The 230,686-nt window shown below is 42.2% G+C and carries 195 protein-coding genes, 1 pseudogene and 1 riboswitch (1 of these 197 cut by a window edge); of the genes and pseudogenes, 128 read left to right on the forward strand and 68 right to left on the reverse strand.

The genetic code is table 11. The annotated features are described in order from the left end of the window. The first annotated feature begins 279 nt into the window (after positions 1 to 279). Complete coding sequence (locus tag M9194_RS06795) at positions 280 to 1,074, forward strand: DsbA family protein (protein ID WP_250611873.1); 795 nt, start codon at positions 280 to 282, stop codon at positions 1,072 to 1,074. A 33-nt stretch (positions 1,075 to 1,107) separates the two neighbouring features. On the opposite strand, the gene M9194_RS06800 is transcribed toward M9194_RS06795, so the two are convergent. Continuing rightward, entirely contained in the window at positions 1,108 to 1,989 is an 882-nt protein-coding gene (locus M9194_RS06800; RefSeq protein ID WP_250611874.1) for an AraC family transcriptional regulator, read from the reverse strand. Between the two features lie 187 nt (positions 1,990 to 2,176). Here M9194_RS06800 and M9194_RS06805 point away from each other — a divergent pair, with 187 nt between their 5' ends. Continuing rightward, a complete protein-coding gene (locus tag M9194_RS06805; RefSeq protein ID WP_250611875.1) occupies positions 2,177 to 3,169 on the forward strand; it encodes a phytanoyl-CoA dioxygenase family protein in 993 nt (330 codons plus the stop codon). Between the two features lie 87 nt (positions 3,170 to 3,256). Here M9194_RS06805 and M9194_RS06810 read toward each other — a convergent pair whose 3' ends face one another. Continuing rightward, the gene (locus M9194_RS06810; protein WP_250611876.1) at positions 3,257 to 3,586 is read right to left on the reverse strand and encodes a hypothetical protein; all 330 of its coding nucleotides are present in this window, start codon (positions 3,584 to 3,586) and stop codon (positions 3,257 to 3,259) included. Positions 3,587 to 4,710: 1,124 nt separating this feature from the next. On the opposite strand from M9194_RS06810, the gene M9194_RS06815 reads away from it, so the two are divergent. Then, positions 4,711 to 5,970: a S53 family peptidase gene (locus M9194_RS06815; protein ID WP_250611877.1), complete on the forward strand. Its 1,260-nt coding sequence runs from the start codon at positions 4,711 to 4,713 to the stop codon at positions 5,968 to 5,970. 112 nt (positions 5,971 to 6,082) lie between these two features. On the opposite strand, the gene M9194_RS06820 is transcribed toward M9194_RS06815, so the two are convergent. From M9194_RS06820 to M9194_RS06840, 5 genes are all read right to left on the reverse strand, one after another. Continuing rightward, on the reverse strand, positions 6,083 to 7,054 hold the full coding sequence (locus M9194_RS06820; RefSeq protein ID WP_250611878.1) for a LacI family DNA-binding transcriptional regulator: 972 nt from the start codon (positions 7,052 to 7,054) through the stop codon (positions 6,083 to 6,085). Positions 7,055 to 7,145: 91 nt separating this feature from the next. After that, positions 7,146 to 8,453: a 6-phospho-beta-glucosidase gene (locus M9194_RS06825; protein WP_250611879.1), complete on the reverse strand. Its 1,308-nt coding sequence runs from the start codon at positions 8,451 to 8,453 to the stop codon at positions 7,146 to 7,148. After that, a complete protein-coding gene (locus M9194_RS06830) occupies positions 8,450 to 8,818 on the reverse strand; it encodes a PTS lactose/cellobiose transporter subunit IIA (RefSeq protein WP_250611880.1) in 369 nt (122 codons plus the stop codon). Before M9194_RS06830 ends, M9194_RS06825 begins: the two co-directional genes overlap by 4 nt. A gap of 26 nt (positions 8,819 to 8,844) precedes the next feature. Next, the gene (locus M9194_RS06835; RefSeq protein WP_250611881.1) at positions 8,845 to 10,173 is read right to left on the reverse strand and encodes a PTS sugar transporter subunit IIC; all 1,329 of its coding nucleotides are present in this window, start codon (positions 10,171 to 10,173) and stop codon (positions 8,845 to 8,847) included. 111 nt (positions 10,174 to 10,284) lie between these two features. After that, the gene (locus tag M9194_RS06840; RefSeq protein ID WP_250611882.1) at positions 10,285 to 10,587 is read right to left on the reverse strand and encodes a PTS sugar transporter subunit IIB; all 303 of its coding nucleotides are present in this window, start codon (positions 10,585 to 10,587) and stop codon (positions 10,285 to 10,287) included. A gap of 518 nt (positions 10,588 to 11,105) precedes the next feature. Between M9194_RS06840 and M9194_RS06845 the strand changes: the two genes are divergently transcribed. From M9194_RS06845 to M9194_RS06870, 6 genes are all read left to right on the forward strand, one after another. Further along, a complete protein-coding gene (locus M9194_RS06845; RefSeq protein ID WP_250611883.1) occupies positions 11,106 to 11,525 on the forward strand; it encodes an Hsp20 family protein in 420 nt (139 codons plus the stop codon). Between the two features lie 118 nt (positions 11,526 to 11,643). Then, the gene (dnaK, locus tag M9194_RS06850; RefSeq protein ID WP_250611884.1) at positions 11,644 to 13,548 is read left to right on the forward strand and encodes a molecular chaperone DnaK; all 1,905 of its coding nucleotides are present in this window, start codon (positions 11,644 to 11,646) and stop codon (positions 13,546 to 13,548) included. A gap of 131 nt (positions 13,549 to 13,679) precedes the next feature. Next, positions 13,680 to 14,591 carry a DnaJ C-terminal domain-containing protein gene (locus tag M9194_RS06855; protein WP_250611885.1) on the forward strand — a complete coding sequence of 304 codons (912 nt, stop codon included), beginning with the start codon at positions 13,680 to 13,682 and terminating at the stop codon, positions 14,589 to 14,591. A gap of 113 nt (positions 14,592 to 14,704) precedes the next feature. Further along, complete coding sequence (locus M9194_RS06860; RefSeq protein ID WP_250611886.1) at positions 14,705 to 17,155, forward strand: penicillin acylase family protein; 2,451 nt, start codon at positions 14,705 to 14,707, stop codon at positions 17,153 to 17,155. Positions 17,156 to 17,276: 121 nt separating this feature from the next. Then, complete coding sequence (locus M9194_RS06865; RefSeq protein ID WP_250611887.1) at positions 17,277 to 18,101, forward strand: hypothetical protein; 825 nt, start codon at positions 17,277 to 17,279, stop codon at positions 18,099 to 18,101. Between the two features lie 135 nt (positions 18,102 to 18,236). Next, positions 18,237 to 19,352 carry a hypothetical protein gene (locus tag M9194_RS06870; RefSeq protein WP_250611888.1) on the forward strand — a complete coding sequence of 372 codons (1,116 nt, stop codon included), beginning with the start codon at positions 18,237 to 18,239 and terminating at the stop codon, positions 19,350 to 19,352. 60 nt (positions 19,353 to 19,412) lie between these two features. Here the strand turns inward: M9194_RS06870 and M9194_RS06875 are convergent, their stop codons facing one another. From M9194_RS06875 to asnS, 4 genes are all read right to left on the reverse strand, one after another. Continuing rightward, positions 19,413 to 20,603, reverse strand: coding sequence for an amino acid aminotransferase (locus M9194_RS06875; RefSeq protein WP_250611889.1), 1,191 nt, complete (start codon positions 20,601 to 20,603; stop codon positions 19,413 to 19,415). A 162-nt stretch (positions 20,604 to 20,765) separates the two neighbouring features. After that, a complete protein-coding gene (locus M9194_RS06880; RefSeq protein WP_250611890.1) occupies positions 20,766 to 22,238 on the reverse strand; it encodes an HD-GYP domain-containing protein in 1,473 nt (490 codons plus the stop codon). 210 nt (positions 22,239 to 22,448) lie between these two features. Beyond that, complete coding sequence (locus tag M9194_RS06885; RefSeq protein ID WP_250611891.1) at positions 22,449 to 22,697, reverse strand: hypothetical protein; 249 nt, start codon at positions 22,695 to 22,697, stop codon at positions 22,449 to 22,451. Positions 22,698 to 22,805: 108 nt separating this feature from the next. Then, positions 22,806 to 24,206: an asparagine--tRNA ligase gene (gene asnS / locus M9194_RS06890; protein ID WP_250611892.1), complete on the reverse strand. Its 1,401-nt coding sequence runs from the start codon at positions 24,204 to 24,206 to the stop codon at positions 22,806 to 22,808. A gap of 370 nt (positions 24,207 to 24,576) precedes the next feature. Between asnS and queD the strand changes: the two genes are divergently transcribed. The 3 genes from queD (at position 24,577) to M9194_RS06905 (ending at position 29,542) form a co-directional block, all read left to right on the forward strand. After that, positions 24,577 to 24,939, forward strand: coding sequence for a 6-carboxytetrahydropterin synthase QueD (gene queD / locus M9194_RS06895; RefSeq protein ID WP_250612088.1), 363 nt, complete (start codon positions 24,577 to 24,579; stop codon positions 24,937 to 24,939). Between the two features lie 269 nt (positions 24,940 to 25,208). Further along, a complete protein-coding gene (amt, locus tag M9194_RS06900) occupies positions 25,209 to 27,395 on the forward strand; it encodes an ammonium transporter (protein ID WP_250611893.1) in 2,187 nt (728 codons plus the stop codon). Positions 27,396 to 27,583: 188 nt separating this feature from the next. After that, positions 27,584 to 29,542 (forward strand): BCCT family transporter, encoded by a 1,959-nt coding sequence (locus M9194_RS06905; RefSeq protein WP_250611894.1) that lies wholly within the window; start codon positions 27,584 to 27,586, stop codon positions 29,540 to 29,542. A 62-nt stretch (positions 29,543 to 29,604) separates the two neighbouring features. On the opposite strand, the gene M9194_RS06910 is transcribed toward M9194_RS06905, so the two are convergent. The 3 genes from M9194_RS06910 to pabB all read right to left on the reverse strand — a co-directional run bounded on the left by M9194_RS06910 (position 29,605) and on the right by pabB (position 33,449). Next, complete coding sequence (locus tag M9194_RS06910; RefSeq protein WP_250611895.1) at positions 29,605 to 30,966, reverse strand: L-serine ammonia-lyase; 1,362 nt, start codon at positions 30,964 to 30,966, stop codon at positions 29,605 to 29,607. Between the two features lie 273 nt (positions 30,967 to 31,239). Next, positions 31,240 to 31,842 (reverse strand): CoA pyrophosphatase, encoded by a 603-nt coding sequence (locus M9194_RS06915; protein WP_250611896.1) that lies wholly within the window; start codon positions 31,840 to 31,842, stop codon positions 31,240 to 31,242. A gap of 239 nt (positions 31,843 to 32,081) precedes the next feature. Beyond that, entirely contained in the window at positions 32,082 to 33,449 is a 1,368-nt protein-coding gene (gene pabB, locus M9194_RS06920; protein WP_250611897.1) for an aminodeoxychorismate synthase component I, read from the reverse strand. A gap of 188 nt (positions 33,450 to 33,637) precedes the next feature. Here pabB and M9194_RS06925 point away from each other — a divergent pair, with 188 nt between their 5' ends. From M9194_RS06925 to M9194_RS06980, 12 genes are all read left to right on the forward strand, one after another. After that, positions 33,638 to 35,152, forward strand: a complete 1,515-nt coding sequence (locus M9194_RS06925) for a fumarate hydratase (RefSeq protein ID WP_250611898.1) — start codon at positions 33,638 to 33,640, stop codon at positions 35,150 to 35,152. Between the two features lie 129 nt (positions 35,153 to 35,281). After that, on the forward strand, positions 35,282 to 36,661 hold the full coding sequence (locus tag M9194_RS06930) for a YcjX family GTP-binding protein (RefSeq protein ID WP_250611899.1): 1,380 nt from the start codon (positions 35,282 to 35,284) through the stop codon (positions 36,659 to 36,661). Beyond that, positions 36,658 to 37,692, forward strand: coding sequence for a YcjF family protein (locus tag M9194_RS06935; protein ID WP_250611900.1), 1,035 nt, complete (start codon positions 36,658 to 36,660; stop codon positions 37,690 to 37,692). Before M9194_RS06930 ends, M9194_RS06935 begins: the two co-directional genes overlap by 4 nt. Before the next feature lie 87 nt (positions 37,693 to 37,779). Next, entirely contained in the window at positions 37,780 to 39,324 is a 1,545-nt protein-coding gene (gene tyrR, locus M9194_RS06940; protein ID WP_250611901.1) for a transcriptional regulator TyrR, read from the forward strand. Beyond that, positions 39,324 to 39,905 carry a ribosomal protein S5-alanine N-acetyltransferase gene (rimJ, locus tag M9194_RS06945; protein ID WP_250611902.1) on the forward strand — a complete coding sequence of 194 codons (582 nt, stop codon included), beginning with the start codon at positions 39,324 to 39,326 and terminating at the stop codon, positions 39,903 to 39,905. The genes tyrR and rimJ overlap by 1 nt, the downstream gene beginning before the upstream one ends. Beyond that, a complete protein-coding gene (locus M9194_RS06950; RefSeq protein ID WP_250612089.1) occupies positions 39,905 to 40,495 on the forward strand; it encodes an HD domain-containing protein in 591 nt (196 codons plus the stop codon). The genes rimJ and M9194_RS06950 overlap by 1 nt, the downstream gene beginning before the upstream one ends. 8 nt (positions 40,496 to 40,503) lie before the next feature. Beyond that, positions 40,504 to 40,974: a DUF2947 domain-containing protein gene (locus M9194_RS06955; protein WP_250611903.1), complete on the forward strand. Its 471-nt coding sequence runs from the start codon at positions 40,504 to 40,506 to the stop codon at positions 40,972 to 40,974. Between the two features lie 372 nt (positions 40,975 to 41,346). After that, on the forward strand, positions 41,347 to 41,523 hold the full coding sequence (locus M9194_RS06960; RefSeq protein ID WP_250611904.1) for a hypothetical protein: 177 nt from the start codon (positions 41,347 to 41,349) through the stop codon (positions 41,521 to 41,523). 249 nt (positions 41,524 to 41,772) lie between these two features. Continuing rightward, positions 41,773 to 42,369 (forward strand): GTP cyclohydrolase II, encoded by a 597-nt coding sequence (locus M9194_RS06965; RefSeq protein WP_250611905.1) that lies wholly within the window; start codon positions 41,773 to 41,775, stop codon positions 42,367 to 42,369. Positions 42,370 to 42,579: 210 nt separating this feature from the next. Beyond that, complete coding sequence (locus M9194_RS06970; RefSeq protein WP_250611906.1) at positions 42,580 to 44,133, forward strand: L,D-transpeptidase family protein; 1,554 nt, start codon at positions 42,580 to 42,582, stop codon at positions 44,131 to 44,133. Between the two features lie 87 nt (positions 44,134 to 44,220). Next, entirely contained in the window at positions 44,221 to 44,772 is a 552-nt protein-coding gene (locus M9194_RS06975; protein ID WP_250611907.1) for a peroxiredoxin family protein, read from the forward strand. Positions 44,773 to 44,863: 91 nt separating this feature from the next. Then, complete coding sequence (locus tag M9194_RS06980) at positions 44,864 to 45,700, forward strand: TauD/TfdA dioxygenase family protein (protein WP_250611908.1); 837 nt, start codon at positions 44,864 to 44,866, stop codon at positions 45,698 to 45,700. Here the strand turns inward: M9194_RS06980 and M9194_RS06985 are convergent, their stop codons facing one another. The 3 genes from M9194_RS06985 to M9194_RS06995 are packed head-to-tail and all read right to left on the reverse strand — an operon-like array spanning position 45,701 to position 48,049. Beyond that, positions 45,701 to 46,132, reverse strand: coding sequence for a MarR family transcriptional regulator (locus M9194_RS06985; RefSeq protein ID WP_250611909.1), 432 nt, complete (start codon positions 46,130 to 46,132; stop codon positions 45,701 to 45,703). Next, positions 46,125 to 47,168 carry a hypothetical protein gene (locus M9194_RS06990; RefSeq protein WP_250611910.1) on the reverse strand — a complete coding sequence of 348 codons (1,044 nt, stop codon included), beginning with the start codon at positions 47,166 to 47,168 and terminating at the stop codon, positions 46,125 to 46,127. Before M9194_RS06990 ends, M9194_RS06985 begins: the two co-directional genes overlap by 8 nt. After that, positions 47,165 to 48,049 (reverse strand): HlyD family secretion protein, encoded by an 885-nt coding sequence (locus tag M9194_RS06995; protein WP_250611911.1) that lies wholly within the window; start codon positions 48,047 to 48,049, stop codon positions 47,165 to 47,167. Before M9194_RS06995 ends, M9194_RS06990 begins: the two co-directional genes overlap by 4 nt. A 265-nt stretch (positions 48,050 to 48,314) precedes the next feature. Between M9194_RS06995 and mepK the strand changes: the two genes are divergently transcribed. Together mepK and M9194_RS07005 are read left to right on the forward strand one after the other, a co-directional pair. Beyond that, positions 48,315 to 48,878, forward strand: a complete 564-nt coding sequence (gene mepK, locus M9194_RS07000) for a peptidoglycan L,D-endopeptidase MepK (RefSeq protein ID WP_250611912.1) — start codon at positions 48,315 to 48,317, stop codon at positions 48,876 to 48,878. Positions 48,879 to 48,948: 70 nt separating this feature from the next. Beyond that, entirely contained in the window at positions 48,949 to 49,605 is a 657-nt protein-coding gene (locus tag M9194_RS07005) for an MBL fold metallo-hydrolase (protein WP_250611913.1), read from the forward strand. 7 nt (positions 49,606 to 49,612) lie between these two features. Here M9194_RS07005 and M9194_RS07010 read toward each other — a convergent pair whose 3' ends face one another. Together M9194_RS07010 and M9194_RS07015 are read right to left on the reverse strand one after the other, a co-directional pair. Beyond that, positions 49,613 to 50,281: a DUF2982 domain-containing protein gene (locus tag M9194_RS07010; RefSeq protein ID WP_250612090.1), complete on the reverse strand. Its 669-nt coding sequence runs from the start codon at positions 50,279 to 50,281 to the stop codon at positions 49,613 to 49,615. A gap of 185 nt (positions 50,282 to 50,466) precedes the next feature. Next, positions 50,467 to 51,090, reverse strand: coding sequence for an LA_2272 family surface repeat-containing protein (locus tag M9194_RS07015; protein WP_250611914.1), 624 nt, complete (start codon positions 51,088 to 51,090; stop codon positions 50,467 to 50,469). Positions 51,091 to 51,286: 196 nt separating this feature from the next. On the opposite strand from M9194_RS07015, the gene M9194_RS07020 reads away from it, so the two are divergent. Both M9194_RS07020 and M9194_RS07025 read left to right on the forward strand, forming a co-directional pair. Then, the gene (locus tag M9194_RS07020; protein WP_250611915.1) at positions 51,287 to 52,351 is read left to right on the forward strand and encodes an FAD:protein FMN transferase; all 1,065 of its coding nucleotides are present in this window, start codon (positions 51,287 to 51,289) and stop codon (positions 52,349 to 52,351) included. Between the two features lie 196 nt (positions 52,352 to 52,547). Further along, complete coding sequence (locus M9194_RS07025; RefSeq protein WP_250611916.1) at positions 52,548 to 52,784, forward strand: hypothetical protein; 237 nt, start codon at positions 52,548 to 52,550, stop codon at positions 52,782 to 52,784. A gap of 16 nt (positions 52,785 to 52,800) precedes the next feature. Here M9194_RS07025 and M9194_RS07030 read toward each other — a convergent pair whose 3' ends face one another. From M9194_RS07030 to M9194_RS07040, 3 genes are all read right to left on the reverse strand, one after another. Next, entirely contained in the window at positions 52,801 to 53,046 is a 246-nt protein-coding gene (locus tag M9194_RS07030) for a hypothetical protein (RefSeq protein WP_250611917.1), read from the reverse strand. Between the two features lie 206 nt (positions 53,047 to 53,252). Further along, on the reverse strand, positions 53,253 to 54,899 hold the full coding sequence (locus M9194_RS07035; RefSeq protein WP_250611918.1) for an APC family permease: 1,647 nt from the start codon (positions 54,897 to 54,899) through the stop codon (positions 53,253 to 53,255). A 637-nt stretch (positions 54,900 to 55,536) separates the two neighbouring features. Then, on the reverse strand, positions 55,537 to 57,291 hold the full coding sequence (locus M9194_RS07040; RefSeq protein WP_250611919.1) for a diguanylate cyclase: 1,755 nt from the start codon (positions 57,289 to 57,291) through the stop codon (positions 55,537 to 55,539). Positions 57,292 to 57,699: 408 nt separating this feature from the next. On the opposite strand from M9194_RS07040, the gene M9194_RS07045 reads away from it, so the two are divergent. Then, entirely contained in the window at positions 57,700 to 58,755 is a 1,056-nt protein-coding gene (locus M9194_RS07045) for a hypothetical protein (RefSeq protein WP_250611920.1), read from the forward strand. A 12-nt stretch (positions 58,756 to 58,767) separates the two neighbouring features. On the opposite strand, the gene M9194_RS07050 is transcribed toward M9194_RS07045, so the two are convergent. Next, positions 58,768 to 59,916 carry a GGDEF domain-containing protein gene (locus M9194_RS07050; RefSeq protein ID WP_250611921.1) on the reverse strand — a complete coding sequence of 383 codons (1,149 nt, stop codon included), beginning with the start codon at positions 59,914 to 59,916 and terminating at the stop codon, positions 58,768 to 58,770. A 268-nt stretch (positions 59,917 to 60,184) separates the two neighbouring features. Here M9194_RS07050 and M9194_RS07055 point away from each other — a divergent pair, with 268 nt between their 5' ends. The 3 genes from M9194_RS07055 to M9194_RS07065 all read left to right on the forward strand — a co-directional run bounded on the left by M9194_RS07055 (position 60,185) and on the right by M9194_RS07065 (position 63,081). Further along, positions 60,185 to 62,260, forward strand: a complete 2,076-nt coding sequence (locus tag M9194_RS07055) for an ExeM/NucH family extracellular endonuclease (RefSeq protein WP_250611922.1) — start codon at positions 60,185 to 60,187, stop codon at positions 62,258 to 62,260. 98 nt (positions 62,261 to 62,358) lie between these two features. Continuing rightward, positions 62,359 to 62,583 (forward strand): hypothetical protein, encoded by a 225-nt coding sequence (locus M9194_RS07060; protein ID WP_250611923.1) that lies wholly within the window; start codon positions 62,359 to 62,361, stop codon positions 62,581 to 62,583. A gap of 78 nt (positions 62,584 to 62,661) precedes the next feature. After that, on the forward strand, positions 62,662 to 63,081 hold the full coding sequence (locus M9194_RS07065; RefSeq protein ID WP_250611924.1) for a hypothetical protein: 420 nt from the start codon (positions 62,662 to 62,664) through the stop codon (positions 63,079 to 63,081). Between the two features lie 63 nt (positions 63,082 to 63,144). Here M9194_RS07065 and M9194_RS07070 read toward each other — a convergent pair whose 3' ends face one another. Continuing rightward, positions 63,145 to 63,918, reverse strand: coding sequence for a substrate-binding periplasmic protein (locus M9194_RS07070; protein ID WP_250611925.1), 774 nt, complete (start codon positions 63,916 to 63,918; stop codon positions 63,145 to 63,147). A gap of 142 nt (positions 63,919 to 64,060) precedes the next feature. Beyond that, positions 64,061 to 64,822, reverse strand: coding sequence for a substrate-binding periplasmic protein (locus M9194_RS07075; RefSeq protein ID WP_250611926.1), 762 nt, complete (start codon positions 64,820 to 64,822; stop codon positions 64,061 to 64,063). Between the two features lie 140 nt (positions 64,823 to 64,962). On the opposite strand from M9194_RS07075, the gene trmY reads away from it, so the two are divergent. Then, positions 64,963 to 65,562 carry a tRNA (pseudouridine(54)-N(1))-methyltransferase TrmY gene (gene trmY / locus M9194_RS07080; RefSeq protein ID WP_250611927.1) on the forward strand — a complete coding sequence of 200 codons (600 nt, stop codon included), beginning with the start codon at positions 64,963 to 64,965 and terminating at the stop codon, positions 65,560 to 65,562. Positions 65,563 to 65,868: 306 nt separating this feature from the next. Beyond that, positions 65,869 to 67,152 (forward strand): response regulator c-di-GMP phosphodiesterase, NosR family, encoded by a 1,284-nt coding sequence (nosR, locus tag M9194_RS07085; protein WP_250611928.1) that lies wholly within the window; start codon positions 65,869 to 65,871, stop codon positions 67,150 to 67,152. A gap of 79 nt (positions 67,153 to 67,231) precedes the next feature. Here nosR and M9194_RS07090 read toward each other — a convergent pair whose 3' ends face one another. Further along, complete coding sequence (locus tag M9194_RS07090) at positions 67,232 to 68,059, reverse strand: delta-class carbonic anhydrase (protein ID WP_250611929.1); 828 nt, start codon at positions 68,057 to 68,059, stop codon at positions 67,232 to 67,234. A 221-nt stretch (positions 68,060 to 68,280) separates the two neighbouring features. Between M9194_RS07090 and M9194_RS07095 the strand changes: the two genes are divergently transcribed. Further along, positions 68,281 to 69,282, forward strand: a complete 1,002-nt coding sequence (locus M9194_RS07095; protein ID WP_250611930.1) for a metal-dependent hydrolase — start codon at positions 68,281 to 68,283, stop codon at positions 69,280 to 69,282. A 296-nt stretch (positions 69,283 to 69,578) separates the two neighbouring features. On the opposite strand, the gene M9194_RS07100 is transcribed toward M9194_RS07095, so the two are convergent. From M9194_RS07100 to M9194_RS07115, 3 genes are read right to left on the reverse strand one after another with little or no spacing between them, the layout of a single operon-like run. Beyond that, positions 69,579 to 70,001 carry a response regulator gene (locus tag M9194_RS07100; protein ID WP_250611931.1) on the reverse strand — a complete coding sequence of 141 codons (423 nt, stop codon included), beginning with the start codon at positions 69,999 to 70,001 and terminating at the stop codon, positions 69,579 to 69,581. A 34-nt stretch (positions 70,002 to 70,035) separates the two neighbouring features. Then, on the reverse strand, positions 70,036 to 71,940 hold the full coding sequence (locus tag M9194_RS21665) for a sensor histidine kinase (protein WP_284676532.1): 1,905 nt from the start codon (positions 71,938 to 71,940) through the stop codon (positions 70,036 to 70,038). Next, positions 71,924 to 73,159, reverse strand: coding sequence for an ABC transporter substrate-binding protein (locus M9194_RS07115; RefSeq protein WP_250611932.1), 1,236 nt, complete (start codon positions 73,157 to 73,159; stop codon positions 71,924 to 71,926). The genes M9194_RS21665 and M9194_RS07115 overlap by 17 nt, the downstream gene beginning before the upstream one ends. A 331-nt stretch (positions 73,160 to 73,490) precedes the next feature. Between M9194_RS07115 and M9194_RS07120 the strand changes: the two genes are divergently transcribed. After that, on the forward strand, positions 73,491 to 75,047 hold the full coding sequence (locus tag M9194_RS07120) for an AbgT family transporter (protein WP_250611933.1): 1,557 nt from the start codon (positions 73,491 to 73,493) through the stop codon (positions 75,045 to 75,047). A gap of 84 nt (positions 75,048 to 75,131) precedes the next feature. On the opposite strand, the gene ppsR is transcribed toward M9194_RS07120, so the two are convergent. Further along, a complete protein-coding gene (gene ppsR / locus M9194_RS07125; RefSeq protein WP_250611934.1) occupies positions 75,132 to 75,965 on the reverse strand; it encodes a posphoenolpyruvate synthetase regulatory kinase/phosphorylase PpsR in 834 nt (277 codons plus the stop codon). Between the two features lie 169 nt (positions 75,966 to 76,134). Between ppsR and ppsA the strand changes: the two genes are divergently transcribed. Next, positions 76,135 to 78,507: a phosphoenolpyruvate synthase gene (ppsA, locus tag M9194_RS07130; protein ID WP_250611935.1), complete on the forward strand. Its 2,373-nt coding sequence runs from the start codon at positions 76,135 to 76,137 to the stop codon at positions 78,505 to 78,507. A gap of 113 nt (positions 78,508 to 78,620) precedes the next feature. Here the strand turns inward: ppsA and M9194_RS07135 are convergent, their stop codons facing one another. From M9194_RS07135 to M9194_RS07145, 3 genes are read right to left on the reverse strand one after another with little or no spacing between them, the layout of a single operon-like run. Then, positions 78,621 to 78,947 carry a hypothetical protein gene (locus M9194_RS07135; protein ID WP_250611936.1) on the reverse strand — a complete coding sequence of 109 codons (327 nt, stop codon included), beginning with the start codon at positions 78,945 to 78,947 and terminating at the stop codon, positions 78,621 to 78,623. A gap of 30 nt (positions 78,948 to 78,977) precedes the next feature. Further along, a complete protein-coding gene (locus tag M9194_RS07140) occupies positions 78,978 to 79,544 on the reverse strand; it encodes a transporter substrate-binding domain-containing protein (RefSeq protein WP_250611937.1) in 567 nt (188 codons plus the stop codon). A gap of 35 nt (positions 79,545 to 79,579) precedes the next feature. Continuing rightward, a complete protein-coding gene (locus M9194_RS07145; protein ID WP_250611938.1) occupies positions 79,580 to 80,512 on the reverse strand; it encodes an ABC transporter substrate-binding protein in 933 nt (310 codons plus the stop codon). Positions 80,513 to 80,659: 147 nt separating this feature from the next. On the opposite strand from M9194_RS07145, the gene M9194_RS07150 reads away from it, so the two are divergent. Together M9194_RS07150 and M9194_RS07155 are read left to right on the forward strand one after the other, a co-directional pair. Next, entirely contained in the window at positions 80,660 to 81,913 is a 1,254-nt protein-coding gene (locus tag M9194_RS07150) for an MDR family MFS transporter (protein WP_250611939.1), read from the forward strand. A 78-nt stretch (positions 81,914 to 81,991) separates the two neighbouring features. Then, entirely contained in the window at positions 81,992 to 82,369 is a 378-nt protein-coding gene (locus M9194_RS07155; protein WP_250612092.1) for a nuclear transport factor 2 family protein, read from the forward strand. 77 nt (positions 82,370 to 82,446) lie between these two features. On the opposite strand, the gene M9194_RS07160 is transcribed toward M9194_RS07155, so the two are convergent. From M9194_RS07160 to M9194_RS07180, 5 genes are all read right to left on the reverse strand, one after another. Then, positions 82,447 to 83,175, reverse strand: coding sequence for a substrate-binding periplasmic protein (locus M9194_RS07160; RefSeq protein WP_250611940.1), 729 nt, complete (start codon positions 83,173 to 83,175; stop codon positions 82,447 to 82,449). 33 nt (positions 83,176 to 83,208) lie between these two features. Further along, a complete protein-coding gene (locus tag M9194_RS07165) occupies positions 83,209 to 83,889 on the reverse strand; it encodes a DNA-3-methyladenine glycosylase I (protein ID WP_250611941.1) in 681 nt (226 codons plus the stop codon). Between the two features lie 15 nt (positions 83,890 to 83,904). Continuing rightward, positions 83,905 to 86,727: an Hsp70 family protein gene (locus M9194_RS07170; RefSeq protein ID WP_250611942.1), complete on the reverse strand. Its 2,823-nt coding sequence runs from the start codon at positions 86,725 to 86,727 to the stop codon at positions 83,905 to 83,907. 129 nt (positions 86,728 to 86,856) lie between these two features. Beyond that, entirely contained in the window at positions 86,857 to 88,773 is a 1,917-nt protein-coding gene (locus M9194_RS07175) for an Hsp70 family protein (RefSeq protein WP_250611943.1), read from the reverse strand. Beyond that, positions 88,773 to 89,405 carry a DUF2760 domain-containing protein gene (locus M9194_RS07180; RefSeq protein ID WP_250611944.1) on the reverse strand — a complete coding sequence of 211 codons (633 nt, stop codon included), beginning with the start codon at positions 89,403 to 89,405 and terminating at the stop codon, positions 88,773 to 88,775. The genes M9194_RS07175 and M9194_RS07180 overlap by 1 nt, the downstream gene beginning before the upstream one ends. Before the next feature lie 318 nt (positions 89,406 to 89,723). Between M9194_RS07180 and M9194_RS07185 the strand changes: the two genes are divergently transcribed. Further along, entirely contained in the window at positions 89,724 to 90,254 is a 531-nt protein-coding gene (locus M9194_RS07185; protein ID WP_250611945.1) for a 3'-5' exonuclease, read from the forward strand. 26 nt (positions 90,255 to 90,280) lie between these two features. Here M9194_RS07185 and M9194_RS07190 read toward each other — a convergent pair whose 3' ends face one another. Next, positions 90,281 to 90,724: a tellurite resistance TerB family protein gene (locus M9194_RS07190; RefSeq protein ID WP_250611946.1), complete on the reverse strand. Its 444-nt coding sequence runs from the start codon at positions 90,722 to 90,724 to the stop codon at positions 90,281 to 90,283. A 543-nt stretch (positions 90,725 to 91,267) separates the two neighbouring features. Between M9194_RS07190 and tatA the strand changes: the two genes are divergently transcribed. Genes tatA through tatC form a run of 3 tightly spaced genes read left to right on the forward strand, consistent with a single transcriptional unit; the run spans position 91,268 to position 92,665 of the window. Next, positions 91,268 to 91,519 carry a twin-arginine translocase TatA/TatE family subunit gene (tatA, locus tag M9194_RS07195; RefSeq protein ID WP_250611947.1) on the forward strand — a complete coding sequence of 84 codons (252 nt, stop codon included), beginning with the start codon at positions 91,268 to 91,270 and terminating at the stop codon, positions 91,517 to 91,519. 2 nt (positions 91,520 to 91,521) lie between these two features. Continuing rightward, a complete protein-coding gene (gene tatB, locus M9194_RS07200; RefSeq protein ID WP_250611948.1) occupies positions 91,522 to 91,872 on the forward strand; it encodes a Sec-independent protein translocase protein TatB in 351 nt (116 codons plus the stop codon). Positions 91,873 to 91,912: 40 nt separating this feature from the next. Continuing rightward, positions 91,913 to 92,665 (forward strand): twin-arginine translocase subunit TatC, encoded by a 753-nt coding sequence (tatC, locus tag M9194_RS07205; protein ID WP_250611949.1) that lies wholly within the window; start codon positions 91,913 to 91,915, stop codon positions 92,663 to 92,665. Between the two features lie 67 nt (positions 92,666 to 92,732). Here the strand turns inward: tatC and M9194_RS07210 are convergent, their stop codons facing one another. After that, positions 92,733 to 94,622: an alkaline phosphatase D family protein gene (locus M9194_RS07210; RefSeq protein ID WP_250611950.1), complete on the reverse strand. Its 1,890-nt coding sequence runs from the start codon at positions 94,620 to 94,622 to the stop codon at positions 92,733 to 92,735. 336 nt (positions 94,623 to 94,958) lie between these two features. Between M9194_RS07210 and M9194_RS07215 the strand changes: the two genes are divergently transcribed. Further along, on the forward strand, positions 94,959 to 95,198 hold the full coding sequence (locus M9194_RS07215) for a hypothetical protein (RefSeq protein ID WP_250611951.1): 240 nt from the start codon (positions 94,959 to 94,961) through the stop codon (positions 95,196 to 95,198). 155 nt (positions 95,199 to 95,353) lie between these two features. Here M9194_RS07215 and M9194_RS07220 read toward each other — a convergent pair whose 3' ends face one another. Further along, on the reverse strand, positions 95,354 to 96,019 hold the full coding sequence (locus M9194_RS07220) for a hypothetical protein (RefSeq protein ID WP_250611952.1): 666 nt from the start codon (positions 96,017 to 96,019) through the stop codon (positions 95,354 to 95,356). Between the two features lie 331 nt (positions 96,020 to 96,350). On the opposite strand from M9194_RS07220, the gene M9194_RS07225 reads away from it, so the two are divergent. Then, entirely contained in the window at positions 96,351 to 96,953 is a 603-nt protein-coding gene (locus M9194_RS07225) for a hypothetical protein (RefSeq protein ID WP_250611953.1), read from the forward strand. A gap of 34 nt (positions 96,954 to 96,987) precedes the next feature. On the opposite strand, the gene M9194_RS07230 is transcribed toward M9194_RS07225, so the two are convergent. The 3 genes from M9194_RS07230 to M9194_RS07240 are packed head-to-tail and all read right to left on the reverse strand — an operon-like array spanning position 96,988 to position 99,847. Further along, positions 96,988 to 97,284, reverse strand: coding sequence for a PAAR domain-containing protein (locus M9194_RS07230; protein ID WP_250611954.1), 297 nt, complete (start codon positions 97,282 to 97,284; stop codon positions 96,988 to 96,990). A gap of 8 nt (positions 97,285 to 97,292) precedes the next feature. Then, the gene (locus tag M9194_RS07235; RefSeq protein ID WP_250611955.1) at positions 97,293 to 97,856 is read right to left on the reverse strand and encodes a DUF6931 family protein; all 564 of its coding nucleotides are present in this window, start codon (positions 97,854 to 97,856) and stop codon (positions 97,293 to 97,295) included. Next, positions 97,856 to 99,847: a type VI secretion system Vgr family protein gene (locus M9194_RS07240; RefSeq protein ID WP_250611956.1), complete on the reverse strand. Its 1,992-nt coding sequence runs from the start codon at positions 99,845 to 99,847 to the stop codon at positions 97,856 to 97,858. The genes M9194_RS07235 and M9194_RS07240 overlap by 1 nt, the downstream gene beginning before the upstream one ends. A 611-nt stretch (positions 99,848 to 100,458) precedes the next feature. Here M9194_RS07240 and M9194_RS07245 point away from each other — a divergent pair. From M9194_RS07245 to M9194_RS07315, 15 genes are all read left to right on the forward strand, one after another. Next, positions 100,459 to 101,916, forward strand: coding sequence for a type VI secretion system protein TssA (locus tag M9194_RS07245; protein WP_250611957.1), 1,458 nt, complete (start codon positions 100,459 to 100,461; stop codon positions 101,914 to 101,916). Positions 101,917 to 101,956: 40 nt separating this feature from the next. Further along, the gene (locus M9194_RS07250; RefSeq protein WP_250611958.1) at positions 101,957 to 102,475 is read left to right on the forward strand and encodes an Hcp family type VI secretion system effector; all 519 of its coding nucleotides are present in this window, start codon (positions 101,957 to 101,959) and stop codon (positions 102,473 to 102,475) included. Between the two features lie 87 nt (positions 102,476 to 102,562). Next, a complete protein-coding gene (gene tssB, locus M9194_RS07255; protein ID WP_250611959.1) occupies positions 102,563 to 103,072 on the forward strand; it encodes a type VI secretion system contractile sheath small subunit in 510 nt (169 codons plus the stop codon). After that, positions 103,072 to 104,553 (forward strand): type VI secretion system contractile sheath large subunit, encoded by a 1,482-nt coding sequence (gene tssC, locus M9194_RS07260; protein WP_250611960.1) that lies wholly within the window; start codon positions 103,072 to 103,074, stop codon positions 104,551 to 104,553. The genes tssB and tssC overlap by 1 nt, the downstream gene beginning before the upstream one ends. A 46-nt stretch (positions 104,554 to 104,599) precedes the next feature. Further along, the gene (locus M9194_RS07265) at positions 104,600 to 105,958 is read left to right on the forward strand and encodes a type VI secretion system contractile sheath domain-containing protein (RefSeq protein WP_250611961.1); all 1,359 of its coding nucleotides are present in this window, start codon (positions 104,600 to 104,602) and stop codon (positions 105,956 to 105,958) included. Further along, complete coding sequence (locus M9194_RS07270) at positions 105,955 to 106,383, forward strand: GPW/gp25 family protein (RefSeq protein WP_250611962.1); 429 nt, start codon at positions 105,955 to 105,957, stop codon at positions 106,381 to 106,383. The genes M9194_RS07265 and M9194_RS07270 overlap by 4 nt, the downstream gene beginning before the upstream one ends. Further along, positions 106,376 to 108,157, forward strand: a complete 1,782-nt coding sequence (gene tssF, locus M9194_RS07275) for a type VI secretion system baseplate subunit TssF (protein ID WP_250611963.1) — start codon at positions 106,376 to 106,378, stop codon at positions 108,155 to 108,157. The genes M9194_RS07270 and tssF overlap by 8 nt, the downstream gene beginning before the upstream one ends. Then, positions 108,139 to 109,125, forward strand: a complete 987-nt coding sequence (locus M9194_RS07280; RefSeq protein WP_250611964.1) for a type VI secretion system baseplate subunit TssG — start codon at positions 108,139 to 108,141, stop codon at positions 109,123 to 109,125. Before tssF ends, M9194_RS07280 begins: the two co-directional genes overlap by 19 nt. 93 nt (positions 109,126 to 109,218) lie before the next feature. After that, positions 109,219 to 110,247 carry a type VI secretion system-associated FHA domain protein gene (locus tag M9194_RS07285; RefSeq protein ID WP_250611965.1) on the forward strand — a complete coding sequence of 343 codons (1,029 nt, stop codon included), beginning with the start codon at positions 109,219 to 109,221 and terminating at the stop codon, positions 110,245 to 110,247. After that, a complete protein-coding gene (gene tssJ / locus M9194_RS07290; RefSeq protein WP_250611966.1) occupies positions 110,244 to 110,714 on the forward strand; it encodes a type VI secretion system lipoprotein TssJ in 471 nt (156 codons plus the stop codon). The genes M9194_RS07285 and tssJ overlap by 4 nt, the downstream gene beginning before the upstream one ends. Continuing rightward, positions 110,714 to 112,030, forward strand: a complete 1,317-nt coding sequence (tssK, locus tag M9194_RS07295) for a type VI secretion system baseplate subunit TssK (protein WP_250611967.1) — start codon at positions 110,714 to 110,716, stop codon at positions 112,028 to 112,030. Before tssJ ends, tssK begins: the two co-directional genes overlap by 1 nt. 7 nt (positions 112,031 to 112,037) lie before the next feature. Beyond that, positions 112,038 to 113,177, forward strand: a complete 1,140-nt coding sequence (icmH, locus tag M9194_RS07300) for a type IVB secretion system protein IcmH/DotU (RefSeq protein ID WP_250611968.1) — start codon at positions 112,038 to 112,040, stop codon at positions 113,175 to 113,177. A 7-nt stretch (positions 113,178 to 113,184) separates the two neighbouring features. Further along, on the forward strand, positions 113,185 to 116,646 hold the full coding sequence (gene tssM / locus M9194_RS07305; RefSeq protein ID WP_250611969.1) for a type VI secretion system membrane subunit TssM: 3,462 nt from the start codon (positions 113,185 to 113,187) through the stop codon (positions 116,644 to 116,646). Then, positions 116,646 to 117,155 carry a protein kinase domain-containing protein gene (locus M9194_RS07310; protein ID WP_250611970.1) on the forward strand — a complete coding sequence of 170 codons (510 nt, stop codon included), beginning with the start codon at positions 116,646 to 116,648 and terminating at the stop codon, positions 117,153 to 117,155. Before tssM ends, M9194_RS07310 begins: the two co-directional genes overlap by 1 nt. A gap of 44 nt (positions 117,156 to 117,199) precedes the next feature. Beyond that, entirely contained in the window at positions 117,200 to 118,114 is a 915-nt protein-coding gene (locus M9194_RS07315; protein WP_250611971.1) for a hypothetical protein, read from the forward strand. A 90-nt stretch (positions 118,115 to 118,204) separates the two neighbouring features. Here the strand turns inward: M9194_RS07315 and M9194_RS07320 are convergent, their stop codons facing one another. Continuing rightward, a complete protein-coding gene (locus M9194_RS07320) occupies positions 118,205 to 119,170 on the reverse strand; it encodes a GlxA family transcriptional regulator (protein ID WP_250611972.1) in 966 nt (321 codons plus the stop codon). A gap of 326 nt (positions 119,171 to 119,496) precedes the next feature. Here M9194_RS07320 and M9194_RS07325 point away from each other — a divergent pair, with 326 nt between their 5' ends. The 5 genes from M9194_RS07325 (at position 119,497) to M9194_RS07345 (ending at position 127,093) form a co-directional block, all read left to right on the forward strand. Further along, positions 119,497 to 120,210 (forward strand): response regulator, encoded by a 714-nt coding sequence (locus tag M9194_RS07325; RefSeq protein ID WP_250611973.1) that lies wholly within the window; start codon positions 119,497 to 119,499, stop codon positions 120,208 to 120,210. A gap of 15 nt (positions 120,211 to 120,225) precedes the next feature. Then, positions 120,226 to 121,545, forward strand: coding sequence for a sensor histidine kinase (locus tag M9194_RS07330; protein ID WP_250611974.1), 1,320 nt, complete (start codon positions 120,226 to 120,228; stop codon positions 121,543 to 121,545). An 80-nt stretch (positions 121,546 to 121,625) separates the two neighbouring features. Continuing rightward, positions 121,626 to 122,423 (forward strand): methyltransferase domain-containing protein, encoded by a 798-nt coding sequence (locus M9194_RS07335; protein ID WP_250611975.1) that lies wholly within the window; start codon positions 121,626 to 121,628, stop codon positions 122,421 to 122,423. An 86-nt stretch (positions 122,424 to 122,509) separates the two neighbouring features. After that, complete coding sequence (gene hrpA, locus M9194_RS07340) at positions 122,510 to 126,466, forward strand: ATP-dependent RNA helicase HrpA (RefSeq protein ID WP_250611976.1); 3,957 nt, start codon at positions 122,510 to 122,512, stop codon at positions 126,464 to 126,466. Positions 126,467 to 126,589: 123 nt separating this feature from the next. Further along, complete coding sequence (locus M9194_RS07345; RefSeq protein WP_250611977.1) at positions 126,590 to 127,093, forward strand: porin family protein; 504 nt, start codon at positions 126,590 to 126,592, stop codon at positions 127,091 to 127,093. Between the two features lie 73 nt (positions 127,094 to 127,166). Here the strand turns inward: M9194_RS07345 and M9194_RS07350 are convergent, their stop codons facing one another. Together M9194_RS07350 and M9194_RS07355 are read right to left on the reverse strand one after the other, a co-directional pair. Beyond that, a complete protein-coding gene (locus tag M9194_RS07350) occupies positions 127,167 to 129,077 on the reverse strand; it encodes a PTS fructose transporter subunit EIIC (RefSeq protein ID WP_250611978.1) in 1,911 nt (636 codons plus the stop codon). 215 nt (positions 129,078 to 129,292) lie between these two features. Further along, complete coding sequence (locus tag M9194_RS07355; protein ID WP_250611979.1) at positions 129,293 to 130,774, reverse strand: carboxypeptidase M32; 1,482 nt, start codon at positions 130,772 to 130,774, stop codon at positions 129,293 to 129,295. 200 nt (positions 130,775 to 130,974) lie between these two features. Between M9194_RS07355 and M9194_RS07360 the strand changes: the two genes are divergently transcribed. After that, the gene (locus M9194_RS07360; protein ID WP_250611980.1) at positions 130,975 to 132,798 is read left to right on the forward strand and encodes a hypothetical protein; all 1,824 of its coding nucleotides are present in this window, start codon (positions 130,975 to 130,977) and stop codon (positions 132,796 to 132,798) included. An 83-nt stretch (positions 132,799 to 132,881) separates the two neighbouring features. Here M9194_RS07360 and M9194_RS07365 read toward each other — a convergent pair whose 3' ends face one another. The 3 genes from M9194_RS07365 to M9194_RS07375 are packed head-to-tail and all read right to left on the reverse strand — an operon-like array spanning position 132,882 to position 138,087. Next, positions 132,882 to 135,980 carry an efflux RND transporter permease subunit gene (locus M9194_RS07365; protein ID WP_250611981.1) on the reverse strand — a complete coding sequence of 1,033 codons (3,099 nt, stop codon included), beginning with the start codon at positions 135,978 to 135,980 and terminating at the stop codon, positions 132,882 to 132,884. Continuing rightward, positions 135,973 to 137,052, reverse strand: a complete 1,080-nt coding sequence (locus M9194_RS07370; RefSeq protein WP_250611982.1) for an efflux RND transporter periplasmic adaptor subunit — start codon at positions 137,050 to 137,052, stop codon at positions 135,973 to 135,975. Before M9194_RS07370 ends, M9194_RS07365 begins: the two co-directional genes overlap by 8 nt. Positions 137,053 to 137,055: 3 nt before the next feature. Continuing rightward, positions 137,056 to 138,087: an efflux RND transporter periplasmic adaptor subunit gene (locus M9194_RS07375; RefSeq protein WP_250611983.1), complete on the reverse strand. Its 1,032-nt coding sequence runs from the start codon at positions 138,085 to 138,087 to the stop codon at positions 137,056 to 137,058. Between the two features lie 303 nt (positions 138,088 to 138,390). Between M9194_RS07375 and M9194_RS07380 the strand changes: the two genes are divergently transcribed. Further along, positions 138,391 to 139,083 carry a substrate-binding periplasmic protein gene (locus M9194_RS07380; protein ID WP_250611984.1) on the forward strand — a complete coding sequence of 231 codons (693 nt, stop codon included), beginning with the start codon at positions 138,391 to 138,393 and terminating at the stop codon, positions 139,081 to 139,083. A 236-nt stretch (positions 139,084 to 139,319) separates the two neighbouring features. Beyond that, the gene (locus tag M9194_RS07385; RefSeq protein WP_250611985.1) at positions 139,320 to 139,550 is read left to right on the forward strand and encodes a hypothetical protein; all 231 of its coding nucleotides are present in this window, start codon (positions 139,320 to 139,322) and stop codon (positions 139,548 to 139,550) included. Here the strand turns inward: M9194_RS07385 and M9194_RS07390 are convergent. Continuing rightward, on the reverse strand, positions 139,525 to 140,748 hold the full coding sequence (locus M9194_RS07390; RefSeq protein WP_250611986.1) for a hypothetical protein: 1,224 nt from the start codon (positions 140,746 to 140,748) through the stop codon (positions 139,525 to 139,527). The two genes, M9194_RS07385 and M9194_RS07390, sit on opposite strands and share 26 nt — an antisense overlap. Positions 140,749 to 141,050: 302 nt before the next feature. Between M9194_RS07390 and M9194_RS07395 the strand changes: the two genes are divergently transcribed. Further along, positions 141,051 to 141,947 (forward strand): LysR family transcriptional regulator, encoded by an 897-nt coding sequence (locus M9194_RS07395; RefSeq protein WP_250611987.1) that lies wholly within the window; start codon positions 141,051 to 141,053, stop codon positions 141,945 to 141,947. A 44-nt stretch (positions 141,948 to 141,991) separates the two neighbouring features. Here M9194_RS07395 and M9194_RS07400 read toward each other — a convergent pair whose 3' ends face one another. Further along, complete coding sequence (locus M9194_RS07400; RefSeq protein WP_250611988.1) at positions 141,992 to 142,594, reverse strand: short chain dehydrogenase; 603 nt, start codon at positions 142,592 to 142,594, stop codon at positions 141,992 to 141,994. A gap of 258 nt (positions 142,595 to 142,852) precedes the next feature. Here M9194_RS07400 and M9194_RS07405 point away from each other — a divergent pair, with 258 nt between their 5' ends. Beyond that, entirely contained in the window at positions 142,853 to 143,497 is a 645-nt protein-coding gene (locus tag M9194_RS07405; RefSeq protein ID WP_250611989.1) for a LysE family translocator, read from the forward strand. Positions 143,498 to 143,552: 55 nt separating this feature from the next. Here M9194_RS07405 and M9194_RS07410 read toward each other — a convergent pair whose 3' ends face one another. From M9194_RS07410 to M9194_RS07420, 3 genes are all read right to left on the reverse strand, one after another. After that, positions 143,553 to 145,082 (reverse strand): HD domain-containing phosphohydrolase, encoded by a 1,530-nt coding sequence (locus M9194_RS07410; RefSeq protein ID WP_250611990.1) that lies wholly within the window; start codon positions 145,080 to 145,082, stop codon positions 143,553 to 143,555. Between the two features lie 393 nt (positions 145,083 to 145,475). Beyond that, positions 145,476 to 146,873 (reverse strand): alanine/glycine:cation symporter family protein, encoded by a 1,398-nt coding sequence (locus M9194_RS07415; protein ID WP_250611991.1) that lies wholly within the window; start codon positions 146,871 to 146,873, stop codon positions 145,476 to 145,478. 147 nt (positions 146,874 to 147,020) lie between these two features. Beyond that, positions 147,021 to 147,117: riboswitch (glycine riboswitch) on the reverse strand. A 274-nt stretch (positions 147,118 to 147,391) separates the two neighbouring features. Further along, the gene (locus M9194_RS07420) at positions 147,392 to 148,243 is read right to left on the reverse strand and encodes a fumarylacetoacetate hydrolase family protein (RefSeq protein WP_250611992.1); all 852 of its coding nucleotides are present in this window, start codon (positions 148,241 to 148,243) and stop codon (positions 147,392 to 147,394) included. A 109-nt stretch (positions 148,244 to 148,352) separates the two neighbouring features. Between M9194_RS07420 and M9194_RS07425 the strand changes: the two genes are divergently transcribed. From M9194_RS07425 to M9194_RS07440, 4 genes are all read left to right on the forward strand, one after another. Next, positions 148,353 to 149,276 carry a LysR family transcriptional regulator gene (locus M9194_RS07425; protein ID WP_250611993.1) on the forward strand — a complete coding sequence of 308 codons (924 nt, stop codon included), beginning with the start codon at positions 148,353 to 148,355 and terminating at the stop codon, positions 149,274 to 149,276. Positions 149,277 to 149,419: 143 nt separating this feature from the next. Further along, a complete protein-coding gene (locus tag M9194_RS07430) occupies positions 149,420 to 149,578 on the forward strand; it encodes a hypothetical protein (RefSeq protein ID WP_250611994.1) in 159 nt (52 codons plus the stop codon). Positions 149,579 to 149,597: 19 nt separating this feature from the next. Further along, positions 149,598 to 150,338 carry a chromosome partitioning protein ParA gene (locus M9194_RS07435; RefSeq protein ID WP_250611995.1) on the forward strand — a complete coding sequence of 247 codons (741 nt, stop codon included), beginning with the start codon at positions 149,598 to 149,600 and terminating at the stop codon, positions 150,336 to 150,338. A gap of 87 nt (positions 150,339 to 150,425) precedes the next feature. Then, positions 150,426 to 151,193, forward strand: coding sequence for a ferredoxin--NADP reductase (locus tag M9194_RS07440; RefSeq protein ID WP_250611996.1), 768 nt, complete (start codon positions 150,426 to 150,428; stop codon positions 151,191 to 151,193). Between the two features lie 15 nt (positions 151,194 to 151,208). On the opposite strand, the gene M9194_RS07445 is transcribed toward M9194_RS07440, so the two are convergent. Further along, positions 151,209 to 153,164 carry an ATP-binding protein gene (locus M9194_RS07445; RefSeq protein ID WP_250611997.1) on the reverse strand — a complete coding sequence of 652 codons (1,956 nt, stop codon included), beginning with the start codon at positions 153,162 to 153,164 and terminating at the stop codon, positions 151,209 to 151,211. Between the two features lie 190 nt (positions 153,165 to 153,354). Here M9194_RS07445 and M9194_RS07450 point away from each other — a divergent pair, with 190 nt between their 5' ends. After that, positions 153,355 to 154,113 carry a substrate-binding periplasmic protein gene (locus M9194_RS07450; RefSeq protein ID WP_250611998.1) on the forward strand — a complete coding sequence of 253 codons (759 nt, stop codon included), beginning with the start codon at positions 153,355 to 153,357 and terminating at the stop codon, positions 154,111 to 154,113. A gap of 60 nt (positions 154,114 to 154,173) precedes the next feature. Here M9194_RS07450 and ribA read toward each other — a convergent pair whose 3' ends face one another. Continuing rightward, positions 154,174 to 155,232, reverse strand: coding sequence for a GTP cyclohydrolase II (ribA, locus tag M9194_RS07455; RefSeq protein ID WP_250611999.1), 1,059 nt, complete (start codon positions 155,230 to 155,232; stop codon positions 154,174 to 154,176). A 620-nt stretch (positions 155,233 to 155,852) separates the two neighbouring features. Here ribA and hppD point away from each other — a divergent pair. From hppD to M9194_RS07480, 5 genes are all read left to right on the forward strand, one after another. Next, entirely contained in the window at positions 155,853 to 156,929 is a 1,077-nt protein-coding gene (gene hppD, locus M9194_RS07460) for a 4-hydroxyphenylpyruvate dioxygenase (protein ID WP_250612093.1), read from the forward strand. Continuing rightward, positions 156,922 to 158,061, forward strand: coding sequence for a homogentisate 1,2-dioxygenase (locus M9194_RS07465; RefSeq protein WP_250612000.1), 1,140 nt, complete (start codon positions 156,922 to 156,924; stop codon positions 158,059 to 158,061). Before hppD ends, M9194_RS07465 begins: the two co-directional genes overlap by 8 nt. Before the next feature lie 23 nt (positions 158,062 to 158,084). Continuing rightward, positions 158,085 to 159,095 (forward strand): fumarylacetoacetate hydrolase family protein, encoded by a 1,011-nt coding sequence (locus tag M9194_RS07470; RefSeq protein ID WP_250612001.1) that lies wholly within the window; start codon positions 158,085 to 158,087, stop codon positions 159,093 to 159,095. Positions 159,096 to 159,126: 31 nt separating this feature from the next. After that, the gene (gene maiA, locus M9194_RS07475; RefSeq protein WP_250612002.1) at positions 159,127 to 159,774 is read left to right on the forward strand and encodes a maleylacetoacetate isomerase; all 648 of its coding nucleotides are present in this window, start codon (positions 159,127 to 159,129) and stop codon (positions 159,772 to 159,774) included. Positions 159,775 to 160,026: 252 nt separating this feature from the next. Continuing rightward, positions 160,027 to 160,587 carry a plasmid fertility inhibition factor family protein gene (locus M9194_RS07480; protein WP_250612003.1) on the forward strand — a complete coding sequence of 187 codons (561 nt, stop codon included), beginning with the start codon at positions 160,027 to 160,029 and terminating at the stop codon, positions 160,585 to 160,587. A gap of 36 nt (positions 160,588 to 160,623) precedes the next feature. Here the strand turns inward: M9194_RS07480 and M9194_RS07485 are convergent, their stop codons facing one another. After that, positions 160,624 to 161,346 (reverse strand): glycerophosphoryl diester phosphodiesterase, encoded by a 723-nt coding sequence (locus M9194_RS07485; RefSeq protein WP_250612004.1) that lies wholly within the window; start codon positions 161,344 to 161,346, stop codon positions 160,624 to 160,626. Positions 161,347 to 161,618: 272 nt separating this feature from the next. Here M9194_RS07485 and M9194_RS07490 point away from each other — a divergent pair, with 272 nt between their 5' ends. The 9 genes from M9194_RS07490 to M9194_RS07530 all read left to right on the forward strand — a co-directional run bounded on the left by M9194_RS07490 (position 161,619) and on the right by M9194_RS07530 (position 169,482). Continuing rightward, positions 161,619 to 162,392 (forward strand): DUF3450 domain-containing protein, encoded by a 774-nt coding sequence (locus tag M9194_RS07490; RefSeq protein ID WP_250612005.1) that lies wholly within the window; start codon positions 161,619 to 161,621, stop codon positions 162,390 to 162,392. Continuing rightward, entirely contained in the window at positions 162,389 to 163,774 is a 1,386-nt protein-coding gene (locus M9194_RS07495; protein ID WP_250612006.1) for a MotA/TolQ/ExbB proton channel family protein, read from the forward strand. Before M9194_RS07490 ends, M9194_RS07495 begins: the two co-directional genes overlap by 4 nt. Next, the gene (locus tag M9194_RS07500) at positions 163,774 to 164,340 is read left to right on the forward strand and encodes a MotA/TolQ/ExbB proton channel family protein (protein ID WP_250612007.1); all 567 of its coding nucleotides are present in this window, start codon (positions 163,774 to 163,776) and stop codon (positions 164,338 to 164,340) included. The genes M9194_RS07495 and M9194_RS07500 overlap by 1 nt, the downstream gene beginning before the upstream one ends. After that, on the forward strand, positions 164,337 to 164,741 hold the full coding sequence (locus M9194_RS07505; RefSeq protein WP_250612008.1) for an ExbD/TolR family protein: 405 nt from the start codon (positions 164,337 to 164,339) through the stop codon (positions 164,739 to 164,741). The genes M9194_RS07500 and M9194_RS07505 overlap by 4 nt, the downstream gene beginning before the upstream one ends. Further along, complete coding sequence (locus tag M9194_RS07510; RefSeq protein ID WP_250612009.1) at positions 164,741 to 165,373, forward strand: energy transducer TonB; 633 nt, start codon at positions 164,741 to 164,743, stop codon at positions 165,371 to 165,373. The genes M9194_RS07505 and M9194_RS07510 overlap by 1 nt, the downstream gene beginning before the upstream one ends. Beyond that, positions 165,370 to 166,527, forward strand: coding sequence for a tetratricopeptide repeat protein (locus tag M9194_RS07515; protein ID WP_250612010.1), 1,158 nt, complete (start codon positions 165,370 to 165,372; stop codon positions 166,525 to 166,527). The genes M9194_RS07510 and M9194_RS07515 overlap by 4 nt, the downstream gene beginning before the upstream one ends. 388 nt (positions 166,528 to 166,915) lie before the next feature. Further along, on the forward strand, positions 166,916 to 167,503 hold the full coding sequence (locus M9194_RS07520) for a TadE family protein (RefSeq protein WP_250612011.1): 588 nt from the start codon (positions 166,916 to 166,918) through the stop codon (positions 167,501 to 167,503). A gap of 9 nt (positions 167,504 to 167,512) precedes the next feature. Continuing rightward, positions 167,513 to 168,082 (forward strand): TadE/TadG family type IV pilus assembly protein, encoded by a 570-nt coding sequence (locus tag M9194_RS07525; protein WP_250612012.1) that lies wholly within the window; start codon positions 167,513 to 167,515, stop codon positions 168,080 to 168,082. A gap of 11 nt (positions 168,083 to 168,093) precedes the next feature. Next, positions 168,094 to 169,482: a vWA domain-containing protein gene (locus M9194_RS07530; RefSeq protein ID WP_250612013.1), complete on the forward strand. Its 1,389-nt coding sequence runs from the start codon at positions 168,094 to 168,096 to the stop codon at positions 169,480 to 169,482. Between the two features lie 9 nt (positions 169,483 to 169,491). Here the strand turns inward: M9194_RS07530 and M9194_RS07535 are convergent, their stop codons facing one another. The 4 genes from M9194_RS07535 to M9194_RS07550 all read right to left on the reverse strand — a co-directional run bounded on the left by M9194_RS07535 (position 169,492) and on the right by M9194_RS07550 (position 175,589). Then, positions 169,492 to 170,313, reverse strand: coding sequence for a type 2 periplasmic-binding domain-containing protein (locus M9194_RS07535; protein WP_250612014.1), 822 nt, complete (start codon positions 170,311 to 170,313; stop codon positions 169,492 to 169,494). Positions 170,314 to 170,567: 254 nt separating this feature from the next. After that, entirely contained in the window at positions 170,568 to 172,565 is a 1,998-nt protein-coding gene (locus M9194_RS07540; protein ID WP_250612015.1) for a methyl-accepting chemotaxis protein, read from the reverse strand. A gap of 176 nt (positions 172,566 to 172,741) precedes the next feature. Beyond that, positions 172,742 to 174,160, reverse strand: a complete 1,419-nt coding sequence (locus M9194_RS07545; protein WP_431769396.1) for a Na+/H+ antiporter NhaC family protein — start codon at positions 174,158 to 174,160, stop codon at positions 172,742 to 172,744. Positions 174,161 to 174,245: 85 nt separating this feature from the next. Further along, the gene (locus M9194_RS07550) at positions 174,246 to 175,589 is read right to left on the reverse strand and encodes a glutamine synthetase family protein (protein WP_250612017.1); all 1,344 of its coding nucleotides are present in this window, start codon (positions 175,587 to 175,589) and stop codon (positions 174,246 to 174,248) included. A gap of 296 nt (positions 175,590 to 175,885) precedes the next feature. Here M9194_RS07550 and M9194_RS07555 point away from each other — a divergent pair, with 296 nt between their 5' ends. The 9 genes from M9194_RS07555 (at position 175,886) to M9194_RS07595 (ending at position 185,815) form a co-directional block, all read left to right on the forward strand. Further along, positions 175,886 to 176,635: a gamma-glutamyl-gamma-aminobutyrate hydrolase family protein gene (locus M9194_RS07555; protein ID WP_250612018.1), complete on the forward strand. Its 750-nt coding sequence runs from the start codon at positions 175,886 to 175,888 to the stop codon at positions 176,633 to 176,635. A gap of 10 nt (positions 176,636 to 176,645) precedes the next feature. Beyond that, positions 176,646 to 177,203, forward strand: coding sequence for an HTH-type transcriptional regulator PuuR (puuR, locus tag M9194_RS07560; protein ID WP_250612019.1), 558 nt, complete (start codon positions 176,646 to 176,648; stop codon positions 177,201 to 177,203). A gap of 58 nt (positions 177,204 to 177,261) precedes the next feature. Next, positions 177,262 to 178,746 (forward strand): aldehyde dehydrogenase, encoded by a 1,485-nt coding sequence (locus tag M9194_RS07565; RefSeq protein ID WP_250612020.1) that lies wholly within the window; start codon positions 177,262 to 177,264, stop codon positions 178,744 to 178,746. Positions 178,747 to 178,809: 63 nt separating this feature from the next. Then, positions 178,810 to 180,084, forward strand: coding sequence for an NAD(P)/FAD-dependent oxidoreductase (locus M9194_RS07570; protein WP_250612021.1), 1,275 nt, complete (start codon positions 178,810 to 178,812; stop codon positions 180,082 to 180,084). 96 nt (positions 180,085 to 180,180) lie between these two features. Next, positions 180,181 to 181,047 (forward strand): N-carbamoylputrescine amidase, encoded by an 867-nt coding sequence (gene aguB / locus M9194_RS07575; RefSeq protein WP_250612022.1) that lies wholly within the window; start codon positions 180,181 to 180,183, stop codon positions 181,045 to 181,047. 13 nt (positions 181,048 to 181,060) lie between these two features. Then, positions 181,061 to 182,143 (forward strand): agmatine deiminase, encoded by a 1,083-nt coding sequence (gene aguA / locus M9194_RS07580; protein ID WP_250612023.1) that lies wholly within the window; start codon positions 181,061 to 181,063, stop codon positions 182,141 to 182,143. 35 nt (positions 182,144 to 182,178) lie between these two features. Continuing rightward, positions 182,179 to 183,606 (forward strand): NAD-dependent succinate-semialdehyde dehydrogenase, encoded by a 1,428-nt coding sequence (locus M9194_RS07585; RefSeq protein WP_250612024.1) that lies wholly within the window; start codon positions 182,179 to 182,181, stop codon positions 183,604 to 183,606. Positions 183,607 to 183,624: 18 nt separating this feature from the next. Continuing rightward, on the forward strand, positions 183,625 to 184,899 hold the full coding sequence (gene gabT / locus M9194_RS07590) for a 4-aminobutyrate--2-oxoglutarate transaminase (protein ID WP_250612025.1): 1,275 nt from the start codon (positions 183,625 to 183,627) through the stop codon (positions 184,897 to 184,899). 148 nt (positions 184,900 to 185,047) lie between these two features. Further along, a complete protein-coding gene (locus M9194_RS07595) occupies positions 185,048 to 185,815 on the forward strand; it encodes a substrate-binding periplasmic protein (RefSeq protein WP_250612026.1) in 768 nt (255 codons plus the stop codon). A gap of 91 nt (positions 185,816 to 185,906) precedes the next feature. On the opposite strand, the gene M9194_RS07600 is transcribed toward M9194_RS07595, so the two are convergent. Further along, entirely contained in the window at positions 185,907 to 187,817 is a 1,911-nt protein-coding gene (locus tag M9194_RS07600) for a methyl-accepting chemotaxis protein (protein ID WP_250612027.1), read from the reverse strand. A 259-nt stretch (positions 187,818 to 188,076) separates the two neighbouring features. Between M9194_RS07600 and M9194_RS07605 the strand changes: the two genes are divergently transcribed. The 7 genes from M9194_RS07605 (at position 188,077) to M9194_RS07630 (ending at position 193,175) form a co-directional block, all read left to right on the forward strand. After that, positions 188,077 to 188,256 (forward strand): hypothetical protein, encoded by a 180-nt coding sequence (locus M9194_RS07605; protein ID WP_250612028.1) that lies wholly within the window; start codon positions 188,077 to 188,079, stop codon positions 188,254 to 188,256. Positions 188,257 to 188,380: 124 nt separating this feature from the next. Beyond that, the gene (locus tag M9194_RS21815; protein WP_431769397.1) at positions 188,381 to 188,458 is read left to right on the forward strand and encodes an IS1-like element transposase; all 78 of its coding nucleotides are present in this window, start codon (positions 188,381 to 188,383) and stop codon (positions 188,456 to 188,458) included. 276 nt (positions 188,459 to 188,734) lie between these two features. Next, positions 188,735 to 189,154 (forward strand): hypothetical protein, encoded by a 420-nt coding sequence (locus M9194_RS07610; RefSeq protein WP_250612029.1) that lies wholly within the window; start codon positions 188,735 to 188,737, stop codon positions 189,152 to 189,154. A 239-nt stretch (positions 189,155 to 189,393) separates the two neighbouring features. Continuing rightward, the gene (locus M9194_RS07615) at positions 189,394 to 189,570 is read left to right on the forward strand and encodes a hypothetical protein (protein WP_250612030.1); all 177 of its coding nucleotides are present in this window, start codon (positions 189,394 to 189,396) and stop codon (positions 189,568 to 189,570) included. 682 nt (positions 189,571 to 190,252) lie between these two features. Beyond that, positions 190,253 to 191,665, forward strand: coding sequence for an ATP-binding protein (locus M9194_RS07620; RefSeq protein WP_250612031.1), 1,413 nt, complete (start codon positions 190,253 to 190,255; stop codon positions 191,663 to 191,665). Then, on the forward strand, positions 191,662 to 192,309 hold the full coding sequence (locus M9194_RS07625) for a response regulator transcription factor (protein ID WP_250612032.1): 648 nt from the start codon (positions 191,662 to 191,664) through the stop codon (positions 192,307 to 192,309). The genes M9194_RS07620 and M9194_RS07625 overlap by 4 nt, the downstream gene beginning before the upstream one ends. Continuing rightward, positions 192,306 to 193,175, forward strand: coding sequence for a DUF2861 family protein (locus tag M9194_RS07630; protein ID WP_250612033.1), 870 nt, complete (start codon positions 192,306 to 192,308; stop codon positions 193,173 to 193,175). The genes M9194_RS07625 and M9194_RS07630 overlap by 4 nt, the downstream gene beginning before the upstream one ends. An 84-nt stretch (positions 193,176 to 193,259) precedes the next feature. On the opposite strand, the gene M9194_RS07635 is transcribed toward M9194_RS07630, so the two are convergent. Both M9194_RS07635 and M9194_RS07640 read right to left on the reverse strand, forming a co-directional pair. Then, entirely contained in the window at positions 193,260 to 194,660 is a 1,401-nt protein-coding gene (locus M9194_RS07635; protein WP_250612034.1) for a S8 family serine peptidase, read from the reverse strand. A gap of 398 nt (positions 194,661 to 195,058) precedes the next feature. After that, a complete protein-coding gene (locus M9194_RS07640; protein ID WP_250612035.1) occupies positions 195,059 to 196,567 on the reverse strand; it encodes a transporter substrate-binding domain-containing protein in 1,509 nt (502 codons plus the stop codon). Positions 196,568 to 197,386: 819 nt separating this feature from the next. Here M9194_RS07640 and M9194_RS07645 point away from each other — a divergent pair. The 17 genes from M9194_RS07645 to M9194_RS07730 all read left to right on the forward strand — a co-directional run bounded on the left by M9194_RS07645 (position 197,387) and on the right by M9194_RS07730 (position 220,237). Next, positions 197,387 to 198,709: a capsule assembly Wzi family protein gene (locus M9194_RS07645; protein WP_250612036.1), complete on the forward strand. Its 1,323-nt coding sequence runs from the start codon at positions 197,387 to 197,389 to the stop codon at positions 198,707 to 198,709. A gap of 9 nt (positions 198,710 to 198,718) precedes the next feature. Beyond that, entirely contained in the window at positions 198,719 to 201,526 is a 2,808-nt protein-coding gene (locus M9194_RS07650) for an SLBB domain-containing protein (RefSeq protein WP_250612037.1), read from the forward strand. 208 nt (positions 201,527 to 201,734) lie between these two features. Further along, positions 201,735 to 202,709 carry a Wzz/FepE/Etk N-terminal domain-containing protein gene (locus tag M9194_RS07655; RefSeq protein WP_250612038.1) on the forward strand — a complete coding sequence of 325 codons (975 nt, stop codon included), beginning with the start codon at positions 201,735 to 201,737 and terminating at the stop codon, positions 202,707 to 202,709. A 150-nt stretch (positions 202,710 to 202,859) separates the two neighbouring features. Next, positions 202,860 to 204,062: an O-antigen ligase family protein gene (locus tag M9194_RS07660; protein ID WP_250612039.1), complete on the forward strand. Its 1,203-nt coding sequence runs from the start codon at positions 202,860 to 202,862 to the stop codon at positions 204,060 to 204,062. Beyond that, on the forward strand, positions 204,059 to 205,057 hold the full coding sequence (locus M9194_RS07665) for a glycosyltransferase family 4 protein (RefSeq protein WP_250612040.1): 999 nt from the start codon (positions 204,059 to 204,061) through the stop codon (positions 205,055 to 205,057). The genes M9194_RS07660 and M9194_RS07665 overlap by 4 nt, the downstream gene beginning before the upstream one ends. A gap of 2 nt (positions 205,058 to 205,059) precedes the next feature. Beyond that, complete coding sequence (locus tag M9194_RS07670) at positions 205,060 to 206,214, forward strand: glycosyltransferase family 4 protein (protein WP_250612041.1); 1,155 nt, start codon at positions 205,060 to 205,062, stop codon at positions 206,212 to 206,214. A 24-nt stretch (positions 206,215 to 206,238) separates the two neighbouring features. Then, complete coding sequence (locus M9194_RS07675) at positions 206,239 to 207,672, forward strand: mannose-1-phosphate guanylyltransferase/mannose-6-phosphate isomerase (RefSeq protein ID WP_250612042.1); 1,434 nt, start codon at positions 206,239 to 206,241, stop codon at positions 207,670 to 207,672. A 75-nt stretch (positions 207,673 to 207,747) separates the two neighbouring features. Then, entirely contained in the window at positions 207,748 to 209,136 is a 1,389-nt protein-coding gene (gene cpsG / locus M9194_RS07680) for a phosphomannomutase CpsG (protein ID WP_284676534.1), read from the forward strand. A gap of 141 nt (positions 209,137 to 209,277) precedes the next feature. Beyond that, positions 209,278 to 210,723, forward strand: coding sequence for an undecaprenyl-phosphate galactose phosphotransferase WbaP (wbaP, locus tag M9194_RS07685; protein ID WP_250612043.1), 1,446 nt, complete (start codon positions 209,278 to 209,280; stop codon positions 210,721 to 210,723). Positions 210,724 to 210,776: 53 nt separating this feature from the next. Beyond that, positions 210,777 to 211,922 (forward strand): glycosyltransferase family 4 protein, encoded by a 1,146-nt coding sequence (locus M9194_RS07690; RefSeq protein ID WP_250612044.1) that lies wholly within the window; start codon positions 210,777 to 210,779, stop codon positions 211,920 to 211,922. Positions 211,923 to 211,933: 11 nt separating this feature from the next. Further along, on the forward strand, positions 211,934 to 213,100 hold the full coding sequence (locus M9194_RS07695; protein WP_250612045.1) for a nucleotide sugar dehydrogenase: 1,167 nt from the start codon (positions 211,934 to 211,936) through the stop codon (positions 213,098 to 213,100). Between the two features lie 145 nt (positions 213,101 to 213,245). Then, entirely contained in the window at positions 213,246 to 214,652 is a 1,407-nt protein-coding gene (locus M9194_RS07700; RefSeq protein WP_250612046.1) for a lipopolysaccharide biosynthesis protein, read from the forward strand. Positions 214,653 to 214,764: 112 nt separating this feature from the next. Next, on the forward strand, positions 214,765 to 215,922 hold the full coding sequence (locus tag M9194_RS07705) for a glycosyltransferase family 4 protein (RefSeq protein ID WP_250612047.1): 1,158 nt from the start codon (positions 214,765 to 214,767) through the stop codon (positions 215,920 to 215,922). A gap of 149 nt (positions 215,923 to 216,071) precedes the next feature. Beyond that, entirely contained in the window at positions 216,072 to 216,614 is a 543-nt protein-coding gene (locus M9194_RS21670) for an acyltransferase (protein ID WP_284676535.1), read from the forward strand. 180 nt (positions 216,615 to 216,794) lie between these two features. Then, complete coding sequence (locus M9194_RS07720) at positions 216,795 to 217,301, forward strand: GNAT family N-acetyltransferase (protein WP_250612048.1); 507 nt, start codon at positions 216,795 to 216,797, stop codon at positions 217,299 to 217,301. Positions 217,302 to 218,235: 934 nt separating this feature from the next. Beyond that, positions 218,236 to 219,681: an undecaprenyl-phosphate galactose phosphotransferase WbaP gene (gene wbaP, locus M9194_RS07725; RefSeq protein WP_250612049.1), complete on the forward strand. Its 1,446-nt coding sequence runs from the start codon at positions 218,236 to 218,238 to the stop codon at positions 219,679 to 219,681. Between the two features lie 244 nt (positions 219,682 to 219,925). After that, entirely contained in the window at positions 219,926 to 220,237 is a 312-nt protein-coding gene (locus M9194_RS07730) for a hypothetical protein (protein ID WP_250612050.1), read from the forward strand. Between the two features lie 156 nt (positions 220,238 to 220,393). On the opposite strand, the pseudogene M9194_RS07735 reads toward M9194_RS07730, so the two are convergent. Then, a pseudogene (locus tag M9194_RS07735) lies at positions 220,394 to 220,648 on the reverse strand (IS1-like element transposase); the annotation flags it as partial. 570 nt (positions 220,649 to 221,218) lie between these two features. Further along, positions 221,219 to 221,986, reverse strand: a complete 768-nt coding sequence (locus M9194_RS07740; protein WP_250612051.1) for a hypothetical protein — start codon at positions 221,984 to 221,986, stop codon at positions 221,219 to 221,221. 920 nt (positions 221,987 to 222,906) lie between these two features. Between M9194_RS07740 and M9194_RS07745 the strand changes: the two genes are divergently transcribed. The 4 genes from M9194_RS07745 (at position 222,907) to M9194_RS07760 (ending at position 228,497) form a co-directional block, all read left to right on the forward strand. Beyond that, positions 222,907 to 223,761 (forward strand): hypothetical protein, encoded by an 855-nt coding sequence (locus M9194_RS07745; RefSeq protein ID WP_250612052.1) that lies wholly within the window; start codon positions 222,907 to 222,909, stop codon positions 223,759 to 223,761. 2 nt (positions 223,762 to 223,763) lie between these two features. Then, positions 223,764 to 224,897: a hypothetical protein gene (locus tag M9194_RS07750; RefSeq protein WP_250612053.1), complete on the forward strand. Its 1,134-nt coding sequence runs from the start codon at positions 223,764 to 223,766 to the stop codon at positions 224,895 to 224,897. A 13-nt stretch (positions 224,898 to 224,910) separates the two neighbouring features. After that, positions 224,911 to 227,670 (forward strand): TcfC E-set like domain-containing protein, encoded by a 2,760-nt coding sequence (locus M9194_RS07755; RefSeq protein ID WP_250612054.1) that lies wholly within the window; start codon positions 224,911 to 224,913, stop codon positions 227,668 to 227,670. 113 nt (positions 227,671 to 227,783) lie between these two features. Then, the gene (locus M9194_RS07760) at positions 227,784 to 228,497 is read left to right on the forward strand and encodes a hypothetical protein (RefSeq protein WP_250612055.1); all 714 of its coding nucleotides are present in this window, start codon (positions 227,784 to 227,786) and stop codon (positions 228,495 to 228,497) included. Positions 228,498 to 228,786: 289 nt separating this feature from the next. Here the strand turns inward: M9194_RS07760 and M9194_RS07765 are convergent, their stop codons facing one another. Continuing rightward, a complete protein-coding gene (locus tag M9194_RS07765; RefSeq protein WP_348772035.1) occupies positions 228,787 to 229,305 on the reverse strand; it encodes a hypothetical protein in 519 nt (172 codons plus the stop codon). Positions 229,306 to 229,492: 187 nt separating this feature from the next. On the opposite strand from M9194_RS07765, the gene M9194_RS07770 reads away from it, so the two are divergent. Further along, a complete protein-coding gene (locus M9194_RS07770) occupies positions 229,493 to 229,942 on the forward strand; it encodes an InvB/SpaK family type III secretion system chaperone (protein WP_250612056.1) in 450 nt (149 codons plus the stop codon). Positions 229,943 to 229,945: 3 nt separating this feature from the next. Next, on the forward strand, positions 229,946 to 230,686 hold the beginning of the coding sequence (locus tag M9194_RS07775; RefSeq protein ID WP_250612057.1) for a hypothetical protein. Its footprint extends 2,478 nt past the window's final position; the window shows 741 of its 3,219 coding nt (coding positions 1-741); its start codon is at positions 229,946 to 229,948; the stop codon falls past the right edge of the window.

Genomic DNA, 230,686 nt, shown 5'->3' on the forward strand with positions numbered 1-230,686 from the left:
TGAGTAGAAATCTTATTGACTACATATATGAATTCGACTCAATTCACTCAGGATAATCATCCCCTTGTTGAATAATGTGCGAAGTCAGAACAAATAGATAAATTCAAAATTTGAATGTGTATTGCTCTAGTTATTGACTATTGAAATCTTTATAAGGCTAAACCCTCATTTTATGTCAATTTACTGTCATAACGACATAAAGTGCGAACTTTTGTGGTAGAAGATGTCTGAAACAAAACTTTGTTGAACCTTTGTAAAAAACAGATAGTAAGAAGAGCTATGAAAAAAACAGCTATATTTACTGCATTAGCAGCCGTTGCACTTGCAGGTTGTAGTGCACAAAACTCCGACTTTTCAACAACTCAGAAAGCACAGATTGAAAAGATCGCTAGCCAATACATCATTCAACACCCAGAAGTGTTGATCAAAGCGACTGAGACGCTAAAGCAGCAGCAACTTGCTGCACAGAACAATGAGCAAGTACAAGCCGTACTTCAACACACTAAACAGTTGCTTGATGACTCGACAACGCCTTATGTGGGACCTAAAGACGCAAAAGTTAATGTGATTGAGTTCTTCGACTACAACTGCATCTTCTGTTCAAAAATTTCTCCAGTAGTCAGAGACCTGCAAAAAGCAAACCCAGATGTTCGTTTCATCTACAAAGAAACGCCTATCTTTGGCATGCGTTGGGAATCATCTCGCTACGGAGCGGATATGGGTAACTGGATCTTTGCTCAGAAAGGTAGCAAGGCATACAACACCTTCCACAATGCGGTATACGAGAGTGGAGAAGTTGAAGGTAAGCTAACGAATAAAGAAGTGGACAAAGCTGCCAAGCTTGCTGGCGTGGATGTATCGAAATTTAAGTCTGACAACAGCTTCATGAATAACTTGCAGCTGTTTGGTGAGCTATCTTTCCGTGGCACACCGGCGCTAATCGTTATGCCAACTCAAGGTGCCAACAAAGATAATATTAAGATCATCCGTGGTTACGATCCTGCTGCACTAAAAGCGGCGATCGCGAGTGTAAAGGCTGGTACTGCTAAAGCACCAACAACGTCTAAATCTTAATTTCCTCTTATCGGTATTTTCAAGAGCGCCTAATTAGGCGCTCTTTTCATTTTGTTGGCTGTAACAAAGCCGAAACGCTCTGGGCGTCATTTGTTTGTATTTCTTAAATAAACGATTGAAATTAGATAAATTGTGAAAACCAGATTGAGTCGCGACATAGCTTATTGCAAGGTTAGTATCAATTAAAAGAGAGCAGGCCTTTGCGAGTCTAAGATCGGTGATGTATTGAATGATTGGTTGTCCCATCAGGCGTTTAAAAAATCGATTTAGGGTGCTTTCACTCATACCGATATCTTGGGCTAGCTGTACGATAGACAGTGGTTGTTGATATTGTTGATGCACGGTTTCGAGTATACGGTTAAGCTGGCTCTGTTGGCGATATTCGAAACTGGCGTCACAACATTGGCGAGACAAATGCATACTTGAGTAATCCGTACAGCTCATTAAGCCATCAAGGATCTGCATCAGTAATATCAATCGTTGTCTTGTGGAGGCTTGCTTAAGTTGAATAAATGTTGGGAGCAGGTTTTGCGCAAGCGATGTTGGAAACTGTATGCCTTGTTGAGCATTCTGGGCTAGGTCTTTAGCACGTTGGAATTCAGGGAAAGTACTTGCCAGCTGAGAAAGCCACTGATGACTAAACCAAAGCACATAGACTTTATGAGGCTTATCCGGCTCAATCTTGGTACGGGAGTGCCATGTATGTGGGATATTAGGACCAATTAACGATAAGTCATAATCTGAGTAAGCTTCAATTTTCGTATCAATATACCTTTCGCCTTGGCTATTTAGGGTTAACGTTAGCTCATATTCAGGATGAAAGTGCCACTCGAATGGTATTTCTTCTAACTCCCGAATTAGTAATCGCCATGAACAGGCTGAGTCGTTCACGATTTTTTCAAACTGAGCTCTCATCTAATGTTTTACCTGTATCTATATGAGGTGATTTGACCAAATAGTATCAGTATTTGCCGAAAACACATCACTCTAAACTGAGATTGTTGGCAGAATATGATGGTGTCCTAGGTCAACACAGCCTAGGCCTTTCGAATTGCTTATTTTGAGTGTATTTGGCTATTAACGTGAAGCAAGGAGGAAATAGATGAAAAATAAATATGGCTTTGGTGACAACGTACCCGGGAATAATAGTGTGGCTAATCAAAATAATGTTCAGCTGCGAGATATCCAAAAAACTATGCCGTTGAGGGTGTTAACACAGCGTCAGTACCAAGATTGGCAGACAAAGGGTTACGTGATAATAGAAAATGCAATTATACCTAGCTCGATTGAACGGACAAAAGACTTTCTTTGGGAGTTCCAGGAGATGTCTGCCGATGATCCGACAACTTGGTACCAAGAGCAGCGAAAAAGCCACCAAATGATAGAGCTAAATAATTCGGGAATGGTGGAGTGCTACCACAATCAAGTGCTCTGGGATAATCGTCAGAATCAAAAGGTTTACGATGCATTTGTAGATATATGGGACAGAGAGGATCTTTGGGTAACCATAGATAGAGCGAACTTGAACCCGCCGAATAGAGACAACAGGAATTTTGAAGGCTTTATTCACTGGGATGCCGACACTTCGCTTACACCGTTACCAGTTAATGTACAAGGTGTGTTAGCACTCACTGATACTGATGTTGAAACAGGCGGTTTTCAATGTGTGCCGGAACTATATGGTCAATTGGAAGCTTGGCGGGACAATCAGCCAAAAGATAGAGATCCGTATGTTCCAGACCTATCAGGCTTTGATATCGAGTTTGTACCATTAAAAGCGGGTGATTTGTTGATTTTTAACAGCCTTCTTGCCCATGGCATTAGGCCAAACCGTTCGGAACGAGTGCGAATGGCGCAATATATTTCTATGGTACCAGCGGAGGAAGAAAATATAGAGATACGTCAATGGAGAATAAACTCATGGCAAAACAGGCTCCCGCCCGATGGGTTTGCGTTTCCAGGAGATCCTAGAAAGTTGGAGCAAACCTATTACCCAAAAGCGAAGCTGTCTGAACTTGGTTTAAAGCTTCTTGGTCAATGTACTTGGCGCGAAAAAATAGACACTCAACAACCGATGTCCATTGATCTGACCTAAAGATGAAAGCGACTGATACTGGTCATTCGAATCGAGCCGCTTATAGGATTGTAGGAAAGGTGAGCTAAAAGCTATTGCCGATAGTGTTTAGAATGCGTAATCGGCAACACGATTCGGCATATTTCTTATCGTAGTTGTTGGTTTAGCATCTAAAGCAGTCACCTTAACTTGGCTATTCTCTATGCCAAACAATATGACCCTATTGTCTTGCAAGTTTAATTCGTAACTGACGGCTTTATTCTTTGGCATATCCGAGGTTTCCGCTTCTTCAGGAGCTGGGCTTTCAGATATTGCTTTGAAGCTGCGAATTTGAGCGGATTGGTAACCATCGTTTAGGAATATCAAGTGTTCGTTTAAATCGACACTTTTTAATAAGTCTAAACTAATGGCCAATGAATCTATTGTAATTGTTATCATGATAAGTACTCAACTTACTAGTATTTATATTCAGTGGATATAATGTGCACTAGCACTTTTGCCACTTTGTTAGAGATACGTCTATTCTTTGCCAACTAATTACTCAAATGACATCATTTGAATGATTGCCATTAAGTATCAAAATATCGCGAATAGCGTTCAGAATACTGCCTCAGCCAAATGTCATAATATAAGCAATCATTGTTTAACTTATTGTTATTTAGACAAAATATTATCTGATGCGATTCTGGTTGCGCATGATAGCACATCCACTAAGCAATAGCATACATTTCAATGGGTTTAGTAAGGTTCAGCAATTCTATGGGCAGTGAAGTTAAAGACTTCATTCGTAAGTTGTACTTATTCAAATTGTGAATGAAAATCACATTTGTATTTAATTATAAGAATTTCTTCTTATAAAAATGTTACCTAATTTACACATTTCATTCGGATGCATAATTCATTCCGCTCTAAATTCCATAGTTGATAGTTTTGTTATTAAAATTCAAAACGAAAAGTCGAAATAACTACTGTTATAGTGTTTTATACTAAAATTTTCACGTATTTTGTCTGTTGATTCAGTTTTATTTTATTTTATGCTGCCCGAAGCATAACTGATACTTATATAACCAACTTTTTGAAAAATTAGTATGCGATACTATATGACTATTTTATGAATATTTTTTGTTTTTTATTTGTTCTATTTTGTTAATAAATATTAACTTGTTTTTGTTTTGTTGTGGGATGCATATTGTTTGATAATGTATTTTGGGAGGAATGATTACTCTTGCAGTACGATGTATGTTAAATTAAAGTTTCATTAAATGTTGATCAATATATTTCTTGGCGATAGCATCTTTTCGAACCAAAAATATTTCATATGTGAACACTTATTCTATTTATCACTCAGGATATAGACATCCAACACGAGTGGACGGTGGATTCGTTCGAAAATCAAATAAGTGCGCCGTTCTTCATCTATGAATTAATTAAAAATACCAAACTTTAATATGGTGGTTATTTGCATAAATATTCCAAAATTTAGTTTGGTAATTCGATTTTGCTGCTATCCAAATGAATTTTTATTTGGAAGTGTACTATATTAGTCAGTCAGGAGTATATAAATGAGAAAGTCACCGATTACTGTCAGTATTGGTATTGCGTTAACTGTCGCATGCTTTAATACATATGCTGCAGATCAAACAACATCGCAATCGAAATCACAATCGGATCAACAATCGTTATTTGCTTATGGTACCTATAAAGAAGTAGATGGCTTGCGTGTGTTTAGCCCAAGCACTAACGAAAGTCAGGTTACGCCAAAGGCATTAACAGCCAGCAATGCCCCAGCTGAACAAATGGCACACACAAACACTTTATATGTTGCTCCTTTAGCGGGTGCCAATACTTCTACTCCACAAGGAGTTAGTCCTAGCAGGCTTCGTACTGTATATCAAATAAACTCTCCGAGTGGAGCGGGGAAGACAATAGCCATCGTTGACGCTTATGACGACGTTAACGCGGCTAGTAAATTAAGTCATTATTCGCAAACATTTGGTCTACCAGAAGCAGATTTTCAGGTAGTTTATGCATCAGGCTATAAACCTCAGGCAAATGCAGGCTGGGCGGGTGAGGCAGACCTTGATGTTCAAATGGCGCACGCCATGGCACCTGATGCCAAGATTATTTTAGTAGAGGCGGCGTCGGCTAGCTTCAAAGATATGTTTGATGCGGTTCAAGTTGCAACGCAGTATGTAGAGAAAACAGGCGGTGTTGTGTCTATGAGTTGGAGCGGCTCTGATTCTTATAGTGATACAAGTAATGATAGCTACTTTGATAATCCAGCTGTTTATGTAGCGTCTACTGGAGATGATGGTGGTCAATCTGGCTATCCAGCAACTTCACCAAATGTTATTGCGGCTGGTGGTACTAGAATCCAGTCAGACAATAGCCAAATAGCGTGGAGTTACAGTGCGTCTTCTAATTGGGGGGGCAACGGTGGAACCAGCTCTTATGAGTACGAGCCTTCTTATCAGAAAAATAATAAATATGCAGACGCAGTTGTCAATGGTATGCGAGGTACACCTGACTTGTCTGCGGATGCCGATCCAGTAAGTGGTGTTTCGGTATACACGAGCAGTGGTTGGCAGGTAGTTGGCGGTACCAGCGCTGCGGCGCCGATACTGGCAGGTATCATTGCGAATGCAAATGTTCCTTCGAGCCTAACATCTTTCCAAATGCTTGAGAGAATCTACAATGCTCCTGAATCTAATTGGTACGATGTTACTGAAGGAACAAATAAGCTCAATGAAAAAGCATCAGCACATTATGACTTAGTCACGGGCCTTGGTGCGCCATTGGGTGTTAAAGGTTTTGAAGGTTAATGCTTAACAGCTTAATATAGCGTTAAGTTACTGCACTTTAATTGGCTTATAAATGCCCAACCATCTAACTTTTATATTTTTAGATTGGTTGGGTATTTTTATTTTTAAAGCGCTAGCTTAAGCAGCGTACAGAACCTCTATCAATTATCGTCGGTATATTTGTTTTAATCGGCGAGTCGGGAACCACTAACCGACGCGTTGCGTCACGGGCCATAGCATTGATAGGAAAATGTAGGCTAGTCAATTTGGGTGTAACAAAGTTAGCCCTTTCACCGCTGTCATAACATATCACTGATATATCATTAGGTACGCGTAAACCATGCTCTGATATAGCGAGCAGTGCGCCAACGGCCATTTCTTCGTTGCAACAATAAATAGCGGTTGCTTTCGACTTCAATATTTGACAAGTGAGTTGATAACCACTGGGCAAATCATATTCACCCTCTAAGCAATGAGTCGGTATCAAACCTTCATTATCCATGGTGTCGAGAAAACCTTGGCGGCGACGCTGACTTGAGCTGCGTGAAGTGGGGCCACTGATGCAAGCGATCTTCGTATGACCTTTATCTATGCAGTGGTGTGTCGCGAGTTGGCTTGCATGGTGATGATCAAATGAAATACATTTATTTCCAATACCTTCTACCAGACGATCGAGCAAGGTAAATTCTCGGCCTTGTGCATCTAACTCAAGAATTTGTTCATCATTGATTGCCCGAACATGCAATATCAAGCCATCGCAATTCATGTTGTAGAGTTTATGGATGGCATTCAGCTCATTTTCAGCACTGCCGCGACCTTTCATTACCAGCAATTGTTTGTGATGAGATTCGGCTTCGCTTTGTACATTGTCCATAAGACTGCCAAAAAAGGCGCCTAGGTAAGAAGTTGTCACCAAACCCAGCGTATGACTTTTACTCGATGCAAGGGCCTTAGCGGCAAGGTTAGGAGTGTACCCTAGATCGGCAATGGCTTTCTCGACCAGTTGCTTGGTTTTCTCTCTGACTTTGCTTTCGCCATTAATGACTCTAGAAACCGTGGCTCTTGAAACGCCTGCCATAGCAGCAACATCTTCTAAAGTCGCCATAAATGCACTTCCTTTTGGTTATTGAATTTGAGGGCGGAGGCCCTCAATTCCAGTCTATGCTTACTTAGAAACGTTTATTGATAAACGCTGATTAAGAAAATTGTGGCAAATATACCTTATTTTCCGACAGCACATCCTCTAACAGTGAAGCCGCAATGTCAGCGTTCCCGATAAGGGGATTGGTGACCAATGCCAGCAACGCCGCTTGTTTATCACCGTGAACGGCTGCTTGGATTGTCAAACGCTCAAAACTTTTCACTTGAGCTGTTAGCCCATGCATGACTTCAGGTAGATGACCAAATGCAATGGGGTGAGCGCCTTGGCTGTCTACGACACAATCTGTTTCAATCACTGCGTCGTTTGGTAATCCCGTTATTGTGCCATTATTACAGGTATTAACGGTAAGTCGGCTACCTAAATTGTTACGAATGGCACAAACCAAATCGACAGCAACCTGAGAGTAAAACGAGCCGCCTCGAAAGCTAAGCTGCTCAGGCTTTTCGCTAAGTTCAGGATCTTGGTAAATTTTGAATAACTCTTGCTCAACTTCCATCACTTGCTCGGCTCGAGTACCGTCGTTCTGCGCTTGTTTTATTTCATCAGCCAGCATGGATTGGGTCTGATAGAAATAGTGGTGATAAGGACAAGGAATAGCGTTAAGCGCTCTTAGAAAGTTAGGTTCCCAAGGTTCTTCCTTAATATTGTTCATAGTCAGTTCAGCGCCATTGCATAACTTGTCTATTACCTGCTTAGTAATATCGATACCTTGATGAGTAACCTGGTGCGCCCATACCATATGATTGAGTCCCGCGAATCGCAATTGCAGATCTTGGTAATCGACGTCCATCATATTGGCAATCATGTGATGCATTGTGATAGGGACGTTGCAAAGGCCAATGATCTTCGCTTTGGTGTAACGAGATACCGCTTCGGTCACTATGCCTGCGGGGTTGGTGAAATTGATTATCCATGCATCCGGTGCAAGTTGTTCCACTTTTCGAGCAATGTCTAACATGACTGGTATGGTTCGCAGTGCTTTGGCAAAGCCGCCAACCCCAGTGGTTTCTTGACCAAGTAGATTGTACTTTAGTCCCAAGCGCTCATCGGCTGCACGCGCAGGAAGTTGTCCAACCCGCAACTGTGTTAACACGAAATCAGATCCTATAATCGCATCATCAGGTGTGTAATGGGTGCTGACTTTAACTTGCTCTAAACCAGATTTATCCAGCATCCTTCGGCTTAACGCTGCAATGGTTTCCAACTTGTATTGGCCTTGTTCGACATCTACCAGTGCAATTTCTTTCAATGGCAACACGTTCCAGCGTTGGATCAATCCCTCTATAAGTTCTGGTGTATAACTGCTTCCGCCACCAATAATGGCAATTTTAGTTGATGTCATTGTATGGCTCCTTGAGTATCTGATGTACGTCGAAATAATTCGATCATGTCCAATGCCAGATCTTGGATTAGCATGGCATTCATTAGGTGATCTTGGGCATGGACAAGTATTAGCGTCGTTGGCAGCTTGCCACTTCCTTCGTCCATGCCAATGAGCTGAGTTTGTATCGTGTGTGCTTGATTCACCGCTTGTTTAGATTCATCGAAATGCTGCTGAGCTTGCTCGAAGTTATTCTTTCGTGCAGCTTGAATTGCCATTAACGCGCAGCTGCGAGCTTGGCCAGCGTTGACCAGCAATTCCATGATGGTGGATTCTAAATCAATCATTTCTGTATCTGCAGTGGTTTTGTCGATCAGAGTTTCCATAGATAAATTCCGTAATATTTATTTGATTAGGCGTTGACTGAAGATGGAGATACGCTTGTTTCCGAGAGCGATTCACTCGATGCTTCTTCTTTGCAAAGCTGTCGTTCATAGGCTTTGAAAAAGGGGTACCAAATGAGTGTATCTACCACGATAAGAACGAGAACGAGAATGAAGGCTCGATAGTCCCATGCGGCGGATATCATGGCGCCGATAGGGGCAGGGGTTGTCCAAGGAGCCATTGCTATCATGGTTTCAACTAAGTGGAGATGGAGTGCTGTGTAACTGAGTAGCACATTCACGATAGGCACCAACAATAATGGGATAAACATTATCGGGTTCATCACCACCGGAGAGCCAAAAATAAGCGGTTCATTAATATTAAAGATTGCAGGCACCACGCTGAGCTTGCCAATGGTTTTCAAGTGAACAGACCGGCTTTTCAAATACATAAAGGCAAGAACGAGCGTTGATCCGGAACCACCAATGCATAAATAAAATGACCAGTAAGGTGCGGTAAGGATGTGTGTGGCTTCTTGACCGTGGGTGATGAGAGCTGCATTGGCAGCAATATTAGCCATGAAAATAGGGTTGAGTAGACCAGTGACTATATTGTCACCATGTATCCCAGCAAACCACAGAAGGTTGGCGATGGTGACCGCGATAAGAATAGCAGGTAAGCTATCGCCCAAGGCGACAAGAGGCTCAAAGATTTTCATTATCGCCGCTGGCAGCAACATGCTGTATTCACTCTGCAGGAACAGGCTGATGGGGTAAACCGTCAGCATAATACCGATAACTGGGTATAAGAGTTCGAATGATCGAGCAATCGCAGGTGGCACTTGCTCAGGCATCTTGATAGTAATGTTGTATTTCTGTAGTAGCCGAATTAATTCCACCGACCATATGGCACAAATAATAGCGGTGAATACGCCTTTGCCACCGAGAAATTCCATTGACATCGCATTATGAACTTGCGGCGCTGAGGCAAGCAAAAAAGCAGTCAGTGAAAGCATTGCTGCGGTTAGCCCATCGAGTTTATAGTGCTTAGCTAAGCTGTACGCCGTACCGATACTGACAAATACACTCATCAAACCCATTGTCATAAAGTAAGGCATTGTAATGGTGCCCCAATGGTGCTTAGCGAGTCCGACCCACAATTGGCCAAAACTAGAGGTAGTGTGTGCATCAAATGGAGGGTTGGCGACAATAAGCATAATACTGCCGACAATAAGAAACGGCATTGCAGAGATGAATCCATCGCGAATTGCGATAATGTGTGGCTGAGTACCAACTTTGGTCGCGATAGGAGCAATGTGATTCTCGACCACGTTCATCATCTTTGAATAAAGACCCATGGGAATCTCCCGAACTATAAGGCTGTGCGGATTGGAATGCGCACAACTCATAAACTAGAGTGAAAGGTGATAGGGTAGGGCCGTTGATGGGCCCTATGTATATTGGAGTTATCAGATTAAAGCGAGTGCGCTATCAAGCACTTTATCGCCTCGCATAGTGCCGTAATCGAGCATATTAATAACAGAGACCTTTTTATTCAGCGGGGCCGCCAGTTCAGCAATGCGATTTTGTTCGTATTTTACCTGTGGGCCAAGTAAAACAACGTCATAGTCTTTAATATGATGTTCAACTTCCGAAACCGAGACGGCGTTAATTTCCACGTCGAGCTCACGACTTGTCGCTGAGTCATACATTTTTTTTACTAGAATGCTAGTTGACATTCCGGCCGCGCAGCAAAGCAAGATCTTGTTCATAATTCATCCTTTTCTTTTGTTTCTTGTTGTTATTTGCGTTTATGAGAGCGCTCTCATTAGTGGAAAAAGATAAGTTTATTCGCGACGCGAAATTGAGATCTGTGTAATGTTTGTAATCAGTCAATAGTCATTGTTAAGCATATTTGTGCTGAGTAACACAATTTTCAAATAAAGGTACCGTCTGATGTCGGGCAACTGGACTTCGCTTCCTTTCTCGCCCCTTTCACTCAGCGTAATGGCAAAAGTTACAATAAAAAAACTAATAGGTGGTTGACATTCTCCCTTTGGAAGCATATCTTAATTACACGAATCGCCAATTGGGGTTCTAAGATCGCTCGCTTTGCCAAATCTGGGAAGCGCAGTGCGATAAAATGAACAGCAGGTTATCGCTGATAATACTGCTTATGACTAACGCGAATCATATGTCCCATTCAGCCTTCAAGGGTTGATTCGACAGGAGTATGAATTCCACTTCTATACCTTGGTGTAGAACTATTGCTTAACGAAAGGATAGTATTATGAGAAATTTCGACTTTTCCCCCCTATATCGTCACGCCATTGGCTTTGACCGTTTGTTTAACTTAGCAGACAGCAATCTCACTAAGTCAACGAATGGTTACCCACCCTATAATATTGAACAGAAAGATGAGCATAACTATCGTATAACGATGGCGGTTGCTGGTTTCTCTGAAGATGAAGTAACCCTCACACAAAATCAAAATACTTTGATCGTCTCTGCCAAACTGAAATCAAATGAAGACAGCAAAAACTACTTGTATCAAGGCATTGCCGAGCGAAACTTTGAACGTAAGTTTCAGCTAGCGGATTACGTCAACGTAGCTTCGGCAAACATGAAAAATGGTCTTTTGCATATTGAACTTGTACGCGAAGTCCCTGAAGAATCACAGCCGAAAAAAATCTCGATTAGCAACGAGTAAAGCCTAACTACAGGCTCGTCAAAATGGTGCCAATATGTAGGATATTGGCGCTTATATTCCGTTTAATGAATTTTCTCATTGATTAGAAAAAATAATGAATGAGATGGAGGGTTATATTATGGGTAAAACAATTGGAATCGACTTAGGTACAACTAACTCTTGTGTTGCCGTTCTAGATGGTGAAAAACCACGCGTCATTGAAAACGCGGAAGGTGAGCGTACCACATCGTCAATTATTGCCTATACAGATGGCGAAACATTGGTTGGTCAGCCTGCTAAACGTCAAGCAGTTACTAACCCAACGAACACGCTATTTGCAATTAAGCGTCTTATCGGTCGTCGTTTTGAAGACGAAGAAGTACAACGCGACATCGAAATCATGCCATACAAAATTGTTAAGGCGGACAACGGTGATGCTTGGGTTGAAGCACAAGGCCAACAAATGGCGGCGCCTCAGGTTTCTGCGGAAGTACTGAAGAAAATGAAAAAGACGGCTGAAGACTTCCTCGGTGAAGAAGTCAGCGGCGCAGTCATCACAGTGCCTGCTTACTTCAACGATGCGCAGCGTCAAGCAACGAAAGATGCGGGTCGTATTGCCGGTCTTGAAGTGAAACGTATCATCAACGAACCAACGGCGGCAGCACTGGCTTACGGTCTAGACAAGCAAGGCGGCGATCGCACTATCGCAGTATACGACCTTGGTGGTGGTACTTTCGATATCTCAATCATCGAAATCGATGAAGTAGAAGGCGAGAAAACCTTCGAAGTACTGGCAACGAACGGTGACACTCACTTAGGTGGTGAAGACTTCGATAACCGTCTAATCAACTACTTAGTTGACGAGTTCAAGTCTGAGCAAGGCATCGATCTGAAGAACGATCCTCTTGCGATGCAACGTGTGAAAGAAGCGGCTGAAAAAGCAAAAATCGAACTGTCTTCTACACAACAAACCGACGTTAACCTACCGTACGTAACGGCAGATGCGACAGGTCCTAAGCACATGAACGTGAAAGTGACGCGTGCTAAACTAGAATCTTTAGTGGAAGACCTAGTACAACGCTCTCTAGAGCCAATGAAAGTTGCTCTTGCTGATTCAGACTTGTCTGTGGGTGACGTGACTGACGTTATCCTAGTGGGTGGTCAAACTCGTATGCCTATGGTTCAAGCGAAAGTGGCGGAGTTCTTTGGTAAAGAAGCGCGCCGCGACGTGAACCCTGATGAAGCGGTTGCTATGGGCGCAGCGGTTCAAGGTGGTGTACTTGCAGGTGACGTGAAAGACGTACTACTACTTGACGTGACTCCTCTGTCTCTTGGTATCGAGACGATGGGTGGCGTAATGACAAAACTGGTTGAGAAGAACACCACTATCCCAACCAAAGCGAACCAAGTGTTCTCTACTGCTGAAGACAACCAAAATGCGGTAACGATCCACGTTCTGCAAGGTGAGCGTAAGCAAGCGATGCACAACAAATCTCTAGGTCAATTTAACCTAGAAGGTATCCAGCCTGCACCACGTGGTATGCCTCAAATCGAAGTGACTTTCGACCTTGATGCGGATGGTATCTTGCACGTTTCTGCGAAAGATAAGTCAACGGGTAAAGAGCAAAAAATCACTATCCAAGCTTCTGGCGGCCTAAGCGATGATGAAATCGAGAAAATGGTGCAAGAAGCGGAAGCGAACAAAGAAGCGGACAAGAAGTTCGAAGAGCTAGCGTCTGCTCGTAACCAAGCTGACCAAATGATTCACGGCACTCAAAAGCAAATCGAAGAAGCAGGTGATGCGCTTCCAGCGGATGAGAAAGAGAAGATTGAAGCGGCGATTAAAGAGCTAGAAGAAGCGAAGAAAGGCGACGACAAAGAAGCCATTGATGCGAAAGTTCAAGCGCTAATGGAAGCGTCTCAAAAGCTAATGGAAATCGCTCAGAACAAAGCTCAAGCTGAGCCAGATCAAGCTCGTCGAGCAGAAAAAGGACAGGCAAAAAGCGATGATGTCGTTGATGCCGAATATGAAGAGGTCGATTAATGCGTAAAGCTTAGTTGTTAAATAGCGAAGCCTGTTGTAGGCTTCGCCCTCGGATTTAAAAATGATGTTATTTTATGGGTGTTTAGAGGGTTCTACCACCCATTTTTTAGTTAGGAATAAGAGGTATTAGCATGTCAAAACGGGATTATTACGCCGTGCTAGGCGTTAGCAAAACTGCCTCAGATAAAGAGATCAAAAAAGCCTACAAAAAATTGGCGATGAAATATCACCCGGATAAAAATCCAGGTGATAAAGTAGCGGAAGGGAAGTTTAAGGAAATTAAAGAAGCCTATGAGGTGCTGACAGACGAGAATCAACGTCAGCAGTACGATAAATTTGGGCATACTGATTTTAACGCTCAGGGATTTTCTGGTAGTCAGCAATATTCTCAAGGCGGGTTTGAGGATATTTTTGGTGGTGCGTTTGGTGGGCAAGGCGGAGGATTCAGTGGTGACTTTGCTGGATTTGACGATATTTTCGCTCATGCAAGAGGCGGTAGGAGTGCTCCACGCCCAGAGCGGGGCCAGGATAAGGAATTTACTTTAAAAATTGATTTGCTGGACGCCATTCGAGGCGCTGAGAAAATTGTTGAGCTTCCGCTTAATGGCGTACAAAAAAAGATTAACGTTAAGATCCCGGCGGGAATTAACGATGGTGAAAAGATACGTTATTCAGGAAAAGGTTCTGCAGGAACTCATGGAGGACAAGCTGGCGACTTGCTACTGAATATAGAAACTCGTCCCCACGCTTTTCTTGAAAGAAACGGCAATGATCTGACTTACAATACAAAAATTGACATGGTTAGTGCTGCCTTAGGTGATGAAATTGAAGTGAATGTCATCGACAATCGTTTCAAGCTCAAAGTTCCAATGGGGACTCAGTCTGGGCGTAAGTTTAAAATTGCCGGGAAAGGAGTGACCGATAGAAAAGGAAGCACTGGGGATCTGTTTGTGAAAATCAGTGTGGAGACGCCAACCAACTTATCTGAGGAGCAGCGGTCGCTACTTGAGCAGTTTAAAGCGCAACAAACGGTTGCAATGTAACAGAAATTTATACTGAGATATGGGTATATCGTTGTTTTAGTATAAAGTAGGACAGCGTAAGTTGTACTGAAAGTATTTTCTTTCAGGTAGATTGATGTACACAGGGATGTGGTATGAAAAAAAAAGCGCTCTTTGCCAGTTTAGCTATCTTCATTTTGGTCGTTTTGCTATTAGCGGGTTGGGGATATCTGCATTATATTTTACCCAACAAAAATGGAGATATTTCAACTAACGCTGTCACTGCTAAGACTCAGGTCGTCACCGATAAATGGGGCATACCGCATATCGAAGCCCAAAACCCGCATGACGCTTATTTTGCCTTAGGGTACACCATGGCCCAAGATCGGCTGTTTCAAATGGATTTGCAAAGACGTGTTGCCCAAGGTGAATTATCGGAGATCTTGGGGCCTTCAGCACTGAAAGTCGACAAGATGTTTCGCACTCTATTGATAAAGCAACAAGCCCAGTTATATCTCGCCAAACATCGCCAGTCAGATAGCAAGGCGCTGAGTTTTCTTGACGCATTTTTGCAAGGGGTCAATTATTACATCGCCCATGAGCCAGCCCCCATTGAATATACCCTGTTAAATGTGGAGCCTCGTCCTTTTACCAGGCTTGACTCAATTGCTGCTATCGGATACGTCGCTTACACCTTTGCTCAAGGGCTTAAACGTGATTCTTTTTACAGCAAGCTGCAGGCACAAATCGGCGAAAAAGACATGAAGGTGCTGTTCCCCGACTATTTGAATGAAAACCACACCACCATTATGCAGCAGAATGTCGAACTTGAAGCCAACAATAAACCAAGTGACAAGCAAAGAAGGGTGGCTCTCCCTAGTCAACTTGCTTTGCTTAAGCAATCAATGGAAGACGTGGCGGAGCAGGCTAACCAGATCGTCCCTGCTATTACTGGCAGTAACTCGTGGGTGATTGGTCCTTCGCACAGTAAAAGTGGCAGTGCTCTTCTTGCTAATGATCCACATGTGAGTGTATCGAATCCGGGGACTTGGTACGAAGCGCAGCTGAGTTATCCGGGATACAATAGTTACGGCTACCACCTGCCTATTATGCCTTTTCCACTATTGGGCCAAAGTGATTCTAAAGCTTGGGCTTTAACCATGTTTGAGAATGATGACATGGACTTGTATGCCGAAGAGTTTAATCCTGACAATCCTAACTTGGTCAAATACAAAGGCAAATGGACTAAAATTAACTTCTATCAAGAGTCGATTAAGGTAAAAGGCGAAGAGCCGCAGCCTTTAATCATTCGCGTCACGCCACATGGGCCTATCGTGAGTGATTTTATCAAAGGGTACAAAGGCAAACCCATCTCATTATTTTGGACTTACCTTCATGTAGAAAACCCCGTATTAGATGTCTTGTATGGTATGAGTTACGCACAAAATATGGCGAAATTTAAGCAAGCTATCTCTAAACTCGCAGCACCCGGCTTAAATATTTCCTATATCGATAAACAAGGGAATATCGCGTGGTGGGCGGCGGCAAAATTGATAGATCGGCCAAAGCATGTAGACGGGAAGCAGATACTAAATGGAAGCTCAGGCAAAGATGACATATTAGGCTATTTACCGTTTTCAAGTAACCCTCATTTAGTTAACCCCAAATCCGGCATTATTGTGACCGCGAATAATTTGCCGACGGCTAAGCCCACTCCACCTATAGACTTGATTCCTGGCTACTACGCGCCATCAGACCGAGCGGCAAGAATTCATCAACTTTTAAGCCAGAAAAAACGATGGAGTCTTGAAGAGCTCAAATCGGTACAGACAGATATGACAGTGGTTGAAGCCGAAAAAATGTCACGTTTCATCGTTATGCAATTAAAACCTTTAGAAAGTCAACTCACTGGGACAGAGAAAAAGGCACTTCAAGTGTTATCTCAATGGGATGGGAAGTATACCTCAGCCTCTGTTGGCTCGAGCATCTTTGAGTTTACGACCTATCATGTATTGAAAGATTTATTGGCGACGAAACTCGATAAGGAAGAAATTCGTCGTTATATAAATTTGTCAGATCATTGGAGTTTTTTAAAGGCTTACTTAAAGCCGGGGCCGAATCGTCAAGCTACAGAGAGTGATTTTCTCAAGCAACCGAAACAGTCGGTGCTACTGCAAGGCTTTAAACAAGCTATTGAGGAGCTGACTGACAAGAAAGGAGAAAACATAGACGATTGGCAGTGGGGTAACATTCAATGGCTAGAGTTTTCCCACCCTTTGGGTAAGGTAAAACCACTTAACTTACTCTTTAATCTTGGCCCTTATCCGGCTCCATCTGGATATCCGGCAATCAATAAATTTAAGACTCGAAAGGGTAACCATGATTATCGAGTTGTGTCGATACCTTCAACTCGGCGTCTAGTCAGCTTTGCCAAAGATGAACCTTCATGGAGCATCTTACCCACTGGGAACTCAGGAAATTTCATGAGTAATCACTACTCAGATCAAACCGAGATGTTCTTACATAATCGTTATCGTGAGGTCTTAACCGACAAAACAAAAATCGATCAAAACACTGAGGCGACACTGATATTTAGTCCGAATTAGCCGAATGTTGGATTAAAGCAGATCAAACATGGTTTGGGTATAAACGTGGACACCATTCCGCCTCTTAAAATTGTTTGGGTATATAATTTTGTAAATGATCCGATAAGACAGAGAATGGGGCATGGAAAAGCGGTTGCTACGTGAGTTGGTTGGTGAGCATATTCTAGGTGTACTAGGCACTTATCCGCCTGGTAGAAATGGCATGGATGTGCATGTGTGTGGCGTTAATGTAGTGGAGGATACCAGACTGCATATCCGTATTCCTTACGGCCATCAGCTACTAGAAAACCAATTGGTTACCATTCATCTTGATAATCGTTCTGGCGACACTCACTATGATGAAGAACTCAGTATCTATCGTTTATCCTATAAAGGTGTGGTGACGTATAAAAGTGAATTTGAAGTGGTTGTAGAAGCGGAGGAGTATCAAGTGTTCCACGGCCGCCAATGTGAAAAAGAATATCACTCACCGATTTATGAGTTCCCTACAGACCATCGCCAGACACAAGTGATTGAGTATTCTCCCCTCACCAAAGTGCCTGTGCCGGATGTATTGTGCCACGATAATAAAGCGGGTGTGTTACTCACTTATGCGCAAAAGCAGCCGCATACAACGGTACTGGCTTACTTGTCGACTTACGATGATGATATTTTTTTCATTACCTTCCCAACGACGTTCAAATCTAATGTGTTAAAGAAAAACAATCAGTGCTACTTCGTTATCGATGGGCGAGCGACGACGCCTTTGGAATATACCATGGAATGGAACTACAACATTATTCGTGGAGAAGTGTATCTCGTGCCAAAAGATTCCCCTATGTTTGGCCACCTTCAGCAAGTATTCATTAGCAAGAACCCTTATGAGATTGAGTTCTTTAATCACCCTGAAGTAGAAATGTACCACTTGATCCCTGACCACATGCTTTCACCGTTAATGGCTTCATAGCGCTATATAAGGGACTTGAATTCGTAACTTGAAGTAATTCGGTCTTATAATGATTAATCTATCAATAACTGGCATTTGTCCTAGTATTAATATGGTTACTACTAATGCTAATCGTAGGATGACGTGGGGGATACAATGCCAACAATTGAAGGTAAAACGATTGATGAAGTTCAGGTAAGGCGAAACAAGGCAAAGGTACTGGCGAAAATTAATCAAAAACGAAACATGTCTCAAGGCTTTCGCTTGGTTAATGTACAGCAATATCAGAAAAAATTATTGGAGCTAAAACGTAAGCTTGAATCCCACGAATACCTGAATGAGGCAAACCGTCGGCAAGATGCGGTCATACTCGATATCATGTCGAATACGGGGAAAATTAATAATTACTTAGAGCAGGAAACCAGCCAAAAACTGCAAATGGGTAGCATGGACTTTCGTGCTCGAAATCAATTAGCCAATGCCCAATTAAAAAAGAAGCAACTCTTCTTAATGTTTATGGAGATCACCGAGGCCCAAGAAGAGCTTAAAGAGTTTTCAGTCACTGTTGCGTCAACAACCAATGGAACAGTAAAGCAGCCTCCCGGTGCTTATTTTGGGGTGAAAGACTTCCATGGAGCATTGGATAAAATTACCAATCGTAAACGCCACTATGATATTGGTGATCTTAAAGATGCCGCGCGTATGACCATCATATTTGAAACTTTGGATGACATGGTTGCCGCGAAAGCGTTAATTAGACTGACTGATGAATTCAAACAGTTACAACACCATCAATCGGCAATGAAAGACCGCTACGGGACCAGCACGGGTGATGATGCAAGATTCAATTGTGGGGCGACGGATGCTGGCTATAAAGATATAAAGTTTTTCTTAAAGATGAGTAATGGTCATATTGGTGAGCTGCAGCTGAACACTCGTAACATGATTGTTGCGAAAAAGAACGGACACATTATTTACGATATCCTGCGTGATGGCGGTTCGCTCGACCAACCTTTTACCATCACCAATCACGAAGTGCTTGCGAAAGTCCAGCGTAATATGAGTGAGAAGTGGTTTACCTTCATACGAGAAAGAGTGCCTAAAGCAAAACAAGATTTACCTTGCATCATCGCACTCGTGGAACGCATGAATAAAAACATGGCGAATGGCAATCCTTCTTTGGTCGTTTATTTAGAAGAGATTGATGCTTTGTCACGAGTTAGCTTGTGTATCTATGAACAAGGTGACAATGGGCGAGTACTGCTGGATTAGATAAAAAGGCACATCTTTTAATGTGCCTTGATGATGTAGGCTAGCACGTTGCTATTATTTCTAGAGTACGGCAGCAATACCTTTACATAGCGGCTGCATGTTTTCTTTGGTCATGCCTGCTACGCTGATGCGTCCGGAGCCAACGATATAGATGCCAAATTCATCTTTCAAACGTTGAACCTGATCTTTGCTCAAGCCTGAGAATGAAAACATCCCGTTTTGCTTTTCAATAAAACTAAAGTCCGCTGTTGCACCTTGCTCTTTTAAGGTGGCCACGAATAACTGGCGCATTTCGTGGATACGATCGCGCATTTCTGCGACTTCTGCTTCCCATTCAGCGCGCAATGTTTCGTCATTTAAAATATGGGTGACAATGGCACTCCCGTGAGCAGGAGGGTTTGAATAAATTGCGCGAATAATACTTTTGGCTTGAGAAAATGCCTTGCTGGACACTTCTTCTGATTCTGAAACCAAAGTAAACGCGCCGACCCGTTCGTTGTATAAGCCAAAGTTTTTAGAAAACGAGCTAGCGACTAAGATTTCTTTATTGTGTTGAGCAAAAATTCTCAGACCTTCCGCATCTTGTTCAACACCGTTGGCAAAGCCTTGATAGGCGAAATCGAATAACGGCAGCAAGCCTTTGTCAGAGACGAGTTTTGCCAGTGTTTGCCATTCTTGCTCGGTTGGATCAATACCAGTAGGGTTGTGGCAACAACCGTGTAAAAGAACAATATCACCTGCAGACGCGTTGTTCAGGTCAGCTATCATTGCGTCGAAATCTTTCGATTTCGTTTCGGCGTTGTAATAGGTGTATTGCTTTGTTTCCAAGCCTGCAGAAGTGAAGACGGCGACGTGGTTTGCCCAAGTTGGGTTGCTTATCCAAACTTTGACATCACCAAGCTGCCTTTTTACAAATTCCCCAGCGACTCGTAATGCCCCAGTACCGCCGGGTGCTTGTGCTGTTTTGGCTCGTTTTTGAGCGACAATGTCGGAATTTGCACCGAATAATAGTTTTTGTACGGCTAATCCATATTCCGCAGTACCTTCAATCGTAAGGTAAGACTTGGTTTTCTCGGTTTGCAGAATGACTTCTTCTGCTTTTTTTACCGTTTTTAGAACTGGTGTTTCACCGTCTTCATTTTTGTAAATGCCTACGCCCAGATTAATTTTACTGTCGCGTGAGTCTTTCTTAAACTCTTCGTTGAGTCCAAGGATGGGGTCTGCGGGGGCGGCAACGATTTTTTCAAACATATTCTGGGTCCATTTCGATTGAAGGGAGTGGTAATTTAACGATCTTTATACCTGCCAATCCATTGGGTGACAACCATCTAGTGCAATTAAAATGAATAAAAATTACCTAACGTAGCTAATTACACTTCAAAGCCATGTTTAATATAGCTAGGTTAAGGCACTCTATGCGATTTCTTCTTGAGGCACCTCATCTTGATGTCGGGCTGCAATATCAATAAAAGAAGTTTCAATAGCCAAAAAAGCGTTGACCACTTGTGGGTCGAAGTGGCTACCTGAACCTTCAAGAATGATACTTCGTGCTTTTTCGTGACTAAATGCGGGCTTATACACCCGCTTGGTAATGAGCGCATCGTAGACGTCAGCTAAAGCCATCAAACGTCCTGACAGTGGAATAGATTCGCCGGAGAGTTGATTTGGGTAGCCACTGCCATCCCACTTTTCGTGGTGGGTGAGGGAGATTTCTTTTGCCACACGTAAGAAAGAGCTGCTGCCTAATTGTCTTTCCGCAGTTGCCAACGCATCGGCCCCGATTTGCGGGTGCTGCTTCATTGTTTCAAATTCTTCTTTTGTCAATTTACCCGGTTTAAGCAGTACATTGTCGGGAACGCCGACTTTTCCGATATCATGCAGTGGCGCAGATTTGTGTAATAGCTCGATATATTGTGGAGTAAGTAAGGAGCGATACCTATCGAATTGACTCAGGTGCTCTGCAAGTGCTTTAACGTATTCTTGAGTTCGTAAAATATGCGCTCCTGTTTCATTGTCTCGTGACTCGGCAAGCGCAGAAAGGCTAACAATGGCAACATCTCGGGTTGTTTGCAACTCATCTTGGGTAGATTGAAGACTAGCGATCATTTCATTAGTCAACACTGCCATTGAGCCTAACTCATCATGGCTATATACGGGCAAGCGTTGCTGAATATCACCTTGTGTGACCTGCACAAGAGCATGTTCATGTTCTTGCAATACGTTTTTCATTAGTTTGCGCCACAAATACATGATGGATATGGCGTATCCCGAGAGAACGGCAGAGATATAAATGAACTCTTTGATGATACTAATGCTGCCTGAGCCATCGGCGATTCTGTCAGGATTCATCTCGAGCCACGCAAGATCTTTTATAGAGACCATCACTAAAATAACGGTTAAGGTGATAATTAACATCATCACTAAGGCGATCAATTGGTTGACCATAGACTGCCGTTCGCCCTGTAAAGAGCGAGTGATATGAGATGGATTGGCTGATGTTTTAAAATTTTTAAGCTTCGAACTGAGTTGAAGAAGTGTACCGGTAAAAAAGCCAAATAAGGTCATACCGAACACGACTTTGAGGTTGCTGTCTAACGGAAAGTGGTAGTGCAAGTTATAAAATAGCGCGAGTGGGATGCTGGCAAAAAAGTAAATAGTGGTATCTAACTGGGCAATTTTTTGCTCCGCTAATAGGGAGTGGTGGGACAACAAAAAGTGCCGAAAAAGAAACAGCAGGCCAAACGTGATAACAACATGAGCAAAAATTTGGCTAGCAGGTAAAGTGTCTAACATAGGGCAAACGGTACTACCATAAAACCCAAAAAATAGTGCCGCGAGTAGATACAGATTAAAGGTTAGCTTTGCGTTGTACTGTGTGTTGTCCATAAGCTCACTCTCTGTCCATGACCTGCAGATTGCACTATCCATTTGGTGTATATGCAACAGTGTCAATCTACTCAGGTATAGTGTAGACAAAGACCGACTTAAGTGAATTTCTATTTCACTCGTATTTTTGGCTCAACGTTTGATAGATGCTCGAAAGCACGTATGCATCACATGAGATAGTTATATCTCACATTAAATAAGGCCCAACTTTTAGCTTGATGATTTTTTATGAGCCCACTCATTAACATGTTTTAAAATGGCTTTAATTGCATGCTTCTTATGCGGTTTTTCACCTTGAGATACATCAATTTTTTCAAGGGGTTTAGCGCCTAATGCGTCTTCAGCAATATGCAGCCAATCGGGGTGCCAATAATACGGCTGCCCATGTGGAGAGGTCCAACTGTGGACACTGTTGCTTTCTCCATGATAATCAATGTGGGTTTCGTCAAAAAGTTTCATATTAGACTCCGTTTTAATATGTTATTTAAATTTTACCAGTATATAGCTGGATAGTATGTATAAAAAAGCCCTCGCTTAAGAGGGCTAGGATAACGTAGACACGATGTTCTAGAAGTTTGCACTTCTCGGTGTACGTGGGAACGGGATCACGTCACGTACGTTCGCCATACCAGTGACATAAGAGACTAGGCGCTCGAAGCCGAGACCAAAGCCAGCATGCGGCACTGTGCCATAGCGGCGTAGGTCGCGATACCAACCCATGTCTTCTGGCTCGATATTCATCTCACGCATTCTTGCATCAAGCACGTCTAAACGCTCTTCACGCTGTGAACCGCCGATGATTTCACCGATGCCCGGTGCTAATACATCCATGGCTGCCACTGTTTTACCGTCATCATTCAATCGCATATAGAATGCTTTGATGTCTTTCGGGTAGTTCTTAACGATAACAGGCGCTTTAAAGTGTTCTTCTGCTAGGAAACGTTCGTGCTCAGAAGACATATCGATTCCCCACTCAACCGGGAACTCAAATTCACGACCAGACTCTAGCAGTATCTCAATCGCATCGGTGTAATCTACTTGAGCAAAGTCAGAATCGACAAACTGTTCAAGACGAGTAATCGCTTCTTTGTTGATGCGCTGCGCGAAGAACTCTAAATCATCACGACGCTCTTCCAATACCGCTTTGAACACGTATTTCAGCATATCTTCAGAAAGCTTAGCGACATCATCAAGATCGGCAAACGCTACTTCTGGCTCAACCATCCAGAACTCGGCCAAATGGCGGCTCGTGTTAGAGTTTTCCGCGCGGAATGTTGGGCCAAATGTATAGACTTTGCTGAGTGCGCAGGCATAAGCCTCCGCGTTTAGCTGACCAGATACAGTAAGGAAGGTTTCTTTACCAAAAAAGTCTTCGTTGTAATCAACGTTACCTTTGTCATCAAGCGGTAGGTTCGCCATGTCCAGTGTTGATACGCGGAACATTTCACCTGCACCTTCAGCATCGGCGGCAGTGATAAGCGGCGCAGACATCCAAAAATACCCTTGTTCGTGGTAGAAACGATGAATGGCTTGAGACAGACAGTTACGAACACGAGCGACAGCACCAATTACGTTAGTACGTGGACGTAAATGGGCCACTTCACGCAAGTACTCAATAGAATGTCGAGTTTTTGCCATTGGGTAAGTGTCAGCGTCTTCTACCCAACCCACCACTTTGACTTGTGTCGCGGCGAGCTCGTAGTCTTGGCCCTTAGCAGGAGACTCTACGATCTGGCCAGTCACTTCAACAGAGCAGCCAGTGGTCAGCTTAAGCACTTCTTCTTCGTAATTATTTAAATTATTTGGGACCACGGCCTGAATCGGGTCGAAACAAGAGCCGTCGTAAATGGCAAGGAAAGAGATTCCAGCTTTGGAATCACGACGCGAGCGGATCCAGCCGCGGACAGTTACTTCACTGTCTACTGCTAGCTTACCGCTAAGTACGTCAGTTACAGGCGCGTAAGTCATAATTTATTATTTTCTCCATTAGGGATAAATGACTTTGTTGATATCCATTCTCTGGCTACAACAAAGAAGAAACATTTACTTATCGAAATCTGTCGATCAAGCCACATATTACCTGTCATATTGTGAGCTTCAACCTTTTATTTGCCTTAAGTGAAGAAATATAGCGAGATGAGCTAAATCTTCCGCTTTTGGCAGCATAGGGAAGGGGACTATGACAAAATTCGTTGAACATTTTGCGTCTTGTTCTCTATTGTTATGAATATGGATGGATAGAAACTAATATTAATTGTTAGAAAAGTTTCGCCTAAACTTGTCAGCATGAGGGATTTTCCTTAGTATTGCGTGTCTTTTTTTAAGCCTGAGTAAAATGATGAAAACAGAATTGTATAAAGAGTTTATGTTTGAGGCGGCACACCACCTTCCCAACGTACCGGAAGGGCATAAATGTGGACGCTTGCATGGGCACTCATTTCTGGTTCGCGTTTACGTTGAAGGAGAGATTGATCCTCATACGGGTTGGGTCATTGATTTTGCAGAAATTAAAGACGCGTTCAAACCTCTTTATGATCAATTGGACCACTATTACCTAAATGAAATAGAAGGGTTAGAGAACCCAACCAGCGAAGTCATTGCAAAGTGGATTTGGAAGCGATTAAAGCCAAGGCTACCATTGCTGAGCAAACTTGAGATCAAAGAGACCTGCACCGCTGGGTGTGTGTATCGTGGAGAGTAATTCCTTTCTTTAAGTAGATGCAGAGCATAGCTCAGTGGTTAGGCTCTGCTTATCGATTTCCCCTTTCCCTTAGTGTACTGATTGGATCTGTAGGTAGGGTCAGTACGATTGCTGCGTTTTTTTCGCTTTCTTATCAGCATCTCCTATTCTTAAATGAAATATGCACCATATTTAGCTTCTTTATAGAGCATGATTTCTTAAACCATGGACTCATTATTGCCCTATAACAGGCGCTAAATTGAGTTTCAGAGACATCACAAGGAAGTTAGGTGGAGAGCAACATATTTAATGTAGTAGAAATGCAAAACATTATGTGGGTGTTGTTTTCCGCAGGTAGTGTGTTTCTGATGCAGGCTGGATTTTGTTTTTTAGAAGCGGGTTCAGTTCGATCTAAAAACAGCATCAATGTTGCAGCGAAGAACTTTTGTGATTTCTGCATTGCATCTGCGTTGTTTTGGATTGTTGGCTTTTCAATTATGTATAGCCCGCCGGGCCAAGTTTTTCAGGACAACTATTTATTTCTGCAAGGCGTAACCGCGCCAACGCTGCTCGCTTTTTTCGTCTTTCAATTGGTATTTTGCGGCACCGCATCCACCATTATGTCTGGCGCTGTCTCTGAAAGGGCGAGCTTTTCAGCGTATTTGTACATAACGGTTTTCATTTCTACCATCATCTATCCACTATTTGGCCGTTGGGCTTGGAATGGAGCGATAGAAGGTCAGAGTTTGGGGTGGCTAAATCAGCAAGGGTTTGTCGATTTTGCTGGTGGAAGCGTAGTTCACTCGTTAGCAGGGTGGGCTTCTTTAGCCGCTGTGTTAGTTATTGGACCAAGGATTGGCCGTTTTGTAAAAGGTGCGCCAGCCATACAAGGGCATAATATTCCAATGGCGACGGTAGGCACCATCATTTTATGGTTTGGCTGGTTTGGATTTAATGCAGGGAGCACATTTAAAGTAGACGCTACCATACCTTTGATTCTTATTAATACGCTCATTGCCCCATGCTTCGGGGCCATTGCCATTCTTTTACTCAGTTTGATTCGAAATCGCAAACCCAACGTCCTTAGTGTTCTCAATGGTGCAATTGCTGGGTTAGTGAGCATTACGGCGTGCTGTAATTCGGTGACACCAATCCAAGCGGCGGTGATTGGCCTGTTAGGCGGCTTTTTATTTTTACTTGGTAGCAAAATGCTGGACTATTATCGGATTGATGATGTGGTCAAGGTCGTGCCGGTTCACGGCTTGTGCGGAGCTTGGGGGACGTTAAGCGTCGCATTATTTGGCAATTCCGACATACTCAATACTGGACTCAACTTTTCTAGTCAACTATCAGTTCAGGCTTTCGGTGTCTTAATCTGTTTTTTGTGGGCATTCGTACCCACTTATTTATTCTTGAAGTTATTGAGCCGTTTCATACCGTTACGAGTCAGCCTTGAAGATGAAATCAAAGGGCTAAATATTTCAGAACACAATGCGAATACTGAAGTCGTCGAACTTCTATCGGCGATGGATCAACATAAAAAAAAAGGTAACTTTGAATCTAGAGTACACGAAGAGCCACACACAGAAGTCGGCCAAATAGCGCGCGAGTATAATCGGGTACTGTCTATTGCCGAAGAAGAAATTTCACACCGGGTTAAAGTAAACGAGGAGTTGCAGCGCTCTTTTAAAACACTGCAAGACACTCAGGCACAGCTAATGGAGTCCGAGAAAATGGCGGCGTTAGGGGGGTTAGTTGCCGGAATCACCCATGAGGTGAAAACGCCTCTTGGAGTAAGCCTGACCGCGTCCACATTTATCGAAGACGAGCTAGATACCATTAAGACACTTTATGCTAAAGGTGAGTTGTCGGAAAAAGGCCTGGAAGATTTCATTGAAACCGTCAAAGAAGGCAGTGGCATTATTCAAATTAATCTAAAAAGAGCGACAGATCTGATTCAAAGTTTTAAAGAAGTCTCAGTTGATCAGGCCTCTGATAAATATCGACATTTTGATTTAAAACACTATATCGAAGAAATCATAATGAGCATACAACCGCAATTTCGTAAAACGCCTTACTCAATCAATTTCTTTTGTCCTGAACAAGTAAATATATATAGCCACCCGGGGGCGTTATCACAAATTGTGTCTAGTTTTTTGATGAACTCACTCAGGCATGGTTTTGAAGGTCGAGACGAAGGAGCCGTTGAAATCAAAGCGCTGTTTGTCGAAGGACAAGTTCGAATTGAATACAGTGATAATGGTGTGGGGATATCTCCAGCAAATTTAGCGCGAATTTTCGAGCCTTTTTATACAACGAAACACGGCAAAGGGGGCAGTGGCTTAGGGTTAAATATCGTTCATAATATCGCGACAAAAACCCTTGGTGGAACGATTGTCTGTGAGAGTGAGGAAGGCCAGTATACTCGGTTTATTGTCACTTTTCCCGTTGAGCTTTCCGATGCAAGTTTAGACTGAATATTATGCGCAATCAGAGGTATATGAACACATAAATTAGAGGGTCATGGCTATATTTGGTACAATGACGAGTTTTTTATGATGTCTAAGAGGAGATGACGGTTAATTTATTGCCAAATAGCAATATATATAAATAGTAATGTTTTTATATCTATTGAAGTTTCGATAAATTCAAATCTGAATTATTTATGCGAACTAAAATCAATACACCTGTATTTGCTTCTTCGTTTCTTACCGCGCTACTGATTGTAGTATTCACTTCTATGTATCCACACTTGAGTGGACAAGAGCTTAAAAGTTTCCAACATTGGTTAGTCACAAAAGCTGGCTGGCTTTATATTTTGTCGGTGGCTATCTTTCTAATTTTTATCGTCGTCCTAGCGACCAGTCGATTAGGCCAAATCAAACTCGGCCCAAACCATTCAGAGCCAGAGTTTGGTAACATCTCTTGGTTTGCGATGTTATTTTCCGCTGGGATGGGGATCGGCTTGATGTTTTTCGGGGTCGCCGAGCCCGCCCTGCATTACATGGCACCGCCTGTGGGAACGCCAGAAACCGTCTCGGCAGCACAGGAAGCCATGCGAATTACGTTTTTTCACTGGGGCCTCCACGCTTGGGCAATATACGCGTTAGTTGCCTTGGTGCTCGCGTACTTTAGCTACCGTCATGATCTGCCTCTTTTGCCAAGATCGGCGTTTTATCCACTCATTGGCGAAAGAATCTATGGCCCAATTGGTCATATCGCAGATACCTTTGCGGTGTTGGGAACGTTGTTTGGTGTTGCTACCTCTCTTGGCTATGGTGTTCAGCAATTGAATGCGGGACTGCATTTTTTATTCAATATTCCGCAAAGCAATACGTTACAGTTTGTGTTGATTATTGTCATTACCTTGATGGCGACCTTATCAGTTGTCTCGGGGCTTGATAAAGGCATCAAGATTCTTTCTAACGTAAATATTCTTGCCGCGGTTGCATTGTTAATTGGTGTGATTACGTTTGGTCCAACACAATTGATACTTAGCTCGTTTGTGCAAAATACGGGGACGTATTTAAGTACTCTAGTGAGCTCGACATTTAATTTATATGCTTATCAGCCGAAAGAGTCTTGGTTGGGTGGCTGGACACTGCTCTATTGGGGGTGGTGGATTTCTTGGTCGCCGTTTGTGGGCGTGTTTATCGCACGAATTTCAAAAGGCCGCACCATTCGAGAATTTATTATCGGTGTGTTGTTAATCCCAGCAGGCTTTACATTCTTGTGGATGACAGCGTTTGGCAACACGGCGATTAACGCCATTGCTCAACATGGCGCAACGCAACTTGTAGATGCAGTGAACCACAACGTGCCTGTGGCATTATTTGTCTTTTTTGAGCATTTTCCGTTTGCTAAAGCATTTTCTCTGCTTTCTGTTTTTCTTGTGGTGACCTTTTTCATCACCTCTGCAGATTCAGGGGCACTAGTTATTGATAACTTGGCATCAGGTGGTGAAGGACAAACACCGGTTTGGCAACGCGTTTTTTGGACGTCCCTTATCGGTATCATTGCCGCGACGACCAGTTTTGCTGGAGGTTTGCAAGCGTTGCAAACGCTGACCATAGCAAGTGCATTTCCATTTATGTTAGTGATGTTGGTGTTCTGTTATTGCTTAATCAAAGCGTTAAGGGAAGATTATATGCTGCACTATAGCGTGAATAATCACACCAATATTGTTCAGTACTCGCAAGTGAACGTCAATTGGAAAGAAAGGTTGGATGCGCTAGTCAGTCACCCTAAGCAAAAAGAAGCGGATAACTTTATTCACTCGGTTGCGATCCCTGCTTTAGAGAAACTGTCTGCACAGTTCAGGAGTCACGGGTATTCCATTAAAATGGAAGAAAGCCCAGATCAAATCAACATGACAATCAATAAAGATGGCGCGCCAGACTTTAACTATGCGATTCGATTGATCCAATTCTCTGTGCCGACTTACGCTGAAGAAGAATACAGCAAATATTACCGAGCTGAAGTGTTTTTACACCAAGGGGGGCAGGATTATGATGTATTGGGTTATACCCAAGAGCAGATCATTGCCGATGCCATCACCCAATATGAAAAGCACTTGCACTTTATCCACCTATCGAGCTCCGAACGTTTGACTGAAAACGACTGACCTTCGTGAGTTTGCATAAAAAAGCCCGACTTCAAGTCGGGCTTCGTCTTCTCAGCGAAAGCTTAACAAACGATTTTCACCGCTAAACCACCTTGAGATGTCTCGCGATATTTCGCGTTCATGTCTTTGCCTGTTTCAAGCATGGTTTCAATGACTTTATCCAAAGATACTGTTGGAGAAGATGAGCGTCGCATGGCCATACGAGTCGAGTTAATGGCTTTTACGGCCGCGATGCCATTGCGCTCAATACAAGGAACTTGAACCAATCCGGCAACAGGGTCACACGTGAGGCCAAGGTTATGCTCCATGGCAATTTCGGCTGCCATACACACTTGTTCTGGATTGGCTCCCATAAGCTCAGCAAGACCGGCTGCGGCCATAGAGCAAGCCACGCCAACTTCACCTTGGCAACCAACTTCGGCTCCGGAAATGGAGGCATTTCGCTTGTATAGCCCTCCAATAGCTCCAGAAGCGGCGAAGTAGCGGATGTAATCCTTTTCAGTGACCGGATGAATAAACTTATCGTAATAGGCTAAAACCGCGGGAATGATGCCACAGGCTCCGTTTGTCGGTGCTGTAACGACACGGCCTCCCGCCGCATTTTCTTCATTGACCGCGAATGCAAACATATTGACCCAGTCGACAACTGACATAGGATCATTGCTCGTACGCTCGGAAGTCACCAACTGCCTGCGTAGTGCGAATGCTCGGCGAGGCACACGTAGCGGGCCCGGAAGCAGTCCTTCAGTGCTCATGCCTCTTTCCATACACTCTTGCATGGTTTTCCAAATATTGGCAAATGCCGCTTTAGACTCGTCTTCCGAAGACAGGGCTTTTTGATTCTCCATCACTAATGCGCTGACGGATAAGCCATTATCATTGCACTGCTTGACAAGCTGTTCTGCGCTGGTGAAGTCGTAAGGGATGGCGACGGACAGTGCCTCTTCCTTACCAAAGTTTTCTTCATCAACGATAAACCCACCACCGATGGAATAATAGGTCTTGGAGTAGAGCTGTTTATCACCTGACCAAGCGTGTATTTGTAGGCCGTTCTCATGCAGCTCTAGGTTGTGTTGGTGGAAAGTCATACCGCCATCTTTTGGAAAGCTTACCGTGTGCTTATCATTATAGATAGTCAGGTGCTCGGTTTCCTCAACTTGTTTGACGAAGGTGGGAATGGAGTCGATATCGACGCTTTGTGGTTCGTTGCCTGCTAGGCCCATAATAATGGCGATGTCGGTATGATGTCCCTTCCCCGTGAGGGACAGTGATCCATAAACATCCACAGTTATCTTGCTGACTTGCTCTAATTTGTTCTCTTCAATGAGATCATCAACAAACCGCTTGCCTGCTTTCATCGGGCCAACAGTATGTGAGCTCGAAGGGCCAACACCAATTTTGTAGATGTCAAAAACACTGATCATATTGAATTCCTCAATAGAAACCCCCTAGGTAGGGTAGGAGGCTTTGCCTTATCGTTTTTTATTATAAAGTGAGCGCCTTTTGCGCTCTATTTAGTAACTTGGGTATTGCTGCGTATATATAACAGAGGTCATGGCTGTAATGCCACAATTAGCTGTAAAGATTTGGCGCTAGCGTTGAAGTTTTGTCATTTTCCAAGGCTGTGACTCCACTCAGAGCGAAAGTTGGCAAATCGAATAGATAGAATTGATGTCAGTGCTTTTTAAAGATACGCCTTAATGCATGAGCTGTTTTTGCATCGCTTGTATAATTTGAGCCGTCATTCCCCAAATGAAGTGCGTTTTATAAGGTATGGCGTATACACGGTGATCTTGCTTGTTCACGCGAAACGTATGGCTGAACATTTTTTCTCTATCAAGAATGTGATTGGCTGGCACCTCAAAGACTTCATCGACTTCGTTTTTGTCCATTAAGACCGAGTAGCTAGGGTCAACAATGGCAATTACAGGTGTTACTGAAAAATGGCTTACTGTTATCAGCTCGGGCATTTGGCCAATAACATTCACTAAGCTGGGGTTGAGCCCAATTTCTTCATTGGCTTCTCGAATCGCTGTTTCTTTTAACGAAGCGTCCGATTCTTCAAACTTTCCTCCAGGAAAGCTGACCTGACCTGGGTGGTGTTTTAAATGTTTCGCCCGTCGGGTGAGGACGATATGCAGCCCTTTTGGCCTTTCGACAAAGCCTATCAGGACGGATGCTTTGCGCAGGTTTTTCCCTTTTAAGTGTGACACCCGTTTTGTTGATAGAACATCATATCCAACAGGTTGATTAAATTGAAAGTTACGTATAATTAAGTTTTTATTCACATGTGATAGCATGGCACCTCCGAGACGAATTAAGAAGACAGGCGACATCTAAGGCACTAAAATTTATACACTTTGAGAGTGCTGGGATTGATTATTTGTACCTCAAAAGTTCAGCAGACTCTGGCAGAGCCCTTAAAATCATGTCTATTTTTCATTACTTTACTTAATAATAGTAGTTCAAAATATATACAATTACCTTATGTAATCTTGAATTGCAATAAGGCTTTATACTCAGGCTCGGATTTCAAAGACTATAAAACGGGCAGAATTTTACTCAGCTTATCGAGTGTTTCTTGATACTCGGCATCGCTTTGGCTATCCGACACTAACCCGCCACCAGCCCAGGCGTAAAGTTTGCCTTTTTCGGCAATGAGTGTCCTGATCGTGATGCTTGTGTCCATTTTTCCGTGGCGACTGATGTAGCCGATGCTACCACAGTAGGTATGTCGTCTGTGCGGCTCTAACTCTTCTATGATTTCCATTGCTCGAATTTTAGGTGCGCCAGTAATAGAGCCACCAGGAAAGCTGGCACGCAGCAAGTCGGTGGCTGAAAAAGCAGGATCGAGTTTGGCTTTAACTGTGCTGACGAGGTGATGAACGGCAGGAAAGCTTTCGATTTCGAATAAGCTTGGCACGTGAACGGAGCCCACTTGAGCCACACGGCCGATGTCGTTTCTCAGTAGATCAACGATCATGAGGTTCTCAGCTTGGTCTTTTTCCGATTGTTGCAAGGTCTTTTTGTTGACTTCATCAATGCTTTTATCTGTGGATCTAGGCATTGTCCCTTTGATAGGTTTAGTTTCAATGTGCTCTTTATCGAGCTGCAAAAATCGTTCAGGTGAGACGCTTAAAATAGTGCTATCGTCAGTGCGGATAAACGCAGAAAAAGGCGCTAAGTTGAATTTTTCTAAACGCTGATACGCTTGCCATTCGCTGCCTTTATAAGAGGCACAAAAGCGCTGAGCTAGGTTGATTTGATAGCAGTCTCCTTCAAGAATATAGTTTTGAACCGCATTAAATCTCGCTTTATACCCTTGTATGTCCATGTTTGATTGCCATTCACTACTTAAAGCGAAGTTGGACTTTTCCAGCGATAGGCTTTGCTGATTTTGTAGCCACTGCCAATGCTCGTCGACATTCAAGCCAACAATACACGCCGAAGCCAGTTTGTGATCCACAATGACTGCCCAATCATACAAGCCAATCGCCATATCTGGCGTAGCCAGTTCATTCAATGCAAGTTCAGGCATTGACTCAATTTGGCGACCTAAGTCATATGAAAAGTAACCGAGTGCACCGCCGATAAATGGTAGATCCAAGTCACATTCTAAAGGAGGTAAATACTGAGTTTGCAAAGTATTTAGAAGCTCAAACGGGTCTTCGCTGGTATCATAGGCGTCATTCTCAGTGATCACATGTGATGAACTACCATGTGTTGTGACCTTAACTCTTGGCTTCGACACTAAGATGTCAAAGCGGCTGTCGACATGATCGTCGGACGCTGAACGCAACAACATCGACCAAGCAATATGCTCAATGTGGCTAAACAACGAATTAGCTAAGTCGGGACAATATTTCAGAGGTTTGACAGTAACAGAGTTGATTTGGTCGTAGTTCATTTTTAAATTGTGACAAAGAATTTGTTCGCCGCATGGCGCGCTAGGGAAAGCAAGAGTATCATAATTTGAGTATTAAAAAGCGTAAGTTTTGGGTCTATTGAACTTTAAATGGGCAAAGACCCTAGTATCAAAGCATAAATGTGCAATTATTAAACTTATAAGCACTAACAAAAACACCGAGGCAAGTAATGACTGCAATTCGTAAAGAGGATGTCATCAGCAGTGTCGCTGATGCACTTCAGTATATCTCTTATTATCATCCTTTAGACTTTGTCCAAGCTCTAGAAAAAGCCTACCATAAAGAAGAAAGCAAAGCGGCGAAAGACGCCATTGCTCAAATTTTAATTAATTCAAGAATGTCTGCAGAAGGTCATCGACCACTTTGCCAAGATACCGGTATCGTTACCTGTTTCGTCAATATTGGTATGGACGTCAAATGGGATACCGATTTGACGGTGCAAGAGATGATCGATGAAGGGGTACGCCAAGCTTATACCAACCCAGATAACCCATTGCGTGCTTCAATTCTGGTTGATCCAGCAGGCAAGCGTATCAATACAAAAGACAACACACCCGCGGTCGTTCATATCAACATGGTGCCTGGCAATAAGGTTGATATCCAAATTGCAGCGAAAGGCGGTGGTTCGGAAAACAAAACCAAAATGGTGATGTTGAACCCATCCGATGATGTCGCCGAATGGGTAGAAAAAACCTTGCCAACCATGGGTGCTGGCTGGTGCCCGCCGGGAATGTTAGGCATAGGCATTGGTGGCACAGCGGAAAAAGCGGCTGTGTTGGCTAAAGAATCGCTGATGGAACATATCGATATTCAGGAGTTGATCGATCGTGGTCCATCGAACGCAGAAGAAGAGCTTCGCTTAGATATCTTCAATCGTGTGAATAAACTCGGCATAGGCGCTCAAGGTTTAGGCGGATTAACGACGGTCGTTGATGTGAAAATCAAAACGGCACCCACTCACGCGGCGTCCAAGCCAGTATGCTTGATTCCTAACTGTGCGGCTACTCGTCACGTACATTTCACACTTGATGGTTCAGGCCCTGCTGAGCTAACACCACCGAAACTAGAAGATTGGCCAAATATTACCTGGGAAGCGGGTGAAAATACGCGTCGTGTAAACCTAGATACAGTCACTCCTGAAGATGCCCAAGAGTGGAAATCGGGTGAAACATTATTGTTATCGGGCAAAATTCTCACTGGCCGCGATGCGGCACATAAACGTATTCAGGGCATGCTTGAAAGCGGAGAAGGCCTTCCAGATGGTGTTGATCTGAAAGGTAAGTTTATCTACTACGTTGGCCCAGTTGATGCGGTTAGAGATGAAGTGGTTGGCCCTGCAGGTCCAACGACCTCTACCCGTATGGATAAATTTACCGACATGATGCTAGAAGAAACAGGCATCATGGGGATGATAGGTAAAGCAGAGCGTGGTCCTGCTACGGTGGAATCGATTAAAAAGCACAAAGCGGTGTATTTGATGGCAGTAGGTGGAGCGGCCTATCTTGTATCCAAGGCTATCAAAAAAGCACGCGTTGTCGCGTTTGAAGATCTGGGAATGGAAGCCATCTACGAGTTTGAAGTAGAAGATATGCCTGTGACCGTGGCGGTAGATTCAGCGGGTGTTAACGCCCACCAAACGGGCCCAGATATCTGGAAAGTAAAAATAGCGGAAGCAGCTAAGTAACACTTCGTATTTTGCTTTTGTTCTGAGACAAGCCCCTGATTATCCATCAGGGGCTTTTTGTCTTCAGTGTTCATCTGTTATTAATAATTCATCAAGTAATGTGATGATTCCTAGCAACGAGAAGTATGAATGAAAAAAATAAAACAGGAATTGAACGACTTAATAAGCCGAGGCTTAGACAGCAATGTTAGGATAGCGGTAACGGGTCTTTCACGGGCAGGGAAAACCGCATTTATTACCTCTTTGGTTAATCAGTTGACATTTGCTTCTACTCACGAGAACAACTTACCCCTATTGTATGCAGCCCGAGATGGGCGGCTAATTGGCGCAAAACGTGTGCCTCAAGCCAATATGTTAGTGCCAAGATTTGCTTATGATGAAGCTTTGAGTGCTTTACATTGTGAGCCACCAAGATGGCCTGAACCGACCCGAGATGTCAGTGAAGTAAGGTTGTCTTTGAAATACAAGCCGACCAAACGATACAAAAAGCTTGTGAGTCAGTCTTCGGTTATTGATATTGATATCATTGATTACCCGGGTGAATGGCTGCTAGATCTTCCACTACTCAACCTGTCTTTTCATGAATGGTCACAAGAGCAGTTGCAAGGGTTGAAAGGTAAACGGCTTGAACTCGCTAAGGACTGGCTAAGTGCGCTAGAAGCGCTAGATTTGCATGCAGAGCAAAATGAGAATCAACTTAAGCATATCAGCGAGTGCTATACCCAGCATTTGCATCAATGTAAGCAGGCAGGGTTGCATTACGTGCAACCAGGGCGCTTTGTGTTACCTGGTGAGCTTGAGGGTGCTCCAGTATTACAGTTTTTCCCATGTCAGTTTGATGGCTCTGAAAAAATGAGTGGCTCCAGTAATTTAGCCATGTTGAAGCGGCGTTATGAAGAGTATCAGCACAAAGTGGTCAAAGTATTCTATAAGCACCATTTTGCAACCTTTGATCGGCAAATAGTCTTGGTCGATTGCCTGCAACCTCTGAATACCGGTCATGAAGCTTTTCACGACATGAGAAGCGCGCTAGAGCAAGTCATGAAAAGCTTTCGCTATGGACACAGCAATGTGCTGAAGCGACTGTTTTACCCCAAAATAGACAAAGTGCTTTTTGCCGCTACGAAAGCGGATCACATTACGCCAGAGCAGCACACAAACCTTGTGTCGTTACTTAGGCAATTGGTTCATCCCGCTTGGCAGACAACATCGTATGAAAATATTGATATGAACTGTATCAGTTTGGCATCAATTAAAACCACTCAATCGGGGTTCATTCAAACCAATAATGAAACGAACCCTGCAATTCAAGGAATTAGTCTTGAGGGTGACTCACTGACGGTTTTTCCTGGAGAAGTGCCCGCTAAGTTACCAAGTGAAGAATATTGGCAAAGGCAGGGGTTTGAGTTTACCTCGTTTCGCCCACGGCCACAGGCCCCTGATACGCCGCTGGAGCATATCCGAGTTGATAAAGCGTTAGAATATCTTATCGGAGACAAACTAAAATGAGTGATTTTAAAAGCAAAAAGGTCTTCGATGTTCCCTTAGAAAAGCAACAAGCTGAGCAAGATGATCTTACCGTTCAAAAAATATTTCAAAGTGACGACCACTTTATTCCGCAGCCATCTCAAGATAGCGAAGAGGAGATCAAAGCGGAAAAAGACGTTGAATTGATCATTCGCCCTAAAAAGGGCAAAAAATGGTTATTCACGAGTGCGTTAGTCGCTTTTGCAGGTTTGGTGGGCTGGCAAGCGATTGACTCTTTCATTAGCGCGATTCAGGCAGGAAATTGGCTTGCTTTAGCTTGGGCGGCGTTTATCTCTGCTATTGCTTCTTTTGGGATAGGGGCTGTCTTTAAAGAATTATTAAAGCTTCGCACACTTCGAGGCCACTTTGATATGCAAGAGCAAGGCGAGCGGTTGCTCAACAGCGATAGCATTGGCAAGGGACAAGAGTTTTGCGAAAACATTGTTAAGCACAGCCAAATAAACACTCAATCGGCCAGCTACCAACGTTGGCAAAACAGCGTCAATGCCAATCACAGCGACGCCGAAGTTGTGGATATGTTTGACTCTATGGTTATCTGTGAACAAGATAAATTGGCGTCAAAGTTAGTTTCCAAGTATGCGACGGAAGCGGCTGCTCTCGTCACAGTGAGTCCATTGGCCATTGCTGATATGTTGTTAGTAGCCTGGAGAAATTTTAAAATGATCGATGGGCTTGCGGATATATATGGTGTGGAGCTGGGGTACTGGTCGCGATTGAAGTTGTTTAAGTCAGTACTGATCAATATGGCTGCGATAGGTGCAACGGATTTAGTCATCGACGCGAGTATGGATTTGATGTCAATGGATCTCGCTAAGCGTGTCTCGGCGCGTGCAGGTCAAGGTATTGGCATTGGAATATTGACGGCTCGGTTAGGTATCAAAGCAATGTCTTTATTACGCCCGATCCCATGGCGCAAAGAAAAAGCGGTCAAACTTAGTACAATTCGCAAACAAATAGCGCAGAAAATTGCATCAATTAGCATTAAGTCATAATTATTGTGATATCGGTGGCCTTGACGGCTTGCATCGCTTAGGCGAAACTACTGTCAACTTTTCGTGACACTTTACTAGGAACGAACCGTGCGCTTAGAAGTCTTGTGTGAAGATAGGCTGGGATTAACTCGCGAGCTATTGGATATTCTCGTGTCTCGAAATATTGACCTTCGAGGTATTGAGATAGATGTTACAGGTGTCATTTATCTCAACTGTCCAGATATCGATTTTGAAACTTTCAGTGCGCTAATGGCAGGAATACGGCTCATCCCCGGCGTCAAAGACGTGAGAAAGATTCAGTTTATGCCGATGGAGCGCCACAATACGGAATTGATTTCCTTATTAAACAATCTACCAGAGCCTGTGCTTGCCATTGATTTAAAAGGCTCGATTGATATGGCGAATCATGCCGCCTTGAGTCTTTTTAATACTACCGAGCAAGAAATACTCGGTGAGCAAATCTCTTTAATATTGCCTGCCACTAACGTGTCGAAATGGACAGATGGAAAGGCCACAAGGCATAAAGAAGATCTCGTCATTGATGGCCTAGATTATTCGATGGAAGTGACGCCAGTTTACATTCCCGGTGAGTCTAATGAGCCAACGCTAGCCAGCATGGTGATGATTATTCGCTCCACTCATGGTAAAGGACAATTTCAAGACTCATTGCCGCTTCAGCACAAGTTAGGCTTTGAGCATTTCGTTGGTATTTCCAATCGTCATAAAACGCTCATCAGCCAAGCCAAAAAACTGTCTATGCTCGATCAACCACTTTTAATAGAAGGTGAAACCGGGACGGGCAAAGAAATGTTGGCCAGGGCATGCCATAATCGCTCGCATCGTGGCTCTTCGCCATTTTTAATACTGAGCTGCGCTTCTATGCCAGATGATGTGGCAGAAACAGAGTTATTCGGTCATGCTCCTGGTTCATTTAATCATGAGTCTGGCTATACGGGGATATTCGAACAAGCCAATGGCGGAACCGTATTCCTCGATGAAATCGGTGAAATGAGTGCCCATTTGCAAATAAAGCTGCTCAGGTTTCTCCAAGATGGAACGTTTCGCCGAGTTGGTGAAGAGCATGAGGTACATGTCGACGTACGTGTCATTGCTTCCACGCGTTATAAGCTCGCAGCGCTGGCAGAGTCTGGTACGTTTAGAGAAGATTTGTTTTATCGCCTAAATGTGCTCACTTTAAGAATCCCCCCTCTAAGAGATCGACCAAACGATATTGGGCCTTTGCTCGAATTGTTCGTCCACAAATACGTTGATCAGCTTGGTATTGCGAAACCGATTTTTGAGCTTAGCTTGCTTGAGAAGCTAGCGGATTACCAGTGGCCGGGCAATATGCGCCAGCTAGATAACATGGTGCTCAGGGCCTTGACTGAATTGCAAGACGGTAAGCTATCGGTAGAGCAATTCCATCTGCCTCAGTATGAAAATGTCTCCAGTGGAGGATTGAGTGTTAATTTAGATGGTTCACTGGATGACATTATGAAAAGCTATGAGTCGCAGATTCTCGAACACTTGTACCAATCTTTCCCTTCAAGTCGAAAGTTGGCGAAACGACTCAATGTATCTCATACGTCCATAGCGAATAAACTACGAGACTACGGAATTAGAAAAAATTGATGAATAAAATCAGTACACCGACTCAAGTATATGAAGTGGATGGAGACATTTTACTCCGCACCGCCCAACCTTTTGATGCAGAGAAGATATCTCAATACTTTTCCAATAACCGAACATTTCTGAGACCTTGGGAGCCTAAGCGAGAAGATGTTTTTTATACCGTGGAAGGCTGGACTAAAAAGCTTATCAAGCTAAGTGAGCTACACAAAATCGCCTTGGGCTTCTACCTACTGATTATTGACTTAAATACGGGCGATGTGATCGGCACGATTTCATTTAGTAACTTGTCCCGTTTTCCGATGCATTCATGTACGGTAGGTTATTCTATTTCAGAGCATGTTCAAGGGCAGGGCATTATGTCTCGCGCGATGAAGATGGCTGTTAACTACATGTTTTCTATCCAAAACATGCATAGGATAAGTGCAGGATATTTACCAGAGAATGAACGTAGTGCGGCGGTGTTGAAAAAGTTAGGCTTCAAAAAAGAAGGATATGCCGAAAAGTACCTGCTTATTGATGGTAAATGGCAAGACCATGTGCTGACTTCGCTGGTGAACCCAAATTGGCAAGAGGCCCAATGATGGATGATCGGCTGAGCAAACAATTTGCGTTGCTACTTGAGCTCGACAAGTTGAAATCTGTCTTGAGACGAACTCGAATCAAACCAGCTGGTGGGCGATATGAAAACAGCGCGGAGCATAGCTGGCATGTCTGCATGATGGCCATATTACTTCAGGAACATGCAAACGAAGCTGTCGATGTCGCTAAAGTGATAAAAATGCTGTTGGTGCATGATATCGTAGAGATTGATGCTGGAGATGTCATCGTATACAACACAGCGGTGGCGGCTGAACAACACCAGAAGGAATTAGCGGCAGCGGATCGCTTATTTGGTATGTTGCCTGATGATCAAGCCGATGAACTAAAAACGGTCTGGTTGGAGTTTGAACAAGCACAAAGCGCAGAGGCAAAATTTGCCAAAGCATTAGACCGACTATTACCCATGTTTCTCAATAGCCATAATGAAGGGCAATCGTGGCGTGAAAACGATGTAAAGCGCGAACAAGTGTTGTCTGTAAACCGTAGAATAGAGCAAGGCTCCTCCGTTTTGTGGGAAAAAGCACAAGAGATCATTCAAGACGCCAGCAACAAAGGTTGGCTAAAAGGCTAAATTAATAGATGTCGTATTTAACATTACAGGAATATTCTAGAAAATGGATATTCACCCACCAGTCCATGCCAATTCCAGACGAAGATCTTGAGTTAATTAAACCCATGTCGGCGCAGCGATCTGCACAATTTTGGAAAGAAAACATTAGTCCAACTAGCCCGGACTCAGAGCGGTTAAGTTCGCAGGATTGGCCACAAAAAAAATCCAATTGGTCTAATGAAGTGAATTGGATGATCAATTGGGAAGACGATGAATTAGGCTTACCTGAAGAGATATTAGAACACCTTGATTGGCAAGATGATGTGACTGTGTATTTTTGTTATGAGAAATACAATGTTGTTGAAACCAAGTGGCAGGTGTTTAAAAAACATTGGAAGAATTTTCTTTTTTATGATGACGGCCCTATCTTGTTGGCACGAAAGAGAAAACAAGCATTATGGTTTAATTCGGAAGGCATGGTAAAACTGGGCTGTCGTTAAACAAGTTATATCGATTTCAGTTTATTTATAGCTCAAATGTAGTCTTGTCTTACGGCCAATAAATGTAATTGCCTATCTATTTTGTCATTATTTATTGGCTAAACTACTACCGAACCCAGTTCTATTTAGCGTACAGCTGAAATCGTAATAATCCGTAGTAGTAATATCTGCAAAATAAGTTTGTCACTATAGTTTAATGCCATCCTAAATATTGGCTTTTTATACCTCGCTCTGAGTTTTTCTAGAAATAATTGGCAATAATTTGTGATTAATACCTTTTCACCTATACTGGTTGTTGTATGAATAGCACAATATGTTACTGTTGATACCAATATAACTATTAAGAGTTAAAAATCGCTTTAGGACAAAGCAGTGGAAACCCTAGAAATACAACTTAAGAAAGATTTTTATGCGCACATTGACTCTGCGCAGGCTTACAATCAAAGCCAGTCTTTTCCAACGCTCAACTTGTTAACGCAAGAAGAGCTTCAGGAACTAGAGACGGTTTGGATAGAGCTATGTTTGTGGCAGAGGCAGCAATCGTATTGATGTGAAATGTTAACGCATATCACCTCCGAGTCTGCAACAAATGACATGCATCATCTCGGTCAATGAACATTGACCCATAATAAATTGTGGTTATTTGTCTGTTTTCTTTCGTTCTACAATTGTTATAATATAACAATTACACCATTTGCTCCTACACATTGAAAATCGAATAAATGCCCCAAGATCGAATCAACAGTATAGAAAGCAGATGTGCCTTTCAGTATCAGTGATATTCAAGTGAGTGAAATTATGGCGGAAGTACGTGCCAGAGTGGACTTCAAAGTAGGTCCAAAGAGTAACATAGAGGCAGAGCTCCTTTCTTTTAATGGCTTAACTCCGGGAAAAGAACATGTGGCTGTCATATTCAAAAGCGCCGATAGTAACAATGAACCCCCATTAGTACGTATGCATTCAGAGTGTTTAACCGGTGATGTTTTCCATTCTTCGCGATGTGATTGTGGGGAGCAACTGGACGAGACCATTTTGAAAATGGATAAAAATGGCGGTGTATTGCTTTACCTGCGTCAAGAAGGAAGAGGGATTGGCCTCTATAATAAGATTGATGCATATAAACTGCAAAGTGAAGGGCTTAACACTTACGAAGCGAATAACCATTTAGGTTTTGGAGATGATCTTCGTGACTTTGCTGACGCGGCCAAAATGCTTAATGCATTAAACATCCATAAGATAAGATTGATTACTAACAACCCTAAAAAAATCAATGATCTTAAGGATAAAGGAATTGAAATAACGGAAGTTATCAATACATTAGCACATATAAAATCAGGCAATGAAGATTATTTAAAAGCTAAAATATCTCATGGTAAACACAAGCTTAAGTTGTAATCAATAAGTCTCTCCCCAGCCTTCAGTATCTTCGATTATGAGCTGATTTATTCAGTCAGCTCATGTCTAATAATATAAAATATCTTACTGATTGATATATTAAATTTTGTATCTAACTTGTTTCATAAATAGGGTGTAGATCACAAATAAATACGACGGATTCATTTCTCTGCCATACTTAGTTTAATTAGAAGAATATGAATCTGAGTTATGAAGAAAATACTGTCACTCATAACAATTTGTTTTTGTGCGATATCGATGCCAGCGATGGCATTGGATCGTTTTGAAAAGTTAAACTGGATTAGCCCAGATTCCTCTGTCATCAATCTCATACAGTATCCCGAACTGGTCGAGCGTGTTTATCGAGAAAATAACGATAACCTGATTTGGTTTGATGTAGAGCAAGCATTACGGTTTGAGTTTCAGTTGGAGCTGATAAAAAGAGCCAGAATCAGCCCGTTATTTACTAGCCAACTTCGATTTTTGCAATTTTATCGTAAAGCAAATCGTTGGTTTGAATACGATCTTCTTGCTACAGATACTATGTTGCTTTATTTAAGTTATGCCGAACAAGCGCCTATTCATGGCGGGAGCTGGTTTTTTGAAAGGCAGTTTGCAAGCTACTTACCAAAACCAAGTGAAGGTGCGATATTGGCTCTGTTTATCGCAGTCAATATTAATCAACTCGACGATATAATAAATACCTATACACCGAGTTCGAGAAGTTATAAGGAGCTGCTTACCTCCTATGAGCAACTGCAACAATACGAGCAGAAAAAGGTCACTTTATACGAGCAAGTAGGCGTCAAAAAAGCGGGCGAGCATCTACCTAAAAAAGCAGATTTAATTGAGCGATTAAAGTTAGTCGATATAAAAATTGATAAAAGAAGTCTGAAGGGGGATCGTTATGATCGCCACTTAGTTAAATCAGTCCGAGAATTTCAAAAAACGCACGGTTTAAGGGACGATGGAAATATTGATCAAGTGACAGTGAAATGGCTGAATGTCCCAGTAAAAGAAAGACTGTCTATGCTTGCGTTAAATGCTGAAAGGTTAAGACTATGGCCTGAACAAAAAGACAGCTTGATCGTTGTAAATGTACCTGACTTCGAAATGAAATACTGGAGATCGGGTGTCGAAGTGTTCGAATCTAAGGTGGTCGTGGGCCGAAAAAGTCGAAAAACACCTGTAATGGAAACCAACTTGGATTCATTGGTACTCAATCCAGTATGGAATGTACCCTGGAAAATTATGGTGCTTGATATTATTCCCAAAGTGAAAAAAGACATTACTTATCTTAGCGAGAACGGAATAGAGATAGTGCAAGAGTGGCAAGATTTACAAACCATCGATCCCGCAGAGATTGAGTGGACCTCCGTAAATCCATACAAATTCCCGTATAAAATGCGTCAGCGCTCAGGAAATATTAACGCGCTGGGTTTATATAAATTTAATACTCCTAACCCTAGGGCCATCTTTCTTCATGACACGCCTAGTAAAGAGCTGTTTAAAAAAGACACACGAGCGTTTAGTTCAGGTTGTGTACGTATAGAGAAAGCTGGGCTATTTGCTGACCTACTATTGAAAACTCATGCGGTCAAGCAGAGTGAAAATGAACAGGTTGAAATAGAAAATCAATCGATTCCTCTGAAGAAAGCGATTCCTGTCCACATTATCTACCAGACGGTATGGTTTGAGTCGGGTAGGGTGCATTATCGAGACGATGTATACAATTACGACAGTTTTAGTTATACAAAGGGCTAGCAAGCCCATAGAATACTTCTAGCTGAATGTTCGCATATATTACATAATCAGACCAACAGCTGTTCGGTCTCTGACGATCAGGTTGGTATGGAATTCGCGCTAGGAGGCATGATGAAACTAAAAGCAGGTGAGAGATTTCCAAGCATTACTGCTCAACTATTAGATGGAAAAACCATTACGCTGGGAAAACCCCAAGGTGGCGCAACCTGGCAAGCTATCTTTGTCTATCGTGGACAACATTGTCCTTTGTGTACCAAATACCTCAATGAGCTCGAAATTTATCTGCAAGACTTTGCTAGCTCAGGTGTTGATGTCCTAGCGGTATCAGCTGATTCTAGAGAGCAATTGAAGTCTCATTTTGAGAAGCTTACGGTGAGTTTCCCTATCGCCTATGGCCTTTCAGAAAAGCAGATGAAGTTACTAGGGCTGTATATCTCAACACCAAGATCGGAAAAGGAAACGGATCATAATTTTGCCGAGCCGGGACTGTTTATTGTCAATGAAAAAGGTGACCTACATGTCGTTGATATTGCAAACAATCCATTTGTGAGACCTGAATTAGGTGCGCTGACCCGAGGACTAAGCTGGATTCGAGATCCGAAAAACAACTATCCAATTCGCGGAACATTCCAATATTAATATCTTTACTGGCCTCCAGAACTTTCGCCGCAGTGTTTGCGTCATCATGGAGGTCTTTTAGATTCATCACCATTAGAACTTAGGGTATCGAGTGAATATACAACCCTTAGCCAAGCATTTGGGCGCCATCGTTGATGGCGTTGATTTACGTAAGATCACGGTGTCAGAATTTGCGCAGCTTCATGCTGCTTACTTGCAATTTAAAGTACTTTTCTTTCGCAACCAAGAGCTATCGTTACTGGAGCATGTCTCTTTAGCAGAACGCTTTGGTGAAATTGAGCCTCCACATCCTTTTTTTCCATGTGTCGATGAGGATAAGCGGGTTTCGATTATCGAAACGAGCAGAGGAAACCCTCCAAGCCAAAGCTATTGGCATACCGATTTGACTTGGCAACAGGTGCCGTCACGATGCTCTATTTTACATGCCAAGCATTGCCCAGAGTCGGGTGGAGATACGATTTGGACATCAATGGAAGCTGTATGGCAGTCTCTGACAGAGGTCGAAAAATCTTGCCTTCTAGGTTACACAGCGACACATGCGCTGCACGCATTTCAAGGCAGTCGTTATGATTCTGTAGACGATGTCGGTCTTAGTCGCGTTGTCGAAATTTCCAAAGCGTTTCCCCCAGTCGTTCATCCTGTCGTGTCCCGACACCCAGAGACAAATAATAAATCTCTGTTTATCAATGAACAGTTTACACGGCAAATTGACCAGCTTGGTGATATAGAAAGTAAGGCTATGCTTGAAAAGCTTTTTAAAGTGGCACGAAACGAGGAATATCAGGTTAGGCTGTCATGGGATGCCGGCACTGTCGCTATCTGGGATAACTATTGTACTCAGCATTACGCTGTTACCGATTATGCAGATTCACCAAGAAAGTTACACCGAGTCTCAGTGAGAGGCACGCCGATGATCGCGGCTGGGTAACTAAAGGCTTTCTGTCCCTTTTATTAGGCATTTAAGTAATGAAGAGAGGCTTACAATCGCGTCATCCTGCAAATCTTTGAGTAACTTACTTTCTATTAGGTGTTGCACTTCATAGAGCCTTTCACAGCGACGCTTCCCTTCATGTGTAATGGATAGATAGATATCCCTACCTTCTCTATTTCGGCTAATAAGCCCAATTGCTTCCAAATGCGTAAGCCATCGAGTAACTAACGATTTAGATTTGTTGAGCTTTTTAACCAAAAAATTCTGATTATAGGTGTTATTTTGATTGCGATACATAGACATCAATATACGACATTGCTCATAAGATATGTCGTCAAACTCAGCCTTATAGGCGTTGGACAATTGATTTTTAACTCGATGACTAATGACGTTTAAATCATCAACAATGTTGCAATCTGCGTTATTCATTTTTTCTGCCTAGATTTAGAATAGATTGTGGATGGTAAAATGTAGCAATCAAAACAATACTAATAACCAGCCCTAATATTGCTCCAAACGAGCGTTGATAGGCACTAATAAAGATCTCTGATGCCGACCCTGGGGCTAAACCAACGGTTAAAATAACCAATATCATTGCTGCCCCTTGAGCAAATGCATAGTCGTGACCATGGCCAATCGCTTTGTATGCGAGTGCGAATAACAAAAGAGCGATGATGGGCAGCATCACTAGGAGATCTGAACATATTCCCTGCAAAAGATACAATAAAATAAAACTTGGGAAAATGAACAGCACACCTCCAAATGTTCTGTTTGAACCATAGCGCAGCCCAGCAGCAAACTCAGGCCGAAGCAACATTATCATAGGGACTAGAGAATCTCCACTGAGGGGAAGCCCCGATAGTGTGCAAAGCCCTGCTGCTATGATTAGGCTTAGTGAGAACAAGGTTGATCTTCGTATCTCGCTCATCTTTAGATGCAGTTTAGGGACGACCATATGTGGTCGGTTCATGAGTTTTATGTATTGACGTTTTCTGTTTTTCGGTTGTGAAAAGGTGACAGCAAATAAAGTTCCGATTGCAGTTTGAACCGATAAGGATGTGATTGCATCCAAAATACCCGCGTTGTCAATAATGCCTGTCCAGCCAAAAATAAAGAAAAACACACCAAAAATTACTGAAGGGTAGTAAAAGTTATAGGTTTTGCCAAACATGTCTGCGGCTATCACAATGAGTCCGCCGCCTACAATACAAATAGCGACGTTAGAGTATAAGAGATTTCCGATTAGCAAAAATAATAATCCCGCTAACGCTGTAGTGACAGTCCTCCAAATGGTTAAATAATAAACCCTTTCCCACCAACGAATCATCAAATTAAAACATACATAAGCGCTATAATACGGAATCGACAAATGAAAAAGGCAGCTAAATAATAAGGCGGCTGAGGAAGCCAGAGTCACTCTAATTGAGTGATCTAACCGATATTGAGCTAAAATTCTCTCTTTCATGATACATACCCAAGATAGCTAGATACTTTAATCCAGAACTCGGATATATCATTCATCAGTGGATGATTCCCTTTAACCAACACGGTGGCAGATTCTCCGACGCGCAGTGGGTGGGCAGTCAGCTCGCTCGCATCTATTTTTAAATCGACAGGGAATCTTTGGGAGAAGTGCACCCAGTCTATTCCACGTTTTACTACCTTGAGATCACCAGATGTATCTTGGTTACCTATGTTCACTCCCCAGCCTATATTGGTGACCTTGGCGTGAAATATTTTTCCCGGATACATAGCGAGCGAAACCAAAGCTGGCGAGTTTAAGTGAATACTCCCTAAATTGTTTTCTTTAAAATTCGCCACAAGATGCAGGCTTTTGGTATCGATCAAACTCATCACAGGATCATTTTTATTGATGTTTGTGCCTGGTTTTAAATTTAAGTTAGATACATATCCTGTGACTGGCGAATAAATATTCGCATGCTCAAGGTTAAGCCTTGCGATACCTAGACTCACCTTTAATTCTTTAACTAGACTGAGTTGGTTATTGTATTTGTCGTTACTAATGTTTCCATTACTTAACAAATGCTTGTACTCATTTAATATTGACGACTCGTATCGGTACTTTTCTTTTGCCAATTCCACTAAGTCGCTAAGCTTGGCTTTGTCGAGACTAATGAGCAATTGGCCTTTTTTAACCTTTTGATCATTAACGACATATATCGTATCAACATGACCTGCTTCCCTTGAGGAGATATGAACCACGTCGGCTTGGATATATGCGTTACTTGTTATTGGTGTCAACCTATCCATGCTGCAGTAGTAGATGACAAATAAGACTACGGCGAAGAAACAAAGAATATAGATTCGTTTAAAGGTTAAGTGCATGTGTCCTCACTCAATCAAAATGAACACTTATTAATTTTGCAATAGATGCTACAGTGAACTGTTTACTAAGTAAAGTGTTTATGTGGTGAACAGTCTGATAATCGAAATTCGCATCCTATACAACAGGGAAAATCTCAATGTGTTCAAACAGTAACCACTGGATTATATGATTTAGACTTGATTAATATGCAACTGAGACAATTGACCAATATTTATACGGTGTGTATCTTCGCGCCTTGTTTGTTTTTTATCCAAAGGTTGTACATTGGCTTTTTCTAGACGTGAATTTTTGAAGTGGTCTGTTGGTGGAGCGATTCTTGCGACGGGCTTACCGCGATTGGCTAACGCTAATGTACTGCCTGTTGGGACATGCCCAAATGATCCTCGTTCACTCTCGTTTTATAATCTGCACACATCAGAAAGGCTGTCCTGTCGCTATTTCGATGGCAAAGAATATGTGGACAATGTTCTCGTTGAGCTTAACCACTTCTGTCGTGATTTTCGTCGAAATGAAGTGCATGTGATGGATAGAAAGTTGTTTGATTTGCTCTATCAAATTAAATTGCTTCTCGCGACTGATGCGGAAGTGGAACTGGTTTCTGGCTATCGCTCTATTGCGACCAACAATGCGCTGCGTCGCCATTCTTCCGGAGTGGCGAAACACAGTTATCACACTAAGGGCCAAGCGATAGATTTTCGCCTTAAAGGCGTCGCATTGAGTGATGTTCATGCTGCAGCACTCGCGCTGGAACAGGGTGGGGTAGGTTACTATCCGCGAAGTAACTTTGTTCATATTGATACGGGGCCAGTACGACATTGGTCGCAGTAGTTGGTTCAGTTGTAAAAATTGGATAGGGATGTCATAGTTCCCCAAAATAAAAAGTTAGCAAGAGTGTTATATGTCGCTTAAATATCAAGTTGTTCCGGTTACTTCCTTTGCGCAGAACTGTTCCATTGTCTGGTGTGACGAAACCATGCAAGGGATCGTTGTAGATCCGGGCGGTGATGTTGAGGTGTTGAAGCAAACGATTGATCGTTTAAATATTGAGATTGTTAAGCTTGTTTTGACTCATGGTCATCTCGATCATGTTGGTGGGACACAGTCATTAGCCGCGCTTCTCGGTCACACAGAAATTATTGGCCCTCATCAAGAAGACCACTTTTGGCTACAGAGCTTAAGTGGACAAAGTCAGATGTTTGGTTTCCCTCATACCGAAGCGTTTGAGCCAAACGAGTGGTTAAATGATGGTGACAAAGTGACGTTTGGTAATCAAGTGTTGGATGTGCTTCATACGCCAGGACACACACCAGGTCACGTTGTGTTGTTCAGTGAGTCTGCACAGCTAGCCTTCGTTGGAGACGTTTTGTTTAGTGGAGGAATTGGTCGTACCGATTTTCCTAAAGGGGACTTTGATACGTTGGTGAAATCCATCAAAACAAAATTGTGGCCGTTAGGCGGTGATGTGAGATTTGTGCCGGGTCACGGCCCTGAATCGACCTTCGGCCAGGAAAGAGCAACGAACCCATTTGTTGCGGATCAGATGCCGCTTTACTGATTCCCCTCTACGTGTCTGGCTCTGCTGCTGCTAGGTAGCGCCGAGTTAGCCCGACAAACTCTTCGGCACTTCTGTCCAAATCTGACACGGCGATAAAAATATCGTAGTCGTGAAACTCACGTTGATGAGACATTCTATTGGCGAGCATGGCCAAAAGACCATGATAATCTTGCCCATTCTCGCCTTTGAATGTGTCTGAATCTAATACAATATCCTCAAATACCCTCTCATTGCCATGTTGCTTTGCACCAAGGTAAAGTAGGGAGCGTTGGGTCATCAGTATTTCTGTGATGATACGAGGGCAAATACTTTCTAAATAGGGAGAGTAACGTTTTAGCTTAATACCAATCCAAGGAAGAGGCTCAACCCAGCCATCTTGGTCATAGGTACAAAGGCCGATGCTACTGATATTATTCCATTTTACGACCCATCCCCCTTTGAATAAATGTTGCTGGAAATGGGATGAAGTTAAGGTGTAAGACACTTTACTTTTTAAAAGCACATAATACCCATAACCACTGAGAACTGCGACAACAAGCACCGATAGCACCGCTTGCTGAGGCCCAGGGGACAAGATAACCAGTGTAATCGCCGACAGTGTTGATACCATCACAATCAACCTGCTTGTGTAAGCGCTTAGGTGAAAACTTTGATTGGTAATATGTAGCGTGTCCATTTTGTAAGTAGCCATGTCGACGTACACCCTTGTTGTTAGAATGGTATCTTTACTTAAGTGTAGTCGCTGGGGAAAAATGTGATGTATTCGATATTTTTGTTGGACGCTATCAGTTGAATTTTAACCAAAAAGTCGAGCAGCTTTGGCTAAGCTGCTCGACAATTGAACGAAACGCTAAAGGTGAATTAGAAGCGAGCGTTGATAATTGGGAAGACTGGTACGTCTTTGCTAACAAATGTCCCTGACTTGTCGAAGTTGATAAGTCCTATTTGCACACCTTCATCAATGCGGTTTGTTGCGTTGACAAGGCCGAACTGTAAACCCGTTAGATTACCAGCATAGTTTGCGAAACCAAATTGAGCACCAATCATAGGGCCTTTATTAAAGTTGACCAAGCCCAATTGAGCACCTGTATATGTCCCGCCTGTGTAGTTCACCAAACCGATGCTGGCACCGGTCGCGGTGTTGTCGTTCCAGTTAACAAGACCAAACTGGGCACCTTGCATATCGACTCGGTTACGGTTTACACCAAAGAAACCAAGCTCGGCACCTTTAAATTCGTTCACGTCAGACAAGCCAAATAGAGTAAGGTTGGCACCTGTGACTTTATCCGTGCGCCCGTAGAAGAGTGCGACCCGTCCGCCATTAACATTTCCCTCAGGAACATTCTTGTTTGGTAAAGAGAGCTGGAAAGGGTGTGTTCCCGAAGCGGTATCTGTATTGTTCGTTTGTGTTGTTGAGTCTGTTGCCGCCATCGCTGAAGCTGATAGAGACGCTAGAACTAAAGTAAACACTAATCGAAGTTTCATATTTTTTTCCTAATAAGAATAGAGTTGGTTAGCAGTTTGAGCTGAAATCCCAGTTCTATAAATCCTAATGTTGTTTGTGTGGCTAATTAATATCAAAGCCGCAACAGAGTGGTGCTTAGCAGATGTCAAAAGTCTGTTATTTATATTAGTTCGCTGATAGACTCAGCTCAATTTCCTGCGTTGACGACAAATATATATGTTCAACAAATCTTCAAGTGCATTGTTTAAAACTTCTCGGTTTGGTCTTCCTTTACTTGCTTCATTATTTTTGGGCGCGTGTAGCCAGCCTCCCAAAATAGAAAAAGTGTCAGGCTACGCTGAAGGCACTAGTTATCATGTGAGTTGGTGGTCGAAGACTCCCGTTTCTACTGAAAAAGTCCAACAGCAATTTAATAAAGAGCTCGCTAAAATCGATCTCGAGTTTTCAACGTATCGGCCAGACTCTTATATCTCAAAATTTAACCGAAGTACTTCAACTCAATGGCAACCGGCGTCGAAAGATTTTATTGATATGCTGCTCCTGGCGAAGAAAATTAACCAAGAGAGTCATGGCTGTTACGATCCGACGATAGAGCCGCTTTTTGCGCTATGGGGATTTCAAAAAGATGTACTACATGTGCCGACTCGGAAGCAAATTGCAGCGGTAAAATCGGACTTAGGTATCGATAAAATAGAGATTGACCAAGAGCATATGAGGATTCGCAAACGTATTCCCAAACTGCAATTGGATCTTTCATCTATGGGCGAAGGGTACGCTATTTCAAAGCTGAGTGAAATTTTACAGTCGGATGGTGTAAAAAACTATTTGGTTGAGTTTGGCGGTGATATGAAGATAGAAGGGGAAAAACCGGAGGGCCAAAAATGGCGGGTGGCCATTGAAGACCCAATACCACTGAAAGATGGTGTGCGACCTTATAGAATAGTCACCATTAATGACGAAAGTGGTGTGTCATTAAATACTTCGGGTACCTATCATCACTACTTTGATGACAAAGGAAAAGACTACTCCCATATTTTAGACCCGCGGACAGGAGCGCCAGTTACTCATGATTTGGTGTCGGCGTCTGTATTTGGCCACAACCCAATAGCTGGAGATGCATGGGCGACAACCATGTTATGCTTAGGGCCAATAGAAGGGCTAGAAGTGGCCAAAAAACAAGGCTTAGCGGTATATTTTATACAGGGCAAAGGCGATAAATTTTCTGGCTTCAAAAGCCCGGCACTTGCATCAACTCAACGAGTGACGTTTGACGGCTCGTAGGGATAGCGATGTTAGGTTAAGGCACCGTAAATTTTGCTCTTTCTTTTCACTCGAAAGAGTAAAAAATTATGCAAATGAATAATAAAACAGTGTTCGTTTTATCAATTTTTGGTCAGGATTGCGCTCATGGGATTCCAATTCTCTGGCGCAGTTCGTAGACTAAAGCGACTAAATTATCATTAGTAAGATAACGATTATGAAAAAATTGATACTGAGTGCAGTGACGCTAACTCTAAGTGTTGCGTTTGGCTCTGCAACGGCGAATGCTGCTGTCATTGTCACACCTGTGAAACCTGCACCCAAAGTTGTAGTGGTAGAGCCTGTAAAGCCAGCACCTGTGGTGGTTGTTAAGCCTAGACCAAGACGTGTGGTCGTCGTGAAAAGGGAACCGACAGTTGTCGTCGTGAAACACAGACGCCATGTGGTGTATTGATGGATTAAAAAACCGCTTAAGCGGTTTTTTTTGACAAGACAAGACTAAACTCTTCAGGCCCTTCATCTTTAAAAGTGACGTCGTAGCCTAATTGTTCATAATAGGTCTTCAGTTCAGATTGTGTTATGGATAAATCACTCTGCGCACTGTTCCCAACTGGGATAGCGATGGTATGTCTGACGATGTCACCGCCCAATGGCCTTTCCTTAAGGCCCCAGTTAATTTGCTCTTTCCATTCTTCAATATCTTCTTTTATCGACATAGTGGCTGTCCTTATTTCATAGCATGAGGTTGCCGTGATTATCTCTCAGATTGCACAATAACTATAGGACAGATAAACAAATTTTGGCCGTGGTCAATTGATCGTATCATTTTCTGCTAAGGGTGTAGCGTCAGAACTAAGTGCCTGTAGGTACGAAAAGAGGGCAACTAAGCCCTCTTGGTATTCGTTAAGTGGTTAGAAAAGTGTTACTTAGCGAAGTCTTTTTTCAGTGTTTCTTCTAGCATAGGCGTGACCCACGCACTGTTGATTCCCCAGTAGTAGAAGACTAATGACGAAACCGCCACCGCAAACATGCCCCAGCCGTAATGAAGGATATTAATGCCACCAAATTGGCTGCTACCAATATAAGAGATCAGTGTCATGACGGCGAACATAGCGATGATCCAAATGGATGATCGAATGTGCTTTCCTAAACCATTGAGCCCTTTTTTAAGTTGAAAGTAGCTAAATATTAGGAAGCCGATCAAAATGACAAACACAACCTTACCAGTCAGTGGCCAAGTGGACCAATAAAATAGCTCCGATGAAATCACAAAGCTTAGTGGTGAAATGATATGTCCCCATTTTAGATAAACTGGGCGTTTCAACTCTGGCGCGATTTTGCGCAGTGAGCCAAAAGTCAGTGGACCTACCATGAAAGAAATCACGGTTGCGACAGAAATGACCGCAGCCAATTGACCCCAACCACGGAACATATCTAGGAAGATAAGGCCGACGATGAAGTTGATGATCATCGCAGTACGTGGCACACCATATTTTTTATCAAGGCTTTTGCAGCTCTTTGGCATATAGCCATTTTCACTCATACCAAATAGCTGACGAGATACCGTTCCCATGTAACCGATACCTGTACCTGATGGCGAGATAAATGCGTCAATAAACAGTAAAAGTGTCAGCGCGTGCAGGCCTAAAATTAACGCCAGTTCCGCAAACGGAGAGCTAAAGTTTAGGTGCCAGCCATGCAGTGCAATATTGTCTGGATTTACACCACCAATGAACGCGATTTGCAGTCCCACGTACAACACCGCGCAAAAGACAATCGAGTAAATGAGTGCTTTCGGAATACTCTTGGATGGATTTACCGCTTCGCCCGAGAAGAACAAGCTGGCTTGAAATCCATTATAGGCGAAAACAATACCCGAAATGGCAACAGCGGTGAGCACGCTAGACCATCCATATGGCGCGATGGTGTGGTGAACGGCTTCAAAGTTACCTGGGTGAAATCCCGCATAGACGATCATCAAAACAGTTAATACAGGAACAACAAGCTTGTACGTTGTAATGGCGTTTACGCTTTTGGTAAAGAGATTGATACTCCAAAAGTTCAAAAAGAAATAGACCAGCATGAGTACCACGGCAATACTCAGTCCAATCCACGTCAACGAACCACTCGAGGGGTCAAAAAGTTGTGAGGTTAGAGGTTTAACCCACTCCCACGGCCAAGACGCCATATACTGTACCGAAGCTTCAGCTTCTACAGGAATAACGCTAACAAAAGACAGCCAAATAGCCCAAGACGCAAGAAACCCAACGACAGAGCCATGCGTTTTTTCAAGGTATTTGACGGGGCCTCCCGGTACCGGCAGAGCAGTAGCAACCTCCATAAATGTAAGAGCGGTTAAAAGAACAGCAACCGCGCCGATGATCCAAGCAAAAATAGCCGCTGGTCCTGCAATTTCGCTAGCTCGGTAAGCGCCAAAGAGCCAACCTGAGCCAACCATTGAGCCAACGGCGATCATCGTTAAGCTGGTTACACCAATCATCCGTTTGGGTGAGTTAGTTGTTTGTTTCGAAGTAGAAGACTTCGTCGTGTTCGCAGATAAAGTGGTCATGATACTTCCCAATTATTTAAAATCTAACGCTAAGATGCAGTGTTTTTATTTAATGTTTGCAAAGCGCGATATAAATGACTCCTTACCATTGCGGATATAAATGACTTGTTGTGTTTTGAAATGTTGTCACCTATGCAATAAGTTCAATTCCATTTAGAAAGAGCCGCCAAAATCTGTAGATTTTGACGTCCGCAGCAAAAACGCTATATTAAATTAACACTTTATTCAATGCGATTTAGCATATTTTATACAGTTCACCATTTTGTATAAAATATGCCTCATGGTGATGAATATTCTTTTTTATATTCTTATATTTTTTATTACTTTCTGATGATAGGTCATCTAGATTTTTGTTTTTAAAGAAAAAATAAGAATCCCTTGTCGTAGGAGGTGAAGGGTTTTACTTTGCGTGAGAAGAATTTGGTTCCATTTAAAGAATCACGAAATCATTTCGTTTTGCACTATATTGGTGATAAAAGTGCTCTTAGGCACGGCTCAAGTTTAGGTATAAATACTCACCAGTACTTATAGCCAAATCATCTTTGAATACTCTTCCCCGAACCCATTTGGTTATAATTGTTTTATTTTCTACTTTTTGAAAAATAAATTCATCAATTGTGTACCAATATATTGGTTGCTACGATTTATTATTCGGCGATGCTAACCTTTCAATATTGTCAGACTCGAAACTACCAGTGACTAAGGCGTCCTGCTTTTTTTGACCAGTAGTAGCGTGTTCATCGACATCTGATGTATGTACTGCTCGGTTTCTACCTTGGGCTTTGGCTTGATATAGGGCCGTGTCGGCGGCTTTTATGAGAGCTTGTGGTTGAGTAAGTAAATCTGGATAGGTTGCAACACCGATAGATACGCCTAGTTGGCCAAGAGAGAGTCCATTCAATTCTAGATGTAAGTCTCGCACTTCTTTCACCAGCTTGTTAGCCAAGGTCATGGACTCTTCAATAGAAGCGTTAGGGCTTATCACGGCGAGCTCTTCTCCACCTAATCGGCAAGCGACATGGCTTTCGCCAATGGATCTTTGTAACAAGTTTGATACCTCTTTAAGGACATAATCACCTGCATCGTGGCCATAGTTATCGTTAAAACGTTTAAAGTGGTCAAGGTCAAGCATTAGGATTGATAAGGGGTGTCCATTGTCTTCTGCTTGCAGCCATTCGTTGTCAAATGCTTCTTCGAAGTAGCGTCGGTTGAATAGACCTGTTAGTGGATCGCTCATTGCCTGTGAACGTAGTTTTTCTTGTAGATTAAGGTTGGCTAATGCTAGCCCTAAATGTTCCGCGATAGTAAAAGCCAACTGTTTAGTTTCGTAGGAGGCCAACTCTACGTTATTGCCAAAAAACAAATGAAACATGCCAACCGTGTTGCCATGTGCAGTTAGAGGAATACATAAGGTTTGACCTTCCTCCTCACAGCCTATCATGTGCCCGCAGGGTAAATGATGATACTCATCATGAGAGAGGTGATGCCTGCCTTTTCTTAGTGCCCAGCATTCATGAGGCGCGTAGAGTTTGCTTGCGGGCCATTCTCCGCCCCAGTCTAGCTGCACTTCCAGTTGATTTCGTGATTCGCGTATGATTGATACACATCCATTAATATTACCGAGTATTCGGGGTATGATGTCGGCGACGACGTGTTGTGCTTCTTTTATGCTGTTACAAGCCGCAAGCATGTTAGCCAGCCGATGCAGCAACTCGATTTCTTTTGTTCTCTGGCGAATCCTCTCATCTTGATAGCTTCTTTCTTCGTCAACAAACTGCATGGTCTTTCTGTGACTGTACCATGAAAAGAAGATAAGGATGAGCAATGAACTTACCATCATCGCAATCACGATGACTTGCAAACTACGGGCAAGGGAAGTGACCGCCGTCATAGGTGTTGCGAGTCGAAGAACATAGTCTTTAGTCGCCCCCGTTTTAGATGGTGGTAGCTTAAGTTTTTTCGCCACATAGAGCATACTTTGACCGATGGTTGCGCTATAACGCTCAGAAATGCCTTGGTCGCTATTTAAAGCGTTTACCACTTCTGGTCTATTACTATGATCATCTAGTTTCTTTAGCTCCATCAGATTGACTTGTGAATCTCCAAGTACTTTTCCTGAGCTATCAATGAGTGTAAATCGGCTTTCGGAATTGGCTTGGGATAGGGAGTCTAGGAACGCATCAATCTCTGAATCAGTCATGGTGTTAAGATCGAGCTTTTTCTCTTGCAGATCATACGCGACATCATCAACGAGCCCAAGCATGTAACCACTCACGACTTGGGTTATCCATTCGTTGAGTGCCTTGTTATAAAGATATCCACCAATTAGCATTGATACAATAAAAGCAATAATCGGAAGATATTGAAATTTATATATTTTTCTTTTTTTCATCCCTAAAACCCAAAAAATACAGTGATATCTCACGCCGTCTATTTGATGATGTTTACGTGGTATCCAAGATACCCACGATGTGCAGCGCAGTATTTCTTCTTGTTTCAAAAGTTTAATCTATTCTTGGCGTGGGATTTTGTGCAAAACGAATAAACAGTTTATGCGCTGATAGCAATATCAATTTTAGTTATTCATTTTTAATAATTTTACTGATCATTTTGTTAATAGTTTTTATTGTGACTTTAGTTCCAATCGGAAGACAGCACACTGGAAGAAAGCCGTTTTTCTTACTGCAACCACATCATAAAGCGATGACGTATATCCCATGCCTATCGAACTTTAGTCTTAATGAACAATAGGTTGCGATTTATTAAGATGTACTCTAAACGGAGTTAAAAGGCTAACATTATGATACGGGACGGGTTCAAAACCATTTTATCGGTTGTGTTACTGTTTGTTTTTCCGGCTTATAGTCAACCATTCGCGAGTGTAATTGTGACCAGTGGTCATGGAGGTGATTATCATGCAGGAATGGTATTAAAAGATTGGATACCTAATAGTAAACAAGTGGATGTTGATGCATTCGGCCAGCTCACTCCGGACAACTTAAAATGTCCGATCATTTTTGGCCAAGGTGCAGCGGACGAATTGCTTGCTTCCAAACGATTTACTCGCTCGTTCAACAAAGAACCGATGGCCATCTACTCTCATCTAATAGATAGCAGTATTTTGAACTTTGTTAAGCAACGAGCGGATCAAGGTGAGCACATTAATCTTTTTCTCACCGACTCGCAGCTGGCTAAATTGAAACTATCTTCGCCGAATCTGCTGAAAAAACTGCAGTCCAAGGAATCGAATATTCAGATCTATTCAGCGCCAATGGCGGCGTCTTCAATCGTGCAAGACAGCAACATTCACGTAGAAGCTCCAAAACTAGATAATGTGATATGGTTTGGTGGAAATTACACCAATTCACAAGGCGTGAGAGAGACCTTTACAACTGCACAATTTGCCCAGTCGTTGAATCAGATCAAGGGGGAGATTCAGCCAGGAACGTCAATTGGGTTGTTTCTAATGCCGAGGGTTTTCTCTAAGGGAATGACTCGAGAGCAAAAGAGCGCTCGTGTTCAGGCACTGGTTAAGATGTTTCCTAACAACAAGGTGACCGTGTTTGCAAATAAAAGCTTGCTGTCGCAATTTTCTATTGCTGCCAATACCCGTGTCCAACCTTCCTATACCATGCTTATGCTAAGTGACTGGGGAAAAACACGCCAATTTGCGTCCGTTGACCAGTACAATCTTTTTTCTGATTTAAGACAATATACGCTGACGCCATTTTTTATTAACCCACAAGATGAAGACCAGACTTTATACGCTAAGGCCTATTTAGCTGAGAAAAAAAGTCATGCCTCATCCCCCACGATTTTACAATTAGTGGCGAAGTATCAATGTAGCAATGGCTGAATCAGTAGGGGACTAGGCAATGTCATCATGTTTTAGTGAGCAATAGGTCGTGGTGCGGTTTCGGCCATCGGATTTCGATTTATACAGAGCCTCATCTGCTTTGCTAATGTTGCTGTCAACATCGAGGTAGTGTTGATACACGGAAACACCGAAACTGGCCGTTGAACTGATGGTGGTTTGTTCATGGGTAATTCTACTATCCGAATAGCGTGTACGTACTTTTTCTGCCAGTTGATAGGCCTGCTCGATTCCCAAGTTAGGCGCAAAGATGAGAAATTCTTCGCCACCATAGCGAGAAATGATGGCGTTATTTGTATTAATTGAGTCACTTAGAACGGATGCAAACTCCTTAATCACATTGTCTCCTGCTTCGTGACCATGAGTGTCATTGATATTTTTGAAGTGATCGATGTCCGCTAGAATAATGGAGGCCGTTTGATTCGCTTCTTTCTTGTGATTAACCAAAAAGCTGGAAATACTATCGAACAACGCCCTACGATTATAGAGATTTGTCATTGGATCTTTTGTTGCAAGCTCCTCTAAATAAGCGTTACTGTCCATTAAATAGCTGGTTAAAATAAAAATACTGATTCCACTTAAAAATGCTGGTAATGGTATGATCTCTAACAACATTTTATTTTCAATATAATATTTGATATCAGAGTAATGACTGGCGGAGGTGATATCCACTGCCATGAAACAAAGATAGCCGATAAGAGTAATAATAAAGCCATAGTCAGAGTTATTTGGCCCAGACTCTCTTCGAAATAGCGCCAGAATACAAATGGAAAAATTTAAAGCGAGGAAAATGAAATTGAGGGTATCGACGGTTTGATCAATGACGAGCAGCAGCAGATAGACAGAAGAAAGTAGATACGTCAGTTTTTCCAGTTTGACTGATTTACAACGAATGCAGATACCGATTGTTAAGGCGGCAACACAAGCACCTAATATGGTATCCAATATGACCAAACTGCTTGGATTATCACTGGCGGAGATACTAGAGATAGTAAACAGTAAAAACGCCGATAGAACATAAAACAACACATAAAACGGCTTAGCTTTTCGTTTGTTGTTGGATTCGTTGATGAGTAATGAAGAAAATACTCCAAAAATTGCGACCATCATACTGGTGACAGACAGTGCGTACTGAGGGGTCATTAATATCTACCTAACTTGTTGTGTATTTTATGTTGTTTGTTTTTGTTATACATCCAAAATAACATACATGTTTCATAGTATATGTTATTCATTTTCATGGCGAATTGCTCGCTCACAGAAAACAAAATGTTACCAAAACATTTCAAATTTATTGACGGATTTATGATTTTTAATATTTCTATAATTAAAATTTAATACTTTGCCTATCGCACTTTGCTTATGCTCATGTATACTGCGCCCGAACCCATATCACACTAAAGGATTGAATATGATAGGCTTTCGTACGCTGTTTCCTATAGCTGCAAGCGTCGTTCTTTTACCTACTTTTTCTTACGCTGAGACACCAGTTAGCTTTTCTTGCCCAACCGATAACAGTGTATTTACATCTATTCCAAGCATACAGGGCACAGGCAAGATAAGCCCATATGCGACAATTCCAACCAGTTATGGATACATCAGCCCTGACTATGTTTATGTTAAAGCAACCGTTAGTCAGATCGGCCAAAGTTTGAATAAAGGCTTCTATTTACTGGATACTAAAGGCGATGGAAACCCGAATACCTCGGATGGCATCTTTGTTTATCTTAAGGATGTTCAGTCGAAATACCCTTCATTAAAACCCGGCGCAACAGTTTGTCTGCAGGCCAAAGTTGAAGATTACTATGGCAGCACTCAGCTTGATTTGGATTATCCAACGCCAAAGCTCACTGTAGTTAGCCAAGGAGAGGTGCCAAAGCCCTACCACTTTAGGGTAGAGCCGAATGAGACGTTAGACCATGCTTTGCGTCGTTATGAAGGCATGCCAATCATTCTTGATAGAGAAAGTGATCTGAAGGTTACATGTAATTTTAGCTATGACTATGATCGTTACAGAAACAACCTTGTACTTTCATATCAAGCCCCACTAATGATGCCAACGCAGCTTTATCCGGCAGGCTCTGAGCAAGCTGAGGCATTGCAAAAAGCCAATGCGTCGAATCGTCTTGTGGTTGAATCAGATTATAAGGCTAAAGCAGGTGTATTGCCGTGGCTTCCCGATTGGGACGCGTCGGAAGGTTATATTCGTATTGGTGATATGCCGATAAACTTGCAAGGTATGGTAGCGTATAACTTTGATAAATATCGTTTGATCGTCCCTGAAGCTGACACGATCTCTATCGGCGATTTGGTTCGAACATCAGAGAATGATCGACAAGCGGCACCACAACGTGCCAAAGGGACAGATGTGAGAATCGGTAGTTTCAACGTATTGAACTTCTTCACCAGCAACCCATCCATTGGGGGAGCACTCAACATTACCTGCGATGGCGTGTATAGCGATAGCTGCAATAGGGGAGCGAAGAGTGCTTCTGATTTTGCTATGCAACGAGCCAAGATAGTTTCAGCGATTACTCAGCTCAATGCAGATGTGTTGGCGCTGATGGAGTTAGAAAATAACGGATATGGTGATACCTCATCGATTGCCAACTTAGTCAATGCATTAAACAAGGATGAGCCCTACGACAAACGCTACCAATATATTGTATTGCCTAAGCGTAAGCTAACCGATGGAAAGTATTTTGGAACGGATGCGATCAGTGTAGGGATAATTTACCGCCCTCATGTATTAAGACCTGTTGGATCGGCAAAAATTATTACTATGCCTAACCAGCAATATACGGATAGCGAAGGGCAAAGTAAGTCTGCTCACCAGAGAAATTCGTTAATGCAGACCTTTAAATTAAGAGGTCAGCGTGGCAAATTTACTTTGGTGGCTAACCACTTAAAATCAAAAGGGTCAGGTTGTCTTGAAGACACTTACAGCTCAGAAGAGAACGTTCAGGGGCATTGTAATGATTTCCGAGTCAGCGCTGCGAAAGTGCTAGGAGATCGCGTGAGTAAAATGCGCGGCAATGTGTTGCTTGTGGGTGATTTCAACTCTTACGCACAAGAAGATCCAATTCGAGTGTTAACCAATTACCAGCCACACTCTGGCGAGCGCCCAATTATGTCGGCATCCAAAACTTACATTGGTGACAAATTGTATGAAGAAAAAGGCAGCGAAGTTACACACAGCTACGGGTTCGTTGATCTGAATGCAAAGCAAAATGGCGCGGCTGCAATCTCATACAGTTATAACGGAGAGCAAGGAACGTTGGATTACGCATTAGCCAACAAGCGGATGGAGAAACATGTGCTTCAAGTCGCTGATTGGCACATTAACTCGTATGAAAGTGAGTTTTTTGAGTACGGCAGCAAATATACCGGAGACTTGCAAAAATATCCGAACCCTTTCAGTGCTTCAGATCATGACCCAGTCATCATTGATGTAAAGTTTGCGAAGAAACATCATCATAAGCACTAGAAAAGTTTGATATAACGATTAAAAAATAATCATATTGTTGACAACACTGCCCTTGCAATATACTGTATAAAAACACAGTATATTGCGGAGGGCATTTTATGTTGTGGGATACACTTGAGCGAGTCAATAAATTAAGAAAGCAGGCCATCACTGATCCGGAGTTTGTTGAGTCTGCAAAGAAGCATGAAACCGCAGTGAAAGAGCAGGTGAATAGAACCGATAGTGAATATGTGCGAGAAAGAAAAGAGCGTCGTCGTAAAGCGTTTGCACAAGCATATCAAAGTGCTAACTTTGAGCTGTATCCCACGGGACGAAAGCATTAATTTTACCTTGCTCTGTCATCAAATATATTCAAGCTATTAATCTATGCGCAGTTTTAATGACATAAAATGGAAGTGTAGATGTTGAAATATTTGTTAGCAGTGAGTGCCTTATTGTTTTCCCAATTGGTTTTAGCCAATACCAATTGTATTGTCACAAGCTATCAAGCCGTGGATCAGCAATCGCCGAGTACCACTGTGGTTAAGGGGGAAGGCAAGAACCAAGAGGTCGTGGTGACACAAAGACCACCATTAAGGTGCGCTATGGTAGAGTTTCATACCGAGTATTATCAACCTAGAGTGGCAAATGCGATGAAAGGTAACTTCATTGCTACTTACGTTAATGGCAAAGAAGTGAGTGCCAGACGATTGTCTTTTCCTGGCGATCAAGTTAAGACGGGTTATATTGACATTGGGCCTGAAAATCCAGCCAAAGCCTATGTTTGTTTTACCCAGTCTCATGTACCCATTGAATCGGTTGAATGTACTTTAAGACCGTGATCTAAACTCACCTTGCTAGAGAGTGATCTCTTAGCTGGCTCCGACATTGGACAGTAGACTTATTTATTCGTAACTCTCAAGAATTTTTTTCAACTGTCCATTTGCTCTCAATTTTGCAAAACCCTCGTTTAGTATGGCTTTAAGCTGTTGTGCATTTTTGTAGTTTTTAGAAATGAGCATGTAGTTTTTATCTTTTGGAGCGTCTGGAATACTTTTCGTGATGAGTACGCCTTGCGCTAGATAGTCGATACCTTGTTCAATTTTAAAACCTATCATGATTTCATAGTCGGTAAGAAAGACAGCGCAGCGTCCAGCAATTGTCTTTTTCACCAATTGATCAAACGATGTTGCAGTGCGGTCAATGCTGCTGCTATTGACCCCAATCCCATCATAGTTGAAGCCATGCACGCCACATAAATGGTAGTTTTCCAGATCTTTCGCGTTAGATATTTCCAATCCATTTGGAAACAGTTTTTGTGAATAGACATAAACAGGCGTGAGCGAATAATATTCATCGGTTAAGATAAAACTTTGACTACGCTCTTCACTGTAGGTTGCACTGACTGCCGCATCAAATAAACCGATCTTTGTCCCTTCGACGCACCGTTTCCAACTCGGCATAGCCACTGAAAATTCGATGTTCTTGGGTTTTAATATTGCGTTTAGGACATCAATATCATAACCCACGACCTTATCGCCTTTTTTAAAGGTATAGGGCGGCCAACCGCCTCCATCACCACAGAATTTAACCGGACCTTCAAGTGGTTCGGAAGCGAGGGTCATTGCTGAAAATAGCAGCACCAAACAAAGTAGCGGCACTTTAACTCGAATGTTCATAGTGAGCTCGGGGTATAATTGTTACTTATCTGAGTATATTCCAATTTCAAAAATCTGCTGTGTATACCCAGGTTACTTCAAGATGTAGAATTCAGAGCGATGTGAATGGTTGATACGCAATATTTGTCAGGGCCAAAAGGGGCTAATTTCCAATAAATTCAGCGACGATATTGTCATAAGTGCCATCTTTTATCATTTCTTGAAATACACGATCAAACTGATCCCTTATTTTCTGGTGTTGATTTATTTTTGAAAACGCGATGTAGCTAGGCGTAGATTGAATAGAAGAGGCAAGTGTATGAATATAGGGTAAAGCCGATTCCGATTTTGCGATGGCCAATCCTCCAAAATGATTGTTGATCCAGATATCAACCCTTTTTCTCAGGAGTAAGTTCATGCATTGTCGTGCCGATCTTGTTTCGGTCATCTTTGTGATCAGTCCTGATTTGACGGCTTCATCAAATATCTTACCGTAGCTTACGCCAATCTCTACGCAAAAAATATACTCACTTAACTCCTTGAGTTCGCCATTGAAAGCGATGTCTTGGTTGGCGTTGGTAAACAAGGCAATGTTTTGATCAAACAAAACCAATTGGCTATAGTCGGCAAAAGCAAGCCGCTCCGGTGTTTTGAAAATGGTATAGATGGCATCTGCTTTGCCTGTTTTTAGATAGTGTATTGACCGTGCCCACGGCAGTATTTGAATTTCTATTGGCTGATTGAGACGACGAAACACCTCTTCAACCACTCGAGTTGCAATTCCATCAACCTTGCCGTTGTTATTGTAGATATAGGGAGGGTAATCGAGCGTGACGAGCTGAAGTGTCTTTGCACTGGCATTCAATGTCGCTAAACATAAGACTACCATCCATATAAGTAGGTTAGATTTGACTAACAATGCCATTTCGCTCTATTCACTGTGATTCTCTAAATATAGAGCGAGAGAGTATGATTCGCGAGTTGTGTATAAAGATAGCAACGCTCTTTACTCTCATTCAAAGCAGTGTACCATGTGGCGCAAAATTCTATGGTATAGGCATAATTATGAGAGCGTTTGTGGTTCGGGCAAGGGCAGCATCAACGAATAAAGATACTTTCTTATCTTCTGTTGGCGAAGATGCACATGTAGAAATTCTGGCTCATGTGTTAATGAACGCAGTATTTACTGCTCAATCGCATCGCAATGATGTCGAAGTGTATCTTGTTTTAGAAAGTACGCAGGACTTTTCTCGAACCATTCATTTTCAATCTGAGCAACTTGTCGATATTGGTGGGTTCCATGAACAGGCACTGATTAACAAAATTGCTTTTGCATTGGAAAAGTCGACGGGCATGGGTAAAGAGCATCTACGGATCGTTGAGCCAGGCATCAACGTCGAGACAACCAGTTTTGAGAAGTTGGTGCAACGCCTATCCGAACAATATCAACTCTACTTATTGGATAAAAAAGGCTCAGATGTGAGGGAGGTTAATCTCTCGGAGAACTCTTGTTTCTTGCTCACTGATCATATTCCGATGCCAAAAAAATCTTGGAATAGCCTTAAACGGTTAAACACAGAAAAAATAAGCTTAGGCCCTAAGATGTTGTTTGCATCTCAATGCATTACGTTAATTAACAATGAGTTGGACATACAAGGCTTATAGGTGTATCTACTGGCCCCCTACTTTAGCCTATATCTACATTGAAATTATCTGGCATGACCTGAGTTTCAGGTCATCTCCCCCCATTGTGTCCGTCGTCAGCCTGATAATTCTATTTTTACTTCCTAGTTATCTCTAAGTTTTGTAAGTCGTTTTTTCATCTATACTTGATCAATGGATATAACCATAAAAACAATAATAAAAGGCTACACGTTTAGTTGGATTGCGACTCTTAACTTCAATCCTGATTGCCTGAAATGAAGGCATAACATCAAGCGCTAATAATTGAGTCCTCAAGGAACGCTTACTATGCAAAAAGCACAAGTTTTGATAGTCGACGACGAGCAAGATATTTTGAAATCTCTTACTCGTATATTGCGTCAACAATATGATGTGACGACCTTTACTTCAGGGCAAGAGGCGTTGGATCACCTGCAAGATAATCCTATAGATGTCATCATTTCAGATATGCGTATGCCTGAAATGGATGGTGCAGAGTTCTTAACCAAAGCGAAAGATGTGTGCCCGGATGCCATACGACTCCTATTGACTGGATATAGCGATATGGAGTCAACAATTCGCGCCGTCAATGAAGGGGGGATATACAGTTATCTATCTAAGCCTTGGGATAACGAGGAACTGAAATTAACCGTTGCCAAAGTGCTAGAGGTGTTGGAGCTTAGGAAGGAAAAAAAACGCCTGACAGAGGAACTAACGCAAAAAAATGCTCAATTGTCGCAGTGGAATGAATCTCTAGAAGAAAAGGTGAAGCAGCGAACCGAGATCATCCAAAAAGCGAATAAAAAGCTAGAGAAGCTATTGGTTAGTCGTAGCCAAACATTCCGGGATATCCTTGCGGCTTTATCTGCCATCATCCAGCAAGCAACGGGACGCCCTCAGCAACAAGTGGAGCGAATTGCGGAATATTCAAAACTCATCGCAATAAAAATGGAGCTGTCAGAGAAAGAAGTTTCACATTGTTACCTAGCGAGCTTACTTCATGAAATAGGATTTATTGGCGCAGAAGTAGAAAAGGAGCCTGAGAAGATCGATGAGCCGCAAACAGACGATGTGGCCATTTGTTTAGCGCCTGATGCAAATGCAGAGCTAGGGGTTAAAATTATCAGTAAAATACACAGATTTGCTCCTTTAATCGATATTATTCGCTATCAAGATGAAAACTTCGATGGGACAGGTGGACCTGAACATTTAGCCGGAACTGATATACCGATAGGGGCGCGTATTTTACGTGTTACCAAAAACTATGACTTTTTTGTATCGAACCCGTCCAATACCGCGCGTTTACGGCCAACAAGTGCACGGGCCTACCTTAAGCAACATACTAAGGTATTTTACGACCCCAAAGTTGTGGACGCTTTTCTTAAAGTGCTTGAGAAAGATGTTATCGAGTCTGAGATCGACACGTGTGTGGGTTTAGATGAGTTGAAAATAGGTGCGGTGCTCAAGCAAGACGTCTATCACCCAAATGGTCAATTAATGATTACGGCTGGTCAGGAAATTAATGCCACCATTCTAAATCGCTTGAAGCATATCGAAGAAGCCGTTGAAGTGCCTATTGCCGTCTACGTATAGTTGGCGTTATTTGGTGCAGGCCGAAATAATCAAGGACAAGCTCCATAGCCTGCCCGAGATGCCATTCATACAAACTGTCTTAGTGGCCAGAAGACAGCAGTTCAGGATTAGTAATTAAATTCCGAACACTGTGTGCATGATCTTCGTCAAAGTCGTTACTTTGTAGCCATTTATCGACAGAAGCAATGTTAAGTTTTGCAACGCGAGGGCGAACGCTCCATGTTACCTGAAGTGGTGAAGCAATTTCATTATAACTTGAGCCAGTTGTAGAGCCTGCGTACTCGACGGGTGTTCCAGTATTGTTGAGTATGTTGATAGCTTGGTAGTAGCCATCTTTTTGGGCATATTCAGTTAACCTAACAAAGTCTAAAGCGTTCGCGTCGTTGACTAGGACAAATACTTGGGTTTCTACTCGCAGCTGAGGGTTTGCTAAAGACTCCGACAGACACGCACCGAGAGTGGGTGCAGGTTTGACATTCGCCGTTGAGTGAACATAGTGAACCTCTATAGTATCGCCTGATTGAAGTTCGCTACCTTCAGATTCAAAAGGGCTTAGTTCGTCTTGAGTTAGGCTACCATTGTAGACATAGCCCGTATAGTAACCCTTACCATCACCGTTGCCAGCGTACGTGGTAAATTCGCCGCCTTTGTGTTCTGCGTTTTTGTGAAAGTGAATGTTGCACAAGTTCATATGGGTGTACGCAGGAGCTATACCAAATTTGAGATTGTTTTCACCGTTTAAGTCATCGATGTCTCTAGGTGATTGGGGCCCATAGCCTTTATCTTTGATGTATTCCGCTAATGTTGCCCGTTGTTTGGCAATTACACTGTCGGTAACGTGCTCCTCAAGCGCTAGAGCCGACGAACTTAGTAAGGCAAGAGATGCAATAAATCCTTCTATTTTCATACGAGGTATCCTTATCAGTCGTTCCAATTCATACCCTGTCTATCTCGCTACAACTCACATCTTGAGGTGACTGGGATATAGTTTTTATATATTAAATTCAATGATTAAGTAATAATGAAAGTGTATAAATTTAATACAGTAGACAAATTAAAACTGCACTTTATAACGTGGTGTAGGGTAATCAAACCTGTGCTACTAAATCATACGCGAGCAAGTGAATTATGGATCCATTAACACAAGGTGCGCTTGGCGCTGCTTTGTCACAATCGGTGAGTAAAAAGAAGCACTTGGTCATTGCAGGGGCTTTTGGGTTACTCGCTGGAATGGCAGCAGATTTGGATACGCTCATTCGGTCACAGAGCGACCCATTACTGTATTTGGAATTCCACCGACAGTTTTCACATTCTCTGTTCTTCATTCCTATCGGTAGTTTCATTTGCGCTGTGGTCTTGTATCAATTGATAGGAAAACAGCGTGGGCTCTCTTTTAAACAAAGTTGGCTATATAGCGCTCTAGGCTATAGCACACATGCGTTGTTGGATGCATGCACATCTTATGGCACGCAGCTGCTGTGGCCGCTATCTAACGAGCGTTATGCTTGGAATAACATATCGGTGATTGATCCGGTGTTTACACTGCCTATATTGATATTGCTCGTCTTTGCAACATGGCGGAGAAATGCTTGGTATGCTCGGGTTACATTTCTGTGGATATTCATTTATCTGACAATTGGGGTAATACAGCGGGAGAGGGCAGAAGCTGCTGGCTGGCACTTAGCTAAGGAAAGAAAACACACACCGATTCAACTCGAAGTCAAACCAAGCTTTGCCAATATTTTGCTCTGGAAAGTGGTTTATGCCTCTGACGATTATTACTATGTAGACGCTGTCCGGTTAGGCACATCAGTTAAAATCTATCCTGGAGAATCTATCGTAAAGTTAGATGTTAGTAGGGATTACCCTTCGCTTGATCCGAATTCACAACAAGCTAAAGATATTGAACGTTTCCGTCAGTTTTCCAATGGTTTTATAGCGAAAGATCCAAACGATGAACTGCGTATTATGGATGTGAGATATTCGGTAGTACCAAATCAGATAAAAGCACTTTGGAGTATCAAGCTATCACCATCAGCGGCAATAGATAGCCACGTCGAATACACCACGCATCGCGACAATACCCCCGCCTCCAGGCAACGCTTTTTTGATATGCTATTTGATTTTTGATGGGCTCGTCATAAAACGAATTCTTTGAATGAGATTTGTGTAAGGAATAGCCTCCTTTCGCCACTGCAGCTCACATTGTAATCTGCTAGTGATTAATTTCCGTAAGCATATGTATCTTTTTAGTATCAAGGTTTCCGATAGACTGTTAACATTTCCGGCGAGTATGTATATGACTCTCATATTTTTAATTTTTTATATTAGTAGCGCCTTTTTTTGCTGGCCCACTATCGTTTTCTAACGATAGTGGGCTTTTTTATTTGGGAATACAGAGCAGGCTGTAACCAACGATAGAATGTCTAATTGAAGTAAAAATGTTCGTGTTCACCAACAGCGTTACTTCTCATGTTACTTGCCACACTCAGATAGTGAAGCACGATCGATTTGAGCTGTTCTGAGTCCCATGGTTTAGGGATAAAGTGGTGAATATGAGCTTCATTAATGCATTCGATGACCGATGCAATATCAGCGTATCCTGACATGGTAATCCTAATGACTTGAGGGTGAAACTTCCTTACTTGCGTAAGGAACTCCGAGCCCGACATATCTGGCATTCTTTGGTCTGAAACTACCACGTGTACTGGCTGCTCATCGAGCAAGCTTAACCCCTCCGCTGCATTCAAGGCCGTCATCACCTTGCACCCTTCGTTGTAAAATAAACGGGTGATAGACTTTAGGATGGATATTTCATCATCTACAAATAACACTGTGCCGTTTGGCATATCTTATCTCCAAGAATGTTAGCCTCGGACACAACTATGCGCCCACTTTTTCCTCGTTAGCCATGCAATTTTCAACGGGCAGAGTGACTTTAAAAGTACTGCCTTGTCCTACGACACTGCTGACAGTGATCTCCCCTCCATGTTTGTTGATAATTGCTTGGCAAATAGACAGCCCAAGCCCTGTCCCTTTCCCCACTTTTTTCGTTGTATAAAAAGGGTCAAATAGCTTTAACTTTTCTTTATTATCAATGCCTGTTCCGTTGTCCGACACTTCAATTACGACGAATTCTTCCTGCACAGAAGTGGAAATTTTTATCTCGCCATCGTCATGTTCGATGGCATCATACGCGTTGATGATCAGGTTCATGATGACTTGGCTGATTTCACTTGGTTTGCAGTCGATGCTTGGTAGTGCAGACAGTTCTTTTTTGACCTGACATTTGTATTTAATTTGATTAGCCAACAACCGTAAAGAGGTCTCGATGACGTCATGATTAATATCCACCGAGTGGTATGTCTGTTCATCAACTCGGGAGAAACTTTTTAAGTCTTTTACAATATTTTGTATTCGAGTGATTCCTTCTAACGATTCAAAGGTAAGGTCACTCATATCTGTGACAATATAGTTTAAATCCACTCTTTCTTTTAGATCGGCTATCTCTAAAAGCGTCGGGTTTTCAGGTTGCAGCCGTGCCATATGAGTTTCTAGTCCACCGTATAAGAGGAAGGCTGACTTAATCGATTCAGTATATTGAATAAGCAATTCGATATTACTTTTTACAAAGCTGGTTGGGTTGTTAATCTCGTGTGCAACGCCTGCAGCTAACTGGCCTACTGAAGCGAGCTTTTCAGAATGAACCAGCATTTGTTGTTGCTTAAGCGTTTGCTCGTTAAGGGAGGTTAGAGAGTTGTTTGCTGTGGTTAATGCCTTCTCTCTTCTTTCAATCTTTTCAGCCATTAAGGTGAAGTTCGTGGCTAAATCGTGAATTTCCTGAATACGTTCCGATTTGTGATTTGTGGGGATGGATTCTCCGGCAGCCAGCTTTTTAGTCAGTTTACGCAATTGCTGTAAAGGCTGTACAAAATAGGCTTTCCCGAGCCAACGCGACAAGATAATCATAACGAGTAACACCACAACTAGATAAAGAGTAAAATTGGTGATTACTGACATCTGCGCTTGTTTGAGAGCACTTTGATCACTGCGATATATCAAGGAAAATGCGCCATTTAGAAGAGATATATTGCTATACGGGCTCTCAATGTTAGGGCCAAATCTCAGTAAGGTTTTCCCGTGTTCTTGCAATTGAATTTGATACTCATTTTTGAATCTTGATAGGCCAAGGTACCGCGAAACTAGAGAGGTAGGTATTTCAGCAGAAAGGAAGCCTTCAACTAAATGATTGTATACAACAGGAACAACCAGTAACCAGTGTGCGCCGCTCTGCGCATCATTGTTTTGGCACACATCCACATTAATCTGACTCGGTTTGCCCTCGGCAGCTTGAACTAGGTTCTTATTGATAGGTAGGCAGTGAGACGTTGGCTTAGTGGAATAAATTAGGTCTCCGTTTAAATCTAGTAAGTGAAATGGGACACTTTCACCTAGCAGAGAAAGGCCATTGAGCAGGTCGCTTGAATTCGCCAGCCCAGAAGATGGCTGCATAACACCTTGAATCAGAATAGGGAATTTTGCATAACCTTCCAAAACCGTCTTTCTTAAGGTTAAGTAGTTACTAATATCATTTGCTAAGGCATTCATTTGTTGAGAAATGAACTTTTCCTGATGTTCTTCGAATAATTCATGAACTTTCAGTACCATTAAGCTACCTAGGCTAAGGCCCAAGGCTGCAATACAGATGAGCATATAAACACTGAAGGCCAATTCAATTTTTAATCTAAATGGTGCGGCGACTTTTCGAGCCTTATTTGTCTTTGACAATGACAATACGATTCTCCTTGTCGTAGCGAGCCATGACGAGATCTTCAAGGCCTAAGGCTTCGTGTGCATCCATTGCTTGTTGAGAGAAAGGCGTAAATGGAGTCTGGTAAGTCTTGACGAGTCCGTTTACAGGCTGAGTAATATTCTCTAATGCAATACGAAGATTTTTTCGATCTTGTTTTATATTGCCAGTTAACTCGACGTTACTTATTGCGGCAAGTAAGAGACGGGTGAGATCATAAGCATGGATAAACCCGGTGGGGGCCGTAATATCAGCCGCGCTTCTGATTTCGTCGGGGTAGAGTTTTTTGGCACGAGCTAACACTTGATTAGAAAGCTCTGTTGGTGGTGATGAAACGAACGAGAATTTGGTTTGCAAAAACTTTAGATCGAGACGCTCTCGCATTGTCGGTGTGATTTGTTGGGGGAAATCTCCACCTGTGATACCCCAGTGACTGCGAATCGGTAACGGCTTTGTATAACTAGGCTCTTGGGTTAACTCTAACATGGCACGGGCGAACACTTTTCCTTCTGTGGCATTGGCGACCAGCAATACAACGTCAGCGCCTGAGGCATAGATATTACGGAGCATAATTTTTGCGCCAGTCTCCCCAACCCCCCAGTTAAACCACTGAACTCCAACAGGAGTGATCCCTTTTTCTCCTAAAGACTTGGTCATGGTTTTGTAGTTAGATTTCCCCCAGCCAGTGTTTTCGAGTAACAGGTAAGGCTTGTTGAAACCTTCAGATAACGTATGCCTAGAGATCACGTGACCGGCCTTGCTGTCGTCAACGGAAAGTCGAAAAACCCAGTTTTCACTCGATGGATATCGAGTAATGGGGCCTGCTGCAGCCCAAGGATCTAGCACCAGTACTTGGTTACTATGGATATATTTTAAGTTCTCGAGCAACGGAGGGGAGTGTAAGCCGCTATACACCACCAAGGCATTGTCATCGGCAATGTACTCTTTTAAGTGACGCTTACTTCTGACTGAGCTGCCATTGTGATCGCGTATAAGGACCTCAATAGCCCGGCCTTGAACTTGATTATTGACTTCATCGAGAGCAACGCGAATACCGCGTTCAATGGACAGTCCGGATGCTTTCGCGCCAGTTCGGTCGGCATCAAGATAGATGTGAATCTTTTCCTCGGCATGGATCACTTGTACTGTGCCGATGAATAAGAACCAGACAACAAAAATCTTTATCCACTTTTCCATATGTTTTGTCTCCTCTAGCGGCATAGTGTTAGCCGCTTTATTTGCACTGCAGAAAACGAAAACGATATTTTTCTGCATTAGCAAAAGAATAGGTGTAAATAAAATATTTGTTACTAATGGAGTTTTGTTTTATGACCATTTGAAGAATATTGAGCAGTCGGTCGAGGTTTTTATCGCAGTTTACATATGGTCAAATTGTTCTGCCTGCGTTTCGTATTGGGCATAGTAAGTTAATTCAGGTTAATTAAGGTTAATTCATTCTGTTTAGACGCAGGCTTAGTCGATATTAGCGCCCTTGAGCTTTTAACATTTAAAAACTGGATATGTTTACATGGCATTAGGGTCGATACAAAACAACAAGCCAAGTGGTTTTATAACAATGATTGAAAACCTAGGGAAAAAAATCCCAGATCCCATTGTTATATTTATGTTTCTTTTTGTCTTTAGCTTGTTTCTAAGTTGGGTTTTAGGAGGCTCGACTTTTCAAACCGTTGGTAAAGGGGGGGAAGCCGTAGAGTTCTCTATCAAGAATATGTTAGAAACGGACCACTTTCGCTGGATGTTTGAGAATGCGCTTTTGCAAAACTGGTTAGCGTTTGGTCACGGTGTACTTGGTATTATTCTTGTCGTTATGCTTGGTGTTGGTCTAGCGGAAAACTCCGGTTTATTTACAGCAGTAATAAAAAAGGTAGGGCACAAAATTAATGGCCGATTCCTGCCACTGGTTATCGTGTTCTTGGGAATTATGAGCTCTCTAGCAGCTGATGCTGGCTATCTCGTTCTTGTGCCGCTTGCAGGCCTACTGTATGCAGGTTTGGGTAAAAACCCCTTGATAGGTATGGCAGCGGCCTTCGCAGGTGTGTCCGCGGGTTTTAGTGCAAACCTTTTCCCAGCGACGCCCGCAGACGTCATTATCGGGGTAAACGCGAAACTGTTTGCGGAGTCCCAAGGCGTTCCTTTTACAGGTATTACGGGCGAGACTCTTAACCCTGCTACTATGCATTACTTCTTCATATTTGTATCGACATTTATCCTGGCTATCGCAGGTGCCTTTGTTACCAAGAAAATTGTGTCTCCCCGCTTGGAAAAAGTGTCATATCAGTTACCAGAAGACATTAACTTTGAAGAGTTTAAGGTTACCGAAAAAGAGCAAAAAGGGTTGAAAGCAGCATTGGTTGGTTTGGTTGCTGCACTTGTCGCTATTTACTTTTTGGCGAATGGACCACTTGATTCATATATTAATGACTCTGGTAAAGAAGTAACGCCCTACCTGGAGAACGTTATTTTACTCATCTCTCTGGTGTTCGCCGTCACCGGAATTTGTTTTGGTTTTGCCACAGGCAAATTTTCTGGATTGCAAGATGTAGTCACAGCCATGGTAAAACAAATGAACACCATGGGTTATGTTATTGTGCTTACATTCTTTAGTCACAACTTCCTCGCATTGATTAGTTATTCGGGATTAGGCACGTATGTTACTTATTTGGGTGCATCTAGTTTACAGTCTCTAGGCCTGCACAACTTTCCCGCTCTCATGCTGATTGGCTTTATAATCACCACGGGTGTCATCAATTTGTTCGTAGGTAGTCTAACCGCTAAATGGATGCTTCTAGGGCCTATATTTGTTCCTATGCTCTATCAAGTTAATCCTAATTTAACGCCTGATCTGGTATCCGCCGCGTACCGAGTGGCTGACTCATCAACCAATATTATTACTCCTATGATGAGCTACGCGGGTGTTATCCTAGCGTTTATGCGCAAGTACAAACCAGATTTAACATTTGGTGAGGTCATTACCATGATGATTCCATACTCATTCGCATTTCTGACCATATGGACTGGACTGTTGATAGCATTTGTCAGCTTCGGCTTTCCACTTGGGTTCTAGTATCTTGGAGCAGGTGCCCATTGCTACTGTTAATAAGTGGCAATGGGCGCTTTATTCTGTGGATGCCGAATAAAGCAGATAAAATTACAGTAACCGTCGTCTCAACCCTGATTTCTCCAGTATTCGAGCAGAAATCTCTTCAACAGATAGTGAAGATGTATTGATATATGGAATGGCTTCACGCCGGAACAAGGCTTCGACTTTTTCAATTTCATTAATGCATTGCTCAATATCGGCGTACTGGCTGCCAGCCAATCTATTTTCTCGTATTTCCGTCAAACGCTCGGGTAAGATGGTCAGGCCAAATAACTTGTGACGATGCACTTCAAATTCAGGGAGTAGCTTTAGGCTACTCATATCCTCTTGAATATAAGGATAATTGACCACTCTAAGACCAAACTGCATTGCCATATAAAGGCTGGTGGGCGTTTTACCACTTCTAGAAACGCCTAATAAAATGATGTCGGCATCATTTAAGTTGGTGAGCCTTATCCCATCATCGTGAGCCAGGGTGTATTCAATGGCATTGATACGATCAAAGTAACTCTTGGAATCTTTATTGACACTGCGTGAGCGCTGCAATTTTGGTTTGGGTTCAACTTTAGTGTCGTTTTTTACTTTTTTAACCGTATCTTCAAGGACATCGTAACAATGAGCTGGTGCCGCTAGCAGCTTTTGTTTTAGCTCTGGGATAACGATGGAGAAGAAGACGAGTGGCTCGGTTCCTTTGTTCTTATACGAGTTAGAAATTTCTTTGAGCAGTTCAGATAACTTGTCTTCGCTTTCTATGAATGGAAAGGTTTGCTCGTTAGTTTCGAACTGAAATTGCCCCAGTACCACATGACCTAGAGTTTCGCATGTGATGGCGGTTCCGTCAGAAACATAGAACACATCACGACTTTGACTATTAGTTGGCATATTTTATTTAGCAATGAAAATTGGTTTGAGTAGGATGGTCACCATAATACCGATAACAAAACTCGGCTGGCAATTGCGCCTGCCACAGCTTGATAAAATAATGTGTTTTGGATGAAGCAATCGTTTGCTCTGTCCGTAAGATAAAACTGTACTGTTTGTGGAGAAAAACATGCAAAAGAATACCCTATGGTTTGATGGCCTATCTATGCAAGATGTCGACAAAGTGGGCGGAAAGAACGCCTCTTTAGGTGAAATGGTCTCTAACCTTTCGAGCGTGGGCGTTAGCGTGCCCAATGGATTCGCCACAACATCGTATGCGTTTAACCAGTTTCTAGATTTTGGCGGGCTTGACGAGCGTATCCATCAGCTGCTTGATGAACTTGACGTAGATAACGTTGATGAACTTCGCAAAACGGGGGCCATGATTCGCCAGTGGGTAATGGATGCCTCTTTCCCAGATGATCTGGAACAGGATATTCGAAGTAATTACCTAGAGTTGGTTGAAAACAACCCGGAGATTTCCGTTGCGGTACGATCTTCAGCTACTGCAGAAGATTTGCCTGATGCTTCTTTCGCAGGTCAACAGGAAACCTTTCTCAATGTCAAAGGGGTCGAGGCCGTATTAGAGGCAACAAAACATGTATATGCCTCTTTGTTTAACGACCGCGCGATTTCTTATCGTGTACATCAAGGCTTTGACCATAGAGGTATTTCGCTTTCAGCGGGTATTCAGCGAATGGTTCGCTCAGATAAAGCATCGTCTGGTGTTATGTTTACTCTGGACACAGAATCTGGCTTTGACCAAGTGGTGTTTATCACGTCTGCTTGGGGATTAGGTGAAATGGTGGTCCAAGGGGCCGTCAATCCCGATGAGTTCTATGTGCATAAGGCAATGTTAGAAGCTGGGCATAACCCAATCGTTAAGAAAACGTTTGGCTCCAAAATGACCAAAATGGTGTATTCAAATGACCAAGCTATCGGTAAGCAAGTCAGTATTATCGATACTACCGACAATGAACGTGCTCAGTTTTCGTTAATGGACTCAGAGATCCAAGAGTTGGCGAAGCAAGCGCTCATTATCGAAAAGCATTATCAACGTCCGATGGACATCGAATGGGCCAAAGATGGCATTGATGGCAAACTGTATATTGTTCAAGCCAGGCCAGAGACCGTCTGCTCTCAGAGCGAACAAAACGTCATTGAGCGTTATGAACTAAATAACAAAGCAGACGTTTTGGTTGAAGGTCGAGCAATAGGACAACGTATCGGAGGTGGCACGGTACGATTGGTGGATTCCTTAGATCAGATGTCTTTGGTTCAAGAGGGGGATGTTTTAGTGACCGACATGACCGACCCAGATTGGGAGCCTGTCATGAAAAAAGCCTCTGCCATTGTGACCAATCGTGGTGGCCGCACCTGCCACGCTGCTATTATCGCAAGGGAGCTCGGGATACCGGCTATAGTGGGTTGCGGTGATGCGACGACAAAATTAGTCGATGGTAGTGTGGTCACTGTGTCATGCTCTGAAGGTGAAACCGGTTATGTGTATAGCGGTGAGCTGGATTTCGAAGTCAAACGCTCATCTGTCGATGAATTACCAATGCTACCTACGAAAGTGATGATGAACGTGGGGAATCCAGAGCGCGCGTTTGATTTTGCTCAAATTCCAAATGAAGGGGTAGGACTGGCTCGTCTTGAATTCATTATCAATAAAATGATTGGTATTCACCCTAAAGCACTACTGAACTTTAACCAGCAAACCGATGAGTTGAAAAAAGAGATTAATCATCGCATTCGCGGCTATAAAAATCCGATTGATTTTTACGTGAGTAAGCTGACAGAAGGCATTGCGACCATCGCTGCTGCATTTTGGCCAAAACGTGTGATTGTTCGAATGTCGGACTTTAAGTCGAATGAATACAGCAACTTGATTGGTGGTAATGCGTATGAGCCACATGAAGAAAACCCTATGCTGGGATTCCGTGGTGCCTCACGTTATATTTCTCCTGTCTTCGAAGAATGCTTTGAGCTGGAAACCCAAGCGATTAAGCGGGTACGAAATGATATGGGCTTCAAAAACGTCGAGATTATGATCCCGTTTGTTCGCACTCCATCAGAAGCCAGTTCAGTTATCGACCTACTCGCTAAGTATGATTTACGCCGAGGCGATCAGGGCCTAAAAGTGATTATGATGTGTGAACTGCCATCTAACGCAGTCTTGGCCGATCAGTTCCTCAAGTATTTTGATGGATTCTCCATTGGGTCAAACGACATGACGCAGCTGACATTAGGTCTAGATAGAGACTCTGGTGATGTTGCCCATTTGTTTGATGAGAGAAATCCAGCCGTCAAAGCCATGTTGTCTATGGCGATAGAGGCGGCCAAAAAAGCAGGTAAGTATGTCGGTATCTGTGGCCAAGGGCCATCCGATCATGAAGATCTTGCTGAGTGGTTAATGGAGCAGGGTATTAGCTCTGTCTCGCTAAACCCAGATACGGTGCTTGATACGTGGCTAAGGTTAGGGAAAGTAACAAATAACTAGATCCTACAGAGGATAGCGATCAGTCAAACTAGGCTGAAGCACGTATTTTAACGGCTCGAAAGCATTTGCCGCTTAATGTAATAGGCGGCAAATGTGAGAGTTTAGGGGAATGGTTAACGCTTCTCAAGCATCTGCATAATAATTTTGTCTATTTCTCCACTTTTCTTCAGCTTGTATAATTCGATATCGAATTTGATTGCAAAATCCTTTTTAAATGGGAAATTTTTTTTTGCATTGATATCCGTATAACCAAGGTGGCCATTGTTGGTAGAGATGACGCTCACCTCTTTTAAAGCCACGTTTTTGCCGTCTACATTGACGACAATATCTTTTCCATCAATCTCAAAGCTCGTTACGTCATCTAGCCGACTTAGGTACCAATAAAAAGGGACCTTTGAAGTGACGATACAGTTAGCTCTTGCCAATAGAAAAAATTGCACTGCTGATTGAGTACTATCTAACTCGAAGAGTCAAATGGCTTTCATTTTGACCAGTTTAAAAAATTCTGGGCCCGCTCGGCCATCTCCACGCATAGAAGTAAAACTGAGGGTGAGAAAGTCTCGAGGAAAGACAGCGGCCTCGGGTAACTCAACGGCGGCATGGCAAACAATGATGTCAGTTTGGGTAAATATAGGCTGAGAATATGGCCACAGATAAGGCTTTTTGGGTTCTGTGTCTGTTAACCAGTCATGCGCATGAAAATAGGGCGGTAAAATTGCGAACGCTTTACCTGTTTTTGCCAACGCCTTTGCTCTTGCCCAAGGAACGACTTTGAAGTTGATGTCGTAGTCCGGCATTCTCATGTCTATCTTTTTAACGATTTCGATGTAAACGCCCGTTAAGTTGTTCTCTTCATCGGTGTAAGCAAAAGGAGGAAGAGTATCATAGGTATATATGTCAACTTGCTGTGCCGCGTAACCAAACGATGACAATAATAGGCAGTAGGCCAAACTTAAATAGACAGCAGTGAAAACAAAGCTTCGTGAGCCCCATTGCAAAAGCGTATTCAAATGTCTGTCGCTACTATGTAATAACATCTCCGCAAGCCCATAACACATACGTAAAGCTTTGATTAGCTACATGAGTTATGTGATAACCATTGTTTGACCAGCTCTTTGTTGTGCTCTAACCATGAGTTTGCCGCATCATCGACGGACATTTTTTGGTCATCTACTAGCATAGCCGCCATTGCGATTTGCTGGTTATTTAAAGAGAACGATTTAATCACATCGACTGCGCATTGAGATTTATTGGTCAGCTCCTTAGAGATGGCAATTTTTAACCAGCCTCCGGCGGGGTTACCACAATCCCATTTAAATTTAGGGTTTATCCCCCAAGACGCTTTTCTCTCGCATTCCTTGTCATATTTAGGAAACTCAACAAACTTGCCTTGGTATTTAGCTTCTACCCAGTTAGGTGACCAGTTAAATATCATGAGTGGTTTCTTTGCAGCGATATACTGTCTGATTTTTTGATTGATTTCCTCACCATCGGCGAGTTGTATGACTTCAAATTGGAGTCCCAGTGCCCGAATTCGCGCTCGGTCAGGTTTTTCCCATGGCCCGGTGTAGTATATGCCGCGCTTGGTCCCTTCATAGAAAACTTCGGGGCAGTTTTTTAAGGCAGTCCAGTCTGGTAAGCCTGGGCAGAGCTCTTCCACATAAGCTGGGTACCACCAGTCCTCTCTAGTCGTGGCTTCGTGGGTTGCCCCTTCTAATATGTCGCCTGATTGGATAAGTTGTTCATATTTGGCTGCCATCGAGCCTTCCCAAACTTCAACCTGTACATCGGCTTCACCATAGGAAAGCTTGTGCCATTGCGAGCGAGCAGAAGTAGACACATACTCTACAGGTATTTGTTTTTTCTCTAAAAGATTACCCAGAGCTTTGGTTAAAACTTGTTGACTCGTCCAGTCTAATGAGAGTAGTTTGATAGGCTCTTCGCCAAACGCTGAGCTGGAGGAACTGATAGCGATAGCGGCTGTGATTACGGCTAAATTTTTCATAAGACGAGACCAAAATACTAGTTGTCTATTTATGTTTAGAACAGATTTCGGCATTAAACAAACACCTAAATGACAACATAATGGTAACTATCTGAGTATAAAAACAAATGTAGGTTCCACTGAAAATATCAAATACGACAGGCTCAAATGACTCACAATAACACCCAAGAAAGCTTATTTAAGCTACATCGAGTAAAACAGTTTAATTTCTCTATTTGGACCGTGTTAATCGGCACTTTGTTAGCACGCACCACCTATTTCATGGCTTGGCCATTTCTGATTGTTTTCCTGTACAAGAAATACGATGCATCTGCGCTTGAAATTGCGGGGATGCTTGCGGTTGCTTCGTTGGTTGGTGTTTTGGCTGGATTATACTCTGGATATCTGTCGGATAAAATTGGCCGAAAATGGGTGTTGGTTTGCGGTGCATTAATTGCTGCGATCGCATTTATAGGGTTAGGTGTATCCAACAAAATTTGGCAATTCTATTTGATGATGATGCTAAGCGGTTTGATGAGACCAATGATAGAGCAACCCGCGAAGGCGCTAATTGGTGATCAGATAGAGGACCCAAAGGGCAGGGAGCTTGCGCTTAATATTCGTTATTTTTGTATTAACATCGGTGGTGCTATCGGTCCGTTGATTGGCATAACGTTAGCCTTGTCAAACCCTCAATCTCTGTTTGTCTATACGGGAATGAGTTATATTGTTTATGCTATTTGGCTATATGTTTCCTTCATTATAAACCCTGAAAAACCTGCCCAAAATAAAGAGGTGTCACAGGGTCTAAATTTTCTAACCACATTAAGGGTGGTGAAAACCGATACCTTATTTATGACATTATTGCTGGCTAATGGCTTTCTGATGTTTGTTTATGCCCAGTTAGATTCAAATATTCCACAGATATTGGTTCGATCATCTCTTGGTAATTCACAAGACATTGTGGCGATATTGATGATGGTCAATACGATTACCGTGCTAGTGTTTCAGTTCCCTTTGCTCAAAATGTTAGAGCATAAGTCACTGTACTTTCGGGCAAAAATAGGCATCTTCCTTATGGCAGCCGCTCAGGTTGTGTTTGTGCTAACCCCGACAAGTTGGCAAACGGGCTGGATTATCGTAACGTTCCTTCTTAGCTTGGGAGAGGTTATTATTTTCCCAACTTTGAATGTGCAGATAGATAGAATAGCGCCCGATGAATTAAGGGGTGCCTACTTTGGTGCTTCAACTATTTGTACCTTGGGTTTCTCAATAGGGCCTTTGGTTGGTGGGTTTATTATCGAATCGATGCCTTACTATTGGTTATTTGCGCTGTGTTTGATGTTCTGTGTATTAATAATGCTAATTTACAGCCATATTGAACGTGGTTATTCTGAGCTTAGCAGCGCTGTGATGAAGTGAAATAATAAAGACTGCATTATGTGATAGTTAAAAGCGGTTGTCAGAAATCTAAGTGGCGTTCGGTGGTAGGAGGAAATGATGAACTCAAAGGAAGTCGTCCTAGCTTTTTGGGATGCAATGAAAACAAATGACTTTGCTAAAGCCAGTGAGTGGCTTAGTCCAGATTTTGAGGTTTTTTGGCCTCAGTCAGGTGAATTAACAGTTGGCCGAGAAAATTTCACAGCTATTAATTCCTATTATCCAGCGAATGGTGTTTGGGAATTCGAAGTTCATTCGGTAGTTTGCGACGGGGCAACGGTCGTAACTGATGTTTCGATTACTGATAGTGTTCGAAAAGATCGTGCTATAACATTTCACACTGTTGAAAACGGCTTAATTATCACGCAAAAAGAGTTCTGGCCAGATCTTATGGAAGCACAGGAGTGGCGAGCAAAATGGGTTAAGGTTGTGCAGTAATAGGTTATGCACCTAACGATATCATCATTTGAGAATGATCTTGATGTCGAGAGTATGACAGGTGTGAGAGTCCGAACCTAATAATTTTGTTTGATTTCATCTAGTTGCCCATTGTTTCTTATATTGTCTATACCAGTCTGGAGCTTGTGTACGTATATGTTTGGAGTGTCCAGACTAAACGCAAAATATAGTTCTGCTTTACTTAGAAGATAGATTATTTCATATTGATTAAAGTCGATTTTCTGCTTTTTCATTAGGTTTTTTGTGACGTTAGCATCGTATGCGATCATGTCTACCCTATTGTGAGCCAGCTTCTTGATCAGTATTTCCGGGTCATGTGTTGGTACAATTTTGTTACCTTGTACACCCAAAGATGATAGTAATTGCTCTCCAACGTCACTTCGTACAACGCCAATGGTATATTTTTTGAGCTCATCTGGATTCGAGACTTTGAGTTGCTTACTTTTTTTTGCAAGGACGACAATCTCAGTCGAAATGATAGGGCCAGCCCACTTAAATTTGGCTTCTCTTTCATGGGTGCGTGTGGTCGAAAATAGAACCACCAAAGGTCCTATCGTAGCATTCCTATAGCCTCTCGCCCAAGGCTGTACTTCGACCTTTTTTACTGTGTCGTGTACAGATGTAGAAGCTGACTTAAGTATATCAACTGATATACCCGTTACTTGCCCATTGTGGGTATAGTTATACGGGGGGTACTCTTCAGTGATAAATCGCAGATCGTTGAGTTCCGCTGAATATGGAAGTGTTGATATGAAAATTAATAGTAGAAATAGGTATCTCGTCATATCATTCACACCAACTCCATGGGTTATTGATTACTACCTCTTGTTGTCACCAACACTGTAGGCAATCACTTGGCTAATTTCCGTTAAACTTCTGTTTGACTCTTCCTGCCAAGTACAGAAGGCTTTTTCGGCAGCATCGAGTGCTCGCTTTGTTCCTTTACCGCCATCAATAATATTGTAGTTGCGTAAATAGGTTTCCACATCTCCAGATAACAGAAAGGTATCAAAGCCCATTTGACGGAGAGTGTAAGGACCAGTATTACCGCCCAATCGAGCACCATGAGTTTTAAGGTATTGCCATAGACCAGTGATGTTGTGTTTAGGCCAACTAAGAACGAAATGGGAAAAGGATCCGTGTTGCTCACTAACTTCATGAATCATCCTGGCGTTGTCAGCGATGCTTTTGACTTTCGTATGGTGACGAATAATTCGTTTATCATTGGCTTTATCATCCCACGCTTCGTCAGGCAATAGCAAAAGAGGCTCAATGCGGAATTGAAAAAACAATACTTCAAAATTTGGCCACTTATTTCTTACCACTTGCCAAGAAATTCCACTTTGAAAGACTTTCTGAGAAAAAGCCGATAACCATCTATCGTCAGTAATCTCCAAAATGGCACTATCGGCCAATGGCTTTGACAACATGGCTTCTAGATTGTTTTCTCCACCTTTACGCTCTGCGGCTCGTTGATATATCTGCTCAAACTTTTCCATATTTTTGCCCTGATTCTATTGCAATAACCTTAGACCACTAGGTAGAGCTTCCCCAAAGACACGTTTCGATTCAGACTCCGATAACTCTTTTACTTTCGAGACAAGCTCCAACCAAGAGTCTGGCATGCGGCTTTGTTGTAACTTAGTGATCAACTGCTCTCGTGATTCTTCTGATATGTCTAGACTACGATCTCCCGTTTTTCGACACATCATAACGGCCGCGAATCCGATGGTTGGCTCCGCTGTCCAGTCTTGTTCTATCAGTTTTGCAAGCCATTGCTGCACTTTTGTGCTACCAATGACATTGTGCTGGCTTCCATTTAACGGTGTACGAGCTGCGAGGCGTCCTAACGCCCACCAATGTGCTTGATTAAATTGCTTATGGTTTATCGCTTTAGAGAAAAACCAAGATGCGAGAAGCTCTTTATCTTCAACATGGAGCTTCTCTAAGGAAGCGGCTAATCTCACCATAGCTTCGTAGCCTTTGCTTTGTACTTCCTTGGCGTTTTTGGCACTTTTCATTGCACCCGGGTGCAAATATTTAGCGATATCAGCCAAGATTGTCTCTTGCTGATCTTGCGTTAAGCCTCCGGAAATACGACGCCAAAACACCCACCAGTCGGTCCAGCTTTGGTGGTCAGTGAATTGTATTCCTTGTTGATAGAGAGGCCACACGTGTTCGATGCGCCATGAGTCTGTTGCATCACCAAAGCCTGGTCTAAGCGAATATCCAGCGAGGCGAAGCCAGTTTCTTTCATGGGCTTCTGAGCGACGGCGACGTTTTTTACCTTGTATCAGCGTATCAAATATTTGTCTTAGCGTGTGGAAGTCCCAGCTTTCTCTTTTGCCAAGTCGCTTTTCCAAATCTCGAGTCAAAGTTTTGATTGCTTTGTTATCAGCGGTTTTTTTATTGCCGCTATAAAGGTGTTGAATGATTTCTTTGCATTCATGGAGGCGAGGGTGCTCAGAGTGGTCGGGATCTGAATGGCCTTGCTGGTGCCTAACTTCGAACTCTAACAACCACCTTTTTGCATCGTTGTTAGTATCAACGCATTCTATTTTCAGCGTTCCCACTTCAGTAAGCTGAGTTGCTAAAATGACTTCGACACGCTCTTTTTCATTCGCTGATAACTCAGTGGTTCCATCACTGTCTAGTGTTGAAACATAGGGAGGCAGAGCATTAAACTGCTCGGTGTTGATGTCTACCATGATGCCATTTTGGGTAGCGGATGATGTGGAGCCTGTAGCGTCTGTTAGCTGGTCATGAGTCGAAGTGAGTAGATTAAAGCGAACGGGCTCGCCAAGGGTAAGAGAAAAACGACGGCCGCTTAGGCGAATCTCTTGCCCTTCCTCGGTGCCTTTCGCTAGCAGGCACAGTGCTTTACTTGATTTGTTTTTTTCTTGCAGATGGAGAAAGTAAGAGCGTGCTGCGCCACCGCCAATCTTAGATAAAGCGCCCATTCGAGCTTTTCCAAACGCCACTGCACCATAGGCGACTGACCAATCGGGGTGCGGGTTATTTAACACCTGAATTGTTGCGCCGCGCCAATTGGAAAACAACGTGGACATTTGGTCTGCAATGAGTTCGCTATTAAACACGCCACCATTGAATAGAACGCCTACTGGTACATTAGACTGAGTTCCATCATCACTTTGTAGTATCGATTGACATACGGTCTGATGGTTGAACAGAAACTCAGCGATATGCTTGCTGATAGCAGGGTCAGAAACGTAAGGCAAACCGAACTCGACGACGGCGCTACGGCGCTTATTGGGTAGATCATTAAGCTCGGTTAATGGGAAGAAACCTTCTAATACGACTTTGTGCACTTCTTCTTTTGTTAAAAGCGCACTTTTTGAGCCCCCGATCAGCTTTGAGCCGCCCCCTAGCATGGTAATCTTCGCTTCACTTGGGGCGGAGGAAGACAAAAGAGACTCTTTCGCCCGTCGAGTCTGCTGAATAAGTTTAGACAAGCTGGCAGCGCTGAGCTTTTTTCCTGCATGTAATTGTTGTTCAGATAAGTGGGCGAGGGCTAAGTCAATATTATCCCCTCCGAGCATAAGATGTTCTCCTACCCCCACTCGTTTGAGCTGCAACTCGTCATTGGCAATATTTGCATGTATCAAGCTCAGATCGGTGGTGCCTCCGCCAACATCGCAAACTAGAACTAGTGGAACATCAGCAAGTTCCTGTGTTGCACTGTCAGTATGACGGTTATACCAATCGTAAAATACGGCTTGAGGTTCTTCTAAAAGCAATATGTCATTGAGCCCAGCCAATTTACAGGCATCCAGTGTGAGATTTCGAGCGGCTTCATCGAAGGAGGCGGGAATGGTCACAACGACTTGCTGATGTTCTAAACGATCATTTGGGTGATGGTAGTTCCAAGAGCATTTCACGTGGTTTAAGTAACTTGCACTGGCTACGACAGGCGATACTTTCTCTACGTCTTGCGTACCTGACCAAGGGAGGATATCGGCGCTTCGATCTGCATTCGGGTGAGATAACCAGCTTTTCGCGCTCGAAACCTGTCGTCCTTCAACTTTGGCTCCTAGTGCTTTTGCCCACTCCCCTATAACCACATTTTCTATGTCCCCAGAGACGTGCTGATCGGTCCAAGGCAGGATTCTATCAGCTGGTGCAATTTGCTCGTCGGCAGGGTGATAGCGAAATGAGGGAAGTAATGGTTTGCGGACAACTTCTCCTGGGCCAATCAACTGGTCAATTTCAAATATGTTTGTGACACAGTTTTGCAACTCATCTTGGATTTCACTATAGGCGACTACTGTGTTTGTTGTGCCAAGGTCGATACCGATTAGATAGCGGGGGGACGTCATGTAAACCTCTAAGAAGTGCTCAGATTTGAAACTATTTTTATTTGTATGAAAATACGGCTTATTTGAAGCAATGGCCGTTTGAAAGTGGTGCAAAAAAGCCGTACATGAATATGCACGACTTTAGGTGGGTTAATGTTGTTCGTGAGATTGTTGCTCGCTGCTGCTCTCTTCGCGAACATCGAACTCAACATGCCATTTTTGGCCATTATCTGTGGCTATGGCCTCAAGTTGCAGCGTTCCTAGTTCAGTAACTCGAGAGTTGAGTGTTACGGGTACAATGTCACCACTATTTCGTCCTTCCGAGACTGGCAAGCTGAGTTGTATTTCCGGTAACTCTTCCAGTTCTCCTTCTGGCCAATGGTCAAGGTGGGTGCCTGCTTCGTCTTCTCGACGTACGGTTGAACCGAAGAATTGAAAGTGGACTGGCTGGCCAATCACCAAGCCAAATTCTTGACTTGGCACTTGTGCACTAGAGCCTTCTTCCATACCAAATGGCGCGACGCATATCGCTTCAAGTGGTGTCGCCATACCAGGAATGGCAGGCATGGCACTTTCTATACCAACATAATAACTCGATGCGATGCCACCTCGGATTCTAATTCCTTGACCACGTCGAACTGCGCCATAATATGAAGCGCCACGTGATACCGCTAAGTCCAGGTCAAGTCCGGTAAGGCGCTTCGCTGGCTCTGCCTGAGCGTTGCTTAACCATGAGTTGATGGTGTCGAACAAACGGTGAGCAAGTAAATCAGACTTTAGCACGCCACCATTAAACAATATCGTAGTTGGCTTAATGAAGTCACAAGATTGCTCTTGTCCGGGCATGCCTGGCATATTGGCAAACGGATTGTAGTCTTGCGCTGGGGCAGAATCATTGGCGCTGGCTTGCTTGGAAAGAAAAGCCGCAATGTGGCGAGTGATGCCCGCATCTTGCGCGTAAGGTAAGCCCATCTGTGTGAGTGCGCCTCGGTTTTTTTGTACCGGATGCTCGTTAATGCTAATCGCTGGGAAGAAACCGTCAACCAGTGTTTGCTGGACTTCTTGCTGGGTCAATTCGGTTTTCAACGTTGAACCAAGTAACTTAGAACCTCTACTTGGGACTACGATCGGTACCGATTGAAGATCGCCGTCATTTAGCAGGGCTTCTTTGGCATCACGGCACGCTTGAGTAATAGCTTGAATCTGCCAAGGCGCAAGGTCTTTGCCTTCTTGAGCCAATTTCATTTTTAGGCGATAAGCAAGAGCAAGATCCATATTATCGCCGCCAAGCAGAATATGTTCACCGACAGCGATTCTGTTGAGTTCTAGATTTCCATCGTTTTCGGTGACTTCGACGAGTGACAAATCGGTGGTGCCTCCGCCAATATCGACCACTAATACGACATCACCAGCACTCACTTGGTCTCGCCAAGAGTCATTGTTATTATCAATCCAACTATAAAGAGCGGCTTGTGGCTCTTCAAGTAAGGTTAGATGCTTAAGGCCTAAGTTCCTTGCCGCTTCAACGGTGAGATCTCGAGCTGCTGGGTCAAACGAAGCAGGGACGGTGACGATGACTTCTTGCTCGCTCAAAGGCTCGTGTGGATGACGCTGGTCCCAAGCATTTTTCATGTGTTTTAAGTAGAGCTCAGACGCTTTAAGTGGTGAGACTTTTTCAACTTCTTCTGGGCTACCGTTTGGTAGAAAGGCTTCTCGGCGGTTAACTCCTGCGTGACATAGCCAAGATTTTGCGCTGGCAACAAGGCGAATCGGTGTTTTAGAGCCAAGGTTTCTGGCGATAGCGCCAACCAACGCTTTTGGTTGGTCTGTCCAAGGCAACACACGTGCAGACTCATTCATCTCATGTTCGTGAGGCTGATACAAAAATGAGCCAAGTTGGCTTTTTTCTTCTACGGTGCCAGGAGCGGTTAGCTGCGGGATTTCCATCAACTCAACGGTTGGTTCTTCTTGTGAGTTATCAGTGTAAGACAGCACACAATGTGTCGTGCCTAAGTCAATACCGACACTGAATTTCGGCAAATGTTCTGTATTGTTTTCAGTTTCCATTACAGCTCAACCTCTGCAGGGGCAATGACAGAAGCGTCATAGTTTTCTGATACTTTTGGCAAGCGAATCTCTGCTGCCTTCCAACCTTTGTGTACTAGCGTCCCGTTGTACGGAGCACTGCCTGTAACATTGCCTGTCAAACGGATTTCTTGCGGGTTGAAACCTTCAGCAATCGTGATGTGCGATTCTTCGTCTTCACTACGTATCGGTGATAGCGTGAGGTATTCATTCAGTACTTTTTGTCCACCAGAATGGATGACACGCGCCGCGGCACCGACTTCTTCGTCAGAGAAGGAAGAAAGGTCTTCTTGTAAAAAGTCGATGAGTCTTGACTCTTGTTGCATCAAAGACAACAGTTGTAAAGCAGAATCGGTTGGGTTTGCTGTGAGTTTAGATTCAACTTCAACGATTTTTTCAACCACTTTCTCAACTTCAACGAGCTTTTCTACTTCAATGATTTTCTCGACAGGTTTTTCAACTTCGACGATTTTTTCAACTGGTTTCTCAACGACTTTTTCAACGACTTTTGCTTTGCGGAAAACGACAATGAGCAAAAGCAAAATACACAGCACGGCCAAAATAGCATGCAGCATATCGAATGTGGTCGGAAAAAGATGTAAATCAAAGGTCATTTTGAATTCTCTCAAAGGATTATATGTCGGACTTTAGAAGAGCTATCGCCACGGACTTGTATAGATTGTTTAACTAATAATTTGGGATGGATATTACCATACTCGTGTTACGAATCTTGATGAAAAATGACATTATTCGCGCAATTGATGGGCGAGTGGTCAAAATGCAGACAAAAAATTGCGTCATTGATGAAATTAACACCAGGTGGAATCCTATCAACCTATAGCCTAACAGGGATCTTCACCGTCGAGTTTTGCTTTCAAGTCATGTAATATGCTCCATTCGACGTCGAGAATTTGCGTTTTTTAAGGTAAATAATGAATCACAACCGTATTGTTTGTTTTGATTTGGAAATGTGTTGCTGGAATCAAGATGGTGTAGGCACAACTGGTGAGATCATTGAGATTGGTTTAGCTGAGATCGATTTGGTGAAAAGTGAGATAGTGAAACGTGCTCAATACTACGTAAAGCCAGACACTGACGAAGTCTCTAAATTTTGTAGCGAACTGACTGGGATAACGCCACGAAAAATAGAAAAACAAGGGCGATCTCTTGAATCGGTTGTTCAATCAATGATCAAGAACTTTGGTGGTGCCAACAAGATATACGCCGCTTGGGGTAGGGATGATGTCATCCTTAGAGAAGAGTGCTTGCAAAAAAAGATACCAATGCCTTTCAAAGAGTTTATCAATCTGGCCACTTTATATCGCGTGCAACACCGCTTGAAGGATAAACGAATTGGTCATCGTGAGGCGCAAGAGAGCCAGGGAATTGATTGGGAGGGTCGTCAACATTCGGGGTATGTAGACGCCTATAACCTGGCTAAATTGGCCCTAAAAATGTTGTAGAGCGTCAGGTATCACGAGTTACGGAGTTATTTGTCGATAACGGACAATTTTGCTCTAATGAATTCACTGTGGTCGACATACAACAACTCGGCCACTTTTCGAATGACTGCTTCTTCTAAAGGATCAATATTCCCGTCGGCATTAGCCACTTCCCACATCGCTTTTATCAACTCAAACCGAGCTTCTTGCGACAGCTCTCGTAATTGAGAGGTAAAATCATACAACGAGGCTGATTTCTTAACTTTTTCTTCGGCCTCATTGATCAAGGTTTGGCTTTCTTCACTGCTGACTCCGAGCAAGCGAGTCAGAAGTGCTGATTTAGTGTGTGATTCTATTGATGAGCTTTGGTGATCGGCATCAGCGACTTCGCAAAGTAGGGATGCCATGGCTAAGTTGGGATTAGCGCCTTGCTGATGATAGCTCGTTCCTTCGATAAGTTGTTTGAACACATTGGAAATTGAACTGAACATAAAACCTTACCTATCGAAAACCATAAAAGTGACCAAGTAATCTGACCTGACAACGCTGGCCAATTACTAATATATTGTGCCAAGTTTTCGTGAAATCAAGTCAGAGTTGCGCAAAACTTCTCTTGAATCGTAATGAATAACAACCGCGAAAAAACACCTCACAGACGTATTTTAGGTACTTATCTCCGCGCCAAGAGTATGAAAAGTAATAGTTATAATTACCGGGTACACAAAATCATAATATTAGTTTAATCATCTAGTCATATTAAGTCGTATTATTTAGGTGGTATTCTCTTTTAGAGCGGCATTGCGTGCTTTTTGCGATATCACTTTAAAATTTGCAATCATATCTGATTTGAGGTTATATAGCCGCCGTTAAAACGACAGAAATAAAAAGAACGACGTTCTATATGTTCATTGTTTTGATGTATTTACCGAGAGATGTACTACCTCTGCTAATTACAGGATGATTGACGGTATTTTTGCTTGTTTACAGTTTGATTTAAACAGGCGTCATATTAATTATTTACAAGTGAGTTTATTATGGCTGATATTAGTATTTGGCAACTTCTTATTATTGCGTTAATCGTTGTACTATTGTTTGGAACAAAAAAATTGAGCGGTATTGGCAGTGATTTAGGGTCGGCAATTAAAGGCTTTAAAAAGTCCCTGAAAGAAGAACCCGCAGCGTCTAACAATGGAAATGATGCTGATTTTTCGGCAACTGAAAATGTCCAACATATGAAGAGTGCCGAACCTCATACCAGCACAGTAAAAGATACTGAGAAGGCGTAAAGGTGTTCGACAGTAGTTTTGGAGAGCTAGGACTGATTATAGTCGTGGCTCTTATCGTACTCGGGCCAGAGCGATTACCTCAGGTGATTCGCTTTGTTGCCAAGTTTATTGGTGTTGCCCGAGCGATGGCAAACAGTGTGAAAGAAGAAATTTCACAAGAGTTGCAGCTTTCAGATTTGAAAGAAGAAATCCGTGCTATTGAACAAACGGAAATGAAGAAAATTTCTGATAGCATCAATGCCTCTAAAAGTGACTTAACAGAAGCCAAACAGGATATATCTGGCTCATTAGGCGGACTAAAATCTGAAATAAAAGATATCGAAAAGGATCTCTCGACATCTTCAAATAAGTAAATCTACTTGTTTGACGTATTAATCATAGATAGAGAACACTATGTCTGCAGATGAACCTTCTCAGCCGTTAATGCGCCACCTTCTTGAATTGCGCTCAAGGCTGTTAAAATGCATTAGTTCGATTTTTATTGTATTTGCCGCTCTGGCGTACTTCTCCAATAATATCTATAACTTTGTCTCAGCGCCTTTGGTAGAACGACTGCCGAAAGGGGCGACGATGATTGCCACCAGCGTGGTTTCTCCATTATTTACACCAGTAAAGCTGACATTGGTTGTCTCTGTTTTCATTGCAGTGCCTTATATCCTTTATCAAATATGGGCATTTATCGCGCCGGGTTTGTATAAACATGAAAAACGTTTAATCACCCCATTACTGATATCAAGCTCGTTATTATTCTATTGCGGCGTCGCTTTTGCTTATTTCGCTGTTTTACCGATAGTATTTCGTTTTTTTACCGCTATTTCCCTTGGTGGCGTAGAATACGCGACTGATATAACCAGCTATTTAGATTTTGTTCTGACGGTGTTTATGGGTTTTGGTGTGGCGTTCGAAATACCGGTTGCGATTATTCTTATTTGTTGGATGGGAATTACGACACCGAAAGCATTAAGTGAAAAGCGACCTTATATTATTGTGGGGGCTTTTGTGGTGGGAATGTTTCTAACCCCTCCGGATATGCTGTCCCAAACTCTGCTTGCCGTGCCTATGTGTTTGCTATTCGAGTTAGGGTTGTTTTTCTCTCGATTCTACATACCGAAAGGCTCTAGAGAAGTCGCTGTTTCAGAATCATAATCTAGCCAGCTTCTGACAATAATGCTCCCAACTTACCTAGTTGGGAGCATTGTTTGAAACTCGTACGCTACTTCCTTTCAGGAAAGGTAACGGTTTCTCCCTCTGAAGTAAGTAGCTCAATACTAGCGGGCTTTCCATTGACATCCAACTTCAGTTCTCCGATAGCACTTTGATTCACTAGTCTCCTTGTGCCGATGGTACTAGGGTCGCGTTTTTTGATCAGTAGCCGCTTACGTTTGGTAAACAAGTTAAGAAAAGAATAAGGCGAATACAGGAGCCGGTCTAAGCGATCACATATGTTGAGTAGTGGCTCAGGGAATTCATTTTTCAAACCACTACAGGTGATTTGGAATATATTTGGGCTGCTTTTGCTATGGCGTACTTTAATGTCATAAGCAAAAGAGTAGTGGACATCACCCGATAAAATAACAAAGTTGGTTGGAGTTTTGGTGTGCGTAAATATGCTCAGTAGTGTATTGGCAGAGCCCGGATGTGCCATCCAGTTTTCAGCGTCGATAATCAGAGGTTGGCCAACCCAAGTCATAATACGTTGAAGGGCTTCGATGAACTTGACGCCAAACATGGGTGCCGCAGATACAATGATGACTTTCTCTTCGTTCAACAGCTCTTGCTGAAATTCAATGAGCGCCTCCCAGTCCATTAACCCAGAGGGCTTATTCATTTTTGACTCTGAGCGCCAACGACGAGTTCGGGTATCAAGAACGACCACTTTTGGGGATGTTGGTATGGTGTAATGCCATCTTTCGAACTGATTCAAATATTGAACAAAGGCGTTGTGATGTTGTAAGGATGGCTCAGTGAAAAATGACTTCGCAACTTGGATAAATTCTTTATTGAAGTTGTTAGGTTCATTGCCCCAGCCTTGGCACAGCCAATAGCTTATTAAACCGTTGCCAATAATCCGTTTTGCCAGTTTGCTTTGGTTGATGTTTTTCTCCCAGCCGACGGTTAAATTCCAGTCGTCGGTGACATCATGATCGTCAAAGATCATATAAGTGGGAATGTGAGCAAGAAGTCGTCTGCTACTCGGCAACCCTTCAACAAACTTATCTAACCTGCTTTTTTCGTTATCCCATTGCTCCAGCCCTTTCTGTACTTGAGCTGATGCTGCTTCATCACCAGGTTTATCGATAGAAATAATGCGCCAAAGCTCAGGAGACCAAACTAACAGATACATGGCAATGAACTCAGCAAGTGAAATCAAGTGATTAACGCAGCGCTGCGATGTAAAAGTGGGTTTAGGGCCAGAAGAAATAAGGCGGCTAAATAGCCCGTGGCTGCTGTGGGTGGTTGGAAGAATGCTGTATCTTCCATAAAGAGTGTCTGGGTGCAGATAGAGTTCGTCACTAGTCTTAAGCGTACTTTCCTCAAACTCTTCACCATGTAATCCCAATATATCAATGATTTTATGAACCGCGACAAGTAACGGGCCAGAGACATGATCGGCGTAAATTTGATCGCCGCTCATTATCAGCATGTCAGGGCGCTGCGCTACTGGCAGTTGCGCTACTTTCTTGTCTGCGGCGATAAGCGCATCTTTAGTAGCATGATCAGGATTTCGACAAGAGCCGTGTAACACATAGTCCGCTTTATCGGTGATGTTAAAACAGGGAGATTGCTCCTCAGAATAAAGCAACTCTGGAGCAAGAGAGCGAAGGAGGCCGTCAGGAGTGGAGAAGTCGTAGCGTAGGGGCACATGGGTCGGCAGCTCTTGTTCCAACTGTACTAGAGTGATCCAGGCGTGTTCTCCGATTTTTATCTGCTCAAATTGGCTAAGAGGCTCGTTAACAATGAGTTCATCGTTTTCGTCCACTACCAAGGTAAAGTGGCCTACTAAGGGTTTGCTGGTTACGAGCCATACGACTAATGCATTGTGTGTGGCTTTACGTAAAATGGGGCCCGCCAATATCAGCGGCAATGCTTGGGTAGCTTGCAATTACAATCCTTTCGCTTTTCGTTCTAATTATGTTGAAGTGACTTGGGCATAAGCCTCAGATTTATAATGAACACTTTACATGAATCAGCAGTCTTTCCCAAGTACTGCTATACCCGTTCAGCTTTGTCTATCGCGGTGAAACTCGCCCCTTAAAGTGACTGTGCATGCAAGCGTAATCAATACTGATTTTGATGAAATAACGGACACGAATATTATTAGAAGGTAAAAGTGTGCGAATTTTATGGAATTTATGTAAAAAGAGAAATGCGTCAGTTGAAATCGATCGTTCAAGTATTAATATTCAAATATAAACTATAATAATTCGCGTGTTGGCCAATGAAATCACCTGATAAGTACCTACCCATTCTTTCCGCTCAAATTCAATGTATCAATGAACAATTACATGGGATTAAAAAAGAGCGCCTGTCGTTAATCACCACGGAAGCCGAGTACAGAATAGAAAAGGTGAAAAAGGAGCTACGCAGTAATGACACAGCCGCCGTCCTGTTTCAAGGCCAAGGTGATGCCTGCCATGTGTTTCTTAACGGCTTTCAATCGTTCTTTTTTACTGAGTAATGTGTCGAAAACAGAGCACTAGCTATAGGTTTTATGACGGGTAGTGTCAATCCCTAAAGCTCCGGACTGACATAGACTTTCACCTATGTCGTCGTTGTGAATGAGACGGCTCAGAATGCTGAAGTATTGGTCAATTTTTAGGGTTTCCTCAGCACCTAACTATAAGTTTCCTTGGGTGAATAGTAAGCCCAACTTGGATGGTTGAAAAATTGATCTATTGGTATTTCTCGATCTTTAACATAAATCTTCAATAGTCGCCTAACTTTGGCATTTCCTCTGTACCTATACAGCAATCGTATCTCTGAAGCTGTAACGCATGTCCCTTCGATACCTTCTTTTTTAGCCACTTTTTCAAGGGCTGATAGAGTGTTATCAACACAAAAATGAACCTGTTTATTCCGCTGAAATATTTGATATAACAAGCCTGCTTTACTTGTTCTCTTCCAGAGTTTATTAGCTCTATCGTAGCCGTTTAAGGACAGATAATCTGACTTTTGCAACGGTGGATAAGTAACAGTGTAATTTTTAAACAGTACACCTCTTCTGCCATCATGTAGATCTTTCTGAATTTCTAGGTTAGTTCTATATTTTCCGGGGGTAACCGATGTGCCAAATACGGCATTGGTTAGAGTATTTTGAACTAAAATATTTTCCTTTCCATTTATATGTGAAGGGAAATGCACTTGATTTAAAGACATTAGTCCGACTGTTCTATCCATAGATAAGCCATAAATTATATCGCCTTCTTTAAAGTTACGGCTAAGTTCTTCATAGTTCTTGTGGGCCTTTCTGAAAATGTTTTTGAATGAAAAAACAGGCATGATTTCTCCATGATTTGAAAGGAAATACTTGATGGAAATAAACAAAAAATTCCAAGTTACTGTATTTAATAGACATTATCATGTTTGCATATTTTTTAATATAATGTTTTTTTGATTTAATATGATCATTATTTCATTAAATATGACTCTATTTTTTACAGTGTTTTAATTTTTAACTTTAACACATACTAATTTCGGTTCTGTTGTTTTTCTTTGAAGCATTAATTAATGTGGAAGTTATTTTTTTAATAGGTTAGGCTAAATATAAGTCTTGATCATTTATTAATTTTAATAAATGGTTGTCTTTTATATAAACACTTAATGATTAATTATGCCGAATATAACAATAGCCGCTAGTGCAACAGAAATGGATTTTTACTTTGTAGTCGAAGCCATGATAAAGGCCTTAGAACAACGTCATACTAACTGTGTTGGGGTAATGATTCAGTCAGGAAAAACTCTAACAAATCCCGTTAATTGGAAACGAACTATTGGAGGCGGACATGTATCACCATTCGTTTATGAAAATTATAAAATGACAGTTTGGGATCAGTTTTGTAACGGCGCTTGGCGTTGCACGGATCAACTTAATACAGGAATGCTAAAACCTAGCAAGATCAATGATGTCACCGTCTATTTTCACCCTGCAACGGATAAAGAGATTGCCCAGGTGCGAAATCGTGCAAATTTATTGGTTGGTGATAAGAGTTTAACCTACTCGCACAGAGTGAATACAGGGTATAGCTTACCTAAGTCAGGCGATTGCGTAACAAGAAGCTCTTGGGTACTTGGCGGGTTTTCCTATTCTTCACCAGTACACACTGGTACACCATGGGCCCTAGCAGCGACATATGAATTATATTCTTCGCCAGCCAATTTAATGAGTAACTGGCGGAAGATTAAAATATTAAACTGTAAACTCGAAATAATGTAATTGGCATCAGAGCACTGAATACACAGTGGGTTCTCTAACCACCTATCAATACAGTAGGTAGGCCCATAACAATAGTGCCACCGTGGGCAGTTGTATCGCTCATCCTAGCTGCAGGTTTACTGTTGATAAGTACCGTTGTGCTGCCTTTCGCTATGGTATCGGGTGGACCTACACACATACACATCTGCCCTAATGTTGCAGCGGGAAGCCCTCCGATTAGAACCGTAGAAGGTAACGGTAACAACGGCCCCCCAACATGAGGTATCGGTGGGATTGCCGGGGTTTGCATTGGGCAAACGTGCATATCACTGGTTCTTGCTGCTGGGAGCATGCTGCCTCCTAATCTTGTCCGTTTCCACCGTGGGCGATGTTTAGGCCTATTTCTAGAAAGCCTTGATATCGCTTTTCCGCCTCGGAGCCATCTGGCAATACGGCGGTGAGCGTAATGCAGCCTGCGGCTGCCTGAGCGTAAAGATGTGGGGGAGGTGGGGTGAGAGGATCCTCCGGTTTAGTCATACTGCCACCACTCCAAAAGGCAGCTTGAGCAGCCCAACCTGCGCCTGACTCTAGCCCGGCAATCGAGGCCATACGCTCCGCATAACGGCGACTGGTTTCATCGGGTGTGTGTACCCAAGCTTTGGCAGCGCGCACCGCATTTGCTTCGTCTTCATTCCAATCATTGCGTGTAGCTGCGCAACATGCAGCCCACCAAACAGATTCACGAACGGGAATGGCGTGAGCAAGAAATATGACTACATCAGAGAACATGGCCTTTTTGATTCCATGTTCAATTAAGGCTAAAGGCGCGATGTTTTCCTCACACAATTGACTGAAAGAAGCATTCGCAGAATATAGATCTAGGATCTGACTAGCTTGCTGATAAGGTATTTTACGTAGCGTCATTAGTTTATTTCGGCGATTGCCCCTTGTATTTTTACCATAGCCCCAGCTTTGATTTGAGCCATCGCGCTAGCATTGACGGTGACAGATGCCGATTTGAGCTCAGCAGTTCCTTGGCCTTCTATGCTTACGGTTGCAGCTTTCATTTCAGCACTGGCTTTCCCATTAATCGTTATTTTTGGCGCATCGAGTTCAATACCACTGGCGCTGATTGAAATCTTACTTGATTCCACTTTTAGCTCGATGTTGTTTTTACCCGTTATAGAGATGCTACTCCCATCGACAGTCACAGATGAATGAGCCGACAGTGACATGTTCGAGCTTGCACTAAACGTTAGATCTTTTTCACTATCACAGGAGAAGTTTTCTTTACTGCTCATTGTGAGCTCTTGCTCGGTGCAGGCGTTAATGCCCTCTTTGACTGTCAGTGCAACATTTTTTTCTACTTGTGTGGACTTCGCTCCCTTAATGGTTGCAGTGTAGTCATTGTTGACATCAAAAACTAAATCTCGCTCTGCGTGGAAAAATATTTGTTCTCTGTCTTTTTCATCATTCAAAACAAATTCATTTCCCTGGGCGCTATTGCCATTGGGAGTAGTTCGAGTTTTTAGTCCGATTTGAGAGGCCATGCTATAGGGTGGCGTATTTTGGCTATTGTATACTGAGCCGGTGACTACGGGGCGATCCGGGTTTCCATCGATGTATTGAACAAGTACTTCATCACCTACACGAGGAATAAACTGAGTCCCAAATCCTTTGCTAGCAAGCAGTTGAGACACGGGCAACCAGCATGAGCTGTTTTCATCTGGTGTCCCATTTCGGTCCCAATGGAATAGGACTTTTATCCGTCCAGCGCTGTCGGTATATATTTCATTGTCGCTAGGACCTGTTACTGATGCCGTATGGAGACTGTGTATTTTAGGTTTATCAATCAGTGGTGGCCTATAGGTTGTTCGAGCCGGAATGCAAGTGAATTCATTGCGATATGTCGGCGTTGTACCACGTTCCTCACAGTTGATATGGTGAGTTATTTGCGTCACAATATATTCTTGGTTCAGTTCAGAAAGTGGGTGTTGAGTGAGGGAGAACTTTAGTCCAGAGCTCAGTGCCGCTATGTTTGAGTCTGCCTCTGAGGTGTTGGTATCAACATCCATTGCCTGCATTTGAAAACTGGCTGCGTTTAGTATCTCACTCTTGTTCTCTTGCCCCAGACCAAAAAATTCTTGCCCTAAATTCTGAGGGGAATAATTTGAAGCACTTTTGATCTCGCTACTGTCAAAAGTGTCGGCAATATCTAGAGTGTGATCTGCTAACAAGACTCGAGAAGTACCGATACAGGTGTTGCTGCGCCAATTGCTAATGGTCCTGAAAGTGGTTTGGCTATTTTTTTGATAGCTAACAGTGGCATTGTCAATACTGTCAAACCTTTGATTGGAGTCAGCGATGACCACTATGGGTTTCCCGGACGATTGCTGTATGTGATAGTGCCACCCTTCGCTAGCAAGTAAACGTCGGATAAATGTTCGATCACTCTCATCTAGCTGAACACAGTAATTGTGGTTTTTTCCATTACCGGACACGGCATAAGTAAAGTAGTTTTTAAAGCCGGAGTCATTGAGTAAGGAATCAAGGATCTGTGTTGTTGACATGTTCTGGAAAATTTGACGGCTTCTTCGCAAACTCAACAACGAGAGAGGGTCAGATGCTTTGATTTGGTAGTAGTAGAGTTGTTTGTCTTGACTGAAACCCGTCAGTGATATTTGAGTGCACAGACCGCAAAATATTCTACTTTCTTCATATTGATTGAATAGTATGCTAATTGGCTTACCTAGGTTACTTTTGTTCACCTCAGTGTTGGCTGCTATCGAAAGCGTTAAGTTTACATACTCTGACAACCCCTCTTTTCCCTGGAGTAATGAAACCGTGTAACTATTGTTATCGGCAAAGGTTACTATTAAAGGACGAGGTTGATATAGCAATTCACTGTCGGTCATACTATTCTTCATTCCACAAATATATGTTTTTCACTTCTTGTTCCTACTTTATTAAATTAGTCGATAGTGACACAGTTTAATAATAGGAGCTGTAGTTTATTGTTCTTGGATTGTTAATTTAAGGTTATTGTTAATTGATTATGAATTCAAGTGGTAATTTAAAATAAACTACCTTCTCTAGCTTTGTCGGGAATGATAATTGTTACCAACCATATGGAATAGGTATTATAATGTTTTCTCTTTCGTATTATTAACATTTTAAATACATTTTTATACTTTTTATATTATCTCTCTTTTCAAAGAATACACTAAGGATTAGTAGTGGCATTTCTATTAATATTGACTACTATCAATATGTTATGGTTGTAATTTATTGATGTCTGTCACATTTTGTTGGTTAAGGTTGTCATAAATGACCACTGTTCATGACCTATATGACTCTTTATTGCCTCGGGGATGCCGATATAATCCAGTTTCCTTATAGGAGTTTAGTTAAGACTTTATATTTCTAATGGCTACTTTACTTTAATGGATAATTTATATCCGTTACTTGATGTGGGTTTTAATTTGAATTTTTTAATAATTTAGAAAATTAAGAATAAAGGGTATATATGACCTTCTCTTTTGACCAGATATCAATACTATCCAAACCTATTAGTGATAAATTCCCATGTGGAACTTATCTTAAGTTGGATACAAGTGCATTTCGCCCACTAAGAAATGAATTTAACATGGCTCAGACGGCGCAACGAAAGTTAAGTCAAAACCCTAGCGATGTTGATAAGGAAAGACTTGAACGTGAGTGTCATCAATGCTGGTTGTCTCTAGCTTCTAATTTATATAAACAATTTCATTCAACAACACGAGATATTGAACTCATTACTTGGTTTATCGCAGCTCAGCTGGTATTGGACCCATCTTTGGAGAGTACTGCCAATAGCATTGAGTGGTTGTCAAACCTGGTTGAGCAGCAATGGAAGTTTTTGAATCCGGTTCTTCCTGAAAGCAAGCTAAAAGCGGATACGCTAGAGGCTAGGGAAGCAGAGCAAGCCCGAGCTAAGATCTTCGCTTTTTTTCAATTGATTGGAGAGAATAAATCAAGTTCCCTTCTATACGCACCTCTAATGCACTTCAAACTGATTGATAATGTGTCATTTTTTGATTTTCAGAGTGCATTGAAAAGGGGTGAACTCGATATTTTGAAAGCTAAAGTAAAGGCCAGTGTTAGTGTAGCTTGTGAGCGTGAAGCAATTCAAAAGAAAGCCTCAAATACCGCGCGTTGTGTCGCTCAGTTAGAGCGACTGGAACGGCAAGTCACAAAACAAGCAAATCATTTTTCGATTGCCAACGTAAATTTTGCCTTTGTTATAGGGTTGTTTTCGGAATTGGGTGACGCATTCGTACAGTTAACTGATATTGCGGATCCAAAATCGAGTGAGCGGCCAGCACCTCAAGACCTAGAGTCAGAAAATAAGGGCAACGACAAAGAACAATCTGTATCTGTGTGTTCTGGGAGTATTCGTGGGACAGGCAGTATCCAAAAAAGTGCACACCTAGACCAAGGTGGGAACCTCTTTCCCCAGGAAGCGGGATCAAACAGTATCAACCGTGACCAGGTTTTTCACCTACTTCGTGATATTTCCGATTACTTTCGAGAGAGCGAACCACACAGTCCGGTGTCTTTTTTGTTAGAGAAGGCCATTCGTTGGGGATACATGCCATTACCAGAATTGCTTCAAGAAATGATGACAGAGCAGGGTAGTGACTTAATCAGCAAAGTGTTTAACACCGCAGGTTTGAACCAATTAGATCGAATTGAGCTGCCAAATTTGCCTAAGTCAAGCTCTGGAAAAGGAGTCGTTGATGGAACAGTACGATCACCAGCAAAGAAAATACTAGAACAAGAAGGCGAAGCAGAGCATTCGCTTACCTCAGAGCACATGGCTAAGAAGAACAATCTCACAGAATCAGTTAATGATCAGGACCAGTGGTTGTTATCGAGTGGTGACAGAAAGCCAAAACCGAGTAAGCAACAAGAACAAGTGGCCTCTACGGCTTTAAATTGGTAAGAAAAATTTCAGATATACCTAGACTAGAAGGAAAAAAATTATGGCAAGTATATACATGCGTATCGATACCGTTGAGGTTAACGGTGGTGCAACAGTGGAAGGTTTAGATGGAGCGGGTTGGTTTGCTATCCAGTCCTATTCATGGGGCGGTTTAAGAAATGTCTCAATGGACATCGGTAATGGAAACAATAGGGATTCGGGTATGGTTGCGGCGAGTGAGGTTAACATCATAAAAGAAGTTGATGGAGCTTCCGAAGGATTATTGTCTTTTTTGTTTAACCCAGGTGGAGAAGGTAAAACGGTAGAAATAGCGTTCACCAAACCAGAGTCAGATGGCTCAGGTGCAAAGGTTTACTTTCAGGTTAAGCTTGAGAAGTCTAGGCTAGTATCTTACAACGTGTCTGGCAGTGATGGGTCACAACCATTTGAAACCGTTTCTCTTTCGTATGTCGAAATTTCTCAAAAGCACAACCCAGAAGATGACGGAGGTACAGTTACTGAAGGAGGTTTGGTCACCTATAACCTTCCCCAGGGCAAGATGCTGTCAGGTGCGAGCTAATACTCACTCGACCTCGATTATTTAAAGAGACTCCGCCTAGTCCCGGGGTTCTCTTAAGCAAACCATTACTTAAAGTAGGCTATCGATATGGTATTGAACTCACAGCATAAGCGGGTTAGCAAAAACCGCGTCAGTATTACCTATGATGTTGAAACTAACGGTGCAGTCGAAACTAAAGAGCTGCCGTTTGTTGTCGGTGTTATCGGTGATTTTTCAGGACATAAACCGGAATCTGAAAAGGTTGATCTTGAAGAGAGAGAATTCACTGGCATTGATAAAGATAACTTTGACAGTGTAATGGGCCAAATTAACCCAAGGCTTTCCTACAAAGTAGACAATACGTTGGCTAACGATGGTAGCGAGTTTAACGTAGAGTTAAGCTTCAAGTCTATGAAAGACTTTCATCCTGAGAATCTAGTCGAGCAAATTGAACCACTGAAAAAGCTGGTTCAGGTCCGCAATCAACTTAAAGAATTACTAAGTAAGGCCGATCGGTCGCGGGATCTAGAGCGTGTGTTGAAGGAATTACTACAAAGCACAGACGCTATCCATGGGTTGGCTGAAGAGTTGGGCTTGAATAAAGAGGGTACAGAATAATGTCCCCAGAAGAGCAGTTTGTATCTCAAGCGGCGAGTGAAGCTGAAGGTTCGGTGAGCTTTCTTGACCGTGTCATCAAAGCAACGACACAAACACCCGTAGATTCCACCAAAGAACTTCTGGGCATGCTAACATCTCAAGCCCTTGAAGGGACGGTTTCTTGGGATAAAAGCCTGACATTCACCATAGACAAAGCCATCTCGGCCCTGGATAGCAAAATCTCTGAGCAATTATCGCAGGTGATGCAAGATAGTGAATTTCAAAAAATAGAAGGTACTTGGCTGGGCTTACATAAATTGGTTAAGAACAGCGAACTTGGACCAAACTTAAAGATCAAACTGTCTAACTATACCAAGCAAGAGTTGTTGGAGCAGTTTGAAATTGCGCCAGCTATCGATCGTAGCCGACTATTTACCACCGTGTATCAGGAAGAGTTTGGCACTGCTGGTGGGGAGCCTTATGGTGCACTTATTGGTGACTATGAGTTTGGATATGGTGAAGAGGACACTGCTCTACTTCGTTACTTAGGAGAAGTGGCGTCAGCTTCGCATGCACCTTTTATCGCTGCTGCTAGCGCTGATATGTTTGACTTCGCTTCCTTTTCTTCTTTTGCTGATGGTAAACCTGTCGCAGCAGGATTTGATTCCCCCACATATGCAAGTTGGAATGCATTTCGTGAGAGCGATGACTCTCGATATGTGGCGCTTACCCTTCCTAAAACTATGGCTCGTCTGCCATACGGAAATGCCACTGTGTCCGTTAAGTCATTCCATTTTGAAGAATTGAGCATGGGTGAAAAGGGGCAGCACCAAGTCGAATCAGACAAAAACTTTGTCTGGAGTAACGCAGCTTACGACTTCGGCTTACTTCTGACTCAAGCCTATACTCAGTTTGGTTGGTGTACCGCGATTCGAGGATCGGATAATGGTGGTAAAGTTGAGAACTTACCTAACTTTACTTACCACTCAGCTGCTGAAGAATTGATTCAGCAATGCCCTACAGAAGTGAACTTAACTGATGAGCGAGAGAAAGAGCTAAGTGATCTTGGGTTTTTGCCTTTGGTTCACTACAAAAATACGAATTTTGCTGTCTTTATGGGAGCTCAGAGTACGCATAAGCCTAAGTCATATACGGATGCTGAGGCGACAGCGAATGCAGCGATATCTGCTCGATTACCTTATACGATGGCCAGTAGTAGAATCGCTCAGTATCTGAAGGTCATAGGGCGAGAGCGAGTGGGCTCCAACCTTTCCCCAAGTGATGTCGAAAAAGAGCTTAGCGCTTGGGTACATCAATATGTGAATCCTTACGCGATTGGCAACGAGTCTAAAGCTCAATATCCACTTGTAGAAGCTAAGGTGAGCGTGGAAGAGCAAGTAGGAAGACCTGGTGCATATTCAGCCGTTGCCTACCTCCGGCCTTGGTTACAAATGGAAGAGTTGACCACCTCGCTTCGCATGGTTGCCAGTATTCCAAGTTAACGAGATTCGGGGGAACTTTCCCCCGAATGCTTTCAACTGAGCCGTTATGATAAACAAACAGCCTAGAAACTATTACTCGACTCTTCTAACAAGTTTGCCTTGGCAGGCGTTAATAGAATACGCAAAAGAATCTTCGACGCCCCAGTTTAAAGCAAAGTTGGCGAGAATACTGGCTTGCCTAGATACCGCTATTAGTAAGCAATTGTCCTATGTTGTTCAACACCATCACTTCAAAGCACTGGAAGCCTCTTGGAAAGGGTTGAAGTCTCTGGCTGAGCTACCGTTCTCTCATCGCAGAATTAAAGTGAAGTTACTGGACTCGAATTGGAATGAGGTGGCGAAAGATCTCAATCACCATTACGAAATCAAGCAAAGTGCACTGTACAAGAAATTATATTGCGAAGAATTGGATACCGCTGGAGGCACGCCGTTTGGTGTAGTTTTGATCGATCATAACATTGCTTCTGACTATCGAGAAAATGAGAGCTATGACGATCTATATACCCTTCAGCTGCTGTCTGAGTTGGGTGAAGTAGCACTTTGCCCTATGGTTTTGGGAGTCGATGAGTGTTTTTTTGGTGATGTTCAGCGTCGGCAACTGCATGATAATTCTCGGATTGAACGGATTCTCGACAGCGATGATTTTCAATCATGGCAACTTCTTCGTCAAAAATCGTCAGCCCGGTTTTTACATCTGGTTTTACCAGAGCACCTGCTACGTCAACCCTACCATCAATATGTGGCTGGCTTCGAGTTCAAAGAACAGCAAAACCATTGCAATGCGTTATGGGGAAATAGTGCTTATTTATTGATCAGTAATATTATCCGAGAGTTTGAACGCATTAGCTGGTTTGGGTTTCTACGAGCTTACGATAAACACGATGGTCACGGGGCAATCGTTCGCCAATCAGAGTCAGTCTGTGCCAAAGTAGACCTATTTAGTGAAGATGATGGGTTTTGGGCTGAACAAGGTTTTGTGCCGCTAACCAGTCTTTATCTCAGCGATCATAAGGGTTTTTTTAGCAATCAGTCGGTGTGGAAAACGGAAGAATCATCTCGTCAGTTAGGGATGTTGCAGACCAACCTGATGGCATGTCGGTTCGGCCACTATATTAAAGCTCAAATTCGAGATCAGATTGGTCGTTACGACAGTGCGGATGAATGTAAACGTAGCCTCGAGCGTTGGCTACAGCATTATGTCAGTGACGTGGACTACGGAGAGGACTCTATTATGGCGCGTTATCCCTTGAAAGCATGCCAGATCCGTATAACGACATCAGATAGGGACCGAACCCATTATCTTTGTGAAATTATGCTTCAACCTCAATATCAATATGAAATTGTGGATGCTCAAGTGGTACTGACCACTGTTTTACCTGCTTCGGAGTTGGAGAAAAGAGAATGAGCTTAATGGCGAAACTTACCCAAACTTGGAGTAATGATATTGACGGTGTCTATGATGCCATTGTCGACAATGTTTGTAGTTTGCTCTCTGCTCGAGCACCCCTATGGGAGAGGTGCCAAAGTGGAGCAGTGAATATTCACCAACTAGGAACGATCGTCGATATAGGCTTGCATAGCGGAGCTCGGCAGAGCAAAGCTAACGCTAACACTATCGCAAGCGAAATAGATGAGTTGATTAGACATTATGAACCTCGCCTACATCAAGTCGAAATAGAGATGTTAGACGATAAAATCTCTAATAATCGATTGTATTTTCGACTATCTGCGTTTGTGTATTCGCAGTTGGGCGATGATGTCATCGTGCTTGATTCATATCTTGACTTAACCAGTAACAAACTCGATGTAAGGAGAGCAAACTTTGTCTAACTTGCTACTTTCTTACTATGAACAGGAACTGCGCTTTATTCGTGACGAAGCGGTGCGCTTTTCTCAATTACATCCAGGTGCTGCAGAGGCCTTAGGGATCAGAAAAGATACAGTGGATGATCCTCAGATAGCTCGTTTGATCGAAAGTGTGGCTCTGTTAAATGGTCGATTACAACAGCGATTAGATGCTTCGTATCCTGAATTGGCTGAGAGCTTGGTCAATCTACTGTATCCACATTATCTGAGGCCGTTGCCTTCGTATAGTTTACTGGAGTTTACGGTGAACCCTGGTGCCACTACGACGCACCGTATTCCGTCGGGCACTGAATTCGATGTTATTAACGAATACGGTGAAAGTGTGGTCTTCCGCACTACTGAGACGATCGATCTTTACCCTATCCGTACAACGGATGTCAGTGTCAAGTTTGCTCCATTTGAAAAAGCCAAGCCCTCGCAGGCTGAAAATGCCAATGCAATGTTTGCAATGACAATTGAGACGACGGATGGTGGTATTGAGCTCTCCACACTAACTATGGACTGCTTACGATTGCAGATTAAAGGTGATTCGCATTTTGCGTTGCGTTTGTATGACCTTATTTCTCAGCGTACTGTACAGGTATGCGCTGTTGCCAATGGACAACGCTTTGAATTAGGCAAAGACGCCATTCAACCTATTGGCTTTGAAGGAGCGGAGACGGTTTTGCCGTATCATGCTGCGAGCTTCGATGGTTTTAAGCTTCTGACGGAGTTTTTTCAATACCCAGAGCGCTTCAACGGTTTTGTTATTGATTTGCACAATATCATTTCTCAAATACAAGAGCCTTATTTGCAGTTGCAAATATTTGTTGAAGATATGGATGTTGAGTTGGCTCACCGAGTTAGCGCCCAACATTTTACGTTGTTTTCATCTCCGATAGTGAATTTGTGTAGTCAGGGGTCAACACAAGTCGAAGTAGACTTTCTACAAAGCCACTACCGGCTCCACCTTGAGAACCTTCAAGGCAAAGAGATGGAGTTATTTTCCATCGATGAAGTGTGGGATATTACCTTTGGTGACCCGGTATCCGTACCAAGACTCTTTGCTGAAACGTTTAATAGCACAGGTTCTGGCTTACGTTGGCAGCTGAAACAGACGCTTCATGACAGCGGGGCCTTAGACAGTAGCTTGAAAGTCGCAAACCTTGAACATATCAGCGAGAATAGTGAGCCTCATATTTGGTTAATAAATGCGACATCGACAGATGGAACTAGGGCCAGCCAGTTTCCTGTGACTAGTGATGTGACATGCCGAGATCCTCTAACTATTCCGGCTGAAATGCAGTTATTGCGTCGACCTTCTTTACCAGTAAGACATCGAGATACCAGTAAAAATGTTTGGGCACTTCTTTGCCATTTGCACTTCAATTATCACACGATTTTGGGTGCGGAAAATCCAGCGGCCGCGTTAAAGAAGATGTTGAATCTTTATAACCACAATAAAAATGCACAAAATCAGGCCTATATTGAGTCACTGCAAAAGATTGAGCAGGAAAAAGTGGTCGCACCGATACGTATTTCGGGTAAGAGCTGCTTCACGCACGGAACAAAAATCACTGTGATACTGAACCCTACTAAAGTCGATGGTGGACTTGTACTGTTTAGCCACTTCCTAGACAGGTTCTTCGCCAACTTCGTTGGGTTTAATAGTTTTATACAGATGGATGTTTGCTTGGAAGGGCAATTGGATGCGTTTCTTTCTTTCCCAAGGAGGTCTGGATGCAAGCATCTATTGTAAACCGAGTTAACCACCAAGGACTCAGTGTGTGTTTGGAGAAAGCGTTTCAAGCTTTCAAGCACCAAGCGCAATTGAGAGGAAAAAGACCAAGTGTTCGCTTTACGTCTGAGCTACTCCCTGCTCATTATCAGAGCGAGGTAACCCAAGTTAGTGTGGAGAATGGAGAAAGCTATCTCTTAAAAACGCCCTTACCCGCACTATTAGGGAATAAGGGAACTCTGCCTCGATCGATGTTTAAGGAGGCGTTACACGCCAAATTTGATCTCGGTGATTCGGCAGCGATTGATTTCTTTGATTCTTTTAATAATCGTTACTTTCGTCTTTATTGTCAGGCGGTGCAGAAACATGAATTGACGTCTCAACTGGAAGAAGAATCCTTCCGTTGGAATCAGCCACATCTAGGTCTCACCCAGATGCTTGCTTGTTTAGCTGGGTTAGATACAGAAGAGAGCTCTCTTCCGGGTCAACATTTGATTCAGTATTGTGGACTGTTGGCAATGAAGTCGACCTCTTCTCATGCGTTAAAAGCCATATTAGAAGACTATTTCAAGCTAGATTTCCTTATAGAAGGGAGTGAGGTTGAATATCAGCCCTTGACTGCCTGTTCGTTAACCCAGATTGGTAAGAATGGAAAAAATCACCAATTGGGGATTGATGCGCTTGTAGGTAAAACGACCCCAATGCTCGGACAAAAACTGAAAATAAAAATCTGTCCAAAGGATTTTCAGCAGTATCTGTCAATAGGCAGTGATCCAAATTATATCTCCGCTATCAACCAGGTTGTGCGTAGCTACATGGGTGTGGGTGTGAAATATGCGCTCTATATGGAAGTTCATAAGCGATATCTGCCACATGTGACATTGTCTAGTTCTCCTGGCCCCGCGTCAATGCTTGGACAAACGGCTTGGATGGGGCGGCGAACGACCTTCTCAGATAGTGTCGAAGTCCCCTTGTCTCGATATGAATAATTCCATGATTAATGCTGCCAATGACCAACGTTGCACTATTAAACATAGTTCCGTACCTGACAATACTGATGAAACTACACAAAGAAAAGTATTATGCCTCTATCAATAAGAATCATTAGCTCCCCGGATGGAGAAAGTATTTCGCAATGGAACTATGCGTTTCCAGAGCAGGGTGGTGGCATAGGCCGTGCCTTCGGTAGCACGATGCAGTTAAGTGACGCTAATCGAGAAGTCTCTGGAGTTCATGCTGTTATTCGAAGATCAGCGCAGGGATATCAAATCAGAGACGAGAGTACCAATGGTTTGTTTATCAATGGTTTGGAGTCTCCACTAGGTAAAGGAAACCAAGTAACCTTAAACGATGGTGATGTACTGAATATAGGTCGATATCGCCTACTGGTTTCTTGTTTTGTCCCCGCACTTGCAAAAGCTCAACGGCCATCAGACCACAATATGAGTGGAGCACCTTTATTCGAGGATGATCCATTTAAAGCAGAAGTAGATTCAGGAAGTTCAGATATAGCTCTACCCTGTGAAGACACTATCCCCTACAACATAATGTCATTCGATGTGCCAGGTGAGGTTGAAGGAGATCCGTTTCGTTGTGAGGAAAAAGTAGCTCGCGGAGAACGAAAAGTTGCTTTAGATCTTCATTTCAATACAGATGAAGATATGCCATTGGCTGGAGATATTTTCCAAGCCAGCCCTTCTCAAACTGGACGTGATGCTTTTGTACCCAGTGAAAACCTTCCAATAGAGCAACAAGCAACGAAATCTTTACACAGTTGTTTGAATACTAACAATGAGTCTGCTGCGTCAGCACCAAGTTCAGCTCCTCCAACCAATGACGCGTTAGGGGCACGGATTGCGGATAAACGTATAGACTCCGCCATGAAGCTGGCTTTAGCCCAATTATTAGATCAGATCTCACCTCAGAAAATGGAGGACATGTTTGAAAATTTGGCTGGTAACTTACTATGGTCACGTAAGACCAGGTACTGGGAAATGTACAAGCGATATTTTGATCTGCAACTTGATAGTGGAGAGCTGCAGGCGAAGTTTCAGGCCTACTTTCAAGAAGCTTTGCAACAACAGACCCATAACGATGGGAATCTGTCATGATAAGAACTTTATATTTGCTTGTGTTGGTGTGCTTGATCTCAGGGTGCAGTATTCGACCTAAAGATGTCACTGAACCGCATTTGGTCGTAAATATCCAGGCTGCATCCAACATTAACCCGAATACCGAGGGTAAACCTTCACCCGTTGTCCTACGCATATATGAGCTGGCCGATAGCCAAGCCTTTGAACAAGCGGATTTTGTTCATTTATATAACGATGAGCAGAAAACACTGAAGGACTCTTTGTTATTAGTTCGCCACCTGCCCAGTGTGATGCCTGATAAAAGCAGCCAACAAGTACTTCCTTTGGCCTCGGGGACCAAATACATAGGTGTGATCGCGGGTTTCGCCAACTACCACGACGCAAAGAACAAAGTGATTTATCAGCCAATGATACTGAGATCCACTGCCATCAACATAGAGCTCGATGGTATTAACTTATCAGTGACTGGAGAGAGAGAGGAATAATGGATAATCACAAGGTTGTTTGGACTGAGGGTATGTTTCTCTCTCCACAACACTTTCAACAACAATCGCGTTACACAGAGAACTTTAGTCGAGAATATGCTGAACAAATTAGTCCTCAACTGTTTGGACTGACGCAGCTAGAGCTAGATATGTCTATGCTGACGAGTGGCAAAGTGGCAGTGCGTCGTGCTAAAGGAATTTTTCTTGATGGCACGCCGTTTGAAGTTAACCAATCTATTGTGCTCGAGATACCAAAAAACACCAACAATAAGAAAGTGTATTTATCTCTACCAGTGATACGCTCAGGGGCTGTAGATGTGGGTGAAGGCGGACGACATCGTTACTCTGTCGTGCAACACTCAGTTTACGATACTAGCCGGGAGAACAGTGATGCGGTAGAGCTCGATCTGGCTGAGTTGAATATTGGGTTAAAACTCGAAGGAGATGACTTACAGGACTTCACCTTAATTACAGTGGCTGAAATTAGTGCACATAAACCGGAGTCTGGTGTCGTTCTCAATCAGGCTTTTGTTCCTCAGAGTCTCCAGTTTGGTGTATCCCAATACTTAAGGGAGGGGCTTTCAGATGTATTTTCTCAAGTACAATATCGCGCTAAAACGATATCTGCACGATTAAAGGCGGAAAATAACCGTAAAAGTGACCAAGCCTTGATGCGCGATTTTCTATGGCTGCAAGCCTTGGGGATGTGGATGCCAAAATTAGAGCAATGGCTCCAAGATGGTACGCTCTTGACCCGTGCTTTATATTTGGAATGTGTATCTATGGCAGGGCAGATGTTGGGGTTAGAAGGAAAAATGCCCCAGTCTTTTCCTGTTTGGAATCCAAATGGCCTCTATCATATATTTTCTACCGTATATTCTGAGTTATTGGTTGCACTGCGTGAAGTTCAGATAGATAGTGTTGTGACTCTTCAATGGGATACTCAGCTGTTTCTTTCCCGGCGACTGCTTCGTACCTTGGTACCCGATCGCTCCCTCTACCAGCAAAGTAGGTTTATTCTTGTTGTAACCTCTAACATAGCAACAACCCAGCTCAGCGAACAATTTCCTAGGGTCACCAAATTAGCTGGCAATAGTGACATTGCACGACTAGTGCGTAACTCACTTTCGGGGGTACCGTTGAACCCTTTGCCGTATGCCCCATCAGAGTTGAAAGCGCATTCTGCAGCGACTTATTTTGAATTGGATGTCCAGTGTGACTTGTGGCGGGGTTTAATAAAAAAAGATGAACCCATAGCCCTTCATGTTGATGATTGTCTAGAAGATATTAACGTTGAATTTCATGTGATTAGGTAGGTAGCTGGTGACGGCACTTTTTAATGAAGAGGTGACGGTACAACTTCGTCGTTGCCCAGAAAACCCCAATAAAATAGAGCAAGTTACTAAATCCAGCAAAGTAGATATTACTGGTGCCGAACACTTGATCAACAGCCTGGACATTCATAGTAGTCCTTTACTTAACGCCGCTAGTGAACTCATTGGTATTTTAGTTACTCTACCGAGACAGGGAACATCGCGTAATGTTAGTCGTTTTCGACAAATACTATTGGATGGTCTCACCTCTTTCCGTACTCGAGGGAAACATCTTGATTACCACCCAAATGTGATCGAAAAGAGTTGTTTTGTACTTTGCGCTGCATTGGATGAAGCGATTCTGCACACGGCTTGGGGAGAGCAAGCTCGGTGGGAAAATCATTCGTTACTGAGTAGCCTATTTTCACAGCGAAATGGTGGAGAAGCATTTTTTGTTGTATTGGAAAATGCGACTCAACAACCGAGTAAGTTGCTTGATTTTATTGAGCTTCAGTACGTGCTTTTACAGCTAGGTTTTAAGGGTAAATTTCGTCATGAAGGCGATGTTCCATTGCATGAAATTAGCGCGGATGCTTACACTCTCATTCGCAAGTATCGTGGCGATAGCAGTCTTCCCGTTCCTTTAAAGCCAGAGATTATTCAACGCAAGCAGCCTCGACGCATTCTGAATATCTATAGGGTCTTATCTTTAGCGTGCTGTGTTGCCCTTACGGGCTTCATTCTGTCGGAATATTGGTACGCGAATCAGGTAAAGCCAATGATTGAAGCAACTCATGCGCTGAAATCTTTCGATGTGAATTTTGTTACACCGACAAAAATGACGTCAGACGAGCATAAGAGCACGAGTACAAGTAAGCACACTAGGACTCAGAATCCCATTTCTCCCACATTATTAAGTCATTTGCACATTCAGAAGTGGCAGGTGATTTTTGGGGTATTTACCAGCTCTGGGAACATCGTTCACCTCACTGATAGTTTGAAACGTGAAGGTTATACCCCACTTGTCCGCCACGTAGAGCGAGGCTCAGAAATTTATATTGCGATAGAAAGTAATGTAACCGATGTCAAAAAGCTGAAAGGCAAATTTGATGAACAATTTGGTTTAAATGTTTTGGTTCGTAAATGGTAGGAATGACATGACTAAAAAAATACTCTATGTGTTGCTCACTATAGTGTTAAGCAGTATCTCTGGCGCGTTGTGGATTTTTCTACCAGAAGACTCTTTTTTTGGTCTTAAGATGGTATTTACTGGTGCTACAGTGTTGGTATGCCTTCTTATTGTTATCTGGTGGGTACGACGAGTGTCTGGTAACAAAGAGGCGTGCGAGAAACAGGTATTGTTGAAGCAAGACATTCGTACGATTCGGCAGCTATTCTTAGTAGCGACACGGAAAATACGTGGCAGAGGCCATAATAAGCTAGAGAGTTTTTATGACCTTCCATGGTATTTGGTAATTGGCAGTTCAGGTGATGCCAAAAGCACTATATTGCAACAAAATGGATTTGAATCTACCTCGGAGCATCATCAATCAGAAAGCGCTACTGAAGACTACTTAACTATTTGGAGTGATGAGAAGGCCGTTGTTATCGAAGTTGGCCCGAGAGTATTTGATGGTACTTCACTCGATCAGACCTTATGGCATGTTCTTTCGCAACAGATATTGAAGTATCGGCCGCAACAGGGCTTAAACGGTATTATTTCTGTATTTGGGTGTGATGCATTGCTGCGGACAGCCAGCAAAGAGCGTGAGAAAATTGCGAACTTGTACCAGAAAGCTCTGCTATCAATGAATAGAGCACTAAAACTAGAACTGCCAGTTTATAGCGTTTTCTCTAAAGCTGACGCGATTTCTGACTTTATCGAATTCTTTGCAAGTTATTCTGGCGCAGATATAGAAAATCCATTCGGCGTTACACTTAAATGTGAAGCATCACGCCGATTTGATAGACAAGAGTTTGATGAGCAATATCAAATACTACTGGGCTCACTGGCTGAGCAGAAGCTTGATATACTGAGAACGTCCAATGTTGAAGGGGCGGCATCGGCACTAGCATTGCCATACCAGTTGCGTATTTTCTTTGAGCGTATGAGTGAGTTTCTGGCCGATATAGGGCGAGAAAATCGAGTTCGAGAAGCGGTGTGGATTCGTGGGGCTTACTTATTATCGTCGGGGCAAAAAGGAACAGAGTTCGATCTTCTGACTCAGACTATAGCAGATCGTGCTGAATTTAACTCTAGAAGTACTCACGAACAGCTTCCAGGGCGACGCAGTTGCTTTTCACGCCAGCTATTCAGTTACGCAATATTACCTGAAAAGGCCGTTGTAGGTATGAATAAATGGCGGCATGCCGGAAGTGTGGCGCTGCGTATCACGTTCTTATTTTGTATTGTTGTAGCTCTAGTTTTTTCGGTCTTACAGCTGAAAAGTAATTGGCTTAGAGATGATAAATGGCGTACTGGTGCCATTGTCATGATGAACCAGTATCGCGCCGATGCGTTGAAACTGAAAACTCATTATTCAACATCAGACATGATCGCAGTATTAGATGAATTGCGTACTGTGGCAAGAGAAGGTGTAAAACCGAAAGCCTGGTATAAATACATTAGTGCTAGGCAGGATGCGACTTCGAAGCATGTCTTTCAGGCATACCAACATCAGTTGGCACTGGTTTTATTGCCAAATCTAGAACAGCTGATGAAAAGCCAGCTGACTGAGAGTGTAAAACATCAGCAACCTGCACAAGTGTTTACTGCCTTGTATTACTATCAAATGCTGTTTGATCATGACTTGGTGAATACCCCAGATTTTCTGGCGTACCTCGTTGAACATATTAAGGGTGAACGGAATTTAGATGGAAATCTTTCTTCTGCAGATATCCAAAAATTATCAAAGCTAGTTGAAGATCTATTTAACAGTCACTATGAACAGCAGGCCAAGCCAGACAGAGAGTTAATTCATTCGGCAGTTCGTCGCCTCCAAGGGTTGTCACCAGCCCGTTTAATATACTCGCGTATCCAAACTCTGCCTCAATATGGGAGTACGGTTGACATACGTGCACAGCTCGGTGCCAACTTTTCCAGCTTATTTTGCTTCTCTGATGGGTTTCATGGATATCTTATTCCAAATATGTTTACTAAGCGGGGGTATGGACAATTGGATCTTGGACCTAACTCATCGCTGTTATACCAGCAGTTGAAATCCCTAAAAGAAATTGAAGGAGATAAATCTAATGTATCGGTTACTGAACGAGTGGACTTAAGTCGGCAGATACAAAAACTGTATTTGTCAGACTATATTCATTATTGGAAAAATTTAATTAGTAATATTCATATCCGCCAGTTTAGTGACCCTGCAGATTTCGCCTCAGCCTTGAAAGGGGCAAGAGACCTTTCTGATAGCCCGATACTTGACGTATTAGACACAGTGGTACTCAATACAACATTGGCTCATGAAGAACAACCTAGCACTAAAAGTGACAAACGGGCTGCTAGCCAGTTAGGCCTTAAGAAACTCGCTAAAGGTATGAGTACAGTTGAAAAGCTCAACCAGTCTATGGGTGAAACACTGTTACAACTTCAGCCAGCGTTCATCGTCAACCAAGCTTTTAAATCGGTTGCACGATATGTGAATGGTAGTGGAAAGAAGGGCGACACAGCTCAGTCAAACACCTTGATACACCAACTTGATACCCTTAACACCTACTTTTATACGGCGCTGTCTAACACTGATTCGAGCAAGGCATTTTTTGATGACATGCAGGCTCACGTGTCCAATGGCCAAGATGCGATAAAGGAGCTGCAACAGTCGGGAAGCGATGCACCTGATGTAGTGGCTCGGTGGACAAAGAGCATTGCATTTCATGCGTGGCGTCAAGTTGTGAACGGGAGTGTAAGTTATCTTGATGAGCAATGGGATGCTCAGGTCTATCAATTTTATGTGAATGCAATAGACGGACACTTTCCTTTTGCAACTCGTAGTCGTAGCGACGTGAGCCTGGATGACTTTGCGCTGATGTTTAAACCTCATGGCCTAATAGACGAATATGTTAACCAGTTACTGACACCTTTTGTGTACTGGGATGATGGGAAGCTGATGCTCCAAGAGGTAGATGGAGTCGCGCTACCGATGTCTAAAGCGGCGCTGCAGAATCTAGAAATCGCAAAAAAAGTATCGACCGTATTTTTCGGTCAGACAGGGAAAATGCCAGAACTAAAGATATCGTTAAGAGCTTCTATCATGAGTGCAAATGTGACTAAGTTTTCATTGCGGGGTAGTGGGAATGTCTTCAGTTATAACCAAGGGCCAAAGTTTTGGCGAGAAATTAATTGGCCGACATCTGACATGGATGGATATCTTAGTGCTGACTTCTACCAAGGAGACAAGCTGTTAGCCAGTCAGTCATATAAAGGACAATGGGCATTATTGCGCTTTCTATTCAATGGTAAAAACGCTGTTACCACTAGTCATTCCAAGCGAAAAGTGGATTACAAGCTAGGCAATGAGCAGATTACGATTAATTACAAGTTGGACAATTCTGAGGAAGTAATCGATAAGTCATTGTTTTCTAATTTCAGGCTGCAAAAGCAATTGTTGTGATGAAGAAGCTAGATGCAACTTTGCACTTTTCCAAACTTAGCAGGGAAAGCTATCGAAAGCATTTTGTACGAATAGAAGACATGTGGCGGGAGTTCAGGGCGTTAATTGAGTGCCGTGGGTCTAGTACTCAGCGAGTGTTAGATATAGATATTACGCTTCAAGTTTTAACTCTGGAGTTTGATCGCGAGGCTATCCCATTAAATCAATTTGAGCAGCATGATCGCGAGTTATTTTTTGAATTGTTGCCAGATATAGAGTTAGCCATTGAGTATTGCCATAAAAGAGGTTGGGTTCATGGTGATATAAAGCCATCTAATATTTTATATATTCCTAAAACAAGAAAAATTAAATTGATTGATTTTGGTGCTAGTTACCGGATTGGTACATGGAGGGAATTATTGAAGGAATGGCAGCTAACACCCCTATTTTCTTCTCAAGAAATGATATCTGGATCAGGGGTGGTAAATGAAGAGGATGATTGGTTTTCACTTAATCAAATGCTTAAGTAACCGATGTGTTTGAAATTAATTTTGACTAATATTTGGAGTCTACTATGGGTTTAGAGTTCGAGAGTAATGCGAAAATAAACAAGGCAGAGTTTTTGGGGGCTGTTAATCGCGTCGGTAGAGCTAAATTAGCTGCCGCATTTAAAACGTCGACATTTATCTACGGTACAACAGGAAACGGGAGCATCGCAGGGCACTTTGTCAAAGAAGCAAGCCGGTGCGCTCAGGGTAGTGAAGCCAATATTTATGATCCAGGCCGTAGGGTCTATGAATATATTAAAGATAACTACCAGATGATGGACCTATATTATGGTCAAAGGGGAACACAGTTACATACTCATAGAATCCCAGCTATCGCTGAGTTTGTACACTACGCAATGATGTTTTCTGGCGGTTTCGACATGTCTACATCCGGTCGAGAAGCTTATATGCGTACTTTTCATACCAATAGAGAAGGCTGGGATGGTTCAGAACAAGCCAAAAAAAGGTACGAAGGAAGATACAATGGATTAACGGTCACTCAAGAAATGTCACGTATTATCCGATGGGGAGTACATGAATTTGGCGGTAAGCTTATTTTCGAAGGTAGAGATGTATTCTACTCACAAGTATTTGATCGCAATGCCGCAAGAATAGGTGACACTGATTTAGAAGCCATAGAGCTTTTTAAATATTTTAAACCAGGCCAGTCTATCGCAAAATTTGGTGATGGTCTGATCGAGTTTCATTGGGGAGGAAAACCAGAGGTCCCAACACAAAATCACTTTGTCGACAACTGGAAGTGGTCGCTGGGAAGAACTCATTCATGGAAGAATCATGGTTATAAAGATATAGACAAGGCTAATCTTCGTGGCATATGGAATAATTTTATTAAATACGAAGCTAACCCAAAAAATGACTTGCGACGAAGTTTGTTACATTATGCTAATGAAAAAAGAGAGGAACAGCATATTATTCAATAGTAATTAATGGCTTTAACTGATGAAAACTGAAGGCAGCTTATCTGATTCAGTTTTCTCAGTTGAAGAGAATTAATACTAAACTGTACTAACTCAGACCTGATAACGTTTACGATACTCGATTGGAGTCATATTGTGGGATTTTTTAAAAAGTTCCCTAAAATAGCGGGTGTCCTCGTAACCAACTGTGCGTCCGATTTCTTCAATGGTTTTTTTAGTTTTTTCCAACATGTCTTTCGCTATCGAAAGGCGAATTTGTTGAATATAGCGTATTGGTGTTGTGCCAGTGGCTTGTTTGAAACGGCGCTTCATCTGGCGTTCACTCAAGAACACACGCTCACTAAGATCTTTGACTGAAAACTGCCCATCTGGCGTGTCGTGCATCCAGTTCTGCAATTTTCGGATGACCGTATCATTATGCTGTTGAAAGGAAAGAAAGTTAGCGAGTAACTCTTTATTGGGTTGATCTGAGTTACCAGCAAGAAATTGATGGCAGTCGTCTCTGACTTTTAAGCCAAACAGCTGACCAATAATTGGAAGCATTACCTCATAACATTGGTTGACCCCTGACGTGCAGTAGTAGTTATTGTCGCAAGTGACGTCTCTTTCTACCTGTAAAATTGTATCGGGAAACATGTGGCGGAACATTTCTGCATAGCTCCAATGTGTGGTTGCGGTCCGGTTATGTAATATTCCAGCTTTTGCTAGTACAAACGCCCCGGAAGAAATAGAGGCTATCGGAATATCACGTTGGGCAAGTTGTGTAAGCCAGCGTAATGTATCCTCAGTGCAAATACTTTTACTTTCGCTTGGAATACCAATTGAACCGATCAGTAACACATCCGTTGTTTTTATGTTCTCAATGGTAGTGGTTGGGTAAATAGATATTCCACCAATTCCGTGAATGGGTTGATTATCCTCAGTGACAATATGGATTGATGGTACATGAGTACCGGCTATTTGAGCAGCAACCGTTAGAGCTTCAATGGGGCCTGATACTGAGGTTATTGGTGCATCGGAAAATGCCAACGCTGTTATGGTTAGTTTTTTTTGTCCCACAAGTGACCTTCCAGAGAAAATTAGAAATATGAATGTCATGAGCCGGCGATGCTAATAAAGATGGGAGGCCAATAGTATGATCACTTTGTGATGGATTATGACCTAATGTGAGCGGGTGTGTGGTGCTTGTATTAAGGTTACTTCGTTTGAAGCTTCTACCGTCATAGAGATCCGTTAGTCATAGAAGTGAGTATGATTTATTTCTTTCGCGTTGCCTTTGAATGCTTCATAATTCACCTGAAAGATACTTTATACATTGAGTAACGACTGAGCACTTCTCCTAGATAACTTGACGTTACAAATTTATTAATTATTAAGGTTATTAAATGCTTGGGACAGTTTTATTAATTGAGGATGACCTTTCCTTATCTGAGGTGGTCGTTGATTATTTAGAGTGCTACAACATCAAGGTGATCCCTCACCATAGAGGGGATACTGCGATGGAAAAAATAGAGGAGGTTAAGCCTGACATCGTAATATTAGATATTATGCTGCCAGGTAAAAATGGGCTTGATATATGCAGAGATATTTATAATCAGTTCATAGGAGAAATATATATCCTGATGCTCACTGCGTGTAATCAAGGTGCAGATGAAGTGGTTAGCTTAGAGCTAGGCGCTGATGATTATCTTCAAAAGCCAATTGAGCCAAGAGTGTTGCTCGCTAGAATTAGATCTTTGCTACGACGGAAATCTCTGTCTATTACGAAGAAGTCTAATATTACCTTTTCTTTTGATGGCTTCTACATAAATAGCGTATCTCGTGTAGTGCAAATTAATGAAGTTGAAGTTCCTATGACAACCTCTGAGTTTGATTTGCTGTGGTTGTTGGTTAGAAACCATGGAAAAGTCTTAAGCCGAGATTTTATATTAAATGAGATTAGAGGTGGCTTGGGCAGTGAGTGTATTACCGACAGGTTTATTGATGCGAAGATATACAGGTTAAGAAAAATTATCGACCATGATAGTGGTGAAAGCCGTATAAAGACAGTACGAAATAAAGGCTATTTGTTTGTTGGTCGTAAGGACAGCGAAAATTGATATTGGATAGTTAGTATGGAAAAAGAGATAAAGTCTGCAAAAGTTTTTTTCCTGTTTTTTTTACTGATATTAGTTTTGAGCGTTATCGTACCATATCTAATTAGTATTAAATACAGTGTAGACTCTAGTGAATTGATACATAACGTTTCGAAAAGAATAATTTCTCAGTCAAAACAGTCTCTAGAGGAGATGAGCGATGCAAATAAAGAAAAATATCTTAATGAATTGAAATATAACTTTGGATTTAACTTCAGTTTGGTTGACTCGATACCTAAATATTTACCGGACTGGAAGAAAAACAAAATTGATAAAACCCATGTTATCTTTGATAAAAAAACCAAAAGCTTATTTGTAAAGTCATACCATACGGATGATCTCTACTTGAAGGTAGGACCAATTCCAATGGTGTATATTATGGATTTGAATACGATGTACAGTAAGTTTACATTTTTAGTTTACTTTAGCTTAGCTGTATCTTTAGTTTTGCTTTTTTTTATTTTTCGATCACTGATTCCATATTATTCAGATATAAATCGTATAAAAGAAAAACTATTATTTTTATCGAAAGGACAAACCAAGCCTACATCCGAAGATGTAAAAAGCCCACTGTTAAAGCCAGTGGATAAAATATTTGCACATGTTTCAAACCAGATTGGCACTCATGTAACCATCAATAAGAACTTAGCTAACACCATTGCGCATGAAATCCGAACTCCTTTATCTAAGTTGAAGTTTTACTTGGAGATGTTTGATGAGGACGTTCCTGAAGAAAAGAAATCAAGTTATAAAGCTAAAGCGAACCGGGCAATCCGCGAAGCGGATGATATTATTTCGTTAATATTGAACTATAGCGCCTTTGAGCACTCGGGCTTTGCATTGTCCCCGACAAAAATGAACGTGAACAGTGCTGTTGAGAATATGACACTTGCCTTAGATGAGATAAGTCATCCAAGTAGGTTGAGGTATAACTATGATAAAGCCAGTTGGCATTCTGGTCTGTTTGTCGAGTTTGATATTAGAATGGTCAATATTGCATTAATTAATATCTGTAGTAATGCGTTGAAGTACGCAAATGAGCGAGTGAATGTCCAGTTCTCATGTTCTGACTCAAGACTTTGTATCCATGTTGATGATGATGGTCAAGGTGTTCAGGCTGGAGAGAAGGAACGTATATTTGAGCTCTTTTATACAAAGTCAGACGATTTATCTTCAGGTTATGGTTTTGGCTTAGGCTTTTCCAAATTGATAATGCAGGCACATGGTGGGGACATTACGGTAGGGGATAGCCCTATGGGAGGTGCAAGGTTTACCATCGAGATTAATGTTGTTAGTTAATCAACATGAATCTCGATAGATTAATAATAAAAATTCGATAGTATACAAGCACAAGTACCACATCTGGAAAAATTAAAAAAATGAATTACGATAAAGAATACGACGTCAACGGCATTGTTCAATTTGATGCAGCAAAAGAGCTGTTGAAGTTACTTCCGAAAAATGTTCCACGGGTATTAGACGTGGGTTGTGGATCTGGGAAAGTGACCCAACTCATTCGTGAGCACACGTCCGCGGAACGAATTTATGCAATCGATCAATCACAGCAAATGATTGTAGAAGCGAGCAACGCTTACCCATCTCCAACGGTGAGCTATATCCATAGCTCGATAGAAGATTTCGACTTAGAATCTATTGGAACACTTGATCGCACTGTTGATCTGGTTACATCTAACTCGTCATTTCAATGGTTTCGTGATCACTCGGCGGCCCTGTCAAACATACGTAATACACTAAGCAATGATGGGGTATTTGTGCTCCAAACACCTTGTAAAGAAAACTGGTGCCCGACCATTGTCAGTTTGATTGATGACTTTTTTGCTCAATGTTACCCGCAATTAAAACCCCATCACCATTTCCCTTGCATGCATTTAGAAGAAGTAGACGACTATCGCCAACTGTTTGCCGAGAATGGTTTTGAAGTGGACGAGATCTACCTTAAAACGTTTGAATATGACTTAACGGTCGAGGACTTTCTCAAGGTCTTTAAGTCAGGGGCGTTTAAAGTATACAGTTACCAAGATTGGTTCGACGTCACATTACCTGATGGTTACACCGAAGCGCTTCTTCAGTTTGTAGCCAATTACGCCAAAAATCACAATCAGATTTCGATCTCTATGCCGAGAGTCTTTGCTAAGTTGCGTAAACTTTATCCTTAATCAGTCGCTTCAATACAAAGGTTCAGGATGTTGACGTATATGTTACAATTCGCGCAGTTTTAAGTAGTTAAGAATTGGATTTTACGTTGACGTCCTCAAATACAGATAATAATCGACCAACAACCTCCGAACCTGCCAAAAAAGCCAACGACGTGGCGTCTCTGCGTAATGCGTTAAACGAGTGCATGCTGCGTGACCGATTTCGCTTGAATAAACGCATTCGGGGTGCAAGTAAAATAAAGAATCCTCAGTCGAAAAGTGCGGTATTTGATGAAATTGCATTAGATATTGCCAAATCTATGGCAGAAGTGGAGCTGAGAAACTCTGCTTGTCATACCATTGAGTATCCAGAAATTCTACCTGTTAGCCAGAAAAAGCAGGAGATAGCGGAGGCGATTGACAATAACCAGGTCGTCATCATTGCTGGTGAAACGGGATCAGGTAAAACGACACAGATCCCCAAGATATGTGTTGAATTGGGTCGTGGCAAATACGGTTTAATTGGCCACACTCAGCCTCGACGTCTAGCCGCACGTTCTGTCGCCAATCGTATTGCGGAAGAAATGCAATGCCCATTAGGCAGTTCTGTCGGTTATAAAGTACGTTTTAATGATCAAATTTCGGATTCGACTCAAGTTAAGTTGATGACCGACGGCATTTTATTGGCAGAAATTCAACACGATAGATATTTGAATCAATATGATACGATCATCATCGATGAGGCGCATGAGCGCAGTTTAAACATCGATTTCATTCTCGGCTATTTAAAAGAGTTATTACCCAAAAGACCTGATCTTAAAGTCATTATCACTTCGGCGACTATTGATCCTGAACGCTTTTCAAAGCACTTTTATGATGCACCGATTATCGAAGTTTCTGGCCGAACTTACCCAGTAGAGACACGATATCGCCCATTAAAGGGTGAAGAAGAATCAGATCGTGATCAGCTTGATGGCATTTTTGAAGCGGTCGACGAGCTGTGCGATGAAGGTTTGGGTGATATCTTGATATTCATGAATGGCGAGCGTGAAATTCGTGATACGGCAGATGCGTTATCAAAACGAAACTTGCGTGATACCGAGATAGTGCGTCTTTACGCCAGGCTATCTGCTGGCGAACAAAATAAAATATTTCAACCACATGCAGGGCGACGAATTGTCCTGGCGACGAATGTGGCGGAAACTTCACTGACGGTGCCTGGGATAAAATATGTAATCGATCCCGGTACGGCAAGAATAAGCCGATATAGCTATCGAACCAAAGTGCAGCGATTGCCGATTGAGCCAGTTTCACAAGCCAGTGCTAATCAACGAAAAGGGCGCTGTGGACGTGTCGAAGAAGGCATTTGCATTCGTTTATATTCAGAAGAAGACTTTGCTTCACGACCTGAATTCACCGATCCAGAAATATTACGCACCAATTTGGCCTCTGTTATCTTGCAGATGACAGCGCTTGGCCTTGGCGACATTCAAGCTTTCCCATTCGTTGAAGCTCCAGATAGCAAAAACATCCAAGATGGCGTGCGTCTACTTGAAGAGTTGGGCGCCATTGCTTCGGCTACTCAGAAAAAGCCAGAAGAGAGGGGCCGCTCTAGCTATTGCCTTACATCAACAGGCAGACAGTTAGCTCGGTTACCTATTGACCCGAGACTCGCTCGTATGGTTATTGAAGCGCCAAAATATGGGTGCTTGAAAGAGGTCATGGTGATTGCTTCTGCGCTATCGATACAAGACCCAAGGGAGAGGCCATCTGACAAACAGCAATCTGCTGACGATAAACACAAACGATTCTTCCATGAAGATTCAGATTTCATGACCTTTGTGAATCTTTGGAACTATTTGCAAAAACAGCAAAAGTCTTTGTCTAGCAATCAATTTCGCAAGCAATGTAAACAAGATTATCTGAATTATCTTCGTGTTCGTGAGTGGCAAGATGTGTACTTCCAAATCCATCAAGTTGTCCGGGAACTTGATTTCAAACTCAATGATGAACCTAGCGGTTACGATAATATCCATTGTTCGTTATTGGTTGGTTTGTTGTCTCATATCGGTCTTAAAGACGCGGAAAAAAATCACTATCAAGGTGCGAGAAACGCACGTTTTCATATCTTCCCAGCTTCAGGCTTATTCAAAAAACAGCCTAAATGGGTGATGTCTGCTGAGTTGGTCGAAACGTCGAAACTGTGGGGGCGCATTATCGCCAAAATCCAGCCTGAATGGGTTGAGCCATTGGCTAAGCATTTAATAAAGCGCAGTCACAGTGAGCCTCATTGGTCGAAAAAGAGAGCGGCGGTGATGGCGTATGAAAAAGTCATGCTGTATGGCATTCCAATTGTCGCAAAGCGCCTCGTTAATTTCGGCAATATTGATGCAACGGTAAGCCGTGAAATTTTCATGCGTAGTGCATTAGTAGAAGGTGAATGGGAAACGAAACACGCTTTTTTCAAACAAAATAGGCAGCTGCTGCAAGAAGTGGAAGAGCTAGAGCATAAGTCGCGCCGAAGAGATATTTTGGTTGATGATGAAGAGCTCTATCAATTTTATGATCAAAGAGTGGGAACCGATGTCGTGTCTGGCAAACACTTTGATACTTGGTGGAAAAAAGCGAGTAAAGAAAACAAAGAGCTGCTCAACTTTGAAAAAGAAATGCTATTTAAAGGCGATGCGAGCCATGTAACAGAGCTGGATTACCCAAACTTTTGGTATCAGAATAACTTGAAATTGAAACTGAGTTATCAGTTTGAGCCGGGTGAAGATAGTGACGGTGTCACGGTACATATTCCATTACCGATTTTAAATCAAGTTGAGCAAACGGGGTTTGATTGGCAAATTCCTGGCCTTCGTCATGAGCTTATCGTTTGCTTGATTAAGTCACTCCCTAAACCAGTACGCAAGAATTTTGTGCCTGCGCCCAATTACGCCGACGCCTTTGTCGCTAAGGCCACCCCTCTAGATGCACCGCTGCTTGATAGTTTAGAAAAGGAACTCCGTCGCATGACGGGTGTAGAGGTATTACGGGAAGATTGGAACCTTGAACAAGTCCCAGAGCATTTGAAAGTCACCTTTAGGGCGGTGGATCATCGCAATCGAAAGCTAAAAGAAAGCAAAGATTTGTTTTCTCTGAAAGAAAGCTTGAAAGAGAAAGTTCAGCAGACATTATCAAAAGTGGCTGACGATGATATCGAACAACAAGGGCTGAATACTTGGAGCTTCGGCGAGTTGCCAAAAGTGTATACGCAAAAACGGGGAGGTTATGACGTAAAGGCGTATCCGGCGATAGTGGATGGTAAAAATAGTGTTGAAATAAAACTATTTGAAACTGAGCAAGAGCAAATTCGCGAAATGAAAGCGGGGCAACGTCGATTGGTGTTGCTGAATGTCCCGTCTCCTATCAAGTATTTGCATGCGAACTTGCCGAATAAATCAAAGCTTGGGCTGTATTTTAACCCCTATGGCAAAGTCATGGATCTTATCGACGATTGTATTTCCTGCGGTATTGATAAGTTGATTGAGGAAAAGGGCGGCTTAGTATGGCAACCAGAGGAATTTGAACAGTTAAGGGATTTCGTTCGCGCCGAGCTCAACGAGACGGTTGTCGATATTGCAAAGCAGGTCGAAGTTATACTGACGACGGCGTTCCAAATTAACAAAAAGTTAAAGGGAAAAATCGACTTTACCATGGCATTTGCTCTATCTGACATCAAAGCGCAAGTGGAAGGGTTAATATTTAAAGGCTTTGCGACTGAATCTGGTTGGAGGAAGCTACCTGATATCCTGCGTTACCTGAAAGCGGTAGAAAGAAGAATGGAAAAACTGCCTATCGACCCTAATAAAGATCGATTACATCTGATTAAAATTGAATCGATTACGGCAGACTATAAAGAGTTGCTGAACAAAGTGCCTAAGGGAATGACAGTACCAGACAATATAAAAGCGATAAGATGGATGCTAGAAGAGCTTAGAGTCAGCTATTTTGCTCAACAACTCGGCACTCCTTATCCAATATCAGATAAGCGGATCAAAATCGCAATTGAAGAGTGTTAACCAATTCTTTTCCCTTTAATAGGTATGATCTTTGCTTGGGTTTAAAATAGAACTGATTTTTGACGGAAGACGGCAATAACGTAGAGGAAAGACGTTATTGTTTTGATAACTAGAGGGTTAATTATGAAAAAAGCACTTCTTGCAGTGATGTTGCTAGGGTGTGCGACGACAGCGTCGGCAGAGTCATTGATTTATGCGGGGGCCGATGTGGGGTCCTCTGATTTAGGGGGAGACTCTTCTACCTCCTATGGTGTGCACGTTGGCACCGCCCTGACTTTGATTCCCTTTATGAGTGTGGAAGCTGGCTATCAAGACTTTGGAAAATTTGATAGCTCAAATTATGACAATACAACAGGTGAGCTAAAAGCAAACACAAAATATATTGCTATTCGCCCAAATGTTGAATTGGGACCACTGCAAGTGTATGCCAAAGCTGGTTTACATGATTATGAGATTGAATCGACAAGCGGTAGCTACAACCAAAGTGAAGTCGATGGATTTTATGGCCTTGGTGCGAAGTATTCAATCATGGGACCACTGACAATTGGTGCAAGCTATAACAACTACAACTTCAAAAATGATGATATGAAGTCGTTTAACGTCAGTATTGATTTCCACTTTTTGTAATATTAGGCCAACACGCCCAAGTTACCCAAAAACTCCAATCATAACCGATTGGAGTTTTTCCCATTGCTACGAATTAGCTGGTGGCCAGTATCGGCTCATGCACTCGTTCCAATTTAGACAGGATAAGCTTTTCTGCGTTATTCATGGCCTCTTTGGTGCCTACGTCAATGCAAGGTAGCTTATCAAAACGCTCTTTGTCTTTTATTGCCACATCATGGGCAAAGATAACAAATTGAGCGCCAGCGACGTCCGCTTTGGTTATTTTGTTGTTAGTGCCATTTGCGCCTTGAGTTTCAACTTTGATTTTTACGCCTAGTTGTCCCGCTGCTTTTTCTAAACATCTCGCTGCTAAAAAGGTGTGAGCAACCCCAGATGGGCAGGCTGTAATGGCGAGAACTTGTGCTTCGCCTTCACCGACAAATGTGTCGTATTCGGTGTCGATGACTTGCTCTGTTTCCTCTTCTTCCACATTTTTCTTCAGTAAGGCCACAATGATAGCTGTGGTGAGTGAGCCTGCGATGGTTCCAACAATATAACCAATTTTTCCATCGACAACCGGGAGCACAATCCAGCCACCCCACGGTGCATGGTTGACCACATTGAACATAAAACCCGTTACGTTTCCTACGATACCGCCAGCGACTATCGAAGGAATAACACGAATGGGATCAGCGGCAGCAAAGGGAATCGCGCCTTCAGTAATGCCAATCATGCCCATGATGCCTGCCGCTTTCCCTGCTTCTCTTTCAAACTTTTTAAACTTGTTAGGAAATAGTATGGTTGCGAGGAACATACCTAGTGGAGGCGTACAAATTGCTATCCCCACACCACCCATCAACCAAGGCTGTGTATTCACCTGAGTTTGCGCAAATAGGGTAGCGACTTTGTTTATTGGCCCCCCCATATCAAATGCCGTCATTGCACCAAGAATTGTGCCGAGTAAAATTTTTCCAGCGCCAGCCATGCTGGCTAACCAGTGATTCAATCCTGCCATCATTAGGGCAATAGGCTCCCCAAATACCCACATGACCGCGCCACACACAATAAATGTGCCGACCAAAGGGTAAATGAAAATCGAACCGAGTGAAGTCATGGTGTTGGGCAACTTGATTCGCTTAAGTTGCGAGACAACAAAGCCAGCAAAGAAGCCAACGATGATAGCGCCAAGAAAGCCAGTGTGATAATTTTGCACCGCTATCCACGAGCCAATCATACCAGGAGCTAATCCAGGTTTATCGGCAATAGAATAGGAAATGTACCCGCCCAGTACCGCGGTAAATAACGTGAGTCCAGCGATACCCATGGTTGCGATATCTTTTAGAACGCCGCTATCGGGTACTGCGCCTTTACCTGAAATCATCACTGATAGAGAGAGCAAAACACCGCCAGCAACGATAAATGGAATCATGTGTGAAGTGCCATACAAAAGGTGTTCTTTGGTGCGGCTTACTTTGGCTTTGAAGTCGTTGGGTTGGTTTTGCGAAGCGTCAGTATCTACACTGGACTTGCTATTATTTTCCGGTTGTAGAGCAGGTTGCTTAGAAGTGAGCAAGTTGAGAGCCTCCTCTTCACTACGGGCTTGCTTTAATCGTTCAATAAATCCGTCTTGGACTAATTTACTGGATATTTGTGCCAATACTTCAATATGGTGATTATCGTTGCCATCTGGCGAAGCGAGCATAAAGAAAATGCGGGAGGGCTCACCGTCTTCCGCTCCGTAGTCTATCCCTTTGCGGCTTATACCTATTGCCACTGCTGGTTGGGCTACATGTTTACTTTTTGCATGAGGTAGCGCTATGCCGTCTTCAAATCCAGTGTTACCGATGTCCTCTCTAGCCCAAACATCGGCTAGGTATTGTTTCTTATCGGAAAGTTTCCCCTCTTTGTCAAGAATACTGGCCATTTCCTCTAGCACTTCTTGCTTTGTTTCGGCTTGAAGATCTAAGCAGATCAATCTGGCATTGACTAACGAATGAATATCCATAACACACCCAAGGTTTTATTTAGTTGCGTATATTATTGATAGCCATTGATAAAATTAAAACTAGAACAAAGATTCATTTACTGGATTATTGTATCTCTAATGGTGTTTTGTGATTTGGAGCGGTTTGCGTTGATGACAGTACTCATAGGTGGATAAATTTGGTCAAATAGAAAGGTTAGGGCCAGAATCTGGCCCTAATTTGTCGCTGAGATTTATCACAAATAACGTCGGGTTAAATGGTTTTTAAAGTGCTGCGTATTTAAGGTGTCCCCTGTAGCTTGGCGCACCAATTCGTCAGTCGTAAGCAAGCTGCCTTTGCTCCAAATGTTTTGCTTTAACCAGTCAAAAATAGGAGTGAGATCACCACTTCGAATAACGCTGTTGACGTCGACACTTTGTGTCATTGCCGCCATAAATTGTGCCGCGTACATCGCGCCTAGTGTATAAGAAGGGAAATAGCCGAAAGCGCCATCTGTCCAGTGTATATCTTGCATGCAGCCATTTTTATAATTCCCTTGCGTTGAAAGACCTAGATATTGCTGCATCTTGGTATCCCATAGCTCTGGAACATCAGTGTGTTTGATATCGCCGTTGATAAGATCGCGTTCGATTTCATAGCGAAGAATCACGTGGGCTGGATAGGTTAGCTCATCGGCATCCACTCGGATAAAATCTTTTTTCACTCTAGTGTAAAGCTTATGCAAGTTATCTTTGGCAAATAACGCTTCATTTTTGCCTTGGAAGTGTTTAGTAGCGAGCTTCGATAAGTGCTCGATAAACGGCTCACTGCGGCCTAATTGCATTTCGAAGAATAGAGACTGAGACTCATGGATACCCATAGAGCGCGCTTCACCGCTTGGCACACCTGATAATGAAGTCGGCCTTCCTTGTTCATAACGAGCATGGCCAGTTTCATGTACTATGCCCATTAATGAGTGAGTAAATTCGTTTTCATCGTATCGAGTGGTAATTCGAACATCAGTATCCACACCACCACAAAATGGATGGACACTTTCATCTAAACGGCCATGATTGAAGTCGAATTGCAATAGGGACATCACCTCTAACCCGAGTGCTTTTTGTTTACTCGTTTCAAACACGCCTTCCGGTGTTAGGTAATTATCGGACTTTTGTTTTTCGATTGCCTCATCGATTAAATTGGGCAGCCAACTTTTTACATCTTCAAAAATAGTGTTGAGTGAATCGGAATAGGTACCAGGCTCGTAGATGTCTAGCATGGAGTCATATGGATTAAGTCCCGTGGCTTCAGAGCGAATACGAGCTTCCTCTTGGGAAAGCGATACCACTTCTGCCCAATTTTTCTCAAATCCTACCCAGTCGTTATAACCACGTTGAGTTCTCCATGCGTGCTCACATTTAGAACCGGCTAGTGATTTGGCTTGCACTAAGTCTTCAGGTAGAACATTCGAATGCAGCCAATGCCGTTTCATTTCGCGCAATGTAGCTAGATCATCCTGGGTAGTGACTTCTTCACTGGCCTTATCAAACCAATCAGACAATTGTGGCTGAGTCATTAATGAATGGATATGAACGGAAAGCTCAGCAAGCGCTTCAGAGCGAGCTTGATTACCTCCGGATGGCATCATTGCCGCTGCATCCCAGCCACAGATTGCGGATAAATGATTAAATCGATTAATTTTTTTAAAATGGTCAACCAGATTGTGAAATGCTTGCATTTGCGTTCTTCCATAGACTTTTTGAGGAAGAGTTAGTGTATCAGGGGAAGGAGCGCTGTCAAAATGTAACGCTCAAGTTTAGATTTGGGCTAATACAACTCTTCTATAATCTATTATTAGGTTTTGGAATAAAGATATTCATTTATCAATAATGATAATAAACATATATTGGGTTGAAATTTAGCCACTAGTGCAAAGTTATGCCAACTAACGATATTACTCATCCATTTAAAGTTCGGTCAAAAAAAGCACCTTTACCAGATGATAATAAATGGTCGAGACTCATAAACAATTCGTATAAGCCAGATTCAAGCCTCTTACCAATATCAAACTATATATATAACCTTGTGGTAACACAGGCTAAACGTACGAAAAACAAATATCCTAATCTGACTCTCCATCGTACAATATATACAAAAGGGTGTTATATATTAGATTCACTTAATAAAAGTGACTACTTATCATGCATAGATGTTGAAGATCAAGTTAAGTACCATAAAAGTCATCTTAACTTAGACTCTGTGCGTAGGATTGATAAAAAAATAGCCACACTTATCATTAAAAACTGTTTATGGGCATTATCATTAAAAAGAGGTTATAGTTCTTCGAAATCGTTAAGTATTGTTGTTAATGGCGCAAAAAAATATGGTATTAAAGACCAAGATATTCAAGGTTCTAGCAAATATTTCTCATTTACGTCTTCGTTGAAACCAACAGGAGTGATTGCTTATTTTCGAACAGGAAGAGAGGGCTCTGGTCACTCTGGGCTTGCTCTTTTGATGAGAGATCAGTATCAAGATGATGAGTATGAAACACATACTGTGTGGAGAGTAAAAAGGTGGCATCACTTAATGATCAGAAGTAATGACAGAGTAAACAAGCCTTTTTTTAAAACTCACATATCAGATCCTATTAATACAGCAATCGGCAAAGATATCGGTGATATCGTTGATCTTGAGCCATCCAATATGGATAAGGACTTCAAAAATGTTTGGCTTCGATGTTATCCGGTAGACTTAGCTTCGGCTGATAACGTTTTTGAAATGCTTGATAGACGAGGGGCGCATTTATATGATCAGGTAAGCCAGCTTGTTGGTCGGAAGTTAAAAGATGAAAATAAGAAGGAGCTACCCAAAGATAGTTCTATTAACGATTATATTAAGTCAAGAAGAGATGAGATTGAAAATAAATATGTAAAGTACAATCAGGTTAAATGGAATTGTCACAATTATGCAGTTTTCGCTTTAGCATTTTTTGGTATAAGTGATCCCTATTTATATACTGGATTTAAGCCTCGTTCAACAGGTGGCCTTCAACAAGCTGCATTCTTTAGAGACGGTAATGACTTAAATGAAAATTCGTACTCAAAATATGAAAACTATTCCTACTATCAGATGTCCAACTATGAGATGGGGAAAGAATGGATAGTGAAGTTTCATGATGTATCTTCGATAGAAGAATGGAAGAAACAAGAAGTTAAAAACAAGAAAAATAAAACTTTCTCAAAAACAATTTTTGAAACTGAGCGTGACAGAAGGGAAAAAGAAAGGGTCACAAAGAATGACTTGGATATTGTATTTACTGAGCCAACATTATCTCATAAATTTAGTTACTATGACATTGCAAAAAGAGAGATAAAACGCGGAAGTATAAAACGTTCTGATGTCATGATTAAATCTATAATATTGGCCATTTTTTCTGACTATATAAAGAGCAATAACTTTTTAAAGTTACATTGGAGAGCTCATTCAGATGTCGCTGAGAGCTTTATTAAGAAATTTAGCTCCAGAAAAGCAACGGCGGCGAACTATTTCGACTGTATATCTTTGTCTTGGGCGCAGAGAGGTTCAAGGTTTAATACACGTAATGGAGGCGGTAGTTATGCTAGAAGGTTGGCATTTTGTTCGTCTCTTCCACGCTACCTACCCGCAATACTGCAAGATCTTGGATATAGAGATAAGGAGATTGATATTGCCCTTTCAGGTATAAATAAATATCAGAAAGGCCCAGTAGATAAAGTTTAAGAAAACCATAACTAGAGCTATGGGTACATCGGGTGCAAGAAGAGTTTGCACCCGATAGCTGAGACCACCAGAGGTCAATTGTTCTAAGGTGTCTGGACCCGATGAAACATTTTATAAAGTACAGGGACCACAATAAGCGTCAGGACAGTAGCAAACCCTAATCCAAACATAATGGTGACCGCCATGGGTTTAAAGAAGATATCTGGAAGTAGGGGGATCATGCCCAATATTGTAGTGATGGCTGCCATACAAACTGGGCGAACCCTGCTGAGAGAAGCATCCACTACCGCATCATAGGCATCTTTGCCTGAGCGGATCTCTATTTCTATTTGGTCTAATAACACGATGCCATTCTTAAGTAACATGCCGGATAAGCTTAAGAAACCAAGCAGTGCCATAAAGCCAAATGGCGTGTTCAGCGCCAACAAGCCGATAGTGACACCAATGATCGCTAAAGGTACTGTTAACCAGACAATCACAGGTTCCTTGACGGTTTTGAACAGCAAGATAGTGATGATGAACATGAATAAGTATCCCATTGGCATGCTAGTAAACAAGCTAGCTTGTGCATCCCTAGAGGACTCGTATTCTCCGCCCCATTCAAGGCTATACCCCGGCGGTAGTTTTATCGCATCCACCAGTGGTGTTAAGCGTGCTTGCAACGTGGCGGCGGTTTCGTCACTTAGAATGTCCGGGTCTGCCATGACAGTGAGCATGCGTTTGCGGTCTTTACGAATGATGAGAGGATCTTCCCAAAAAATGTCATAACCCAAAGCAACTTGTTGTAGGGGTATATAATCGCTTAGGGCAGGGCTCCAGATATTGATGCTATCAATATTCCTGATATCGACGCGTTCTTCATGAGGCAAACGAGCAATGATGGGCATGAGCGTTGTCCCATCACGATATGTACCAATGGTCATACCTGAGAAAGACATGGATAAAAAGTCATCGACGTCTGACTTAGTGATACCGTAACGCCTTGCTTGGCTTTCATTGAATTGGGGCTCCAGAACTTTGGTTCGTTCGCGCCAGTCGTGACGTATGTTCGTCGCACCCGGATCGTTATGCATTATCTCGCTCACCTGTGCCGCGATGGTACGCAAAACGGTCGGGTCTGAGCCAATGATTCGCGCTTCGATTTTAGAACCGCTAGAAGGGCCAAGCTGAATCTGTTTTAACTTATAGTCAAGCTCTGGATAGTTTTTGTCTACATAAGTTCGGAAGTGTTCCATCAGCTTGGGCAGTGATTCAAAGCTATCAACACGAGTAATAATTTCGCCATAAGCAGGATAACTTTTTTCAGCCGTATAGGTGAGCATGAAGCGCGGTAAGCCTTTCCCTGCGGTTGTGGTGACATGCTCTACGTGTTCTTGCTTGCTAAGCCAAGACTGCAGCTGGCGAACTTTATCATTGGTTGCGCGAATATCGGTGCCTTCAGGCATCCAAATATCAACGAGGAACATTGGTGTGGTTGAAGAAGGGAAAAAAGCTTGTTTAATAAAACCAAAGCCATAGATGCTTGCAGCGAGACCTGCAATCAATACGAAGACGGTTAGCCAAGCTCGTTTCATACAAAACTCTAGGAAGGCTTTATAGGCCGTAAATGCGAACCCGTTGTATAGTTCACCATCGTCCGATGTCTGTTTTTGTTTCATTCCTTTAAAGAACAAATCGGCGAAAAATGGTGTAAGCGAGATGGCCGTGAACCAGCTCAACATCAAAGAGATAAGCAGTACGACAAATAACGTGCCGCAATACTCACCTGTTGCATCATCGGAAAGCCCTATCGGTGCAAATGCGGTGATGGCGATGACGGTTGCACCCAGTAGCGGCCACTTGGTTTGCGTAACAATATCCGTCGCCGCTTGCATACGAGTTCGGCCTTTTTGTGTACCAATGAGTATGCCTTCGACAATAACAATGGCGTTATCCACCAGCATTCCGAGTGCAATGACGAGAGCACCAAGCGAGATCCTTTGCAAATCGATGGCGAAAAGCTTCATGAAAATAAAGGTACCGAGTACGGTAAGAAGAAGGATAAGGCCAATAAGTAGGCCGGATCTCAACCCCATAAATAGCAGCAGGACAATAATGACGATAGCGACGGCTTGACCTAAACTGACGACAAACCCGCTGACGGACTTTTCAACCTCAGTTGGCTGGCTGTAGATACTTTCAATATCAATGCCTAGAGGTTGCTGACCCTTTAACTCGGCAAGCCTTTGCTCAACCTTTTTACCGACATCAACAACGTTGACCCCGCTGGCGAAAGAAATACCAACGTTAATGGCAAGCTTCCCATCGAAGTTGACGATATTATCTGGAACCTCAATATAACCGCGTTTTACGTCAGCCACATCTCTTAGATAAATGAGGCCATCGGTGCCACTGTCGGTGACAATCAAATTGCCTAACTGAGAAACGTCTTTAAACTCACCTGTTGGCTGTATACGAATATACTCACTGCCAATTCTGGTCGCGCCTGCGTCACTAACCGCATTTTGTGTCGCGAGCAAGTCAAAGACAGTATCTGGAGAAATTCCGAGACTGCTCAATCTCTTCATTGACGTTTCTAGAAACACTTGCTCTTGTTGCGTGCCGCTAACGGTGACTTTGCCTACGCCATCGACGAGCTCCAACTCTCGTCGTAGATAATCGACATAGTCCAGCAATTCTTTATAGCTATAACCTTCACCAGTTACCGCAAACAAAACGCCATAAACATCACCAAAATCATCGACAACTTTCGGCTGTTCGACGCCTGGAGGGAGGTAACGTTCTTGATCATTGACTTTTCGGCGAAGTTCATCCCAAATTTGGGGTAAGTCGTCGGGTCCGTAATTATTCTTCATCGAAACGGTAATTTGGGACAGCCCCCGGCTGGATATTGAATTAACTTCATCCACGTACGGCAGTTGTTGCACTGCTTTTTCCAACGGGTAGGTGACTTCTTCCTCCACTTGTTGTGGAGTAGCTCCTGGATAGGAGGTGACCACCATGGCGTCTTTTATGGTAAAGGCGGGATCTTCTAGTCGACCTAATCCAAAAAATGCTATCAAGCCACCGACAAGAAAGATCAGCGATATCATCCAGCTTATGACTTTGTTTCTGATGAAGTAAGCCGCGACTCCTGTTATGTCCTTATCAGATTGAGGAGTAGTGTTACTATTTTCATTCATTGGTATCCCTTCCTGGTAAGACTTCGACTTTCATCCCGTCGCGAAGTTTGTTAATGCCTGCGGTGACGACAATATTATTTGAGGTGAGCCCTTCTAAGACTTGGATGTGATGGTTGGTCGCATTACCTACCATCACTTTTTGTTTAGACACTGTGTTGTCGTCATTCAATACCCAAACGAATTTCGTGTTTCTGTCTAAATCGTCTCCGTCAGAATTAAAAATGGCTTCAATAGGAACGAGCACTGTGGGGCTAAGCTCGAAGTCTGTATTTTCTCTTGAAGCGCGGATCTGCATCGCCATGCCGTCAAGAATGATTTCATTCTCTGGCATGGGCATTTGGAAGGTCACGGTGAAGGTTTCTGTTTCAGGGTTTGGTTCGGTAGTGAATTCCTTAATGGTGGCTGGATATTCTTTACCACTCGGTGTGCGCACAAAGGCTTTGAGTCTAGAAAGCTTGTCGAATGTCGGTCGATTAGTATATATGCGGTCGGGGACTTGGACTTGAATATCTAGATCAGACAAGTTTTGGATATTGAGCACAGGTTGACCAACTTGGATGTTTTCAAATTGTTCAACGTCCACGACGGAAATGACACCATCATAAGGGGCGACGAGCTTGGTAAAAGAAAGTCGTAGTTTGGCCAACTGGAGATCGGCCAATGCGATCCCCCTTTCGGCCGCAAGCTCATCAAACTGAGATTTTGCAAGCAGGCCTTTCTTCACTAGTGGCTTAGAACGTTGAAATTGATTGTTAACCACTTTATAGCTGGCAGACGTATTATCCACATCCAGTTGGTAATCGGTTGGGTCTAATATCGCGAGCACGTCGCCTTTTTTAACTTGATCACCGCCTTTGACGTTAACTTTTATGACCTCTCCAGACACACGAAAGCTTAAGTCCGCTTTGTCGGTGGCATTGGCCGTAGCGGGGTAATATACCGTGCCTTTGTCAGTACTGTCTTTTAGCTCGGAGACTTTGACTCTGGCCTCTATTTTTTGCTGAGTTGGCGTTTTGTCTCCACATCCTATGAGGACTAGTGGTGTGAAAAAAAGCAGTATCCATTGCTTCATTTTTTACAATCCTCTTTCTTTAATCCATTCGCGTACTTTGGTGTCAGGATTCACCGAGCGGACACCAGAGACAATAATTCTGTCGCCATCATTGAGACCTGAAAGTACCTCTCTCTCTGAGCTAAGTTCAATCACGGATTTTTCTACGCTTCCATCTTGGTTTACTTTCCAAACACTGATGGCGCCGTTTTCTTCTATCACGGCTTGTTTCGGTATAGGCGTAGCTGTTGCAGATTGAATCACGACATTGACGATCCCAGACATACCGGGCAAAACGCCGATATCATTGGGCCTATTCATAACAAGTGTGACTTTATAGGCACCTGTTTTGGGGTCGGCTTGGGTACTAATTTCTTGAAAGGTGAGAGGGTAAGATTGATCAGGAAAAGCGTCGAACCTCATGGTGAGCTCAGGGTTCTCATCTTCTTTAAATTTCTGCAATAGATAATCAGGTAACTGAAAAACGATTTTTAACAGTTGATCGGTTTGGATGTTCATCACCTCTTCTTTTGCTGCAATGAATTGATAACTGTCTGCTGAAACGTATGAAATTGTGCCGTCGTAAGGGGCGATGAGGTTGGTATAGCTTAGATTCGCTTTTGCTTGTTCTAAATCGGCTTTGGCGGTCTTTAAGTTTGCCGTCGCTTCGTCAAAATCTTGGTCTGAGACGATTTTGTCATCGTGAAGCTTTTTATATCGTTTGTATTGCACTTCCGCCAATTTGTAACTCGCATTGGCTTTTTTCTCCAACAATGCATACTCATCTGGATTTAATGCTGCGAGTTTGTCTCCTTTGTGGACTTGTTGTCCTGACTTTACTTGAATGGATTGGACCTCACCAGAGACACGAAAGGCTAAGGAAGCTTTATCTCCAGCCTCAGATATGGCTGGGAAGTTTCGGCTAAATTGGCTGTCGCCAACGGACACGGAAAGTAGCTTGGCTGGCCTTGACTCTGGCTCTGGATTAGGTGGCGATTTTGGTCCACATCCTGAAATGAGAAACATAGCTATAAGTATGGTAAGTCCCTTACCCATATAATTCATCCATAAATTCTTACTGAGTACACTAGGTTATCAGTTTAGCAGATGGAGGACAGTAAATTTTCGGTATAACTGTTATGCTCAATATTCTGATAATAAAGCCACATTTGTTGTTTGAATCTTGTTGGTTCTGTGACCAAGGTTACGGCGCTTGATACCTGTGCTATCGCGTTAAGGTATGCTGAGAATAGCTATACTGTAAATAGTGATGAGCGGTGACATGTCAAGGGGATTCGCATACATTCTATTCTCGGTAATTAGCTCACCGTAAATTTGGATCTGATCAAGGATGATGTTATGAAACAAATTATCCAGCTATGTACTTTAATTTGCAGCTGTATTTCCAGCAGTATCTTGGCCTATGAACCACAAATACTGACCACCGAAGAAAGGCCTCCTTTCCACTATGTTTCGGACGGTGTTGTGGTAGGAAGTGCGACGCAAACGCTTACCTGTACTCTTGATAAGATTGATGTTCCGTATGTGATTAAGGTGATGCCTTGGCTTAGAGCGCAGTCAGAAGTAAAGTCAGGTAAAGCATCGGCATTTTTTTCTGCCTCTCAAAGTGATACAAGGGATGAGTACGCTATTTTGTCTAACCCGTTTGTCAAGCAAAGCTGGAATTGGTATGTACTTAAAGGTTCAACCCTTTTACCTAGCGCATCCAATTTTAAAAGTACCGCTCGCGTAGCAGGTATCTTTGGTGCTAATGCCAGTAAATGGTTAGAAAAAAATGGCTATAATTTAGTGGATCATAAGCTCGATAATTTGAGTAAGTTAGTGAGATTGGCTGAGTTAAAAAGAGTCGATGCAATTTTTGGAAGTAGCGTATTATTTGATGACTTTCTTAAGAAAAATAATAAATTAGATCTATTTGATGTTTATGTAGAAAGCGAAAAATCTTGGGGCATCTATTATTCAAAAGACTATCTATCCAAAAATAAAGGTTTTATGGATGCGTTGAATACTACTCTCGCTTCTTGTCAGTAACTAGGATATAAACCATTCACTCTCCTTTGGAGGTATATTTTTCAAGCAAGGCTAAGATGGGTTGACTATGCTTTTAGATAAGTAAGCTCAGCCAATATTCGGCCAATGGCAATCAATCAGATAATTCGTATTCAAAGATTCAAATTGTTATGGGTATGCTGAGACAGTAGGTTATGGTGAATAACTGTTTGGCTAAGGTGCATCGGCGTAGACCACATAATTGGGACAGAGAGAATATGGATATTCAAGATTTGATTGGTTCACAGCTCGATAATATGGCCAGTGAAAAGGTGGCCTTTGACACTTTGCATTTTTTATACTGGTACCGAATGGCTAATAAGGACACAGTGCTTTCGGTTTCAGAGGCAAACGAATTACTCGCCTCTTCTCAAACAGAGCCATGGTTGGAGTTATCGGGTGATTATGATTCTAGTCAAAAACTTATTTGGTATTACAAGAAACAGTAGTTAGTGGTGCTTTATCATCGAGTTTTGCACTGGAAACATTTTGGGTGTAATTTTTTACAGAGATAGTCATGGGCGATCCTTCTATCGTGGTACTTAACCGATGGCTAAGCTGACCTTCGTTGTTTTCAAGCGTTGTTTCTGATCCAGATGTCAAATTAACTTGGATAATCTTTCCCGAGCGTTGACATAATTCCTTTCCAAGCTTATTTATAAATCTCCCTCTAATGTCCTCTGTGTTGTGAATCCTTGTTATTGAGCGGCGTATTGTGATGTTGTCGAGTAACACATAATCGAATTCATCTTTTGGCGATACAGTATAAAGATTGTATTGCTCAGAAAATGTGCTGCTGCTAGCGTGGCTAGCTATCCAATAAAAATAGGGAAGCTTATCCGTGTGCGTATCATCAACGTACAAAAGCTTGGGATACTCTGTTTGTGGCATCTCGGGATAGTCACCATTGAAAATATGACAGTCTAGATTGCCTTCTCGCGTGATCTGGATGACGACGCCTGAAGCGTTGATCACTTCAACCAGTAATATTTCCCATCGATATTTGAACACAGCGAAGGACTGGCCATTACTTAATGTAAGCCAATCCAACTCTGCGAGCATTGCACCGCAGCCGTATTGGTCGTACATTCCATGATGATTTATCGCATCCAAAAAGTTTTCTTTTTGTGTCCAATTGTCATGTATCAACTCATCTACTTTTATGATTTTCCAGCCATCCAATGTTTGTTGGTTATAAACATTCACCAACTGTTGTTTGGTGAGGTTGTCACCATATGAATAATTGCCAATGCTATAGACAAGGTAAAAAGATGAGTCGTTACATTCGACGATAAACCCTAGGCGTTTGGCTTTTTTGCCTTTGTATATTTGATTATGGTAAGCGCAAGCCAAGGACCAGATGGATGTAAACTCAGTACCAGAAAAGTTATTGATACCAAGCTCAATTTTATTGTATTGGTAGAGTGGTTTGCTAGCGGAGTAATTAACAAAATCGACTTCATAAATCGTTAATACATCGAGCGTTTCCCTGTTGTGAATGCTGGTGAAAATCGCCAACCCTGAGTTTGGGGGTGTGAAGGAAAATGGTGTAAAAGAATCAAATTCAGCACAGTTTTTAGAATTATCAGGGCACGGGTGGGCCTCAAAGGTCTTGGGTAATTTTTCAGGAGTATTTTCTAAAAACAAGGATCTTTACTCGGCTACTATTGTGATTGTTTGCTTTTCTCTTTATATCAATCCTTAACTTATGGCTTCCTAACGACCAAATATTAAAGTCGTTAATATAACCTTTCCCCTATTTACATAAAATTCCAAATTCACGCACAATATTCTTGCACAAATGCACAGCCACATGAGAAGTACCGTTTGACGTAGGCAAATAGGGAAGTTTAGGCATCGCATCGTTCTGGGTAGTGCCATTGATAGACAATAAGAATTAATCTATCATCTTTGCAGGCATAATTGATAATAATATCTAGGAGCCTTGCATGAATGCACAAGGAATGGATTGGAACGATATTCCGTTTGTACTCGCGGTGTGTGAGACGGGGACACTTTCAGGCGCTGCAAAAAAGTTGGGGGTCAATCATTCAACGGTTTTCCGCCGAATTGAAGGAGTTGAATCCAAACTGGGCGTTACCTTGTTTGAACGTTTGAACAGTGGGTATGTGATGACCCCAGTAGGAGAAATGTTTTTTCATCAAGCATTGTCACTACGAGAGGGTGTTGATCGAATTCATCGTGAATTAAGTGGCCAAGATTCAAGATTAGAAGGGACGTTAGTGGTCACGACTACCGACTCTCTATTGTATATTTTTGCAGATGCGTTTATCGGTTTTCAGGATAAGTACCCAGACGTTGAGTTACGTGTACTGTCAGGGACGAGACACCTTGATTTAGTACAACGAGATGCGGATGTGGCACTTCGCCCCACACTTTCACCACCAGAGCATTGGGTTGGTCGGAACCTTCTCACTCTTTCTTATGCGACTTACGCAAGCATCGACTATATCGAGAAAATAGCCCAATTAACGCCTGATCAATACCGTTGGATTGCGTTAGTCGATAACCTCAATCAGTCTGCAATGAATAAAATGACACAGAAGCTAAAACACAGGGATGCAAAGTGCACCATTACCAGTTCGCTAATGGGTGTGTATGAGTTAGCCGTTGCAGGTCTTGGAGTGACGGCATTGCCGTGCTATCTAGGAGATCATTGCAATAGGTTGCAACGTGTACATGACGAGATGAGTGAGTTTAATAGTGATCTCTGGTTACTTGCCCACCCAGACATGCGTAGAAGCGCTAAAGTCCATGCGTTTTTTGATTTCATTACACCGATAGTGAGAAGTCAGCTAGCGGTCCAGGCACAAAAGCAACATTGAGGAAGTGTGACCTTTGTGCCTATCGTACATGTTATGTGGAGGGACTAGGAAAAGTCCGGCGTATCCAGCGTCTCACCACTGTGCTCACCTTGAACGGCTGCCACATACGCTTTGGCCGTGTCTTCGGCAGATAAACCTGTGCTTGAATCCATACCCATCATTTCCATGGTTTCTTTAACAAAGACAGGGCTCACCGTATTGACTCTTAATCCTCGACCAATCTCTAACGAGACCGCTTTTGAGAAGGACTCTAGTGCGCCGTTTGCCATGCTGATGGCCACAGAGCCCGGCATTGGCTCTCGTGATAAAATGCCTGACGTTAAGGTAATGGAGCCGCCATCACTCACGTAGTGCTGACCGATACGCACCAAGTTGATTTGACCCATTAACTTGTTGGTTAATGCCAATTGGTAATCGGCGTCGGTCAACTCACTGAATGGGGCAAATCCTGCCGCTCCCGCGGTACACACCACCGCATCAATTTGTCCCACCGTTTCAAAAAGATGTTGTATTGACTCTTTTGAGCCCAGATCCACCTGTACATCACCATCGCGGTAGCCTGCGCTGATGATTTTGTGTTGTGAAGACAGCTGAGCTGCGACGGCTTTACCTATAGTACCTGTTGCGCCTATCAATAAAATTTTCATCGTATTTCTCCCTTGAGTTTAGTTGGCATTAGTTGGATGGTTTACGTTGTTTTCTGATGCTTAAAATATAACCAGACAACGATTGCAGGTAAATTCCAATAATGCGCATAAGGAGTTTGCATGGATGCACAACCCAGAAACTGGTAGTTGGCGTTAGTTATGCTAGTGCGAATATACTCGGGGTAAGTGACTGATAGATTTTGATACTTTGTTGGGGTAATGTGAGGGCTTTGACGGAATTTACTATACGGAGTACCAATGTTTATTGATCATCTCGGTGCGTTTCTTGTTGCGATTACGCTTCTTACGTTAACGCCTGGTTTGGATACGGCTGTCGTTATTCGTAATACTACGCGAGGTGGATTTCGAGATGGCTGTGTGTCTAGTTTGGGCATTTGTAGTGGTCTATTTGTACACGCGACCTTTTCGGCTATCGGTATCTCGGCAATCTTAATGCAGTCTGCAGAGCTGTTTCAGGTAGTGAAGTGGGTTGGTGCTATTTATTTAGTGTGGCTTGGTATTAATAGCCTTAGAGCAACACTATCTGGAGAAAAAGGGCTAAAGGTCGATGTGTCTAGTAAAGGTCAAGTGAGTTCAAAACGCTCGTTTAGGGAGGGTTTTCTTTCCAATGTCCTAAACCCAAAAACAGCCGTGTTTTATTTGGCATTTTTGCCTCAGTTCATCGATCCACAAAGCTCCGTGGTGTATCAATCTTTGGCAATGGCGGGCATTCATTTTGTCATCGCTATGCTGTGGCAATGCAGTTTAGCGGCGGCACTGGGTTACGCGACCAATTTGCTCAAAAGTGCTAACTTTCTTCGTTGGATGGAAGGAACAACTGGAGTGATACTTGTTGCGTTAGGGATGGCACTGTTCATGGAAGATCCGCCTACATCGCTTTAAATAGGACTAAGCCCAAGTCGTAGCTTGGGCTTATCAAGTCTAATAGCAGTATGAGCTAGTGAGGGCGTGGGCTGAATTTTTTGTTAATATCTAAAGCCACGTCAATGTTGTCGAGCAAGGTGTCCACAATGTGGGCGTCTAAATGGGAGCCACTGGATTCTTTCAATTGCTTGATGACATCCTCAATTGGCCATGCTGGCTTATATACCCGTTCATGGGTTAGCGCATCAAATACGTCGGCGACCGCAATGATTCGTGCTTCTATGCTTATCTCATCACCCTTCAAGCCTTGAGGGTAGCCAGAGCCATCGACTTTTTCATGATGTTGATGGGCGATGGTAGCTGCGGTTTGGAGGATACTGCGCTTGGAGCCGGCTAAAATTTTGTAGCCAATCTCCGCGTGCGTTTTCATTACTTCCCATTCTTCTTCATTGAGCTTACCTGGTTTCAACAACACAGAGTCCGGAATCGCAATTTTACCTACATCGTGCATTGGCGCAGCTTGGCGCAATAAAGTTGCTTTTTCTTCTGGGTAACCCAGAAGTTTGCACAGCTGATAAGAAAGCTCAGAAAGCCTTCTCACATGGTTGGCGGTTTCTTCGGAGCGGGATTCAACGACGTCACCCAGTCGATAGATAAGCTCGCCTTGTGTATCGATAATTTCTTGTCCTAAGAAGAGGTTTTCAAAGGCTAGGCTAACACTGTAAGAGAAAATGGTTAAAAGTTGGCTCTCTAGCTCAGTGATTTTTCTTGCCCCTTTAAGGTAAAGTAGGCTGGTTGCACCGGAGCTAGTGGAAAAGTAGCCGACGAAAACATCGTCTTCAATGATACTTTGTTTCGCAGCGATGGCTTTTTCAAGGTATTGCTTCACGTCATCATCGATACTTTGGTCATGCAGCTCTCCAATTCGAGCTAAAACTTGGTAATCGCTGTGTGGCTCGGCAAGTGTAGTCAAACCTCGCACACTGACGAGCATACTTTGATCGTTCATTCTGAGCAAAGACAGCACTTGTTGTAAGATGCCGTTAGAAAACGCTTTAAGCGTATGCTGTTGGAAAATGACAGCGGTAGACTGAATGACTCTTTCCAAACCTTGTCGATAATTCTCTTCAAGCTCTCTAGCTTGCTCGACTTTTACAATGTCACGGTATGACCGTATAGCGGCGTATACGGTAGTGAATAGCTTCTGGCTACTTAGCTCAGTTTTTTCTTTGTAGTCGTTAATGTCATAACTGGTGATGACCTCTTGTTCAGGGGCCTGTCCCGGTTGACCGGTTCGTAGAACAATTCGGGTGAAGTGATTGCCAAGGTCTTCTCGGATCCAACGCGCAACTTCAAGTCCTGCATTGTCGGTTTCCATCACTACATCAAGAAATACTAGCGCGATATCGGTAGTCGTTGACATCTTCTCCTTTGCTTCTGCTCCAGAGTAGGCATGGATAAATTCGAGTGGTCGATCATCTAATTTAAAGCGTTTAAGCACCATTACCGAGACTTGGTGCACGTCCGGCTCATCATCTACAATCAAGACTTTCCAAGGAAGTTGTGAAGGCTCATCCAGTTCTCGAAGCAGTTTTAAAGGCATAAATTCATCCCTAAATAGAAAATTCGCATCCAAGCCAAGATGCTATAAAGCGCCATTCTGTATATTTGTGTTTCTTATTATTGGTATAGATAAAAATCGTCATATCTACAAGCTGGGCATTGACAATATTGTCCGCTGACTGTCAAAGTGATAATTGCTGCACAATTAGAATAGTAGACTCTATTAAAGTTACTTCCATTGATGGATTCTCGATTCTGATACAAGCTGTGCCGTTTTGGCAGCTTTTATTCTGTGAAAGTGACAGGAGTCAAAGCCTTGCGGATAGGTGTCTCAAATGTGATACGGGTGGCTATTCTTCGATTCTATGCAAGCACATAACAGTGCCCTTGCTCGCTTTATATAGCAATCAAAGACACTGTTTATAGTATTTGTTTAAGATGCTGAAGGGGAGGTTGTGGCGGTTTTTGGGCTATTCAGACCAGCCATAAACTGCGCGGTCTCTTCTGCGACAACATGACGCAGTGCAATAAGGCCGATCAAGTTTGGAACTGCCATCAGACCATTGACGATATCTGCAATGATCCAGATGACGTCTAGGTGTAGAAACGCGCCAGATGCGACAAGAGCAATGAACACCAGTTTATAAGCCTTTACCGCTTTGGTTCCAAACAGATAAACGATGCATCGCTCCCCGTAGTAGTTCCATCCCAATATTGTGGTAAAAGCGAAAAAGATAAGCCCGATGGAAACGAGTAGTGGTCCGATGCTCTGACTAGACAGGCCAATGGCAAAGGCGTGTGTCGTCATTGCCGCGCCTGAAGAATCACTGTTCCAAGCGCCAGTTAGGATTAATGCCAAACCCGTCATGGTGCATATAATGATGGTGTCGAAAAATGTCCCAGTCATGGAAATCAATCCTTGTTTGGCTGGGGAGTGGGTTTTGGCAGCAGCAGCAGCGATGGGGGCGCTACCAAGTCCGGCTTCGTTAGAGAATACGCCGCGAGCAACGCCAGCTTGGATCGCCAGCATGATAGTGGCTCCCATAAATCCGCCACTTGCTGCTGTTGTATTAAAGGCTGAGCTTAATACAAGCTTAAATGCTGCGCCCAGTTGATCGATATTACAAACGCTCAAACCCAAACAGGCCAAAACATAGAAAATGGCCATAATCGGCACAATTTTCTCAGCAACTTTCGATATAGACTGAATGCCGCCTAGTGTAACAAAGGCCACCAAAATGGTGAGAGCGGCTGCTGTGAGATATTTTGAGATACCAAAAGAGATGGTTGTTGCTTCAACGATGGCGTTAACCTGTGGGAAGGTACCTATACCAAACAAAGCAACCGCTAAAGCAAAAACTGAGAAAAGGGTGGCCAATGTTTTCGATTTTACCCCATCTTTGAGGTAATACATGGGGCCACCTACTATTTGTCCATTTGAATCCAATTGTCGAAATTTGACCGAGAGTAGGCATTCAGAGTATTTGGTGGCCATCCCAAACAAGGCCGCCAGCCACATCCAAAATAGAGCGCCTGGTCCACCAAGTTTAATGGCCGTGGCAACGCCGACAATGTTGCCTGTGCCGATAGTGGCAGAGAGTGCAGTGCATAGGGCGGAAAAGCTAGAAATGTCCCCGTCGCCTTTTTTTGAATGACTTGCTTTGGAATCTTCTCTAGAAAATACCATTTTTAAGGCGGTAGGGAGGTAGCGAACCTGTAGCGCGCCAAGGCGAAAGGTAAAGTAAACTCCAGTACCAACAAGCAGTACCAACAGCGGTGGTCCCCAGATAAATTTATCGACGGATTGTAAAATGGGTAGGATATGGTTCATTGATTCCCCTTAAATAAAACAAAAATTAAGGAGAAGAGGGAAAAGGTAATCTTGATAGACCCATTATCTACAAGCTTGTTCGCGCGTTATTTGTTACTAAAAACACGAACGCCTGATACAGGCAATCATCAGTTATGTATTGTCGCTTTTCACTCCTCTGTCCTTTTGCCTGAGAGTTTCACTTCAATGATTGAAGCTTGCTCCTTCGGCGACCGATCAAACGGTTCTCTCCAGAGTGTCCTCCAACTGCAGTCCGCGCTAATACTCATACGAGCTTAATAGCACCTGAAAGATTTACTTCTTCGGTGGGCCGCGAATTCACTTGAGCAAATACGCTAGCCTCTCTCCTGCAGTCTTCACTGGACTCACTCAGCAGTGCTGAGCCTAGCTCAATTCAGCGATAGCTAAAATTGAGACTGTGAACTCTATCACTTTTTGACTCTAATTCAACGTATAAACGCTTTGAGGTGTGCGTTTGCTGATTTTTTATACAGAACGACAGCTGCTAACGGTGTTAGCTATACTTCGACGACGGTTTGCTTTTGTGAGCCCAAGCCTTCGATTGAAAAAGTAACCTGATCACCGGGACGTAAGAATTGGTTTTGCCAATGTTTGGCATTGCCGGGTCCAGAACCTAAGGCAATAATGTCTCCAGGGCTCAGAGTCATAAAGTGGCTCAATTGACTAACACATTGCGCAACATTTTGGATGTAGTCACTTGAATTAAAGCTTTGTCGAACCTCGCCATTAACCGTTAACGTCATTGGCAGGTTATTTGGGTCGCTGATGTCTTCTTTGGTGACTAACCATGGACCAAGTGGGGCGAATCCATCGAAGCATTTTGCCATGCTGGCTTGCCCGCCTATCTCATCACCACCGTCCTTAAATTGCCAGTATCGATCAGATAAGTCATTGAAACAGCTATAGCCAAAAACATGCTCCATGGCACGCTGCTCAGGAATATTTTTACCTGATTGACCAATGATGACCGCTAGCTCTCCCTCCCAATCGACTTGCTTATTCATCTTTGAATACGGAATCACATCATATGCGCCACTTAATGTGGAAGTCGGCTTAAAGAAAAACATGGGCTCTTTTAACCCGACGCCAATTTCTTCATTGTGGGTTTTCGAATTTGCGCCTACACAGATGATTTTGTTCGCTCCTAATACAGGAGGCAAAATTTGCTCTGCTTGTTCTATTGAAAATTTTGGTAATTTAGATAGATCTAGACCTGCGATACTTTCCCACTCGTTCGTTATTGTTTCAACGGAATGTGAAGGCAAGTGCTTGGAGATATCATATACGGTGGTGTTTTCTATAATGCCGATGCCCACCAGATTATCTTTTAAAAATCTCATTAATTTCATTTTGATTACCTCAAGACAATAACCTTTATTGGTTGACTGTTATGCTAACGAATTGGCATTGTTTGTGAAATGAGCAATAATCGAAATATATTTTCGAAAAAGTTGAAATATGAAATCTATCGAACCGCTACGTTGCTTTATTCATGTTGTTGAGGAAGGAAGCTTTTCAGCTGCGGCCAAAAAAATGAATTTGGCTATTTCATCTGTTTCTCGTTATGTACAGTTGCTTGAAGAAGAATTAAAAGCACCTCTGTTTATACGCAATACCCGGCAAATGAGTTTGACTGATGTGGGAAATATGGTGTACCAGCAAGGAGTCATGATTTGCACACAAATTGAACAGCTGGGTGAGTCTGTCGCTGAGAGTAAGCATCAGGTACAAGGTAAGGTCAAAATTACAGCGCCGCTTTGGTACGGCTCGCAGATGATAGGCCCTGTCGTGATTGATCTTAAGAAAAAGTGGCCACATCTTATTGTACAAATTGATTACAATGATCAAGCGAGAGATCCATACGATGAGGAATACGACCTTTACGTACAAATTACCAACCCGAAGGATTCATCCTTGGTCGCAAGGCCTTTAAAGTCGGTTGAATACTGGCTGTGTGCCAGCCCTCAATACGTGGCGGAATTTGGTGAAGTGAATGGTATTGATGATCTCAAAGCACATCAGCTTCTCAAACAAAGTGCGCCTACTGGTTACCAAGGCTGGTACTTTTATGATTCCGATGAGCAATGTGTCCGTATTGATACGTCAAACGGGTGGTATTCAAGTAACGCATCGTTTGTTTTGTGGCAAGCGGCGTTGAACCAAGCTGGTATAGTGATGTTGGCTAGAAACATGGTTGAGGAAGATGTCGCCAATGGAAAGCTAATCCGCTTGTTGAGTGGCTATCGATGCCTTCCATACCCGCAAGACGCTTCACTTCATCTCATCTATGCAAAAGGAAAAACTCATCTACCAAGAGTGAGGGTGGTTGTGGAGGCAATGTTAGCGTCTTTAGGCCCTCATGCGCCGTATCTATCTCGCTGAAGGTAACGTTTAGCAGTGACTTGTGTATATCTAGTGGTAGGTGAGGATATTGTAAAACCCTGAGCGCTAAGTCTTATTTACGCTTGGCAAATAGTATAATATGTTTAAACAAGTTTGAGTCGTATCAAAGCAAAGGAGCTGCCATGACTAGATTAATTGCTATCGTATTGTTGTCAATTTTGGCCTATTTGCTGTTTCGTTATCGTACGAATAAAAAACTGCAAAAGGGTGTGGTGATTGCTCTTGGCTCAGCGCTTGTTGCCTACATTGCTTCTATCGTTATTTTAGAATTGTTCCGCTGATGGGAACGAGGGTTAAAGATTGAACACACAGAACGAAATGGATGAACAAGATGACGTGGTTGTGATTGAGCAACGAGACCGACGCTCTTATGTATATATTGGATTAGCTCTTGTTATAGGTTTAGCAATTGGTGGTTTAGTCGGTTCTACTATCACGGCGAATAAGTGGCAGCAGACATTGCAAAAAGTCCAAACTGACTACCAACATTTACAACAGAAAACGTCTCAACTGGTTGATAGCGCCAAAAATAAAGTGGCAGATGTGGATAAAAAATCTGCTGAGAAAATGGCAGAAGCATTGCAGGCGCAATCTGACAAATATCTTTCTGAAATATCTAAACTAAAAACTCAAGTTACTGAAGTTGAAAAAGTGAATATGTCGCTTGAGGAACAAGTGGCCGCGCAAAAACAAAAACTCGAAGCTTCCCAAAAAACAGTGAGTAAGCTTGATAAACAGGCGGATATGCAAGCGACTATGTTCGAACACGCCAAAGAATTATTTCAAAAGGAGTTAAAGGTTAAGCAGGAGTTGTCGGCACTGGAAAAAGAGCGCGAGCAATTGGTCCCTAAAGTGGCCGCACTGAAGAAAGAATGCAGCCTATATCTGGCGGGCACTTCATGGAATGCGACCTCTGACTCGTGTGATAAACAAGACGAAGCGAACTCGAGGCTCAGCCAAATAGATCAACTTATTCAAGTGCATAAGCTCGATCTAAAACAAATCAACGAACTTACAAGCCAAATTGGCCTAACTAAATGACGATGACCTTATCGTTCAATAACACGTGAAGCAATAAAGAGGCGAATTCGGCGACAGACACAACGTTCATCACTGAGGAGGGGATACATGCAGTCAATTCCAAGAGATGTAATACTTGGTCAAGTTACTAAACGTAAAGACTGGACTAGCAACATTTTTACCATTTGGGTCCAAGCGGATATTGGAGCCTATCAGGCGGGCCAATTTACTAAGCTTGCGCTTGCCAATGAGCAAGGTGAGTGGACCAAACGCGCCTATTCTATGGTATCCAGTCATCAAGCATCTCCGGGCGAGCTAGAGTTTTTAATCATCACGGATGAAAACGGCTCGCTGACCCCTCGTCTAAATAGGCTGAGTGAAGGTGATGACATTTACGTGGGAACCACGGTGTCTGGATTTATGACGGTGGACGAAATTCCAGATTACGCCAAAGATTTATGGCTGCTTTCGACAGGAACCGCCGTGGGACCTTTTCTCTCCATATTGAGAGAAGCGAATAGATTAGAACGGTTTCGAAAAATAGTGCTAGTCCATGCCGTTCGCTACAAAGATGAATTGGTCTATCACGAATTGACCCAGCAATTAATTCGCCAATATGCGGGTAAACTCATGCATGTGCCTATCATTAGTCGAGAGGAGCAAACGTCAACCCTGAAAGGGCGAATTCCACATTTGCTTATGCATGGCGAGATACAGTCGGAGGCCACTTTAGATCTTTCCCCAGACTATTCCTGGGTATATATGTGCGGAAACCCTGCGATGGTTCGCGATACTGCTGAGACATTAAAAGCATTAGGGTTAAACAAGCACTTAAGAAGAAAGCCAGGGCAATTTAGCAGTGAAAACTACTGGTAGACCTGCTGCAAGCCGCTAGGTTTCTTGGCTCTTGGCAACCTTGTTCTCTTCGACAGTTGCCGAGGTGCCCAACTGGATGTATTTAACTAGGATGCCTCTTAGCCCTTCAGGGGTTAATGGCTTGGAAATGAAATCATCCATACCCACATCGAAGCATTTCTGCTTATCTTCAGCCACGACATTTGCGGTAACTGCAATTATTGGAACTTGCTTGGTCCATGATTTACCGTTGCTACGGATTTTCAAGGTGGCCTCATAACCATCCACTTCTGGCATATGGCAATCCATTAAGATGGCGTCATACTGATTTTCAAGGCACTTAATGATCGCCTCTTTGCCATTTCCCGCAACTTCAACAGACACACCCATGTTGCTTAGCATAATGGTGACAACCTGTTGATTGACCAGAGTATCCTCAACGAGAAGCACGTGAGGAGCATCTGCAATATCGACATTCTTCTTGATGTCGATGGCGGAATGTTCATACGAATTACTGGTTGGAAAATCGCAGATGTTCTCTGGGGTATGAGTATGGGGGGAGTCGGGTTGAGAGGCTTGGCTTGCAATTTCAAACTCAACGGAGAAGAAAAATTGGCTGCCCAATCCTTCCTGGCTGACCACTTTGATTTGTCCTCCCATTAATTCAACGATTTTCTTACTGATAGCAAGGCCTAAACCGGTGCCTCCGTATTTACGAGTGGTGCTGCCGTCAGCTTGTTGAAAACTATGGAAGATGTCGCCGAGCTTCTCTTCACTGATACCTATCCCTGTGTCACGTACCGAAAATTCTAGTGAGATGGCTTGCTGGCTTTGGTTTTGAGCTTTGATATCCAAATGAATCGAGCCTTTTTCGGTGAACTTGATGGCGTTGCTTAGCAGGTTACCGAGTACTTGCGTTAGTCGAGTAGGGTCACCAATGAGTTGTGTCGGAATGGTTGGATCAATCGAGCAGCAAAATTGTAACCCTTTCTCCTGAGCTCGAATGGTGTACACATCTGCTTGGCTTTGGATAATGCCTTGCACGTTCAGTGCGGTGTTTTCCAGTGTAAAATGCCCGGCTTCAATTTTAGAGAAATCCAGAATCTCGTTAATGATGTTGAGCAAAGTTTGAGATGAAGAATTAAGCACCTGCAAATATTCTTTTTGTTCTGGTGTAGTGTCTAAATCATCAAGTAAAGCGGCAATACCGATAATGCCGTTCATCGGAGTTCTAATTTCGTGGCTCATATTGGCCAAAAATTCACTTTTTTTCTGGTTCGCCACTTCTGCTTTTTGTTTTGCAGCGGCTAGCTCGGAATAGTTAAGTTCAAGTTGATGGACGCATCGATTGTATTTACTTGATAGCATTGAAATTTCGTCATCAAAGAGTCGATTGGGCGTTTCAACCTGGCTAGGGATCGGTCCGTCAAAGTCTGCCATTGCTGCGGATAGACCACGAATCGGCCGGATAATAAGTTTTAGAACAATAAATAACAACACCGACACCACCAAAAACGTTTCAATCGCTGTCATTAAAAGTATTAATAGGAAATTCTTAAATAACGCGGCATAAATTGGCGATAAATCGGTTTGAATGGTGAGTGTGGCGAGGCTGTATGTTTTGTTGCCTATTTTGTGGGCTAATTCCCAAACATGTGTAACTTTATTAGCTGTGACAGGGTGACCAAACTCCAATACGTCACCAAAATGGTCTTCTATTTTCACAAACTGAATATTGGGGTTTTTTAGAAGGCCTTGACTTAAATTCGTGAGCTGGTCTCTATCTTCTACCCATAATGATTGACTAAAGCTGGTTACATTACTTTCTTTAAGCAAAAGCATGTCTTGATTAAGTTCGCTGATTTCGCTTTTATAGTTTAAATAGAAGTTAATCGAAGCACTGATAAGCGCAAGCAAGACACTCGTTATGACAGTAACGATAACTAATTGTTTGCCGATTCCTAGCTGACGTTTATTGGTAGTTTGCTTCATATGCAATGTGTTTTATTTAAAATGCTGCTACTTTAAAGATAGACATTCTTATTAATTAGTAAATATACAGTACTTAAACAATGTGAAGGTACAGTACAAAAATTAAAAACTATTCACCAAACTCGGGTAAATTGCAGTGGTAATAGCTTTGATTTCGAGGAATATTGTACAAAGCGAAAAGGAGAGCCAAATGAAGGATTTGTACAAAATACTATTGTTGATTACATTTTTGTTGACTCCCGGTTTGGCTACGGCAGAAACCGTTAACTACTATGTAATATCAAAACAAGCTCAACCATTTCAAATAGAAGACAATGCCAATAATCACTCTGGTATTGTTACCGACATTGTTCAAGCGATATTCTCAGGCGATAGATACGATATTAGTTATCATACTTACCCTTTCAATCGAATGATTTCAATTTTGGAAGCGGGTGGTGAAAAAAATTGGATAACCTACGGTAGCCCAAGCTGGGGAAGCGTCCAAGCCGAGAACTTATCCGATATGCCAATATATACGGTTAAGCACGCATTAGTGACCAGCAAAACAGGTCATTTTAAGTTCGATGGTATGAATTCTCTAAAAGGAAAAGGGGTTGTCTTATTACATGGTTTCGATTATCCGCAACTTATTCCCTATATTAGCTCAGGTGATGTAGAAGAAATCCGAGTTAAAAATTATCGCTCAGCGTTCAAGGTGGTGAACCGTACACCAGGCGATACGGCTTTTGTTGAAATGTCATCAAGAGTAAAATATAACCTTGGTAAGCTAAACCTTGATAAAAACAAATATGATATTCAAGCATTTAGTGATGTCATCCCTGACTACAAAATTTATCTAGCATTTGATAAAAATATGGATCCTAGTTTGCAAAAGTTCATTAACAAACGTCTGGCTGAACTTAAAAAATCTGGCGAGATTGATGTTATTATCAGTAAATACATTTAATAAGATTAATTAAAAAAAGAGCCTGGTTAATGTTAACCAGGCTCTTTTTTACAGGTGTGTTTACTGTTGTTTAATAAAGGTGGCATCAAACATATGACCCAGTTTGGCGGCCTTAGTTTGTAGGTAGTTTTGGTTGTGTGGGTTGTTCCCTTCCTGAAGAGGTACGCGTTCGATTACGTTGATGTTCGCTTTTTGCAAGGCCTTAACTTTACGTGGGTTATTCGTCATCAGCTTCACTTGGTCGATGCCGAGATAGCCTAAAATTCCCTGACAGAATTCGTAGTTGCGCATATCAGCAGCGAAACCTAATTGCTCGTTTGCTTGCACCGTGTCTGCACCGTCATCTTGTAGATGATAAGCGCGAACCTTGTTTGACAACCCAATTCCTCTTCCTTCTTGACGCAGGTAAAGAAGAACACCCGCACCTTCGTCTACGATGTTCTTCAACGCTTTGGATAATTGAAAGCCGCAGTCGCAGCGAGCACTAAATAACGCATCGCCTGTTAGGCATTCTGAGTGGAGGCGGATTAAAGGGGCATTAACGCTTTTAATATCGCCATAAACTAACGCTAAATGTTCCTTTTGTGTTGCATGCTCAATAAAGGCATTCATTTGAAATTCGCCCCATTTTGTGGGCAGTTTTGCCGCATCAATAAAGCTAACTAAGTTATAAGGTTTGGTTTGTTGTAAGGTTTCACGTACATCCATTAGTATTCTCCCAAGGATATTTTTTCCTTTTCCATCTCCCCCGTCTCCCCAAAATGCATCTTTGTGTGAGTGTTCCTTTAGCTCTATACATCCTGTATTTACTAAGTAATACGCTAGGTTAGGGTTTTGGATAAATTTTTCTTTTACGATAGATTCCATAACATCGACGCGAATGTCGTACCAATCAGAACGGGCGTGTTGCTCGTATTTCCTGCTTAATGCGAAAGCAAGATCTGGGGTTTCGGCTTTGAGTATTTCTTGTTGGATAATCGAACTAGAAAACTTTTGAGCTTGGTAGTAATGTTCGCTCGTCGGCCAAACCACACCTGATATTTCTATATTCGCAGGGAAAAAGTTGGATAAAAATCCATGAGATTCAAATGGTTCATAAAACAGAATAGGATTGTCCATAATTTTGCTCCTGACGCTGAATGTAGCTAGGCGTTCGATTTCACATCATCAAATCGCTATGCATCTACAAGAGTAAATTTAGCCAGCCTATATTTGTTAGTCAAACCACAAAATGGGCAAATAATGTGTCTTAATAATACTTAATATCTTTATTAAGACATGATGAGACGAGTAATGGCTTGTTATCCATGTGGAATTGATTTGGAACCCAGCCAGCATTATGGGTAAAAATAATTATCATATTTATAAATAAAGTGGCTAGGAATCACATTTTGATGAAACGCTAGGTAACTGGATATTTGTAACCAGGTTGTTACATTTTGTTTTCTTGGTTTGCGTTTATCGATCTGCTCAAACCTAGATGTTAACAAAGATTTTCATATTATTTACAGGCAACTAGAGGCCTTCAACCTGAGAGGCTATGGACATTGGGTGTTTTAGTGTTAACCATGTAATTAAAACGTTACACTAAGGTTGTTTTTGATAACTATTCTTATTTGAGGCTTTGCTTACTCATTCTGGTCAATTTGTTGCACAGTTAAGTCATGGACAGAGTAAAACGCATGAAATACAGATGCATCGAATCTTGTGACGAGGAGTAAAACATGAATCAATCAACCATGCTTGCGAGCAAAGGTAATCCACTAGGTACTGACGGTTTTGAGTTTGTTGAATATACCGCGGCAGACCAAGAAGGTATTGAGCAATTGAAGTCGCTATTTAGTTCTCTTGGATTCGCAGAAATTGCTAAGCACCGCTCTAAAGATGCATGGCTATATAGGCAAGGCGATATTAGCTTTATAGTGAATGCCCAACCACATAGTCAGGCGGAAGAGTTTGCCAAGGCTCATGGCCCGTCCGTTTGTGGTATGGCATTTCGAGTACATGATGCGGGCAAGGCGTTGGAGTACGCGTTAAGCCAAGACTCAAAACAGTACGTTACTGAGATCGGTCCCATGGAGCTAAGTATCCCAGCGATTTATGGGATTGGTGGCAGCTTAATCTATTTCGTCGACCGCTACGGTAGCAGCAGTATATATGATGTGGATTTCCGCCTATACGACGATGCTGAACAACGCTTGCGAGACAAAGATGTTGGCCTATACGAAATTGACCATCTAACCCACAATGTTCAACGCGGTCATATGGACAAATGGGCAGGGTTTTATGAACGTATTGGTAACTTCAAAGAAATTCGTTACTTCGATATTGAAGGTAAGTTGACTGGCCTTGTTAGCCGAGCAATGACCGCGCCTTGTGGTAAAATTCGCATTCCTATCAATGAGTCATCGGATGATAAGTCTCAAATCGAAGAGTTTATTCGTGAGTATAACGGTGAAGGTATTCAGCACATTGCTCTGTCAACCGAAGATATCTACGAAACGGTGAAGACTTTACGTGACAGGGGCATGGACTTCATGCATACCCCAGATACTTATTACGAGAAAATCGACAACCGAGTGAAAGGGCACAGTGAAAGTGTCGAACGTCTGCAAAAGTTAAAAATACTCATCGATGGCGCGCCTGAAAAAGACGGCATATTGCTGCAAATATTTACGCAGACTGTGATTGGTCCCGTGTTCTTCGAAATCATCCAAAGAAAAGGCAATGAAGGATTTGGAGAAGGAAACTTTAAAGCCTTGTTTGAGTCTATCGAGGAGGACCAGATTCGCAGGGGAGTATTAGATAATGCGTAAATCCATCTCATTTCCTTTGAAGGTTGGTGAGTGTTCCAAGCAAGCACACGCCGATTTTCCTGAAAAGGCGATCTATGAAAGAGAAGCTGGCCGTAGCGGTTTTTTCGGCCCGGCGTCTCATTTTCATCACCAGCACGCTCCAACGGGTTGGAGCGAATGGGAAGGACCACTTCGACCACGGGCTTTTAATTTTAATTTAGTGGAGAAGGCAGCTCAGCTTTCTCCTTGGTTAGTGCCTCACCTTTTGCATAATGCTGATTGTAAAATACGAGTGTGGAAAATCGATCAATCGATGGAGTTTTTAGTTCGAAACTCTGATGGTGACGACTTACTTTTTATTCACCAGGGCAAAGCCGATCTCTATTGTGATTACGGACATTTAGAAGTGGGAGAAGGGGATTATGTCCTAATTCCTCGTTCGACAAACTGGCGTTTGGAACCACACGAAAAGATGTTCATTTTGATGATAGAAAACACCAACGCGAGTTATAACTTGCCAGAGAAAGGCATTGTAGGTAGTCACGCTGTGTTTGATCCTGCTGTTTTGGAAGTCCCTCAGATTAATGATCAATTCAAAGCGCAATACTCAGAAGATGACACTCAAGTACACATGAAACGCGGTGAGAAAATCAGTGTCATTACCTACCCGTATAATCCGCTCGATGCCATTGGCTGGCATGGTGACTTATCTGTTGTGAAGCTAAATTGGCGTGATATTCGTCCATTGATGTCACATCGTTACCACTTACCGCCTTCCGCACACACAACATTTGTGGGAGATGGCTTCGTTGTATGTACCTTTGTGCCAAGGCCAATAGAAAGTGATCCGGGGGCGTTGAAAGTGCCTTTCTATCACAACAATGATGATTATGACGAAGTGCTATTTTACCACGCAGGTGATTTCTTCAGCCGCGACAACATCGAAGCAGGCATGGTGACATTCCATCCCGCTGGCTTTACTCATGGCCCACACCCGAAAGCCTTCAAAGCAGGACGAGAGTACAAGAAAAAGTTTGCCGATGAAGTCGCAGTGATGATTGATACTCGAAACGCTCTTTCATTTGCAGATGAAGCAGCACAGGTTGAGAACGATCAGTATGTTTACAGTTGGCGTGAAAGCGTAAAACGCTAAACGAATGGCTAAGGATTAAAAAAATGAAATTAGCAACGTTAAAAAATGGTCAAAGAGACGGCATGTTAGTTGTCGTCAGCAAAGATTTAACTCGTTGTGTTGCTGTACCAAGTATTGCGGCCACCATGCAACTCGCATTAGATAACTGGCAACATACAGAGCCTCAATTGCAAGAGATCTATCAAGCGCTTTGCGCGGGTAGGGTAGACAACGAAATGTCCTTTTCAGCTACACAGTGCGAGTCGCCATTGCCAAGGGCTTACCAATGGGCAGATGGATCAGCCTATGTCAATCACGTGGAGCTGGTGCGTAAGGCACGCGGAGCAGAAATGCCAGAAAGTTTTTGGACCGATCCGCTGATGTATCAAGGTGGTTCGGATGCGTTTATTGGCCCGCGCGATAATATTCAGATGCACAGTGAAGAATGGGGGATTGACTTTGAAGGAGAGGTCGCCGTCATCACTGACGATGTCGCAATGGGGGCGTCCAAAGAGCAAGCTCAGTCGGCGATACGTTTACTCATGTTAGTCAATGACGTATCACTTAGAGGGCTTATCCCTGCTGAGCTAGGCAAAGGGTTTGGTTTCTTTCAATCCAAACCATCGTCAGCATTTTCTCCCGTTGCAGTTACCCCAGATGAGCTAGCTGACGCTTGGGATGGTGTTAAGGTACATCTGCCTCTTATCTCAACTTACAACAATAAGCCATTTGGGCGACCGAACGCTGGCGTTGATATGACGTTTGATTTTTCTGAGTTGGTCTCACATGCGGCGAAGACACGTCCATTATCGGCAGGTACCATCATTGGCTCAGGTACCGTCTCCAATAAGCAGGGCACACAATACGGTACATCGATTGATGAAGGTGGTGTTGGCTACTCTTGCATTGCCGAGGTGAGAATGATTGAAACGATTCGCGATGGCAAACCAAGTACTCAGTTTATGCGGTTCGGTGATAGCATTAAGTTAGAGATGTTAGACGCGCAAGGTGAAAGCATCTTTGGTGCCATTGAACAAGTCATAGAAAAATACTAAGCCTGCTAACCAAGAAGAATCGGATTGCAACATGGCAAAAATAAAACTTTACAGTTACTGGCGCTCTTCAGCGGCGTATCGGGTTCGAATAGCGTTGAACTTGAAGCAGCTCGAATACGATATGCTTCCTGTACATTTGGTGAAAGACGGTGGAGAGCAGCACAGTGCACAATTTAGTGAACTCAACCCCAATGAATTGGTGCCTGTGCTTATCGATGGCGATGTCACATTAAATCAATCGTTAGCCATTATTGACTATTTAGACGACCATTACTCAGAGCCTAGGCTGATACCTCAGACCACACCAGATAAGTATCTAGTGCAAGCATTAGCTCAAGATATTGCGGTAGATATTCACCCAATTAACAACTTGAGAATTTTGCAGTACTTATCAGGCAAACTTGATGTTTCAGATGAGCAGAAAGGTGACTGGTATCGTCATTGGGTAACGACTGGCTTTAAGGCCGTTGAAAAGAAACTCTCGTCAGTTTCTGGACGATATAGCGTTGGTGATGACTTGTCACTTGTGGATGTGTGCTTAGTCCCACAGGTTTATAATGCGGAGAGATTTAACCTCGATATGCATGCCTTCCCGACGATAACTCGGTTAGCAAATACATTGAGAGAGCATCCTGCATTTAGAGACGCAGCGCCTGAATCCCAGCCAGATGCTACTTAGAACAGACATAGATTAATAAATATACCTAAGATCCTACTGGTTACTTGGGTATATTTTTTATGCTTTTTAAAATCATATATCTTTAGATAACACGACCTATATCATCCATTATTCGGCGGCTGTAGTGTAACCATTTAACTGCTGTTGCGCACTTGTCATTAGAAACTCGCATTATTTTCCTAAACGCCTTTACAGTTATGAATTTTAAAGTCAACGTGGGTTTTTGATAAGAATATTTATAGGGATGGAAAAATGGACGTGTATAAAGTTAGGGTCAATAACCGTCGATTTGTGTACTTGTCAGATTCATCGAGAGACTATAGATATAGCAAAGTCGTGATGCTTGATCCGAAGTTCTTTATTTATTATTGGCACAAACAACCCTTTCCCATTATTCCTAAATCGAGGATAGGGGAGAAAAAACATTGGCGTAATTATTATAAATATTCATTGTCGGACAAGTTATTTTCATTTAGCAAGTCCAAGCCCGTACCAATGGCTCAAGTTAGCGCGGGTGTGCGAACAAGCTTCAAAGCCAGGATTCAAGATAATTGCTTTTTATGCAAGGAAAAAGAGAGCCAATCGACCAAGCGAAAGGAATTGGAGTATGTATTTGTTGAAGATGGCACTGCTCGACTTATTTGGCTTTTGAATAACGAAGCGGACTATATTCCCGTGCTTTGTACTGAAGAAGAAGAGCCTTTGTTTGAGAAGTTGGCGATAGATACCAACAGTTTATGCTTAGATGAAGATTGTCCTTTGCTCTATGATTTAACGAAGAAAGTGCTGTTTAATATTTATCGGTTCAGGTGACAACTAATACCTGAACCAATTTATACTCTAGACAGCTTAAGATGCGGTTTGATTTAAAAAACGTGTAGGGTAGTTGCTAAAAATAGCATCGACTTTGTTTAGGTTTTTGAATTGATGAGGCGTATTCACGGTGTAGCACCAAACTTGATAGCCTGAGTTTTGTAATTTCTTGATATGGGTTGCGCTTGCCCAACGGTAGTATAAGTGACAGCTGTACGCCTCAATCTCCTGCAATAGCGCCCAAACGCTGGCAGACAAACGTTTACTGATAACGCCTAATTTGTAACTCGAACAGTGCTTGTGTAGTAAACGCATGATGTCGTGATTAAAACTTGATAGCAGGATTTTGTCTTTATCTAGGGATGTTTTTGCCAACGCATCGACCACTTTTTCAACGACTGATTGAGTATCATGAGTGTCTACTTTAACTTCGATATTAATGCCAAGGTCGTGCTGTTCACAAAGCTCCAGCATCTCATCGAGAGTGAGGATACGTTCATTGGAGAACTCAGTGCCGAACCAGCCTCCAAAGTCTAGCTGGCGAAGCTCATCCAGAGTATGTGCGTCAACCCGACCAGCGCCATCACTACAACGATCAACGGTATGGTCGTGGTTGACGACGAGTACGCCATCCTTGGTAGGTTGAACATCGATTTCAACCCAAGTCGAACCCATCTCGGCAGCGGCTAGAATACTTGCTTTGGTATTTTCTGGATGAGTACCGGATGCTCCCCGGTGCCCAACGATCAATGGCGACATTTTATTACCTTATGAGTTGTCCATTTCCTAGTGTTTATTACAGCACATAGACCTTTACGTGCGAAACTAAATCATTGACTAAACGGGGGATGCTAACGAAGAAAAATGTCATTTCTATGAAACAAATGGTGAAATTGGATCTTGACGCTAGTTGGGTATAAATTGAGGTGATCCTGGTTCGCAATTTTCCACTTGATAATGAGAGCTTTTATCATTAAGCTTGTTTGTCATTCGACGGACGCCTTTTAGATCCAAAGTAATTGATTGCTATTATGAGACTTTTTAAAATTGGCATGGTGATAACCACGGCCTGCATTTTCTCTTCTGCCTATGCGAGTGAATTAAGCTCTGCCCAGGCAATCCAAAACCAAACCAACACCCAATCGGCGAAGAGCCAAGTAAAGGTGGATGCGAGCGCAGACGAATCGATTAAGCTGCGGGCTGAAATCGAGCAACTCAAACAACAAGTCAAAAACCTCACTATTTATCGAGATCACATGGCGGCCATGATTAAAAGCCAAGATCAAGAGATGAGTAGCATTCAAAGCCAAATTGGAGAAATCAATAAAACTCGCCAAGGCGTTGTGCCATTGATGTATCAAATGATCGACGGTTTAAAACAGATTGTCGCAACAAGTGAGCCTATTCAGCTTCAACAGCGAGAGGCGAGAGTTGCCAAGTTGCAAGCGCTAATGTCCCAAGCTGATGTCAGTGATGCTGAGAAATACCGCCAAATTATCGAGGCGTATCAAATTGAGCTAGATTACGGCAATAAACTGCAGCAATACCAATCTCAAATTACGTTGAAATCAGGTCAAAAAGTAGAAGCCCAAGTGCTTCATTTAGGTCGAATTTCCATGATTGCTCGTAATCCAGACCACTCTCAATATTGGATATGGGATGATTCAACCAAGAGTTGGACACAGGCCGACAGTAGTTTAGACAGCAATCTCAATCAGGCCTATCAAGTCGCCACGAAGCAAAGCACGCCAAGTTTACTTACGCTTCCTGTTTCTCTTAACGTCGCGCAAGGAGAGAAGAAATGAAAATGGTAAAAAATCTCTTTCTTGTCTCTCTTGCAGCATTATCTTTCAATGCGCTGGCGAATGAGAGTTTAGTTTCAAAAGCGCAACAAGAGAAACAGCAGCAGCAAGCGATTGACGCATCGCGTCAGGCGTCTTTTAAGCAAACAGAAATGGCGTTGCTAAAAGAAAAGCAGCAATTAGAGCGTCAACGTCAACACATTCAAGAACAAACCAATCAACTGACCAAACAGTTTAGCAGCAATGAAACCAAGCTGGCGAAACTGGAAGATACCTTAAGGTTACAATCCGGCAGCTTGGGTGAGTTGTTTGGTGTGGTAAGACAAAACGCGAAATCGTTGCAAGCTGAGCTGAAGCACTCAGTGACGGGAGTGGACGCTAATCAGTATTCTCCGGTTGTTGATAGCATTGTTGCTGCGAAAACACTGCCTTCCATCGAGCAGTTGACTGGACTTTGGAAAAGCTTTGAAGAGCAGATTCAAGCAAGTGGCCAGCTAGCTAAAGTGAATGTGCCATTTATTCAAGGCAACGGTGAGATTAAAACGGTGCCTGCCTTGAGACTAGGCTCTTTTGGTCTTGTGACTGACAAAGGTTACGTTAGCTGGAACAACACATCAAAAGAGGCGAGCGCGTATAGTGTGCAACCTTCAAATGGTCCAACGCTTTCATCACTTGCCGCGCTTAGCCAAGGTAATGTCGAATCGGTTGTTGTGGATCCATCACATGGTGAAATTATCAAGCAACTTGCTGATGTGCCGACATTGATGCAAAGGCTTAAACAGGGCGGTGTCGTTGGCGAAATTATTCTTGTTTTGTTAGCGATTGGACTGGTGATTGCCGTGGTTCGCGGTGCTTATCTCTTCAGGGCGCAGAAACAAATTCGCCAGCAACTGGCTGATCCGAAGAATCCAACCAACAATCCTTTGGGCCGTGTGTTGAATGTGTATCACCAAGAGCCTAACCGGTCTGTGGAAGCACTAGAGCTTAGGTTGTTAGAAGCGGTTGTTGACGAGCAAACGCACCTGGAAAAAGGGCTGTCGATGCTCAAGTTATTGGCAGCGATTGCACCGATGCTTGGCTTACTAGGGACAGTCGCCGGTATGATAGATACGTTCCAGGTGATCACCCAATTTGGCAATGGTGACCCAAAAGTCATGGCTGGTGGTATTTCCATGGCGCTGGTGACCACGGTCCTTGGTTTAGTCTCTGCGATACCACTTCTTCTTGCGCATAACATCTTGAGCGCGCAAGCTGAAAAAGTACACACCATCTTGGAGAAACAAGGTATCGGCATCGTGGCTGAACAAGCAGAATTAGAAATGGGGAACAAGCCGACCTCGACATCTTCAACATCGACTGAAAAATCCGTTGGAAACGTTGCCTAATGACTCTCGCTACAAGCTTTCAATGGTTAAGCGACACGGGTCTGCTCTCTTCTACTTGGTTCACTTCGCTGAGTCATTTTATGCATCAGGGTGGACAAGTGTTGTGGTGGTTAGCCGCAGTGGTCGTGGTGTGTTGGTTTTTGATTTTAGAGCGCTATTTTTATCTGCTGTTTTATTTTCCCAAAGCTAGACAAGCTTGGGTGAATAATTGGTTAGCCCGCGAAGATCAGCGCTCTTGGTATGCCATCTCAATTCGTGATGGCTGGCTTGGACAAGCACACATTCAACTTCAACAAAACTTAAGCATCATCAAAGTGTTAGTGTCAGTATGTCCAATGTTAGGGCTGCTTGGGACCGTCACGGGCATGATTTCAGTCTTCGATATTATGGCGAGCCAAGGCAGTAGTGACCCAAAATTAATGGCATCGGGTATTTCACTGGCGACCTTACCAACCTTAGCAGGCATGGTTGCCGCGTTAACTGGTATGTTTGTTCACGCGCGCCTTGCCAAGAAATGCCGCATGTTAGAGCTTAAATTAGAAAAATCTTTAAGGAGTCGCAAGTGAGACTCGGTAGACGTCAAACCAAAACAGATGAAGCGCAAATCGATCTGACTTCAATGCTAGATATCGTCTTTATCATGTTAATTTTTTTCATTGTCACTAGCTCTTTTGTTCGTGAATCTGGTGTATCGGTCAACGCGCCGAAAGCCTCTCACGCAGTGACTCAAAAAAGCTCTAGCATTTTTGTGGCCATTACGTCTGCGAACGATATTTATATTGATAAGCGAGTGATTGATCCAGAAAGAGTTCAAGCAACGCTAGAGGGCTTGATTCAAGACAAACCCAATGCATCGTTAGTCATTCAAGCAGACAAACATGCCTATAATGGCACGGTCGTAACGGTAATGGATGCCGCTAAAGGCGCTGGAATTAAGAATATTGCGCTTGCTGCGGAGAAATCATAATGCCTAGGTGGATTATCGCATTTCCCCTAGCGCTTTTTATCGCCGTGTTCCTATTTAGTTTCATGGCGTGGATGGTAAGCAGTGATGATCATCGAGCGCCCAAAGCAACGGACAATGTTAGGCTCAATCTTTTCATGTCTCAGCAGCAAGACCAGGTGCAAAGAAGAGAGCGCTCTCTTCCTAAACCACCCAAGCCTGTTCCAGCTCCCCCTAAAGTTGCCGCAGTGGGGGTAGGTTCGCCAAATCCTCAAATGTCTTCATCGACAGCGCCATCTACCTCATTCGCAGCGGCGGGTATTACGAGTGCCATAAATGGTATTGCTATTAGTGTGCCCACCCTTGGCGTAGCGGGAGGAAGTCAGCAGGCGATGCCTATCTATCAAGAGAAGCCACGTTATCCAATGATAGCTAGGCAACGTAAAATAGAGGGCTATGTGCTACTGAAGTTCAATATTGATAAAGAAGGCAGGCCAACAGATATCGAAGTGGTTGAAGCAAAGCCAAAACGCATTTTTGACCGAAACGCCATCCAATCTCTTCGAAATTGGAAGTATCAGCCTAAGATTGTTGATGGGCAAGCCGTGGTTCAAAAGGGTTATGTACAAAAAATTGAATTTAAGATGTCGCAATGAAAAAACTTAGCCTAATAATACTGTTGCTCAGTTTCAGTCAGCTTGTGTATGCAAATGGTGATAGGTTAAGCCAATACACAACCAACATTGTGCAGCGAGCCAATCACCTAGCCAAAGATAAAAAATACGATCAAGCGATAAAGCTACTTAACGGTGCGGATCTCACTCGTCAATACGATAAAGCCTACGTTGACCGAATGTTAGGTGTGTTTTATTGGCAGTCCAATCAAATCAAACTGGCAATAAAATCATTAGAACTGGCCGTGAATAGCAAGGTGCTAGAAGATTCACAAGCATGGAAAACGCAAAAGATGCTGGCGGATCTACTGCTGTCCAATCACCAATATGCGAAGTCACTGAGTTACTACAATGAATTGAGTAAAAGTGCTCCTAAAGGGGAAGATGCTGCTGAGCTTTGGCTACGTATTGCACAAGCGAACTATCAGCTTGCGCATTGGCAAAAAGTACTTTCGGCGATACAGAGTTATGAATCGTTGCATCCGAAGAAAGAGGTATCACCGCTTTCTATTAAACTGGGTGCTCAGGTTGAGCTGAAGAGCTGGCGCGCGGCGGAAAAAACGGCAAAAAGTTTGGTCTCGTTGCAGCCCAATTCTATTACTTGGTGGCGGCAGCTTACCGCGATTCAGCTAAGACAAAATAAACAAAAACAAGCGTTAAACACGCTGGCTCTAGCCAAGTTGCAAGGTGTAAAGCTGAGTGATAAAGATATTCACTTGCTCGCCCAACTCTACGCCAGTGTTGGTATACCATTGAGAGCTGCTCAGACGATGGGTGAAATCAGTGATCTGGATTCACAACAGGATTTGATTATACAGCAGGCAAGCTATTGGCAACTTGCCAAAGAGTGGGATCACGCTGTCGATATGTGGTTACTAGCAGCAAAACAGCAGCCTAAGTATCGTTGGAACGCCATCCAAATCTTGCTTCAGCAGGGTAAAGACAAGCAAGCCTTAGTAGAGCTTGATAAAGTGACTAAAAAAAGCCAACAAGCCAAAGTGGCGTTGGTAAAAGCGCAAGCTTATTATCGTCTGAAAAATCTCAACAAGGCACTTAGCCAAGCGAAGTACTCAGAAAAACTAAAGCCATCAGAAGAAGCGAAAAGCTGGGTTAGCTATCTAGAGAATATTAGGTAGGTAATCGATAATACCGTTATGTAGTGTGCTGTCCTATCGGGTTGGCACACTCTTTTTGCACAACCATCAAAAACAACTGATAAATTCAAATACTCATTTCATACAATGAATTATCGTCCATTCTTGCAACATAGTGTCAGCTTTCCAAACGTTTTCTGAGACATTGATTCCATGGTTGGCCTCTCGATATAACGAATAGAAATTAGCTTATATCATAAAAAACTTTGATGTTCGTCACGCTAGCTACTATACCTGTATTGTAAATTTAATGTCATCAAAATGTTTGTTAAATGAAATTATTCTGACATTTTGATGATGTTTGATTTTTTGGATTTTCACCGTTCATGGATAGCACATGTTGTGCTCAAAAGTGAAGGTGGGTAGTACGATGGAAAACATAATAAGGCGCAAACCGCCGGTCATTAACGCTCAGTTAAATAGAGCGGAAACTAATCAAAACCCAGCTTATTTACATAGGCCTAGTTTGCTTACTGTTCAAACTCGTGGCGTTTCATCTCCCCTCTCAATAAAAAGAAAAGCGCTTTTCGGCGGCACCATTGTTGAGTTTTCTATCGTCGCTAACGTCTTTTTTCTTACCTTGATGACAGCCATTGATCTCGCTTATTTCGGATACGTTAAGTTAACGATGCAGCATGCCGTTAGAGAGGGAGCTCGTTATGCAATAACTGGCCGTGCTGATTTAGATCCAGAAGGAAATGGTGATAGAAGCGCTGCGATTTTAGAAAAGATTTCCGACGCATCGAACGGGTATTTATCGAAAGTGGCAAGTAATGAAGACATACGTGTAGAAGATATTCACGGTAACAACGTTACAGGGTTCGGTGATGCGGGAGATATTGTCGCCATCCATATCGATTGTACTTGGCCAACTGGCAGCCCATTTATCTATCCACTCGTTACCGATGGCTATTATAACTTCACGGTAAGTGCAGCGATGAGAAATGAGGCATTTTAGGGAGGCGTTATGAATAATAGTTTGAACGGCCTGCGAAGTAAAAGATCTATCAAAGGAATGGCTGCAGTTGAAATGACATTGGTAACGCCAATCATATTTCTCTTTTTAGTCGGTGTTTGGGAGCTGACAGAGATGATTCAGGCCAACACCATCATTACTAATATTAGCCGTGAAGGTGCTAACCTTGTCTCGCGAAGCAGTTCTCAAACCCCACAGCAAGTCATGGAGATTGTGTCAACAACCTCTAGCCCGTTGGATCTTGAATCTGACGGTGTCATCTACATTAGCCAAGTGATCGGCCAAGCTGGTGGTGATCCTTATCTAAACCGTCAATACAAATGGTTGGATTTTGGTTTGAATACAGACAGTGAAGTATGGGGAGGTTGCACCAACTGGGATGCTGAGGGCGAATGTGAATTACCTGATGAAATTGAGAATAAACCAGTATTAACTGGCTTTCCTATCAATCTAGATGACGGTGAAGCAGCCTATGTCGTCGAAGTATTCTATGACTACACTCCGTTGACTGACTGGGTGTATGACAGCAACTTCATGATCAGTGATGCAACATACTTATGAAGGGTAAAGTGATGAGTAAAAAATGGCATTTTATCAGAAAGATTAAGAATAAAGGCTTAGTAGCCATTGCATCCATTGTCGCCATGCCTTTTATGGTTTTAGTGACAGGTATGGCTATCGATGCTGGAAGAGCCTATCTAGTTCAAGCCAAGCTATTTGCTGCCGTCGATGCAGCAGGCATAGCGGCTGCTAGAGCGGTGGCAGACAGTGAAGCGGCTGCGGTTACCGCGGCCGCAAAGTACTTTAATGCAAATATTCCTGAAGGGTTTCATAAAAGCGTATCGACATTGGACGATGTGGGGTTTACCAATGATTCTGATGGCAATATTTCTATTGATATTAACGCCTCTTCTACGATGTCTAATACATTTTTGAGCTTGGTTGGATTCAGTTCTTTTGACGTGAGCGCGCAAGCACAAGTGATTAGAAGGCCAGTTGATCTAGTCTTAGTCGTAGATAATACAACTTCTTTAAGGCTTGGTGCCATCGGAGATGTAACGGATGATGTTGTATTGAGATCGAAAGAGTTCATTAGCAAATTTCATGAAAGTTTTGACAGGATTTCTTTAGTTAAATACGCCTTTGGTGCTGAGGTCCCCGTCGCTTTTACTGTTCCTCGAGGGCATGATAGAGCGTTGATTACAAATGAAATTGATGCGTTTGAGTTTGGTGACTTAAGTAATTTACAGTTTACCAATGCTTCAGAAGGGCTATATATGGCGTTAGAGCAAATTCGGAATGTGACCAACCCAGCCAATCTCAAAGTGATTGTTTTCTTTACAGATGGTGCACCGAATACATTTGCGTCTAATTTTGAGTTTACCGATTCTAATTCTTACACAGGCTCTATTCGTTCAAGTGATGGCTCCAGCGGCACCCCTCGTGGCTTATGGGAACATGATACGGTTGCTACCCAGCTATCTGGCAGTGGGTACCAAGGTAGTAATATTGACGACAACTTGGTAGAGCTACCGGATTACTACACCCCGCACGATACTGCGGCAACGGAATTTGATGTACTCAACCCGTTCCACCCGACCAGGCCAGTTGAACAGTACAACCGTTTTACTCATTCTGCTAACGACCTATACATAAGGGTCAATCGAGTGGCTCGCAACTTGGTTGAAGATATGGCAGAAGCAGCAAGAAATGAGAATATTTTTGTCTTTACTCTAGGGTTAGGCTCTGCACTTACTGCAGCTTCCGGCCCAGATAATGAGGAAGGACAGGACTTGTTAATGAGAATGGCAAACGATCCGGCCATGTTAGACGATCCAGATCTTGCTGGTGATTTTCAAGCAGGACAATTGCAAGGGGTGTATTGCCATGCAATTGATGAAGACGCGTTAGGCCCATGTTTTGATGAAATGCTGGATGTGATAATTCGATTAACGCTATAAGTCTGCAGGTTAGTCGTTCATTTTATCATTCAAATATTGTAGGTAAAATTCCGCTAGGGTTTGGTTGTCCAAGATCCGTTCTAACAACTCGCTTATCACTTGGTTGTACAAATTTAGTGGTTGTTCAGCACATGTGCTAAAGGCATGGAAGACTCGTCTTGATTCTTGAGGGAGGGGAATGATTTTTACCTTATCCAATATGTCCATCTGCTTTGCCATATAAACTAAAGACTCTCGATTACTACTGGCCACACCGGTTAATCTTCCTCGAATAAACATACCTATATTGGCTCGATAGAAGTCCACTTGTGGAGTAAGGACGAGCTTAATTCTAGGATGATTCCAGAATGGTTTGATGGCGGAAGCTGGTAACCCCGAGGTCCAGCCTATCACCAGATCATACAAATCTTCTGAGCCACGAATCTCATTGACCGGAAAGTCTTTGTCTACCAACAGAGAGGGTACTGCAATGTGAAAAGGGTGGGTGGGAAAGCGCATTCTTTTGGCTCTATCCTCGGACCATCCTTTTAAGAGAAATAAATCAATTTTGCAATCAGTAATACTTCGCTCAGACCGCTTATTCGTCATTTTTTGCCAGACTATCTTCGCGTTCATAGGTTCTGCAACATATTGATTTAAAAAGGTAATTAGTGGGCCATAGGGCTTGTCTTCTTGCGCTGAATAGAAAACGTGTGGCGGATAAACAAAATAGCCGACTTTTAGATCCAGTGGTTCCTGGCTGTTAGTGCTAAACGAAATCAAAAAAGAAAAGGCGATAGCAAATGCTCTGGAGGGAGTAATAAACATTCGTCGAGCGATAAGCTTTTTCAAGGTGTATATCCTTTTCACATTAGAGGGTGCCCATCTGCATAATATTCGTTTATGAACTGAAGTTACTATTAGTAACACCGGTTGTAACCTTGGTGTAAACAAACGCTCTTAATTATAGTTATGAATCTATCACTGTGATACTTCTTGAGGCTCGTCAATCGATGTGCAAGACTTCGATGCTAGACGTACATCTCTTCCTAGCATTGAAGTCTGTTTATTCCGTTGAAACTCATATTTTGAGGTGGCTTGGTATTCTACCCCAAGGTAAATTGTCGTAGTTGATTATTGACCAGATCGACTTCTTTGCGGTAATTGTCCACAACGTCGTTCATATTCCTTGCAAGCTGGCCTGTATTGTCTGCGATGCCTGTCAGAACGTCCACATCTTCATTGACCATCTCGCTGGCTTTGGACTGCTCGACCGTTGCGTTAGTAATGCTGGTAATATGTTGGTTGACGATTTCAATTAACTCTTCTAATTCGCCAACACTGGTATTGACTTCCTGCACGGAGTGGAAAGTAGAATCCGTCGCTTCACGACTTTTAGTCATATTCTCCGCCGCGGTTTGGGTGTTGTTGGTGATACTGGCTAATAGCTGCGAAATGTGTTCAGTAGACTCTTTACTACGCTGAGCAAGATCGCGTACTTCAGATGATACAACAGCAAACCCTCGGCCATGTTCGCCAGCGCGAGCCGATTCAATGGCGGCGTTCAATGCCAGTAGATTAGTTTGTTCGGAAATGGCGCTAATTGAATCGACGATTTTGGTGATGCTTATTGCATCTTGCTCTAGCTCGAGCATGCATTCTTGGGTCTGCTGTATCTGGTTTACTAGACCTTCGACAACGGAGTAGGAGTGACGACTTTGCTGTTGGCATGTTACAACTTTTTCGATCATTTTGCCGGTTTCTTCCATCGCTCGGTCAGAAGAAGAAGCAATTTCAACGCTCGATTGGGACAATTCTGTCATCGCTGCGGCAATATTACTACACTTGTCGCTGGTCGCCTGACTACTAGCGGTTAAATCATCGGCACTGGAAACAATTTGCTCTAATCTTTCATTACTTTGCAAGTTAGTCTCGTTGACGCTCGCTAACACCGTTTTAATACTGCCCGTCAGTCCATTAAGACTCGATGAAATCCTTGATAACTCATCTGAACCAGCCGTTGGCAATTTGACGCTCAAATCTTTACTTTCAGAAATGTCGGCCAAGTTTTTGGTGAGTGAATTTACACGCCCTTTTAAACTGTTGGTAAAGATAAGAATCCCACCTACAAGGATTGCCGTGATAGCAATGATTGAAGCGATAACAATACTGGCTTCCCATTCTGCGGTTTGAATTTGATTCTCTGCAAGCAAGATGGCTTGAGATTGGAGCTCGTTACGTACCGCATTGATTTGGCCGATTTGAGCGGTGGCAGCAGCGAACCATTCACCAGGTGATGGGCCTTTTAGCTGAGCTAGATTGTTTTTTTGATCAAGAAAGGTTTGCTCAGTCCTTACCACATTTTGCCATGTGCTTGAGCGCTGATCGGCTTCAAGCTGAGTCACAAAGCGCTGTGGCATGGAAAGTTTCGCGGTTCGTTCGGCGTAGCGGCCCGATTGAATATAGTTTTGGATCAATGTGTATTGACCTAGGTTAGAGCTTTTTTTCGCAAATGCTCCGTTTAATGCGCCGCGAACTTGGCCTGCTCGCTCTTTCATTTCCATAACAGCAATGAGCGCTTTACTTAATTTGGACGCCTCTGTATTCGTGACGAAGGTCGTGATAAGCGATGTGTTATTAATAATGAGTTGGTTGATATTGGAATAATATTTGAACGGTGATGTGGTCGGTTTTAAGGTATTGACTTGCTGGCGGATGTTATTAAGTATTGCCAGCTCACTTAATACACCTGAGCGGATGTCTTCTATCCACTTGCTAGGTAAGTATTGAGGAGTAAACGCTTTTAATGCGTGGATGTTGTTATCAGTGATTTTTCTTTGTTTCGCTAATGCTTCGACTTGGCTGCCTTGGCCGCCGCTCCCCAGCACCCCCGCAGTGAGTCCCCTTTCCACGGCTAAGTTGTGGGCAACGTTATCGTATAAAATGATCAGGTCTACCGCTTCTTTCTCAGCTTTTGCGCTATTGGCTGCTGCACGTTGTTGAGATATCACTTCAATCGACATCATCAAGGAGATCACGATGGGTAATCCCGCGAGTATCAACACCAATTTATGAAGTGAAAATTTTTGGACTATCCTTGACATTGCAGCCTCCAGCCGGAACCGAAAAAATAGATTAGATCAATACGCTCTAATAATACTCTCCTTTAACGGCAGCATATTTTCCGCCTAGAAATATAATTGCATAACTGTGCGAATAGACTCATTTTATTGAGATTTATTGCATTAATTTTCTCAATACTATGGTTATGTGCCCATTGCTATGCCACGAATAAGAAGAAAAGCGTCGTGGCACCAACAGCAATAACGACGTAGGGCAGTTGGGTAATAGCATGTTGCATGGGACTGCAACCGGAGCCTTGTGCAGAGATCACAGTGGAGTCACTAAAGAAACATGAATGGCTGCCAGCTGCAGACGCCGAAAGTAGCGCTCCGATAGTAATGTGGACAGGGATATTTAGGTGTGCAGCTAAAGGGAAGACAATTGGCATTGCAACCGCAAAGACTCCCCAAGAAGAGGCGGTGGCAAAGACCAGCCCTCCTGTTACCAGAAAAATCACGGCGGGAAAAAGTTGAGCAGAAAGGAGAGGGCCTACTGTTTCGATGACATATTGGGTAATACCTAGAGCGTCGTTCACATGCTTGAGCATAAAACCACCAATGACGGTTGCTAGGGGGAGGAGCATAACTTTGATGCCGTCATATACTGCGTCGAACATTTCGTTCATTGTGATGAGTTTTTGTAAACCATAAAAACAGATAGTAAATGCGATGGCGACGAACACGCCAGCCAGTAAGTCAATACCAAAGTACCAACTGGCTAAAACGAGTATTGCCATGGGCAACAAAAAATTAATCAGTCCAATTGTTGGGTTCGAGTGAGGTTTGATATCCGCTCCAAAGTCGATATCTTGAACCCCATCTGGCTTGGTTTTGCCTGAGCGTGCTCGCTTTTCCGCGGCTTTCATTGCACCTAAATCTGGTATCTTTTCAGTTGCAACCAAAAAAACCACGACCAACGTGACCCAACCGTAGGCCATATATGGGATCGAGTCGATATAAACGTGAATACCTTGGCCTGCCACCGCGATACCATTAGCTTCAAGGAGTGAGGCAAAAAACACTGCCCAAGTTGATATAGGAATGATGATACAGATTGGTGCAGCAGTTGAATCGACCATGTAAGCCAATTTTTCGCGTGAAATTTTGTAGTTATCGGTGACCTTTTTCATTGAAGATGAGATGGCGATAGCGTTCAAGTAATCGTCGATGAAAATCACGATGCCCAATACGAACGTCATCAACAAAGATTGTTTTCGGCTTTTTATTTTCGTGACCAATATGTTGCTGAAGCTAAGGATGCTGCCGCCTTTTTCTAGAATCGCGATAAGTCCGCCCATTAACCCGCACACTAAGATAATCCAGGCTATTGTGTCATTTACCATCACTTCTAAGGATATATTGACTACCTGTTTTACCGCGTTCTCCGGGTTTAGCATCAGCGCGCCAGCAATCGTGCCACAGAAAAGCGCTTCGACCGTTCTGTGTGTTGTGAGCGCAAAAATTAATACCAGAGTGGTGGGTAATAGGCTTAACCAGCCATAGTCTTGCCCTTTTGGATGAGTTAATCCGATATAGGTAAACAAACCCAATGTAAATAAGACGGTTAGCGAGAGCATTGTATGCTTATTGAAATACCTTACGGGATTGTGGATCACGGAACTTGGATTTGTCATGGCCGTTTTACCTTGTTTTCTGCTGGGTTTACGCGGAGTGGAGCATCCAATCAATTTCTAGTGGTGTAATGAAGCGCTCAAAGTCCGCAAGCTCGGCTTTTTTGCACGCGAGAAACAACTTAATAAACTCGTGAGGGAACATTTCTGTTAACTCGCCCGCTTCCAATTGCGCTAGAGCTTCATGCATTCTAGTAGGTAGACATTGTGCTTGTTCATTTAGAGGTGTAGGGCATTGCTCTGCGAGATATTTGTAACTGGTGAGTACGCTATTTAGGACCGTCGCCACCAGCAGGTAAGGGTTTACATCCGCTCCCGCGATTCGGTGCTCTATGCGTCGATTTTTGCCATCGCTAAGAGGAACCCGCAGCGCCACGCCGCGGTGGTTCTCCGCCCAATTTGCCACAGTGGGTACGTAGCTACCGGGAGTGAAGCGACGATACGAATTAACGTTTGGACAAAGTAATGCGATAGCGCTGTTCGCTTGAGCTAGTATGGCAGAAATGGTTTGATAAAACAGACTAGTATTGGTGCCATCAGTCTGTGCGAACAAATTATTGTCTTGCTCATCGACCAAGCTCAAGTGTACATGTTGCCCGCTGCCTGCTTGATGACTAAATGGTTTGGCCATGAATGTGGCATCAAAGCCATGCTTCCTTGCGATTTGTTTAATGAGTCGCTTTGCCAATATGATGTCATCGCATGCTTTTAGAACATTTTTTGAGTGATTGAAGTTTAGTTCAAACTGACCCGGTGCGGATTCTGATAAAGCGCCAGACGTATTTAGCCCTTGTTGCTGAGCAAGCGTATTAAGGTCGTGCAAAAAATCAGAATAATCATCAAGGCCATCTAAATGGTAGACCTCAGTGTCTTTTTCTCTTTGATTCTTGGCTGGATTTATTGCTGTTTGAAGTTCTCCATTGGGGTCACGATTTCGGTCAAGCAAATAAAACTCAAGCTCTAACGCGATCACCGGATACTGCGCTTTTTGATGTAAGGCATCAAGCATATTCTCGACGATGGTCCGCGGACATAAGGGATGTGAAATTGCTGCATTGTCTTCTGTCATGGTAAGCAGAACCTGGCCTACTTTGGGGTTGGCAGAACATACAAGAGTGCCAGAAATTGGAAAACAAAAATGATCGGGCTCGCCCAGAGCTTCTCCAAGCCCGGCAGCTTCAACGACGTTGCCTTTTGTATCGAGGGAGATAGTCGACAGAGGTAACGCAATTCCTTTTACTAGCTTATCTAATGAGGAAGCCGGAACTCTTTTTCCTCTTGGGGTTGCATTGATATCGGGAAAGATCAGATCGATGTATTCTATTTCTGGCCACTGTTGTTTAAACGCTTCAACTTCTTGTAAGAATGAGTCCATCTGTCTCTCCTTTAATGAGTGCAACCCAACCAGTTTGCATGAACTGAAGCCATGCAAAAACCTTGGTCAAGTAGTTAGTTGTGATACGAATTCTTTGTTCAATAAATCGAACAGCAACAATAACCAATTGTTAACATTTGATTGCAAGGTGAACAATATAAAAACCAAAAATAGGTCAAAGTAAGAGTTTATATGCGGTTTAAATCACAAAAATGCTAATTTTGAAACTTTTGTGTTGAAAATATTTAACATGAATTGTAGTGTTTTTGTTAAATAAAAAGCGCGAGGTGACCATCATGAAGCGAGTATTTCCGCCAGTAATTGGACTTGTTACTTGCTCGAAACAGGTCAAACGGTATGCGGTGCAAGTGGCAAATGAGTGGTATATCGACGTGGTAAAACGTTTCGGTGGCTTACCCATTTTGTTGCCTAGTTCAGTTGGGAGCGTTCAGATCAGAGAACTGCTTAGGCTGTGTGACGGGATACTTTTTCCGGGAAGTCATTCAAATATTGAACCTAGGCGTTATGGAGCGAACCACCATGAACCCTATTTGGACAAAATCAGAGACGATGTTGCGATTGATCTCATTCGTGCTGCTATCGATACCGACAAGCCATGCCTCGGTATATGCCGCGGATTTCAAGAAATGAACGTGGCTTTGGGCGGCACACTTAATCCGTTTTTGCTTCAAACAGGGTACGAGGGGCATGGAGAAGCTGATTCAAATGATTTTAGTGAAGTGTATGCACCGTCTCACTCGGTATGGGTTGAGAAACAAGGCTTATTTTCACAGTGGTTGGAAGACACGAACTTGGATTCGACAAGGATAGAAGTGAATTCACTGCATGATCAGGGTATCGAACGGTTAGCACCTGGTTTATTGGTGGAAGCCAAAGCATCAGATGGATTGGTCGAGGCGTTTAGTTTGCCTGATCAAAAATATTTCATTGGTGTGCAGTGGCACCCAGAATGGAACGCCATTCACAATTCATTCTCTCAACTTCTATTTAGACATTTTATGATGGCGGCTTCTAACCAAGAGTAAGGCCGTCAGAATGGAAAATGAACAGATTGGCAAAAATATTAGTAAGTTAAGAAAGCAGCAAGGCTTGTCACAACGGGAGTTAGCAGAGAAAGCTGGCATTACACATAGCGCTATTTCTTCGATAGAGAATGGCAAGGTAAGCCCCTCTGTGAGCTCGTTGCATAAGATAGTAAATGTGTTTTCTTTGTCGCTATCAGAATTTTTTACTTTAGAGCAGCAAGAAAGTAGAGAAGTACGAGTTGTAGTGAAACCTGAAGAGCTAATCGAAATCGGTAGCGACTCTGTTTCGATGAAGCTTGTAAGCCGAGGAAAACAATCGCAAGTGATCGGCTTTCTCATCGAGGAATACGCCCCCCGTAGCTCCACGGGCAGAGAACAAATTGAGCATGAAGGTGAAGAAGTTGGCACGATTTTACAAGGTACGTTGGAATTAGAATATAACGGAAAAACGTATCAGTTAAAAGCTGGTGAGTCCTACATTATCGATACCACGTTGCCACATAAATTTACCAATCATAGTGATACACCCTGCAAGCTAATTAGTGCACATACTCCAACATCGTTTTGATGTTTTGACTTTAACAAGGCTCGGCGTGGCTGCCGAGCATCTAAATCTGGAAAAGACTATGAAAACGCAGCAAGAATGGCAAGAACTGAAACAAACTCTCGAAATACAAACACAGGCATTCATTAATGGCGAGTACTGTTCTGCTATGGAAAAGCAGCAATTTGAAGTAGTTAACCCAGCTACAGGTGAGGTACTTGGCTGTGTTGCACGTTGCTTGCAAGAGGACGTTGATAGTGCTGTCTCCCATGCGCGCCGCGTTTTTGATGACGGGTCTTGGAGTGATGCTTCACCCACACAGAGAAAAAGCGTGCTATTGCGATTTGCTGATTTGATTGACTCGCACCGTGATGAATTAGCTCTACTAGAAACATTAGATACGGGTAAACCGATCAGCCATAGCTATTCCACCGATATACCGGGCTCCGCCAACGCAATACGGTGGTACGCTGAAGCCATCGACAAAACTTATGGGGAAGTGGCACCAACCGAGAAAGAGGTCCATGCTTTTATTTCTCATCAACCGATTGGTGTGGTGGCTGCTATCGTTCCTTGGAACTTCCCGCTCTGGTTGGCATGTTGGAAATTGGGCCCCGCACTAGCCGCGGGCTGCAGTGTGGTATTGAAACCCTCTGAGAAATCTTCGCTAACGGCAATATTTTTAGGTAAGTTGGCCAATGAAGCGGGCATACCGAAAGGCGTGTTTCAAGTAGTGACTGGCTTTGGACATGAAGCAGGTGAAGCGTTAGCTAGGCATCAAGATGTGAATTGCATTACGTTTACAGGCTCTACCAAAGTCGCTGGCCAACTGATGGTGAGCTCAGGCGAGAGCAATCTTAAAAGGGTATGGGCAGAAGCTGGAGGCAAAAATGCCAATATCATTTTTGATGATTATGAAGATCTTGATAAAGCGGCAAATGAAGCGGCGGCGGGGTGTTTCTACAATCAAGGTGAAGTGTGTGTTGCCGCTACTCGGCTGCTTATTCATAACAGCATAAAAGACGAATTCGTAGATAAATTGCTTTCTGCAACTGAGCGTTTCCAGCCGAAAGATCCTCTGGACCCACAATCCGCTATGGGTGCTCTTATCGATGTCGAACATAAGCGCAAGGTCTTAAACTATATCCGATTGGGAATAAAGGAAGGCGCTAGCTTAATTGGTGGTGAAGAGCCGATAAAAACGGGGGCCTTCTTGTCACCAGCGATTCTCGATAACGTCACCAATTCCATGTGCGTTGCGCAGGAAGAAATTTTTGGCCCCGTTTTGTCCGTTATTACCTTTGAGACTGAAGAAGAAGCGATCCAAATCGCCAATGATTCTAAATATGGTCTTGGAGCGGCGATTTGGACTGACAACATTAACCGCGCGCATCGGGTCGCGAAAAAGCTTGCCGCAGGTACAGTGTGGGTGAATAACTACAACGAAGGTGATATGAGCGTGCCTTTTGGTGGGTTCAAAATGAGCGGTAATGGCAGGGATAAATCATTGCACGCTCTAGAAAAGTTTACAGAGACCAAGACCACTTGGATTCGTCTTAACCCATAAGTGCTGTTTCAAGTCATCTAGCGCAGCAGCGTAAAGCCATAAGCAATAAAAGGAGTTATGAAAATGTCACATACCCGCTCTTATTACGCTAATTCAATTACCGATATACCTGAATATCCGCAACTACGAGACCGTATTAAATGCGATGTGTGTATTATCGGTGCTGGGTTTAGTGGTTTGTCTTCTGCGTTGCATCTTTGTGAGGCTGGCTACGATGTTGTTGTCCTAGAGGGCTGTAAAGTGGGCTTTGGTGCGACAGGGAGAAACGGCGGGCAAGTGGTCAATAGCTACAGTCGCGACGTTGATGTAATCGAAAAGCGTTACGACTCTACTACCGCCAATACATTATGCAGCATGATCTTTGAAGGTGGGGATATCATTCGAGACATCATCAAACGCTATGATGTGGATTGTGATTACAAAGTAGGGGGCGTGTTTGCTGCGCTGAATCAAAAACAGCTTAAAGGGTTGCAGCAACACAAGCGCGACTGGGAACGATTTGGCAACAGCCAGTTAGAACTCCTTGACGCTAATGAACTGAGCCGTGCGCTTGGGACTACCCAGTATGTCGGAGGGCTACTCGACAAACGAGGTGGGCATATTCATCCACTGAAGCTTGCTCTAGGTGAGGCCAAAGCCATTGAGTCCTTAGGCGGGAGAATTTTTGAACAGTCTAAAGTGATTAGCATGGAGAAAAGACATTCTCCGGTTGTGAAAACAGAGTTGGGCGAAGTTCAAGCAAGGTATGTGGTTATCGCTGGGAATGCATACCTTGGTCAGTTGGCACCAAAAATTAGCAACAAAGCTATTCCATGCGGTACACAAGTGATAGCCACTGAGCCTCTTTCCGCAAGTTTGCTAGAAACCATACTGCCGTCCGATTATTGCGTTGAAGATTGCAACTATCTACTCGACTATTTTCGGTTAACGGCTGACAAAAGGCTACTTTTTGGTGGTGGTGTGGTGTATGGCGCAAGAGATCCACAAAACATCGAGGCGTTAGTGAGGCCGAAAATGGAGAAAGTGTTTCCTCAATTGCAAGGCATTAAAGTGGACTATACGTGGACTGGAAACTTTTTGCTGACGTATTCACGTATGCCGCAATTTGGTGTTCATGAGGATAATTTTTACTACTTACAGGGCTATAGCGGCCACGGTGTAACGTGTTCTCATTTAGCTGGAAAGTTATTAACGGAATCTTTATCAGGCCACAGTAACAGGTTTAATGCTTTTGCTTCTCTAAAACATTACGCCTTTCCCGGTGGAAGACATTTGCAAATTCCGCTGACCGCCCTAGGTGCTGCCTACTACAACATTCGAGATAAACTTGCTGTTTAGCTTGGCGTTAAATTCCCGGTGCAACTACAAAGTGTTGTTCTAATGTCCCTGAAACGGCTTGTTTGAGGGGATCTACCGAGTCAAAAGGAAAACTCTATGAGCAAGATCGTTACCTTTGCCGCTCTTCAATTTTCGATGAGTTGGGATATAGAAGAGAATCTGAACAAAATATCGAATGCCATTCGAGAAGCGGCCAGCAACGGAGCGAATGTCATTGTTCCACAAGAACTATTTGCTGCTCCGTACTTTTGCAAAAAACAGCAAGCTAAGTATTTTGAGCTTGCGGAGCCATACATAAGTAGTAAGTTGATTAAACATATGAGTGGCTTGGCTAGAGAGCTTAACGTGGTGATTCCTGTGAGCTACTTTGAGCGCTGCGGGAATACATTTTTCAACTCGTTAGTCATGGTCGATGCAGATGGCGCGGTATTAGACAATTACCGTAAATCTCATATTCCGGATGGACCTGGCTATAGCGAAAAGTTTTATTTTAGCCCTGGAGACAGCGGTTTTAAGGTTTGGCACACCCAATTTGGTGTGTTTGGCGCAGGAATATGTTGGGACCAATGGTTTCCTGAGCTGGCGAGAAGTCTTGTTCTCAATGGTGCTGAAGCCATATTTTACCCCACTGCCATTGGTTCAGAGCCACAAGATGCCAGCCTAGATTCGAGGGATCATTGGCAACGAGTGATGCAAGGGCACTCTGCGGCCAACATGGTTCCTGTCATTGCCTCGAATCGTGTTGGTACAGAAATTGACGATGGGGTTGAAACCACATTTTATGGTTCTTCTTTTATTACTGATAAAACCGGGGCAAAACTCGCGCAAGGCAGTCGAGAAGCAGAGGAAATCATCTATGCGGAAATCGACTTAGATGATGCGAGGAAGGCAAGACATGCTTGGGGGCTATTTCGCGACCGTCGTCCGGAACTGTACTCTGATTTGATGAAATTGTCTGTTTGAGCACGGAGATGGCATGAAACTGACTTCAACCCCTAAGCAAGATGGATTTACCTTTCCTGCAGAATTCTCACCAGTGTCTGATGTATGGCTAGCTTGGCCTGAACGAAAGGACAATTGGCGAGACAATGCCTTGCCCGCTCAACAAAATTTCGCTCAAATTGCCAACGCAATCGCTAAAGTCGTTTCTGTGTATGTTGCAGTGAGCAAGGCTCAGTACGCCCACGCGCTCACTTTATTAGACGACACCGTTAATGTGGTCTTGATGTCCTACAACGATGCGTGGATGAGAGATATTGGGCCAACCGTAGTGACAAACAAGTTGGGTCAAAAGCGAGGGGTCAGTTGGCAGTTTAATGCCTGGGGTGGTGTATTTAATGGGCTATACGACGATTGGAGTGATGACGATCGTGTCGCTCAGTCGGTGTGCGAGTACTCCGGAATCGACTACTATCAAGCCCCATTTGTGCTAGAGGGAGGCGCGATTCACACTGATGGTGAAGGAACGCTTTACACCACTAAGGAGTGTTTGCTCAGTCCGGGGAGAAACCCGCAACTTTCCATGACGCAGATTGAGGAAGGGCTTAAGGACTATCTAGGCATTGAAAAGGTCATTTGGTTAACTCATGGATTGTATAGCGACGAGACTGATGGGCATATCGACAATTTAATTCACGTCATTGCGCCCGCGAAAGTGGTATTGAGTTGGACCGATGATGAGCATGATCCACAGTATTGCCGCTCTCGCCAAACATTACAGGAATTAAGTGAGCAAACCGACGCAAAAGGTAGACGCATAGAAGTCATCAAGTTGCCATTACCCGGGCCACTTAAATATCGAAAAGAAGAGGTACAGTCCATTTTGGCTAAATCCGGCATGATAAGATGCGAGGGGGAAAGGCTGAGTGCTTCCTATGCAAATTTTCTAATGGTTAACCGACATATTTTTTTACCTCAGTTCGAAGAAAAAAATGATCGAAAAGCTGTTGAGATCTTGTCATTGGCCTTACCGGAATATGAGATTATTTCACTCCCGTCTAGAGAAGTTTTACTGGGAGGTGGGAATATTCATTGCATCACTCAGCACATTCCCGCTTAGCCTTTGAAAGAATAATAACCAAATAGGTTGCAGTAATGAAAACTATCCACAACTCAAGTTTGCTCGCAGTACTCAAAGAACAACACCAACAACCTCTTTCCGTCGTTAATCCGGCCAATGGTGAGACGATCGGACAGGTTCCAAAATTAAGCAAAAATGGCATCATTGATGCGATAGAACGCTCGCAAGTTGCTCAGAAGGATTGGGCTGCTTTACCTGCAAAAACACGTTCGGAACGCTTACAACGCTGGTATCAGCTTATTATTGAAAACCAAGAAGACTTAGCAAGAATTTTAACCTCTGAGCAAGGAAAACCGTTGGCGGAAGCTCGAGGTGAAGTAGTGTATGGTGCCAGCTTTATTCAATGGTTCGCAGAAGAGGCGAAGCGAAGTTACGGAGAGTCCATTCCGTCCCCAAGTGCTGACAAGCGGATGGTTACGGTAAAACAACCTGTTGGGGTTGCTTGTGCGATTACGCCATGGAATTTTCCAATTGCCATGATTACGAGAAAAGCAGGCCCAGCTCTAGCAGCAGGATGTAGCTTTATTGTTAAGCCAGCCGAGCTTACTCCTTTGTCTGCGTTTGCTATCGTCGAGCTTGCTCGTCAAGCAGGTATCGATAAAGACGTATTGCAGGTAGTACTAGGGGAGTCACCGCAAGAGGTCGGTGAAATCTTTTCAACCCACCCAATCATTCGCAAACTTTCTTTTACTGGCTCTACACGTGTCGGCAGTATCTTAATGAAACAGTGTGCGGGCGATATTAAGCGTACTTCAATGGAGCTTGGTGGAAACGCGCCGTTTATTGTTTTTGACGATGCGGATATCGACGAAGCGGTGAAAGGAGCGATGGCGTCTAAATTCCGTAATGCCGGACAAACCTGTGTATGCGCCAACCGCTTTTATGTTCACGACAGTATCTATGAAGAATTTGTGACGAAATTTGACCAAGCAGTGCAGAAACTCAAGGTTGGAAATGGGCTAGAACAAGGCGTACACCTTGGCCCAGTAATCAGCGAATCCGCCAAAGCGAATATCCAATTTAGTATCGATAAATTTGTCGAACAAGGTGCATCACCCGTATCACCAACACAACAGCTAGACGGGTTGTTTATACAGCCGATCGTCCTACGTGATGTTAAACATGATATGGAAGGCGTGCAAAACGAATTGTTTGGCCCAGTCGCGCCTGTTATCCGTTTTAGCAGCGATGAAGAGCTTATCGATATGGCTAACGATACCATTTATGGTCTTGCGTCTTATTTCTATAGCCACAACATTAAACGAATTTGGAAAGTCGCTGAAGCTTTACAGTATGGCATGGTCGGTATTAACGAAGGAATGGTATCGAGTGAAGTGGCACCATTTGGTGGTGTGAAACAGTCGGGCATCGGCCGAGAGGGTGCAAGGCAAGGCTTGGACGAATATATGGATGTGAAATATCTCTGTTTTGGCGGTCTGTGATAAATGTAGGAGAGCGAAATGACTAATAACCAGTGGCATGAAAGAAGAAATCAGGTCATCGCAAATGGTATGGGCGCGGTATACCCACTTTATGTTGCCAAAGCAAAAAACGCTTATATATGGGATGTTGAAGGAAATCGCTACATTGACTTTGCTTCAGGTATAGCGGTTACTAATACTGGCCACAGTAATGAGCGTATTGTCGACGCGGTGAAGCAGCAGCTGGATGATTTCTCTCATACTTGCGCAATGGTAACGCCTTATCCATCGTTTGTGCAATTGGCTGAAAAACTGACAGAATTGGCACCAGGCAATTCGGATAAAAAAGCAGTGTTGTTAACCACAGGCGCAGAAGCGGTTGAGAACGCGGTAAAAATTGCACGTGCGCACACAAAGCGATCGGGTGTGATTGCGTTTAAAGGTGGGTTTCATGGCCGTACAAACCTAGCAATGGGGCTCACTGGTAAAGTAGCACCTTACAAATCAGGCTTTGGCCCATTTCCTAGCGATATTTATCACGCACCTTATCCAAATGAATTTCATGGGGTAACCGTTCAGCAGAGCTTATCCGCTTTAGAAGATATCTTTGTTTGCGATATTGAGCCCGAGCGAGTTGCTGCCATCATTTTTGAGCCTGTACAAGGTGAGGGAGGGTTTTATCAAGCACCGGTTCAATGGGTGAAAGCATTGAGAACGTTATGCGACAAGCATGGAATTATACTTATCGCCGATGAGATTCAAACAGGGTTTGCGCGCACAGGTAAAGTGTTTGCAACGGAGTATTTGGATATAGAGCCAGATCTAATGACTATGGCGAAGGGCATTGCTGGCGGCTATCCAATATCCGCGGTAGTGGGTAAAGCAGATATCATGGATTCAGCCGCAATGGGTGGATTAGGCGGCACTTATGCGGGCTCTCCACTTGGTTGTGTAGCTGCATTGGAGGTGATTGACATCATTGAGGAAGAGCAGCTTTGCGTGAAAGCACTCGATATAGGCGAGCAAGTGTCTACGCGGATGCATGAGCTGAGAAAAACGCTACCTCAGATTGGCGATATTCGAATTCTTGGCGCGATGATGGCAATTGAGTTCACTGACCCTGAATCGGGAGATCCTCTTCCGCAGGTAGCAAAAGAGGTCATTTCAAAGGCTCAGGAAGCGGGTTTGATACTACTTGCATGCGGAATTAAATCCAATGTTATTCGATTACTGCCACCTTTAACCATTGAAAATCAGGTATTAAGAGATGGGTTGGACAAATTAGAGATGGTTCTATTGTCCAGTATTAAATGATTTAGAATATCTATTGATTCTTATATTAGTAGTCGAGCGGAGCCCTTGCTACCTATGTTAGCAAGGGCCTTTGTTTTATCTGGAATTTTAAATATGAAATAAACTGCTACATTTAATGAATAAAGGGACTTTATAGTGATTATGTACAATGAAGAAATTAATTATTGCTCTGATAGCTATGATGACATGGAGTGGTTATTCACAGGCTGAGAACAAAATATCTTTTTGTTTTGACCCTTGGCCTCCAGTTCATGAACTTAATGGTAATGGTGAGCCAGAAGGATTATTTATTGATATTGTTAAAGTTATATTCGAAAAAAATCTAAAAATGGAAGTCGAGTATTTGCAGCTACCGTGGAAGCGCTGCCAAAGCTATGTGGCAGATGGAACCGCAGACTTTATGATTACAGTTCAAACGCCTGAGCGTAGTGAGTACTCCGTTGGCACGGAGAAGACGGTCTATGATATGTATAATAGCGTTTACACTTACAAAGGGAATAAACGTTTAGCAGAGATTAAAAAAATATCAAAGCCAAAAGATGTGGCCACTCAAGAATTTACTGTTGTCACGTATTTGGGAAATGGGTGGTATAAAAAGAACTTTTCGCAATATCATATAAATACAACCTATTTAAACAATATTGAGCCTGCAATTCAATTTCTCGCGACAAAACGAGCAGATCTCTATATAGGTGGGGAAATCGTCGCGAATTATCAAATAAAACGACATGATCTGCAAGATAAAATCGTGAATACTAAGATTGGATTTGATCCCTACTTAATGAGAGTTATGATGTCTAAAAAATCTAAATTTATTGAAAACTTACCTGAAATAAATAAAGAACTCAATGCGTTTTTATTGACAACTGAGTATCAAGATATTGTTGACCGATATAGTTTGGAAGAAGGTAACTGAACATCTCGCATCTTATAGTGACCTAAACGGAAAACAACCTGAACATGATGTCCAGGTTGTTTTTTTGTTTAAGTCACTTGTGTATTTTTCGCTAAGAAAGTTTAAAGCGATTGACGATATCGGCAAGGTGGGCGTTGATGTCTGAGATACTATGCGCTTGATCCAGCGCTTGCTGCCCATTGTTATCAAGCTCACCAACAATATCATTAATGGCACTCATGTTACGGCTTAGCTCTTGAGTCACGCTACTTTGCTCTTCTGCCGCGGTAGCGATTTGCGTGCTTAAATCATTGATCTCAGTAACAAAGTCCGTCATGACATCTAGGCTCTCTGCCACTTCACCAGCACCTTCAGCGGTTTGTCCGCATTTTTCCTTTGTGGAGTCCATTGAATCAACCACTGACTGGCTGCCTCTTAATAGACTTGCTAGGGCAGATTCAATTTCTTCTGTACTGTCTTTGGTTCGACTGGCTAGGTTACGTACTTCGTCGGCCACAACAGCAAACCCTCGTCCTTGCTCACCCGCGCGAGCCGCTTCTATTGCAGCATTAAGAGCTAACAGGTTGGTTTGTTCTGCTATGTCTCCGATTACGCCAAGGATGGTATTGATACCATCGGTTTCCTCTGCCATCTTGTTTACGTTTTCTGATGCTACACTGACGTCTTCAACGAGATCTTGCACGTTGGACTGTGCTTGCGTGACCGTGACTTTGGATGCAGAACTTGCGTCGTTCGCTTTTTGGGTAAGCTGAGCGGTATTGGCAGCGTCTGTTGCCATCGCTTCGGCTGTGGAGTTCATTTCTTCTATTGCTGTTACCACAAGCTCAGTTTCTCGAACGTGGTCCTGCAATATGGTTGAGTTGCGCTGGCTTTGGTCCCGCATCTGATCTACGTTTCCGTTGAGCTGGTGTACGGCTTCACTTATATCCAACATCATTGATTGCAGGCTATCAATGAACTTATTGACGCCTTCAGATATTTGGCCGAGGTCGTCTTGAGTGGTGACCGTAATCCGTTGAGTGAGATCACCGTTACCTTCGCTTAAACCGACAATGGTTGCCTTCAAAGCGAGAATAGGTTTGTAGAGAATATTCATCACAAACAAGGCGACGACGACACTGATTATTGTCGCAATAATTGCGGTCATAATGGCGGCTTGCTTTGCATCTGACAGGGCAGCGAAAGCGATGTCTTTATCTAGGCCGGTTATGAAATACCACTTTTTGCCAGCAATGTTGATTTCATGGGAAAAGAAAAGCTTATCCATACCATCGGCATTACCATCATACATAATATGCGACTGACCTACCGCTTTACTTGCGACTTGGTTAAGCCAAGGGGTTTGGTCGGTTTTGCTGCCCGCAGCCACATCTTTTGTCGACGAAGCCAAGATGGTTTTATCCCCACTGAGTATCACTGCTATCGCTCCAGGAATGGTGTTGGCACCTTTAGCAATTTCGTTGAGGAACCCTAACTGCATATCAACAGAAATCATGCCGCTTTTGGTTTTGCGTACAATAGAAACCCAATAGGTATCGCCTTCACTACCTTGGTAGGGCTCAGTGATGGTGGTTGAACTATTTTGCCGAGCCAATTGATACCAACCACGAGTGGTTACATCACCCTCAAATTTGTGATTGGGCCAAGTTTTCGCAGTTTGGTTCCAGTAAGCATCACCATTGGTAAATGCGACAACAGAGCTATTTAGGTTGGCGGCATTGGCAATAATGTGAGTTAATTCGATAAAGTCATCCGCTGTTCCAGTAATGTCTTTGTTGTCAAAGTACTTGCCCAGTTTTTCAAGTCCGTCGACCTTCTCGCCAAGCTGAGCGGAGATTTTGTCTGCTTGACCTTTAACATAGCTTTGATTCGAAGCAGTAATGAGCTCAACAAGCGTTTCTTTTTGCTTTGTATATGCCACGTAACTTGAGACAGAGACTGACACTATCACTAGCAACACAATGAAAATGAGCAGTAGCTGTTTAAATCCTAAATTTCTCATCTTTTCATCCCTATCACTCAGCCAATCACAATTTGTTTTTGGCGAGCTTTAATAACATTCTGATACTTCACTCATTGAGTGTGGTAGTAAATGAGCTAAACACCAAATTTGTCAATAAAGATTGCTATAGTCTTGTCAATACTATTCAAATTGCTAGATTGTGATTTGCTGGGTGTAGAGATTTGAAAAAAGAGAAGTTATTCTACACTTCAGTCCTTATGATACACTTTAAGATAGACATGTTGTTACAGGAGCAGTTATGAAGGTAATCGTAGAGTTTCTTGAGTCAGGCCACTATAGAGATAACCCTTGGGATGATGATGCTTTTATTGAGAAAGGAGAGCGCCGAGCTGTGACCCCTTCCTATGCTGCGCAATTGATCGAGCAAAAAAAGGCGGCATTCCAACGTGTGGACGATGATAAACACAGTGGTTGCTAGGGGATAAAATGTGTAAGCAGGCTCGCTAGTCGAGCTGAATATTGCTACTAAGATTCGAACCCTCAAGAGCCTTTCTAGTTGATCGGCTGTTGGGGGTTTTTCTATTCAACTACGCCTAATAACTGTGAAACCCGGTGTAAAGGACACAATCGTAGAGATGGCGATGAAGAATTCAGGATTATGCGAAACTGGTCGTGGTTGAAAGGTGAAGACTGGCTCCGTTCTGCGTATTCTAAAAACTCCCCCGAAACAAATAGCTTCAATTCCATTCGATACTGCAAATATAGAGCTGATATGGTTATTGGTGTGACAGTTAGAAGCGTACCAATGGAATAGGGAGAAGTACTGCCTGAACGCCTGTTATTAAATTTAGCTCACAATATTAACAGTGCTATTAATTACACTCATGAGACAGTTTTATCATTTGGTTAAGATAATTTTTAATCTCTTAATATGAATAATAATTGGGAGTTTAAATATGAAAAGTGTTTTTTGTCTTACAGCCATTGTTACAATCCTATTTACTGGATACGCTAATGCTGATATACCTGAAAGTGTAATTTGTCCGAGTTCTACAGAAATTAATCATGCGGCTTACCGACTTGAAGTAAAAGATCACTCGCATGGCAGGTATCTTCTACAATCTGAGACTTCAGAACCAAGTAATAATCCATTTACAATTACACTTGTTTTACCAAGTAACCGTGTTGGGGAGGGTCAAGCTCCTATTGGAGTTGGGCAAGATTATTTGATGAGTTTTAATCGAGTGGAGTATTCAGGTAGCGCTCTTGGACTTGATGCCTGTGTTTACAAAGGCAGCTTGGACTCAGTTTTGAATAATAATTATCCGGATGATGCTTCAATAGTTGCTACTAGACCAACTAATAACTCTAACTGATTAGTAAATTTCATGTCATGTGAAATGGATATCTATCCAACATAAATAGAGATTGCTGAATTTTAAAAGGAAGCTTGTATAAGGAGGTAATATTAGCATTGAATAACAGTCCTAACTAGAAAAAGTAAGGACTGTTATCAATCTAAACTAAAATTGACTTTATGGTTAATAACTCAAAAATAATATAAAAGGTAGCAGTGATACTTTCTTAAAGAGATTGGAATTAGGATACTATAAAAATGAATCATAACTGTAGTTCAAAAAGAAGACTGTCAGAAAAATGGTTTCGATCAAGTAATGGCAAAGCTAAGAAATGCTCATCCACTAAAATCTATCCGACTGCTCGTTCCGCTATTCGGCGTAAGATCGAAGAGTGGCACGAACAGAAAGATTGGGAAAAGCTGTGGGAACAGTAGACTGTGTTTCCTATGCTGCCTTATATTGTTTCTCTAGTAAGCCTACGCAGGTAGTCAGTGATGGGAAGCGAATACCATCGTCGCTGATTGTCCTTTTTGTGTGATCCTGTCAGTGTGATTGTAACAGTTTGAAAAAGCTGATACAGGTGTGATTACCAAGATATTCTGATGTAATCACACCACTAGTTTTCTCTGCTCGCTCTTAAGCTTTTCCAGCCGTAGAACCACCATATTTATCTTCAATTTTTCCCCATATAGTCAGAACAGCACTAGCATGTATATTTGGCAGTCTGCCCTTATTTGAAAAGCGCTTACACTGCAGAGTTCTCACTATGTAGATTTATCTACATGGTTTATCTCGTTGATAATGCTCCTTTTCCAAATAGTTTTGAATCTACTTGTAAGTTGTACAGGGGTACTCCTAATTTTGCTCCTTTCATATTATATATCTGGACCTTCAGCGAATAGGATATAAATTCGACTTTTCCAGGAATATTTGGAGATTAACAACGCATACTAAATTCATGCAATGTTATTGAGATATATATCACTAATGTGGGGGTGTTCATTTAATATAGATTTGCTAAACTTATTATTTACACCCATGTTACAAAGAGTATCATTCCATAAGTATGATGGCGTTACGAGAAAGGTTACATTTACGTACAAGAGCTGGCTATAGATGAATTCCTGCAGAAAAGCTATATTTATCTTATATCCTGTACTTGCACTTTCCTTGTTTCCTTACGATGTGTCCGCTTCTGATATTGAGAACCAGTGGAAGCAGTTTTATACACGAGCTTGGAAGGCATCAGAATTAAAGGTAAATAGAAACGAGTTAAAAAATTTTCCTAAAGAACTATTGCATAGTAGTTCACAATACCCACATTTTCAAGTGTTTAGTTGGCAAGATATAGAATTAATTTGGGAGGTCGCAGATTCTTGTAAGCCTCCTGATACGGTTTCAAAAAGGTTGCGCAGTGCTGTGGAGTTTGAATTAGCGTTATGTAGTAATAAAACGTTGGATGATACTTGGTTCAAAAACAATTATACGTTTCATCCGGCTGGAGAAAGTTATGCCGATAGGTATATTCTTCGTTACCCATCAGCAGTTAAGTTACCTAATGTACGAACTAGATTTACTATTAATAACCCTGAGCATCCACTACATAATTTATTAAATGATCTTACATTCAAAGGGGTTGATTTTCTTTTAAAGGGGTATAAGGCCTATATCGTAAAAGGAGATATTTGGTTGAATGGTAACAGCGGGTGGAAATTTATCTCTCAAGAAAAGTGGTTGCCGATAGCTGATAGCTTTGGGTTGGAGATCTCTGATAAAGTTAAAGGATGCTCGTTTTACTATAGTAATATTTGTGTCAATAGGGTTCCGCCAACTGAAAATAGGCTTAAAGTAGCACTTGCAATAGTTAGTACATTATTGTTAGTTGTTTGTTCTAGAGCGCTTTATGTACGCCGACAACAGCAACATGAGCGGCGGTTTTTATTAGAGCTGTTGACTCATGAATTACGAACACCAATCGCGAGCCTAGGTTACACGGTTGAGTTATTGAAAGATAATTTCAATTCTATGGAAGAAAATACTCAATATGCAATTGGTAGACTGATGTCTGATCATCAACGTCTTACACAACTAACCGAAGCGAGCAAAACGTATTTAAGCCACAATAGAGAAGAAAAATATCAATCTAGTGAAGCGTATTTGTCTGAGTGGTTAGATTTTATTACGAATAAGTTCGGGTTATCGTATAGTCTATCAGATGACCGATATGTAAGTTTACCCTATTACTGGCTTACAATATGTTTGGAAAACCTAATAAAAAATGCAATGCAGCATGGCAGTGGAAACATAGAGATATCAGTGTTTGTGTCTACCAAGCTTATTATTGAAGTAAAAGACGAAGGGGAGTTCCCGAATATATACCAAAGAGTATCAAGAGCATTTAGGCCAAGAGGTACAGAGAAAAATATGGGCATTGGTCTTTCGGTAGTATCGAGGCTCATGAGAAAAGTTGGCGGTCGGTTAAGAATTTCGAGAAATCCAACTAGATGTATTTTGGAATTAAGACTATGAATAATATATTGTTGATTGAAGATGACAAACTTTTAGGAGAAGGATTATCCCATTTTTTGGAAAACCACGGATACAAATGTACTTGGTTGCAGAATATTAAGAATATTGAAAAACATTGGATAGTTGCGGATTTGGTGTTACTCGACCGGCAATTAGCTGAAGGTGATAGTGTACATTTTTTACCTCGTTGGCTATCTAATAAAGCCATTCCTGTAATTGTGTTGACCGCAAAAGTAGATGTTGACCAAAGAATAGAAGGGTTGATGGCCGGTGCAAAAGATTATGTAATCAAACCGTTTTCTAATTTAGAGCTACTAGCGAGAATCAATGCGCAACTTAGACCTTTAGGTGAAAGCAACATCTTGTATGAAAGTATCGATATTGATATATCTGCACGTACGGTTAGAAATGCAGGGCAAGCGGTGTCTATGACAACGAAAGAATTTGAGCTTCTTCTATTGCTAATACAAAATCAAGGTAGAGTGTTTCATCGAGAAGAAATTCTGAATAAAATATGGGGCTATCAAGCCTTTCCCACCACTAGAACGGTGGATAATCATATTCTTCGTATTAGAAAAAAACTGCCAGCTTTGCAGATAGATACACTAAGAAGTATTGGCTATCGACTTGTGAAAGTATCATGAAAAAGTCATTTTTATTCGTGGTCTGTTGTACACTAACTCTCCCAGCTTCTGCTTCAACAGGTTGGTTTTCGAGTTCACCACTAAATTCAAGCTACTCAGCTTTAATAAATAAAAACTATCAGTTAGCATGGGAGGAGCTAGAAATTAACCTATCTAGCCAAAAAATCCCAGAAAAGTATTGGGTCCCTATAAAAAATACTATCTTGTCTTCTACAGATTGTGGGCATAAGCTAAAATCCTTCTCAATTAAGGAAGGTAACTTTACAGTCAAGTTGATTAATAAAGATATGCCTTTTCATGACGGGTATCGAATAATAGTATCCTCAGACTTACTTTTAAAACCTGCTAGAGTGGTACTTACTGATCCTAACGATAAAAGTTTGATAGTTGGTGAGCTAGTTCCAAACCCTAGCAGCATTTCTTTAATAAGTATGGATTTCCATCAAGCTCCAAAACCAGGAATCTATCAGCTACGCATCAATGGTAATAGTCATCCTCTTATTATCGAGTCCTTTAATGAAGAAAGATGGGTTACTGTTCAAAATGGAGATCTATATAGTCCGCTTAAAGTACATATCCCGAAAGTGCCAAAAAGTTGTGAACCACAAGAGTTATTATGGGAATGGTCAGATGTAAATTACAAGACTTTGGGATACAGAGATATGAAAATTGTGCGCGATGGTTCTTCAGGTCAAGATTATAGCCGTATACCAAATAAGGACTTTCCGGATAATACGAGATACGTTAGTGCTGTTGTTAGGAAAGTAGAGTTTCAAGCAGGCATTCGAGTAGAATACGTAAATAAAGTAACTGTAATAAACCCATATTATAGATACTCTTCCTATTTTGATATTAAAGAACGCTAATACCTAAAGAAAGCAGGTTGGGTATTATATCATTTAGTAGGCAAGGGCAAAAAGCTAATACATCAACAGAGCTAGTTAGAATTATTATAATTTAGGTATACCTTCTTGCTCGAGAAGAAGATCATGTGCTTGTTTTAGATCTGGTTGAGTAGAAATGATTCCTGAGGTTTCATCTATGCCCGTTATTAATCGGCCTGAATCAGTTAAAATCTCCCTCATTTGTTTTGGCGGCAACGCTCCTAGACCATATGCGTACGCCATACCTTGTAAGCTTGCGACTGCACCCGCTAGAATTGGGTTAGCAGAAGAAGTACCTCCGAATGATTCTGTGTACAGGTTTTCGGAATTGTAGTAACCACCGGCAGTTGTTGTCACATTCATCCCCCATGAAGCACTATCAATACGGCTGCCATAGTTACTAAACCAAGCTCTAGAACCTTTATCTGTAATGGCCGCTACGTATATGGCACCAGAGTCGGTGACATTGCGGTTAAACTTATTATCAAAATACACATGATCTAAGTTTAAGTTTCCATTTCCCGCGGCTAATACAACGTGGATACCTTTCTGGATCGAGTACTTTATCGCATCTTTCCAAGCATAGGAATATTCCACAGGGACTAAGCATCGGTTCTGACAATATGAACCCCAATGGCCTGTGATTTGGAACTGAACACCTATTTGTATGACTGAGCCGGGTTTCAAATGTTGGGCGAGATATACTATTTCTTGAGCCCCACAGTATGACCAACCGAGGCGCGCTTGGTTTGCTATACCTGTTGTGCCAAACCCGTTGTCCAATGAAGCTATGATTCCAGCGCTCATCGTATCATGGTCACCCCAATATGGGTTGTAGGAGTGGTCACCTAAAGAAATAGAAGGATAAGGTAGATCTGAATGTTGGAAGTTGTAGGATCCACACTCCATAGAAACAACATCCACTCCAAGACCTTTACCTCCAGGTTTGTCCCACATGTATTTAGCGTTAATTCCATAAAATAAGCCGTTCTTATTGGTGTCATTTAAATAATACTGCTTATCAAAATAGCTGGAATTAGTCGCTGAATTAGTAGTTAGTGACAAGTTTTCGCTAAGGTTGTTAAGGTTTGTAGGTAGCGCTTCTGGTTCAAGTTGTACATGTTCTACTAAGTCACTATTACTCAAAAACTCATACATTTTTTTAATTGAAGTAGTGTCGTTCGAATCAACTTCAAGACTATAATATCGATCTAAGCCTATGTCTTTATAGCTAGTAGTATCACTTAAAACACCTTTTTGATTAAAGTAAAATAGGGGTGTTGCATTAGTTACTTTAGGAACACTATCTTCAGTAAACTTTACTTTATAGATAATTGAGATCGTTTCCTTTTTATAAATAGACAAATCTACACTGTCAATTATCATGTCATTAGCATAAGAATATGATTTCATTATACTATAGGATATTATTGTTACCTGAAATACTAATAATAATGACTTATTCATGTAGCCTCTCGATTAACGGTTCTGTTCATGTGGGTATTTTTTATAGCGTTACTGTTTATATAGGATAAGATTATAAACAGCGTGGCGATGTAAGAAATATTTCATTATTAACTAATTAATTTTGTTAGCCAGTTTCAAAAATTATTGTTAGTGAAATAAGTCTACTATGCATATGAATAATATTCGGAATATTTCATCCTTAATTTATGTATTCTAATGTGAGCTTGTTCCCATATGTATTATGGAAACAGTAAATTTAAGCCAGATACGGAGTGTGACTCCAATTGAGTAATGGCTTGAGAAAAGCCGTACGGCTCCAACAAGAATTGGAAAAAGTGGTGAGGCCACCACGCGCTTACTTTTTGGAATGGCTCTGTGTAATGGAGTCCTTTAGGCTATCAACGTTGTAATCCATAGCGCTCCAATAACGTATCGAATTCTGTATTTTCAAAGGCGTCAAGTTGTTCATTCAGATAATCTCTAACTTCAACCAGTTCGTCTGTTACAAGGAACTTACGTGAATAGATCTGATGTGGTACAGGGGAAATGTACACTTTATCATGTATGTTTCGTTCATTGAGAATAAAAAATAGTTTACTTCTAGGAACTAAAGTGACATCCAGCCGCCTTTTTAGTAGTTTGGTCACGTTTTCATTAAACGATGTAGTATCTATTCTCAAAATATTTTCGGAACTGGCATACTTATCGATGTCAACGTAATTGTGGCCTAAAACACCACCAAATCGCATACCAAATAGTGAATGAGGGCCTGTATAGTTGACGGGAGCCGAGTTGAGCGACACGATTTCATTTCTCCCGCTCACTACCCTTTGTGTCCAATAATACTTGGTTTTTTCTCGATCATCGAACCACGATGGATTTGCCCATACTACGATACCTTGCTGACCTTCATTTAGGAGGTAATTAATACGTTTTCTGGGCAGATACTGTGGCTTGAATCGCCACTTTCCTTTGCTGTTAATGCTCATAATATGAAATAAAATACTAGTTAGATCATGCTTATCGTCCTCGATGGAAAAAGGCGGAGTTCTATAGTACGTCCATACATTAATTACTTTTGGGGGGGGCTTATCACACGATGACCAGTAGTTGTATATTTTTTTTGCTTCACCGCTTTTGGCCAGTTCCATCACGGCGTGCATAAAATGGAAGGCAACAGATTTTTTATCTACAATAATGGGGAAATTTTCAATGCTAATTGGTTTAAGAGGTTGATATTTAATGTTAGGTTGACTAGAAAACAAAGGAGAAGCCATAGAAAAACCTAAATGATAGGACTGTTCAGTACCACAACAGTCCTCATGCAGATAAATTTTCTCTAATAGCTGTGGTTTACCACTTAAATAACATTGAGCCTCATAGTTATCTATCAAGACTAGATCAAACCGTTTTCGTTTGAACAAGTGAATGGCTTTCTCTATATCGAGTTTATCAATTTCAATATTTTTAGAGGCTATAGGTAGTGAAAACCCCTCTATCACTCCGCCACCTAATGGTACTCCTATCCTAATTTCTTTTAGTTGATAAAGCTCATCGAGTGGTTGGAGGGATAGGGCTACTTTTTTATATGACAGCCCATTGGGAGAGAAGTAGGCATACCTAGCGCGAGTCGAATTAAATTTCATACCAGGGTAAAAATCGATCTTTCCCTTTCGCATTTCTAGCAGTATTCGCTTTTTAGGTAGCCTTTTAATCGTCAGACGGCACCCTATCTTTAGTGCCGCTAAACTGTATAAGTCTCTATAGTAGCCATCGTTATTTTCGAGTGACCCGATTAAGGGGGTTTTACTTTCTGTTTTAAACCCCATAACGATATTACACGCGTGAGATGTATATGAAATCATCGATAAAATGGCAACAAAAAGTAGTATTCCATGTTGACTCATGATTTTCCTCTTTCTTTCGGTGCCAATTCGCATCTGATATATAGTTCGAGCTGCTCATCTGGTAAATTTAAAGTACTAATTAATCTTTGTTTTTATCGTCGTCAGCTCCTCAGCGTTGCGTAAATTCTGCCGACTTTAGTCTCATCCATTAGCCTAACGAGCACAAATGGATTGATTTATTGAAGAGTCTTCAAATTACCTACTTAGAACACATCTATCTTGATAATAGGACAATTTTAATGAGATATCACCTCGTCGAAGGTTTACTCTTGCTAAAATTTTTATCCGTGGGGTTAGGTAATGACTCCAACTCCTGATATATCGTATAACCAAATATTTCGGAAGTGTTTATGGTGCACGTCCTCCCTAAAAATATTCTGAGCAACTTGTTCAGGATTCTTTGGTTAAATAGTTTCATAATCAATGGGTAAAATGCAATTTCCAAAGAGCTCAATGTCTCGACCATTACGCTATAAAGGAAAATAAAAAGGGACCTATATCACCTGAAATGTAGTACTTTTTATAACATAATTGGCTGCCATGATAGTGTGATTGGGAATACTGTTTATATGATTTTAATTGTAAGCATTCATCGTGTTTACATTCATGTGACAATATCCAGTCCCAATATAGACTATTGTTATTTATATTAATAGCGTTAGGTAAATATAGTTCCAGTGAACGCTAGTAATTTTTTGATTTAATTATTGAGCTGATGTTTTAAAGTAAAATATGCTTTTATATTGAATTTTGTTCTATGTAATAGTTTTTATATAAAAAGTTAGAGAGGGAGGTCTATTTTTTATCTGAGGTTTTTGATTGCGTTGTTTTAAAATATTGTTTATCGGATTATTGGTAACTCTTGTATGGCAGACTCAAGCTTCTCCTTGGGTTGAGCCAGACAATCCAATGCTAAGAGTGAACCTTCAGCAGTTAGCTGATGCGGGCTATATTAAAGCTCCTTTAACTACTTTTCCGCTGCAGTGGGCGTTGATTAGTGACGATCTGCAACGTATCGACCCAACTACGCTACCAGCGTATCTAAAGCTTTCTTATCGTTATGTGAAACACTATTACAATGATGCGCGTTTAGGACGCGGTAATTCACATCTTAGAATGATGAGTGCTACGCAAACATCTTACAATTTGGGCTATGGCTCATTTGCCCGCGACAATTGGGGTGTTTATTCAAGCTATGAGTCGACCGACGCAAACTATTCATATCGTCTAAATGCCAACTATGCCAAGCAAGCCGATGGTAGTAAAGATTTTAACTACCAAGGAAGTTATCTTGCGATGGCACAAGGGCAGTACACGATTGCCGCTGGTGAGCTTGATCGCTGGTGGGGGCCAGGCTGGCAATCTAGTTTGACTTGGTCGCAAAACAGTTATCCTATCCCTGCTATATCAGTCTCCCGTTTCGGGCTGAACAACCTAGTGCTGGGCGATTGGTCAATTATATCGTTGGTAGGGAAGTTAGATTCCGTTTCTCCAAACAATTACTTGTGGGGAACACGTGCCATGACTCATCCTGTGCAATGGCTAGAACTTGGTGGCTCTTTTCAAAGTTATTGGGGAGCGTCGGACAAGCAACCTTATCAAGAATTTCCGGATGTTGTTGTAGATAACGAAGACAGCGCCAAACGCCAGACTAGTCTCGATATGCATATACAGCTACCGACTGTTGCAGAAGTAAGCCAAGGTATCTATGGGCAGGTCGTGAGCGGCCAGTCGCAAACGGAACTTTCAAGCTATCTCTATGGGTGGGAAAGCAGTTGGTTTGTGTTAGGCCAGCAGGCACACCTTATTTTTGAGCGACAAGAACTTCGTGATTCATACCAATTGTCGAATGACTACGATCCAAACCTAATGGTCGACGGCGGATTAGCTATTAATGATCAGAGGTTCGAATCGCTTTGGTCAGCTGGCGGCTATCTACTGTTTAGCAACAATCATCAATTACAACTTTTTGTACATCGAATCAATCCTCAGACTGATTCGACGTACTATCAAACTTCTTTGGAATATCAGCTACCTCTTTGGAAAGGACAACTGCACTTGGGCGGCGATTATCGTTCACAGCGAATGAACGGGGATCGACTGGGTATGTGGATTGGCTGGGACTTTCGTTTTTCGGATTAGAGTAAAGTTATGAGAAAAATATCAATTAAATTGTTAGATCATACACTCAAGAGGACAGCTTTTGCTTTGTGTGGCCTGCTAACGTTTACTGGAACTGCGATGGCCTTTACGCCAACAGCTGCGCAGATCTCGGAATTTAAGTCGCTGCCAAAATCTGAGCAGGTAGCCTTAGCGAAACAATATGGTGTTGATTTAAGCCAATTCAATGTGAGTAGCGATAGTAGCAGCCAACAGCAGAAAGCAAACTCGGCACCGACCATTTTACCTCGTAGTGTTGATTATCAAGACAATACTCAACGCAATCTAAATGTAGCGGTGAAGCCTTACCAAAATCAAGGATTAAAACCTTTTGGTTATGATGTGTTTGCTGGTAAACCAACTACTAATACACCACTTAACGATATCCCCGTGCCGAATGATTATGTGATTGGCCCAGGTGATGAAATCAAAATCCAACTCTATGGAAAAGATAACCAAAGTTATAGCTTAGATGTTGGACGTAACGGAGAAATTGATTTTCCTGGTCTAGGTCCGATTTCTGTAGCTGGTCAGAGCTTCCACGAGTTGAAACAAGCTTTAAAAGAGCGCGTAGCAAAGCAGATGATCGGCAATAAGATCTCTGTAAGCATGGGTACATTACGCACTATTCCTGTATTCGTGTTAGGGGATGCGTATCAACCTGGCGCTTATAACGTGAACTCGTTAACGACTGTTTCACAAGCTTTAATTGCAGCTGGCGGTATTGACACAGTTGGCTCGTTAAGAAATATCCAAATTAAGCGTCATGGTAAGTTGGTCGAGCATTTCGATCTCTATCAAATGCTGCTAAACGGAAACTCAAAACAAGATATTCGCCTTCGTGCAGGGGATGTAGTCTTCATTCCAGCTAAAGGTTCTACCATCAGTATCGATGGAGCCGTGCAGCGCCCAGCTATTTATGAGTTAAAAGGTGGAGAAACACTAGCACAGGCAATTCATAACGCTGGCGGAATCACAGCAACTGGTAGTCAAACGCACATTACAGTAAAACGCCAAACGAACAATGGTATTAAAGTCTTTACTCTAGATATGGCGAAAAATGGCGACCGTAACTTTAAGCTAGAAAATGGCGACAAGCTTAAAATTAATGACAAAAGTACACAGCTAACTAGCTATGTCCAAGTGAAAGGTGCGGTTGTTCGTCCAGGTGATTACCAATTCCACAGAGGAATGCATATTTCCGATCTGTTTAGTTCAGTGAACTCAGCTTTACAAGATCATGTTGATTTGAACTACGCGTTACTGGTTCGTCAAATCAATATGCAAGGTGATATTGAGACTTATCAGTTTGAACTTAAAAAAGCGATTACAGAGCCAAAGAGCTCAGCAAATTTAGAGTTGCACAACAGAGATGAGATTTTAGTCTTTAGTGAAGCTCATAGTGCTCTATTGCAAAATGGCGACAACTCAAACAGCAACAATCTAAATGGTAACGGTGTAAATAGTGACAATCTAAACAGTGCTAACCAAAACAACGTTAACTCAAGCAATGGCAACTTGGCGAATGTTGGTTTAAACGGCGCTAACGTAAACAATGCAAACCTCAATAACGTAAATTCCAACAACGCGAGTGCAAATAGCACCAACGCTAACAGCAATAATTCTATGTTGAATGCACAAGTAAATCAGATGCCTTCAATAAAGAATTTGAGTTTGCAAGCTCTCGAACAAAAAACAAAGGGTGAGCAATCGTCTGACTTTTCGCGCAACGCCCTATTAGCCCCAGTAATCGATGAGTTGCGTCAACAAGCGACTCCATCTCATCCAGTTCAGGTTGTAGAAGTGAGCGGCGCAGTAAGATACCCGGGTGTTTATCCGTTAAGTGTCAATTATAGATTGAGTGACCTTATCACTGCCGCTGGTGGTTTGGTTGAATCAGCAGAATCACGAACAGGTGAAATGAGCCGCGTTGCGATCGTCAATGGACAGCAGCATATCACTCACCAAAATTTCGCGCTTGGTAAAGCTTTGAATGTTAACAGTGCTGATGACTTTAAGCTTCAATCGAAAGATCGCATCAATGTTTTCATGAAACCTGAATGGCGTGAAGAGAGCACTGTAACTCTTAACGGAGCGGTTAAGTTCCCAGGAACTTACACCATTCAGCAAGGTGAGACACTAGACGATGTGATTAAACGAGCTGGCGGCTTAACACGATTTGCATACGCAGACGGTGCGGTTTTAAGTCGAGTAAGCTTGAAAAAAGCTGAAGCGGCGAAGTTAAATATGTTAAAGCAACAGATGCAGCAGGAAATTGCTGAACTGACTTTGCGCCGACAAACATCTGTGGCGTCTTATCCAACTTCTCCAATGGATGCGATGAAAGTCGTCGACAAATTGCAAACAGCCAAACCTATTGGACGTCTTGTTATCAACCTGCCCGCAATTCTGAAAGGAAACAAGCAGGATGACGTGATGCTACAAAACGGCGACACGCTTTATGTTCCTGTGAAGCAGAACGTAATCAGTGTTGTTGGCCAAGTTCAGTTCCCAGCGAGTTTTGTATTCAATCCGCGTGAAAGCTTGAGTGATTACATCAGTAAAGCAGGTGGCACTAAGGTTCAGGCAGACAAGGATCGCATGTATGTAATCCGTGCAAATGGATCAGTAATGCTTCCAAACAACTCTTACTGGTTTAGCCGCAAAGATGATTCACTGCACCCAGGTGACACAATTGTCGTGCCAATCAACAGTAACTATCTAGATAGCTTGAGCGTATGGAGCACAGCGACTCAGATGTTGTATCAGATGGGCGTAGCTTGGAAGGCTGTTCAGTAATAGTAGAAAGCTCGTTAGCAGTCGTAAGATTGTTAACGAGCTCAGTTAGATACATTAGAGTTAAATAAATATTGTTAGTTTGAATATATGATATTTGAATAGTGAAGATAACTAAATCAATACCTCTTTGTTATATAAATGTGACTAAGTAACAGACTACTAAAATTTGATGTATTGTAAATCGATATAATATAAATAGATAAGTATTATGAATAAGATAGAGTGCAAAGCGTCTAACAGGAATAATATTACTTCAGAGAATAAATACAAATCAGATGATGATATGATTGATCTGTTTAAATATTATTCTCTATTGTGGAGAGATAGAAAAATAATCATCTATGTTACTCTTTTAGTTACAACACTAGGCGTCGTATTTAGCTTAATACTACCAAATGTCTACCGATCATCAGTTTTAATCGCTCCGGCACAAGAACACTCACAGATGGGAGCGATGGTTAGTCAACTTGGTGGTTTGGCATCGTTGGCGGGAATTAAATTGGGACAGGGTGGTGAGCAAACAACTGAAATTGCTTTGGCTAGTTTAACTTCAAGGCAATTTATAACTCACTTTATAAATCAACATCATCTGCTGCCTGAGCTTATGGCTTTAAAAAAGTGGAATGCTAAAGATAATAAGCTAATATTCGATTCAGACGTTTACAATCAAAAAACAAATAGCTGGCATGGACACGAATTTTTTAATGATGCTAGTAAACCAACAGCTAGCGATGCCTATAAAGCATTTAATAAAATATTGTCAGTGCAGGCTGATAAAGAGACAGGTTTTATTAGCGTCTCAGTTGATTCAAAGTCTCCATATCTTGCACAGCAGTGGACAACATGGTTAGTAGAAGATATTAACAACTGGATGAAAATTCGTAAAATTGACTCAACAAAAAAGAATATTCAATATTTAGAGGCGCAACTTAAAAAAACTTCTGTTACGGATATGATAGCAACATTTAATAAGCTAATTGAGCAGCAGACTAAACAGTTGATGCTGGCTGAGGCCCAAAATGAATATGCTTTCCAAACAATAGACAAAGCTGTAGTTCCTCAAGAGAAGTTTAAGCCAAGAAGGTTAGTTATTTCGGTTTTGTCGTTTATACTTGGTATTATATTCGGTGCAGTCGTTGTTCTTTCTTTGAATATAAAGCGTAAACTTACTTGTGAACGCTAATGCTTTCATTTCTAATAGTCTGAGAGAGTTAAAGAATTATTGTATTGATGGGATATTGTAAATATGTACAATTTTGAGTTTATTGGAAGATGGCATTAATAAGCAACTATAACTTAAGACACCTTTGTAACAAATCGTGTGGGTTCATATATGTATATTAGACGTACAAGTATTGTCATGTGGATGATGGTTGTATCATGCCTTTCCACCGACGTTGCTATAGGAGCTGTTAAAGTTTGGGAGTTAATGGTTATTTTATTGTTTCCTTTTTTTATGAAGGAAATTCGTAAAAGCTCACTCAAGCTTTTTCTTGTGCTAGCGATTTTATATTTTGAATCTTTAATTGTTACTTATTATAGCGTTGATGTTTTTTATAACTATAGCTTCTTAAAGTCTAAGTATTTCATATCAACCTCTAGATTTCTTGAGCTTATATTTTGTGCATTCTTAATTGATCTTCTGCATAATTTTTTTTCTACTAAAGATGAATATGATTTCATACCCATGCTTAGATCGTTTTTAAATAAAAATGTAATATTGCTGATATTGATTCTATTTGTATTTTTCCTTGATGTTGTGCTTAAAACTCATTTTGTAAGTTATGGTTCAAGTCATCGTTTGAAAGGCCTTTACGTCGAAGGAGGGCCATTTGGGTTATATATTAGCTGTTTGTTTCTTTTTGAATTGTATTTTTTTAAGCGAAAGGCGATATTAGTTTTTTTTCTGATCTTGTTGTTACTTACACAATCGAAAGCGAGTTATGTATTTTGTGCACTTGGGATTGCTTATATAATTTTTGTGCGAGTAAAACAGCTTAATGGTTTCATTGACTTCAGAAATAAAATTCGCTTCTGCTTTTTTATTATCTTTGTTGCTTTATTCAGCGTTTTTGCCATATTTATTTTTGCTAAGAACTACATTAAGGATGGAGATAATATGAAACCGTATATTTCTTCTCATATGAATGATAATTCAGCTGTTATGGGAAGAGTTGCTGCATCATATATTGGCGTAAATATGATAAAAGAGCATCCTTTAGTTGGAGTTGGTTTAGGTAATTACTCTTTAGTACGAAATTCACAACCTTACAGAGGTTTTTTTCCAATTGTAAAAGGTTGGGATCTTACAGGGTTAGGAGGAGTATTTACGCTACAGGTAGAAAATGGTCTTTTTGGAGTTGTTTTGTTTCTAGGGTGGGTGATAAGTTATTTTTCTTTAAAAAAAGATAGCTTAATATTTGTGATTTTATTTTTATTCCCCATGTTATTGGGAGCGCAATTATATATGGTTTATCCTTGGTTTTTCGCTGGGCTGTATGGCCTTTACAAAGCTGATAAGGAGAAGGTTCTATGATTCTTGTCGATGAGCGTTGGTCAGGTTTTGGAGGCATTGGCCGCTTTGCTGATGAAATTTCCGCACGATTCAGTAGCTCAACAGCCGTTAATTCAGCATGTAGCCCTGCGTCCCTATTTAATCCAATTGCGCTAGCGTTAGCTCTTGCAAAACAAAAAAAGGAAGATGTCGCATTTCTACCGGGTTATATACCGCCTATTTACTCTAGTGTTCCCTATGTTTTCACTGTACACGATCTTAATCATCTTGATCGTCCCGAAAATGCTAGTTTTTTAAAGTCTCTTTTTTATCGGTTTTTTATTAAACCCGGGTGTCATCGTGCTGCCGCGGTATTGACCGTATCTGAATTTTCTCGACAGAGAATTATTGAATGGAGCGGGGTGGCAGCGGATAAGGTAATCAATGTAGGTAATGGTGTAGACGATGCTTATTCGCCAAATGTAGAACCTTACTCTCCTGGTCACCCATATCTTTTATGTGTGGGTAACCGTAAGCCACATAAAAATGAACCAATGTTAATCCGAGCTTTTGCTCAAGCTCAAATAGATAGCAACATTAGGTTACTGTTTACTGGCAATGCAACAGAAGAGTTAGAAGCGTTGATATCGTCTCTAGGTTTGGAGTCAAGAGTTTCTTTCTATGGCTTTGTAGAAGAAGAGCAGCTTCCTTCTTTATACAAAGGGGCGTTAGCTCTAGTGTTTCCTTCTCTATATGAAGGGTTTGGTTTGCCAGTTATTGAATCTATGGCTTGTGGTACGCCTGTTATCACTTCCAACTGTACTTCATTACCAGAGGTCGCAGGAGACGCAGCTCTTTTAGTAGATCCCAATAGTAAAATTTCGATCTCTTCAGCTATTGAAAAACTGGTTTCTGATGAAGAGCTGCAAGAAAGCTTAGCTCTGCGCGGATTGGATCAGGCGAAAAAGTTTACTTGGGATTTAACTGCCCAGCTTGTTGAATCTGTGTTGTTAGATGCAGCAAAAAACAAGGTGTAAGTATGAATTCTGATATTAGTGTTGCATTAGTTTGCGATTGGCTTGTGACCTATGCTGGCGCAGAAAGAGTACTGGAGTCGATGCTTGATATTTATCCAGAAAGCGAGCTGAATTCATTGGTTGACTTTGTACCAGAAAAGCAGCGTTCATTTTTAAAGGGCAAACGAGCCAATACGACCTTTATTCAGAAGCTGCCGTTTGCCAAGAAAAAATACCAAAAATATCTGCCATTAATGCCACTTGCAATAGAGCAGTTAGATGTTTCGAAAAGCGATATTGTTTTGTCGAGCAGTCATGCTGTCGCGAAAGGTGTACTAACAGGGCCTGATCAACTGCATATTAGCTATGTGCACTCGCCAATTCGCTACGCATGGGATCTGCAGCATCAATATTTACAAGAAGCCGGTCTAAATAAGGGGCTAAAGGGTTGGCTGGCGAAATGGTTTCTACACAAAATCCGTACTTGGGATTACCGCACAGCTAACGGGGTAGACCACTTTATCGCAAATTCTCATTTTATTGCACGCCGAATTAAAAAAGTTTATGGCCGCAAAGCAGCTGTTATCTACCCTCCGGTTGCGGTTGAAGATTTTCCTTTGGTGGAAGAAAAAGAAGACTTTTACTTCACCGCATCTCGAATGGTGCCATATAAACGTATGGATTTAATTGTGGAAGCATTCTCTAAAATGCCGGATAAACGCCTGATTGTGATTGGTGACGGTAGCGAGTTTGAAAAAATAAAAAGTAAGGCAGCTTCCAACGTTGAGTTAATGGGGTATCAGCCTTTTTCTGTGCTGAAAGAGCATATGCAAAAAGCAAAAGCATTTGTGTTCGCTGCTGAAGAGGATTTTGGTATTACTCCTGTGGAGGCTCAAGCTTGCGGAACACCAGTGGTGGCTTTTGGTAAAGGCGGTGCTCTCGAGACTGTACGTCCGCTAGGTGTCGATGAACCAACCGGACTATTTTTCAAGCAACAGACGGTCGAAGCTGTTTGTGCAGCTGTTGAAACATTTGAAAAAGAGTCGCACGAGTTTTCACCACAAGCGTGCCGAAACAACGCCGAAAAGTTTTCGACAGAGCGCTTCGAAAATGAATTAAAAGAGTTTGTAAGTGAAAAATGGGCTGAATTTTCTGCCAATAAACAGATCACTTACTAGTAAATATTACGAGAATATATCCATATGAAAACATCTCTTCTCCCTGTAATTATGGCTGGCGGCAGTGGCAGTCGACTTTGGCCATCTTCACGTGAGCTATACCCGAAGCAGTTCTTGAAGCTCGACGGTGAACTCACGATGTTGCAGAACACTCTGGATCGCTTGAAAGGTTTAGAGTGCGCTAATCCAGTCGTTATTTGCAATGAAGAGCATCGTTTTTTAGTAGCAGCGCAGCTTCGTCAAGTTGACAAGCTAGCGCATAACATCATTTTGGAGCCAGCTGGCCGGAATACAGCGCCAGCAATTTCGCTAGCTGCGTTAGTTGCAGACCAGCAAGGAGAAGAGAACGAGCAAGATCCATTGTTGTTGGTTTTGGCTGCAGATCATGTAATCAAAGATCAAGCGGCTTTTCGTGCTGCAGTAAATTCAGCTATACCATTTGCTGAGGAAGGTAAGCTTGTGACGTTTGGTATTGTCCCGACCGGCCCAGAAACTGGTTACGGCTATATTCGTCGTGGTGCGCCAGAAAGTTGCGAGCAGCAATCGGACAGTGTGGCGTTTTCTGTGGCTCAGTTTGTTGAGAAACCGAATTTAGAAACTGCAACTGAGTATTTGCAGACTGGCGAGTATTACTGGAATAGCGGTATGTTTCTCTTCCGAGCCAGTACTTATTTGGCTGAATTAAGCAAGTTCCGTTCAGATATTCACTCTGCCTGCCAGAAAGCAGTTGGAACGATCAACCCTGATCTTGATTTTGTACGAGTAGATAAAGAAGCATTTTTGGCTTGTCCGAGCGAATCCATTGACTATGCAGTCATGGAGAAGACAGCGGACGCAGTTGTCGTTCCAATGGATGCAGGATGGAGCGATGTAGGCTCTTGGTCATCTTTATGGGAAATTTCTGATAAAGACACAGATGGTAATGTGAAGCATGGTGATGTTATGAGCTATGACAGCCATAACAACTACCTCTATGCTGAAACAGCTCTGGTTGCAACGGTTGGTGTGAAAGATCTGGTTGTGATTCAAAGTAAAGATGCACTTTTGGTTGCTGACAAAAACCAGGTGCAGGACGTGAAAAAAATAGTGGAACAGATCAAGTCTGATGGCCGTTCCGAACATCGTGTTCACCGTGAAGTTCACAGGCCTTGGGGCAAATATGATTCGATTGATGATGGCGACCGTTATCAAGTTAAACGTATAACCGTGAAGCCGGGCGAAAAGCTTTCCACACAAATGCACCACCACCGCTCTGAACATTGGATTGTCGTTTCTGGTACCGCTCGAGTTACCAATGGTGAGCAATTAAAACTGATCACCGAGAATCAATCAGTTTATATTCCTCTGGGGCAGCGTCACGCGTTAGAGAATGTCGGAAAAATACCACTAGAGCTCATCGAGATACAGTCAGGTTCGTATCTGGGTGAGGATGATATCGTTAGATTTGAAGATAGTTAATAGAATAATAAGTTGGAGAACAGCCCAAAAATAGGGGCTTATTTTCAACACATATAATTTAAGAGCAGTGTAATTATGAAAGATACTTTAGCCCCTAAGATGTTGAGCTGTTTTAAAGCTTACGATATCCGTGGTCGTTTGGGTGACGAACTCAATGAAGATATTGCCTACCGTATTGGTCGCGCTTTTGGTGAGTTTTCTCAACCCAAAACTGTAGTTGTTGGTGGCGATGTGCGCCTGACAAGTGAAAGTCTTAAACTCGCTTTAGCTCGTGGATTGCAAGATGCTGGAACGGATGTTTTAGATATCGGGATGTCTGGTACCGAGGAGATCTATTTTGCAACTTTCTACTTGGGTGTAGATGGTGGAATAGAGGTTACCGCTAGCCACAACCCAATGGATTACAACGGAATGAAATTAGTCCGTGAAGGCGCAAAACCGATCAGTGGTGATACAGGCTTACGTGATATTCAGCGATTAGCCGAGCAAAATCAATTTGCGCCAGTCGATAGTAACAAGCGTGGAGTCTACAAAAAGATTTCGATACTTGAAGCTTATACCGATCACCTGATGGGGTATATCAAGTCTGAAAATTTCAAACCAATGAAACTGGTGATCAATAGCGGTAACGGTGCTGCTGGGCACGTAATTGACGCTCTCGAAGAGCGGTTCAATCGTCAATCAATACCTGTGGAACTGATTAAGGTTCATCATCAAGCAGATGGTAACTTCCCAAATGGTATTCCAAATCCGTTACTTCCAGAATGCAGGCAAGACACAGCAGATGCTGTAAAAGCTCACAAAGCAGATATGGGTATTGCCTTTGATGGCGATTTTGATCGCTGTTTTATGTTCGATGCGAATGGTGATTTCATTGAAGGTTACTATATCGTTGGACTTTTAGCCGAAGCATTTTTGCAAAAGCATCCGAGTAGCAAAATCATCCATGATCCACGCCTATCATGGAACACTATTGATGTTGTTCAGACTTCTGGTGGTGAAGCGATTATGTCAAAAACTGGGCATGCTTTTATCAAAGAGAGGATGCGCAAAGAGGACGCGATATATGGTGGGGAAATGAGTGCGCATCACTATTTCCGAGATTTTGCCTATTGCGATTCTGGTATGATTCCGTGGTTATTAGTGGCTGAATTGCTTTGTGTAAGAGAGCAAACATTGCAGCAACTAGTCAGCGATCGTATGGCTGCATATCCTGCATCCGGTGAAATTAACTCTAAGTTAGAAGATCCGGCTACTGCAATAGCTCGTGTAAGAAACGAATTTGAGCCTGAAGCTCTGCTAGTAGATGAAACGGATGGTATTTCGCTTGAATTTAAAGACTGGCGATTCAATTTGCGTTCATCAAACACTGAGCCTGTTGTTCGGCTAAATGTTGAGTCTCGTGCAGATACTGCTTTGATGAAACAAAAAACAGAAGAGATATTGCGTCTTTTGCGTGAATGAAGCTCTTATTCAAGTTAATAGATTACATTAAGTGACGCTGTCAAACATCTAATTCTTATTAACTTTTAATGTACGTTAGAACCTTATCTTTATAGGTTTACGGTTGGCTCAAATTAAGTAGCCAACAAGGGGGAGATAATAATGCTGACTGATAGAGTAAAGCATTCTAGGTGTATTAACCAACTAGGCTTAATACTGGCTGATATTATTGGTTTTGTTATTGCATTTTCTGTGACTCACGGAATCATGCTCGTTACTGATGCTGAACATGCAATGACATATAATCAATGGCAAAATATGTTCCATGGCTATCAATGGTTTGTTAGCTCTTTTGGGCTAATGCTTGTAGCTATGGCAGTCTTTTGTTTGTATTTTCGTCACTATCGTTACCGGAAGACTTTTTGGAGTGAATTGAAACAAGTAATAATTACTATGTTCTCTATCGTTGTATTAAATTTAGCTTTGGTTTCATTAGTGGGTAAGAATATTAGCCATGATCGCTGGGCTAAATTTTGGGGACTAACGATAGTTTTTATACCTTTATCTCATTCCGTAATGAAGCGTATATTAAGTTATTTTGGACTTTGGCAATGGCCAACTTTCATCATTGGGTGCGGCCAAAATGCACGTGAAGCCTACCTAGCTATTAAAAGTGAAAAAAGGATGGGATTTGATGTTAAGGCATTTATAGCTCCTGACGAAGGTCACTACGAAAGCCCGATAAAAGGTGTGCCTTTGTTGCGAATCGAGACAGCAGCTTTAACAAATATGAAGAAAGCCCAGAAATTTATAGCGTTGGAATATACCCAATATCAACTATGCGACTTTTGGCTTCGAAAATTAGCTAGTAAGAAATTGAGAAACATTTCTGTCATACCTTCTTTACGTGGAATTCCTCTACATGGCACGGATGTTTCTCACTTCTTCAGTCATGAAGCATTGATGTTGCGCGTTCGGAATAATCTAGCTCGCCGTTCAGCTCAAGTGATGAAGCGAGGCTTTGACGTAGTTGTGTCATCCTTATTGTTAATTTTTCTATCTCCAATAATGCTATTTATTGGCTGGAAAGTGTCGCGTGATGGTGGGGCGCCGACTTATGGGCATGAACGTGTAGGGCAGCATGGCGAAAAGTTTAAATGTTTGAAATTTAGATCCATGGTTAGTAATTCTCAAGAAGTGTTGCAGGAGCTTTTGGAAAACGACCCTGAGGCTAGAGCTGAATGGGAAAAAGATTTTAAGCTGAAAAACGATCCTAGGATCACTCCGATTGGGCATTTTATTCGTAAAACCAGCTTAGATGAGCTTCCTCAATTATGGTGTGTGCTAAAAGGGGAAATGAGTTTGGTTGGGCCTCGCCCAGTTGTTCAACAAGAGTTGGAGCAATATTATGGCGAGAACTCAGACTACTACTTGATGGCAAAACCCGGTATGACAGGGCTTTGGCAGGTTAGCGGTCGAAGTGATACAGATTATGATACCCGTATTTACTTAGACGGATGGTATGTCAAAAACTGGTCTATGTGGTATGACATTGCAATGCTATTTAAAACGGTCGGCGTTGTATTACGAAGTGATGGCGCGTATTGAGTTTTTATTTATCAAATAGAATGTATGTAGCTTTATAATAGAGATGTTTTAATATGAAAGTTATGATAGTAAATACTCTTTACTCACCATACAAAGTTGGTGGTGCCGAAGTATCGACTCAATTACTGGCAGAAACCTTAGTTGAAAAAGGGCACCAAGTGAGAGTTGTAACTCTCACTAAAGAAAATAAACGCACACAGTCGGTAATAAATGGTGTAGAGGTTGCTTATTTGCCACTTAAAAATCTCTATTGGCCTTTTTCTGCTAATACTGAGCCTGCCTGGAAACGTTTATGTTGGCACCTGCTCGATCTCTATAATCCGTTTATGGTTAAACAGGTAGAAAAGGAGTTACAAGAGTTCAGGCCAGAGATTGTGCATACTAGTAACCTGGCCGGATTTTCAGTGGCAGTTTGGTCGATGGTGAAGCGATATAGCCTGCCGCTAATTCATACTATGAGAGATTATTATTTATTCCACCCTAATTGCACTTTATTTAAGGGTGGTAAAGATATTCCAATTGTAGCGAAGAGTGTGCAATGTTGGTCTTGGCTAAAACGCCGTTTTAGTAAGCATGTAGATGTCGCGATAGGTATTAGCCACTATATTTCAGATTTGCATCAGTCGGGCGGGATGTTTTCTAGCGCGGAGCACAAAGTTATTTATAACCCAGTACCTGCACCTCAAGTGAAACTGAATAGTATAAAACCTTTGAGCGTGGGCATTATTGGACGTTTAACAACAGAAAAAGGCTTTGATGAATTTTGCGATATAGCGGAGCGTTATAGCCGCAAGAATATCAGGTTTGTTGCTGCTGGACGTTTTGCAAATGGCCTTTTGGGAGAAGCTCTAAAAAGCCGTGCGGAAAAAGCCGATATAGAGCTACTGGGTTTTGTTCCCCTAGAGTCATTTTTAGCAGAAGTTGACGTTGTAATTCTACCGGTAAAATGGGAAGAACCTTTTGGGCGTACGGTTGTTGAGTGTGCACTGGCTGGAAAGCAAGTCTTTGCGTCTGCGAAAGGTGGCATTACTGAATTGATCCCCTATTTTAGTAACGTTCAAAACATTTCAGAACTTGAGCGTTACCTTGAAGGGTTAGACGAAGATTCGCTTGTACCTTTGACTGAAGTTAGCCAATCAGAACGAAGTAACTTTTCTCTATCAAATATTGCCGATCAATATATAGATAGCTATAGATAAATAGGACTAAGATGAAAATTTCAATTGCCGGAACGGGATACGTTGGCTTATCAAATGCGATGTTGCTTGCTCAACACAATGAAGTTATCGCGGTTGATATTGTTGAAGAGAAAATAAACCTTCTCAATGATAAAAAGTCGCCAATTATTGATCGAGAAATTGAAGATTTTTTAGAAAATAGGGAACTGAATTTCAGAGCGACTTTGGATAAGGAAGCGGCTTATCAAAATGCTGACTTTGTCATTATCGCAACGCCGACCGATTACGACCCACAGACAAACTATTTTAATACCGCTTCGGTAGAGGCCGTGATTAGAGATGTTATGGCAATCAACCCTGACGCGGTGATGGTGATTAAATCGACGGTTCCAGTCGGATACACTCAACGAATTAAACAAGAGTTCGGCTGTGAGAACCTGATCTTCTCACCTGAGTTTTTACGAGAGGGCCAAGCTTTGTACGACAACCTCCATCCGTCTCGTATTGTGGTAGGGGAGCGTTCTGAGCGAGCAGAATTATTTGCTGACCTTCTGGTTCAGGGCGCGATTAAGCAAGACATTGAGGTTCTACTGACTGACACCACAGAAGCGGAAGCGATTAAACTTTTTGCTAACACTTATCTGGCAATGCGGGTTTCCTATTTTAACGAACTCGATACCTATGCGGAAACTCATGGCTTAGATTCTCGTCAAGTTATAGAGGGTGTCTGCCTAGACCCACGGATCGGAGGACACTACAACAACCCGTCATTTGGTTATGGCGGATATTGTTTGCCAAAAGATACCAAACAGCTACGAGCCAATTATCAGGATGTCCCTAACGAGTTGATCAGTGCCATTGTTGATGCCAACCGAACCCGAAAAGATTTTATTGCCGAGTCGATAATCGCGAAAAGCCCTAAGACGGTTGGTGTTTATCGATTGGTGATGAAATCTGGTTCAGATAACTTCCGTGCTTCAGCAATGCAAGGAGTTATGAAGCGAATTAAGGCGAAAGGGATAGAAGTCGTAGTTTATGAACCAACGCTTGATGAACCTGAATTTTTTAACTCTCGAGTTATATCAGATTTAGAAGAGTTCAAGAATCAATCAGATATCATCATTACTAACCGACACAATAATGAACTTTCTGATGTTTTGGATAAAGTTTACACTCGCGATCTTTTTGCTTGTGACTAGTGATGAGTTTTATGTGTAGGTTCGGCTTAAGTAATAGCTAATTCGTTACATATTCTCGACTATTCGCAGCATCGACACTAGGTTAAGTTGCTTAGAATCTAGTGTCGATTGAAATTATTTATAGCCTGACTTAAAGGAAGGAATATTGAATACTAAAAAGATAATATCTTTTTCGCTAGGGCCTTTAGGGGCAGCTTTTTTTAGTTTTATAACAATGCCAATTACCGCATGGATTTTTTCTATTGAAGACATTGGCCGATTGTCGATATTTCAGGTTATTGTTACTTTCTCGACACTGCTGTTTAGTATGGGACTAGACCAAGCTTATGTCAGAGAATACCATGAATCAAAAGATAAGCCTGCTCTTCTAAAAGTCACGTTACTCCCAGGCTTTTGTCTGTTGTTTATAGCAGCATCGCTATTATGGATTTTACCCTTTCAATGGTCTGAGATGGTATTTTCTGCCCGTGATCCATCAGTGAGTATGCTTCTTGTGATTTGTCTTTTTTGTTCATTCTTGTCAAGATTTTTGTCATTGACTCTTAGAATGGAAGAGAGAGCAATCGCATATTCAATGAGTCAACTAACCCCTAAAGTAGTGATGTTGATTTTTGTTACAATGTATTATTTAAGTAGCATCAAATTAGATTTTTCTGAGTTGGCTTCGGCTTTTACGGCATCGCAAGTTACTGTATTGGTGGTTTTATTATTTAATACCAAGAAACAATGGCTTAGTGCTATTCAATCAAAGCTGGATAAGAAATATCTTATTGTTATCCTGAAGTTTGGAACACCTTTGGTGTTCGGAGCTGTTGCATATTGGGGGCTGACAGCTCTTGATCGTTTTGTCCTTAGGGCATCATCTACATTTGACGAACTGGGATTATACTCCGTGTCTATTTCATTTGCATCAGCCGGTGTAATAATACAAAGTGTATTTTCTACTATTTGGGCTCCAACTGTCTATAAATGGGCCGCAAATGGCCTTGAAAACGAGAAAATTGAAAAAGTAATAGATGCCGTTTTATTTTTTGTCCTAATCCTGTTTTCGATATCGGGACTACTTTCTTGGTTAGTAATATATGTACTACCGGAAAAATATAACTCTGTCCAATACATCGTAATATCTTGTATTGCACTTCCATTATTATATGCGTTGTCTGAAGCAACTGTCGTTGGTATAGGGTTAAAAAAGAAAACAATTTTTGCAATGATGTCTTCTTTTATCGCACTTGTTGTGAATATTGTAGCACTTTATTTCTTTGTCCCAAAGTACGGTGCAGCAGGTGCGGCGGTCTCAACAGCAATTTCTTTCTGGGTGTTTTTATTTCTTAGAACGGAGTTCTCCGCTAGAGTTTGGTATTCATTTCCTAGAGTTAAAATTTACTTTTCCACATTTGTAGTCGTATGTTTGTCATGTTTAAACTCTCTATTTGGGAGTGAATATAAAACTGTATTTATAACTTCTTGGATGGCTTTCTTAGTTTTGTTTGTTGTTTTTAACTTTAAGTATGTAGTTAACATCTATGGGGTTGCTGTTAAAAATAAATGACACATCTTAGATGTTAATATTTTCCAGTACTAATGTATTTAAACGTGGAATTTAACCACGATACTAGACATCGACTTTATCCTCTAGTTATAACTGAATGGAAACATGATTTATGAAAGTGCTTACTATTACAACTGATTACCTACCGAAAATCGGAGGGATATCCAGCCACATTTATTATTTGAACAGAAATCTAGCACGGATAGGGGTTGAACCTCATGTTCTCCATATTGTAGAGAACTCTACAGAGGACAAGTATGAGATCTCCTTTGACGAATTTCACGTTCATAAGTTATACATCTCAGACAATTTGATTGGAATGAAAAAACTGAAGTACCGTAATGTCATTAAAAAAATATTGATTGAGCACTTTAGTGATGTGGATATTATACATACTCATGAGTTGTTCAATACGGAGTATTTGGTAGATTATTCTAACTACAAGTGGGTCTGGACGAACCACACTAGTCGATTTAATGAATTTGTTAATGAAACTGGATTTAAAAGTCGAGTAAAACAAATAATCGAACGAAATCAGTTAAAGCATGCGGATAGGGTTGTTTGTGTCAGTAAATTTGTTGAGAATAATACTGTTAGCTTTTTCTCAAGAAAGAAAGAAGTAGCCGTAATTCCTAACGGAATAGAGCTAGAACGATTTGATAGCATTGACCGTAAGTATTTGAATGAATACTCCCGGAAACTAAACTTGCCAAAGAATAAAACAGTGGTTTTAATCGTTGCCCGTTGGTTTCCAGTGAAAGGAATCCATATAGCAATCGATGCTATGAACATCTTGAAGGAAAGGTATCCGTCTAAATTCGAAAGGTTACATTTTGTATTTGCTGGAGCAGGGGATTCCGATGTTGACTATAGAAAGGCGCAAGAAAAAAGAATTTCAGAGTTTCGAAACTATACGATGTTGGACTTGGTGACGAAGGAGGATATGCCTTTTTTATATAACTGTGGTGACATTGTATTAATTCCCTCATTATACGAGTCTGCACCGGTAGCGCTTTTAGAAGCTATGGGAAGCAAAAGAATAGTATTAGCGGCTAAAGTAGGTGGACTACAGTATAATCTAAAAGATGGTGTTACTGGCTTTTTCTTTGAGCGCGCTAATGCAGTTGATCTTGTGGAAAAGTTACTGAACATAGAAAGCTGTGATCAAATTGATGCGATAAGGAAACATGCATTTGAAGAGGTTTGTAATAAATATACTTGGGACCAAGTAGCACGCCAAACAAAAAGTATTTATGACAGTGTGCTTTAGTTTTATGTTATAACTCATAGTCCATATTGTTAATTCATTGTGATGGCGCTCCCGGTCTGTGAGATAATTAAATATGGATGTATATGAGTTGTCTCTAATTTTTCGTATGTATGTCCATAGTTCTTTTTATATAGTTATAAGCTGCTATCATGGTAGATAAGATGAGTGAAATGTATAGAAAAGTATGTAAGGTTTTATATTTTTTAGTTGCTAATAGGTTGCCCCATTCAGGTTCTTTTGGAGGTGGTGTTTCAAAAAGAATGAGGCAGTTTTTAATTAAACGTTTTGTTACTTTTTGCGGAGAAAATGTTAACCCGGAACCTAATGCTATCTTCAGTCGTAACTTATCAATAGGGCGAAATTCCGGAATAGGTCCTAATAGTCGAGTGTATGGTGATATTTCTATTGGAGAAGATGTGATGATGGGGCCTGATGTGGTTATCTTGACAAAGCATTACGAAACTAAAGATGTGACAAGGTCCATGATGTTTCAGGGCTTCAAGGAAGAACGACCAGTTGTTATCAAAGATGACGTTTGGATTGGTACACGAGCTATTATTATGCCCGGAGTTACTATTGGGCGTGGTTCGATAGTAGGTGCAGGGGCCGTCGTTACAAAAGATGTCCCAGAATACTCAATCGTGGGAGGCGTTCCAGCTAAAGTGATCGGCGATCGTCGTACTGAAGCTTGAGCAGTCCAGAGATCGGATAAATGGATAACGTAAAAAGTGGTAGCCGTTCAACAGAAGAGCTTTACTTTATCTTGAACGTATGTGCGGACGGTATTTCTTGAAATACCTGAAGCTTTAGCTGTGTGAGAGTTAAAGGCGGCTATTAGCCGCCTAATTAGCGTCATATGAATAAGGATGTTTATGATAAAAACCAAAAATTTAATACTTAGCCCTGTAAGTGATGAAGATTTAGATATTTATTCTCAAATATTAAGCTCTGATGAATTAACAAAATTCTTGCCTAAAGGCCGAGCATATACTGATGTTGAGATTCAATTGCATTTGAAAAATAGAATTGATCATTGGAATCATGGATTTGGTTCTTACGTCATAACCCTCAAAAGTGAGCCACAAACTAAAATAGGTTATGTCGGAGTCGAGTATTGCGAAAACCCAGAGTTTAGTGACGTCCGATATGCGTTAGTGCAAGGTTATCAGGGACAGGGATATGTATTTGAGGCTGCAAAAGCAGCCTTAGAGCAAACGTTTCGTGTAGGTAAGCACTTAAAAATTTATGGTGTTGCTTTTAAAGGAAATTTACCTTCGTTAGCGATAATTAGAAAACTAGGTATGATTTCTGAGTCTGAAATTAAGCCTTATGGTGATGTTGATAGTCTTGAAACATATTCGATAGAAAAATCCATATAACAAGCATTTAAGGTTCCAAAATACTTTTTCTAATCTTGTAGAAGTCATTTAGAGTAACCCTCCTAAGTGATTTTTTGTCCATAACCTTCTTAGAAAACGCGGTAATGACATTGTGATCACCAAGCAATTCTGTCGTACCTTAATTACCAAGCGACTTTGTCATTACAATAACTACCAAGGGAAGCTGGCATTAATTTTATGCAAAATCTCATTGTCACATAAAGTGAGCCAGAGATTTATGTTTGCGAGCCCATTGTCACTTAAAGTGAGTCCATTTGCAGCTAATGTGAGCCGAACAATAGACTCATTATCACTTAATTTGAGCCAGAAATTCTCGATGTAATCAAGTCGGTGTGGTTATGTTGTCACGCCCTTACAAGTAACAGTTATTTAAAATCAAAAAATTATTAAGACTGATTTTATAGTGTTTTCTTTGTTTACATTCTAGAGACATATATTTCATTAAAATAGTATATCTTTTACTTATTCATCCTTAGTGAAGTATTTACAAAACTTCATTAGCTAAATATCGAAAAAAGGACTTAGAAATAAACCTCCTTTAATACATCATTGGACGTTGATGTATTAAAGGGATAAAAATATGAGTAAAGAAAGTATGTCCAATGCATTGAATCTCCGTTTTAGGTATTACCCTCTTCTTATTTATCTGCTCCAATGCCAGCTTTTTCGGCTCCGTTATGACTCCGAGGCTATTAGTGGCCGAAAGTTAAGTCTCGTGCTGATAACGTATTGGTGAAACCAAAAAAGATATTTCGTCTTTTTCGTGAATGAAGTTCTTAATTAATGTTAGTGGCTTATATCAAGTCACACTGTCGATTATTTAATTTTTGTTAATCTTTAATGTACGGAGTAACATTATTTTTAAAGGTTTTCGGTTGGCTAAAATTAAGTATCTAACAAAGAGAGGATAATAATGCTGACTGATAGAGTAGAGCATTCAAGATTTATTAACCAATTCGGTTTAATGTTGGCTGATATTATTGGTTTTGTTCTTGCATTTTCCGTGACTCATGGAATCATGCTCGTTACTGATGCTGAGCATGCGATGACATATAATCGATGGCAAAATATGTTTCATGGCTATCAATGGTTTGTAAGCTCTTTTGGGCTAATGCTCCTTGGTATGGTAGTCTTTAGTCTGTATTTTCGCCATTATCGCTACCGGAAACCTTTCTGGAGTGAATTGAAACAAGTAATAATTACTATGCTCTCTATCGCTGTATTAAATTTAGTGTTGGTTTCATTGATAGATAAGAATATCAGCCATGATCGATGGACTATATTTTGGGGATTGGCGATAGTTTCTATACCTTTATCTCGTTCTTTAATGAAGCGTATATTAAGGTTTTTTGGACTTTGGCAATGGCCAACTTTCATCATTGGGTGTGGTCAAAATGCACGTGAAGCCTATCTAGCTATTGAAAGTGAAAAGAGGATGGGGTTTGATGTCATAGCATTTATTGCCCCTGATGAAGGTCACTATGAAAGCCCGATAAAAGGTGTACCGCTCTTGCGAATAGAGGCGGAAACCTTAACGAATATGAAGAACGCCCAGTTATTTATTGCGTTGGAGCACACTCAATATCAACTATGTGATTTTTGGCTTCGTAAACTAGCTAGCAACCAATTGCGAAATATTTCTCTCATACCTTCTTTACGTGGTATTCCTCTACATGGCACGGATATTTCTCATTTCTTCAGACATGAAGCATTAATCTTGCAAGTTCGAAATAACTTAACTCGCAGCTCTGCACAAGTGATGAAGCGAGGCTTTGACGTAGTTGTATCATTCTTATTATTAATTATTCTGTCTCCAATAATGCTATTTATTGGCTGGAAAGTGTCACGTGATGGTGGGGCACCCACTTATGGTCATGAGCGTATTGGACAGCATGGAGAAAAGTTCAAATGTTTGAAGTTTCGTTCAATGATTAGTAATTCTGAGGAAGTGTTACAAGAGCTATTGGATAGAGATCCAGAAGCTAGAGCCGAATGGGAGAAGGATTTCAAACTTAAAAATGATCCGCGGATTACCCCGATTGGGCATTTCATCCGTAAAACCAGTTTAGACGAACTTCCTCAGTTGTGGTGTGTTTTAAAAGGCGAAATGAGTTTAGTCGGACCTCGCCCAATTGTTCAGAAAGAACTAGAGCAATACTACGGTGAAAATTCTGACTATTACCTAATGGCAAAACCAGGAATGACAGGGCTATGGCAGGTTAGTGGCAGAAATGATGTTGATTATGATACCAGAATTTACTTGGATGGATGGTATGTAAAAAACTGGTCTATGTGGTATGACATAGCAATGCTGTTTAAAACGGTTGGTGTTGTATTGAGAAGTGATGGTGCTTATTGATTCATTTACTCTTTGAGTAAAACATAAACATTTATATGAGAATTGTTACTGGTGAACGTTATGAATAAATTAGTTTCAGTATATATACCAACACATAATCGTCTATAATAATTATTAAACAAAAAACTAATTGAAATTTTCTTAAATGTAAGTTTTGGAGTGTTCCTATCTTTTTTATTAATAAAATGACTATACCAAATATATTAATAATAGTTTTAATAATATTATTTAAGGTGAAGCTATCATGAGTATTATTTTATTAAAAATATTCCTAAAGAAAGAAAAAGTAAAATATAAAGAGAATTATAGCTTTAGATGTTATTCTAGCTGTAAGGTTGGAGTTGACTGCTCTCTGTATATTATGCCAAACAGTCAAGAGCAAGTTATAGAATTAATTCGGTTTTTAAAAACTAAAAAAATGAAATACAATATTGTTGGCGAAACTTCAAATCTTGTTTTTGTAGATGGTGTTACATATGGAGTTGTGATAACAACTAAATTACTTGATAAAGTCACAAAGAGGTGGAGCCCAATTTTCGCACATGACTTTAAGTGATTGATCTGTTTTGATAGTATCTACCGACTTTATCAATACGAAACCCATTGCGTTTAGTATATAAACCAGCCCTTTGTAGTAGACACCGGTAGGCTCCAACACAAAGACGATCATTGATTGCTGATAGATAGAAGGTTATTTGTCTCAGCTGTAGTTTCTTAGAGTGCGAAATACGGTATTATTCTCCACTTTCAGAACACGGTCAGTAACGCGTAACCCTGCACTATTCATGGCCATATCAACGATTTTTTCTCTTACACTAGGTTTCCAAGCTTCATAAGCATAATCGAGTTGAAACGTGCGTTTGCAATCGAGACAACGAAAACGTTGGTATCCGGTAGAACCCGTTCCATGCTTTCTTACAGGTTGAGTTTCCCCATAAAAACGGCAAGGTACTTCGATGATGGCCATGGCTACTTCTCTAATATTGAGTTGTATCATATATCAACGAGTTGGAGTCATGACCCTAAATTGAAGTAACCCCTTAATCATAGTTATTTCAATGGCGTAGATATAAGTGATAAAGTTAATATGACCTGTAAGACTTCCTACTACCAGTTGAATTTTTTGGAATATATATTGAGTAAATAAACCCTTTACCTTTGTGTGACATTCTCAGTATCGAATGAAGTTTATAATTTTTTAAATAAATTTTCAGATAAAGGTATATGTTTATGTCCTACCCTATTGCAATAAAAAAAGAATCATCTAGTGGTAACTACATAGTAGAGGCGCCAACTGCGGGACTTATATACACAGACCACCGTTCAAACAGTTACACAGAAGCATTAGAAAGGGCTAAACTCGAATTGAAAAAATATCTAATGTCTTCATATAAGCCGGTGAAGCTGGAGTCTATGTATAACGAAGTTAGCAACTATATTCATCTATCAAGATATATGAACTGCTACTGGTCCACCATTAGATTATAAATAGGTTAGGGACCAATGAATACCCACATTAATAGCCCTATATAAATCTTCAATTCCCATAATGTACGAACTCGATAATTTTGTTAAACGGCGCGCCACTGTAGCTCGCCCTTACGGCTATTTTAGTGTTAGTGCTTTTGTCATTTGGGTTAAAGGCTACTTTGTCCAAGTATAACTTTAAGTTTGGTGAATCAATATGTTTGGCAGCCTGATGGATAGTATAGATTGATCTCTTAGACGGAAGCATTACTGCAATATGGTCTACCGGTTCAGGAAGAGTAAGTTTGCAGTGATTACTTCCAGGTAAACTTCGCCAAGTTTTTAGCTTTTCTGGCGATATTATCAAGCTAATCATTCTCTGTAGTGTAAAACTAATATCTTGAGGTTGCTGATTATTTAATGACGATGCCTGAAATAGCTCAAGACCCGCCCTGTATTTGTTCTTTGTGAAATAAATACGACCAATTGTCACTCCTTTCACATTTGGATCGTGATACCGAAGTGACTTGACGACTTGTACTGATGGGAACACGAAATTACCGTCTTTTGTCACCCCTTTGCCTTGTGGGTAAAGATCATGAGTCAATCCCATAGATTCAGATTGCTCGCTTAGTAATTGAAGATAAAAGTTTAGTGGTCCAAATAACTCTCTACCTACGTGTTCAATGTTTGTAGACGATAACTTAATGTTAAAAGGAAGGTTTTTGATGAAAGCTGAGGCTATAGATGGATGTGTTGGGTAAAAAATGGCGTCCAAAGCCTGATCAATGTTTTTGAGATCAAGAGTAATCAGTCGCTTTACTAGATCTTTATCCATGACGCCTCTGGATTTAAAATAAGGGAGTATCATACTCTTAAATCTTTTGTCTTGACTGACCGGGTATTGATCTAAATGAAAGTGAGAGGCTGACTTAGGTGGCCAGTTTGAACTTTCAATAAGTCTAGCAAGTTGATATTCACATGTAGAATCCTCTTGGGCATAAGAGGGAATTGTAAATGATAAACACGCTGATGATATTAGGCCAGCAGCAAATCGTATGTACTTTGTCATTATCTTCCTCTTCATATTTTTATGGCGTCCATTTCTTATCAAATTCTCGTTGCTCTTCTAACATCTCAATGCGCCTCCTTATTTCCATAAATTTATGTTGTATTTTGACGCGCTTGATAGGTTTTGCTTTGCCGCTGGGATTCACAGCGAATCGCTTTGTCCTAGTGAGTGGGTAGGGCATATTGGTTTCCTAATTTCGTTCTAGATTAATATATCGATAAAGAAAAATTTAAATTGTCATATGAATGTCTAATTTTTTTATTGATTATTCAGTCGAAGTTAATTCAATAGGTGGAGGCGTGGAAATTTCATAGATACACCAAGATCCATGCTTTTTAATGGAGCCAATTTATCCTTGTGCTAACAACTTAAATATTAAATTCAATGAATTTAAAAACCAACAAATGATAACGAAGTGTAATCGACTATGTGATTGTATTTTATAATTAATTGTCACTATCGTTTCGAGTTTATGAAAGAGGGATATTTTACCGTAATTTTTTGTTTACATTCAAGAGACATTTTCGAATAAGAATTAACAATAATATCACTAACGAAAAGAACATGCTCAATAAATAGTTAGTTATACGTCAGCGATTAAATGCAACTAAAAGGAATTGGCAATAAACGACCCTAACGCAATTTGGAATATTGTTTAGTTTAGGGGTTCTTAGGTGTAAAGTTAAATGACCAATATATTGAAAACCCTTCTTAGGTTTTGCTCTCTTTTTTCTGTACTGTTTCCAATATCAGTATTCGCAGTTCCATTTTCTCATTGTGAACCTAGTGTATCAGTGAACGGTATGCTTGATTACTGGCACGTTGAAAAAGGGGCAGATACGATGGCCCCCCTAAGTAAAAAGGTGACTAACAACTCTTGCAAAGCAAGCTCGTATTATCTTGTTAAGGTGGCTCGAGTCACTGATCCACTCACTCAGCCAAAAGAGCACATACTGAATCCTAAAGAAATGTCCCAATCGGTTCTGGCTTACCCAGCAACGCTGGCCATTGGACCGCAGCGAACGGGTGAGACGAAATTAGTCCTGCCGAAAGGTCAGTCGGAGACATTACAGTTCTATCGGCTCATATTTAACCCTGTGCTACCTGAAAAGAAATACGGCTTTAACGTAGACAAAAAAGAGTTGAACAAAATCAAGAGTGAAACACGTATGGCACTCGCCATTTCAACCAATGTCGTCGTTGAACCACGTCATCCAGATTACACGTATAGTATCGAGCGAAAAAAGAACACGAATCAAATCCAAATCGACTATCGCGGCAATGCCCTCCTACAAGTGAGTGTCTATGGTCAATGTCAGGCAGAAAAATCATCGTCTAAATCTAACAAAAACATCACCGTGATCCCTTGCAGTGGTAAATCCAGTTCTTTCTCATCCAGAATTTATACCGCTGATGTTGATAAGAAAAACAAAGGAGTAAAAGTCTTTGACTTGAGCCAGTTTAAAGGAAAAGTCAACGTTCATATCAAAAAAGGCGCCAAGTCAGATAACCATACCTTCAACATTTCGGAGCAGAAGTAAACATGAGCCGAGCAACGTATCTTATTGTCATGGGACTCTCTTTCTTAGGGAGTCTGTCATTCCCAGTTCAGGCGAAGTCTTTCCCGATGGTGAGTCTGCAAAGCCCAACGACGTTGACACTGAATGCACAGGCTGAAAAGCTGAATCGAGTCTCAGGTGGCAACGCCAGAATGCTGAATAAGAATGAACAAGCTTTGGTCCCAAGTCATTTTATTGCTTGGGCAGAGAGTCCTACGCAAAACGTTGTCGTTGACCATTCAAACCGTTCATCGATCACCCACTCAATGATGTCGGTTACATCATCTTCTGCGCGAGTGAATTTCCGTTATGGAGCTCAGCAAAAACAAGCCAACATTGCGTTACTAGGGTACTTGGTTGAAGTGACATCTAATGCTTCAAATAAACTCGCTCGCCTTCAAGCAAGCTCGAACTGCATAGTATGGCAAGGGACGTCGGGTAACCACAAACAACTGCTAATAAAAAGTGCGTGCTCTGCACAAAATACCTTAGTGGGAGGTACTGGGGATTGGAAAGCCACCATCAAAACACTTTATTACGGCATGAATGTTAGTGAGCTTAAAAAACTTAAAGGTGGGGTATGGCGTGTCTCTCAACCTGTATCTTTCGCTTTTAAAACCCCGTCAAAACAAATAAGTATTGCGTTAAGTCCGGGCAACTTATCTATTGATATCCCCGTTTCCAGCACGCTTGAAATTCTTAATCATTCAGAGGTGATTCTAGCAGCCGTAACAGACAGTCGTAGTGCGTCTAAGGATTATGTCAGCTCACCCAATAATGATGTGTCGTTAAAGTTTTCGACCAATCAGTCCATTACGGGTGTGAACTACCAGTTGTCGTGTGGTTCGACAATCAATGATAAAGATCTGTCGACTTGCGCGATTAAAAATACAGAATCTGGGACAAAAAACGCTCTTCATATTCTTTTTACACCATGTGAAAGCGAGTACCGCTGTATACAGACACCAAAAACTCTGACAAGGAGCGCGCCTCTTCATATTCAGAACACTGAAGGGACACAATATAGCAAGCTTCATGTGATAGCCCCAGGGCTAGGCCGACAAGTACCAGGGACGTATACCGGCATTATCACGATAACAGCAACAACGACTTATTAAACAGGGTGATGAGATGAAACGGGTTGTTGTTGGCATATTGATTCTTTTGTTTGCATTGGTTTTTCTCAATGTGGCGAACGACTACGTCTCGAATAAAGAGACGAGGTCTCTCGATGTAATGACGTCTAAAGCGATACTGAGTCAGCAGCCTGACTCAACGTCACCTGCGGCGAACTCGAAGTCTATACAACATCTCACCACGTCTCATCAACACCTAGCCAGTGTGCCGGTCATTGAACGCCAAGTACGCTCGCAGAAGTTGACTAGGTCACCGCATAACGACTCTCGTGTAACGACATTGCACAGCGACTCCGTTGCAAAAGCTGAGCCGCTCCCCAAATCTCAACCTGTGATGCCCAATTTAGAACAAACATCACCTCACGCTCAGACAAACAACGCCTCTTTCAAGCAATCTACTGGCCTGGATTGGTCGTCCATTCCGGGTCCGTTTGTCCAACAGTTTAAAGAGCAAGGGATCCCCGTTGATGCTTACTATAAAAAAAATGCGTTGGGGCATTATAAGTTGCTCATTAGCGACTCAGGCAAGATGGTGATCGCCAAGCCCGAACGGCTACTCAAAAAATTGCCGTTAACCTCGGCCGCACATCACTATTTACAAAGCTTGTTGACTCATGGTTTTCCAGTGAATCAAGCGATTGATTGCTCGCCATCACTGAGAAAAAGTAAGCTATGTGAAAACAAATCACAGATTTTTTTAGCGAATCTCGATTTAACGTCACTCACTCTAAAATTGGAGTTGGGTCATGCCTTGTTTAGAACGCAGTCAAAAGAAGGCCGTGCGTACCTACCCAATACAACACAACGATACGTATCCTCTGTACTGGATTATGATTTAAACTTTTCCAAAAATTATAATGTCAATCAGAGCCAGGCAGCGTCGCTTAACCTGCATAATGTGACTGGGTTTGGTCAGACACACCTCACCACGGATGCTTACCTTGGGAACGTATCATCGTTCGATAACTTAACGCTTGCGCATGATTTTAAAAAGCACGCTGCCAGTGTTGGCTATCAAAACAGCTCACATGGATTTGGTAATGCTAACACTGGATCCGCCTACGGCTATTCTGGTTCAGCGGTGGTGGCCTCTTGGTATTCAAGCAATAACTTGCTGATTGATAAGCCTCAAAGTGCGCTGACCCCGATTACTTTGTTTGTTTCGCAACGCTCTCAAGTGCGGGTTTATCGGAATAATCGTTTACTCAGCGTGCAACAATTTGCGATGGGGATGAACCAAGTCGATACTCGTCGTTTTCCTGGCGGAAATTATCCGGTAAAAATTGATATTTACCAAGGCAATCAGTTGGTGAAAAGTCTCACCAGAATGGTCAATAAGCCGTTTGATATCTCAGCGTTAGATCCAGACAGTGGTTGGGCGTATTCCTTTTGGGCAGGTTCAGCGAACACCGAGGAAAGTGCTTCTTTCAATCAACCGTACTTAGGATTTGCACTGCGTAAGGTCATCAATCCGCACGTGTTTTCGGGCCTAAGCGCATATTCGATTGGTTCTCTTGGGGTTGTCGAGCTCGACAACCAGTTGATACTTCCAAAGGGTGTGACTGGCAACGTGAATATGGCGAGTGATACTCGTCACGGCTCAGCGCTTAGCATGGCATTAAATAAAAGTTTCCCTGGCTATGGCAGTGTGGCACTCAGTTATAACCGGACCAATCGAAGTCAAGACAGTGAGTTCTCTCCCTTTCAATCTTCGTCCAGTAGTCTTAATGTCAGTGGCTCAGTGTCTTTAGGTGTGTTTGGGTCACTCAATGCTGGGGCTGATTTCAGTTTATCTAACCATACTGCCTCGTATAATGCAGGGTACAACACCACCTTGTATCAAAAAAATGGGTTATCTATCAATGGCGCACTGATGGCCAATAAAACGGTGGATAACACATCCTCACAGAGCTCAAATATCGATTATACGGCCTCGGTGACACTGAATTACACCTTTGACAATAGTGATTCTGTGAATTTAAGTGCTGCTCGTGGGGCTGAAAACCAGATGAGCTACAACGGCAACTATCACCATAGCTTTTTTAAAGATAGCCCATTTAATGATGTAACGGCTGGATTTAGTTCTTACAACGATTCTCGTCAAACGTATGGCACTTTAACGATGAACCATCCGGCCATCACGGGCGCTTTCTATGGAAATGCCACCCAAGATGCGACTACTCATGCAATCAGTCACTCTTTAGGAGGGTCACTTCATGGCGCGATGGCATTAACATCGTCTGGGTTGGCTCTGAATGGGAAAAAAGGGGACAGCGGCTTGATGGTCAATATGGACATCCCAGATAACCAAAAGATGAACTTGAATATTAATGACACCTCCTATCAGGTTCACGCCGGGCAAAACTATATTCCGCTGAGTAACTATGAGAGCTACCGTGCGTACCTTTTGTCTGGGGCTAAATCCGATTCATTTTATTGGACGAATAAAGAAGAAGATTTCACGTTGTTCCCTGGCAATATTTACAGCGCTCAGTGGAAAGCAGTGCCAGTCGTTCATGTTCTGGGGCAGCTGATGCAAGGTGAAAAGCCTGCGGCTCAAGCCAAGGTGGACAATCATCTAGCGCCCACCTACACCGATGCGCAGGGTTTCTTTATGACCAGTTTGGATAAAAATAAGCCCACACTCACCTTTACGCTCAGTGACGGTACAACGTGTCACTATCGGGCTAAGAAAGAAGAATTACAGAAAATGAACAATGGTAATTGGCTTGGGACGATTCAGTGTGCGCCATAAGGTCTCGTTCTAGGCACATAGGGAGCTCTTATTCAATACCAGAAGATATGTTGTGGTTAAAGGTAAGAGAGAGCTAAGGATAAATTAAACTTTACAATATAGGTAAATACATTATGAAAAAGAAACTTTTAACATCTTTGGTTGCATTGGCAACAATCGGAGCTTGCGGGGCAGCTAACGCTTCTACTACTGCCGGCCCGGTTGAGGCAAATTTTAAAGTTGAAGCAACTGTGGGTGACGTTCAGCCATCAGTGGATCTTGCGATATGGAGCAAGCAATCCGGGAGTCAAGTACAAGGTACTACAGTGGATGCAACTTTCGACGATAATGTTGTGGCAGGTAACGGTTCGGAACATTGGGGCTTTAATTTATCGGCTACTTATTCACCAGCGCCACGTTTTGATAGCTTAGCCAAACAATATGCAGTAGAGGTCACTCCACATCATGCTCATATTTCAGAAATTCATTTAGAAACTACAGAAAAATTGCTTAAAGACGCAGCAGGTGATGAGGTTGCTGGTAGTACAGCTAGGATGTGGTTACCGGGCACCAACGGAATCATACCGGGTCCTATTAATGATCCGACTGTAGCTTATAGTTGGGGTGGGACGATGGAGAGGGGAGCTCCTTTAACTCAAAGTTACGACGTTGATGCTAATGGTATTCAGTACCAAAACGGCGAGTCTTTGTACCTCCCTGTTTCTATCGTTGCTTGGATGCCAGTTGGCGATTATAGCTCTGCCTTGGCGACTTCGCAGAGTAACGGTAGTCCTGTAGATGTAAGCCCTGATCAGCCTATAACCCTCACTGTTACAGTGGATTACTAGAACCGAAGAAACAAAAGAAACAAAAAGGGAAAACAAAAAACAAAAAGGACATACACCACAAACAAAGAGGCAAATCATAATCATGTTTTGTCTCTTTTTTAATGTTTATTAATACAATGATGTTGTTCTGGATTACTTTTATTCGTCAACATTGGGGTAGAGAATAAAAATATCGTAGCAGCGCATGAAACTAGCCAACCGATGGTGCTTTTAAGGTGTATCCGTTTGGACTAGCTATCTAGAGACAGAGCATGAACTCGCTGTCGGTGGGTCTGTTGTTTAAAATGTATTAGGTTTGGTTTACAACCGATAAAACTGGTTTTGTGTTTTTCCCTTCTCGATATTGTCTTGCACTCCAGTCCACGAGCTCTAGGTAATCGAGTAAACGAAAAGGCAGCCCTTTACTGAGTTCATTGGTTAGGTTGCCGATAAATACGGTCAGTCCATGGTGTACTTTGCTGAGTGTTGGTGATGTGTTTTTGAGAGAGCGAATTCGGTTTTGTATGGACGTATGGCTTGAGGTTTCGGGTGCTTTGCTCACTCCCGCTCGCACCGGGTTTAAGTCGACATAAGCCATGGCGAGTAATGCTTGTTCATCGAGCAAGGCTTGGCTTTTAAAACGGCTTTCCCAAAAATGCCCTTTGCAGTTATCTTCTTTATTGGCTCGGCAGGCGATGTCATAGTTGAGCTCTTTCATAAACCAACTTAGGTTACACAGCCTTTCTCGCCATTGTTCGATTAACGCATCTATAGCGTCGGATTCCGCTTTACTTAGGAGTGAATGGCTAATCCAATGCTGAACGAGCATAGGTAGGTGGTGGTGCTTGCCCCACCGTACAACGACTATTGAACGAGAGTTTTACATGTAGTTCAACAGGTTGGCGTTACCTCCCAATTATGAGCAATGATATATAAGTTTACGTTAATGCGACAGAAGCTATATATAAGCAGGTTTTAATTGGAATAGGTCACATTTCAACACACGAGATAACCCTATGCCAACTCCAATTAATCCTATGAACTCACAACCCATTCAACACCAAGAGCTGGATATATTGATCAGTCACTTATTGGAGAGCATCGGATTATCATCGGCAACACTGTCGGGTTTGCACGCCGAAAATACATTAGCTATCCAGATTCAGGGATTACCTGATGTCATGCTATCTCGGATGAATAGCGGCCTGTGGTTTTGGAGCCAATTACGTGAACTGACCGACTCCAGACTGATGGATTATGCCGCTTCGGTACTTTCTGTGATCATCTCCCCGATAGAAGGCGTCGAAGGTGGCCAAGTCACTTTGGGCTTGGGCGACAACGGGTACGAACTCAAAGCTCTGGTCAGTTCACAAATGTTAATTGAGGAAAGTGGCTTAGAGGCTGTTTTCCGAGGATTTGCTAACACGCTTGCTTTACTTCAACATGAACTTCAATTGGGAGGCTAAGTTATGCCCGAAATTCAACCTAATCATGTGGTTGCCACCTCATCTAGTACTTCTGTCAGTTGCTCATCAGAAGCACAATATGGTGAAGTAACAGGCGTAACCACGAGCAACTTGAGTATCTCATCTCCACGATCTAAGCAAGGTGCCATCTACGCTCCTTTTGCTGCAGAAGATATTATTACTCAGGCTCTGGGGAGAAATTTGCCGAGAGTGAGTAAGGGTAAAGAACTCTATCCGTTAATCAGTCGTAGTGATCAAGATAAAGCGTTGCTTGAACAACATAGACACGAACAGATTCTTGACTTATCAAAAGGCATTCAATCTTCTGATGATAAAATTAATAAGCTCGTACAAACAACGGGGCTAACACGTGATGAAATTAGACAATTGATAGGACCAGAGCTATTTGGTCAAGGAATAAACGCCGTTCTCCGACTCAAACAGCAAGTCGATGTGCTCAAGCGGCTCGATATACAAAGTAATGAAGGCCAACAGCAGTTGTCTAAATTACAAGCGGGTAAAGATAAGTTATACATTGTCGGCCATGGTGGGGCCGGAAAGAATGTACTTGCTGCTGACCAAGCATGTTCCCAAGGCATGGTAACAGCTGGGGATCTTGCTAATCAATTACGCGAAGGAGGGCTTCCAAAATCATTCGATGATATTCGTGTAACAGCTTGCTTTAGCGCAGATTCCAAGTCCCCTGAATCGTTTCATCCTAGGGATCTTCAAAGAGCAGCACTG

The sequence above is a fragment of the Vibrio sinus genome (assembly GCF_023634645.1).
Classification (GTDB): domain Bacteria; phylum Pseudomonadota; class Gammaproteobacteria; order Enterobacterales; family Vibrionaceae; genus Vibrio; species Vibrio sinus.

Excerpts from the sequence above, each read along its gene's own strand:
- M9194_RS06795 (WP_250611873.1), top strand. The coding sequence starts at position 280 with ATGAAAAAAACAGCTATATTTACTGCATTAGCAGCCGTTGCACTTGCA.
- M9194_RS06800 (WP_250611874.1), bottom strand. The coding sequence starts at position 1,989 with ATGAGAGCTCAGTTTGAAAAAATCGTGAACGACTCAGCCTGTTCATGG.
- M9194_RS06805 (WP_250611875.1), top strand. The coding sequence starts at position 2,177 with ATGAAAAATAAATATGGCTTTGGTGACAACGTACCCGGGAATAATAGT.
- M9194_RS06810 (WP_250611876.1), bottom strand. The coding sequence starts at position 3,586 with ATGATAACAATTACAATAGATTCATTGGCCATTAGTTTAGACTTATTA.
- M9194_RS06815 (WP_250611877.1), top strand. The coding sequence starts at position 4,711 with ATGAGAAAGTCACCGATTACTGTCAGTATTGGTATTGCGTTAACTGTC.
- M9194_RS06820 (WP_250611878.1), bottom strand. The coding sequence starts at position 7,054 with ATGGCGACTTTAGAAGATGTTGCTGCTATGGCAGGCGTTTCAAGAGCC.
- M9194_RS06825 (WP_250611879.1), bottom strand. The coding sequence starts at position 8,453 with ATGACATCAACTAAAATTGCCATTATTGGTGGCGGAAGCAGTTATACA.
- M9194_RS06830 (WP_250611880.1), bottom strand. The coding sequence starts at position 8,818 with ATGGAAACTCTGATCGACAAAACCACTGCAGATACAGAAATGATTGAT.
- M9194_RS06835 (WP_250611881.1), bottom strand. The coding sequence starts at position 10,173 with ATGGGTCTTTATTCAAAGATGATGAACGTGGTCGAGAATCACATTGCT.
- M9194_RS06840 (WP_250611882.1), bottom strand. The coding sequence starts at position 10,587 with ATGAACAAGATCTTGCTTTGCTGCGCGGCCGGAATGTCAACTAGCATT.
- M9194_RS06845 (WP_250611883.1), top strand. The coding sequence starts at position 11,106 with ATGAGAAATTTCGACTTTTCCCCCCTATATCGTCACGCCATTGGCTTT.
- dnaK (WP_250611884.1), top strand. The coding sequence starts at position 11,644 with ATGGGTAAAACAATTGGAATCGACTTAGGTACAACTAACTCTTGTGTT.
- M9194_RS06855 (WP_250611885.1), top strand. The coding sequence starts at position 13,680 with ATGTCAAAACGGGATTATTACGCCGTGCTAGGCGTTAGCAAAACTGCC.
- M9194_RS06860 (WP_250611886.1), top strand. The coding sequence starts at position 14,705 with ATGAAAAAAAAAGCGCTCTTTGCCAGTTTAGCTATCTTCATTTTGGTC.
- M9194_RS06865 (WP_250611887.1), top strand. The coding sequence starts at position 17,277 with ATGGAAAAGCGGTTGCTACGTGAGTTGGTTGGTGAGCATATTCTAGGT.
- M9194_RS06870 (WP_250611888.1), top strand. The coding sequence starts at position 18,237 with ATGCCAACAATTGAAGGTAAAACGATTGATGAAGTTCAGGTAAGGCGA.
- M9194_RS06875 (WP_250611889.1), bottom strand. The coding sequence starts at position 20,603 with ATGTTTGAAAAAATCGTTGCCGCCCCCGCAGACCCCATCCTTGGACTC.
- M9194_RS06880 (WP_250611890.1), bottom strand. The coding sequence starts at position 22,238 with ATGGACAACACACAGTACAACGCAAAGCTAACCTTTAATCTGTATCTA.
- M9194_RS06885 (WP_250611891.1), bottom strand. The coding sequence starts at position 22,697 with ATGAAACTTTTTGACGAAACCCACATTGATTATCATGGAGAAAGCAAC.
- asnS (WP_250611892.1), bottom strand. The coding sequence starts at position 24,206 with ATGACTTACGCGCCTGTAACTGACGTACTTAGCGGTAAGCTAGCAGTA.
- queD (WP_250612088.1), top strand. The coding sequence starts at position 24,577 with ATGAAAACAGAATTGTATAAAGAGTTTATGTTTGAGGCGGCACACCAC.
- M9194_RS06905 (WP_250611894.1), top strand. The coding sequence starts at position 27,584 with ATGCGAACTAAAATCAATACACCTGTATTTGCTTCTTCGTTTCTTACC.
- M9194_RS06910 (WP_250611895.1), bottom strand. The coding sequence starts at position 30,966 with ATGATCAGTGTTTTTGACATCTACAAAATTGGTGTTGGCCCTTCGAGC.
- M9194_RS06915 (WP_250611896.1), bottom strand. The coding sequence starts at position 31,842 with ATGCTATCACATGTGAATAAAAACTTAATTATACGTAACTTTCAATTT.
- pabB (WP_250611897.1), bottom strand. The coding sequence starts at position 33,449 with ATGAACTACGACCAAATCAACTCTGTTACTGTCAAACCTCTGAAATAT.
- M9194_RS06925 (WP_250611898.1), top strand. The coding sequence starts at position 33,638 with ATGACTGCAATTCGTAAAGAGGATGTCATCAGCAGTGTCGCTGATGCA.
- M9194_RS06930 (WP_250611899.1), top strand. The coding sequence starts at position 35,282 with ATGAAAAAAATAAAACAGGAATTGAACGACTTAATAAGCCGAGGCTTA.
- M9194_RS06935 (WP_250611900.1), top strand. The coding sequence starts at position 36,658 with ATGAGTGATTTTAAAAGCAAAAAGGTCTTCGATGTTCCCTTAGAAAAG.
- rimJ (WP_250611902.1), top strand. The coding sequence starts at position 39,324 with ATGAATAAAATCAGTACACCGACTCAAGTATATGAAGTGGATGGAGAC.
- M9194_RS06950 (WP_250612089.1), top strand. The coding sequence starts at position 39,905 with ATGGATGATCGGCTGAGCAAACAATTTGCGTTGCTACTTGAGCTCGAC.
- M9194_RS06955 (WP_250611903.1), top strand. The coding sequence starts at position 40,504 with ATGTCGTATTTAACATTACAGGAATATTCTAGAAAATGGATATTCACC.
- M9194_RS06965 (WP_250611905.1), top strand. The coding sequence starts at position 41,773 with ATGGCGGAAGTACGTGCCAGAGTGGACTTCAAAGTAGGTCCAAAGAGT.
- M9194_RS06970 (WP_250611906.1), top strand. The coding sequence starts at position 42,580 with ATGAAGAAAATACTGTCACTCATAACAATTTGTTTTTGTGCGATATCG.
- M9194_RS06975 (WP_250611907.1), top strand. The coding sequence starts at position 44,221 with ATGGAATTCGCGCTAGGAGGCATGATGAAACTAAAAGCAGGTGAGAGA.
- M9194_RS06985 (WP_250611909.1), bottom strand. The coding sequence starts at position 46,132 with ATGAATAACGCAGATTGCAACATTGTTGATGATTTAAACGTCATTAGT.
- M9194_RS06990 (WP_250611910.1), bottom strand. The coding sequence starts at position 47,168 with ATGAAAGAGAGAATTTTAGCTCAATATCGGTTAGATCACTCAATTAGA.
- M9194_RS06995 (WP_250611911.1), bottom strand. The coding sequence starts at position 48,049 with ATGCACTTAACCTTTAAACGAATCTATATTCTTTGTTTCTTCGCCGTA.
- M9194_RS07005 (WP_250611913.1), top strand. The coding sequence starts at position 48,949 with ATGTCGCTTAAATATCAAGTTGTTCCGGTTACTTCCTTTGCGCAGAAC.
- M9194_RS07010 (WP_250612090.1), bottom strand. The coding sequence starts at position 50,281 with ATGGACACGCTACATATTACCAATCAAAGTTTTCACCTAAGCGCTTAC.
- M9194_RS07015 (WP_250611914.1), bottom strand. The coding sequence starts at position 51,090 with ATGAAACTTCGATTAGTGTTTACTTTAGTTCTAGCGTCTCTATCAGCT.
- M9194_RS07020 (WP_250611915.1), top strand. The coding sequence starts at position 51,287 with ATGTTCAACAAATCTTCAAGTGCATTGTTTAAAACTTCTCGGTTTGGT.
- M9194_RS07025 (WP_250611916.1), top strand. The coding sequence starts at position 52,548 with ATGAAAAAATTGATACTGAGTGCAGTGACGCTAACTCTAAGTGTTGCG.
- M9194_RS07030 (WP_250611917.1), bottom strand. The coding sequence starts at position 53,046 with ATGTCGATAAAAGAAGATATTGAAGAATGGAAAGAGCAAATTAACTGG.
- M9194_RS07035 (WP_250611918.1), bottom strand. The coding sequence starts at position 54,899 with ATGACCACTTTATCTGCGAACACGACGAAGTCTTCTACTTCGAAACAA.
- M9194_RS07040 (WP_250611919.1), bottom strand. The coding sequence starts at position 57,291 with ATGAAAAAAAGAAAAATATATAAATTTCAATATCTTCCGATTATTGCT.
- M9194_RS07045 (WP_250611920.1), top strand. The coding sequence starts at position 57,700 with ATGATACGGGACGGGTTCAAAACCATTTTATCGGTTGTGTTACTGTTT.
- M9194_RS07050 (WP_250611921.1), bottom strand. The coding sequence starts at position 59,916 with ATGACCCCTCAGTACGCACTGTCTGTCACCAGTATGATGGTCGCAATT.
- M9194_RS07055 (WP_250611922.1), top strand. The coding sequence starts at position 60,185 with ATGATAGGCTTTCGTACGCTGTTTCCTATAGCTGCAAGCGTCGTTCTT.
- M9194_RS07060 (WP_250611923.1), top strand. The coding sequence starts at position 62,359 with ATGTTGTGGGATACACTTGAGCGAGTCAATAAATTAAGAAAGCAGGCC.
- M9194_RS07065 (WP_250611924.1), top strand. The coding sequence starts at position 62,662 with ATGTTGAAATATTTGTTAGCAGTGAGTGCCTTATTGTTTTCCCAATTG.
- M9194_RS07070 (WP_250611925.1), bottom strand. The coding sequence starts at position 63,918 with ATGAACATTCGAGTTAAAGTGCCGCTACTTTGTTTGGTGCTGCTATTT.
- M9194_RS07075 (WP_250611926.1), bottom strand. The coding sequence starts at position 64,822 with ATGGCATTGTTAGTCAAATCTAACCTACTTATATGGATGGTAGTCTTA.
- trmY (WP_250611927.1), top strand. The coding sequence starts at position 64,963 with ATGAGAGCGTTTGTGGTTCGGGCAAGGGCAGCATCAACGAATAAAGAT.
- nosR (WP_250611928.1), top strand. The coding sequence starts at position 65,869 with ATGCAAAAAGCACAAGTTTTGATAGTCGACGACGAGCAAGATATTTTG.
- M9194_RS07090 (WP_250611929.1), bottom strand. The coding sequence starts at position 68,059 with ATGAAAATAGAAGGATTTATTGCATCTCTTGCCTTACTAAGTTCGTCG.
- M9194_RS07095 (WP_250611930.1), top strand. The coding sequence starts at position 68,281 with ATGGATCCATTAACACAAGGTGCGCTTGGCGCTGCTTTGTCACAATCG.
- M9194_RS07100 (WP_250611931.1), bottom strand. The coding sequence starts at position 70,001 with ATGCCAAACGGCACAGTGTTATTTGTAGATGATGAAATATCCATCCTA.
- M9194_RS07115 (WP_250611932.1), bottom strand. The coding sequence starts at position 73,159 with ATGGAAAAGTGGATAAAGATTTTTGTTGTCTGGTTCTTATTCATCGGC.
- M9194_RS07120 (WP_250611933.1), top strand. The coding sequence starts at position 73,491 with ATGGCATTAGGGTCGATACAAAACAACAAGCCAAGTGGTTTTATAACA.
- ppsR (WP_250611934.1), bottom strand. The coding sequence starts at position 75,965 with ATGCCAACTAATAGTCAAAGTCGTGATGTGTTCTATGTTTCTGACGGA.
- ppsA (WP_250611935.1), top strand. The coding sequence starts at position 76,135 with ATGCAAAAGAATACCCTATGGTTTGATGGCCTATCTATGCAAGATGTC.
- M9194_RS07140 (WP_250611937.1), bottom strand. The coding sequence starts at position 79,544 with ATGTTATTACATAGTAGCGACAGACATTTGAATACGCTTTTGCAATGG.
- M9194_RS07145 (WP_250611938.1), bottom strand. The coding sequence starts at position 80,512 with ATGAAAAATTTAGCCGTAATCACAGCCGCTATCGCTATCAGTTCCTCC.
- M9194_RS07150 (WP_250611939.1), top strand. The coding sequence starts at position 80,660 with ATGACTCACAATAACACCCAAGAAAGCTTATTTAAGCTACATCGAGTA.
- M9194_RS07155 (WP_250612092.1), top strand. The coding sequence starts at position 81,992 with ATGAACTCAAAGGAAGTCGTCCTAGCTTTTTGGGATGCAATGAAAACA.
- M9194_RS07160 (WP_250611940.1), bottom strand. The coding sequence starts at position 83,175 with ATGACGAGATACCTATTTCTACTATTAATTTTCATATCAACACTTCCA.
- M9194_RS07165 (WP_250611941.1), bottom strand. The coding sequence starts at position 83,889 with ATGGAAAAGTTTGAGCAGATATATCAACGAGCCGCAGAGCGTAAAGGT.
- M9194_RS07170 (WP_250611942.1), bottom strand. The coding sequence starts at position 86,727 with ATGACGTCCCCCCGCTATCTAATCGGTATCGACCTTGGCACAACAAAC.
- M9194_RS07175 (WP_250611943.1), bottom strand. The coding sequence starts at position 88,773 with ATGGAAACTGAAAACAATACAGAACATTTGCCGAAATTCAGTGTCGGT.
- M9194_RS07180 (WP_250611944.1), bottom strand. The coding sequence starts at position 89,405 with ATGACCTTTGATTTACATCTTTTTCCGACCACATTCGATATGCTGCAT.
- M9194_RS07185 (WP_250611945.1), top strand. The coding sequence starts at position 89,724 with ATGAATCACAACCGTATTGTTTGTTTTGATTTGGAAATGTGTTGCTGG.
- M9194_RS07190 (WP_250611946.1), bottom strand. The coding sequence starts at position 90,724 with ATGTTCAGTTCAATTTCCAATGTGTTCAAACAACTTATCGAAGGAACG.
- tatA (WP_250611947.1), top strand. The coding sequence starts at position 91,268 with ATGGCTGATATTAGTATTTGGCAACTTCTTATTATTGCGTTAATCGTT.
- tatC (WP_250611949.1), top strand. The coding sequence starts at position 91,913 with ATGTCTGCAGATGAACCTTCTCAGCCGTTAATGCGCCACCTTCTTGAA.
- M9194_RS07215 (WP_250611951.1), top strand. The coding sequence starts at position 94,959 with ATGAAATCACCTGATAAGTACCTACCCATTCTTTCCGCTCAAATTCAA.
- M9194_RS07220 (WP_250611952.1), bottom strand. The coding sequence starts at position 96,019 with ATGCCTGTTTTTTCATTCAAAAACATTTTCAGAAAGGCCCACAAGAAC.
- M9194_RS07225 (WP_250611953.1), top strand. The coding sequence starts at position 96,351 with ATGCCGAATATAACAATAGCCGCTAGTGCAACAGAAATGGATTTTTAC.
- M9194_RS07230 (WP_250611954.1), bottom strand. The coding sequence starts at position 97,284 with ATGCTCCCAGCAGCAAGAACCAGTGATATGCACGTTTGCCCAATGCAA.
- M9194_RS07235 (WP_250611955.1), bottom strand. The coding sequence starts at position 97,856 with ATGACGCTACGTAAAATACCTTATCAGCAAGCTAGTCAGATCCTAGAT.
- M9194_RS07240 (WP_250611956.1), bottom strand. The coding sequence starts at position 99,847 with ATGACCGACAGTGAATTGCTATATCAACCTCGTCCTTTAATAGTAACC.
- M9194_RS07245 (WP_250611957.1), top strand. The coding sequence starts at position 100,459 with ATGACCTTCTCTTTTGACCAGATATCAATACTATCCAAACCTATTAGT.
- M9194_RS07250 (WP_250611958.1), top strand. The coding sequence starts at position 101,957 with ATGGCAAGTATATACATGCGTATCGATACCGTTGAGGTTAACGGTGGT.
- tssB (WP_250611959.1), top strand. The coding sequence starts at position 102,563 with ATGGTATTGAACTCACAGCATAAGCGGGTTAGCAAAAACCGCGTCAGT.
- tssC (WP_250611960.1), top strand. The coding sequence starts at position 103,072 with ATGTCCCCAGAAGAGCAGTTTGTATCTCAAGCGGCGAGTGAAGCTGAA.
- M9194_RS07265 (WP_250611961.1), top strand. The coding sequence starts at position 104,600 with ATGATAAACAAACAGCCTAGAAACTATTACTCGACTCTTCTAACAAGT.
- M9194_RS07270 (WP_250611962.1), top strand. The coding sequence starts at position 105,955 with ATGAGCTTAATGGCGAAACTTACCCAAACTTGGAGTAATGATATTGAC.
- M9194_RS07280 (WP_250611964.1), top strand. The coding sequence starts at position 108,139 with ATGCAAGCATCTATTGTAAACCGAGTTAACCACCAAGGACTCAGTGTG.
- M9194_RS07285 (WP_250611965.1), top strand. The coding sequence starts at position 109,219 with ATGCCTCTATCAATAAGAATCATTAGCTCCCCGGATGGAGAAAGTATT.
- tssJ (WP_250611966.1), top strand. The coding sequence starts at position 110,244 with ATGATAAGAACTTTATATTTGCTTGTGTTGGTGTGCTTGATCTCAGGG.
- tssK (WP_250611967.1), top strand. The coding sequence starts at position 110,714 with ATGGATAATCACAAGGTTGTTTGGACTGAGGGTATGTTTCTCTCTCCA.
- tssM (WP_250611969.1), top strand. The coding sequence starts at position 113,185 with ATGACTAAAAAAATACTCTATGTGTTGCTCACTATAGTGTTAAGCAGT.
- M9194_RS07310 (WP_250611970.1), top strand. The coding sequence starts at position 116,646 with ATGAAGAAGCTAGATGCAACTTTGCACTTTTCCAAACTTAGCAGGGAA.
- M9194_RS07315 (WP_250611971.1), top strand. The coding sequence starts at position 117,200 with ATGGGTTTAGAGTTCGAGAGTAATGCGAAAATAAACAAGGCAGAGTTT.
- M9194_RS07325 (WP_250611973.1), top strand. The coding sequence starts at position 119,497 with ATGCTTGGGACAGTTTTATTAATTGAGGATGACCTTTCCTTATCTGAG.
- M9194_RS07330 (WP_250611974.1), top strand. The coding sequence starts at position 120,226 with ATGGAAAAAGAGATAAAGTCTGCAAAAGTTTTTTTCCTGTTTTTTTTA.
- M9194_RS07335 (WP_250611975.1), top strand. The coding sequence starts at position 121,626 with ATGAATTACGATAAAGAATACGACGTCAACGGCATTGTTCAATTTGAT.
- M9194_RS07345 (WP_250611977.1), top strand. The coding sequence starts at position 126,590 with ATGAAAAAAGCACTTCTTGCAGTGATGTTGCTAGGGTGTGCGACGACA.
- M9194_RS07350 (WP_250611978.1), bottom strand. The coding sequence starts at position 129,077 with ATGGATATTCATTCGTTAGTCAATGCCAGATTGATCTGCTTAGATCTT.
- M9194_RS07355 (WP_250611979.1), bottom strand. The coding sequence starts at position 130,774 with ATGCAAGCATTTCACAATCTGGTTGACCATTTTAAAAAAATTAATCGA.
- M9194_RS07360 (WP_250611980.1), top strand. The coding sequence starts at position 130,975 with ATGCCAACTAACGATATTACTCATCCATTTAAAGTTCGGTCAAAAAAA.
- M9194_RS07365 (WP_250611981.1), bottom strand. The coding sequence starts at position 135,980 with ATGAATGAAAATAGTAACACTACTCCTCAATCTGATAAGGACATAACA.
- M9194_RS07370 (WP_250611982.1), bottom strand. The coding sequence starts at position 137,052 with ATGAAGCAATGGATACTGCTTTTTTTCACACCACTAGTCCTCATAGGA.
- M9194_RS07375 (WP_250611983.1), bottom strand. The coding sequence starts at position 138,087 with ATGGGTAAGGGACTTACCATACTTATAGCTATGTTTCTCATTTCAGGA.
- M9194_RS07380 (WP_250611984.1), top strand. The coding sequence starts at position 138,391 with ATGAAACAAATTATCCAGCTATGTACTTTAATTTGCAGCTGTATTTCC.
- M9194_RS07385 (WP_250611985.1), top strand. The coding sequence starts at position 139,320 with ATGGATATTCAAGATTTGATTGGTTCACAGCTCGATAATATGGCCAGT.
- M9194_RS07395 (WP_250611987.1), top strand. The coding sequence starts at position 141,051 with ATGAATGCACAAGGAATGGATTGGAACGATATTCCGTTTGTACTCGCG.
- M9194_RS07400 (WP_250611988.1), bottom strand. The coding sequence starts at position 142,594 with ATGAAAATTTTATTGATAGGCGCAACAGGTACTATAGGTAAAGCCGTC.
- M9194_RS07405 (WP_250611989.1), top strand. The coding sequence starts at position 142,853 with ATGTTTATTGATCATCTCGGTGCGTTTCTTGTTGCGATTACGCTTCTT.
- M9194_RS07410 (WP_250611990.1), bottom strand. The coding sequence starts at position 145,082 with ATGCCTTTAAAACTGCTTCGAGAACTGGATGAGCCTTCACAACTTCCT.
- M9194_RS07415 (WP_250611991.1), bottom strand. The coding sequence starts at position 146,873 with ATGAACCATATCCTACCCATTTTACAATCCGTCGATAAATTTATCTGG.
- M9194_RS07420 (WP_250611992.1), bottom strand. The coding sequence starts at position 148,243 with ATGAAATTAATGAGATTTTTAAAAGATAATCTGGTGGGCATCGGCATT.
- M9194_RS07425 (WP_250611993.1), top strand. The coding sequence starts at position 148,353 with ATGAAATCTATCGAACCGCTACGTTGCTTTATTCATGTTGTTGAGGAA.
- M9194_RS07430 (WP_250611994.1), top strand. The coding sequence starts at position 149,420 with ATGACTAGATTAATTGCTATCGTATTGTTGTCAATTTTGGCCTATTTG.
- M9194_RS07440 (WP_250611996.1), top strand. The coding sequence starts at position 150,426 with ATGCAGTCAATTCCAAGAGATGTAATACTTGGTCAAGTTACTAAACGT.
- M9194_RS07445 (WP_250611997.1), bottom strand. The coding sequence starts at position 153,164 with ATGAAGCAAACTACCAATAAACGTCAGCTAGGAATCGGCAAACAATTA.
- M9194_RS07450 (WP_250611998.1), top strand. The coding sequence starts at position 153,355 with ATGAAGGATTTGTACAAAATACTATTGTTGATTACATTTTTGTTGACT.
- ribA (WP_250611999.1), bottom strand. The coding sequence starts at position 155,232 with ATGGACAATCCTATTCTGTTTTATGAACCATTTGAATCTCATGGATTT.
- hppD (WP_250612093.1), top strand. The coding sequence starts at position 155,853 with ATGCTTGCGAGCAAAGGTAATCCACTAGGTACTGACGGTTTTGAGTTT.
- M9194_RS07465 (WP_250612000.1), top strand. The coding sequence starts at position 156,922 with ATGCGTAAATCCATCTCATTTCCTTTGAAGGTTGGTGAGTGTTCCAAG.
- M9194_RS07470 (WP_250612001.1), top strand. The coding sequence starts at position 158,085 with ATGAAATTAGCAACGTTAAAAAATGGTCAAAGAGACGGCATGTTAGTT.
- maiA (WP_250612002.1), top strand. The coding sequence starts at position 159,127 with ATGGCAAAAATAAAACTTTACAGTTACTGGCGCTCTTCAGCGGCGTAT.
- M9194_RS07480 (WP_250612003.1), top strand. The coding sequence starts at position 160,027 with ATGGACGTGTATAAAGTTAGGGTCAATAACCGTCGATTTGTGTACTTG.
- M9194_RS07485 (WP_250612004.1), bottom strand. The coding sequence starts at position 161,346 with ATGTCGCCATTGATCGTTGGGCACCGGGGAGCATCCGGTACTCATCCA.
- M9194_RS07490 (WP_250612005.1), top strand. The coding sequence starts at position 161,619 with ATGAGACTTTTTAAAATTGGCATGGTGATAACCACGGCCTGCATTTTC.
- M9194_RS07495 (WP_250612006.1), top strand. The coding sequence starts at position 162,389 with ATGAAAATGGTAAAAAATCTCTTTCTTGTCTCTCTTGCAGCATTATCT.
- M9194_RS07500 (WP_250612007.1), top strand. The coding sequence starts at position 163,774 with ATGACTCTCGCTACAAGCTTTCAATGGTTAAGCGACACGGGTCTGCTC.
- M9194_RS07510 (WP_250612009.1), top strand. The coding sequence starts at position 164,741 with ATGCCTAGGTGGATTATCGCATTTCCCCTAGCGCTTTTTATCGCCGTG.
- M9194_RS07515 (WP_250612010.1), top strand. The coding sequence starts at position 165,370 with ATGAAAAAACTTAGCCTAATAATACTGTTGCTCAGTTTCAGTCAGCTT.
- M9194_RS07520 (WP_250612011.1), top strand. The coding sequence starts at position 166,916 with ATGGAAAACATAATAAGGCGCAAACCGCCGGTCATTAACGCTCAGTTA.
- M9194_RS07525 (WP_250612012.1), top strand. The coding sequence starts at position 167,513 with ATGAATAATAGTTTGAACGGCCTGCGAAGTAAAAGATCTATCAAAGGA.
- M9194_RS07530 (WP_250612013.1), top strand. The coding sequence starts at position 168,094 with ATGAGTAAAAAATGGCATTTTATCAGAAAGATTAAGAATAAAGGCTTA.
- M9194_RS07540 (WP_250612015.1), bottom strand. The coding sequence starts at position 172,565 with ATGTCAAGGATAGTCCAAAAATTTTCACTTCATAAATTGGTGTTGATA.
- M9194_RS07545 (WP_431769396.1), bottom strand. The coding sequence starts at position 174,160 with ATGCTCTCGCTAACCGTCTTATTTACATTGGGTTTGTTTACCTATATC.
- M9194_RS07550 (WP_250612017.1), bottom strand. The coding sequence starts at position 175,589 with ATGGACTCATTCTTACAAGAAGTTGAAGCGTTTAAACAACAGTGGCCA.
- M9194_RS07555 (WP_250612018.1), top strand. The coding sequence starts at position 175,886 with ATGAAGCGAGTATTTCCGCCAGTAATTGGACTTGTTACTTGCTCGAAA.
- puuR (WP_250612019.1), top strand. The coding sequence starts at position 176,646 with ATGGAAAATGAACAGATTGGCAAAAATATTAGTAAGTTAAGAAAGCAG.
- M9194_RS07565 (WP_250612020.1), top strand. The coding sequence starts at position 177,262 with ATGAAAACGCAGCAAGAATGGCAAGAACTGAAACAAACTCTCGAAATA.
- M9194_RS07570 (WP_250612021.1), top strand. The coding sequence starts at position 178,810 with ATGTCACATACCCGCTCTTATTACGCTAATTCAATTACCGATATACCT.
- aguB (WP_250612022.1), top strand. The coding sequence starts at position 180,181 with ATGAGCAAGATCGTTACCTTTGCCGCTCTTCAATTTTCGATGAGTTGG.
- aguA (WP_250612023.1), top strand. The coding sequence starts at position 181,061 with ATGAAACTGACTTCAACCCCTAAGCAAGATGGATTTACCTTTCCTGCA.
- M9194_RS07585 (WP_250612024.1), top strand. The coding sequence starts at position 182,179 with ATGAAAACTATCCACAACTCAAGTTTGCTCGCAGTACTCAAAGAACAA.
- gabT (WP_250612025.1), top strand. The coding sequence starts at position 183,625 with ATGACTAATAACCAGTGGCATGAAAGAAGAAATCAGGTCATCGCAAAT.
- M9194_RS07595 (WP_250612026.1), top strand. The coding sequence starts at position 185,048 with ATGAAGAAATTAATTATTGCTCTGATAGCTATGATGACATGGAGTGGT.
- M9194_RS07600 (WP_250612027.1), bottom strand. The coding sequence starts at position 187,817 with ATGAGAAATTTAGGATTTAAACAGCTACTGCTCATTTTCATTGTGTTG.
- M9194_RS07605 (WP_250612028.1), top strand. The coding sequence starts at position 188,077 with ATGAAGGTAATCGTAGAGTTTCTTGAGTCAGGCCACTATAGAGATAAC.
- M9194_RS07610 (WP_250612029.1), top strand. The coding sequence starts at position 188,735 with ATGAAAAGTGTTTTTTGTCTTACAGCCATTGTTACAATCCTATTTACT.
- M9194_RS07615 (WP_250612030.1), top strand. The coding sequence starts at position 189,394 with ATGAATCATAACTGTAGTTCAAAAAGAAGACTGTCAGAAAAATGGTTT.
- M9194_RS07620 (WP_250612031.1), top strand. The coding sequence starts at position 190,253 with ATGAATTCCTGCAGAAAAGCTATATTTATCTTATATCCTGTACTTGCA.
- M9194_RS07625 (WP_250612032.1), top strand. The coding sequence starts at position 191,662 with ATGAATAATATATTGTTGATTGAAGATGACAAACTTTTAGGAGAAGGA.
- M9194_RS07630 (WP_250612033.1), top strand. The coding sequence starts at position 192,306 with ATGAAAAAGTCATTTTTATTCGTGGTCTGTTGTACACTAACTCTCCCA.
- M9194_RS07635 (WP_250612034.1), bottom strand. The coding sequence starts at position 194,660 with ATGAATAAGTCATTATTATTAGTATTTCAGGTAACAATAATATCCTAT.
- M9194_RS07640 (WP_250612035.1), bottom strand. The coding sequence starts at position 196,567 with ATGAGTCAACATGGAATACTACTTTTTGTTGCCATTTTATCGATGATT.
- M9194_RS07650 (WP_250612037.1), top strand. The coding sequence starts at position 198,719 with ATGAGAAAAATATCAATTAAATTGTTAGATCATACACTCAAGAGGACA.
- M9194_RS07655 (WP_250612038.1), top strand. The coding sequence starts at position 201,735 with ATGAATAAGATAGAGTGCAAAGCGTCTAACAGGAATAATATTACTTCA.
- M9194_RS07660 (WP_250612039.1), top strand. The coding sequence starts at position 202,860 with ATGTATATTAGACGTACAAGTATTGTCATGTGGATGATGGTTGTATCA.
- M9194_RS07665 (WP_250612040.1), top strand. The coding sequence starts at position 204,059 with ATGATTCTTGTCGATGAGCGTTGGTCAGGTTTTGGAGGCATTGGCCGC.
- M9194_RS07670 (WP_250612041.1), top strand. The coding sequence starts at position 205,060 with ATGAATTCTGATATTAGTGTTGCATTAGTTTGCGATTGGCTTGTGACC.
- M9194_RS07675 (WP_250612042.1), top strand. The coding sequence starts at position 206,239 with ATGAAAACATCTCTTCTCCCTGTAATTATGGCTGGCGGCAGTGGCAGT.
- cpsG (WP_284676534.1), top strand. The coding sequence starts at position 207,748 with ATGAAAGATACTTTAGCCCCTAAGATGTTGAGCTGTTTTAAAGCTTAC.
- wbaP (WP_250612043.1), top strand. The coding sequence starts at position 209,278 with ATGCTGACTGATAGAGTAAAGCATTCTAGGTGTATTAACCAACTAGGC.
- M9194_RS07690 (WP_250612044.1), top strand. The coding sequence starts at position 210,777 with ATGAAAGTTATGATAGTAAATACTCTTTACTCACCATACAAAGTTGGT.
- M9194_RS07695 (WP_250612045.1), top strand. The coding sequence starts at position 211,934 with ATGAAAATTTCAATTGCCGGAACGGGATACGTTGGCTTATCAAATGCG.
- M9194_RS07705 (WP_250612047.1), top strand. The coding sequence starts at position 214,765 with ATGAAAGTGCTTACTATTACAACTGATTACCTACCGAAAATCGGAGGG.
- M9194_RS21670 (WP_284676535.1), top strand. The coding sequence starts at position 216,072 with ATGGTAGATAAGATGAGTGAAATGTATAGAAAAGTATGTAAGGTTTTA.
- M9194_RS07720 (WP_250612048.1), top strand. The coding sequence starts at position 216,795 with ATGATAAAAACCAAAAATTTAATACTTAGCCCTGTAAGTGATGAAGAT.
- wbaP (WP_250612049.1), top strand. The coding sequence starts at position 218,236 with ATGCTGACTGATAGAGTAGAGCATTCAAGATTTATTAACCAATTCGGT.
- M9194_RS07730 (WP_250612050.1), top strand. The coding sequence starts at position 219,926 with ATGAGTATTATTTTATTAAAAATATTCCTAAAGAAAGAAAAAGTAAAA.
- M9194_RS07740 (WP_250612051.1), bottom strand. The coding sequence starts at position 221,986 with ATGGATAAAGATCTAGTAAAGCGACTGATTACTCTTGATCTCAAAAAC.
- M9194_RS07745 (WP_250612052.1), top strand. The coding sequence starts at position 222,907 with ATGACCAATATATTGAAAACCCTTCTTAGGTTTTGCTCTCTTTTTTCT.
- M9194_RS07750 (WP_250612053.1), top strand. The coding sequence starts at position 223,764 with ATGAGCCGAGCAACGTATCTTATTGTCATGGGACTCTCTTTCTTAGGG.
- M9194_RS07755 (WP_250612054.1), top strand. The coding sequence starts at position 224,911 with ATGAAACGGGTTGTTGTTGGCATATTGATTCTTTTGTTTGCATTGGTT.
- M9194_RS07760 (WP_250612055.1), top strand. The coding sequence starts at position 227,784 with ATGAAAAAGAAACTTTTAACATCTTTGGTTGCATTGGCAACAATCGGA.
- M9194_RS07765 (WP_348772035.1), bottom strand. The coding sequence starts at position 229,305 with ATGCTCGTTCAGCATTGGATTAGCCATTCACTCCTAAGTAAAGCGGAA.
- M9194_RS07770 (WP_250612056.1), top strand. The coding sequence starts at position 229,493 with ATGCCAACTCCAATTAATCCTATGAACTCACAACCCATTCAACACCAA.